Origin of the sequence: Enterobacter cloacae complex sp. FDA-CDC-AR_0132, from assembly GCF_003010695.1 — a bacterium.
Classification (GTDB): domain Bacteria; phylum Pseudomonadota; class Gammaproteobacteria; order Enterobacterales; family Enterobacteriaceae; genus Enterobacter; species Enterobacter ludwigii.
Genome location: NZ_CP027618.1, coordinates 3,616,432 through 3,841,423, shown reverse-complemented (window position 1 = coordinate 3,841,423; position 224,992 = coordinate 3,616,432). Strand labels below are relative to the sequence as shown.

The window sequence follows — 224,992 nt, the reverse complement described above, 5'->3', positions numbered from 1 at the left end:
CCCTTCGAGGTAGTCCATTGCTTTAATCAGCAGAGGTATCAGACTGTCAGGCAGTTCTATGCCGCGTAGCGCGCCGAAAGCGATCAAATCTTCTTCAGTGGCGTAGCTGTTGGCATCCGGGGAAGTGATATCGGTATTGATCATCGGGTCATCCAGTTTATGGGGCTTTCGCCCCATCAGTTATTCACCGGAAGGCGCAGTGAAGGTGATCTCTTCTGTGGTTTTCGCCACGCCTTCAACCGTGCCGGTTACCGTGAAGGCTCCAGCCGCGTCTGACGTGAGTTTCACCGTTGCACCACCAGCAGAGCCGGTTTGAGAACTGGCCGTGCTGAGCGTGCCCCCAGTGGACGTCCACGCGACGGTTTTACCGGATACACCGGAGCCGTTCAGCGTGTACTTCAGGGACACAGTTACCGCGTCGGTGCTGTCAGCAGTAGCGGAGGTTTTATCCGCTGACAGCGTTACTCCCCCACCGCGGATCCCAGTTTGATCAGCACGCCAGCAGTAGATTTGTTGCTGGTAAAGTGTTTCTTCCAGTTACCTTCCGTACCGATGGCCGTCAGGTCTGGGTTTTCACCTTTAGAGGTGTCCCAGCTATAACCCAGCAACTCGACGTTTACCGTACCTTCAGCACGATAGCCGATGGCAAGGTTTTCCTGGTTGTTGATGTCATAGGAGCGGAAGCCTGGAGCCTGTGACTCAATAACTGACACAGCGCCAGATACCAGACCAAGAATGGCATCAACAGGCATGGTATCGGTGACAAGCACTGGCTTGCCCAGTGTGCCCGGCTGACCGCCATACACAACCACACCAGCTTCTTCATAGATTTTGTTGTCGATGGCCTGATCAACGATATCGAAGTACGTGGTGGAGTGCATAACGAACAGAGATACACGGTTGAACTTATCACCATAGGTGCGAAGTCCACGCGTCAGCGTTTTCTTGCCGTCGGTGGCAATGTCTGCTGTCACAACCATGTCGGCGTTAGCACCGATTGCAGCGATCAGCCCCTGAAGAGCGTATTTGATATAGCCTTCAAGCGTAGCGTCGGCCACATCAACACCGATCACCTCAGAGAATTCGCTGACATCACGTCCGCGACGCTTGAACGCCTCTTCGGTTGTTTCGTATGGACCGTACTTCCATGGTGCTTTTACGGACACGGACTCGCCCGCGCCGATTTTTTTACCCGTGACCGGGTCAGTAGAGTTGACATTACGCGCTTCGATAGAGCCGCCGACTTTATAGAAGGCGCGTTTACGGAAGTCACCTTCGATCAGTTCGTTATCGAGGATGATTGCACCGTTAGATGCCTGATTAAAAATTTCCAGGTTATCCTGGCGACGCTCAAGAAACGCAGTCTGCGCCAGGTCGTCATAGATAATCAGGTCTGTGTTAACAGTGGTTGGCATGGGTTAATCCCTTATTTCGGAAGTTTCAGGTAGGCCTGCTGGCCATGCTTGCGGATGTAGTCCGCTTTATCGCTGGCGCTCATTTCGGAACGTTTCAGGCTGCCACCGCCGTTTGGCTTGTGTCCGCCCGCGCCCGTGCCTTCTGCGCGCGGGAACAGGTGCGGAGCCGTCTCCTTGAGTGACTCCGCCCACTCAAGCGGGCTAAGTGGTGTTTTGCCGTCTTTACCGAACAGAACATCGCCATTTGCATCAACTGCTACGGCCTCGCCTTCGTCGTTGAGCTGGAATGTGCCTTTGGCACGTAGGATCAGATCGTCGGATGCTTCCGGCAGCGCGCCAGTTTTCGCGGCTGCAGCTCGGATTGCATCACCCAGGACGCGGTCCCGGAATTTGTTAGAGAACGCTTCAGCTTTGTCCGCACGTTCATTTGCAGCTTTAATCTGCTTATCCACATCAGCACGCATGCGCTCGGTGCGCTTATCGAGCACCTCATCAATTTTTCCAGCGGCGATAAGCTTTGCCTCTTCATCGTCAGAAAAACGCTGGAGAATGCCGCGTACAGCGTCTGGATCGATACCTTCAAAGCGGGACAGGTTTTCTTTCTGCTGTTTAATGGTGCCCAGCAGTTCGCTATTTTTCGTTTTAAGGCCAGTGACTTCGCTGGTCACGCGCTCATCAATCAGCTTCTGGATTTCAGGAGTGATTTCGATACCACCGCCACCGCCGCCCTCACCGCCGCTTTCAGGTGCGTAATATTTCAGAAGCATGTTTCGAATTAACATAATTTCCCCTCGGGATTTGTCGGGCCTCGCCCATAAAAAAGCCCCGGCGGATGCCAGGGCGTGTAGAAAAGATTGGTTGTCAGGTTTCGGTGCCAGAAAGCTGTTTGAGACGCTCCAGGCTGATCCACTCGCCTTTGTCAGTGAACATATCAGCCAGGTCGATTTCTCCGGCACGGAACAGACGACCTCGCTCGGCACCCAGGACCTGATCCTGTCGTTGCGCCGATTGACGCCTCAGCCATTCCATATACGTGGTTTTCGCCGGGACCTGCCCGTCCATACTGGCGCGGGTACCCTCGTCCATGTCATCGATATCGATGCCGAGTTCACGCCAGGACTTGAGTATCAGGGTTTCAGTAGAACGGCAGCAGAAATGAATCTTCCCGGGTCCCTGCAGGTAAGGCACCTTGTGCCCAATTGGTTTGTTATCCAGCGTGTAGCGCAACTGGTCACGAATAATGCAGTCGTGGCTGGTTTTATTGTCCAGAGTCGAAAGCCATTGCTTGCCCTTCACAATGTCGCTGTTAGCGCTGGTGAAGCTGTTGCGCGCGGTCGCGGCAAGATGATTTACGGCTGTTTTGGCGATACTGGCAGCGTTTGCCCTGCTCATCTGCAGCGCGCCGTCGCGGTAGTCTTTGTTTGCGTGGCCACGGACATTGCGCGCGATAGTTTCTACCGTGTCGCCGGCAACATACCCACGTCGAACGGCGTTCACTATCCGCCCCATCCTGTCCGATTCCAGATTCTCCGCCCACTCACTCAGCATTCGCCCCTGAAAAGGCTGCGCCATTGCTGCGGCATACACCATATCTGCAGTGATTCCCTGCAGCGGGTATCGTGACAGCACCTGTGACGGAAGAAGGGAATCGAACAGGCTCAGCTGATAACTGGCCTCGTTCTTTGCCAGCGCCACCAGCTCACTCTTGAGCCCTGCCTGCATGGTGGCTATCGCCTGATGGTTAAGATCACGCACGCCGCCCAGTAAACTCTGCAGACGATTAACGGTGAAACTCTCCTGAGGCAATCTGTCCAGTGCATCCAGCAGCCGCGCCGAAAGGTCCGCATCCGTCTCATTAAGCAGCTTCACCATCCGGTTTGCCACGCCAGTGGCGTAGCGGCTTAACCAGACCGAATGAGCTATCGATTCGTCACGCAGGCTTTCGTTAACGGTTGGCATCTCAGCCTCCCGTCATCGTTGGTGCCTGATTGCGAAGCGCATCAACAACCTCGTCCGGACTGTCGGCCGGGTCGATAAGGTCAAGCTTCTGCAGTGCACGAATCATATCGCTATCGCGCAGCGCACCGGACTGCCAGGCGTTGACGATTGCCGTCACCATGCCCGACTCGGCAACCTTCGCAATGAATTCCTGGTTAATCGTGTAGCTCGTCGATTCGCCCTTGATAGCCAGGTATTTCGCACACCATCCCAGCGCCAGCGTATAGGCCTCAGAAACGTTTGAGACGCAAATACCGAGCACTGATGTTGAGGATGCTTGCTCACCACTCGCCTGCGTCGCGGTCTTCGCCGTGGCGTTCTGCTCAATCAGTCGGGCGCCCAGCTGCACCATGTAATCGCGTTTACTGTCCATGGCCTCTTTAGCCAGCATGTTCGGTTGCGCCTGGGCATAGCCAAAAGAGCCTTCTTTGGGAAGCAAAAGCGGTGATCGGGAACCAATTTTCACGCCCTTTTTCTCGAGGTGATCGCGCCAGTTGGTATCAAGCCCGGTCATGTACGGCTGCACCTGGCCACAGAACCACACGCTGTCTTCATAGTCAGCACTGTTACGGTAATGACCGTGGTTTATTTCCACCAGCGCAGCCAGCGGAGAGTCATCAATAGTGGGATCGTTGTTCTGGGCGCCGACAAAGGTGAACGGGATTTCGTCCCAGTAGTCCTGCCCTTTGGGTTTAGGGTGGTACTCACTGTCAACTGTGTAGGTTCCGCTTGCGGTGCCACCAGCCCGGCGCCACACCCGGCAGATGAATCGCCCTTCTTCCAGCGCCAGTTCGCGGTACTGGATTTCATCCTTATAAGCGTAACCATCCGGCTCTTCTACGCATTCGCGCAGGACCACCAGCACCAGTTGATCGCGCCCGTTGATACGCTTTGTTCGCCAGTTGATGATGTTCTCTGCCGGGTAGCGGAGGATGATTGCTTCGTCGGATTCTTCAGCGTAATCGACGTAAATGCCCTCTCGCGCAACCTCAAGCACGTTCTCAGCTACCAGCTGCGACTGCTGATAGATGCTGGTACCGGCCCCGTCAGCATTGTCTAACAGGTATTTGAGCTTTTCAGGACCATTAAACGTGGGGTCCTTGCGATACGCCATCCCAAGCATGCCGATCTTCGTATTGCCCGCAATGGCATAGAACACAGCGCGGCTCAGATAGTCCTCATTGCGCTTGCGATTGCGTGTAGATTTATCGGTTGGGTCGAGATAAGGCAGATACTTATTACCCGCCGCTTTTACGGCCTCAGCTCCTTTGCAAAAGTCCCTGTATTTCCGCCAGGTAGCGGAAGCCGCCCGGTGTTCTGGTCGAACCCAGGTGATGTCGTCGTTTGCCATATCAGAAAGTGGTGTCCATGGTGATTGAGTATGCCGGTTTCACAATCGGGTAATCCTTCACGATGAAGTACCCACCAGCATCATTGGGGTGATCGTTATCTGCTGATTTATCTGGTTCGCCATTTGCCGCCCAGATTTGCTGTTCGAGGCTTTCGGTGTAAACCGGGCAGTTCTGAACGTTAACCAGATAGCGGCGTTCACCGTTGGCGTTGCAGAACATGGCGTTCATCGAGTTGATGCGGTCTTTAACCGGCGGGTTGGCATCATCTACGATGACGCTGAATCCGGCATCGTTTAGCTGAGCAATATCGGTCTTGCTGGCGTTCTGGGATTTGCGGGAGTCACCAGAGGCATCCGGATAGATGTAAATCTCCCGGCTCTTCACGTAGCGTCCATCCTCGTAGCGCCAGAACTCTTCCTGAATGCGCTTAATCATCGCCGGCGTGTCGTAGACCTTCACCAGCTCACGAACCGCACGCGGCAGGCCATTACGCTTAACGTGAACAATCGCGGCCATTTTTCCCACGTTGAAGTCCATACCGATGAACAGCGGATCCCCATCCTGAATCTCGTCAGAACAGTTATTCAGCTTGCGGTTAAAGGTGTGGTAAATGGTCCCGCTGTTGAGGTTGGTGAATTTCCCGCGCAGGTATGCCTGAATCAGTTCATTAGGGTAAGAACTCAGCAGCGACGGGATGTAGTCAGGCGGCAGGTTCTTCGCGTTGTCGAACGTGCTGGCCTGAATCAGTCCATACAGGGCCGCAAGCTCAGGCTTTTCACGTACCGCCTTCACGAACTGCTGGTAGACAAACTTGAAGCCTTCCGGCGTTGTCGTGACGTCAATTCCATTTCTCAGACCGGGAATGTTGTAACGCATACGTGCGATGATTTTTCGCCAGGCCTGCTGTGCTTTGGCAGCCGCCATGACGTCCAGCTCATCCACCATCGCGTTACCGATTTTGAAACCAACTATCGAGCCGGGCTTCTCCATCGAGCGGCAGATAGTCGTCCCGCGGTACCGTCGCCCCTCGTAGAAGTGAACCTCTTTGTTCCCCTCGTTGATTTTGACGTTCAAGCCCCAGTCAAAGGCCACCTCTTCAATCGTCGGGTAGAAGATGTCACGGATCTGCGGGTACGTCGGCGCGAAATAACCCTGGTTAATCTTCGGGTGTTCCCACATCCCTTTGCAGATGCCGCCACAACCCACCCATGTCTTACCGGAACCGAACCCGGCAACGTAGGCTTTAAACTTGTGCTGCATTGCAAGGAAGCGCGCCTGAGGAATGTTAAGTGTCGGGCTGATCCCCATCGTCTGCCCTCGCATCCACTACGTTGATATTGATCTGCACTGGGGTTGGTTCATCGTCCTCACCCTCACCGGCCAGCTCTTTACGGAGTTTCTCGACCTCCAGCTGCCGGCGTTCGATTTCAATCTGCTGCAGGCGCTGCGCGAACTCGCTATCGGCCAGTCCGAGGCGTTTCATCACCGCTTCGAACATGCGCTCACGGCTGATAGCAGTGATTTCAACGCCATTTTTGCCGACCTTCACACCTGAATAAGCGAGCCGGGAAACCGAGGGGAGTTTGCGTGTATCTGGGAAGTAAGGCTGTCCTATGCCGTCACCGTTGCAGCGTGGGCATTGTGGGTTTGGCTCTTTGTTGTGGTCGTAGCCGTAACCGCCAGAATCTTCGGGTTCACGTCTGTCACGTTCAACAGCCTCGAGCCTCTTCTCTTCGAACTCAACTGCATCGCGCCACTGATACTGGTGACCGAAGCCCCAGCAGTAACGACACGCTCCGCGGCGATACTGCGAAAGCTGATTGGCATCGAAGGTAGCAAGCTGCCACATTTGCGCGAGCACTTCATCGGCACTACCAAGCGTGCGCGCAATAGACGCTTTTTGCTGCTGCGCAATGGCCTGAGAAACGTTAGGATTCGCTATTAGCTGACGCCCGTAGTTTGGGTCACTATAACCAGCACGAGCAGCGGCTGCCGTGGCGTTATTGTCCTTCAGATATTCAGCAATAAAGCGCTTTACCTTCGCGCTAAGCATTATCTCCACCAGCTCTTCTGCGCTTTGTTCTTTCTGCGCAGTGCTCAATATCTTCTGCGCAGTTTGCGCTGAAGGCTTTTTGATGTATCGGCGCGCAGTCGCGTAGTTCAGTCCCTGCGCTTCACACCATTCTCTTGGTGATACGCCGGTTGCGGCATGTTCGGACAGGAACCGTTGCTGAAGCACGCCCCAGTCCGGTTTTGCCATAATGTTTAACCTTTATTAATGTTTCCAAAAAATGAGACGATAAATATTGAACCAATTGAAAGGAAAAAATATGAATCATCAACCTACTTCACACCGAACAGTAGTAGAGCACTTGCTAGGTAAGTACCTTGTATGCGCTGGAGAGATCGACATGTTTATCACTATGTCCCAATCTTTCTTCACTGGTAAAAAAGTTAGTAACACTTGGTTAGATAAATCGCTAGCAGAAAAGCTGAAATGGTACAATGTGAATCTTGACCCAAATATTGGTGAACATGCCACCCTTTTGAGTCTTCTTAACATATTCGACACAACTCACCGCCTATTCAGAAACACTTTGGCGCATTCAGCTTTATCCTTAGATGAAACCGGTTCATTTAATGTTTTAGCAGCGAATGGATCTACAAACCCTATTCCCATTCAGGAATTACAAACAAGGGTAAATGATTTGATAAAACTTAAAGATGACATCAATGAAGCGTTACCATTAGCGTATTCGGCATCCAACAAACCGACCAACTAATTTTTTTAGACCTTCAAGTAATCTCAATGCCATCATCAACGACAACTTTATGATGATGGCAATAAATAACCGCCCTGAGGCGGTTAGAAATAATCGTTTAACTCAGGTGGGAAAACATACAACTCCTGAACTTTCATTAGAATTTGATCTCTTGTTGATTTCCCTTCTTCATAATTATCGAACATTTCTATGAATTCCAAGTAGGCCTTAGCGTATTTTTCTAACAAATTTCGCCTTAGTCGAGGATTCTGCTCCAAAGTCACTAGAAGTGACGACCAGCAAGCAACCGACGCATCAATGAGAGCGCGGAGGTCTTCTTTATGATATTCATCATAAGCCTTTGACCTCTGATGGGTTACAGTTCCGAAAGCTGAACTCAATCTCATAGTAAGATTAATTATCGATTTTTTCCATTCTCGTTTTGCTGTTTCAATAGCCTCATCCCTCCATGTTCGCAAAGCAAAGAATGCTACTATAGCGGTTATTAAACTGATGAATGCAGCGCCAGCTGAAACCACAACAGACCAAAACGCCCATCTTGCAGATTCGAACGCAGCGACCATTGAACCTACTGAAACTGGGTCTATCTCCATGTTTTCACTATACCAATCAAAAAAGTAAGGGGAGAACATTATCACCAAACAAAATGATTTGTTTACAGCGTTTTTCCCTTTTTATTTGAATCCCTTCAGTCCTAGCTTATCTGAGGCACTGCCCTTTGATATAATCCTGCAAATAGCCAACCTGCTTCGTCACTGTGATTATTCGCTCTCTGAGGGTGAAATAATCCTGTTCAGCGGAGTCAGTAAGTCGGGGGCTGGTAGCATCGCCCAGGCCGCCGGTGTCGGCAGTTCCGTTCGCGGGACATCTGGCGTTGACGTGCAGCCCACACTTGCCATTGCTAACGCAACGCTGCAGATCTTCAAGCTGAGATTTCGCATCGGCTAATTCCTTTGTGTATTTAGCATCCAGTGCCGCTGCGTCACGCTGGCGGGTCTGCATGTCTTTGATGGTGGCGTTCGCCAGGATGAGCTTCTCCGTGGCTTTATCGCGCTGGTCTTTGTAGATGATGGCGTTACCACGGTAGTGGTTAACCGCCCAGGCCATAGAACCCAGCAGGCAGATAACGACAGCGCAAATGATGGCTGTTAATCGGTTCATTTCTGGCCCCACTCGCAAACTTCACGCTCAATCTCGCGCCGAGTGATAAGCCCCTTCCACTGTTTGCCACCGGCATACGTCCAGCGCTGCAGTTCTTTGCATGCACCCAGAACGTCGCCGGAATTTAATTTTTTCAGCAGCATCGATCTGCTAAACGCCCCAGCTCCTATGTTGTAGGTGAAAGAGTAAAGTGCGGCACGAGTGGTTTCGGGAATATGGACTTTAATCAGCGGGTCGATAGCTGCAGCTACCTTGAGCAGGTCGGATTGAAGCAAAGCGTCACATTCTTTATCGGTGTATCTGTGACCGCGGCGAATGTCATCGCCGGTATGCCCATCGCAAACAGTCCAGACACCAACGACGTCTTGATAAGCGTAATAGCGCCTTCCTTCAAGTCCATCCGCATTGCCCAGCATCACAGCTGCAATAGTGATTGCGCTGGCTCCGCCAACAACGGCGCCCACCAGCTTATTTCGGAGTCTCGGGTTCATCTCGGCTCCTGCTGCGGCGGTTGTCTTCGCGGATTTTGAAATAGAGATTTGTCAGGTACGTCATCACTGCAATGATGATGCCCACCAGCACGCCGATAGCGTTCCACTGCTCGGGACTGTAGGCATTCAGCATGCCGTTTAGGATGCTACCGGCTGAAGCGCCGTAAGCAGCACCGGTGGTTAGTTTGTCCATGCGATACATACTCTCACCTCGCTTTGTGCGGGTGCTGTTTCAAAGGAATTTGAATGGCCATCAGACAAAATATCTAATGTGGTGTATGAGAGTGATTATCTGCGGCCTGAATTAAATACCCGAGAGAGTCCGGGGATACTGGGGGGTGACGATCAAGAAGACCAAACAGAACAACTCAAGCCATAAGCTAGCTAAACAGGTGGTTCTTGTGTAAAAAGATGACATCAATCAGCAGGTGATCATTGTGAAATTCATTCGGCTAATTTTAAAGCTCTTAACAGCATCACTTTATGTGTTCCTGGTTGTTTTTGGCTCCGGATTTGTAGGTTCAAGTACAGCCAATGCAATTAATCTTGGAACACTAAACCTAAATTATTCATTAATCGCAAAGGACTCGGCGGTATACGCAGGCTGCGCAACTGGTGCGACATTGGTTGTTCCACCTGTCCTATATTTAATCCAACATTATGTCTGGCCTGTGGTGAAGTGTATCGGCCTGAAGATTCGCTACTTCTTCCATGGATACTAAATGTGGCGAGGCTTCAGTTACAGCGTTAACTCTCCAATAATTCATACACCGCCAAAAAGTAAAAGCCCCACGGGGTTACCGCAGGGCTTTAAACGAAGGCAATAACCCATCGTTAGAACAAAATTATCACAGATTCGGGAAAAGTAAATAGCTCGCGATAGAATAACGCCCTATTTTGTTATTTGCTTCAACTGCGCATCAGCCCAAGCCTCTTCGATGTCAAACTTGGTGATGAGCTGATCGTAGAAGAGTTTTACAGATTTCTTCCAGGTATCGAGGCTGATTGCATCCGTTATCTGACATACCGCGGCGTATGCCTCTGTCGATGGGATTCGTTCATATCCACGACCACTGCAGCGTTTGCAATCCGCCATGATCGGAACGCCCTGCTGTTCTGTAAGAGCTTGATTAACGGCTTTCCCGCGTCCATGGCAATCTCTACAGGCGCAACTAACAACCTTCTTGCCCTTACACTGTGGGCAGAGAATGCGCGCTAATTCCCTGACCTGCCTGCGCACCTCATACTCAGAATGACGAATATTCTCGACACACATGTGCAAAGACATCTTCACGTACTTCTTCTCTTTTGCCGGAGTGTGAGACTTCATACTGAATACCTCAGCGTCAATAAATCCTTCCCCATTGCAGCCATCGCACTGCTTCACGCTGGCGGCGCTGCGGGAATAGTCTTCGAACGCGAAGGCGGCCAGCCGGTGCATCACCAGTGGTTTAATCTCTGCATCAAGCTTCCGTAATGCCGCAACCCGGTCGCACTTAGTCAGCGCGTAATGGGCCAGCAGTTCGATCGCCCTCTCCCGGTCATTGTTGCTAATGCCCATCTTCCCAAGAAAAGCACTGTAGCCCATGGCGGCCCGTTCCTGCGTCATGCCCATCGCAGCCATAATATCCGAACCGGTTAATGCATCTGATGCCGTAGCACGAGGAGAGTCGCTAATCATCGTCGATTTGGCGAAGTGATATTTGAGGGTATTTTCAAGATTCATGCGGTCTCCAGCTCGGTAATAGTGAGTTCTAATTTTCCGCCCTTAACGACAGGCATTTTCACAACGCGATAGTCGACAACCTGGCAGTCATCCAGCCAGAACCCCGCCTTGGTTAAAGCGTCAAAAGATGCCTTCTGCAGGTTATCCAGATCACGGCGCCGACGGTCAGGCATGTGACATTCAATTCGAATTTTGAGTGGTGCGGCCGTTCGGATATTTAGCCGGGCGCTTCGAATGACGCTGGCGACTGTATAGCGGTACGCGACACCATCAGCGCTAATGTGTGTACGCCCGCGGTTGTGCCGGTAATACCGGTTGTTGCTCGGCGGCCAGGGCAAAGTGATTTGATATGTTTTCACGCTCACCCCCACATCCGGTTTAGCCAGCGGCTGTCCGGGCGCGCTGGTGTATTTGAGGTTGGAAGGAATGCACTGACAGTCCAGGTCACGTAATCCGGGTTAAGGCTACGCTCAACTCGTACCCCGCGCGCTTTGTAACGCTTAACCAGTTCGTCGGCCTGTTCAGTGCTGCAGTCGGTATGATGAAACCAGGTATATTTCATGGCCATCACCCCGCAAAGCCAAGCAGCTGTGCGGCGACATTCTCGGCCTCATTGCGATTGCGGAATGAACGTGACAGGACCCAGCGCCAGAGGACATCGAGCGCCGCTTTATAGAGCTGCTTGAACTCGAGCTCATCCATGTTGGCGAATGAGATGCTACGAGGATGCTTTTTGAGTGTTCCGTCGGGTAGCTGAATGGCATCAAAGTGCCCTGCTTCGACGATCACCCATGAGCGGTAAGCATCGAAGGATTTGCACAGGCTTATGCCATTCGTGACGCGCCGGTATGCGACTTGTTCAAGATACTGCTCAGCAGCATCGATCAGAGCCCCCTCGTTACCGCCATAAGAAGCCAGGAACTTGGCGTAGCCAGTAATCAGCTTCCGCTCGTTGCTAGAGATAGCCCCGCCGGTTGGTTCCCAGTATTCAAAACCGAGATTGAGAAGCGCGAAAAAGCGCCGATGGAATGCCGGGTTACGCACCCGCCTGAACTCGGCTACAAGAACATCGCCGAGCCGGGTTTTGGATTGCAGAATATCGCTGGTCTCGGGCGTAGCCGGGATCAGTATTCCTGAGTGGTGTTTGATAAGTTGTAATTCTAGCGCCATGGTTCTCTCCGTGGCGCATCAGGTATAGGGTGTTCAGGCCTATGAAAGAATAATATCAGACGGTGGTGTAATTCGGTACCCAAGCCGTTTTGCAAATTGCATGAACCCGTTGAGAGTGAAGATTTCTTCATCTTCGAGTAACGGTCGTAATGAAACTATTCCATTTACTCGATAAACCAGATATCTCCCTTCCCCCGGGAAGCTGTAGATAACTGCTTTATCGGCCCTTCTGACCACGTCGTACCATTGATCATCTGCATTAAAGGCATTTGCACTACACACTATTTCCCCCAGAGCGACTTATTGACGCGGTAAACAGTAATCGGGAACAGCCAGGGGAACGCAAAAAGCGATACTCTTCAAAACTGCTCCAGTGAAATTCACGCGATTAATAAAGCCACTCGTCCACACTTTCCCAAGTCTCCTGCACGATATGTTCGACCTCTTTCTTGTCGCCCCCGAAAACAGTCAAACCGTCATTACAGGCACGCTTAATCGTAAGCTGGCATTCATCGAACTGTTTGCTGAGTCTTTTGAGCAGTTCTGACTCGAGCGCAGGTATAGCTCCATCAGGAAGTTTCTTCATGCGATCAATGGCTAACTCGATTTTCATTTTTCCCTCCGCAATGAATCACTGTACATATATACAGCACATTTATAAACGTATCTCACAGATTTTGCAACGTTTAAAGAGCACCAAATGCCCATCGCTGTGATTAAGTAAGCCCCGAAACAGTCAATATACATATCCTAAATACGAATATGATGAAATTTAATAGACATGAAGGCATATGTTTGGTGCTAGGAAAATTTAATTTCCCTTAAGATTTTTGAATGTGAATTTCTCCAAAAAAATTGACAGATTGAAATAAATTTCGCAAAATGCACACAAGAGAGTTAATATATTCAGCCAAAATTTCACTATATGATCACATAGTCTCATAATATGAGGGTTCACTATTTGCTTCAGATATATAATCTCTACAATTTTGAACAAGAACATTTAATTGGCGAGACAATGAATTTAAAGTTATTTTTCACATCATAAATTTACGACACTGATATTGATGACTTTCTTTTTAAATAATTAAATGCTAAAATATTATAACGATAAATCATCAAAACAAATGATGACATTTCACTAAAAATAAATTAAATAACTGACAATGATACTTGAGCGTAAATAATCACTGAGTTTTGGTCATTCCTATTTTTCATATTATATAGACTGGCTTGATAATACACCTTAAACAACCTATTAACAAAGTGTATTTTTTATTGTATAATCAAGATTTTATCACTCAAAGAGGTTTTATCATGTCGAAAGTAAATGTACACAAAGGCCCTGAAGTATTGAAATCCAGACAAGTTATCGAATTACCCATTGAATATCTTAAACTCGATGAAAGAAACCCGCGATTTGGGGAGGATTATTCCGGAAAGGCCACACAAACCGATATCCTTAACAATATTGTTAAAAACTATGGCGTTACCGATGTTTTAAGTTCAATAGCAATCAATGGTTATTTCTCAGCAGAACCTATGGTGGTTAAAAAAATAAATGATAAAGAATATACGGTTATGGAGGGTAATAGAAGATTATCAGCTTGCCTAATACTAATAGAAGATGACAGAGCTAGAGATCAAATTGATATTTTCAAGTCATATATTAAGAACTACCATGAACATGGTTCACATCGCCTCCAAAAAATTCCTGCAATTGTTTTCGAGGGTGCTCAGGATAATAAACCATTAGTTTCTTATTTAGGTGTTCGTCACATCGTCTCGACAAAAGATTGGGATTCATATGCAAAAGCTGCATGGATTTCACGTACGGTAAATGATGGTGAAATGAGTATTAGTGACATATCATCCATGATCGGAGATAAGCATAATACCATTAAACGGCTTTTACAGGGATTCAACTTTGTCAAACAGCTTGAAAAATCGGGTAAATACACCAAAGAAGACAGTGTAAAAAAAGGAAGAGGAAGTAATTCTGCCTACCCATTTTCATGGGTATATACATTACTTGGATACAAATCAGTTCAAGATTTCGTGCAACTCTCCTCAGAAGAAAAAGAAATAGAACCAATCAACTCTGAGAAACTTGATAACGCAAAATTATTAATGACAGCTATGTTCGGGGATAAACGAACAGGTAAAAATTCTCAAGTTAATGACTCTCGAAAATTAGGTCTACTGGCAGAAATAGTTTCTTCCGAAGAAAAAGTTCGCTACCTTAAATCTGGGAAAAATGTTGATGAAATTCAAGCTCTTTCCAAACCCACGGAAGAGAGAATTATTGAACTGATGTTTCAAATCAGTGATCATTTAGAAGAGTGTCATTCAAGAGTAATTAAAGATAAAATAAGCAAGGAAACGGCCGTTAGTCTATCTGAACGTTTAGATCAACTTTCCCGACAATTTAGTAAATTCCGTGGTTCAATAAATGATGTGATTATTGGTAAGGAGCTTGATGGTGAATTCTAATTATTTACTTTTGGGCGATAAAAATAGATATCAAAAGATTTGTACTGATGCAGATGAAGTGGAATTTTCGGCTCTTTTAGAGAAATTTTCTACTATTGATAATGCTATAGCTGATGAACAAATCGCTGGAACCTTAGAAGATGAAATTCTAGATGATGAAAATCAAGACGATGAATTAAAAAATTCCGAAGAAGAATGGATGATTGAAGATCGTGGCAAAGATAATATTATTAGCGACGTAGCAGAAGAATTACAACGTAGAGCCAGAATTCTTAAGGGAAATTATCCTTTCATATACGAGGATAATCACTTAAGGCTAAAAAAATCTTATCCGTTATCATATATTCTATGCTTATGTATATCGATGGCAGAAAATATTACCGAAGGAAAAAATACTAGACTACCACGTTTTTTTGAAATTTTTGCGGGTGCAATCTTTACTAGATTCTTCGGTGAGGAAGCAAAGCATATGCATACAGGTTGGCCAAGATCTGACAGAAACCCTAAAGAGTTTCAGAAGTTATTTAAGAAATTAAAAAGACTTATCAACTTCCGAACGCTTGAGTGGCATTGGATGCCTCAGGCTGGACTTACTAACGGTGATGCTGGTCCAATAAAAGATGGAGGAGTAGATTTTGTTTCTTGGAAGCACTTTTTTGATGGAAGAGATGGATTATTATTCGCGCTTGGTCAATGTGCCTGTGGGAATAATTGGAACACTAAATTTTCAGATATTAATATAAAAAGGCTCCAGAATTTCTTCCATCCTCTTAGCTATGTTTCTTGCGTAAAAGTTTTTACTACTCCTTTTGTTCTATGTGATGGAATGCTGAAAACTGCTAGTGAAGATGCAGGTATTGTCCTCGATAGGATACGTCTAACTATAATACACGAGAAGTACCTTGATGAATTTGTAAAAATGGATGAAGAAATAAAAGAAATAATTGAATACTGTATTGAAAAAGTCTGAGCCCGAGGGCTCAGATTACCATACTTCTTTGGGAATGTTTGCTATAATAGCATCAAATAAAGGAGGCGGCACAGCATTTCCAACCACTTTATAACGCTCTTTTAATAAACTTATTCGTGATAATTTATCATTATCCGGGAACAATAAGTCTCGACCATGCTGTGTATAATCTTTAGTGAATCCCTGTAACCGAGCAGCTTCCCTAAATGAAAAACGTCTGGCTGGTTGCTCGGTTTCAAATCGCCACTGATCAGGACCAATTTTAATAAGTTTTGGACTTACCGGATGCAATGGTATGTGCCTCATATTACTTACTATAGTTTTACTAACATCATTCCAATCACAACGTCTATTCCTTGAAAGATAATACCAGTGGAAAATATCCTCACAATATTCTCCTTCAGGCCAATCCGGCAAACCTTGCAAAGCAGAACGGATTGTTAGATACTCATTTTCAGTTGTTGGGCCATGAGTTGGATCAGGAAAAGAATATTTCATATTCAAATCATTTCTAAAACCAACAATTATCAATCTCTTTCGCTCTTGAGGAACACCAAACTCATTGGCCTTAACTTCTTTCCATACTACGTTATACCCAGTTTCCGTCGCCTTAGAAAAAATATCTAATTGATCATTTAATAAATGTTTAAAAGTACTTGTTCGCATCCCTGACACGTTTTCGACAACGAAGACTTTTGGTTTGATCAAAGAAAGGGCTCTTGCAAACTCTTTGTACAAATAATTAATTGATCTATCGACTTTTCTTGCGCCGCCCTGACTAAAGCCTTGACATGGATAGCATCCCACCAGCAAATCTGCCATTGGAAAAGACTTGACGTCTCTTATATCTGTTAGAAGGTAATCCGTCTCAGGAAGATTGGCTAAATAAACATCACGAGCGTACGGCAGTATGTCGTTTGCCATAACAACATCAATTCCATTTTTAACCAAACCGGCATCAGAACCACCACAACCGGAAAAAAGTGATACAGCTTTTAACATTTTACCCCCTAAGCAGATTGGGTATTATAACGATTATATTTCATTTTGGCAGATGTTTTGGTGTCTAAGCACGCTCATAGTTGATAAGCGCAAATATCGCTCGAAGCTGTAAATTCACTACCTTTAGCGCAACAAAACCAACAACTCACAGCATACGCATCTAGCATACTCATACCCTTCCACAATTTTTCAAGCGCTCATATTTTGCTTTCAGGAGCTCAGCTGGCGTCGGCCCCTTCGGTGCTACTGCTGCTGCCAACGCACGACGAACAGGTGGAATCGGCTTCCCGACCAGCACCCGCTTTTCCCACATATCCAGAATATCACCAGCCTCACGCTCAAGCTCTTTGTGACTGAGCTGACCATCGGTTCCGCGGCGACGCAGCTCGAGGCAGATGTGGTAATAAACCGGCTTCGGCCAGGGATACTGCTCACTGCTCGGGTACCGGAACACCAGCTTACGCCACTTCCAGTACTCAGCCATTACGTCAGCGGTGGTGATCCCCAGCACGCTGCGCCCTTCCCTGCACCACTTGATGAACTGGCCTGGCGAAGGCAGAAATGGACGCTCCTGTCGGCGTACCATGCGCATGCCGGCTTCGACCTGCTCCAGAGTGGTGATCCCGTTTTCTTTAAAGGCCAGCACCCACTGCCGGCGGATCTCGTTCACATCCTCCTGGCTGCGATTAACCAGACTTGCCGGGAACGCGGCGGACAGTTGTACGAATAGCCCGTTGATAATCTGCGCCACCTGCTGCGTTTGTTCGCGCTCGGTGTACTGCTCAGGCAAGTTGTGCGCCACGCGGCGAGCCTGTTCTTGATCAAAATTGCGAATGTTCTCTGCGAGGTTTTTCATTTCAGCACCCCGTCAATCCAGTCGGTGTTATTCAGGTCAATGCCGCCCCGGGAAGGTTTTGCCGTTCCGGTTGCACGCAGCCGTTTGGTTGTGAGTTGATCCCACTGCTTTCGCAGACTCGAGGGGCTCAGGATGTTGTCTTTCCAGAACTCATCCCGGTTGGCCCACTGGAACAGGTCACAGATTTCGTAGTGAGTACGCTTGTCCTGGACACGCATCAGCCTGATGGTATTTGCCCATTCAGCCCAGTTGGGTTCGGATAGCGATGCGTTGACGGTGAGAAGCCTGTCGTAAATCCAGCGTGCGGCCTTGAGGTCGTCAGCGGATCCCCATGATTTACCTGCCGGGGTGTATATCCCGGCGGCAGCTTCTGGATGGCGTAAGAGAAACTTTTGAGTTTTCTGGTTTCGGGATTCGTCAGAATTCCGAGACGAGGATATTTTAATATTGTTCTTGTTATAGTCTTGGGTGTCTACCGTTTCCGGGAAGGTTTTTCCCGTTTTCGGTAACACTTTTCCCGATCTCGGGAAGACTTTTCCCGATTTCGGTTTGTCAAAAATCCAGGCAGAAAGGTCAGTATTTATACCGACCGTTTTCATCACGCCCTGCTTCTGACTGAAGATAATTTTGCGATCTGCGAGCGATTTGAGCGCATCCGAAACGTGGGAATCACTCAGCCCTGTAAGCTCGGCAATCACCGTGTTCGTAACGCGGTCCTGTTTCTTGTTCCAGCCGTAGGTAAGCCAGATCACCGCTTCAAAACACTGCCACTCCCGGCCTGACATTCTCAGACGAGGCTTAAGCTGTTGGATCTCGTTAGCGACCTTGGTATACCCGTTCGACAGGTCGGCCATACGACCTCCCGGTTGTTCAGTTCTGTGGGGGAAATTGATAATTTCAGCTGTGTTTGACATACTTAGCTCCGCAATTACACTCCGTTTTTGCACCTGAAAGCCGTTGGTGTTCGAGCACCGCGGCTTTCGCCTTTTCTGCAGTCTTCACATTGCCCCCAGCATGGTGGTGACCATCGCCAGCAGCGGTGCCGTAAGGTCAGGATCGACTCTGAACATTTCGAAAATCCCCTCGCCTAATTCCTTCAGCTTTTCCTTCTTCGGTGCATCGAGCATCAGAGCTTGCTTCGCCTCACTCACCTCTTTTTCCAACCTGGCCATGCGGTAGGCAAACGAGTCGTTTTTAACGACACGGTCGCGGTATCGAAGTGGTAAGACAGACATGATCGCGGGCACGAGTTGCTCGACGTTCTTTCGGTACGATGCAGAGTCTTCTTTGTTGTCCAACCAACGGAACAGCTTCACGTTCCAGACATCGGCCTGGCCTGAGAAATCCACGCCATCAAGTTGAAGTTCTTCAGCTGCTTCTTGGATTTGAAGCGCTACAGCTACGCGCCCTTCTGCCGCAGCCCACGCCCGGACCGCAGAGCAGAGATCACGATGACCAATATCCTGCGCTGTAGATTCGCTTTGATGACACTGGAATATCAGAGAATTAGAGGAAGCTCTGCTACTCTGTTGAAATGAAACAGTTTGCATGGTTAAGGCTCCTGTTTAGGTAAACCATCAGTCTGGTTTGGGTAAAGATCGGGGCGCAGCTCATGGGGCGTTACACCTGTTGCAGCGTAAATTGGCAGAACCCGATCTGCTGGTACCACGCCTTGATAGCGATTTCTCCAATGACTGACTGTCATAGGGCTTACGGTTAGCAATTCAGCTAAGCGAGAGGCAGTTCCTGCTTTGTTAATTGCCTTATCAATTGCTTTCATGATCATCTCCATTTTACACGCATGCATTAAACATTCTGTTTATCATAATGTCAACATTATGAAAATTGAGCTTATAAACTTTTGGTTTAGAATCCAGTCATGAAAGAAAAAACACATCAGATTAACCACCCACAAGTTCAGAGGCTCAATGAGATCCTTGAACTTAAGAAGTTGACCAAATCAGACATGGCCCGCATATGCGGCGTAAGCGCTCAATCGGTCAACAACTGGTTTGTACGTGGGACAATTGGTAAGAGTTCAGCTATCAAACTGGCGGATGCGCTTGGAGTGAGCCTTGAGTGGCTTCTTGGTCAGGACGTAGGAGAAAAAAACGGACTAAAGCCGGATGAACAACGCCTGCTCGAACTTTACCGTCAGCTTCCAGATGAAGAGCAGCAGAATATGCTTCGTATCTTCGCGTTGCGCCTGAAAGAACTGGACGAACTATACGAAAAGTACATGAAAGGCAGAATTCGATCACAAGATGATTAAAGTAATGCAGTCACATGATACGAGGGTGTATCTAGGTGTTTGTGTTATATAAAGTTTTATCTAAAATATAAAATCGTATGATGCAGGTACTCACTGGATATAAAAATGCAATAAATTATATAATGCTTCGTTCTAAAGGATAATTTATGAGAATTTTAGGCGTACGCGCAGCTCCGAAAGAGACCTCTTTTGTGGTTTTTTGTACAGAAGAGAGAACTTTTAAGTGTGTAGATGTTGTTAACATACCTCAGACATTAAATATACCTGAAAAGCTAAAGTACATTCGAAATAGCATACTAGATATTTTACGTGAATATAGTGTTGATACAGCTGCAATCCGAGTTGCAGAAAGCAATACCCAAAATTTAAACATTGAAAGATTATATATTGAAGGCGTTATTCAAGAGACCTTTGCTAGTAGCAATGTGGCCCAATATTATACCTTAAGAAAAAATGGAATCTGCTCTCGACTTGGTATAACAATTGCTCAATTCAATGATGATGAAATCAGAGGAATTCAGCTATCAGATTATGACGCCAACACAAAAGAAGCCATCCTATCAGCCTTAGCAGTGGAAAATTAACATGCTTACACCATACCAAAAAGCTGATGTGTCTTTCAAATACTTAAAGGAAATTGGTCAAGAAGGCCAAAACTCAAAGGTATTTTTGGCGCATGACGAGCACCTTGATAACGAGATTGTAATTAAACAAGTAGATCAAGGAACAATAGCACCAGAAGAATTTTTCCAAGAAGCAAGGTTGCTTTATGCTAGTGCACATTCTAACATTGTGCAAATTTGCTATGCTGCAAGAGATGATAAGAATATTTATATTGCCATGCCATTTTATTCAAATGGATCACTAAGTTCATTAATGGCACAAAAGAATCTAACAAGTCGCGAAATAATTAGGTACGGAATTCAGTTTTTAAGTGGACTGAATCACATTCACTCTAAGGGATTGATGCATTTTGACATCAAACCAAATAATATAATGTTATCTGACAGAGATGAAGCCCTTCTAACTGACTTTGGACTTTCAGCCAAGATAGATGACGATGGCCTTTCTAGTATTAGTCTTTTCTATACGACACACGTACCACCTGAAATACTTTCTCAAAACCGCTTCAATTTTACTTATGATATATATCAAGCTGGCATGACTCTTTATAGAATGGCCGTAGGCGAGGCAGAATTCCAGAATGCTGTGCAAGAATTTTTCTCAGAAAAAGATCAAGAACGTTTACAATCTCGCTTCGCACAGGGAGAGTTTCCTCCGAGGAACTATCCAGTCCATGTACACCCAGCTCTTGTTAAGATAATCAATAAGTGTCTTCACCACAATCCAAATGAAAGATACCAGTCCGTTCTCAGCGTTATTAATGACTTAGCAAAAATTTCTGATGGATGCTTGGATTGGCGTTATTTAGGTCCAGATGAAGATGGCAAAATACTGTGGATAAAACCAGTAGATGATGCTAACCTTCATTTAAAACTTGATCCTGAAAAAAATACTACAGATTGCAGAAAGGTCTATAGTAACGGTAGAACCAGAAAAGTATCTTCACACTGTGTAGACGTAACTTCCAGTAGGGTTTTGTATCGTTTAATGAAGAGTTAACCTCATGAAAAAAAACGTGATTCCTTCCAGCTCACCTAAAAGAGAGAAGCTGACAACAGCTACTCCTTATGGTCAAAGCAATGCTATCTCTAAAGAGGAGGGATCCGTCAGAAAAGAAATGATTAACAAAGCCTTTTCAAGCTCTGTTGGTTGTCATTTCGATATGAGAAACTTCAAAAAGTAGCTTTTATGAACATTAAAAAAACCGGCCTGCGAGCCGGTTTTTTTTCGCCTATCCCCCATCACATTCGTTCTTACCCTTCCTCTTAGGCATTGTACTACCAACAACCAGTTTCATTTTTTGCGAATGCATCTCACAGAATCCGCATGTCAAAGAAGGACTAAACAATAAACTTAATTTCAAATACTCATTATGTTGACATATGATTAAACATTGTGTTTAATCACCACACGCACTACGAACCACCAAGGCAGGACGCCCTCGAAGTAGCCGCCGACGGCATACGAAGAGTCGGATGAGGTGGAGAGATTAACGCGCATCAGGTGTAAACGTTCCGCTGGCCGGCGATAAGGCAACCAATAGGAGAGGTTAAGATGAGCGATAAAGAGTCAAACGCGATTAAGGTCAAACCGATTCTGACAAGTAACAACCTGGTATTGAAGGCTGCTGATGCTGCACTGAACGCAGTGCAAGACACTATGGGTAGTCTTCGCGAAGACGATCATTACCTCTATATGAAAATGGCCAGAGCCGCCCTCGATTCTGCACGGGCAGCTCTTGGTAATGATTAATACGTAGTGCCGATATCAATCCCGTATGCGTATTTAGGTTTTCTGAGACTCACTATAGCCACGCATTCTGGCAAGAGAGATTCGACTTTTTCCAGTAAAGCATCCGGTGTGTTTATTGACGGGTCCTTTGAGGCGAGAGCTAGCGCGAGATCGTATGCGACGGAATCAACCGTTCGCCCTGAATTGAAGAGGTTGTCTGACATAATTTTTACCCTTACTGGTTGTGTGAGAACTCCAGTATACCACCGAGCCTGAAGTGGTAAAAAGACAGGCATAACAAGGAGATCAATATGATTGATTACGCACGCAAACCAGGACGGCAGCAGGCCGTAAAACTGAATTTCTTCGAAGTGATTCTTCGTCGGCTCTGTTACCTGCTGGCGCAAAAGGGGAATCCAGATGTGTAACTCAACGAAATGCGGTTACTGCGACAAGCCGGTTAAACCGGAGGAAGTAGTCAAAAGTACCCTTCTCTATCGCAACGGCGCACAGCTTGCGCGCAAAGAAAAAGAATACTGCTCTGAACGTTGTGCTTCCTACGACCAGATGGCCCACGAAAGCTAACGTAAAAGCCGCGCAAGGCGGCCCGTACGTCCGGTGCTCCCGACCAAAGTTACACCGGAAAACTACTTAAAAAACCAAAGTTCACCCAATGGGCGCTATCTCTGGCCCGGGGATCTTACATCCAAAAAAGAGGATCTCACATGGAATTTTTCTATGTAGTTAAGGCTACGCAGAAATCTGGTAAAGAAGACGCAGTGATTTGGTTCACTGCGAAATCAGAAGCCCGTGCCAACCTGCAGTTAGATGTTGAGCTGGAAGATGCTGGTATTGAAACCGGGCGTGGTAAGGATTACACCAAACCTGTTCGCACTGATTTTCCGGTATATAACGACCTGCCGAAAGAAAGTTCGGTGGATTACACCTGGTGCAAACGCTATGCACTCCAGGACGATGGACGCACCTGGCTGCCAAAGGCTAGCGCTGAGTCTACTGGAGACTTTGACAACAGTGCCGCACCGGAAGCGACCGTTAATGTCGAAACTACCATCGAGAGTGTCCCGCTTGAAAACCGCACTCCAGCGGTTCGTTATGCCGTCCACCTGACCAGCGACAAATACCAGTCACACATCACTAAAGAGCAGCAGTTGGCTGCCAGCGAAATGTCACTGGATGAAGGCAACACTTATCTCCAGAACCTGCTGCTGGCGAAGAACGACATCCCTGAAGTTGCCGAACTCAGCCTGAACGCTGAGTGGAAACTCGTTCAGTCGATAAAGCAGGTCTTCGCGCAAGATGAAACGCACGAAGCTGAAGTTATCGCTGCATTCATGGCTGACTGGGCGAGAGCAGATGTCAGCGATCGCAATCAGTTAGTTGAAGAGTGGAGAAGCGGAAAGCTTACTCTTCTCAAATCAGAAAGCACCAGCAACACCGGCGTTACAACCGGTCAGGATGTAGAACCTGAAAACGGTATTCAGATTGACGAGAATGATGACGAAACCACACGTTATCCAGTCGTTCGTATGCCGTTCCGCAAGCAGCTACTCGCCCAGTTCACCGCCGACGAACTGCGTCACCACTTAACCCGAGAAGAATACGAAACTATCAGCGCGCTGGAGATGGACACTGACAACAGCTACGTTCAGAACCTGCTGCTGGCGGCAGAAAACTGCGAAGAGATTAAGGGTTACGATACCAAAGACCTGTGGCGTTACACCGACGCCATTCGCAAAGTTTTCAGCCAGGATAAGCGTCACGAACTCGCATTGGTTCTCCAATTCACCAGAGTCTGGGCGGCGACTGATTACATTAACCGTGGCATCTTGGCGCGCGAATGGGCTGCCGGAAACCGCATCAGCAGCGTGCAGCGTACTGATTCCGGCACTAACGCTGATGGCGGCTATGTTACCGACCGCGGCGAAGGCGCACACCATACGCTGGACACTCTCGATCTTGAGATCGCATGCACCCTGCTGCCTATGGATTTCAACCCACACGAAATACCAGGCAGCGTACTGCGTCGCGCGAAGGAAATTGTCGCTAAAAAAGAGGAACCATGGAAATCATGGAGCGCCATCCTGCGTAATCAGCCCGGCATACTGGCGGTGAACCGTGCGGCAATCTTCAATCTGATCCGCATCGCACCAGAGAACATCCACCACACGCCAGCGGCTCATCTTGAGTTTGTGAATAAAACCATGACGGCTGAATTTAACTCTGCTGTGGCGTTGCTGCCGCTGTCTACTCCGGCTGTTGAGACCGAAGCTCCAGTTGCACAACCGCATGTTGAAAATCTCGGCAGCGGTGTGTTCTCCATCGATGGTCTGGTGGATGGAATTAACGATCCGGCCATCAATACCACCTCAAATGAAGTCGAAAAAACGGAAAACGCAGCGGAGACCACCAGCGATGTGCAGATGGAAACGACTCAGTCAGAGAAAGTCGAAAATACTGATCCGGTACAACCAGGCGAAGGCGCTGATGCGGCTAATACGCAAGCAGTTACCATAGCGCCAGAAGAGCAGCAATCAGAGCCAGTATTCGAATACCCGGCCTACTTCGAGCCTGGCCGCTACGAAGGTCTGCCGAATGATGTTTATCACGCAGCAAACGGTATTAGCTCAACCCAGGTGAAAGATGCCAGGGTCAGTCTGATGTATTTCAATGCGCGCCATGTGGCTAAAACTATCCCGCGCACATCATCCAAAGTGCTGGACATGGGAAACCTGGTGCACGCCCTTGCATTGCAGCCGGAAAACCTTGAAGCAGAGTTCAGCGTAGAACCAGAGATCCCTGAAGATGCGTTTACGACCACCGCTACTCTGCGTGAGTTCATCGACGGGTACAACGCCAGCCTGCCGGCACTGCTGAGCGCTGACGAGATTAAAGCGTTGCTTGAAGAACATAACGCAGCCCTTCCCGCTCCAGTGTCACTTGGCGCGAGCCTGGAAGAAACGGCTCAAAGCTATATGGCTCTCCCTGCTGAGTACCAGCGTATTGAAGAAGGCCAGAAGCAAACGGCAACGGCAATGAAAGCGTGCATCAAAGAGTACAACGCCACTCTGCAGACGCCGGTTAAAACCAGTGGCAGCCGTGATGCGCTACTCGAGCAATTAGCGATCATCAATCCTGATCTGGTCGCACAGGAAGCGCAGAAACCGACGCCGCTGAAAGTCTCCGGCAGCAAAGCAGACATGATCCAGGCAGTTAAGTCGGTTAAGCCCGATGCCATATTTGCCGACGAACTGCTGGATGCTTGGCGCGACAACCCTGGCGAAAAGATTCTGGTTACCCGCCAGCAGCTGGCCACAGCGCGTGCAATTCAGTCTGCACTCCTGGCGCACCCGACCGCCGGTATGCTGCTTACACATCCAAGCCGCGCCGTTGAAGTGAGCTATTTCGGTTTCGACGACGAAACCGGATTAGAAGTGCGTGTACGCCCTGACCTCGAGATTGAACTGGACGGCGTGCGCATCGGTGCTGACCTGAAAACCATCAGCATGTGGAATGTGAAGCAGGAAAGCCTGCGCGCCAGGCTGCACCGGGAAATCATTGACCGGGACTACCACCTCAGCGCGGCTATGTATTGCGAGACTGCAGCGCTGGACCAGTTCTTCTGGATTTTCGTCAACAAAGACGAGAACTACCACTGGATCGCCATCATTGAAGCATCCACCGAACTGCTGGAATTGGGCATGCTCGAGTACCGCAAAACGATGCGCGCCATCGCAACCGGTTTCGATACGGGCGAATGGCCAGCGCCGATCACTACCGATTACACCGATGAACTGAACGACTTCGACCTGCGCCGCCTCGAAGCGCTGCGCGCTCAGGCTTAAGGGGGATTTATGCATAACACAACCGTTACCGTTGCTGACCAGAACACCGTTATTAACTCCAACGTGGCTTTGTTCGATTCCCAGTATCTGAACGCCATCAGCACGTTCGCGCAGATTATGGCGCAGGGCATTGCCACTGTTCCTAAACACCTGCAGGGCAACCAGGCCGACTGCATGGCTGTAGCGATGCAAGCGGCACAGTGGCAAATGAATCCCTTTGCCGTGGCCCAAAAGACGCACCTGATTAACGGTGTACTCGGGTATGAAGCGCAACTGGTTAATGCTGTGATTTCGCGCAGTGGCGTACTGGCCAGCCGCTTTGAATATGAATGGTACGGGCCATGGGAAAAGGTCGTTGGAAAATTCCATATCCGTAAAGGCGACAAAGGCGAGTACCGCGTCCCTGGCTGGACCCTGGCTGACGAAGCCGGGATCGGCATCATTATCAGCGCAACGCTGAAAGGCGAGGATAAACCGAGAGAACTCGATTTACTGCTGGCTCAGGCCCGTACCCGAAACTCTACCCTTTGGGCTGACGACCCTCGCCAGCAGCTGGCGTACCTGGCTGTCAAACGTTGGGCGAGACTGTTCTGCCCGGATGTAATTCTGGGCGTTTATACCCCGGATGAACTGGATGATCGCCTTGAAGAACGAGAGGTAAACCCGGCACCGGCGCAGCACGTTAGCCTCGCTGATATTTCAGGTGACAACGTCACTACGACTCAAACGGCTCAGGAATCAGCTCAAAACATCGATACGCTTGCTGATGATTTCCGTGACCGCATCGAGGCGGCTCAGGACGTGGATAGCGCTAAAGCTCTGCGCGCAGATATTGAAACCGTGAAAGCAACGCTGGGTTCTGCCCTGTTCACGGAGCTGAAAAACAAGGCCGTGAAGCGTTATTACCTGGTTGATGCTCGTAACAAAGTCGAAGCAGCCATCAATTCCTTGCCACCTTCAGATGATCCAGATGCAGCTGCTCGGTTCGCAGAGGTTGAGCGCGTTCTTGCATCGTCGAAACGCCATCTGGGCGACGAACTGCATGGTCAGTTCAGCATCACCCTGGCGGATATGAAACCGGAATACGTGGACTAACGAGATCGGGAGGGGAAACCCTCCTTCAAGGAGAAAAAATGCGACTGATTAATCGAGGCAGTAAGCAATCCCCTTTGGCTCGCCAGGCATGTGAAATCGCACTCGCAGCCCACCAGCAAAGATATGGTGACTATGGGCGCAGCAAGATGAAAGAGACCTATACGGTGAGAGTGGAAGGCGTGAAGGTCTGGGTGGAGGTGGTGAACCGCAAGGCGAGCTATGTGGCCACGGCAATGACAGGCATGCGACGACTGCGATCCTTGCCTGGGCAGGTGGCCTGATATTGAAATATCACACTACATAACTTTGAGAGCTCATATTTATCAAACTGGAGGTTTTCATGGGACAGCTCGTTAGCCTGGAGGATTGGGCTTCCGGTCCAAACGGCTTCAAGCAACCACCATCCAGAGCGGCGCTGCACAAGATTGCTAAAACAGGACAAACGATCCCAAGGGCGCTGAAACAAGGTCGTCGGTGGGTTATCGATGAAGAGGCCAAATTCATTGGTATGCTCGCATCGCCGGCTCTACCACCACGCATGCCCAAAGCGGTTAAGACGCTTATGGAGAGAGTAATTAATGGCAGCCAGACCACGTAATCACAGGGTTGATATCCCAAATCTCTACTGCAAGCTTGATAAGCGTAACAGCAAAACCTACTGGCAATATCGGCACCCTTTAACCGGTCAGTTTATCGGTTTTGGTACCGATCAAGAGGCGGCCAGTCTGGCCGCCTCTGAATTGAATCGTCTGCTTGCGCAGCAGGAAGTTGCCCAGTCGTTTGCCCTGATAGATATGGTCAGCCATAAGAAAGTTAATTCCAAGAAATCGATGCGGATGCGCCTATGGATTGAACGGTATCTGAAAATTCAGGAGGAGCGACTCAGCAATAAAGAGATAAAAATTAATACGCTTAAATCAAGAAGGACATGCACAAACGTACTGGTTGAAAGGATGCCTGACATTGGCATTCAGGAAGTCACCACCAAAATGCTGGCAGCCATTACAGACGAATATAAAGCCAGAGGCAAAGCACGAATGGCGCAAACGCTCCGCAGCGTCTGGATTGACCTGTTCAAAGAGGCGCAGCACGCAGGCGAAGTTGAGCCGGGTTATAACCCGGCGCTAGCCACAAGAAAAGTCGTTGTCCGAGTAAGTCGTTCGCGACTGAACCTTGAGATGTGGAAGGCGATATTTGAAGCTGCCTCCAATATGGCGCCCTACGTCCAAAACTCCATGCTTCTGGCAGTTGTCACCGGGCAACGGCGCGGCGATATCGCCAAAATGAAGTTCTCTGATGTCTGGGACGGTCATCTCCACGTTGAGCAGCAAAAGACCGGGGCGAAACTGGCTATACCGCTCTCGCTACGCTGCGAGATGTTGGATATTACACTGGCGCAGGTGATCAAGCGATGCAGGGATCGGGTCGTAAGCCCCTGGCTTCTCCATCACGTGACCTCAAGCGGTAATGTGAAAGCAGGCGATCAGGTTGGCGAGAACAGCCTTAGTGTCTCCTTCAAACTCGCGATCGATAGTACTGGCATTTCCGTAGAGGATGGGAAAACAATGCCGACTTTTCACGAGCTGCGTTCTCTATCGGAGCGTCTGTATGAGGGGCAAGGCATCAATACCCAGCAGCTACTAGGTCACTCATCAGACAGGATGACAGCGCAGTATCATAACGATCGCGGTCTCGACTGGGTGAAAGTGAAGGTGTAGCTACGTGAATAATTGGACCGTATCCCCCTGCAAATTTCGCAGCATTCAAGAATTCATTTTGGGGAGGAATTTTGGAGGAGTTTTGGGGAAGAAAAAATCGGGCAAAAACCGGGCACTGCGCCCGGTTCTGCTACCAGCCTGAAAAAGCCCTTACGAGCTCAACCCGCGGTTATCCAGCATCGGTTCAATCCTCGGATCGTGCCCGCGCCAGTTCCGGTAAAGTTCAGCTAAATCAGTACTATTCCCGCGCGACAAAATGGCATCGCGGAATTTCTGTCCATTTTCGCGAGTCAAACCACCCTGCTCGACAAACCACTGATAGCCATCGTCTGCCAGCATCTGGGTCCACAGGTAGGCGTAATACCCCGCCGCATAGCCGCCGCCGAAGATATGGGCGAAGTAGCTGCTGCGATAGCGCGGTGGAACGGCGGGCAGATCCAGCCCCTCTTTGTGCAGTGCTGCCGCTTCAAAGGTGTCAACATCGTCCACGGGTTCGCTGATGCCGTGCCAGTTCATATCCAGCAGCGCAGCGCTAAGCAGCTCGGTCATGTCATAACCTTTATTAAACTGCGTCGCGTTAAGCATTTTATCGCGCAGCGCCTCCGGCATCGGCTCTCCGGTCTGATAGTGGCGGGCATAGTGGGCAAACACCTGCGGATGGCTCGCCCAGTGCTCGTTGATTTGCGATGGGAACTCGACAAAATCACGCGGCGTATTGGTGCCGGAGAGGGAGGCGTAGCGCTGGCTGGCAAACAGACCGTGCAGCGTATGACCAAACTCGTGGAACAGGGTAACCACATCGTCCCAGGAGATCAGCGCCGTCTGACCGTTAGCCGGTTTTTGATAGTTGCAGACATTGTAGATAACCGGGCGCGAGGCAAACTCATACGATTGCTCGACGAAATTCCCCATCCACGCCCCACCGGCTTTCGATTCGCGGGCAAAGAAATCACCGTAGAACAGCGCCATCCCTTCACCGGTGTGGTCGAAAATTTCCCACACGCGGACATCAGGATGGTAAACCGGAATATCGAAACGCTCGACAAAGCGGAGGCCAAACAGCTGGCTTGCAGCCCAGAATACGCCATCCTGCAACACGGTGTTGAGCGCAAAGTACGGCTTGATTTGCGACTCGTCGAGAGCATATTTCGCCTGGCGCACACGCTCAGCATAAAAGGCCCAGTCCCACGCCTGCACGGTGAACCCGCCCTGCTCGTCATCAATCACTTTTTGGATATCGGCTTGCTCAAGCGTCGCTCGGGTACGTGCAGCGGGCACAATCCCGCGCATAAAAGCCAACGCGGCGGCAGGTGTTTTCGCCATTTGATCGGCGATACTCCAGCTTGCGTAGTCCTCAAACCCCAACAATTTTGCCTGACGCGCGCGCAACGCGGTGAGACGCAGGATCAGTGCCCGGGTATCGTTTTCATCCCCTTTCTGGGTACGCGTCCAGCCCGCGTTAAACAAATTTTCCCGCGTCTGACGGTCACGCAGCGCGGAAAGTGCGGGTTGTTGAGTGGTATTCAGCAGCGGAATCAACCAGCGATCGTTCAGCCCTTTCTCCGCGGCGGCATGGGCAGCCGTCGCAATCTCGTCAGGACTGAGTCCATCAAGCTGATGAGCATAATCCACGACCAGCCCACCGGCTTTGGTGGCGGCCAGCAGACGCTGATTAAACTGGCTGGTGAGGGTCGCCGCCTCGGTATTCAGCGCTTTCAGCTCCGCTTTTTCTGCATCATTCAGCCGCGCACCGGCCAGCACAAAGTGCTGGTACGTCTTTTCTGCCAGCCGACGGGATTCGGCGTCCAGCGCAGCACAATCCTGCCAGACGCTCTCCACGCGAGAGAACAGCGTGTCGTTAAGCCAGATATCGTTCGCCAGGGCAGCAAGCTCGGTAGAGATCTGCTCCTCAAGCTCCTGTAAGTCATCATTGGTGTGCGCAGAGGTCATGGCGAAGAAAACGCTGCTGACACGCGAGAGCATGGCACCGCTTTTTTCGAGCGCCAGCACGGTATTGTTGAAATCCGGGGCGGCCGTTTGCGCGACAATCGCGTCAATTTCGGCTCGCTTCTGGCGTATCGCTTCATCGAATGCCGGGCGGTAGTGGCCGTCGTTGATTTCGTCGAATCGGGGTGCCTGATAAGGCAACAGGCTGCTTTCAAAAAAGGGATTAGTGGCCGACATCTTTCACTCCTGAGTACGGTTATCTTCCCAGAGTAGGCCAGGCCGCCACTGCCTGCAATGCCGTCATACAAATGTTGCCTTAACGCATCCTTCTCGGCCGTGCTATGTTAGTACAACACAAAAAGCGTTGAGGAACAGTGAGATGATTATTTTAGTTACCGGGGCAACGGCAGGTTTTGGTGAAAGCATCACGCGTCGCTTCGTCGCCAACGGGCATAAGGTGATTGCGACGGGTCGTCGTCAGGAGCGTCTGCAGGAGCTGAAAGATGAACTGGGTGACAGCATCCTGACCGCGCAGCTTGATGTCCGTAACCGTGCCGCCATCGAAGAGATGATTGCTAACCTGCCGGCCGAATGGCGTGCCATTGACCTGCTGGTCAACAATGCCGGTCTGGCGCTCGGTATGGAGCCTGCCCACAAAGCCAGCGTCGAAGACTGGGAAAACATGATCGACACAAATAACAAGGGGCTGGTGTACATGACCCGCGCCGTGCTGCCAGGCATGGTTGAGCGCAATCGCGGCCACATTATTAACATCGGTTCGACCGCCGGAAGCTGGCCTTATGCGGGCGGTAATGTTTATGGCGCGACCAAAGCCTTCGTGCGTCAGTTCAGCCTTAACCTGCGTACCGATCTGCACGGCACCGCCATTCGCGTGACCGATATTGAGCCGGGCCTGGTAGGCGGAACCGAATTTTCCAACGTTCGGTTTAAAGGTGATGACGCGAAAGCAGACAAAACCTACGAGAATGCGAACGCCCTGACGCCGGAAGATGTCACCGAAGCGGTCTGGTGGGTGGCAACACTGCCAAAACACGTCAACATTAACACCGTAGAAATGATGCCAGTCAGCCAGAGTTTTGGCGGACTTAGCGTCCATCGTGGCTAACATTGCCCTTCCCGGCCTGCGGGCCGGGTCTGTTTCAGGCCATAAAAGAATGGTAGTATGTTCAGGCTAACTCTCTGAGAAATGACAACTCATGGCCGCTGAATCGCAACTCAATCCTACCCAGCCCGTAAACCAGCAAATCTATCGCATTTTGCGACGTGATATTGTCCATTGCCTGATCCCACCCGGAACGCCGCTCTCTGAAAAAGAGGTGTCCGTGCGGTTTGACGTGTCCCGCCAGCCCGTGCGTGAGGCGTTTATCAAGCTTGCAGAAAACGGTCTGATTCAGATCCGCCCGCAGCGCGGCAGCTATGTGAACAAAATCTCGCTCTCCCAGGTGCGTAACGGGTGTTTTGTCCGTCAGGCCATTGAGTGCGCGGTGGCGCGCCGTGCCGCATCCTTGATTGATGACAACCAGTGCTACCTGCTGGAGCAAAACCTGCATCAGCAGCGTATTGCGATTGACCGCAAACAGCTCAACGACTTCTTCCAGCTTGATGACGAGTTTCACCAGAAGCTGGCGCAAATTGCGGACTGTCAACTGGCCTGGGACACGATTGAAAACATCAAAGCCACCATCGACCGCGTGCGCTATATGAGCCTCGACCACGTCTCACCACCGGAAATGTTGCTACGACAGCATCATGATATTTTCAGTGCGCTGGAAAAACGCGATCAGGACGGTGTAGAAAAAGCGATGACGCTGCACCTGCAGGAAATCAGCGAATCCGTACAGTTAATTCGTCAGGAAAACAGCGACTGGTTTAGCGAAGAGTAAAATACGCCGCCCCCGTTTCGGTTGCGGCGAAGAGATTAGCGAACCACCAGCACCGGAATACTCGCATAGCGCAGGATAGATTCCGCATTTGAACCGAGCAGATGGGTGCTGATGCTCGGGTTTTTCGACCCGATGACGATCACGTCATATTCCCCTTCTTTGCTCAGTTTGATAATTTCGTCACGCACGTTGCCAAAGCAGACCAGGCTGTGGATATTTTCCCCGGGGAGATCAAACAGCCTTTTTAGCTCGTTCATTTTCTTCCCGGATTCCGCGGTCATAAACGCTTCAAACTTTTTGATATCGGCGTTGAATCCGCGCAGCAACGAGCGGCTGCTGTTGGGGAGAATGTTCACCAGCGTAATCGACGCACCTTCCGCCTTTGCAAGGTTGGCCGCGTGGCGAACCGCTTTGTCGCTCAATTCCATTTCAAATACATCAACAGGCATTAAAATCTTCTTATACATAAGCCTGACTCCTTATTCCTGTGAAAGGGGTATTCCCTGCTTCAAGAATGACAGCCGGAATATAAACAAACCCTAAACGCTTGCCAGCAGAAACTATCAATAAAGGAAAATAAATGTGGGCTTTGTAAATTGCTGTCGTGAACCGTCAGCACCCAACAATATTGAGAAAAAAGTGTGAATTTGATCAAAAACAAAAAAATGAGATGCAGACAGGCGTATTTATAGTGCCCCGTGAACGGTGAAACCTGAAATAGCGCCGTAACGGATAAGTGAGAGAGGAGAAAATACCATGATAACATACGACCGTAACCGTAACGCAATTACCACCGGCAGCCGTGTAATGATCAATGCCACAGGACACACCGGCGTGATTAAAGCGATCCACAGCGAAGGGCTGGATGCCGCGCAGGTGCGTCGCAGCAAAACGGTAGAAGTGGAAGGTTGTGAAGGTAAGTTCGAACCGATTGAACTGATTCGCCTGGGTATGCACTGATTCATGCGACATCATGCCGCCGCACGCGGCGGCATGTGATGACTTAGCCGTTCGCCGCGTACTCTGCGACCGTGGCTTTTGCACCTTTTTGCACTAACGTCTGGTAAGCACGCAGTACCGCATCCACAAAGACGGTTTCATGCGGGAGTTCTTTGCCAAAAATGGCCTCAATGCCCAGCAGCGCCTTCACCCGGTCTTCGCCCTCAGCACTTCCCTTCACCGCCGCCTGAATGACCGCCAGCTGCGGGTCGCTCACGTCGATAGCGTTGCCCTGCTCATCGACACCACCGACATACCGCATCCAGCCTGCAATGCCTAATGCCAGCAGCGGGAAGCTTTTTTGATGCACCAGATGCCAGCGCACGGAATCGAGCATACGCTGCGGGAGCTTCTGGCTGCCGTCCATTGCGATTTGCCAGGTACGGTGACGTAACGCCGGGTTGCTGTAGCGGGCAATCAACAGGTCTGCATAGTGGCCTAAATCAACGCCTTTCACTTTTAAGGTCGGCGCCTGCTCGTTCAGCATCAGCGCATGGGCGGCAGTACGGTAGTGTTCGTCTTCCATGCAGTCGTTGATGTGCGGGTACCCCGCCAGATAGCCAAGATACGCGAGGAAAGAGTGACTGCCGTTAAGCATGCGCAGCTTCATCTCTTCAAACGGAATGACGTCTGAAACCAGCTCCGCCCCGGCCTTTTCCCACTGCGGACGGCCTGCAACAAAGTTGTCCTCAATCACCCACTGACGGAACGGTTCGCACGCCACGCCTGCCGGGTCACGAACGCCGGTCAGCTGTTCAATTTTATCCAGCGTCTCCGGTGTAACCGCGGGAACAATGCGATCCACCATGGTGGACGGGAAAGTGACGCTGGATTCAATCCAGTCTGCCAGCTCGCCGTCAACCGCACGGGCATAAGCGCAGGTCACATTACGCATGACGTGACCGTTCTCCGGCATATTGTCACAGGACATGACGCTAAACGCGGGCAGCCCGGCAGCTTTGCGTCGCGCGAGTGCTTCCACCACCACACCCGGCGCAGATTTCGGCTGATGCGGGTTTTTCAGGTCGGCGGCGATTAACGGGTGATCGAGCATCAGTTTCCCGGTCGCCGGCGAGTGGCAATATCCCTTTTCAGTAATGGTGAGCGAGACAATCGCCACCTGCGGCTCACACAGTGCGGCCAGCACGCGTTCCAGCCCGTCAACCTGTGCATGCAGTGCGTTCCTGACCACGCCCACCACCCGCGATGTCCACGCATCGGCAGACATTTCCGCCACGGTGTAGAGATGATCCTGTGCGTTCAGATCGGCAATCTGCTGTTCACCGCCAATCAGGTTTACCTCACAGTAACCCCAGTCGCTGTTGTGTTCCGCGGCGAGAATGTCGGCGTACACCGCCTGGTGCGCACGGTGAAATGCGCCAAACCCTAAATGAACAATGCGTGCCTTGAGGCGATCGCGATCGTACTGAGGAAGCGTCGCTTTCGCCTGTAATAACCGGTTTTCCATGATTAAGACTCGTTAAGTTATGTACGCTGGGATTCGCTGCCGCTCTAAACGAGCAGCAGCGCCTGCTGACTACACCAACTAGAATGGCAGTCGGGGTAAAAAAGAACTGCCATTAACCATACTGATCCTGCAGTTTGAGATTTTGATTTATATTAACTTTTACGCATGTGGTGTGACATGAACATAAAGTTGTGTGACAGGTCACTAAAGATATAAACCATTACCACCGCGATGAAACCGCCCCATAGCCAACGGAATCACGTGCCGGCCCCTCCGCCGCATCTTCCGCCACGCTCAAATCACGATCGCAGACCTCTGGCATGCAGATGGCGGCGATGAGCCCAATCACGGAGTAGGCGATCATCATGGCGACAATTGGCCACCAGGAACCGGTCATATTGCAGAAGATCCCGGCGAGCACTGGCCCGAAGCCTACCGCCACCAGCCCGCCCGCCTCTTTTGAGATAGCCATCCGGGTAAAGCGGTTACGCGAGCCAAACATCTCCGCCATCGTGATGTTTTCCAGGGCGAACAGTCCCAGTACGGCGAAATTATGGATAACGATGATGGAAAGCATGATCACACCCGGCGCATAGCTCTTATCAACGATAATCGACAGCATCGGGTACGCCAGAATAATGGCGGAGATATTGAGCAGAATGTACGGCAGACGACGCCCCACTTTATCGGAGAGCCAGCCCAACAGCGGGATAGAGATAAACCCGAGAATTGAGCTTATCATCAGTGCATCGGTGGGGATCGCTTTATCGAACAGCAGCGTCTGAACCAGATACCCGGCAAGAAACGTCTGGATCAGTCCCGAATTCCCCGCCTGACCAAAACGCAGCCCGGTTGCCAGCCAGAAGGACTTACTCTTCACCATCGCTGCAAATGATAAATCGTGTTTTGTCACCGGTGCGGTTGTCCCAGCCTCGTTCACTTTTTCAAATACCGGGCTCTCCTTGAGGTTCATTCGCAGCCAGATGGCGAAGATCATTACCACCACGCTTGCAAGAAACGGTACACGCCAGCCCCAGGCAACCAACTGTTCGCGGTCGAGGGCAAAGAACATAACTGCCCAGATAGCCGTTGCACTTAGCGTCCCGCAGTTGGTGCCCATCGCCACCAGCGAGGAGATAATGCCGCGTTTCCCTTTAGGGGCGTACTCCGCCAGCATGGTCCCGGCGCCGGAGATTTCAGCCCCTGCCCCCAGCCCCTGGATAATACGCAGCGTCACTAACAGGACGGGCGCGAAAATCCCAATCTGCGCGTAGGTCGGCAAGACCCCGATCAGGGTCGTGCAGATCCCCATCATAGTAATGGTGATAAACAGCACCTTTTTACGGCCAATACTGTCGCCCATTCGCCCGAAGATAAAGGCGCCGACAATGCGCGCGATATAGCCTGCGCCGTACGTCCCCATCGCCAGAATCAGCGCCATTGCGGCCGATTGTTCCGGGAAGAAGATCTCATGGAATACCAGTGCGGCCCCCAGCGAATAGAGCTGGAAATCCATAAACTCCAGTGCGGTACCCAGCCAGCCGGAAACGGCGGCTTTCACCAGATCTGAAGTCGTTCTTTGTGGTTGTGTTTGCGTCATAATGGCTATCTCTGCAAGGTAAGATGCGTACCACTCAGAGCCTGTCTGCGCAGGCTCTTAACCGCGTGAATTATTATTGCCCGAACGTGAGTAAGACTTTGCAGCACTGCCGCTGATCTTTTTCAAACCGTTCGATGGCGTCTGTTACGTGGTGATAGTCAAAGGTGTGGGTGATCAGTTTGTCCGGGTCGATCAGCCCCTTTTCCAGCCAGTCGATGACGACGGGGAATTTGTTGGCATTCAGCCGTGATGAGAATATCGCCAGCTCTTTTCCGGTGATCCCCTGCTGAACAATCTGGCTTGGGTCGCTGGAAAACCCCATCAGCACGATGCGTGCCGCCGGAGAGGCAATGGTGATGGCTTCCTGTAAAATTGTCGGATGACAGGCTGCGTCAATAATAAGCGTCGGTTTGATCCCTTTTTCTTCCAGCGCCGCCTGTAACGACAGCTCTGCGTTGTTGAACACCCAGTCCGCGCCGCTGCGTTGCGCCATCGCCAGCCGTTCATTGATCCGATCGACTACGATAACCTGCTTCACCTTATAGACACCTTTCAGCGCCTGGACGGTGACAAGCCCCATGGGACCTGCGCCGTAGATCAGGGCGATATCCTGCCCGGTGGGTTGTGCGTGGCCCGTCACGTTAGCGGCAATCGTGAACGGCTCGATCATTACCGCGTGTTTATCAGGAATAGCGTCCGGAACAACCCAGGCATTTTTTGCCGGTACGACGGCATACTCACTAAAGCCTCCGTCGCGATGAACGCCCAGCACCACCAGAGAGGTACAGACATTGGGTTTGCCCACGGAGCACGGATAGCAGTGTCCGCAGCTGATCACCGGGTCAACCGATACGCGTTCGCCCACGCGGGCCGGGTCAACTCCCTCACCAACGGCATCAATCTCACCAAAAAATTCATGGCCAATCACGCGCGGGTATCGCGCAAACGGATTATGCCCGCGGTAAATATGGCTGTCTGAACCGCAAATACCGGCCAGTTTGACGTTGACGCGCACTTCACCTGCCGCGGGTTCCGGGAGTGGACGATCTTCAATCACCAGTGCATTGGGTTGTTGAATCACTACGCTTTTCATCGTTCGCTCCTCGTTTACCAGTTCCACAACGTGCCATCTTCGAGACGGGCAACCGGAAGATAGGCAGGATCGTACGGGTATTTCGCCGCCAGTTTTTCGTCAAATTCAATACCCAGCCCGGGTTTGTCGCCCGGATGCATATAGCCATTATCAAAGCGCCAGCTGTGCGGGAAGACCTCCAGCATTTGTTCGGAGTAACCCATATATTCCTGTACACCAAAGTTTGGCACCCACAGGTCAAAATGCAGCGCGGCGGCGTGGCAAACAGGCGACAGATCCGACGGTCCATGTGAGCCGGTACGCACCTGATAAAGCGAGGCGAAGTCCGCGATGCGCCGCATGCCGGTGATGCCGCCCGCGTGGGTAATGGTGGTGCGGATATAGTCGATAAGCTGCTCTTCAATAAGCAGTTTGCAGTCCCAGATGCTGTTAAACACTTCTCCAACCGCAATCGGCGTGACCGTGTGCTGACGGATCAGACGGAAGCAGGCCTGGTTTTCCGCTGGCGTAGGATCTTCCATCCAGAACATACGGAATGCTTCAATGCTCTTACCGAATCGCGCTGCCTCAATCGGGGTCAAACGGTGGTGCATGTCGTGCAAAAGATGCTCATTAAAGCCAAACTTACTGCGCACCGCATCGAACAGCTTCGGTGTGAAATCGAGGTATTTTTCAGTGGACCAGAGCTGCTCTTCCGGCCAGTCACCTTTAGTGGCGGGCTCGTAGGCCAGCCCTTTTCCTTTCGACATGCCATAGGTGGTTTTCATACCCGGCACGCCGCACTGGACGCGGATTGCCTTAAAGCCCATCTCTTTATGCCGGGCGTAATCTTCCAGCACGTCATCAATGGAGTGTCCGGTGGTATGACAATAGACCATCACCCCTTCCCGGGATGCGCCGCCCAGCAGCTGGTAGAGCGGCATATTGGCCGCTTTGGCTTTGATATCCCACAGTGCCATATCCACGGCGGAAATGGCCGACATGGTGACCGGACCACGACGCCAGTAGGCGCCTTTATAGAAGAACTGCCAGATATCCTCAATGCGGTGCGCATCACGGCCGATCAACTGCGGGCAGAGGTGATCTTTCAGATAAGAGGCCACCGAAAGTTCACGTCCGTTGAGGGTGGCATCACCCAGGCCGACGATGCCCTCGTCGGTGGTAATTTTAAGGGTGACAAAGTTACGCCCCGGGCAGGTAACAAAGACTTCAGCCCCGACAATCTTCATAATCCATTTCCTTACATCGCTCATTGTGATGCTGGAAACTTACTCTTCTGCACTACTACCATACAAGTATAATGATCATAAAATCAGCGAACGGTCACAAAAAAATCGGGCGCTCAGGCGCGCCCCCATCCGGCAACAATAATCAACATGCCGCACAGCGCAACCAGCGCCCCGGCCCAGTCATAGGCGCTGAGCTTCACACCATCCACCACGCGTAACCACAGCAGCGCGGTACAGACATAAACCCCGCCATAAGCGGCGTAGACGCGCCCGCTGGCCGCCGGGTGCAGCGTCAACAGCCAGACAAACAGGGCCAGCGCAATGCCCGCCGGGATCAGCAGGAAGACGGTTGCCCCCTTCTTCAGCCAGAGCCACGGAAGGAAGCAGCCGATGATTTCACACAGCGCAGTGGCAAAAAAAAGCAGAGTGGTTTTGAGCATATTTACGGTCATGTGATGATTTATTTAGACATCATACCTGATGATATCGTTTACTTTTCCATACCCGTGCCGCGGGTATGCCGTTATTTCTCTTTGGTGTAGAATCTGAACGGGATAACTTAATTATCTGCGCCCATTTAAAAGGAAACGCTATGACTACATTAAGCAAACGCCTTTGTCTGACAGCCCTGCTGGCGCTGTCATCGTTCGCCTTTGCCGCCTCTGCCACCGCTGAAACCAGCAAACTCATTATTGAGTCTGGCGACAGCGCGCAAAGCCGTCAGAACGCCGCCATGGACAAAGAACAATGGAATGACACCCGTAGCCTTCGCCAGAAGGTGAACAAACGTGTTGAAAAAGAGTGGGACAAAGAAGATGTCGCTTTCGACGCGCGCGATAAGTGTCAGCAAAGTGCCAACGTTAACGCCTACTGGGAGCCAAATACCCTGCGCTGCCTGGATCGTCGTACTGGCCGCACGGTCGCGCCATAATGTCAGTGCAGTGTGACGTTAAGCTCCGCCCGCTGGAGCGTGAAGACCTGCGCTTCGTCCACCAGCTCGACAATAACGCCAGCGTGATGCGCTACTGGTTCGAAGAGCCTTACGAGGCGTTTGTTGAGCTGTCGGATCTCTACGACAAGCACATTCACGATCAAAGCGAACGCCGTTTTGTCGTGGAGTGTGAAGGTGAAAAAGCCGGTCTGGTGGAACTGGTTGAGATCAACCACGTTCATCGTCGGGCAGAATTCCAGATTATCATTTCACCTGAGCATCAGGGGAAAGGTCTTGCCACGCGGGCGGCGAAGCTGGCGATGGATTACGGATTCAACGTCCTCAATCTCTACAAGCTTTATCTCATCGTGGATAAAGAGAACGAGAAAGCGATCCATATCTACCGCAAGCTGGGCTTTATGGTGGAAGGCGAACTGGTTCACGAGTTCTTTATCAACGGTGAATACCGCAACACCATTCGCATGTGCATCTTCCAGCATCAGCACCTGGCCGGACACAAACCGTCAGGCGCCAGCCTGCTGAAACCCACCGCGCAGTAACCTGCGCGGCTTTTTCTCAGTAGTATTCAATACTGTTCTTAATGGTGTACTTGCGCTCAACGGCGGGCTTCACGCTGTTGTCGGTGATCGTCAGATCGCAACTCACCGGATTATTGTGTCGATCGTAATCGCAGCTCTGATTGACGTTGCCCAGCGGTTTGTCATTCAGCATGCTCACGGCGGAGTAATCCATTCTTTTGCGAAGGTCTTTAGACGGCGTCGACTGGACGGATAAATGCTGGTCCCCGGAGACGGTGGTTTTCCCCAGCGGATAGCCATCCGCATCATAGCGGTACTTCACTTCCATCTCTTTGCCGTGCGCCGCCACCACAAACCCGTTATCGTCGGTATCCCACGTTACGCCCGCCGACGGCAATTCGGCCAGCTGGCATTTCCCCTGCAGTTTCACTTTTCGCTGCTGGGTTTCCGCATCAAGGTAGTAATTAGCATCCAGTACCAGCGCCACGCCGGTATTGGCCTCGAGGTCGTGCAGTTCGAGGGTATCGAAACACCCTTCCGTCGACATCGTACCGGTTACCCGTTTGGAGACTTCACCTTTGTCATTGAACAGTGTCTGGGTGAAGTCTTTTACCGGGCCGCGCAGAGGGTCAAAATCAAATTCATTGGAGAAGCTCGCCATCTCGGGCGTAAACGACAGCGGCGCGGAAGGGTTGTCGCACCCCACCAGTGTTGCTGCCAGTAGCGTTATCGCTGCGTAGTTCTTCACATCATTTACCGAATCAGGGAGAGTATTCCCGATCATATTAGCAAATACCGTTGTTCACACGATAGCAAAATGTCAGGCGAAAAGAGACGTACAATCAATGCATTAATCTCTCTTGCCCTCTGCAAAACCTCGCCAGAACGAGAAGGCGCTGTGCCCTCTGTTGAACAGGAAACACACCTGCTTTGAGCGCATGACGGATATTCTGTGACATATTAACAACATGAAAACGCCGGCAGATTGCGCCATCTAACTTTTTTCTTTGATATATTAAATGTTTAACATCCCCTTTCTTCCTCTATAAGGATGCGCTACCCTCACAAATGCGTTCGCGTCCAAAACCGCCTGGAATCTCTATGCTTTCTTTATTCATGAAAAAACGTAGGCAAAACGCTGATTTTTGATTGCTCATCAAAGGTTAAAAAATGAAAAAAACAATCCCTGAATATACGCCTGTTGACTTATCACGTTGGGCCAGAAAAGAACATTTCGAGGTATTTCAGTCCTTTGCTCAATCTACATTTAATCAAACTGTTCAAATAGACATCACCGCATTGCTCAAGGATATAAAAGAACTGGGCTGGAAATTTTATCCGACGATGATTTCCCTCCTTTCTAAAATCGTCAACAACCATTCGGAATTCCGTATGGCCATGAAGAACAATGAACTTGTCATATGGAATGAAATTCATCCAAGCTATACCATTTTCCATAATGAAACGGAGACCTTTTCTTCTTTATGGAGTCACTTCGATGGCAATATTGACCATTTCCAGAACGTTTATTCGGAAGATGTTGCTCGCTATGGTAATACCCTTTCTTATTGGCCGAAGGAAGAGTCGCGGGAAAATGTATTTTTCGTGTCGGCGATCCCCTGGTCAAGTTTTACCAGTTTTAATATCAACGTAGCCAATATGCAGAACTTTTTTGCCCCCATGTTCACTATGGGGAAATACGTCAACCAGGGTGGAAAAGTATTGTTGCCCCTCGCCGTGCAGGTCCATCATTCCGTGTGCGATGGTTTCCATGTGGCAAGATTGTTCAATGAGTTACAGGCGATGTGTGATGACTTACGGCATCACTCCGGCGAACGACAGGTGCAGAGCAAAACGCACCGCGCTTAGCGTCGCGATGCCGGGCGGGTATAACCGCCCGCAGGACGTGTTGATGGAAATTGGGGAAAATGAGCGCAGGAAGCCTGTATAAGATTGTTCAGAAAGTTATCCCCAATAACAAAAGCTTACACGAACCCTGCTAAGCTTAACCGACACACAGAGAAAAGGAGCTACAGATGAAACGGTTACCCTGGATTACCGCCCTGCTGTTAATGAGCGCTTCTACAGCGGCTCTGGCTGCCCCGGATTCCTGCGAGCGCGTAAAAAGCGACATTCAACAGAAAATCATCAATAACGGCGTGCCCGAGTCCGGCTTTACGTTGAATATTGTGCCAAACGATCAGGCTGACCAGCCGGATGCACAGGTTGTCGGTCATTGTGCGAACGATACCTTTAAAATTCTCTATACCCGCACCGGTAGCGGTGCCGCATCAGGGATGCAGGATAATGGTCAGGGCGAACCTCAGTGATTTTAATCACTTTCTCGCGGCCAATTCCCTTTGACTTGATGAGGATTAATATTTAATACCTCCAAATAAGTAACATTCACCCCATCATTAGCCCGGTTGTAATCACGGGCGAAAATAATACGCAATTAAAATGATGGGGTGAGTTATGTCCGATGTCGAAAATCACGGCGGGATCAGCCGTCGAACGTTGGTTAAATCCACTGCAATAGGCTCTCTGGCACTTGCCGCCGGGGGGATTTCACTGCCTTTTGGCCTCAAAAGCGCCGCTGCCGCGGTACAAAACGCCGTAAAGCCCGCTGAAGACAAAGTGGTCTGGGGTGCCTGCTCGGTCAACTGCGGGAGCCGTTGTGCGCTGCGCCTTCACGTCCGTGATGAAGAAGTTTACTGGGTCGAAACGGATAACACCGGTGAGGATATTTATGGCAATCATCAGGTTCGCGCCTGCCTGCGCGGGCGTTCTATTCGCCGTCGGATCAATCACCCCGATCGTCTGAACTACCCCATGAAGCGCGTAGGGAAACGCGGTGAAGGAAAATTTGAGCGTATCTCATGGGATGAAGCCCTGGACACCCTTACCCGCAGCCTGAAAGATGTCGTCGAAAAATACGGCAACGAAGCGGTCTACATTAACTACTCCTCCGGCATTGTGGGCGGCAATATCACCCGCTCCTCCCCTTATGCTTCGCTGGTCGCGCGTCTGATGAACTGCTACGGCGGCTTTTTAAGCCACTATGGCACATACAGCACCGCGCAAATAGCCTGTGCAATGCCCTACACCTACGGCAGCAACGATGGCAACAGCACCTCAGATATTGAAAACACGAAGCTGGTGGTGATGTTCGGTAATAACCCGGCAGAGACGCGCATGAGTGGCGGCGGGATAACCTATTATCTCGAGCAGGCCCGCGAGCGCTCTCACGCGCGCATGATCGTCATCGATCCGCGGTATACCGACACCGCCGCCGGGCGCGAAGACGAGTGGATCCCGATTCGTCCGGGGACGGACGCCGCGCTGGTCGCGGGTATCGCCTGGGTACTGATCGACGAAAACCTTGTCGATCAGCCGTTCCTCGACACGTACTGCGTCGGCTATGACGAAAAAACGCTGCCGGAAGGTGCGCCTGCTAACGGGCATTACAAAGCGTATATTCTCGGTCAGGGTGATGATGGCATCGCCAAAACGCCGGAATGGGCCTCGCGCATCACAGGCATACCGGCCGATCGCATCATCAAGCTTGCACGGGAAATTGGCAGTACCAAACCGGCCTACATCTGTCAGGGCTGGGGCCCACAGCGCCAGGCCAACGGCGAGCTGACCTCCCGCGCCATTGCCATGTTGCCGATTTTGACCGGAAACGTCGGTATCAACGGCGGTAACAGCGGCGCGCGTGAATCGACCTACACGATCACCATTGAGCGTATGCCACTGCCGGATAACCCGGTGAAAACGCAAATCTCATGCTTTAGCTGGACCGACGCCATCGCGCGCGGACCCGAAATGACCGCCCTGCGCGACGGCGTGCGGGGAAAAGAGAAGCTGGATGTGCCGATCAAATTCATCTGGAACTACGCTGGCAACACCATCATCAACCAGCATTCCGACATCAACAAAACCCACGATATTCTGCAGGACGAGAGTAAATGCGAAACCATCGTGGTGATCGACAACTTTATGACCTCGTCGGCGAAATATGCTGACATCCTGCTGCCCGATTTAATGACCGTTGAGCAGGAAGACATTATTCCTAACGATTATGCAGGCAACATGGGCTACCTGATTTTCCTTCAGCCCGTGACCGCGCCGAAATTTGAGCGCAAACCGATCTACTGGATCATGAGTGAAGTGGCGAAACGCCTCGGCCCGGATATTCATCAGCGATTTACCGAAGGACGTACCCAGGCGCAGTGGCTGCAGTATCTGTATGCCAAAATGCTCGAAAAAGATCCGCAGTTGCCGTCCTATGACGAACTGAAAGAGAGGGGTATTTATAAGCGTAAAGATCCGGCCGGGCACTTCGTGGCCTATAAAAAATTCCGCGATGATCCGCAGGCTTATCCGCTCAACACCCCCTCGGGCAAGATTGAAATTTACTCCAGCAAGCTGGCAGAGATTGCGGCTACCTGGGAGCTCGCCGACGACGAAACCATCAGCCCGCTGCCGGTCTACGCCTCGACCTTCGACGGCTGGGACGCCCCGGAACGTCATAAATTCCCGCTGCAGCTCTTCGGCTTCCACTTCAAAGCCCGCACCCACTCCAGCTACGGCAATGTCGACGTGCTGAAAGCCGCCTGCCGTCAGGAGGTCTGGCTTAACCCCGTGGACGCGGCGCAACGCGGCATCAAAAATGGCGATACGGTGCGCGTGTTTAACGATCGCGGCGAGGTGCGCATCGAAGCGAAAGTCACACCACGCATCATGCCCGGCGTAAGCGCGATGGGCCAGGGAGCCTGGCATGACGCCAATATGAACGGCGATCGTGTCGACCACGGTTCATGCATCAACACCCTGACCACGCACCGCCCGTCACCGCTGGCCAAAGGTAACCCGCAGCACACCAATCTGGTGCAGATCGAGAAGGCGTAAGGAGTAAGTGATGACCACTCAGTATGGATTTTTTATTGATTCCAGCCGCTGCACCGGGTGCAAAACCTGCGAGCTCGCCTGCAAGGATTACAAAGATTTAACCCCGGACGTCAGCTTCCGCCGTATTTACGAATACGCGGGCGGTGACTGGCAGGAAGACAACGGTGTCTGGCACCAGAACGTGTTTGCCTACTACCTGTCGATTGCCTGCAACCACTGCGAAGACCCGGCCTGCACCAAGGTCTGCCCGAGCGGGGCGATGCACAAGCGTGACGACGGGTTCGTGGTGGTGGATGAAGATGTCTGCATCGGCTGTCGCTACTGCCACATGGCCTGTCCGTACGGTGCCCCGCAATACAATGCCGCCAAAGGCCATATGACCAAGTGTGACGGCTGCCACACCCGCGTGGCAGACGGCAAAAAGCCGATCTGCGTGGAGTCCTGCCCGCTGCGCGCGCTGGATTTCGGTCCTATCGACGAGTTGCGTAAAAAACATGGTCAGCTGGCGGCCGTCGCGCCGCTGCCGTCCGCGCACTTCACGAAGCCAAGCATCGTGATTAAACCTAACGCCAACAGTCGCCCGACAGGGGATACCACCGGCTACCTGGCAAACCCGAAAGAGGTGTGAGATGGGAAGTGGATGGCATGAATGGCCGCTGATGATCTTCACGGTCTTCGGACAGTGCGTCGCCGGGGCATTGATCGTTATGGGGCTCGTCTGGCTTACTGAAAAAGACGACGCGGTGAAAACACGCCTTGTCCGCAGTATGTTCTTTCTGTGGCTGGTGATGGGCATCGGATTTTTGGCGTCCGTGCTGCACCTTGGCTCCCCGCTCCGGGCCTTTAACTCACTCAACCGCGTGGGTGCTTCGGCGCTCAGTAACGAAATTGCCGCGGGATCCGTTTTCTTTGCCGTGGGCGGTTTCTGGTGGCTGGTATCCGTTATCGGTAAAATGCCCCCGGCACTGGGTAAAATCTGGCTGGTCGTTAGCCAGATCCTGGGCGTTGTCTTTGTCTGGGCGATGACCCGGGTTTATCAAATTGATACCGTACCGACCTGGTACACGGGCTACACCACGCTGGCCTTTTTCCTGACGCTGGTATTGGGAGGGCCGCTGCTTGCAGCCCTGTTGCTGCGCGTGGCAAACACGACATATAAAAGCACATTCGCGGCCTCTGTCAGCGTGCTGGCACTCCTGGCCTGCGTGGCGGTCATCGTGCTGCAGAGCAATGACCTGGCGACAATCCACAGTTCCGTTCAACAGGCGAGTGCCCTGCTGCCTGACTATGGCGCACTGCAAATCTGGCGTATCGTACTGCTTGCCGCCGGACTCGGCTGCTGGTTGTGCCCGCTGATGCGTCGGCAGGAGCCTAAAACCCTCGCTCTTTTTGCAGGCGTGATACTGGTCGTCGTGGGTGAACTGATTGGCCGTGGTCTTTTCTATGGTCTGCACATGACCGCAGGTATGGCGATTGCGGGTTAACACAGTCGCGCGGGCTACTCCGCGCGAGCAAGGAAGGTAGTCATGAAAGAAGTCTCACAGCGTGATTCGTTCGCGTTCAGCGCCCGGGTACTGGGCGCGCTGTTTTATTTTGCTCCGGATAGCGAGCAGACTGCGCCGCTGGTGCAGGCGCTCACCGCAGGCGACTGGATTCAGGACTGGCCGCTGGCGCCGGAAACGCTGCAACCCGTTGCAGATGCGTTCAAAACGCCATCAGATGAAGCGTTGAAAGATGCCTGGCAACGTCTGTTTATTGGCCCTTACGCCCTGCCGTCACCGCCATGGGGTTCCGTCTGGCTGGATCGGGAATCCGTGCTCTTCGGCGACTCCACCCTCGCGCTGCGCCAGTGGATGCGTGAAAACAACATTGCTTTCGAGATGAAGCAGAACGAACCGGAAGATCACATCGGTACCCTGCTGTTACTGGCCGCGTGGCTGGCCGAAAATGGCCGCGACGCTGAACGCGACCAACTTCTGGCGTGGCACCTGCTGCCGTGGAGTACCCACTTCCTGTCCGTGTTTGTTGAAAACGCCGGGCACCCGTTCTACACCGCACTGGGCAAACTCGCACAGCTGACGCTCGCGGACTGGCAGGACACGTTAATTATTCCGGTCGCGGAAAAAACGCTCTACCGCTAATGCCAGCACCTGGCTTGCTCACTGTTTCCGGGCAAGCCAGGCTCTCCAGCCACCAAATTCCGTGATATCCCGTGCCCCCTCCAGGCCATACGCCTCGCAGATAAACCCGGTCAACCACCGTCCGTCCTGCAGCTCGATTTTTCCCAGCCCCAGAGGTGCGGGGATCCCGGCGAGAAACGACCCCACTTCGCTGTGCGGTAGCTCCCAGACTTCGACCGCAATCCCGGCCCCCTGGTCTGCCACCCGAACCATTCCGGGACGTTTACCGTCCGCCAGCGCATACAGACGGTAATAAGGTGCGCTGGTGGTCGCGTCTACAAGGCGTGCTCCGCGCTCACGTAACTGAACATTGAGCGCCAGACCGTCCATATGCGCACCGCAGACCACTATCCGCAGGCGGTCATGGGTTGCGGTGCAGGTCGGCGCGTCGTCCAGCATGGCACGATTGCCCGGTAACGTTAATTTTGTGTGACGTTGTAACGCATCGGCCAGACTGAGCAGATACTGATCGGTAAACGCGCGGCCAAACAGCGTGACGCCGGATGGCAGCCCATTGTTCATTTCACCGACCGGAACCGCTACGGCGGCATAGTCGAGCAGGTTCATAAAGTTGGTATAGATGCCCAGCGCCGAGTTGCTTTTAACCGGTTCATCGGCCAGCTCAGCCAGACTCACCGGGCGGGGATACGTCGGGATTAATACGCAATCCAGGTCGGCCATCATGGCATCGCACTCGGCTTTATACCGCTGGAGTTTGTACTGCGCGTCAAACGCCGCCACCGCAGTGGCTGCAGGCGCGTTTTGCAGGACATCACGGATAACCGGCAGCACCGCGTCGGGCTGGCGTTCAATCAGCGCACCCGCGAGGTGATAACGCTCGGCGACCCACGGGCCGTCATAGAGCAGTTTCGCGGCCGCCAGAAACGGTGCAAAGTCGAGAGTCACGGGCACGCCACCCAGCGCGATAAGCCCCGTCTTTGCGCGGTGATACAGCGCCTCGCTTTCTGCACAGCCGAGAAACTCGAGCGTCTCCGGCACGCCAAAGCGAAAGCCCGCGGCAGGGACACCAAAAGCCTGCGGGCCGTTCCACGCCGGGTTGGACCGGCTGTATTCGTCACGCGGATCCTGTCGCGCCGTGAGTGCCAGCAGCTGGCTGGCCTCTGCTGCCGTCGCGGTGAAAAACGTGACGCAGTCCAGCGTGCGGCAGGCAGGCACAACCCCTGCCGTGGAGATGAGTCCTTTGGTTGCCTTGAGGCCGACCAGATTATTCAGCGAGGCCGGTACGCGCCCGCTGCCGGCCGTGTCCGTTCCCAGCGCGAAGCTCGCCAGACCCAGGGCGACCGCCAGCGACGACCCCGCGCTGGAGCCACCGGACGGGTAATCCGGATGAACGCTGTTACGACATGGGCCATACGGCGAACGCGTACCGTTTAAGCCGGTAGCGAACTGATCGAGGTTAGTTTTCCCCAGAGGAATCGCCCCCAGCGCAATCAGCTGCGAAACTATCGTTGCATCCTGCTCTGCCCGATACGCAAATGCCGGACAGGCGGCGGTGGTGTCGATACCTGCCAGATCGATATTGTCTTTGATGGCAAAGGGCACGCCGAACAGCGGCAGCGTGTCCGGCGCTACGCCCTCCAGCGCGGCAAGGTACGGCTCCAGCTCTTCAGGGGTGAGCAGATAAATAAAAGCGTTAAATGACGGGTTCAGCGCCAGCGCGCGCTCGCGTAATGCCGTTATCACCTCACGCGGGGCGATCTGGCCTTCACGGTAGGCCTCTGCCAGCACAGAGAGACGTAAATCATAAAGAGGCTTCATGCTGTTTTCTCCAGAACGACCACGCACTGGCCCGCCCGCACCGACGACCCCGGCTGGACACGGACCTGACTGACCACGCCGTCCTGAGTGGCAACTAACGGGATTTCCATTTTCATCGACTCCAGCACCACCAGCACATCGCCTTCGCGCACGATGTTGCCGACCTCAACGTTCACCTGCCACAGGTTGCCGGCAACCGGGCTTTCAACACCGGATTCTCCCGACCGTAACGGCACGTCGTCACCGTCATCCGTCGTTTCGTCGCTGCTGTCAAAATGCGCCTGCCCGCCCGCTATCCAGCGCTCACGCTCGGCGTTAAACGCCGCCTGCTGATGCGCACGGAATGCCTCAATCTCAGGTGCTTCGTCAGCCAGAAACTGCTGATACTCCGCCAGTTTCAGCGTGGTGTGTTCAATACGCAGCGGATAACGCCCCAGTGGGAAATCCCGGCGGATGGTTTGCAACTCCCCGGCTGAGACCGGATAAAAGCGAATTTGATCGAAGAAACGCAGCAGCCAGGGCTTGCCGCCGAAATCCTCTATCGTGCGATAGCGATTCCACATCTGCAGGGTTCGCCCCACAAACTGATACCCGCCCGGCCCTTCCATACCGTAGATGCAGAGGTATGCCCCGCCAATGCCCACCGAGTTCTCCGCCGTCCAGGTGCGCGCCGGGTTGTATTTGGTGGTCACCAGACGGTGTCGCGGGTCGAGCGGCGTGGCCACCGGCGCGCCGAGGTAGACATCCCCCAGCCCCATCACCAGATAACGGGCGTCGAACACCGTTTTATACACTTCATCAATGTTAGCCAGATCGTTTATGCGACGGATAAACTCCAGGTTACTCGGGCACCACGGCGCATCGCGGCGCACGGTGGTCATGTATTTGTCGATGGCTTTCTGACACGCCGGATCGTCCCAGGAGAGCGGCAGCCAGACGATGCGCGATGGCACGTCCAGCGAGTCCTGGTCACAAACGCCCTGCCACAGCCCGGCGATCACCTCCAGCAGGCTATCCAGGCGCAGCGTTTCCGGCTGATAATGAATTTGCAGGGAGCGGATCCCCGGCGTGAGATCGATAACGCCTTTCAGCGCCCGGTCCTCCAGCGCCTGCATCAGCGCGTGGCCGCGAAAACGCAGCACCAGATCCAGCTCTGGCTCGCCAATCTCCAGCAGCAGATGGGTATCACCCGACACTCTCGCCACCAGACGTTTATCGTCAGTCCCCTGCGTCAGCACAATCGGTGAGTCCAGACCGGCAGGTTGCCACATGACAGGTTGCGGGGTCAGGCTGGCGATTTGGCGCTCCTGCGCCTGCGCCAGCCGTCGCGCGGTGGCAATATCCACCGGCACAAAGCGAACGTAATCTCCCGCCTTCAGTTGCCCTACCGCGTGCAGATCGGCCTCGATGATGGTAACCGGACAGACAAATCCGCCCAGGCTTGGGCCATCCGGGCCGAGGATCACCGGCATATCGCCGGTAAAATCCACCGCGCCGATGGCATACGGATTGTCATGAATGTTCGACGGATGCAGGCCCGCCTCGCCGCCGCTGTCGCGAACCCATTCCGGTTTCGGGCCAATCAGGCGTACCCCCGTCCGGCTGGAGTTGAAATGCACCTCCCATTCGGTGGCGAAAAACGTCGCGATGTAATCCGGCGTGAAATACTCCGGCGCACCGTGCGGGCCGTAAATCACCCGCAGTTCGCGCACCGCGTCCAGCCTCGTGTGCAGCGCCTGCGGCAGCGGCGCGTCCGCAACCGGCTCGATTAACGGCGCCAGGTGCAAAATGTCACCGGTACGGAGCGCCCGTCCGGCGTGCCCCCCGAACTGCCCCAGCGTGAAGGTGCTTTTACTGCCCAGATATTCCGGCACGTTAAACCCGCCGCGCAGGCAAAGATAGCTGCGCACGCCCGCACCGCGGATCTCTCCCATACGCAGCGTCATGCCCGCACGGACGCGAAAAACGTGATTATTGGCCAGCGGTTCACCGTCCAGCGTGAGCGCAATTTCAGCGCCCGTCACCACCAGCTGCGCATCGCAGTTGAATTTCAGCGTCGGGCCGCTGAGGGTGATCTCAAGCGCGGCGGCATCGTCTTTATTGCCCAGCAGACGGTTACCCAGACGCAGCGCCAGGCTGTCCATTGGCCCGGATGGCGGAACGCCAACCGCCCAGTAGCCTGTGCGTCCCGGGTAATCCTGCACCGTGGTCTGCGTACCGGCGCTGAGCACCTCCAGCGTGGACGCCTGGTACATCAGGTGCTCAAGACAGCGGGTCCAGGGCTCACCTGCGGCAAACGGCGCGAAGGTCAGGATCTGCTGCAGATAATTGCGGTTGGTTTCAACGCCATAAATACGGGTCTCCCCCAGCGCGGTATGCAGCACGCGGATGGCGGCTTCGCGTGTCGGCTGCCAGGCGATCATTTTGGCTAACATGGGGTCAAAAAACGGCGGGACTTCGCATCCGGCCTCAACCCAGCTGTCGATGCGCAGCGTAACGCGGTCATCGGGCGGGAAAGCCACGTCGGTGAGCAGTCCCGGTGAAGGCTGGAACTGGCGGCCCGGGTTCTCGGCATAGATCCTGGCCTGAATGGCATGCCCCTTCGGTTTCAGGGTGTCACGCAGTGTCGCCAGTGGCGGCAACGTTCCGGCGGCAAGTTCGATCATCCAGCGCACCAGATCCACGCCCCACACCTGTTCGGTCACGCCGTGCTCCACCTGCAAACGGGTATTCACCTCAAGGAAGTAAAAGCGGGCGGCGTCGCTGTCATAAACGAATTCAACGGTGCCCGCGCTGCGGTAGTTGACCGCTTTACCCAGCGTTATCGCCGCCTCGCACACTGCCTGCACCATGCCCGCCGGCAGGTTTGGCGCAGGCGTCTCCTCCAGCACTTTCTGGTTACGCCGCTGCACAGAGCAGTCGCGCACGCCGAGGGCAATCACCTCGCCCTTGCCGTCGCCAAACAGCTGTACTTCCAGATGACGCGCCCGCTCGATGTACTTTTCGATAAATACACCCGCGTCGCTGAAGTTATTTTTCCCCAGACGCACTACCGCATCGAACGCGTCACGCAGCGCTTCTGCGTCATAGCAGACGCGCATACCGATACCGCCGCCTCCCGCCGTGCTTTTCAGCATCACCGGATATCCCACCCCGGCGGCAGCGTTGACGGCCTGGTTAACATCGGCCAGCAGGTCGGTGCCCTCCAGCATCGGAACACCGTGCGTTTTCGCCAGCGCGCGAGCGGTATGTTTTAGCCCAAACAGACGCAGCTGTTCCGGCGTGGGGCCCACAAAGGCAATCCCCGCGGCGTCACACGCTTCGGCGAACGCGGCGTTTTCCGAGAGAAAGCCGTACCCCGGATGAATGGCCTGTGCCCCGCTGGCTTTCGCGGCGGCGATGATCTTCGTGCTATCCAGATAGGTATTCGCCGCCGGGCCATCGCCCAGACTCAGCGCTTCATCGGCCTCGCGAATATGCAGGCTGCTGATATCCGCCTCGGAATAGACTGCCACACCACGGATTTTCATGGTGCGCAGGGTGCGTAAAATGCGGCAGGCTATCGCCCCGCGGTTCGCAATCAGGAGTGTCGTCAACATAGGTCAGACTCAATCGTGGCGGGTCGTCCCGCCGAAAATCGGCTCACCCATGGTCGTCCATGGGGGAAAAAGCGGTTACGGCAGAATGCGTCCGGCACGGACTTCAAACAGGCGGTACAGCGCCTGGCGCAGTCGCTGCCAGCGGGTGGGCGTCAGTTCCATACCAGCACCTCAGCAGGCGTTGGGTTCCAGCCGTTGCAGGGGTTATTCAGCTGTGGACAGTTGGAGATCAAGACAATGACGTTACACTCGGCGCGCAGGTCGACGTATTTCCCCGGCGCGGAGATACCATCTTCAAACGTCAGCCCGCCCTCTGGCGTCACCGGCACGTTCATAAAGAAATTGATGTTGGCCGTGATGTCGCGTTTTTGCATACGGCCATCGTGCAGACAGGCGCAGAGGAAGTTATCGCGACAGCTGTGCATATGGCGTTTATCGAGGGCGTATCGCACGGTGTTGCTCTCCTGGGCGCAGGCCCCGCCGAGGGTATCGTGACGCCCGCAGGTATCGTCGATAATGGTCAGCAGGGGGTTACCGAGGCTGGAGTACAGGACGCTGCCACGCGTGAGATAGGCGTTGTTCTGACGGCGCAATGTGCGCTGCGCATCGTAACGTTCACGCGGGTTATCGGCATTGTAGAACAGCGTGTCGACCGCCTGGTTACCTTCCAGGTCGAGCAGGCGCAACGTCTGCCCTTGTTTCACCTCGAACAGGTACGGTTCACCTGCCGGGATCACGTGGCGAAATACCGCGTCTTGCACATGCTTTTCAGAGATCATGGTCATTTTACTGCTCCTTACAGGGCGAAAAGCCGGGTATTGGTCATGGCGCGTTCGTTTTCCGGGCGCGTCAGAAGCGCGTTAACGGCCCCCTCTTCATCCTCAGCCTGTCGCCAGCTCAGCGCGACCGGTCGTGGGGCATATTCCCGGGACGGATCCATCGGATGCTGCAGCGCGGTCATCACCACAAGCGTGTCCATGGGCGCGTACAGCTCCACGTAACTGCCCGACTGCGAATAGCCGCCGTGGAAGGTGAACTGACCGCGGTCATCGACGGTGACTTTGCTGAAGAAGTTGACCACCATCAGCAGATCTTCGAGATTGAGATCCCACTTCCCCATCTCCACCAGCAGGTTGTCCGTTCCGTTTCGGTAAAACCCGTTGCGCAGTTCCTGATAGCGTCCCTGGCCATACTTTTCAGTCACCTCGGCGGCGTTCAGTACGCCGCCAAACGGGTCATGCCAGCCGCAGGTATCTGCGGTGATGCCTGCCAGCACGCGTCCCATGTCGGAGTAAAAGCAGTGTCCGGCGGTAAGACGCGCGGTGTGCTGGCCTTTCAGGGTGTCGGGCAGGTTCAGACGTTCACTTTTCTCGTGCGGATTCAGCATCAGCAGGCTGACGTTTGCTCCACCTTCAATGTCGGTCATACGCAGGATCTGCCCGCGCTTAAGCACAAACGAGAGGTGACCGCCGCCGGGCAGGATCTCTTCGCGTAACATGGTCATGGTATTCACGGTGTTAACCCCTTAATGCATAAACGTTATCGGGAGCCGTTCCACTCAGCGCGGAGAGCCGCGTCTCGTTAAGCGGAATGTCGTAGGTAATACGGGCGCCAAAGGCGTTGGGCGCCTGCGGGTCGAGGCGCACTTTGTCGAACACCAGTAAGCGGGTGCCGAGGTTAAAGCCTTCCGAAAGATCGTGGGTGACCATAAAGACAGTCATGCGGGTCTCCCCCCACAGCTGAAGCAACAAGGCGTGCATATCTTTACGGATACCCGGATCCAGGGCGCCAAACGGCTCATCCAGCAGCAACACGCGCGGCTGCATGATGAAGGCCTGCGCAATGGCTAAACGTTGCTGCATACCGCCGGAAAGCTGGGCCGGGTATTTGTGCATCGCATGCCCGAGACCAACTTTTTCCAGCATCCCGGTAGCCCGCTCACGCGCCGCCCGTTTCTTTGCGCCAAACAGGCGCCCGAACAGCGGCGCTTGCGGCAGTTCGAGCCCTATGGTGACGTTATCCAGCACGCTGAGATGCGGGAAAACGGAGTAGCGCTGAAACACCACGCCTCGGCTGCTGTCCGGCTCGGCGCGCAGCGGTTTACCGTCGAGCGTAATGGACCCTCGGCTTGGCGCTTCCTGACCGAGCAGCAGGCGCAAAAACGTGGATTTTCCGCAGCCAGAGGCCCCCACCATTGAGCAGAACTCGCCCTCTTTCACCAGCAGATTGAGGCGCTCCAGCACCACGTGGTCGCCGTACTCCTGCCAGATATTGTTGATGGTGATAAAGCTCATGCCTTCCCTCCTTCCGCCCAGGGAAACCAAGTTTTATGTAACTGGCGCAGGGCCAGATCCATCAGCCAGGCCAGCAGCGTGATCCACAGGACGTACGGAATGATCACATCCATCGCCATATAGCGGCGCACGAGGAAAATGCGATAGCCCAGCCCGGCGGTTGAGGAGATGGCCTCTGCCGAAATGAGAAACAACCATGCCGACCCCAGCAGCAGACGCAGCGAGGTCAGCAGCCGCGATAACAGCTGCGGAAGTACCACGCGCAACACCAGCGTCCAGCTGTTGGCACCCAGCGTCTGGGCTTTGATCAGAATCTCCGGTGGGATTTCGCACGCGCGATGCTCCAGATCGCGCGCCAGCATCGGCGTGATGCCGATGACAATCAGCATCACTTTCGACAATTCATCCAGCCCGAAAACGATAAATAGCACCGGCAGGATCGCCAGCGGCGGGATCATCGACAGCACCGTCATCAGCGGCGAGAGCGACGCGCGCCACAGCGGGAAAACACCGGCGGTGACGCCAACACAGAGGCCGATGATCGAGGCGATGACCAGCCCCGTCAGAAGACGGGCAAGGCTCACCAGCGTATCCACCCAGAACAGATAGTCACCGCTGCGTTTATCCGGGGTAAACGCCATGCGTGATAGCGCGTCCAGCATCTGCTGCAGGCCAGGCAGCAGCTTGTCCTGCGGGTTAGCCTCCAGCCTGACCGCGGAACCGAAAAAGTATGCGGCCAGCAGCAGGACGAAAGGCAGCATCACGAGCATCAGCCGCATGCCGGGCGTGGGATGGCGATTAATTTGTCGCATGGATGTTCCGTCCGTTATCACAGCGTGCCGGCAGCGGCCATTTTCACGAAGCTGTCGTCAAAGCGCAGCTTCACGTTGCTGGCATCGCCCTGGGTGACATTGCCCGGGAAGCGCATGCCGATGAAATCCGCGCTTTGCGCCCCATCGCCCAGCAGCCCTTTATCGAACGAAAACGTGGCTACGCGCTGCATGGTTTTCGCCAGCTCCGGCGACGTTAAAAAGGCAATATTGTCCTGCGGGGTATAGAACAGGTGGGTTGTTTTCAGCTGCGCCTGATAACCGGCCAGATCGGTACCGGAGGCGGCGGCCATTGCGTTGAGCACGGTGGCATCCTGCGCTTTCATCAGCCCCATCATCTCGTACCATGCGCCGGTTAATGCTTTGCCAAGCGCCGGGTTGTCTTTCAGGGTTTCGCTGTTGACCACCATCATGTCGATAAGCTCACCCGGTACCTGAGAGGAGCTGAACACTTCTGTTGTTTTTGGCGTGCCTTTGATGACCGACAGCTGCGGGTTCCAGGCTACCGCCGCCTGCACATTTGCCGTGCCAAAGGCGGAGACGATATCCGCGTCAGACGTGTTTACCACGGTGACGTCTTTTTCGGCCAGGCCGGCTTTTTCCAGGCCGCGCACCAGCAGATAGTGGGAAACAGAGAGCTCAGGCAGGTAGACTTTCATCCCTTTCAGGTCGTTGAGCGTTTTGCCCTCGCCCTTCATCACCACGCCGTCGTTGCCTTCTGAATAGCTGCCAAGGATCAGCGCCGTGGTATCAACGCCGCCCGCGGCCGGTATGGTCAGCGCATCCATATTGGTCATGGTGCAGCCGTCAAACTGGCCCGCAGTGTACTGGTTGATGGATTCGATATAGTCGTTGAGCTGAACAACGTTGATTTTGATGCCGTATTTATCGGCCCATTTATCGATGATTTTGCTAGTGCTGAGGGTGCCCCAGGGCATCCAGCCGGCGTAGATGGTCCAGCAGACGTTGAACTCTTTCTTCACCGCAGCAAAGGTGGGGAGACTGACCAGCATCGCCAGGGAGAGTACCAGGGTGCGGAATAATGGCGTTTTCTTCATGCTTGACCTCTGAGTGGCACAAAATTAGGGGGCAGCGCGACACCTTCAGGTGCTGCTGTCTCCCGGGCTTTTGTCCCGCCGTGTAACCTCTCAGAGGTCGCCAGCTCTTGGACCAGTCATTCACCGCAGTGAACCGGAACCCTAGCCAGCTATTTTTCAAATTGTGGTGTGCTGCCCTTCAGTGTTAAGCGTTGCAAGGGATATGCCAGAATTTTTTATGTTAATTATTAAACTGTTAAGTCTGCCTGTGCAGGCTGTTTCACCGTTTTGGTGAGACACTGCGAGTTGAGTGCACCGTGCTGGTGCTCTTTGGGATGACGCGTGGTGCTGACTGCGTTGCCCACAGAACGTGTCTGCGACAGCAGGAAAGGCTCAACATGATGTGCTGGTTTTTGCCAGGTCTTTCATCATCGTCGTCGTCAGGCTGAGCTGCTCGCTTCCCATTTTACGTGACAATTCCTCTCTTGCGGACTGCCATACGGGGATCACGGATGTCAGAAGCGCCCACCCCTGCGCGGTCAGGCTAAGTTGTTTTCCACGGCGTCCGCGCCCCCCCGTTGATTCAATAACCCCACGGGACTCCATAATCCGTATGTTTCGGCTCAGTGTGGTTGCATCCACCCCGGCCTTTGATGCAAGCCCTGCCACCGTTTCATTTACGCCACCGCCGATCCCCACCAGCAGGCTGAACTGTTCTGCCGTCAATTCATAAGGTCTGAAGCAGGCGTTGTAATAACGCGTAATAGCCCGTGCTGTTGCACGTGCCTGATACGCCGGACAGGTCTCGGGGATGGTTTTTAGTAACGCCAGATCAACAGTGTTCATACTTTACGCTCGACAGATACGGTGAGATAAAATAGTGTATATACACTATTAACGCTATTCAAGGTATCATGATGCCCGCATTTATCCATATCAATTTACGTGTTATCGACCCTGCACGGCAGGCCAATCTTGCCCCTCGCTTCAGACTGGCACTTGAAGAGGCCGGCGGCAAAATTCTGCATTTTGGTCCTGTTGTCGAACTCCTTGAAGGCGATGAAGAACCGCTACCCTTTGCTGGCATTTTTGAGTTCCCTTCACTGCAGCAGGCGCTGGCGTTTTACCATTCGGAAAAATATGCCCCGATCAAAGCTGAACGCCAGCTGGCACAGCAGGCAAAAATGTTCGTTGTCACCACTGACTAAGCGTTTCGTTTCCTTGCCTGCGGTATCGTTTCCAGATTTCTCCACCCGTTCGCCAGAACCGGTGTAGAGTTTTTAAACACTGCATCTCTAAAAGGACACCGGCATCATGTTAAGCATCCTGGGCAAGACAACCTCGATCAACGTACGTAAAGTGCTCTGGACCTGCGAAGAAGCGGGTATCGAGTATCACCAGGAAGACTACGGCAGCGGTTTTGCCTCCACGCAAACCGCTGCCTTCCGCGCCCTGAATCCCAACGCCATGGTTCCCGTGCTGCTCGATGACGAGTTCGTCCTCTGGGAATCTAACGCAATCTGCCGTTATATGGCCCGTAAAGCCGGCCGTGAGGATCTCCTGCCAACGGAACCGCAGGCCTGCGCCAACGTCGAACGCTGGATGGACTGGCAGGCAAGCGAATTCAACAATGCCTGGCGGTATGTCTTTCCGGCACTGGGACGCAATAACCCGGACTATAACGACCCGGAGCGTATTGCCGCCGGAATTAAAGCGTGGAACCACTGCATCGCTATTCTGGAGGAGCAGTTGCAACGCACTGCAGCCTATACGGCGGGCGAGGTGTTTACCCTTGCAGACGTGGTACTTGGTCTTTCGGTGAACCGCTGGAAAATGACGCCATTTGATAAGCCTGATGTGCCGGCAATTAACGCCTGGTTCGAACGGCTTAATCTGCGACCGGCATTTTTACGTCACGGGAATAACGGTATGGTGTAAGTTTTTCAGCCCACACACATTCAGCAAGGATATTTTATTTAATTACAAAACCCTGAATGCGGTTATCAGGAATAATAATTAAGCAATATCCTGGACAGCCCCTTGCACCGCTTTGCTAGCCTGAATAGTCAGGCAAAGCTCAACCCGGAGGTATTCTTGCTGATTAAACTCAAAAAAGAACGAACGCATCAGGAGGATCGCCTGCTCGCACTCTGGCTGGCGACCTCAGCAGGCTTGCTCAACGCCATCGCCCTCGGGGCATTTGGCTTTTTTCCCTCCCATATGACCGGCAATACCTCCCAATTATCCAGCGAAGTTTCCTCTACCGATCTGAATGATATTTTGTTCTTTGGCGCCATTATTCTGTCTTTTGTTGCCGGCGCAATCATGGCCCGTATCATCGTGTTATGGGGGGTTATCCATAATATCAGGCTGGTTTTTTGCCAGATACTGTTGGTCGAGGGATTATTACTGACCGGCGTTTCCTGTTACGAGATGTATTTCCATGCCCTCACGACTAACCGTGAAATTATTATCTTTCTTTGTGGTCTGATGGGGATTCATAATTCAACGTCGACCCAGCTTTCCGGCGGCCGGGTAAGATCAACCCATATTACCGGCACGCTGACGGACGCGGGAATATCCCTGGCCTCGGTCCTGGTGGCGATGCTCCGCCGGGATTATTCCAAAGATACGGCAGCGCAAAAAAGTCAGCTCAAAACCCACTTAACCACCATTTTCTCGTTTATTACCGGCGGTATCGCCGGGCTGATCCTGTTCAGGTGGATTGGGTTTAACGCCATGCTGGCGCTTGGGGTGATGCTCGTCGTTGTCGCCGCCTTTTCCATCATCAGCACCTCAGTGCGCGTTCGCCGGGTGCGCGCCGCCTTCAGCCGATAATGAGGGTCGCAGGCGTGAGGAGACGCTCACGCCATGTGACACTGTCACATTTTAAATTACGCTTTAGGACAATTCTGTCTGCCCCACAGCCAGCCCTTGCTCCATAAGGCTTAACCTAAGGTTGTCACTAATTTCATAGGGTTACTGATTTTCCCCCTTCGCTGGAACCCATCCCAAACGCTTGCTATAGGTCATCTACCCCTGCCGAAACATGGCATAACAACAGGCAACCCGTGGTTGCTATAACGCATGCGCACAGGGAGACACATCGCAATGCACCCATTACTCACACGTTCGCTGCTTTTTGTCGGCGCCATTATTGTGGTCGTTGCCCTCCTCACCTGGGGAATTGGGCTGGATACAATTAAGGCGCGTCAGGTTGACCTGATTTACCTCGGGCAACAGCATTTAATCCTGGTATTCTCCTCCATGTTCTTTGCCCTGCTGATGGGCATTCCCAGCGGCATTTTGTTGAGCCGCCCGTCAGCACGCGGTATCGCTGAATACGTGATGCAGATCTTTAACGTTGGTAATACCCTGCCGCCGCTGGCCGTTCTGGCGCTGGCAATGGTGGTGATTGGTATCGGTGATACGCCTGCGATTATCGCCCTGTTCCTCGCCTCGCTGCTGCCGATAGTGCGAAACACCTATGCCGGACTGTGCTCGGTTCCGGCGTCGTTACTGGAAGCGGCTAATGGCATTGGGATGACGAAATGGCAGCGTCTGCGCCAGGTCGAACTTCCCAACGCCTGGCCGGTAATGCTCTCCGGGATCCGCATTGCCACCGCCATCAACGTGGGTACCGCCCCGCTGGCCTTCCTGATTGGTGCCAGCAGCTACGGCGAACTGATTTTTCCCGGTATCTACCTCAACGACTTCCCGACGCTGATCCTCGGCGCGGCGGCCACCGCCCTGTTTGCTCTGATCCTCGACACCCTGCTGGCTGCGCTGGGTCGCGTGATGAGTCCACATCTCGCTCGATAACAATAACAAGGAGCTTTTATGAGACTGATATCCAGCCTGACGGCGCTGTGTGCCGCGGCACTGTTCACCAGCCAGGCGATAGCGGCCCCGCTGATCCTGGCGACCAAGAGCTTTACCGAGCAGCACATTCTCTCGGCCATGACCGTCCAGTATCTGCAAAAAAAGGGGTTTCAGGTCCAGCCACAGACCAATATTGCCACGGTCATTTCCCGCAACGCGATGATCAACAAACAAATTGATATGACCTGGGAGTACACCGGCACGTCGTTAATCATTTTTAACCACATCAACAAGCGCATGTCACCACAGGAGTCTTACGAGACGGTGAAACGCCTGGACGCGAAGCACGGTCTGGTATGGCTCAACCCCGCCGATATGAACAATACCTACGCCTTCGCCATGCAGCGTAAACGCGCCGAAGCGGAACACATCAATACCATGTCTGAAATGGTCGCAAAGATTGAGCAGATCCGTAAAACCGATCCGGATAAAAACTGGCTGCTCGGTCTGGACCTCGAATTTGCCGGACGCAGCGACGGGATGAAACCGCTGCAGGCGGCATACAACATGGAACTGGATCGCCCGCAGATCCGCCAGATGGACCCCGGCCTGGTCTATAACGCAGTGCGGGACGGTTTCGTCGATGCCGGGCTTATCTATACCACCGACGGGCGGGTAAAAGGCTTCGACCTGAAGGTGCTGGAAGATGATAAAGGCTTCTTCCCGAGCTATGCGGTCACTCCCGTGGTGCGTAAAGACACCCTTGACGCCAATCCGGGTCTGAAAGAGGCGCTGAATACTCTCTCCGCCCAGCTCAATAACGACGTTATCACCGAACTGAATAAGAAGGTGGATATCGACCATCAGTCACCGCAGCAGGTCGCCCGTGATTTCCTGCGTAGCAAACAGTTGCTGTAGGAGGCGCTATGGAGACGATTCACTACATTCTGGATAACTGGGACTATCTGTTAACCCTGACGCTGCAACACCTGTGGCTGGTGGCGCTGGCGGTTGGGCTAGCCATACTCATCGGCGTCCCTCTGGGGATTTTGATTGTCCGCCACAAATGGCTGGCGACGCCGGTGCTGGGGATTGCCACCATCGTGCTGACGATACCGTCCATTGCGCTGTTTGGCCTGATGATCCCGCTCTTTTCGCTGATCGGTCAGGGTATTGGTGCCCTGCCCGCTATCACGGCGGTGTTTCTCTACTCGTTGCTACCAATTGTGCGTAACACCCATACCGCGCTGGACAGCCTGCCGCCGGGCCTGCGTGAAGCCGGACGTGGTATCGGGATGACCTTCTGGCAGCGTTTGCGCTGGGTTGAAATCCCGATGGCACTGCCGGTGATTTTTGGCGGTATCCGCACCGCCGTCGTGATGAACATCGGCGTGATGGCCATTGCCGCAGTGATTGGCGCTGGCGGCCTTGGCCTGCTGCTGCTTAACGGCATCGGCGGTAGCGATATTCGAATGTTAATTGCGGGTGCGCTGATGATCTGTCTTTTAGCGATTGTGCTCGACTGGCTGCTGCATCGTCTGCAGGTCGTCCTGACTCCAAAGGGGATACGATAATGATAAAACTGGAAAACCTCACCAAACAATTTTCACAGAAACACGGCCAGAGCGTTAAGGCCGTCGACAACGTCAACCTCAACGTGCCTGAAGGGGAAATGTGCGTCCTCCTCGGCCCGTCAGGCTGTGGGAAAACCACCACCCTGAAGATGATTAACCGTCTGATCGCGCCAAGCAGCGGCACGATCCTGATTAACGGTGAAGACACCAGCGGGATGGATACCGTGACCCTGCGCCGCAATATTGGCTACGTTATTCAGCAGATTGGTCTGTTCCCGAACATGACCATTGAGGAGAACATCACCGTGGTGCCGCGCATGCTGGGCTGGGATAAAGCCCGATGTAAAACCCGCGCTGAAGAGCTGATGGATATGGTGGCCATGGACCCGCATAAATTTCTCAACCGCTATCCGCGTGAAATGTCCGGCGGTCAGCAGCAGCGTATCGGCGTGATCCGCGCCCTGGCGGCGGATCCTCCGGTACTGCTGATGGATGAACCGTTCGGTGCGGTGGACCCGATAAACCGCGAGGTGATCCAGAACCAGTTCCTGGAGATGCAGCGCAAACTGAAAAAGACCGTGATGCTGGTCAGCCATGACATCGACGAGGCCCTGAAGCTTGGGGATCGTATCGCCGTCTTCCGCCAGGGGCGTATTGTCCAGTGCGCCAGCCCGGACGAACTGCTGGCAAAACCGGCGAATGAGTTCGTCGGCTCGTTTGTTGGCCAGGATCGTACGCTCAAGCGTTTGCTGCTGGTATCGGCAGGCGATGTCACCGACCAGCAACCGACCCTCACCGTGCGGGGCTCTACCCTGCTTTCTGACGCCTTTGCGATCATGGATGACAACGATATTCGCGCCATTACCGTCGTGGACGATCGGGGTAAACCGCTGGGCTTTGTGAAGCGTCGGGAAGCGCGTAATGCCAGCGGCACCTGTGCCGATATCCTGCATCCGTTCCGTATGACCGGCAAAGCGGAGGATAACCTGCGCGTGGTGCTTTCACGGTTGTATGAGAGCAACACCAGCTGGATGCCGATTGTCGACGAAGAGGGCCGCTATAACGGTGAGATCTCGCAGGATTATATTGCCGAGTATCTCAGCTCCGGCCGTACGCGCCGGGCGCTGAATATTCACAGCGAGAGTTAAGCGAAAACACTCCGCCGGGCGGGCCAGACGTATGGCGCTGACCTGCCCGGCGACACGCTCCCCCACAGCGCATTTGCTCAGGCCGACACGGTTCATCGCACGCATACCTTTTGCTAACCCCGCGATTTCCCCTCACAATATTGTATCTCCCACGTTTAATTGCGGCCCATGCAACGTCTTCACGCTTATCCCGACATCCGCGCGATGTTTCGCAGACTTCTGATTGCCACCCTTACCGGCATACTGGCCGCTCTGGCCGTCGCGGTGTTCCGCCACAGCATGTATCTGCTGGAGTGGCTGTTTCTCAGTAACAACAGCGGCAGTCTGGTGAATGCCGCGGCGGCGTTATCTCCGTGGCGTCGCGCGTTGACGCCCGCGCTGGGAGGGCTGGCGGCGGGGTTACTGTTGTGGGGATGGCAGCGGCTTACGGCGCAACGTCCTCATGCGCCGACAGATTATATGGAAGCACTGGAGACGGGCGACGGCCAGTTTGATTATGGCTCGAGCCTCGTAAAATCCCTTGCGTCACTGCTGGTTGTCTCCAGCGGGAGCGCCATCGGCCGCGAAGGTGCCATGATCCTGCTTGCGGCGCTGGCCGCCTCCTTTTTCGCCCAACGCTTTACGCCGAAATCCGAATGGAAATTATGGATTGCCTGCGGAGCCGCGGCCGGGATGGCCAGCGCCTATCACGCGCCCCTGGCCGGCAGCCTGTTTATTGCCGAAATTCTGTTTGGCACGCTGATGCTGGCCTCGCTCGGGCCGGTGGTGATTGCGGCGGTGGTAGCCCTGCTTACCACGCGACTCTTAGCGCCCGGTGCCGGTACGCTCTATGACGTCCATCTGAGTGGCCTACTCAGTGCGACAGATTATGGCCTGCTTGTCGTGACAGGCCTGCTGGCGGGACTGTGCGGACCGCTGCTGATGTGGCTTATGGCGTTCAGCCATTCGTTATTTCTGCGTCTCAGGCTCTCGCCGCCCTGGCAACTGGCGCTCGGCGGAGCGATCGTCGGGCTGCTGTCGCTCCTGACGCCTGACGTATGGGGGAATGGCTACAGCGTGGTTCAGGCTTTTCTGCTCGCCCCACCGCTGCTGTCCGTGATAGCAGGTGTATTTATCTGTAAATTGCTGGCGGTACTGGCAAGCAGTGGTTCTGGCGCGCCGGGCGGGGTTTTCACACCGACGTTGTTTGTCGGCATGGCCACAGGAATGCTGTTTGCACAACTCTTCGGGCTGTGGTTTCCGGGATCTGAAACGGTGATTTTGCTGGGGCTGGCAGGCATGGCGACGTTACTCGCCGCGACGACCCATGCGCCCATTATGTCTGCGTTGATGGTCTGTGAAATGACCGGGCAGTTTTTTTTGCTGCCCGGTTTGCTGATTGCCTGCGTGATCGCGTCCGTCTTGTCGCGGACGTTACGCCACGACTCGATCTACGGACAACATGCGACCGAGGGAAGAGAGATCGATGTACTGCGCTAATTCACGCTGTTCGGCACGCGGCAAATAAGGCAGCTCGCCCACCAACGGTCCCGGCAGTTTTTTGCTCAGCACGTCGATGATTTCCGCGTAGTGCGCCAGGCCCGGGTTGATACGGTTTGCGACCCAGCCAATCAACGGCAATCCGTCATTGGCAATCGCCTGCGCCGTCAGAAGCGCATGGTTGATGCACCCTTCCTGAATACCGACCACCATGATCACCGGCAGTTGCTCCTGCACCACCCACTCAGAAAGCGGGCGCAGATCGTTCATCAGGCTGCGCCATCCGCCGGTACCTTCCACCACGACATGGTCGGCCATCTCGCTCAGGTTCGCCAGACCGTCGGACAACAGGGTGTAATTAATCAGACCGCTGTGCGCCACGCTGCTTTCATCTTCGCTTAAGGCAATGGGATTGATCGCGTGATATGGCAGTTCCAGTGACGAGACGCTTTGTAACACCAGGGCGTCTTTATTCCGCAATCCTTCGGGCGTCTCTTTACTGCCTTTTGCGACCGGTTTGTACCCTGCAACGCGTTTACCGCTTGCTGCCAGAGCCTGTAGCAACGCGCGGGATACAACGGTCTTGCCGACAGAGGTATCTGTACCCGTAACAAAGAAACGCTTAAGCATGACTCATTCCACCTCTTGGGTATGCTTCGAAAATATAAACCAGAGAAATAATTCAGTGGGGGAAGTCTACGGGATGCGTGCGCTACCCAGCTTGAGATAGCGCAATTTTTCGTACATCTGCGGAAAAGAGTTAACCCTGTAACAGGCGGATCAGCAGCGAGCCGTTATACATGGCGTCCTTGACCAGGGCTGCACCAGCCATGGTGCCCTGATTGGAAAACTGGGTGCTTTCCACGGCAATATTTTTGCTGTAGGCCGGGAGCGCCTGTTGATGAATACAGGCCGAGATAGCCGGGAAGAGGATTTCCGCCGCCTGACTCAGCGGTGAGCCAATCAGGATTTTTTGCGGGTTGAAGAGATTCACCATAATGGCCAGAATGCGGCCAACGTTATTCCCCACTCCGGTAATAATATCCTTTGCCAGCAGATCCCCCTGACGCGCTGCGGCGCAGAGTGAATCGACGGTCAAAGGTTGTCCGTGCAGCGAAGAGCTCATGGACTGGCTGAGCCTGACCTGCGCCAGCTCCAGCACGCTTTCCACGCTGGCGATGGTTTCCAGACAGCCATGGTTGCCGCAGTAACAGCGCTTGCCGTAGGGATCGACCTGCGTGTGACCGATTTCGACCAGGCTACTGCTTCCGGCATGCAGAAGGCGTCCGTCGGTGATGACGCCCGCCCCGACGTTATGGTCAATCACCACCTGAATCACGTCCCTTGCGCCGCGGGATGCGCCAAACAGCGCCTCCGCCATCGTCCAGGCGCTGATGTCATGCTGAATATAGACCGGCACGCCGGTGTGATTTTTCAGCACCTCGCCCAGCGGCATCTCTTTAACATCGTCGTAGAACGGCATGCGGTGCACGATTCCATTTTCGGTATCAATAATACCCGGCATGGTGATCGCAATGGCCGTTAAGCGTTCAAGGCGTTGCTGATGGCGAATAAAGAAGTGATCGATATGGGTGACAATGGCATCGAGGAGCGATTGTTCAGCCTTGAGCGGCAGCTCCAGCCGGTCTTCTACCACCAGCTTGCTGCTTAGATCGCGCAGGGCAAGGAAGATCTCTCCCCGGCTAATGCGCAGTGACAGGTAGTGCCACGCCTCAGTCTCCACCACCAGGCCGACCGCCGGACGGCCGCGGCTGCCCGGCTCCTGAATTTCCGTCTCCTGGACCAGGTGGGCTTCCAGCATTTCACGAACAATCTTGGTAATACTGGCAGGTGCCAGTTGTGCCAGGCGCGAAAGATCGATACGCGAAACCGGGCCAAGCTGATCAATCAGGCGATAAACCGCGCCAGCGTTGGTCTGCTTAATCTGATCAATGTGCCCTGGCTGACTATCAGCAACCACCTCGTACTCCCTTATTTTCGAGCATCGAAATAAACTGTGGGCTATGGTGAAGCACTTCAATGGCCGTCGTCAAATATTTACTTAGCCATGTGATTTACTGCACATTTTTACCCACTTTTCCCTCTAAATATCGTCCTGCAGAGGCGCTTAACAGCTGTGCTTTAAACCGCTGCGCTGCGTGGCTCTGCTCATGATGTTTCGACCATACCAGCCACATTTCCGAAACAGCATCGTCTTCGGCGATAGCAACCCAGCGCATTTCACGCAATTGTACCCGTTTAAACGAGGCCGGAAGAATAGAGACGCCCAGCCCCGCCGCGACCAGCCCAATAATGGTCATCGCTTCCCCGACTTCCTGCGTAATGATCGGGGCAAGATCGTAGCGTCGTAACAGGCCCAGAATATCGTCGTACAGACCGGTACCTACCTGCGGGTCGAAAAAAACAAACGGCTCTTTTGCCAGCTCTGCCAGCGTGACCGCCGAACGCGAGGCGAGCGGATGATCGTGCGGGATCATTGCCATCAACGGTTCGCGCAGAATAACCTGCCACGCCAGCGTATCCGGGAGATGGGTGTTACGCATCAGACCTAAATCAAGAGAACCTTCATTCAGCGGAGCGATTTGCTCGCGGGTATTAATTTCGCGCGTCTGAATATGCACATCCGGAAAATGCCGGCGAAACGACGACAGGGTCTGCGAAACAGCGCTGATAAACGGTGCAGACGAGGTAAACCCAATACGCAACTCTCCGGTTTCCCCGAGATAAAGCCGCTCTGCCCGGGCTGCCGCCTCATCCACCATACTGAGAATTTGTCGGCTGTCGGCCAGAAATTGCTTCCCGGCCGCCGTCAGGCTCACGCTGCGGTTGGTCCGTGCCAGAAGGCGCGCCCCGACCTGTTGCTCAAGGATCTGGATCTGCTGGCTTAGCGGGGGTTGTGAGATATTCAGTCTTGCCGCCGCGCGGCCAAAATGAAGCTCTTCAGCGACGGCGACAAAGTAGCGCAGATGACGCAGTTCGATATTCATATTTTTAAAGTATCATTTGAGATTATTAATATATTAGACAGAATATTTACATTTTCCTACTCTGATCGTGTGGTCATACCCGTCACCCGAAACCACGGGGATGTTTAAGCAAGGACATTGTGTGAGTCGTACATCTACCATTGATATCGATCCGGCCAGAGATATTGATGATTTACCCGCAGCATCGCAGCCGGTTCAGTTCATTAAACGTGGTACCCCCCAGTTCATGCGCGTCACGCTGGCGCTTTTCTCAGCGGGTCTGGCAACCTTCGCCCTGCTCTATTGCGTTCAGCCGATCCTGCCCGTTCTTTCCCATGAATTTGGCGTATCGCCTGCCAGCAGCAGTATTTCGCTCTCCATCTCTACCGGCATGCTGGCGATTGGTCTGCTTTTCACCGGGCCACTATCCGACGCCATTGGCCGTAAACAGGTGATGGTTACCGCCCTGATGCTGGCTTCGATTTGTACGTTACTCTCCACGATGATGACCAGCTGGCACGGTATCCTGGTCATGCGCGCGTTAATTGGGTTATCCCTGAGTGGCGTGGCGGCGGTCGGGATGACCTATCTCAGCGAAGAGATCCACCCGAGCTTTGTCGCCTTCTCTATGGGGCTGTACATCAGCGGGAACTCGATTGGCGGAATGAGTGGACGTCTGCTGAGCGGGGTGTTTACGGACTTCTTTAACTGGCGTATTGCGCTGGCGGTGATCGGCTGCTTTGCCCTTGCGTCTGCGCTGATGTTCTGGAGAATCCTTCCGGAATCACGTCATTTTCGTTCCACCTCCCTGCGCCCGAAAACGCTGTTCATCAACTTCCGTCTGCACTGGCGTGACAAAGGGTTGCCGCTGCTGTTCCTGACCGGCTTTCTGCTGATGGGCTCATTCGTTACGTTGTTTAACTATATCGGCTATCGCCTGATGCTCTCTCCGTGGCACCTGAGCCAGGCGGTGGTGGGTCTGCTCTCTGTAGCGTATCTCACCGGTACGTGGAGTTCACCTAAAGCCGGAGCGATGACGGCCCGCTTTGGACGCGGTCCGGTTATGCTGGTCTCTACGGCCGTCATGCTGCTCGGCCTGTTGATGACCCTTTTCGCCTCCCTGTGGCTTATCTTCGCCGGGATGCTGCTTTTCTCTGCCGGTTTCTTCGCCGCTCACTCGGTGGCCAGCAGCTGGATTGGGCCACGCGCTCGCCGGGCCAAAGGCCAGGCGTCGTCTTTGTATCTGTTCAGCTATTACCTCGGTTCCAGCTTTGCGGGGACGCTGGGTGGGGTGTTCTGGCATAACTATGGCTGGAACGGCGTGGGCGGTTTTATTGCGCTGATGCTCTGCGGGGCGCTGTTGGTAGGGACCCGTTTACACCAGCGGCTACACTGATTCAGGGTTTGAAATCGAGCGTGTAGTTTTCCCCGATACGCTCATCAGGTACCACTGGGAGCACATGATCGTCACTGGCAGACTGTAAGGCCGCAATGGCGGCCTTACACAGTTCCGGATCGCTGCCTTTTACCACCTGAATGTGGGTCACATAGGCCGCGCCTTTGGGCTGGTGAATCTTTAACGAGCAGAGCTTCCCTTCATACTGCTCTGTGGTCGTCATCCTTTGTTTCACTGTTTCCACATACGCAAACGCCCATGCGTGCGCAGAGTCTTCTTCGGTGTTGAACGGGATCACGTCATGATGATGTGTCTGGCACCCCGTCAGCAACACTGCAATCCCTACACTCACAACCTTGTTCATTTTCCATCCGGCAGTCGTTTTTTTTTAGGGTTATAACACAGCGTTACTGAACGAAATAGCACCAAACTCTAAGGGGTAATGGCTTGGATTCAGGCGGGAATTTTGATACTACTCACTCTTCATGCCTGAAACATCGCCTTGCAAAGAGAAAACGAAATGAGCGAAAACAGCCACTACCAACAACTCACCCGCACCTTCCAGCGCCTCTCCCGTTTCTCCCACCTCTCCGCCATCGCCAGCTGGGATATGTTTACCATGATGCCGCCGGGCGGCAGTGCCGCGCGCGGTGAAGCGCTGGCCGAAATGAGCGTTCTGCAACACCAGATCCTGACCGATAAAAAGGTGGGTGAATGGCTGTCCGCCGCGGCCGGTGAGGACCTGAATGATATTGAACAAGCCAACCTGCGTGAAATGACGCGTCATTACCAGCAGGCGTCGCTGTTGCCGGAAGCGCTGGTGGAAGCCAAATCGCTGGCAGGCAGCAAATGTGAGCACGCCTGGCGTACCCAGCGCCCGGCCAATGACTGGCAGGGGTTTGCCGCCAACCTGAAAGAGGTCGTCAAACTGAGCCGCGAGGAGGCTCGCCTGCGTGCTGAAGCCAAAGGCTGCAGCCCTTACGACGCGCTGCTGGATATTTTCGAGCCGGACATGACCAGTGCGCGTCTGGACGTACTGTTCGCGGATATGAAATCCTGGCTGCCGGACCTGCTGGCAAACGTTGTGGAAAAACAGGCTCAGCAGTCGTTCGTTCCGCCGCAGGGCCCCTTCCCGACGGCAACGCAGCGTGAACTTGGGCTTGAAGCCATGAAGATGCTCGGCTTTGATTTTAACGGTGGTCGCCTGGACGTCAGTGCACACCCGTTCTGCGGTGGCGTGCCGGAAGATGTGCGCATCACCACGCGTTATGATGAGGACGAACTGCTCAGCGCGCTGTTTGGCGTGATCCACGAAACCGGACACGCGCGCTACGAGCAAAACCTGCCGCGAACGTGGGCCGGTCAACCTGTCTCTCTCGCCCGTTCAACGGCGATCCACGAATCCCAGAGCCTGTTCTTTGAGATGCAGCTGGGGCGCAGCGACGCTTTTCTTAAACATCTCCTCCCTGCGGTTCACGCCCGTTTTGGCAGTCAGGCGGCGTTCAGTGAAGAGAACTTTATTGCCTGGAACCAGCGCGTGAAACCAGGCTATATCCGCGTCGATGCCGACGAAGTCAGCTACCCGGCACATGTGGTGCTGCGCTATGAAATTGAACGTGCGCTGATCAATGGCGATATCGAGGTGGATGACATTCCGGCACTGTGGGATGAGAAAATGCAGGCCTGGCTCGGGTTATCAACCAAAGATAACTACCGCAACGGCTGTATGCAGGACATTCACTGGACCGACGGCGGTTTTGGCTACTTCCCGTCCTACACGCTCGGCGCGATGTACGCCGCGCAATTGTTCCATGCGGCCAAAACGGCGCTGCCGGGTCTGCAGTCCTCCATCGCTGAGGGCGATTTCTCCGCCCTGTTTGACTGGCTGCGTCAGAACATCTGGCAGCACGGTAGCCGCTTCACCACTTCGCAACTGATTACCCAGGCGACGGGTGAAGACCTGAATATCCGTTACTTCCGCGAGCATTTGACGTCCCGTTATCTGTAATCCAGCGGCCGGAGTACACTCCGGCCGTTTTCCTTTTGCGCACCCTTTACCGCCCTTTGTACATTCCGTTACACGCCGATACCAATCACTCACGGAAACCCCGAATTTACAGGGATATAGTTCTTTCAACGGCCCCGCAGTGGGGTTAAATGAAAAACCAAATTCGAGGGTATGAACATGAAAAAAGTATTAGCTCTGGTTGTTGCCGCTGCTATGGGTCTGTCTTCTGCTGCGTTTGCTGCTGAAACCACTGCTGCACCGGCTGCTGCTCCAGCTGCAACAACGACTGCTGCTCCAGCAAAAACCGTACACCACAAGAAACACCATAAAGCCGCTAAACCTGCTGCAGAGCAAAAAGCCCAGGCTGCTAAAAAACACCACAAAAAAGCCGTTAAACAAGATGCCGCTAAACCGGCTGTAGAGCAGAAAGCGCAGGCCGCTAAAAAGCACCACAAAAAAGCGACCAAACCTGCTGTAGAACAGAAAGCCCAGGCGGCTAAAAAGCATCACAAAAAAGCAGTAAAACACGAAGCTGCTAAACCAGCTGCACAGCCAGCTGCGTAAGAGTACAAGCTTAACCGTGCCTTTCGGGGCACGTTGGTAAACCGGCGCTGAACCGGAAAGGTCCAGCGCCGTTTTTTTTATCCGGAGGGCGTATGCTGCGGCGCTATCGGTTTGAGCTGATTCTTATCCTGCTTATTTTATGCGCGCTCATCGCAAGCCATTTTTATCTTTCCTGATCGTAGCACGCTGATTTTACTCCCACTTTAGCGCTGTCCCGTCTATAGTATTTTCATAGGGTTCACTTTTAATAATCATAATTGCCCCCACCAGAGTGTGATATGCGTAAATCTGTTGTGTTGTTACTGGGAACGTTTGGTCTTTTTTCTGGATTCTCACATGCGGATGATGGCGGTGATGAAACCATTAGCGCGAAAGAGCTTAAAACGCTGTTTTTCGGTCATGACGATCGTACGCGCGTCGCCGATCCTACCCAGGCACCCTGGGACGCTATCGGGCAACTGGAAACCGCCAGCGGTAATTTATGTACCGCTACGCTGATTACGCCGCAACTTGCCCTGACGGCAGGCCACTGCCTGCTGACACCGCCAGACGGCAAGCCAGACAAAGCCGTTGCCCTGCGATTTGTGTCGCAAAAAGGGATGTGGCGTTATGAAATTCACGGTATTGAGGGACGCGTTGATGCTTCTCTCGGCAAACGTCTGAAGCCTGACGGTGACGGCTGGATAGTGCCTCCGTCAGCGGCATCCTGGGATTTTGGCCTGATCATTTTGCGCTACCCGCCTTCTGGCATTACCCCGCTTCCGTTATTTGACGGAGACAAAGCCGCGCTCACTGCCGCACTGAAAGCCGCCGACCGTAAGGTGACGCAATCAGGCTACCCTGTCGATCATCTGGACGCGCTTTACACCCACACGGACTGTATTGTCACAGGATGGGCGCAAAACAGCGTGCTCTCGCATCAGTGCGATACGTTACCCGGTGACAGCGGCTCGCCGCTGATGTTAAAAACGGATAACGGCTGGCAGCTGATTGGTGTTCAAAGCTCTGCGCCAGCGGCAAAAGACAGATGGCGTGCAGATAACCGGGCCTTAGCCGTGACCGGTTTTCGTGACAAGCTGGAAGCACTGGCGCAGCAGTAATTCAGCACTGTCTGACCTGACGTAACGCCCTGATTGATTCAATCGGCATCGGCTGGCTGAACCAGAATCCCTGCAGCTGATCGCAACCAGCCAGCCGTAACAATTTCATCTGCTTTTCGTTTTCCACCCCTTCAGCGACCACCGCCATGCCCAGGGCATTGGCGATCCTCACCGTGCCGCTCACCAGCGCCGCCGCCTGCTCATCGTTGTCCACCAGCCCGGCCAGTGATTTATCGATCTTAATGGTGTCGAAATTAAAACGCCGCAAATAGCCAATACTCGAATAGCCCGTGCCAAAATCATCCAGCGCCACCGCGGTACCCAGTGCTTTAAGGTTGGCAATCGCCGTGCGGGCACGCTCGGGGTTTTCCAGCACATAGGTCTCCGTGACTTCGAGCTGGAGTCGCCTGGCCGGGAAACGGGTGCTTTCCAGAACCCAGGCCACTTTTTCTTCGAATTCAGGGTCGCGAAACTGCGCCGGGGAGATATTAACGGAGAGCTTCAATTCGCTGTACGGCTCCAGATCCTGGCAGGCACGCTGCAAAACAAACTGGCCCAGTTTGTAAATCAGCCCGCTCGTTTCCGCAATGGAAATGAAGGTATCCGGACCGAGTTCACCTTCCGGACGACGCGGCCAGCGAACCAGCGCTTCCACGCTGCTCATTTTCTGACTGCGGGCGTCAATAATCGGCTGGTACCAGACCTCAAACTCGTCTCGCTCCAGTCCGTTACGGATCTGGTTTTCAATCGCAAGCTTGCGTTCCCGGGCGTTATTCAGCGCCGCGTCATAGTGGGTGACACGCCCTTTCCCGCTAATTTTGGAATGGTACATGGCGATATCGGCGCGGCGAAACAGCTCGGAACTGGTGCATTCAATCAGGGTTCCGCTGGCAATCCCGATGCTGGCACCGATATGAATGGTGCGCTCCCCCAGACGAATGGGGGTATTGAGAAAATCCAGTACCGATTCGGCAAAGGTGGTCGCCAGCGCTTCTGCCCCTTCACCGCCGATGGTCATGGCAAACTCATCGCCTCCCATGCGCGCCAGCATCCCGCCCGGTGGAACGCATTCATTCAGCGTTTTGGCGATGGTCACAATGAGATCGTCACCGACGCTGTGGCCGTAGATATCGTTGACGTCCTTGAAGCCATCCAGATCGATAAACACCACGCTTTTGACGTCAATATCGCCACGCAAACTCACGCGGTCCAGCGCTTCAATGAGTGCGCGGCGGTTCGGCAGATGGCTTAGCCAGTCCGTTCTGGCGACCAGACGCGCCTGGCTTTCTCCGCGGGCCAGTTTGTACAGGCCCACACAGCTCACCATAATAAACAGCAGAATCAGCACCGATGCCAGCACCACTATCTGCGTGATATCAGATGATGCGGCCCGGGCCGCCTGCGCGCCAGGAAGGCGTGCCTGCCAGTTGAGGTACCCCAGTAACTCCCCTGCAGAACTGCGCAGCGGCATACTCAGACTGTTGATTTTATCCGGGGTAAAGTTGAGGTTATCAATCTGAAAGGTCTGCCCCAGATCGGATAATATGCCGCCATTCAAATGGCGGGTAATCACCAGATAGCGGCGTGTACCGTCGTTAACCTGCAATCGCCCGATCATCGGTCGGATCAGCCCTATTCCGACAAACGCGACACCGTGACGCGTTCGGGTGATCCCGGCATAAATATTCTTCTGGCTGGGTAATTCACGTCCGTGCTGCTGAATAAGCGCTTGCAGGCCTTTGCCAAAAAAGTCGAGATTCGTCTCCGCAAAAGGCTGGCTTTGAAACGATCCCCAGATAACGTTGAAATGCTCATCCAGCACGAAAGTGCCGTCATAGAGGTTATTGACTTTAAAGCCCGCTCCCCAAGTGTTGTATAACCATTCGGTATCGAGCTTTGGGCGGTAGACCTCGCGTACCGCATCGTCCCAGACGGCATTATCAATCACCAGGGTCGAGACACGGTTAACCGACGTTTGTATCGCACCCTGCACGGAAAGCGTGGTGCGGTGCTCGTCAATTTCATTGGTTTTGGTGCTGATCAGGTGCAGAGATAAATAGAGCAGCGCGACAATGGAGATGATTAAGCCGATCCCCGCCATGAAGATCATGGCGAACAATGTTCTCGCGGTGGGAATATTGCACCAGCTTAATGTGCGATACATTAGCCATCCTCTTCAATGTTTTGCTTTTTTTAAGAGTAATACAGGCAGCGAATTTCGCTGCCTGTAAATAATGGCTTAACGTGTATCAGGCGAGTTTTATCATGATCATGCCGGCAAGCAGCAATATCAGTCCAATCCAACCTTTGTTATTTAAACGCTGACCGAACAGCACCCAGCCGGCTGCCAGGGTGGCGGCAATACCAAACCCGCCCCACAGCGCATAGGCCACGGACAGATCGATACCCTTCACTGCCTGTGACAGGGCGCTGAACGCCCCCAGTACGGCGGCAATCGACAACAGTCCGTAAATTTTACGACGAAAACCGTCAGAGAATTTTAGCAGGACGTTCGCTAAAATCTCCAGCACGATGGCAAACCCCAACCAGGCCGCGTGGATCCATTCAAACTGCTGCATGGGTCTGCTCCTTCGGCTGCTTAGTCGGTTTGCGTGTACCCGATTTAATCAGCACGATACCTGCTACCAGCGTCGTTAACCCGGCAATCTTCATTGTTGATAATGTTTCGTCAAATAATAAGACGCTGAACAGGGTGATCAACAAAATACCGATCCCTTCCCACAGCGCATAGGCCACACCCAGCGCAATTTTCTTCACTGCAAACGACAGGAAAATATAGGAAAGTGAAATCATCACCAGCATTAAAATAAAGCCGGTATTGCCATCGCTGACGCTTGCCCATTTCATAGACAGCGTGCCGGTAATTTCAGCGACAATAGCAAGGGCTAATAAAATCCAGTAAAACATGTTTTTCTCCTGCTTGAGAATATAATCCATCGTGGCCTGCTGCGTGCAGCAAACCAAAAAATATGAAATTAAATCAGACAGCTAAGCGCGTAGCACCAGCTCAGGCAGAAGATGTGACTATAGCGCGTTGCGCCAGTGTTGCTCACCAGAAAGAAGGCAGAAGGAAGTGAAAAATACAGCGGTGTTGTTTGAAGAATACGTCCTGAACAAATTGTCCATAAAATTACAATTATCCGCGTTGTTGCTTCTCGTCTTTGCGGATGAAAATTGTCCTCGGTAGTTGAACACGCCAAATTTGTACCATAAGTAAGGCTTTTACTCAAAGTCTTTTCAATTCTTTACCCATCCCGTTTGATTTTGGTTAGTTTATTGACACGGCTTTCGCCTTTATTATAAATAAAAATATTATTCAGGAACCCCCATGGCTAAACCCATCATTACCCTGAACGGGCTAAAAATTGTCATCATGCTGGGCATGCTGGTGATCATATTGACGGGCGTCCGTTTTGCCGCCGACATCATCGTGCCGTTTATTCTGGCCCTGTTTATTGCGGTGATCCTTAACCCGCTCATACAGCGCATGACGCGGTTCCGCATCCCGCGCGTGCTGGCAATCACGATGCTTATCAGCATCATTATTATTGCCATGGTGCTGCTGGTCGCTTATCTCGGCACCTCCCTCAATGAACTGACGCGAACGTTACCGAAATACCGCTCGTCGCTGGCGATACCGCTGTTGCAGCTTGAACCCTGGCTGCAGCGTGCGGGAATCGAAGTGTCCGTTGAGGAGTTGCTGAAGTACATTGATCCGAATGCCGCCATGACCCTCGTCACCGGCCTGCTGGCGCAGCTCTCTAACGCCATGACCTCGATTTTCCTGCTCTTTTTAACGGTGGTGTTCATGCTGCTGGAAGTGCCGCAACTGCCCGCAAAACTGCAGCAAATAATGGTCCGTCCGGTTGAAGGCATGGGGGCGATTCAACGCGCGCTGGATAGCGTCTCCCGCTATCTGGTCCTGAAAACCGCCATTAGCCTGGTCACCGGGGCCGTGGTCTGGGGAATGCTGATGGCGCTGGATGTCCGGTTTGCGTTCGTCTGGGGATTACTGGCCTTTGCGCTCAACTATATCCCCAACATCGGTTCGGTACTGGCCGCTATTCCCCCTATTCTGCAGGTGCTGGTGTTCAGTGGGTTCTATGATGCGCTGATTCTGCTGGCCGGGTATCTGGTGATTAACCTGGTGTTCGGGAATATTCTTGAGCCACGCATGATGGGGCGCGGTCTGGGATTGTCCACGCTGGTGGTATTTCTGTCTCTTATATTTTGGGGATGGCTGCTCGGCCCGGTCGGCATGTTGCTCTCCGTTCCGCTGACCATCATTGTGAAGATTGGCCTCGAACAGACGGCGGGCGGGCAAAGTATCGCCGTGCTGCTGAGCGATATGAGCCATAAGCCAGTCGAATAACCTCCGCAGATGCCTGCCTCGTCTCCCTTACCGGGGGTGACGAGACAGGCAGGCGTTACGGCCTTCGCGCTCGGCGCACAACAAAATGGCTACTCGCGCCATCCCATTGCCGGTGCAACATGCTTCAGAATGGATTCGATAACATGCGCGTTGTAATCCACTCCGAGCTGGTTCGGCACGGTGAGCAATAAGGTGTCCGCTTCGGCAATCGCTTCGTCCTGTTTCAACTGCTCAATCAGCTTTTCAGGCTCAGCGGCATAGCTGCGTCCGAAAATTGCGCGCGTTTTCTCATCAAGGTAACCCACGCTATCGCTGTCGTTCCGGCTTGCGCCGAAGTACATGCGGTCACGATCGTCCATCAGCGCAAAAATACTGCGGCTGACCGAGACGCGCGGCTGACGAGTATGCCCGGCTTCCGCCCAGGCCTGTCGGTAGGCGCGGATCTGTTTTGCCTGCTGAATATGGAATGGCTCACCGGTTTCATCATCTTTCAGGGTTGAGCTTTGCAGGTTCATCCCCAGTTTTGCAGCCCATACCGCTGTCGCGTTCGACCCTGCGCCCCACCAGATGCGCTCACGTAAACCTTCGGAATGTGGCTCCAGGCGCAGCAGTCCCGGTGGATTTGGGAACATGGGTTGTGGGTTCGGTTTTGCAAACCCTTCTCCGCGCTGCACCTCAAGCAGTACCTCGGTGTGTCGGCGCGCCATATCTGATTCATTTTCCCCTTCCTGCGGGACATAACCAAAATGACGCCAGCCATCAATGACCTGCTCCGGAGAGCCCCGGCTGATCCCCAGCTGCAAACGTCCGCCGGAGATTAAATCCGCCGCGCCCGCATCTTCCGCCATGTACATCGGATTTTCATAGCGCATATCGATCACGCCAGTACCGATTTCGATGCTTTTCGTTTTGGCACCGATCGCCGCCAGTAAGGGGAACGGAGAGCTGAGTTGACGGGCAAAATGATGCACACGGAAATAGGCACCATCTGCGCCCAGCTCTTCAGCGGCGACGGCCAGGTCGATGGATTGCAACAGGGTGTCCGCCGCGGAACGCGTGCCGGACTGAGGTGACGGTGTCCAGTGACCAAATGACAAAAAGCCGATCTTTTTCATAACGAGATATCCTGATGATGCTTTGCGTTATCTCTACTTTACGCATTACCCGGGGAGAATAAATGCCCTTTATTTAACGGAATAATTCAAATAAATTGACTGAATTGAGCAGATCGCAATGACGCCCCATAATGAGATATAGTGCGTCTTTCTTTTTCCCTGGCAGGTAAAACCGGCAATGGCTCTGATCCCTAAAAACTACGCGCGACTGGAAAGTGGCTACCGTGAAAAGGCATTAAAAATCTATCCCTGGGTCTGTGGACGCTGCTCACGCGAGTTCGTCTATTCAAACCTGCGCGAGCTCACGGTTCACCATATCGATCACGATCATACTAATAACCCGGAAGATGGCAGCAACTGGGAGCTGTTGTGCCTGTTTTGCCACGACCATGAACACTCGAAATACACCGAAGCAGATCAGTACGGTACTACCGTTGTGGCGGGTGAAGACGCGCAAAAAGACATGGACGTGGCCACTTTCAACCCGTTTGCCGATCTAAAAGCGATGATGAATAAGAAAAAATAATTCCCTAATATTGCCCCTCTTCGTCATATGGGCCTCACAGTTACAGGTAAAAGGATATGGATACACTCCGTTGCTACTGGGACGTTTTTTTCAATGCTTATGGCTCACTGCTCACGAAAACCGTGCTGGTATTACTGCTGGTGTGGTGGTGTCATCAAACCCTGCAGCGCTTCAGAAAAGAAGCCCCTGACGCTACCGGCCCCATTGCCGAGGCCAATGCCAGAGAACGCTACCAGTGGCGCTACTTGCGGTGGGCTTTAAGTAGCATCCAGGGCATCCTTTCCCTGTATATTATAGGGTTGATTATTACGACGCTTTTTACGTAGCGGATACGGTTTCTGCCCTGAAGACGTCTCAGGTAGCCTCTGTATTTAACAGTCCGCATTGTCGATGATAAGCCGGGGACGCATGCGCAGACTCGATACAGTCCAGCGTCCCCCTGCGGATCACTCAACCGTCAGCGCAAAACAATTTTTCAGTACAGAGGCAATATCATCTTCTGCCAGCTGTTGCGTTTCCACGCCCTGCGCGGTGATCGTTTTCAGCACGTTACCCAGCAAAATCTGGCGTCCTTCAGGGCGATGCTGTACGACGAGCAGCTTCTGCACAAAAATGGCGTCCGGGTGCGTGGAGTTAAGGTAGTTGGCAGGCACGAAATCAATCCACTCCTGAGGAGAGAGGTCAAAGCCGTACTGACTGGCCCATTTACCCTCCACCCATGCCTGAAGCAGATACTCACCCTCAGCGTTACGGGTCAGCCGGAACGTGTCGAAATCCTGCCGGATATCCGTATCAAGCATGTCTAACGCCATCGGCGCACGGATGCCGTAGCTACCGAACCCGAGGTCACAAAGCCACTGACGACCGTCAATCTCAGCAATGAGTGCCATATGGGTTTTAGGCCGACGCACCGGGTAGAACATCGGGCGCGCCGCGACAAAACGCCAGCGAATGCCCAATGCCTCCAGCGCCATCGCAAATAGCCCATTCACCTCATAGCAATAGCCGCCGCGCTTCTGCCTCAACAGCTTATCGGCAATGTCTTCGGGTACCAGCGAAACGACTTTACCCGCCTGTACATCCCCATTTTCAAAGGGTATCGAAAAGAGCTGATGGCGCATAAGCGCATGCAGGGTTGCAGTATCGGCAGCCGCCGGACCGGTATAGTTTATGCGCCTGAAATAGGCAGAAATATCGAAATTGTCGCTGTGCATAGTGCCTCCTTGTCTGGAACATGCCGGACACTATAGATGGGGCACTTCATTGGCTGTATAGTCAGTTTTATCGAAAATTTGACTGCACAGATCCCCATGGCCGCCCCGTCCCCCCATTACCGTCGGATTGCTGAGATGCTGCGTCTTACGCTGGCTTCAGGCGCGTTGCAAATCGGCGACCGGATGATCTCTGCACGTAAACTGGCCGAGCGCGAACAGGTCAGTCTCCCGACGGCACTGGAAGCACTACGCTGCCTTGAGGCCGAAGGCCTGATCGTTGCACGTCCGCGTTCGGGCTACTACGTCCGTCAGACCCGCCAGTCCCGATGCGTGCAGCCCACGCGTTCCCTGCCCGGCCCCGTGCCTGTGACAATGTCAGCCGTCGCGCGATCGTTATTCAGTAGTGCAGAAGCCCGGCTGGTACCGCTGGGGGCTGCCTTGCCCGACCCCGCGTGGCTACCAGGCGATACCCTGCAACGTGCGCTGCAGTCTGCAGGTCGACGTCTGGAAGCACGTGGGCAAAGCTATAGTCTGCCTCCGGGACGGGTTGATTTGCGCAGTAAGATTGCCGCCCGGGCAGCGCAATGGGGCGGCCGTTTTGGTGCAGAGGATCTCATCATTACCGCTGGCGCGACACAGGCGCTGCGTCTGGCGTTGCGGGCTGTGTGCCAGCCTGGCGACGTGGTAGCGATAGAACAACCCGCCTATTTCGGTACGCTGTTGCTGCTGGAAGATTTGGGCCTGAAGGCGCTGGAGATCCCAACCGATCCTCAAGAAGGGTTGTTGCTGGCGCCGCTCGCCGATGCTATTCGGTGCCATCATCCAGCGGCCGTTCTGGCCTCGCCCACCGTGCAAAATCCGCTGGGCGCCAGTATGTCCGTCCCCCGCAAGCAGGAACTTGTTGCCCTGCTGGAAGATGCAGGTATCCCGTTAATTGAGGACGATGTTTATGGCGATCTGGTCGGCGAAGGGCAACGTCCTCCGGCCTGTAAAGCGTTCGACCAGAGCGGGAATGTCATTTACTGCAGTTCATTGTCTAAAACGCTTGCGCCCGGATGGCGCATCGGCTGGATTGCGCCCGGACGTTACCACGCCCAGGTCCTGCAGGCGCGTATGGCCGGAGACTGGGCAGGCGCGCCGCTGTTTGAGGCCGCAACGAGCGAAATCCTGGCCAGTGGCGACTACGATCGTCATCTGCGGCGGCTAAAGCGGCGCATCGCGGAGGGGATTGGTGCCGTCATTGCGCGCGTCAAGGCAAGCTTCCCTCCCGGCACGCGCGTTAACGTGCCGGCTGCCGGTTTCCTGTTGTGGGTTGAACTTCCACACCAGGTGAATGCACTGGAGGTGCACCGCCGCGCGCTGACACTGAACATCGGCGTTAGCCCCGGGCCGCTGTTTTCCCCCCGCGCACACTTAACGAATTTCCTGCGATTAAATTGTGCCAACGAACCCACGCCCCTCCTGTTGAATGCGGTGGATCGGATTGGCGCGCTTTGTCATGAACTGGCCAGCTCCTCTGGCCTTATTCCAGAAAGTGAACATTGAGCGCTCTTTACTCCCTGCTTCCGGGTTCGCGTTTTTTACTGCCGTCAGAAACGCACTCCCTTTTTTCACGGAATAATACGTGCCGCTCTTAGCTGCGAGAACAGGCTGAAAAACATTTCATCGGTTGCCTGCATTCGCGTGAACCCTGACCGGCGGAGCTTACTGCCGTCGCCAAACATGTCGTAATTCCAGCTAAAGACAAAATCGGCAAAATGCCCGTCGTTTAGCTGCAAAATATCCGCCTCCACCAAGCGATCCCCGGCAATGTCGCGCCATAACGCACGATAGTCCTTAAACAGCTGATGGAATGACAATCTGACCGACGGCGCAGAGTCCAGTTCAAACCAGCGTGCGATGCGCGGCCACAGCTCGCTCCAGCGCCAGATGTCCCCATTATTCACGTTGAAAGCCTGGTTGTTAGCCCTACGTGATGTGGCTGCCCACAGCGTTGCATCCGCCAGCAATCCGGCGTCAGTATGATCAACAATGCTGTGCCAGGTCTGTTCCGAACCGGGAAAACGCAGAGGTAAACCCAGAGCCTTACACAGGGACGCATACAGTGCGATGCTCAGCGCAAGGTTCATGGTATTGCCTGGCACCGAACTGCCCACCACGCCTGGCCTGATGGCATTCCAGTGCCAGCGTTTTTCCCGCTGAAAATCACGGAGCCACGCGAGCTGAGCGGCGTTAAATTCTGCCCCGGGTACGCCCGGATCGCTTTCGCGTGCCGGGGTTTTGAACGGTCCCAGGTGCGCGCCATACACTTTGTATCCCTGCATCAGGCTTACCGTCTGCAAAAGCGCCGTTTTTTCAATATTGCTGACCAGGTTGCGCAACATCGTGACGTTCGGTTCAACCATTTCCGTCCAGCTCCCGGCATTCATCCAGGCGCTGTAAAAAATATGGGTGATCTCGCCAGCGGCTTGCAAAGCCCTGGCGCTATCCTCCGCATCCAGTAAATCAACGTTGATCAGCGAAATAGCATCAGGATGGGATAAGGCATGGCGGCTCAGGCCAATCACCTGCCATTTATTGTCCAGGAGCGTTTTGACGAGCTGTCTGCCTACGATCCCGCTGGCGCCAGCGACCAGCGCGACGTTTTGTGGCTGCATCTTATTCACGGTGTTTCTCCAGTTAGGGTGACAGACACAGTGTGATATATTATTTTTTCCCTACATATCCCCTGAATTCGATGGCACTTATAAGAAAAAACATTAAATGAACAATAAGCTCAACGCCATTTCCACCTTTCTGCGCGTCGCAGAAGCGGGTTCCTTTTCGGCAGCCGCTCGTCAGAGCGGAATGAAGCAGTCTGCCGTCAGCCAGCAGATTGCCGCCCTGGAACAGGAGCTCGGGGTGGTATTACTGCATCGGACAACGCGAATGATGAAGCTCACCGAGCAGGGTGAACGTTATCGCCGTGATATGCAGCTTTTGCTGGATGCCATGCAGGAAGCGGAGAGACGGTTGAACCCTGCCGATCATCAGTTTCAGGGCAGCGTCCATGTTCAGTTACCAAGCGGTCTGGGGCAGATCGTTTTGCCCCCTCTGCTGGCGCTTCAGCGCCTGCATCCGGCATTGCACCTGACGTTGTCCCTGGATGACCGCATCGCCGACCTGGTGAGCGAAGGGGTGGATGTCGCGCTACGCCTTAGCGCTGAGCCTCCGCAATCGCATGCGGCACGTCTGCTGATGCGGATTGAAACCGCGCTGTTCGCTGCTCCCGGCTTTCAGGCGGTACACTCCGTCAGCGAACTGGCGGCACATCCCCATGTGCGATTTAGCGGCATTCCGCGGGATGCGCCTCTACGGTTGATCGCCGGTGAGGAAGCAATTGACGTGAAAGTGCATACCGTTTTTCGTGCCAACACCAGTGACGCCCTGTTACAGGCGCTGGAGTCAGGCCTCGGGATTGGCGGCATGCAGCTGCCGCTTGCGGCAAAGGCGTTGCAAGCCGGCACGCTGGTGCCGGTATTACCGGCCTGGCGGTTACCTGACCGGTATCTCTATGCCGTCTACCCCGACGCCCGCTTTATCCCACAACGCGTCAGAAGCGTGATACAGGTGATCGAACAAATCCTGCCGACGCTTGCCAAATAACCGGCGTCTACTTCGCTACCGGCAAATCCGCGTACCGCGTCGTATAAGCCGGTGACAACATCTCGCGCTTCATCGCCCAGGATTTCTCAATCCCCTGCCCGGCAAACCATATCTTCCCTTTCCCGGAATGATTCACGCTGTCGATCAACTCCATCAGCGCCGCGCTGTTGGCGCGCAAACGGTTATCGTCAAATAAATTCAGCTGAGCGACGCCGCTACTGAAAAAGTCCGCCAGCATCACCCCCGCTTTCATGTAGCGATAGCCGTCAAGCCATATGCGCCCCAGCGCATCGGTGGCGGCACGGATGATATCGCGCGAGTCATTGGTGGGCGTCATCAGGGTGACAGACGCCTGATTGCCGTAATAAACCTCGTTGTCCGCATGCGGGCTGGTACGTAAAAACACGCTGATAAAGCGACAATATTGATGCTCGCTGCGCAGCTTTTCCGCAGCCCGTTCAGCGTAGGCGCAAATGGCCTGGTGCATCTCCTCGTATTGCGTAATACGGTGTCCAAACGAGCGGCTACAGATAATCTGCTGCTTCGTGGGCGTGAACTCTTCCAGATCAAGACAGGGCTCGCCGCGCAGCTCGCGTGCCGTGCGCTCCAGGACAACGTTAAAATGTTTGCGGATGACCCACGAGGAAGCTTGTGCCAGATCCAGCGCCGTGGTGACGCCCATCGCATTAAGTTTTTTGGTAATGCGGCGCCCGACGCCCCACACCTCCTCTACCGGTACGCGCGCCAGCAGTTTACGCTGCCGCTCGCGATCCGATAAATCCACTACGCCTCCCGTGCTGTTCCACCGCTTTGCCGCATAGTTGGCCAGCTTCGCCAGCGTTTTCGTGGGGGCAATGCCTACGCCAACGGTTAATCCCGTATTTTTAAACACCTGCGTGCGCATATGATGACCAAACGCCTCCAGCGCCATGCAGTTGCTGACGCCAGCAACGTTCACAAACGCCTCATCAATGGAGTAAATCTCTATGGCCGGGGCGAAGTCGGTCAGCGTCTGCATCACCCGGCTGCTGAGATCGGCGTAAAGCGCATAGTTCGAGCTAAAGACGTAAACCCGCGCGGGAAAGCGCTTCTCTTTGAATTTGAAATACGGCTCGCCCATTTTTATATCGAACTGCTTTGCCTCCCGCGACAGCGAAATAATGCAGCCGTCGTTATTGGAGACCACCACCACGGGTTTGCCCCGCAGATCGGGCCGAAACACCGTCTCGCAGGAGGCATAAAAGCTGTTCACATCAACCAGCGCGAACATGTTTATGCGTTTTGAGTGTGTGGGTGACAACACCGAAGATCTGCAGTTCCTCTTCGGACTGAAACGTGATCGGCTGATAGCGAACGTTATGCGGCACTAACCTCAGGATCGGGCGGGTCTGCAGCTCTTTGACCGTAAACTCACCCGCGACGGATGCCACCACAATATCCCCGTGCACGGCGTTTAACGAACGATCGACGACCAGCAGATCGCCATCGCCGATCCCAACGCCGATCATCGAGTCTCCGCTCACCTTCACAAAGTAGGTCGCGCTGGGATGCCTGACGGCCAGGCGGTTAAGATCGAGACGATCTTCCACATAATCCTGCGCCGGGCTTGGAAAACCACACGCTACGCGTTCTACAAATAACGGTAATTCAAGAGGTTGCTTTGGATAATAAGAAAAGAGAGTGTCCATAAATGCCTTTCTCGCCAGATACTGTGTATAAATACAGTATTACGGATTATGGACAAGGATCAAGGTCCTTTACGGAGGTCACCCCAAACGCATTGAAGTGTGAGCGGATTTAATTCAGCCGTATCCTGCGCATCGGCGAAAGAATAGCCAGATAACGCCTGCGGCAGCGACATTCAGGTTTCAAGAGGGACAAAAAAGCCCAAAGCACTGCTTTGGGCTTATGCCTGTCTGGCTTAATCCGCCAGCGAATTGAGCGTTTCCAGCGCGTCAGCCGGGAGCACCAGCTCCGCCGCCGCAAGATTTTGTCGCAGATGCGCCACGGAGGAGGTGCCGGGGATCAGCAGGATGTTCGGCGAACGTTGCAGCAACCACGCCAGCGCGACCTGCATTGCCGTTACGCCCAGCGAATCAGCGACCGCCTGCAGCCCGGATGATTGCAGGGGTGTAAAACCGCCCAGCGGGAAGAACGGCACATACGCAATCCCCTGCTGCGCCAGCGAATCCACCAGCGCATCATCGCCACGGTTCACGATGTTGTACATGTTCTGCACACACACCACCTGCACCATCTTCTGCGCTTCCGCAACCTGGGTGGCCGTGACGTTGCTCAGGCCAATATGGCGCACCAAACCTTGCTGTTGTAACTCGGCCAGCGTGGCGAGAGGTTCAGCAATTGAGCCTTCTGCTGGCCCGTGTGCGCTGAACATGATGCGCAGATTAACCACGTCCAGCACATCCAGCTGCAGATTACGCAGGTTGTCATGTACCGCCTGCGTCAGTTCCTGCGCGGAGAAGGCCGGCAGCCAGGAGGCATCACTGCCGCGACGGGCACCGATCTTGGTGACGAGCGTCAGATCGTCGCGGTACGGATGAAGCGCCTCGCGGATCAGTTGGTTGGTGATATGCGGCCCGTAAAAATCGCTGGTATCAATGTGATTCACCCCAGCAGCCACCGCTTCGCGGAGCACATTCAGCGCAGCATTTTTGTCCTTTGGAGGACCAAACACGCCCGGCCCGGCAAGCTGCATCGCGCCATAGCCAAGCCGTTTAACCGTCCGCGACCCAAGTGCGTACGTCCCGCTTTTATCAATGCTGCTCATGTCGACCTTCCTCATAAAAATGATCCGGATTTACAACGAGTTCCTTAACAGACCCCGTAGTTAAGCGCGAGTTAAATTAAAGTTTAATTTCTCTACGACGATAGTATTTGTGTAACCCTGCATCTTCTCTAACGGACGACCGCTATGCTGAAAAATCTGCACGTGATTACCGGTATTATCTTTGCTCTCACCATATTCTGTCTGTTGCAAGTTGTCACGGGAGGGTTGTTCTACTCTGCCGTCAGCAACGACCGCCATAACTTCCAGAACTCCGGGGTGCTCAATGCCCAGCAGGAGAGCCTGAGCGACAGCGTGAACACGCTGATCAAAACGCGCGTCACCGTCACCCGCGTGGCGATCCGCTACCTGAAAAACCAGCGCGACCCGGCGTCCCTTGCGGCGATCAACAAACTGCTTGGCACCGCGGCTGATTCTCTGGCTAAAGCTGAAGCCTATAACAAAGAGTGGCAGAAAATGCCGCAGGTTAACGGCCAGAACGCGGCATTAACCGACGAAATGCAGAAATCATGGAGCCAGATGCATGAAGTGATGCGTCTCTCCATTGCGTATCTGCGTGCCGACAACTACCAGGCCTATGGCGATCTGGATGCCCAACAGGCCCAGGACGATATGGAAGGGGTTTATAACCGCTGGCGCGCCGAAAACAACACCCTGCTGAAAGCCGCAACCGAAGAGAACCAGAGCAGCTTTACCCAGATGCAATGGACGCTGGCAGCGATCTTCCTGGCCGTTATCGCGGTACTGGTGGTGATCTGGCAGGGTTTACAACACCTGCTGTTAAAACCGCTCCACATGATTATGAACCATATTCGCGCCATTGCGGGCGGCGATCTGACGCAGGATATCGCCCTGTCTGGCCGCAATGAGATGGGCCAGCTGGCGGCGGGTCTGCATGAGATGCAGCAGTCGCTGGTGACCACCGTCAGCGCCGTGCGTGGTAGCACCGACTCCATTTACACAGGCGCAGGTGAAATTGCCGCCGGAAGCAACGATCTGTCTGCCCGCACCGAGCAACAGGCGGCTTCGCTGGAGGAGACGGCTGCCAGCATGGAAGAGCTTACCGCAACGGTTAAACAGAACTCCGACAACGCCCGTCAGGCTACGCTACTGGCGAAGAACGCTTCAGAAACGGCGGCCCGTGGCGGTCACGTGGTGGATAACGTTGTCCGTACCATGACCGAAATCGCCGACAGCTCGCAGCAAATTGCGCACATTACCGGCGTGATTGACAGCATTGCCTTCCAGACAAACATTCTGGCGCTTAACGCGGCGGTGGAAGCTGCGCGTGCCGGGGAGCAAGGTCGTGGCTTTGCGGTCGTCGCAGGTGAAGTCCGCACGCTGGCCAGCCGCAGTGCGCAGGCGGCGAAAGAGATCAAAGGGCTGATTGAGAACTCCGTCAGCCGGGTGAATACCGGTTCAGAGCAGGTCAGCGAAGCGGGCGCAACCATGAAGGAGATTGTCGCTGCCGTGACCCGCGTGACCGATATCATGGGCGAGATTTCGTCGGCGTCCGATGAACAGAGCCGCGGCATTGAACAGGTGAGCCTGGCGGTTTCGCAGATGGACAGCGTCACACAGCAAAACGCCGCGCTGGTACAGCAATCCGCCACGGCGGCGGCGGCCCTGGAAGATCAGTCGGAACAACTGCGCCAGGCTGTGGCAGCGTTTCGCCTGAACGGAAAGGAAAAAGCCACCGCGCCCCGCCCAGCCACGGTGAAAACCCCACAGCTGTTACGCCCGGCAACGGCCAACACCGCCACCGACAGCAACTGGGAAACCTTCTGAGTGACAGGCGGGCGAACGTCTCGCCCGCCAGAAGCGCTTAACGGCTGCGCTTAGCGTGCCGTTCCCAGTTCTCCTGTTTCGCTTCGTCAGACTTTCGTAGCGAAACATAGCATGCTCCGCTGCCGCCGTGATGCGGCAGCGCCACGCAAAAGGCCTGCACTTCCTCGAACTCGGTTAACCAGCGCGCCAGATAGCTGCGTACCACGTTGGGGTGGGCGTTCTGCTCCCGCCCTTTTCCATGAATGATCACCAGGTTACGTAATCCATCGCGCCCAGCCTGGCGGATAAAGGAAAACAGCATCTGCCGGCAACGCTCGGCGGGCTGGCGTAACAGATTTAAGCTGGCCTGGCGGGAATATTTACCCGAGCGGAGCTTATCAATAACGCCCTGTTGCACCCCTTCCCGTCTGAACGCCAGCGGCTCCTCCAGGGGCAGAAGTTCCAGGAAGCCCAGGGTCAGGAAGTTATCCAGTTGCTCGGTATCAATCTCCTGACGCGTTCGCGTGTTGCGGCTCGGCTGCCAGTGAATATCCGTGCAGCGCTTCAGGGGCTGGATACCCTCCATGGCGTCAAGAAAAAGTGATTTGTCGTCAGGGTTCATGGACATCCTCCCGCTACATCTGAGCCTGTACTATACCTGCGCCAGGCATGGGCCTCAATAACCGCTACCCCAGGATGAGGGCATAAATATTAACCTGATGAATATAAAAATTATTTCTTCGCAAAAGTTAAACGCGACTTAACTTAAATTTCAGCACACATAAAACAGAAAGTTTAGGTTAAAAAAATGTGGAATCAATGATGCTAAAACATATCTTTTTGAGGGTGGGCTGTTATAATTAAATAAACCTGCTTCACGGATATAACATTCAGGATCTGCGAAGGGAAGCACTGCTGTGTGTTGTAGGGTCTGTCTGATGTCGGACAGGCTCTGTTTTTTTATTTTACTCCCCACTTCACTCCGATACTATTTTCCGCGCCTCTCTTCTGAATTGCGTAATTAACGATTCGGTCAGGGGTGTCTGACGAGAATCACGACGCTGAATTAAATAATAGGCCGCTTTAGGTAGCGATTCGACAACGGGCAGCATAACCAGACGGTGCGCCAGCAGCGGGTCACAGCCCAGTTCCTTTGGCAGGATACTTAAAAAATCACTTTGTGCAACAAGACTAATGCAGGAAGAAAACGTTTCGCAAACAACGTCAATGCGCGGTATTTGCGAGCGATGAGTAAACACATCTTCTAATTGCTTATAATAACTCCCGCGTGGCGTCGGCATTGTCCAGTTATAATTCAGCAATTCGGTAATGGATGTCGCGCCCGTCGCCGGATGCCCTTCCCGACAAAATACGGCGAAAGGCTTTTCAAACAATTTTTCAAACGTAAACTCATGATCGTACGGCCCCTGATAATAGGTGTTGATGGTGAAATCCAGCTCGCCCTGGCGTAATTCATTGATCATCGACACCAGTTGCCCTTCCATAATCCGGACTTTTACCTGCGGATGTTGTGCATGAAAGCGGGTGATCACCGCGGGCATAAGGCTTCGCGAAATACTGGCTCCCATTCCAATGTTAATCTGCCCGGCCAGTTCCCCCTGGCGCTGGCGGATATCATCCTGCGCCGCGCGTAACTCTTCCAGAATCAGCCTGGCGCGCGAGTAAAACCCTTCCCCACATTCGGTCAATGCGACGCCTTTACTCCTGCGCACAAACAGCTGCGCCGCCATCCCCTCTTCCAGCTCTTTGATCGATTTGGTCAGCGCCGGTTGCGAAAGATTAAGCGTCCTGCTGGCACCGCGGATACTGCCCTGACGCGCGACTTCAACAAACGCCCGGATTTGATGAAATTTAATCTGAAATGACATAGCCCGACCGATAACCGTTGTTTATCAGAGTAAAGAAACTGTCATCTACTTTAATGGAAATGGATGTGCGAGGGTAATTCCTGAACGGTTAAAACTGTGAAAAAACGGTTAGTGATAAGTAAAAACTATCACAGCGTGAAGCAGTTCACATATTTTAATGATGACAGGAAGAGATATGGAATCACTGGCGCAGTACATCCAGACATTAGCCCCACAACTGAGCGCATGGCGTCGCGATTTTCACCATTTCGCGGAGTCCGGATGGCTCGAATTTCGCACGGCGGCGAAAGTCGCGGAAATCTTAGACCAGCTGGGTTATTCGCTGGCGATGGGCCGCGACGTGGTGGACGCCGAAAGCCGTATGGGATTACCCGATGACGCCACGCTGGCGCGAGAGTTTGCCCGCGCCCGGGCGCAAGGCGCACCAGAGAAATGGCTGGCCCCGTTTGAAGGGGGATTTACCGGCATTGTGGCGACCCTGAATACCGGCCGGCCAGGCCCGACGCTGGCGTTTCGCGTGGATATGGACGCGCTGGATTTAAGCGAAGCACTCGATGACAGCCATCGCCCGTTCCGCGACGGGTTTGCCTCCTGCAACCCGGGGATGATGCACGCCTGCGGCCACGATGGCCACACCACCATTGGTCTGGGGCTGGCGCACATGCTTAAGCAGAATGAATCGCAACTCAATGGCACCATCAAACTGATCTTCCAGCCTGCCGAGGAAGGCACCCGAGGCGCTCGCGCCATGGTGGCCGCCGGGGCGCTCGACGACGTGGACTACTTCACCGCGATTCACATTGGCACCGGTGTGCCCGCCGGTGTGGTGATTTGCGGCAGCGATAACTTTATGGCCACCACCAAGTTCGATGCGCATTTTACCGGGGTTGCCGCACACGCCGGCGGTAAACCGGAGGACGGCCGTAATGCCCTGCTCGCCGCAGCTCAGGCCGCTATCGCGCTTCACAGCATTGCCCCACACAGCGAAGGTGCATCGCGGGTGAATGTCGGCGTGATGCAGGCCGGCAGCGGACGCAACGTCGTGCCAGCTAACGCCCTGCTCAGGGTTGAAACCCGCGGCGTAAGCGAATCCATTAACCAGTACGTCTTTGAACGCGCGCAGGCCGTGATTACCGGTGCGGCGGCACTCTACGGCGTGAGCGTCGAGATGCGTCTGATGGGCGCCGCCACCGCCAGTGCCCCTACACCGGCCTGGGTAGATTATCTGCGCCAGCAGGCAAGTCAGGTTACCGGTGTGGTGCAGGCCATTGACAGAGTCAACGCCCCCGCAGGTTCCGAAGACGCGACGCTGATGATGGCCCGCGTGCAGCAGAACGGCGGAATGGCGTCGTATATGGTGTTCGGTACCGAGTTAAGCGCAGGTCATCACAATGAAAAATTTGATTTCGATGAGCAGGTCATGAACCTCGCTATCGAAACGCTGGCGCGCACTGCGCTTAATTTCCCGTGGACGCGAGGTGTGTAATGCAGGAGAACTACGCTTTTATTGCCGATGCCATCGACACGCGATGTCAGCTGTTAACCGGCATTGCCGACGACATCTGGGATCACCCTGAAACGCGTTTTGAAGAGTTCTGGTCCGCGGAACGGATTGCCGGCGCGCTGGAAGCGGAAGGTTTCACCCTGACCCGTGAAGCCGGCGGGATTCCGAATGCCTTTATCGCCAGCTTCGGCAGCGGTAAACCCGTTATCGCCCTGCTGGGGGAATATGATGCTCTGGCCGGATTGAGCCAGCAGGCACATTGCGCGACGGCACAGTCCGCCACGCCGGGTGCCAACGGCCACGGCTGTGGCCACAATTTGCTGGGAACGGCAGCGCTGGCGGGTGCCATTGCGGTGAAAAGCTGGCTGGAGCAGCACGGGGGGAGCGGCACCGTGCGTTTCTACGGCTGTCCTGGTGAAGAAGGTGGTTCAGGGAAAACCTTTATGGTGCGCGAAGGTTTGTTTGATGACGTTGATGCCGCCGTCACCTGGCACCCTGAAGCATTTGCCGGCATGTTTAACGTCAGCACGCTGGCCAATATTCAGGCCGCCTGGCGGTTTCACGGCGTGGCGGCACATGCTGCTAACTCGCCACATCTGGGGCGTAGCGCGCTGGATGCCGTAACGCTGATGACCACCGGCACCAATTTTCTCAACGAACACATCATTGAGAAAGCGCGCGTTCATTACGCTATCACCGATACCGGTGGAATCTCACCCAACGTGGTGCAGGCGCAGGCTGAAGTGCTGTATCTGATCCGCGCGCCGGAAATGGCCGATGCGCAGCAGATCTACGAACGTATCGAGAAAATCGCTCAGGGCGCGGCAATGATGACCGAAACCACCGTTGCGTGTCGCTTTGATAAAGCCTGCTCCAGCTACCTGCCCAATCGCACGCTCGAAGCGGCGATGTATCGCGCCCTGCAGCATTACGGCACGCCAGAGTGGACGGAAGAGGAGCGCCAGTTTGCGCAGGATATTCGTGCCACGCTAACGCCAAATGACCTGCAAAACAGCCTGAAGAACATTGCCGCGACGGGGGGAGAAGCCGGTAACGCTTTTGCGCGCCGTCAGCAGGAGATGTTACTGACAGATGAGGTCGCACCTTACGCCATTACCGATAACGTACTGGCCGGGTCAACCGATGTGGGCGATGTCAGCTGGAAAATGCCGGTGGCACAGTGTTTCAGCCCCTGCTTTACCATCGGAACGCCTTTGCATACCTGGCAACTCGTGGCTCAGGGGCGAACCTCGATTGCTCATAAGGGCATGCTGCTGGCCGGAAAAGTGGTGGGCGCAACCGCGCTAAATCTGCTCCAGGATGCAACGCTGCTGCAACAATGCCGGGAAGAGTTCGAACAACAAATCACCGAAAAACCGTACGTGTGTCCGATTCCGTCAGGCGTGACACCGTCACCTTTAAAATAATAAAACACAACACAACAACACAACAACAGTCCCGAGGAACGCCCATGAGTATGTCTTCCATACCTTCGCATTCCCCATCCGGTAAGCTCTATGGCTGGGTTGAAAGGATCGGCAATAAAGTGCCGCACCCTTTCCTGCTTTTTATCTGGTTGATCGTGGTTTTGATGGTGGCGACAGCGGTGCTGTCCGCCTTTGATGTCAGCGTGCGCAGTCCGGCCGATGGCAGTATGGTGGCGGTCAAGAACCTGTTAAGTGTCGAAGGGTTGCACTGGTTCTTACCGAATGTGGTTAAAAACTTCAGCGGCTTCGCCCCGCTGGGGGCCATTCTGGCGCTGGTACTGGGCGCCGGGCTTGCCGAGCGTGTCGGTCTGTTACCGGCGCTGATGGTGAAAATGGCCTCCCACGTCAGCGCACGTTACGCCAGCTACATGGTGCTGTTTATCGCCTTCTTTAGCCACATCTCCTCTGATGCCGCGCTGGTGATCATGCCGCCCATGGGCGCTCTGATTTTCCTCGCCGTCGGACGCCATCCCGTGGCGGGTCTGCTGTCGGCGATTGCGGGCGTAGGCTGCGGCTTTACCGCCAACCTGCTGATCGTGACCACCGATGTCCTGCTCTCAGGCATCAGCACGGAGGCGGCCAAAACCATCGACACCGCGATGCACGTCAGCGTCATCGACAACTGGTACTTTATGGCCAGCTCGGTGGTCCTGCTGACCCTGGTGGGCGGACTGATTACCGATAAGCTCATTGAGCCGCGTTTAGGGAAATGGGAAGGCCGAAGTGATGAGAAGCTGGAGACGCTGAGTAAAGAGCAACGCGTTGGCCTGCGCGTGGCAGGCGTGGTCTCGCTGGCGTTTATTGCCGCGGTCGCGCTGATGGTGGTACCGGAAAACGGCATCCTGCGCGATCCGGTTAAACATACCGTTCTCCCCTCGCCGTTTATTCAGGGCATTGTGCCGCTGATTATTCTGTTTTTCTTTGTCGTTTCGCTCGCCTATGGGATCGCCACCGGCAAAATTCGCCGTCAGGGCGATCTGCCGCAGCTGATGATCGAACCCATGAAAGAGATGGCGGGCTTTATTGTGATGGTGTTCCCGCTGGCGCAGTTCGTGGCGATGTTTAACTGGAGCAACATGGGCAAATTTATGGCCGTGGGGCTGACCGATGCGCTGGAAGCGGCGGGGTTAAGCGGCGTCCCGGCATTTGTCGGCCTTGCGCTGCTGTCGTCACTGCTGTGCATGTTTATCGCCAGCGGCTCGGCAATCTGGTCGATTCTGGCCCCCATCTTTGTGCCGATGTTTATGATGCTGGGGTTCCACCCGGCGTTTGCCCAGATCCTGTTCCGTATCGCAGACTCCTCCGTCATCCCGCTGGCACCGGTCTCACCGTTTGTTCCGCTGTTTTTAGGCTTCCTGCAGCGCTATAAACCAGAGGCAAAACTGGGTACCTACTATTCGCTGGTTTTACCCTATCCGCTTATCTTTTTAGGGGTATGGCTGGTGATGCTGGTGGCATGGTATCTTGTCGGTCTGCCGATTGGGCCGGGGATTTACCCAAGGCTGCACTAAAGGATTAACGATGCTGAGATTACTCGAAGATAAAATTGCCACGCCGCTTGGTCCACTGTGGGTGATTGCAGACGAGCAGTTCTGTCTGCGCGCCGTTGAGTGGGAAGAACACAGCGACAGGATGGACACGTTGCTCAACGTGCACTATCGCGCGCAGGGTTATGAACGTATCAGCGCCACCAACCCCGGCGGCCTGAGCGACAAACTGACGGCGTACTTCGAGGGCGATCTCAGCATCATTGACACCCTGCCGACCGCCACGGCAGGCACACCTTTCCAGCGCGAAGTGTGGCAGGCGCTGCGCAGTATTCCGTGCGGACAGGTCATGCATTACGGCCAGCTCGCCGGGCAGCTCGGCCGTGCCGGCGCGGCCCGCGCGGTCGGCGCGGCAAATGGCGCTAACCCCGTCAGTATTGTGGTCCCCTGCCACCGCGTGATTGGCCGCAACGGCACCCTGACCGGCTATGCCGGTGGCGTGCAGCGCAAGGAGTGGTTACTGCGTCACGAGGGGTATCTCCTGCTCTAGTTTCCAGGCTTTTAGTGCTTAATTTTCTTCCGGTTAGGCTAAAAATCCATAATCAAGCTGTGGAATTTCAAGAAGATGGCAACAGGTTGCCGTCTCTTGTCCTTATTGATGGTTTGGCAGGCTTACGTACTTACCAAAAAGATGTTAAAATTGACCAATATCAATTAAGGCTTGAGCAAACCTATGATCCCGGAAAAGCGAATTATACGACGCATTCAGTCTGGCGGTTGTGCTATCCATTGCCAGGATTGCAGCATCAGCCAGCTCTGTATCCCGTTTACCCTGAATGAGCATGAACTCGATCAGCTTGATAATATCATCGAGCGCAAAAAGCCTATTCAGAAAGGGCAGACGCTGTTTAAAGCGGGAGACGAACTGAAATCGCTCTATGCTATCCGTTCTGGCACCATCAAAAGCTACACCATCACTGAACAGGGTGATGAGCAGATCACCGGCTTCCATCTGGCGGGTGACCTGGTTGGCTTTGATGCCATCGGTACTGGCCATCACCCGAGCTTTGCTCAGGCGCTGGAAACCTCAATGGTTTGCGAAATCCCGTTTGAAACGCTGGACGATCTCTCAGGCAAAATGCCCAATCTGCGTCAGCAGATGATGCGTCTGATGAGCGGTGAGATCAAAGGCGATCAGGACATGATTCTGCTGCTTTCCAAAAAGAATGCAGAAGAACGCCTGGCCGCGTTTATCTATAACCTCTCACGCCGCTTCGCGGAGCGCGGTTTCTCCCCCCGTGAATTCCGTCTGACCATGACACGTGGCGATATCGGTAACTACCTGGGCCTGACCGTGGAAACCATCAGCCGCCTGCTGGGTCGTTTCCAGAAAAGCGGAATGCTGGCCGTTAAGGGTAAATACATTACCATCGAAAACGGTGAAGCTCTGGCCGTTCTTGCCGGTCACTCCCGCAACGTGGCATAACGCCCCCGCATGATTGATGCCAGACCGATAAATTTTTATGATTTATTGGTCTGGTACGTCACCACTTCCGTTTCACCACGTTTCCCTGGCACCGCCCCACTCAGTCCCTGAAAGGTTCTTGTTGAGGTTATGAATTGAGAGAAAGTTTATTTTTCGTTTCAGTCGTTATCGCCTCAGTGACCTTCATATTCATCTGGATCATGCTTGTCGGGCCAATGAAGGGTGAAGAAAAAACCTACGTACAGGATTCAACGACGTTTGCGATTGCGGTGATGGTACTGCTGCTGATTGCCTTTATCGCGGTAACGACAACGGTTCTGTTTCTGTGACAGATTTTCATGATTTATTGATCTGACAAAAACTTCCCCCCTGTTTCATTCAAGATATATAGGTTACTCTTTTAATTACAGACTGTGGTGACAGTAGTAAGGAGACCTGTATGGCAAAGTATCAAAACATGCTGGTGGCTATCGATCCTAACCAGGACGATCAGCCGGCATTACGACGTGCTGTGTATCTACATCAACGGATTGGTGGCAAAATCAAAGCGTTTTTGCCGATCTATGACTTCTCATATGAGATGACCACCCTTCTGTCGCCTGACGAACGCACCGCAATGCGTCAGGGAGTGATCAGCCAGCGTACCGCGTGGATCCGTGAACAGGCCAAATATTACCTGGAAGCGGGTGTTCCTATCGATATTAAAGTGGTCTGGCATAACCGACCTTTCGAAGCCATTATCCAGGAAGTGGTCGCCGGTGGGCACGACCTGTTGCTGAAAATGGCGCACCAGCACGACAAGCTGGAATCCGTGATCTTTACCCCTACCGACTGGCACCTGCTGCGTAAATGCCCTTGCCCGGTGTGGATGGTAAAAGACCAGCCGTGGCCAGAAGGCGGCAAGGCCGTCGTGGCGGTCAACCTGGCGAGCGAGGAGGATTACCACAATTCGCTCAATGAAAAGCTGGTCAAGGAGACGATCCAGCTTGCCGAACAGGTTAACCACACTGAAGTCCATCTGGTGGGCGCTTACCCGGTAACACCGATTAATATTGCTATCGAGCTGCCTGAATTTGACCCGAGCGTGTATAACGATGCGATCCGGGGGCAGCACCTGCTGGCCATGAAGGCGTTACGCCAGAAATTCAGCATTGATGAGAAAATGACACATGTGGAAAAAGGGTTACCTGAAGAGGTGATCCCGGATTTAGCAGAACATCTGCAGGCGGGGATTGTGGTACTGGGTACCATTGGCCGGACCGGTATTTCTGCCGCGTTCCTGGGCAATACCGCCGAACAGGTGATCGACCATCTGCGCTGTGACCTGCTGGTCATCAAGCCGGATGAGTATCAGACACCGGTTGAACTGGACGACCCGGAAGACGACTAAGTTCAGACATAAAAAAACCGCCGGAAACGGCGGTTTTTTTGTCGCTGATTTACAGCGATTTCAGAATAGCATCGACACTGGCTTTTGCATCGCCAAACAGCATGTGCGTGTTCTCTTTAAAGAACAGCGGGTTCTGAACCCCTGCATAACCGGTGTTCATGGAACGTTTGAAGACAATCACGTTCTGCGCCTTCCACACTTCCAGAACCGGCATACCGGCGATTGGGCTACGCGGATCGTCCTGCGCCGCCGGGTTAACGGTGTCGTTGGCACCAATAACCAGGACGGTGTCGGTATCGGTGAAATCATCGTTGATCTCATCCATCTCCAGCACGATGTCGTAAGGCACTTTCGCTTCCGCCAGCAGCACGTTCATGTGGCCTGGCAGACGCCCCGCTACCGGGTGAATGCCAAAGCGAACCTTGATACCACGCGCACGCAGCTTCTCGGTGATCTCCGCAACCGGATACTGAGCCTGCGCCACCGCCATGCCGTAGCCTGGGGTAATGATGACCGAGTGTGAGTTTTTCAGCATCTCTGCAGTATCTTCCGCGGTGATCTCACGGTGCTCACCCACTTCTTCATCAGAACCGGTTGAGGAGCCGTCAGAACCAAAGCCACCCGCGATAACGCTGATAAACGAACGGTTCATCGCCTTACACATGATGTAAGACAGGATCGCACCAGAAGAACCGACCAGCGCACCGGTGACGATCAACAGATCGTTGCTCAGCATGAAGCCTGCCGCCGCCGCGGCCCAACCGGAGTAGGAGTTCAGCATGGAGACAACCACTGGCATATCGGCACCACCAATAGAGGCCACCAGGTGCCAGCCAAAGGCCAGAGCAATCAGGGTCATCACCAGTAACGCCAGCACCTGCAGGCCCACGCTTTCAGTGCGCACGAAGACCACCAGCAGCACAAAGGACACGACCAGCGCCGCCAGGTTCAGCTTGTGACGGTTTGGCAGCATCAGCGGTTTAGAAGAGATCTTACCGCGCAGTTTGCCGAACGCGACAATTGAGCCGGTGAAGGTCACCGCACCAATGAAGATGCCGAGGAACACTTCCGTCAGATGGATGTTGACCAGAATCGGTTCCAGACCGGGTGTGTGGTACAGATAGCTGTTGAAGCCCACCAGCACCGCCGCCAGCCCCACGAAGCTGTGCAGAATGGCCACCAGCTCCGGCATCTCGGTCATTTCAACGCGTTTCGCCAGGCGAATACCAATCGCGCCACCGATGATCATCGCCACCAGGATCCATGCAACGTTGCCGGTGTCCGGCCCGAAGATGGTGGCAATCAGCGCAATCGCCATCCCGGCGATACCAAAGTTATTTCCCTGCTGAGACGTTTCGTGTTTGGAAAGCCCCGCCAGACTGAAAATAAACAGGATTGCAGCAACAATGTATGCGGCTGTGACTAATCCTCCAGACATATGCTACCCCTTAGCCTTTACGAAACATTTTCAGCATGCGCTGAGTCACGGTGAACCCACCGAAAATATTGATACTGGCGATCAGCACCGCGATAAAGCTCAGGAAGCTTACCCAGCCGCCGTGGCCAATCTGCAGCAGCGCCCCGACCACGATAATCCCGGAGATGGCGTTAGTGACCGACATCAGTGGCGTATGCAGCGCATGAGAGACATTCCACACGACGTAGTACCCCACCACACACGAGAGCGCGAAGACGGTAAAGTGGCCGAGGAATTCTTTCGGCGCGACGTCTGCCAGCCAGCCAAACAGAATAATGACCAGCGCCATGATCGCGTACTTGCGCCACGGAGAAGCCGGTTTAGCTGGCTCTTTAGACTCAGGCGCCGCTTTCGGTGCCGCCTGAGGCTGCGCGGACACCTGAATCGGTGGCGCAGGCCAGGTGATTTCGCCTTCACGCACCACCGTTACGCCACGCACAACAACATCGTCAAAATCAACGGTGATGTTGCCGTCTTTCTCTTTGCAGAGCAGTTTCAGCAGGTTAACAAGGTTGGTACCGTACAGCTGAGAAGACTGCGTTGGCAGACGGCCCGGCAAATCGGTATACCCGATCACCTTCACGCCGTTAGCAGTTGTGGTCACCTGATTTGGCACGGTGTATTCACAGTTGCCACCATTCTGCGACGCCAGGTCCACAATCACGCTGCCCGACTTCATTGAGTCAACCATCTCACGGGTAATCAGCTTCGGCGCGGGTTTACCGGGGATAAGCGCGGTAGTGACAATGATGTCGACATCTTTGGCCTGCGCGGCGAAGAGTTCCATTTCCGCTTTGATAAAGGCTTCGGACATGACCTTCGCGTAACCGTCACCGTTGCCCGCTTCTTCCTTGAAGTCCAGCTCAAGGAATTCGGCACCCATACTTTGGACTTGTTCTTTTACTTCAGGACGGGTGTCAAAAGCGCGTACGATAGCGCCCAGGCTGTTTGCCGCGCCGATAGCCGCAAGACCCGCCACGCCCGCGCCAATCACCATCACTTTCGCCGGAGGCACTTTCCCTGCCGCGGTGATCTGACCGGTAAAGAAGCGACCAAACTCATGCGCCGCCTCAACAATCGCGCGGTAACCGGCGATATTCGCCATGGAACTTAAGGCATCCAGCGACTGCGCGCGCGAAATACGCGGCACGGAGTCCATGGCCATCACGGTCACGCCACGTGCTGCCAGCTTCTCCATCAACTCAGGATTCTGTGCAGGCCAGATGAAGCTCACCAGCGTCGTGCCAGGATTCAGCAGTTCAATCTCGCTCTCTTCCGGCGCATTAACCTTGAGAATAACGGGCGACTGCCAGACTTCAGCACCGTCCACCACTTCCGCGCCAGCCTGAATAAAGGCCTCGTCATCGAAACTCGCCAGTTTGCCCGCGCCGCGTTCAACTGCGACGGTAAAACCCAGTTTAAGCAGTTGCTCCACCGTTTTCGGTGTTGCCGCTACGCGGGTTTCATTGGCTAACCGTTCTTTTGGTACCCCAATACGCATAGTTTTCCCTTCCATCGGTTTTTGATGATGGTTTGTCGATAAATGCCCGCGGTTTGTATCAACTTTCGCCAGCAGGACAGCGACGACATATGATTAACCCCAGAAAATAAAACAGTAACAAACTTTCTATAACCTACTGAAAATAACGCCCGTGATCTACCGCCAGAAAACACTATTTCTTACTTTATCTGTGAAAAATAAGTGATCTGCGTCGCTGACAGTGATATTTACCTTAAATTCATCGCTGAGACCGATAAATAGCGCAAGCGAAGCGGTAAAAACATGATATAGCGCCATTAGAGAACAACTTATTAACATTAAATTAACTTGTAAAAGTCATAAGCTTTATCAGTTTTGCTTGTCAGACGCCTGTTTTTTCAACATATCACTAAATGTTATCAAATCAGATGATTCAGTGAGCACAGGCTGTGAAAAATGGCGCAGACAGCGACGGGTTTTAAATGCCATAATCGGGACCGTCTCAAATTAACAACAATACCAGTACATGGTTTGCGCAAGGCGAAGGATTATTTTTATGAAGCTTAAGAACACACTCCTGGCGTCCGCACTTCTCTCCGCGACCGCCCTGTCTGCGAATGCCGCGACAGAGTTAACGCCGGAGCAAGCGGCAGCGTTAAAACCTTTTGACCATACGGTCATTGTGGGTCGTTATAATTCTATTGGCGATGCCGTCGCCGCCGCATCAAAAGCCGCCGATAAAAACGGTGCGGCCTCGTTTTACGTTGTTGATCAGTCTGACTCCGGCAACAGCGGTAACCAGCGCGTGACGATTGCGCTGTATAAAGACAATGCGCCGAAAGCTGACGCACCGAAAAACCGCGTGATTAACGGCGTCGTTGAATTACCGAAAGATCAGGCGATTGAGCTGGAACCTTATGACACCGTCACCGTGCAGGGCTTCTATCGCAGCCAGCCTGAAGTGAACGATGCCATCACCAAAGCCGCAAAAGAAAAAGGCGCGTACTCTTTCTTTATCGTGCGTCAGGTCGATGCTAACCAGGGTGGCAACCAGCGCATTACCGCGTTCATCTATAAAGAAGATGCGAAGAAACGCGTTCTGCAAAGCCCGGACGCTATTCCTGCTGATTCCGAAGCGGGTCGTGCGGCGATAGCGAAAGGCGGTGAAGAAGCGAAGAAAGTGGAAATTCCAGGCGTAGCCACCTCTGCCGCACCAAGCGCTGAAGTGGGCCGTTTCTTCGAAACACAATCCACCAAAGGTGGCCGTTACTCCGTTACCCTGCCAGACGGAACCAAAATTGAAGAGCTGAACAAAGCCACTGCAGCGCAGATGGTGCCGTTCGACAGCATTAAATTTACCGGCAACTACGGCAACATGACGGAAGTCTCTTATCAGGTCGCGAAACGTGCGGCGAAGAAAGGGGCGAAGTATTACCACATCACCCGCCAGTGGCAGGAACGTGGTAACAACGTGACCATCAGCGCCGACCTGTACAAGTAACAGAACGGTTGACCCGAGGCGGCGCAATGCCGCCTTTTTTGTTACTTTTTTTTGAAATTCGGCCCCACGTCATTGCATGCTTTCGTGACACTCCGTAAAATCCCGCGCCTTAGTGTGATCCACCATTTTTATGCGCCTGTGCGAAATAATTATTCTGGATTTGGACCTTTCATAACAGGAAGCCAATGGAAAAGAAACTAGGCCTGAGTGCTTTGACTGCACTCGTTTTGAGCTCAATGCTGGGTGCGGGCGTGTTCAGCTTACCGCAGAATATGGCGGCGGTCGCCAGCCCTGCCGCACTGCTTATAGGGTGGGGCATCACGGGGGCCGGGATTTTGCTGCTGGCGTTCGCAATGCTGCTGCTGACCCGCATCCGCCCGGATCTGGATGGGGGGATTTTCACTTACGCCCGTGAAGGTTTCGGCGAACTGATTGGCTTCTGTTCCGCATGGGGCTACTGGCTGTGTGCGGTCATCGCAAACGTCTCCTACCTGGTGATCGTCTTTTCGGCGCTCAGTTTCTTTACCGATACTCCTGAACTGCGGTTCTTTGGCGACGGCAATACCTGGCAGTCCATTGTGGGCGCTTCGGTACTGCTGTGGGTTGTTCACTGGCTGATTCTACGTGGCGTACAGACGGCGGCCAGCATTAACCTGGTGGCAACCCTGGCCAAACTGGTTCCGCTCGGCCTGTTTATCGTGCTGGCCTTTATGGCGTTCCGTCTCGATGTGTTCAGTCTCGATTTCAGCGGTGTCGCGCTGGGCGTACCGGTCTGGGAGCAGGTCAAGAACACCATGCTGATCACCCTGTGGGTCTTCATCGGTGTTGAAGGGGCCGTCGTGGTCTCTGCCCGGGCGCGGAATAAGCGCGATGTGGGTCGCGCCACGCTGCTGGCGGTACTGGCGGCGCTGGGCGTGTATCTGATGGTGACGCTGCTGTCGCTGGGGGTGGTCGCGCGTCCTGAACTGGCCGAAATGCGTAACCCGTCGATGGCGGGCCTGATGGTGAAAATGTTCGGACCGTGGGGTGACGTGGTAATTGCCGCGGGGCTGATTATCTCCGTGTGCGGCGCGTACCTGAGCTGGACCATTATGGCGGCAGAAGTGCCGTTCCTGGCCGCAACGCACAAAGCATTTCCACGCCTGTTTGCTCGTCAAAACAAAAACAGCGCGCCGTCGGCCTCACTCTGGCTGACCAACATCAGCGTTCAGGTCTGTCTGGTGCTGATCTGGCTCACAGGTTCAGACTATAACACTCTGCTGACCATCGCCTCGGAGATGATTCTGGTACCCTATTTCTTAGTGGGTGCATATCTGTTAAAAATCGCCACACGTCCGGCGCACTATGTGGTGGGTGTCGGAGCCTGTATTTACGGCCTGTGGTTGTTGTATGCTTCCGGGCCTATGCATCTGCTGCTGTCGGTGGTGTTGTATGCACCGGGCCTGCTGGTGTTTATCTACGCCCGCCGCACGCATCAGTTAGAGAACGCGCTTAGACGCCGTGAGATGGCCTTAATCGGGCTGTTACTGGTTGCTGCCGTACCGGCAACCTGGATGTTAATGGGATAGAATCGCCTTTCCCATTGTTGAACTGAAAAGGAGAACACGATGGGAAACGCGCAGCAACGCCCAATACTGATTACTGGTGGAGGCCGTCGTATCGGCCTCGCCCTTGCCCATCACTTTCTCAATCTTCGCCATCCGGTCATCATCAGTTACCGCAGCGAATATCCCTCGATTGAGGGGCTACGCAAAGCCGGTGCGATCTGCATTCAGGCCGATTTCTCAACCGATGACGGTATTCTGGCCTTCGCTGAAAAAGTAAAATCTACCACCCCCGGGCTGCGCGCCATTATCCATAATGCCAGCGCCTGGCTTCCCGAAAAATCCGGTACGCCACTCAGCGAAACGCTCTCCTGCATGCTGCAGATCCACGTCAATGCGCCCTATCTGCTGAACCATGCCCTGCTCGACCTGCTGCGTGGTCACGGACATGCGGCGGGTGATATTATTCATTTCACCGATTACGTCGTGGAGCGCGGCAGCGACAAGCACATCGCCTATGCGGCCAGTAAAGCCGCACTCGATAACATGACGCGCTCGTTCGCCCGTAAACTTGCCCCTGAAGTTAAGGTGAACGCCATCGCCCCGGCGATGATTTTATTCAACGAAGACGATGATGCGGAGTATCGCCAGCAGGCGCTGAATAAATCGCTGATGAAAATTGCGCCAGGTGAAAAAGAGGTTATCGATCTTATTGATTATCTGCTCACCAGTTGCTACGTCACTGGCAGAACCTTTGCCGTGGACGGCGGACGACCGCTGCGCTAGTGAAAGCGGCTCCAGAAGAAGATAAGCACCCAGGCGCTGAGTCCCCAGCAGACAACGGCCCCGCTCAGCGCCAGGGGAAGTCGCATAAAACCGGTGAAGTACCACAGCGAAAGCAGATAAAGAAAATAAGGGATGATCGACCACATCCCGAACACGATAGTCGTACGTAATGCTTCCGTGCCTCGTTCTGAGGCGACAATATAGTGCGCTATTAACGCAAAGGTCGGGAAGAGTGGGATCAGCCCGGCAATATAATAATTCCTGGTTTTAGCCAGAACACCAATCAGTAACACCACCAGCGCACCCAACGCGGCTTTTATCACCAGCCCCATGTTTTTCCCTATAACAATCAAATAACACTATGAGCCAGAATAACGGAACTGGCGTTAATTATGAAAGATTAATGGAACGTTAAGGTTGTGCGGTGTATGTTGGCTTTTTTCACGATAACAGACGTTGTATGAATAAGATTGTTTATGTTGAAGACGAGCCCGAAGTGGGACAATTGATCGCCGCCTATCTGGGTAAACATGATATGGACGTCATTGTTGAGCCTCGTGGCGATCGTGCCGAAGAGGTGGTCTTACGTGAAAACCCGGACCTGGTGCTGCTGGACATTATGCTGCCCGGCAAAGATGGCATGACGGTCTGCCGCGATCTGCGCGCCCGGTGGGAGGGCCCTATCGTGCTGCTGACCTCGCTGGACAGCGACATGAACCATATTTTGTCACTCGAAATGGGTGCCAATGACTACATTCTGAAAACCACGCCCCCTGCCGTCCTCCTTGCTCGTCTGCGCCTCCATTTACGCCAACGTGCCAGCGTTGAACGAGAAGCGCCTGCTCAGTCGCTGACCCCGCACAAAGCGATGCGTTTTGGTACCTTGTCTATTGATCCGATTAACCGTCAGGTTCTGCTTTCTGGCGAGCTTATCGCCCTTTCCACCGCAGATTTTGACCTGCTCTGGGAACTGGCAACCCACGCCGGGCAGATCATGGATCGCGATGCATTACTGAAAAACCTGCGCGGCGTCAGCTACGACGGAATGGATCGCAGCGTTGACGTGGCTATTTCGCGCCTGCGTAAAAAACTGCAGGATAATGCCACTGAGCCGTACCGCATTAAAACCGTGCGTAACAAGGGCTATCTGTTCGCGCCTCACGCCTGGGAAACCTGATGCCGGTTCCCCGAACGACACTGTTTAAAACATTACGCAGACGAGGTCTGACAGTTGCATAAAATAAGAACACTCAGCCTGATCTGCTGTTTTGGGTTAACCGGATGCGTTGTCGCAGATATGGATTCAAGTAATTATGACTATGTTCCGTATATTCAGACTATCCAGAATCCCTGGACCCCGGGCCATACCAATGTGCAACAACGCCGTGAGGATTTGTACGCCTGCGGCGTTGATCGAAAGTATTCGCTCAATTCATGGGATGAAAGCTTCAGTCGTAACCGCCTGCTGCCGGGCGAAACGATAGAACAGCAAGATTCCAGGATCCAGAAAATAGAAGACTGTATGAAATCAAAAGGGTACGTTCTGTGGGATTACTCACAATGCGGGCCCCGTAAAAAACCGAGCGGTATGTGTAACTAGTTTGGGTTTGCGTGTTTGTCTTCGACGCAGGTTGTTAACGTATTGATTTTCGGTGAGATTGAATGAAAAAGCTGTTCGTACAGTTTTATCTCCTGCTGTTTGTCTGCTTCCTTGTGATGACCATGCTGGTTGGGCTGGTCTATAAATTCACCGCCGAACGTGCGGGCAGGCAGTCACTGGATGATTTAATGAAAAGCTCGCTCTACCTGATGCGCAGCGAGCTGCGAGAGATCCCGCCACACGACTGGGCCAAGACCTTAAAAGAGCTGGATCTGAACCTGTCGTTTGATCTGCGCATCGAGCCGATGAAGGATTTCGATTTAGAGCCACCCGCCATGCAGCGACTGCGTGACGGGGACATTGTGGCGCTGGATGAGAAATATACCTTTATCCAGCGCATTCCACGGAGCCATTACGTTCTGGCCGTGGGGCCGGTACCTTATCTCTATTATCTGCACCAGATGCGCCTGCTGGACCTTGCCCTGCTGGCTTTCATTGCCATTTCGCTCGCGTTCCCGGTCTTTATCTGGATGAGGCCACACTGGCAGGACATGCTGAAACTGGAATCAGCTGCGCAACGTTTTGGTGACGGGCATTTTAGCGAGCGCATTCACTTCGACAGCGGTTCCAGCTTCGAACGTCTTGGCGTGGCGTTTAACCAGATGGCCGATAACATCAATGCGCTGATTATCAGTAAAAAACAGCTCATTGACGGAATTGCTCACGAGCTGCGTACGCCGCTGGTACGCCTGCGCTATCGGCTGGAGATGAGCGAAAACCTGACGGAGGCCGAGTCTCAGGCGCTGAACCGCGACATTGGTCAGCTTGAGGGTCTCATTGAGGAGCTCCTGACCTATGCGCGCCTCGATCGCCCGCAAAACGAACTGAACCTCAGTACGCCGGACCTGCCCGGCTGGTTACAAACCCATATCGATGATGTCCAGAGCGTAAACCCGCAACGCACGCTACTGACACGCGTCACGCCCGGCGATTATGGCGCACTGGATATGCGTCTGATGGAACGCGTGCTGGATAATCTGATGAACAACGCCATGCGTTATAGCGAGAGCACGCTGCAGATTGGCTTAGATTTACAGGGTAGTCAGGCCTGTCTGACGGTTGAGGACGACGGACCGGGCATCGCCCCGGAAGCGCGTGAAACGGTGTTTGAGCCGTTTGTACGCCTCGACCCTAGCCGCGATCGTGCCACGGGGGGGTGTGGGCTCGGGCTGGCAATTGTCTACTCCATCGCGCAGGCGATGGGCGGCACGGTGCATTGTGAAGAGAGCGCACTCGGCGGCGCGCGCTTCTGCTTTAGCTGGCCGGTATATCACAACATCACCCTTCCCGTCCCTGCCTGACCTTTATCGCACGCTGGCCTGACCCGGCGTGCTGTGCTATATGATAAGTATGTTGTAACTAATGAAGAGTTATCATGGCGACGTACGATCTCATCGAAAGGCTGAACAGCACGTTCCGCGACATTGAACACGAGTTACTGACCCTGACCGAACGTTTGCAGACCTGCCGTCTGTTAGCCGCGCGCATCTTTACCCTGCCGGATGTGGTGAAAGGCGCTGAACACGACCCGCTGGAAACCATAGAGGTACAGCAGCATATCGGCAAAGCGGCGCTGGAACTGACGCTACGGCACTACCGTCGCCTGTTTATCCAGCAGCAGTCAGAAAACCGCAGCAGTAAGGCGGCCGTTCGTCTGCCAGGCGTAATCTGCCTGCAAACCGATGCAACAACGCGAGAAGCGCTGGAAAACCAGATTGCGCATATCAACACGCTTAAGGCGACGTTTGAAAAGATCATTACTGAAGAGTCAGGTCTGGCTCCTGCCGCCCGTTTTGAATGGGTACACCGACAGCTACCGGGATTAATCACCCTGAATGCCTACCGTACGCTGACGGTACTGCGTCATCCCGCCACGCTTCGCTTCGGCTGGGCCAACAAGCACATCATTAAAAACTTCACCCGGGATGACATTCTGGCACAGCTGGAAAAGAGTCTTAAGGCACCGCGGACTGTCGCACCGTGGTCACGCGAGCAGTGGATTGAACGGCTTGAGCAGGAGTACCACAGCATCGCCTCACTGCCGGCGGATACCCGGCTTAAGATTAAGCGTCCGGTGAAGGTGCAGCCTATCGCGCGCGTCTGGTATTCCGGCCAGCAAAAGCAGGTACAGTATGCCTGCCCAACGCCGCTGATCGCACTTTATGATGCCGATCAGGGGGCCATTGTGCCGGATATTGGCGAACTGCTGAATTACGATGCTGAAAATGTCCAGCATCGTTACAGACCTCAGGCGCAACCGCTGCAGCTGATTATTCCGCGGCTGCACCTGTATGTGGCGCAGTGATTATTTCAGGCTGCCGACCATCGATTCCGGGCGTACCCATGCATCAAACTCAGCCTCCGTCAGGTAACCCAATGCCAGAGCGGAGGCTTTCAGCGTCAGCCCCTCTTTATGCGCTTTTTTCGCAATCTCAGCGGCTTTGTCGTAGCCGATATGGGTATTCAGCGCGGTCACCAGCATCAACGACTCATTGAGCAACTGGCTGATGCGCTCGCGGTTTGGCTCAATGCCTGACGCACAGTGCTCGTTGAAACTCTCCATACCGTCCGCCAGCAGGCGTATGGACTGAAGCACGTTGTGAATCACCATCGGGCGATAGACGTTCAGCTCAAAGTTACCGGACGCGCCGCCCATGTTAACGGCAACGTCGTTACCCATTACCTGACAGCAGAGCATGGTCATGGCTTCACACTGGGTCGGGTTTACTTTGCCCGGCATGATTGAGCTACCCGGCTCGTTCTCCGGAATGCTAATTTCACCGATACCGCAACGGGGACCCGAGGCCAGCCAGCGCACATCATTGGCGATTTTCATCAACGACGCTGCCAGCCCCTTGAGGGCGCCGTGGGTATGAACCAGCGCATCACAGGTGGCCAGCGCTTCAAACTTATTCGGCGCCGTGATAAACGGCTGCCCGGTGATGGCCGCCAGCTCGTCGGCAACGCGCACCGCATATTCCGGATGGGTATTTAACCCCGTACCGACCGCCGTTCCGCCCAGCGCCAGCTCTGCAAGATGCGGCAGGCTGTACTCGATGTGCTTGAGGTTATGTTCTAACATTGCCACCCAGCCGGAAATCTCCTGGCCGAGCGTCAGCGGCGTGGCATCCTGCAGGTGAGTGCGTCCTATTTTGACGATATCGCTGAAAGCCTGCGCTTTCTCACCAAGGGTGGTTTTAAGCACGTTGAGCTGCGGGATCAGCTGTTCACGAAGCGCAATCACCGCCGCCACGTGCATCGCCGTCGGGAAGACGTCGTTCGAACTTTGGCTTTTGTTTACGTCATCGTTCGGGTGAACCTTACGCTCCATACCGCGCACGCCGCCCAGCAGTTCGCTTGCCCGGTTCGCCAGCACTTCGTTCATATTCATGTTGCTCTGGGTGCCAGAACCGGTCTGCCAGATGGCGAGGGGGAATTCATCGGGATGCTTGCCGGCCAGCACTTCATCGGCAGCAGTGATAATCGCGGTGGCCTTATCTGCCGCCAGCAGGCCTAAATCCTGATTCACTTTAGCGGCCGCACGTTTAGTGAGCGCCAGCGCCTGAATCAGCGAGACGGGCATTTTCTCGGTCGAAATACGGAAATGTTCCAGCGAACGCTGGGTTTGCGCGCCCCATAGCTTGTCAGCCGGGACATCGATCGCACCCATAGAGTCTTTCTCACGGCGTACCGTAGTCATTACTTTCTCCTTGATAACACTGTCGGGATTGCTCACATGCTTCAGAGATAAGTATTGATTGCTTTACAGAAAAGATATGGCGCTTTGTGCGCTCTTTGATGTGCCGGGTGACGTGAACGCCACCCGGCTATAGTAGATTACTTCACACACGCCGAACATTGTGAGGACTGGATCTGCCTGAAGAAGTCGTTACCTTTGTCATCCACAAGGATAAATGCCGGGAAATCTTCCACTTCAATTTTCCAGATAGCTTCCATACCCAGTTCCGGGTATTCAATGCACTCCAGGCTCTTGATGCTGCCCTGCGCGAGTACGGCAGCCGGACCGCCGATGCTGCCCAGGTAGAAGCCACCGTGTTTATGGCAGGCATCCGTCACCTGCTGGCTACGGTTTCCTTTTGCCAGCATGATCATGCTGCCGCCGTTGGCCTGCAACTGGTCAACATACGAGTCCATACGGCCTGCAGTGGTCGGGCCTAACGAGCCAGAGGCGTAGCCTTCTGGCGTTTTGGCCGGGCCTGCATAGTAAATCGGGTGATCTTTGATGTACTGCGGCAGCCCTTCACCATTGTCCAGACGCTCTTTCAGTTTCGCGTGAGCGATGTCACGACCAACGATGATGGTTCCGTTAAGAGAGAGACGGGTCGACACCGGATACTGAGACAGCTGCGCCAGAATCTCTTTCATCGGACGGTTCAGGTCAACGTGAACGGCTTCACCCTCGCCCGCTTTGCGCAACGCTTCAGGAATGTACTTCCCTGGGTTGTTCTCCAGTTTTTCGATCCAGACACCTTCGCGGTTGATCTTCGCCTTGATGTTACGATCCGCAGAACAGGAGACCCCCATCCCGACCGGACAGGAGGCGCCGTGGCGCGGCAGACGGATCACACGCACGTCATGGGCAAAATATTTGCCGCCGAACTGCGCGCCCAGGCCGAGGTTACGCGCTTCTTCCAGCAGTTCCTGTTCAAGCTGAACATCGCGGAACGCCTGGCCGTGCTCGTTCCCTTCGGTAGGCAGGCCGTCGTAGTATTTGGTCGACGCCAGCTTCACCGTTTTCAGGGTGCTCTCTGCTGACGTACCGCCAATCACAAAGGCAATATGGTACGGCGGGCAGGCAGCGGTGCCGAGCGTGCGCATTTTCTCAACCAGGTAATTCTTCAGCTTGCCCGGTGTGAGCAGCGCTTTGGTTTCCTGGTAGAGATAGGTTTTGTTCGCTGAACCGCCACCTTTGGCGATGCAGAGGAATTTGTATTCATCACCGTCCACGCTATACAGGTCAATCTGCGCAGGCAGGTTTGTGCCCGTGTTGACCTCTTTGTACATATCCAGCGCCGCGTTTTGCGAGTAGCGCAGGTTGTCTTCGGTGTAGGTGTTGTACACGCCGTGCGCCAGCGCCGCTTCGTCGCCGCCGCCGGTCCAGACGCGCTGGCCTTTTTTACCCACAATGATGGCCGTGCCGGTGTCCTGGCAGGTAGGTAAAATACCCTTCGCCGCGATATCCGAGTTACGCAGGAACTGCAGGGCGACGTATTTGTCGTTTTCGCTGGCCTGCGGGTCGCTCAGGATATCGGCAACCTGCTGCTGGTGCGCAGGGCGGAGCATAAACGAGGCGTCGTGGAAAGCCTGCTGCGCCAGTAACGTCAGCGCCTGCGGATCGACCTTGAGGATCTCCTGCCCTTCGAATTCAGAGACGGAGACGTGATCGCGGGTTAACAGGTAATATTCGGTTTGATCCTTACTGAGGGGAAAAGGATCCTGATAATGAAAGGGTTTGTTCGACATTGTTCTCTCACTTACTGCTTCAGTCTGATTATTTGGGCAGATGTTCCGCTGCCCGCTTAAAAGCGAGTCAGCTTATCCTACACAATTTTTTAACAAAAACTGAGACTAGTACGACTTTTTACATCCACAGGTTACTTCCATGTGGTTTATTGCTTTAATACCCAGAGTTAATTCCACCATTGAATCAGGGCTTGATAATGCAAAAACTCATTAACTCAGTGCAAAACTACGCCTGGGGAAGTAAAACTGCGTTAACGGATCTCTACGGTATCGCGAACCCAAACAACCTGCCAATGGCAGAACTGTGGATGGGTGCGCACCCGAAGAGCAGCTCAAAAATTGAAGACGCAAGCGGCCAGGTTCGCTCTCTGCGCGACGTGATTGATGCCGACAAAGCCACCCTGCTGGGTGACAAGGTTGCCAGCCGTTTTGGTGAGCTGCCGTTCCTGTTTAAAGTGCTGTGCGCCGACCAGCCGCTCTCCATCCAGGTTCACCCGAATAAAAAAGCCTCTGAGATGGGCTTTGCGAAAGAGAACGCGGCCGGTATTCCGTTAGATGCCGCCGAGCGTAACTACAAAGATCCTAACCACAAGCCGGAGCTGGTCTTTGCGCTGACCCCCTTCCTGGCGATGAACGCGTTTCGCGAGTTCTCAGAAATTATCTCCCTGCTGCAGCCGGTGGCGGGTGCTAACAACGCTATTGCCCACTTCCTGGAAAACCCGAATGCAGCAGGCCTGAGCCAGCTTTTCGCCAGCCTGCTGAACATGCAGGGAGAAGAGAAATCTCACGCCCTGGCGGTGCTGAAAGCAGCACTGGACAGCCAGCACGGTGAGCCGTGGGATACCATCCGCCTGATTTCTGAATTCTACCCGGACGACAGCGGCCTGTTCTCCCCTCTGCTGCTGAACGTGGTGAAGCTGAACCCGGGCGAGGCGATGTTCCTGTTTGCTGAAACCCCGCACGCCTACCTGCAGGGCGTGGCGCTGGAGGTGATGGCCAACTCAGACAACGTACTGCGTGCAGGCCTGACACCGAAATACATTGATATCCCTGAGCTGGTTGCCAACGTGAAGTTTGAGGCGAAGCCTGCGGATCACCTGCTGACTCAGCCTGTTAAACAGGGTGCGGAGCTGGACTTCCCCATCCCGGTGGATGATTTTGCCTTCTCACTGCATGACCTGAGCCCGGCAGAAACCGCCATCGCGCAGGAGAGCGCGGCAATCCTGTTCTGCGTTGAGGGTGAAGCAACGCTGCATAAAGGTAGCGAGCGTCTGGTGCTCAAGCCAGGCGAATCGGCATTTGTAGCGGCAAACGAGTCGCCGGTGAGCGTGAGCGGTACCGGTCGTCTGGCGCGTGTTTTTAATAAGCTTTAAGCACTTACTGAATTTTTTAACAACTCTTGCTAAGCTAGTTGAAGACTTTACATCACCGGGCGGTTTCTACCGCCTGGTTTCATTTTAGGGATAGTCGCAATGAAAAAATCGGTCGTAGCGGTAGGAGTGATTGTAGCGTTAGGCGTGGTCTGGACAGGTGCCTCCTGGTTTACCGGGAAACAGCTGGAAAGCCGTCTGGCTGAGATGGTGGCACAGGCTAACGGAGAGCTTAAGCGTGGTGCGCCGGAAGCAGGCGTGGAGCTTGCCTACCAGAATTATCAGCGTGGTATCTTTACCAGCCATATGCAGGTGGTTGTCAAGCCTGTTGCCGGTAATGAAAATGGCTGGCTGAAACCGGGCCAAAGCGTGGTGCTGGATGAAGTGGTCAGCCACGGTCCGTTCCCGCTGGCACAGTTAACGTCTTTTAACCTGATCCCGTCGATGGCGTCCGTTCATACTGTACTGGTGAATAACGACTTAACCAAACCTCTGTTTGATCTGGCAAAGAATGAGTCACCTTTCGAGGTTAACACCCGCATCAGCTACGCCGGTGACACACGTTCCAGTATCGATCTGAAAGCACTGAACTACGAGAAAGATAACGAGAAAGTGACCTTTAGCGGGGGGAATTTCAAGGTTGATGCTGACCGCGATGGAAATGTCTTCTCCCTGACCGGTGAAGCAGAGAGCGGCCTGATCAATGCCGTCAATGAATACGGTCAAAAGGTTCAGCTGACGTTCAATAACCTGAAAGCCGACGGCGACAGCAAGATGACCGATTTTAAAGAGCGTATCGGTAATCAGAAACTCTCTTTCGACAAGATTGCTATCGCGGTTGAAGGTAAAGAGATGGCCGTGCTGGAAGGCATGGAGGTGGACGGCAAATCCGACGTGTCTAAAGACGGTAAGAGCATCAATACCCAACTGGATTACGCCCTGAAGAGCCTGAAAGTGCAGAACCAGGATCTCGGGACCGGCAAACTGTCGCTGAAGATTGGCAATATCGACGGTCAGGCGTGGCATGAATTTAGCCAGAAATACAGCAAAGAGAGCCAGGCACTGCTGAGCAATGCCGCGCTGCAGCAGAATCCGGAAGTTTACCAGCAGCAGGCCATGGCGGTGCTGATGAACAACCTGCCAATCCTGCTGAAAGGCGAGCCAGTTATCACCGTGGCCCCGCTGAGCTGGAAAAACAGCAAAGGCGAAACCAACTTTAATCTGTCCCTGTTCCTGAAAGACCCGGCAACCGCAACGGGTGAACCTCAGACCCTGGCGCAGGAAGTGGATCGCAGCGTGAAGTCACTCGACAGCAAGCTGACCATCCCTGTGGATATGGCGACCGAGTTTATGACCCAGATTGCGAAGCTTGAAGGGTATGGTGATGAAGATGCCGGCAAGCTGGCGAGCCAGCAGGTGAAAGGCCTGGCGGCAATGGGCCAGATGTTCCGCATCACGAAGATGGAAGACAACACCATTTCCACCAGCCTGCAGTATGCCAACGGTCAGGTCACGCTAAACGGCGATAAAATGCCGCTGGAAGATTTTGTCGGGATGTTTGGTATGCCTGCTCTGGGGATGCCGGAACCGGCTGAACCTGCAGCGCCGGCCGTGCCTGAAGCACCTGCTGCACCCGCTGCACCCGCTGCACCACAGCAGTAATCATCAAAACCCCTCTCTGAGGGGTTTTTTATTACCGGTTGCAGGTACTCAGACTGGTGCCACGAAATACTATTTCACCGTCACTAACCGTGCCGACACAATCTGGTGCCCGGCCTGCACGTCTGCTTTTTCGATGCGCTGCATAATCCTGTCCGCCAGCGTGTAACCCATCTCCCGGGCAGGTGTGGTGGCCCAGACAATGGGCAGATCGTCCAGCGCGTTTTCACCAACGTCGGCAAATGCCCCTAACGCCACCTGGTGGCCGAAGAAGGTTTCAACCCCACCCTCGCCGCTCTGACGCCCGGCGCGGATCAGGCCAAACCAGGCCCCCATCGCAATCACCTCGTTATAGCAAATCACGGCGCTTATCGTCGGGCTACTCCGTAATAACGCGTTTATCGCTTCCGCGGCTTTCTTCTGGCTGGATTCGCATTCCACCACCCATTCGCTGTGGAACGGGAGGCCGTATTTAATCAGCGTCGCGCAGTAACCGCCTACCCGCTCGGCTCGCGTCAGGGACGAGCTTTTTCCGCCAAGCCAGGCAATGCGCTGATGCCCCCGATGAATAAGATGCTCCGTCAACATTTGTGCGGCCTGCATGTTGTCCGGTCGCAGGGTATCGGCTTCGTCCAGATAACTGGCGCGCGAGGCAAACACCAGCGGCACGCCTTTTTCGGCGGCGCGCTCGCACAAGTCATTACTCACACCCGATGCGCCGGCGACGATCACCCCGTCGACGCCCTGCGTAAGCAGCATATCCAGACGGGAAAGGAGCTGATCGGCCTCGCGACCGCCGTGAAGCAAAAAGACCATCCGTCCCTGCGCTTCAAGCGCTTCGGTCAGGCCAGCGGTCAGTTCGGCATAAAAGGGAGAGGTCAGGTCACGCACAATCAAACCGATCACACCGCTTTGGCCGCCGCGCAGCGCTGATGCCTGGCGGTTACGTACAAAGCCCAGTTGCTCAACCGCCTCGTTAACCCGTTGCCCGGTCGCGGGAGAAATGCGTCCTTTCCCGCTGAGCACCAGTGAAACGGTGCTGACGGAAACCCCCGCCGCCAGCGCGACATCGTTGATGGTGATTTTTTTCGCTACAGCCATGTGTCGGCGTGACTCCCTGAAATGAGATCGGTAAAACGTTTTATCAATATGTAATCTTTATACTACCAGTCAAAGCCTGAGAATGTGATTCAGAGCGCACTAAACTTTGATAAAACGTTTTATCTTCTCGCAGCATTGAAGCAGATAAACTGATTTTAACAATAAAGGAGTCGTTTTATGACGGCGAAAGCAGCACAAAAAATATCGCTGTGGGAATTTTTCCAGCAACTGGGTAAAACCTTTATGCTGCCCGTGGCACTCCTCTCGTTCTGCGGGATCATGCTCGGGATCGGCAGTTCATTGAGCAGTAAGGACGTCATCACGCTGATCCCGTTCCTCGGGACACCTGTGCTGCAGGCGATCTTTATCTGGATGAGTAAAGTCGGCTCCTTCGCCTTCAGCTTCCTGCCGGTGATGTTCTGTATTGCTATCCCGCTGGGTCTGGCACGCGAGAACAAAGGCGTGGCCGCCTTTGCCGGGTTTGTCGGTTATGCGGTAATGAACCTTGCGGTGAACTTCTGGCTGACGGCTAAAGGCATTCTGCCCACCACCGATGCCGCCGTGCTTAAAGCGAACAACATTCAGAGCGTTATCGGGATTCAGTCCATTGATACCGGGATCCTCGGCGCGGTGATCGCCGGGGTGATTATCTGGATGCTGCATGAGCGCTTCCACAATATCCGCCTGCCTGATGCGCTGGCGTTCTTCGGGGGCACCCGCTTTGTACCCATTGTAACCCTTGTGGTCATGGGTCTGTTTGGCCTTATTATTCCACTGATCTGGCCAGTCTTTGCGCTGGGGATTAACGGGATTGGCCGCATCATCAACGGTGCGGGCGATTTTGGTCCGATGATCTTCGGAACCGGCGAACGTCTGCTGCTGCCGTTTGGTTTGCAACATATTCTGGTGGCGCTGATCCGCTTTACCGAAGCGGGCGGCACAATGGAGGTGTGCGGACACGATGTGAGCGGTGCGCTGACCATCTTCCAGGCACAGCTGAGCTGCCCGACCACGCACGGCTTCTCTGAAAGTGCAACCCGCTTCCTGTCACAGGGTAAAATGCCGGCCTTCCTCGGCGGCTTGCCGGGTGCGGCGCTGGCCATGTATCACTGTGCTCGTCCGGAAAACCGCCATAAAATTAAAGGGCTGCTGATTTCCGGGGTCATCGCCTGTGTCGTGGGCGGTACAACGGAGCCAATCGAATTCCTGTTCCTGTTTGTCGCGCCAGTGCTGTATCTCATCCACGCGGTACTGACCGGTCTGGGCTTCACCGTGATGGCGGTGCTGGGCGTCACCATCGGGAATACCGACGGCAACGTCATCGACTTTGTGGTGTTCGGGATCCTGCACGGGTTGTCAACTAAGTGGTACCTGGTACCGGTGGTCGCCGCTATCTGGTTCGCGGTGTACTACGGAATTTTCCGCTTCGCCATCACCCGCTTTAACCTCAAAACGCCTGGGCGGGATACCGATACCGCCAGCAGCGTTGAGCAGGCTGTTGCAGGTACCGTGGGTAAGTCCGGCTATAACACCCCTGCTATTCTGGCGGCGCTGGGTGGTGCGGATAACATTACCTCTCTGGATAACTGCATCACCCGACTGCGCCTGTCGGTGGCGGACATGTCGAAAGTGGACACCAACGCCCTGAAAGCCAACCGGGCCATCGGCGTGGTACAGTTAAATCAACATAATTTGCAGGTGGTTATCGGCCCGCAGGTCCAGTCAGTGAAAGATGAGCTGGCAACCCTGATGCGTACAGTGGAAGCCTGATGCCTCACCCCCTCGCGCTGAGGGGGTTTTTCTTTAAGGACTTGAGTCATGTTCGATTTTTCAACCGTCGTGGATCGACACGGCACCTGGTGCACGCAGTGGGACTATGTCGCCGACCGCTTTGGCGCGGCCGATCTGCTGCCCTTCACCATCTCCGATATGGATTTCGCGACCGCGCCCTGCATCACCGAAGCGCTGCACCAGCGTATTCATCACGGGGTGTTTGGCTACAGCCGCTGGAAAAATGAAGAGTTTCTCGCCGCTGTGGCGTACTGGTTCCGGCAGCGCTTTAACAGCCACATTGATACCGAATCGCTCGTGTACGGGCCTTCCGTTATTTATATGGTATCCGAACTGATTCGCCTCTGGTCAACTCCCGGCGACGGCGTGGTGGTCCATACCCCCGCTTACGATGCGTTCTATAAGGCCATCGAGGGGAATGCCCGCCAGGTGGTCGGCGTGGCGATGGAAAAACATGCCACGGGCTGGCAGGGAAATAGGGCCGCACTTGAGGCGGCGCTGGCAAAACCGGAAAACAAAATTTTGCTGCTGTGCAGCCCGCAAAATCCCACGGGTAAAGTCTGGACGCGTGAAGAGCTGAGTCACATGGCAGAACTGTGCGCCCGTTATGACGTGGCGGTGATCAGCGATGAAATTCATATGGACATGGTGTGGGGAGGCCGTCGCCATACGCCGTGGAATGAAGTGGCACGCGGCAAATGGGCACTTCTGAGCTCTGGTTCAAAAAGTTTTAACATACCGGCGCTCACCGGTGCCTGGGGGCTGATTGGCGATGAACAGAGCCGTAACGGTTACCTCAGCGCATTAAAAGGTCGTGACGGGCTCTCTTCCCCTTCCGTACTGGCGCTGACGGCCCACATTGCTGCCTATCAGCAGGGAGAGCCATGGCTGGATGCGTTGCGGGCGTATCTGGAGGAAAATCTGGCGTACATTGCACGCGAATTACACCGCGCGTTTCCGACGCTCAACTGGCAGCCACCGGAAGCCACGTATCTGGCCTGGATCGATTTACGCCCACTCAACCTTGACGATAAAATGCTACAAAATGTCCTGATTGAGCAGCAAAAGGTCGCCATCATGCCGGGATACACCTATGGCGAAGAGGGTAGCGGTTTTGTCCGTCTGAACGCGGGATGCCCGCGTAGCAAGCTTGAGCAAGGGGTTCAGCGGCTGATCGCCGGCATAACGACGCTCCTGTAATCAGATTGCGCAACGGAATATTCCCTTGCGCAAATAGCTTTTTACCTCGTTTTGTTTTTATAATATGACGCACTTTAACCAGAAAAGAGTGCGACCATGATTGATACACGCCTGCCACTAACTGATATTCACCGCCATCTTGACGGTAACATTCGTGCCCAAACCATCCTCGATCTTGGCCGCCAGTACAATCTCACGCTCCCTGCTCAAACGATTGAGACCCTAATCCCCCACGTTCAGGTCACCTCAAATGAACCGGATCTGGTCAGTTTCCTGAGCAAACTCGACTGGGGCGTGAAGATGCTGGCCTCGCTGGATGCCTGCCGCCGTGTTGCTTTCGAAAATATTGAAGATGCCGCCCGTAATGGCCTGCACTACGTTGAACTGCGCTTTTCGCCAGGCTATATGGCGATGACCCACAACCTGCCCGTTGCAGGCGTGGTTGAAGCGGTAATTGACGGCGTGCGCGAAGGGTGTAAAACCTTCGACGTTCAGGCTCGCCTGATTGGCATTATGAGCCGTACCTTCGGTGAAGCGGCCTGCCTGCAGGAGCTGGAAGGGTTACTGGCACATCGTGATGCGATCGCTGCCGTTGACCTGGCGGGTGATGAACTCGGCTTCCCGGGCAGTTTGTTCCTTTCTCATTTCAGCCGCGCGCGTGACGCCGGCTGGCACATTACCGTGCATGCCGGTGAAGCGGCAGGCCCTGAAAGCATCTGGCAGGCCATCCGAGAGCTGGGTGCAGAGCGTATCGGTCATGGTGTCAAAGCCGTTGAAGATCGCGCCCTGATGGATTTCCTTGCCGAGCAGCGTATTGGTATTGAATCGTGTCTGACGTCCAATATTCAGACCAGCACAGTGGCATCACTGGCGCATCACCCGCTGAAAACCTTCCTGGAGCACGGTGTTCTGGCCTCACTGAACACGGACGATCCGGCGGTACAGGGCGTGGATATTATTCATGAGTACACCATCGCCGCACCGCAGGCTGGCCTGAGTCAGGATCAGATCCGCCAGGCGCAGATTAACGGCCTGGACATCGCCTTCCTGACGCCAGCAGAGAAACAGGCGCTGCGGGATAAGGTCGCCCGCGGCTAAGCCCGTTGCCGGGTGGGCGCTTCGCCTTACCCGGCTTTGCCAGAATCACGCCAGACAGAGCGTTGCGCGGTGTTTGGCTGATTCAATCCCCAGTTCAATCAATTCCATAATCTGAATCGCCTGGCTGGCCGGAACCGGGTTATCCCCCGTCCCGTTTAGCGCATCACGGATAGCGGCATAATATGCCGGATAGTTACCCGGGATCGTCAGTAACGTTTCTTCAACCCTCTCCTCGCCTTCCACCCGCGTCACAACCCCGTCCCGCATGTCATAGCCCCAGTCTTCCTGCGGCAAACGCTCGCCGTTTTTCAGGCGTTCTTCCTGAGGATCGAGACCAAACTTCACATAGCTCCCGCGGGTACCGTGAAGGATATAACGCGCTGATTCGGCGGCTGCCACCATTGTCCCGTGCAGTACAATACGCCGCTGCGGGTAACTCAAGACGGCATGAAAGTAGTCAGTGGTTTGCGCTCCGGGTCTGAGCTGGGCCAGATCAACCGTCATGCTGACCGGCAGGCCAAACAAATTTACGGCCTGATCGAGAAGATGCGGCGCTAAATCGTACCAGATGCCGCTGCCCGGCCTGGCTTGCTCACGCCAGCGGTTTCGGACCTGAGGGCGGAAGCGGTCAAAGTGCGATTCAAAAAAGAGGATTTCGCCCAGCGTACCTTCATTAAGGAGCGCTTTTACCGTCAGGAAATCACTGTCCCAGCGGCGGTTATGAAATACCGAAAGCACTCTGCCAAAACTTTTTGCCTGCGCATCCAGTTCGCGTGCCTGTGACAACGTCACCGTGAAGGGTTTATCGACAATAACGTGCTTACCGGCTTCCAGTGCGGCCTTTGCCAGCGGAAAATGCGTGTCATTGGGGGTGGGAATGACGATCAGATCAATATTAGGGTCGTTAAAAAGATGCTTAGATTCAGAAACAACCGGCACGGAGGGCCAGTCGGCATGCACTTTCGTGGCATCGCTACTGGAAACTGCCGCCAGCGCCATGCCCGGCGTCCCGGCAATCAGAGGCGCATGAAAAGTCTTGCTCGCGTAACCGTAACCAATAAGCCCGACGCGGATGCTATCACTCATAATGTTGCCCTCTTTTATGACTATCTTATTTCACACTGGCTACTCTGACGTTCTTACAGATTAATCATGTGCCATATGACGTAAAATAGCAGGCTATGCCGGTTGTTTTTGTTACATAGATTTAACGTTCTGATTTTGTTTAGGGGAACCGTTCCCAAAGCACTTGCCGCGGGGGAAACGGCGCTGTAACATTTGCAACCTGTATTTATGGATAAATTACACGTACCAGTCATGACGTCAATTATTAATCGAATCATTGAATTAGCGGGATGGATTGTCCTTGGGGTATCGGTCATTTTGCTTGGCGTTGCCAGCCATATCGATAACTACCAGCCGCCGGAGCCTGCCACCGTCGCCCAACCTAAGTAACCGGTTACCGCAATAAAGAGTGACATAATATGTCAGTTACTTATTGCCAGCCCTGGTGAACACGGTTAACCTTCTCTTACAGGCATCGTCTGATGCCTGTACTTTCAGCAAAGAAAACTCCTAATTTAGTCGCGTTATCTGAGTGGGCTGTTTACGTCTTTATTAATCCGTTTATTATTCGGACGAATTACCTTAACTGGTATTACTCACTTTTATATGGAAACTTATTAATATGACAGTTCAGGACTATTTATTAAAATTTCGCAAGATCAATTCGCTTGAGAGCCTGGAAAAACTGTTTGACCATCTGAACTACACGCTGTCGGATAATCAGGAAATCATCAATATGTATCGCGCCGCTGACCACCGCCGTGCGGAACTGGTCTCCGGTGGCCGTTTGTTCAACGTCGGTGAAGTGCCTAAGTCTGTATGGCGCTACGTTTTATAAGAAAGTAGCCATCCGCGCGAAATGTTATATACTCTCCGCCCTGCAAACTGGCTGTACAACATTTCGCGCAGATTATGGGAGAGTTCATGACCGCAACGCCTGGAGAACGAATTGGAGGCTGGTTAATCGCCCCACTGGCATGGCTGCTGGTTGCCTTATTAAGCGCATCACTTGCGCTGCTGCTTTATACCACCGCTCTGATTACACCTCATGCAATCCAGACCCTGATGTCGCAAAGTGTGCTTAATATTACGATGTGGTTTGTGTCGTTCGTTTTTGCAATCGGGATGTGGTACTACACGCTATGGCTGACCATTGCCTTCTTTAAGCGCCGTAAGGGTGTCCCTAAACACTACATTATCTGGCTGCTGATTTCGGTCCTGCTGGCGGTGAAAGCCTTTGCTTTTTCGCCAGTTTCTGATGCCCTGGCCGTTCGCCAGCTGCTTTTCCCGTTACTGGCGGCGGCGCTGCTGGTGCCCTATTTCAAGCGTTCGACGCGGGTGAAGAACACCTTTGTGAACCCGTAATAACCTTACAGATAACCTGTTGTCGCCTGCGGTGGTTTGTCCGATAATAGGCGGCTTTTTTATTTCAGGCTAAATAATGACCGATTACTTACTGCTCTTTGTCGGCACTGTGCTGGTTAACAACTTCGTCCTGGTGAAGTTCCTTGGCCTGTGTCCATTTATGGGGGTTTCCAAAAAGCTGGAAACTGCGATGGGCATGGGGCTGGCCACCACCTTCGTGATGACGATGGCGTCTATCTGCGCGTGGTTGATTGATAACTGGATCCTCATCCCGCTGGATTTAATCTATCTGCGTACGCTGTCCTTTATTCTGGTCATCGCGGTGGTAGTGCAATTCACAGAAATGGTGGTGCGTAAAACCAGCCCGGCTCTCTATCGCCTGCTGGGTATCTTCCTGCCGCTGATTACCACCAACTGTGCAGTACTTGGCGTGGCGCTGCTGAACATCAACCTTGGGCATAATTTCATGCAATCGGCGCTGTACGGTTTTTCTGCCGCCGTCGGTTTCTCTCTGGTGATGGTGCTGTTCGCCTCGATTCGCGAGCGTCTGGCAGCAGCGGATATCCCTGCGCCATTCCGCGGTAACGCGATCGCCCTGGTGACAGCAGGTTTAATGTCTCTGGCCTTTATGGGCTTTAGTGGTCTGGTGAAGTTGTAATGAGTACTGTCTGGATAGCCATCGCCTCTATCAGCGTGCTGGGGTTGGTGTTTGGCCTTATTCTGGGTTACGCCTCCCGCCGTTTCGCGGTAGAGGACGATCCTGTTGTAGAAAAAATCGATGAGCTTCTGCCGCAAAGCCAGTGCGGGCAGTGTGGCTATCCTGGCTGCCGCCCCTATGCCGAAGCGGTAGGCGTGCAGGGTGAAAAAATTAACCGCTGCGCACCCGGCGGTGAAGCGGTAATGCTGAAAATAGCCGCCCTGCTTAACGTTGACCCGCAACCTGTTGACGGCGATGAAGATGTGCAGGAGCCGGTTCGCGCCCTCGCCGTGATTGACGAAGCGAACTGCATCGGCTGCACAAAATGCATTCAGGCATGCCCTGTCGACGCCATCGTTGGCGCAACGCGCGCCATGCACACCGTCGTGGCGGATCTGTGCACCGGCTGTAACCTCTGCGTGGCGCCCTGCCCGACGCAATGTATCGCGTTGCGCCCGGTTGAACCGACTACCGAAAGCTGGAAGTGGGATCTTCAAACCATTCCGGTTCGCATCATTCCTGTGGAACAACATGCTTAAGTTATTTTCTGCTTTCAGAAAAGAGAAGATTTGGGACTTTGACGGTGGTATCCATCCACCTGAAATGAAAACCCAGTCCAACGGCACGCCGCTGCGCCAAATTCCGCTGGCGTCCCGTTACGTCATGCCGCTGAAACAGCATATCGGTGCTGAGGGTGAACTGTGCGTGAAAGAAGGCGATACCGTCCTTCGCGGCCAGCCGTTAACGTTCGGTCGCGGACGTATGCTGCCGGTCCACGCTCCGACCTCCGGTACAGTGATGGCGATCGCCCCCCATACCGTTGCACACCCCTCTGCGCTCTCCGAGCTGAGCGTCATTATTGAAGCCGACGGAGAAGACCGCTGGATAGAACGTGACGGCTGGAGCGACTACCGCAACCGGAGCCGCGAAGCGCTTATCGAGCGTATTCATCAATTCGGCGTTGCCGGCCTGGGCGGCGCAGGGTTCCCTACCGGCGTCAAACTGCACGGCGGCGGCGATAAAATTCAGACCCTGATCATCAATGCAGCGGAATGTGAACCCTACATCACCGCCGACGATCGTCTGATGCAGGACTGCGCCGCGCAGGTCGTGGAAGGGGTCCGCATTCTTGCCCATATTCTGCAGCCGCGCGAAGTGCTGATTGGCATTGAAGATAACAAGCCACAGGCTATTTCGATGCTGCGCGCCGTCCTCAACGGCAGCCACGATATCGGCCTGCGCGTTATCCCAACCAAGTACCCCTCTGGCGGCGCCAAACAGCTGACGCAAATTCTGACCGGCAAGCAGGTTCCGCATGGCGGACGCTCTTCGGACATCGGGGTGCTGATGCAAAACGTCGGGACAGCCTACGCCGTGAAACGTGCGGTGGTGGACGGTGAACCGCTGACCGAGCGCGTGGTTACGCTGACCGGTGAATCTGTAGCACGTCCGGGCAACGTCTGGGCGCGTCTGGGTACGCCGGTTCGTCATCTGCTGGAACAGGCTGATTTTTGCCCGGGCAGCGACCAGATGGTGATCATGGGTGGCCCGCTGATGGGCTTTACCCTGCCGTGGCTCGATGTCCCGGTAGTAAAAATCACAAACTGCCTGCTTGCCCCCTCCCCGACTGAAATGGGTGAAGAGCAGGAGGAGAAAGGCTGTATCCGCTGCAGCGCCTGTGCCGATGCCTGTCCGGCGGATTTACTTCCGCAACAGTTGTACTGGTACAGCAAAGGTCAGCTGCACGATAAAGCGCAGGCCCATAACCTGGCCGACTGCATCGAATGCGGCGCCTGCGCCTGGGTCTGCCCAAGTAACATTCCTCTGGTGCAGTACTTCCGCCAGGAGAAGGCCGAGATTTATGCCATCTCCATGGAAGAGAAACGCGCAGCCGAAGCGAAAGCACGTTTTGAAGCGCGTCAGGCGCGTCTGGAGCGTGAAAAACTGGCCCGTCAGGCGCGTCACAAACAGGCAGCAGTTCAGCCCGGCGAAAGAGACCAGGATGCGATTAATGCCGCACTGGCACGCGTGCGGGAGAAAAAAGCGACGGCAGCCCAGACCGTGGTGATCCCGGCCGGTGAAAAACCGGATAACAGCGAAGCGATTGCCGCCCGCGAAGCGCGTAAAGCGGCTGCGCGCGCCCGTCAGGCAGAAAAAGCACAGACCGCCTCCTCTGACGCTGAGATCGATCCGCGTAAAGCCGCCGTTGAAGCTGCCATTGCTCGCGCCAAAGCCCGTAAGGCCGGCGAGCAAAACGTGGTAGTTGAACAAGACGCGGAGGCCGTAGATCCCCGTAAAGCGGCAGTTGAAGCGGCGATCGCTCGCGCCAAAGCGCGCAAAGTCGGCGAGCAAAACGTGGTGGTTGAGCAAGAAGTGGAGGCTGTAGATCCCCGTAAAGCGGCTGTTGAAGCGGCGATCGCGCGCGCTAAAGCGCGCAAAGCAGCGGCGCAGACTGAAACCGCTACGCCTGAAGCCCCCGTCGACCCGCGTAAAGCGGCTGTCGAAGCCGCCATTGCCCGTGCCAAAGCGCGTAAAGCGGCGGCGCAGCCTGAAGTCGCTGCGCCTGAAGTACCTGTCGACCCGCGTAAGGCGGCTGTCGAAGCCGCCATTGCCCGCGCCAAGGCCCGCAAAGCAGCACAGCAGGAAGAACAGCAACCGGCCGCAAACGACGACCCACGTAAAGCCGCAGTCGCCGCCGCCATAGCGCGCGTTCAGGCGAAGAAAGCCGCACAGCAAGCAGTTAACGAGGATTAAATGGTTTTCAGAATCGCAAGTTCCCCTTACACCCATAATCAGCGCCAGACATCACGCATCATGATGCTGGTGTGCCTGGCGGCGCTGCCGGGCATTGCCGTACAGTGCTGGTTTTTCGGCTGGGGAACGCTGTTCCAGATAGTGCTGGGCTGTGCCAGCGCCTTAGGGGCAGAAGCCCTGGTGCTTAAACTGCGTAAGCTGGCGGTTTCCCGCATCCTTGCCGATAACTCAGCACTGCTGACTGGCCTGTTGCTGGCAATCAGTATTCCACCGTTTGCCCCGTGGTGGATGGTGGTGCTCGGTACGGTGTTTGCAGTCATTATTGCCAAACAGCTTTATGGTGGGCTGGGCCATAACCCGTTCAACCCGGCGATGATTGGCTACGTCGTACTGCTGATCTCCTTCCCGGTTCAGATGACCAGCTGGTTGCCGCCGCATGACATTGCCGCGACGGTACCCGGCTTTATGGATGCCCTGCACGTTATCTTTACCGGCCATACCGCGCTCGGTGCGGATATGAACGCGCTGCGTATGGGCGTGGATGGCATCAGCCAGGCCACACCACTCGATACGTTTAAAACCTCCCTGCATGCCGGGCACTCCGTCGATCAGATTATGAAATCTGCCATCTTCAGCGGCATGCTGGCGGGCGCGGGCTGGCAGTGGGTGAACCTTGCTTATTTGCTGGGCGGGCTGTTCCTGCTGCAGCAGAAAGCGATCCGCTGGCATATTCCGGTCAGCTTCCTCGTGACGCTGGCAGTCTGCGCCACACTGGGATGGGTGTTCTCGCCAGAATCGCTCGCCAGCCCACAGATGCATCTGCTCTCGGGGGCAACCATGCTGGGTGCGTTCTTTATCCTGACCGATCCGGTAACGGCATCTACCACGAACCGTGGCCGCCTGATCTTCGGTGCATTGGCCGGCTTGCTGGTGTGGCTCATCCGCAGCTTTGGCGGTTACCCGGACGGTGTGGCATTCGCGGTTCTGCTTGCAAACATCACCGTTCCGCTCATCGACTACTACACGCGTCCGCGCGTGTACGGCCACCGTTAAGGGGTTCGCGATGCTGAAAACAATGCAAAAACACGGCGTCACGCTGGCCATTTTCGCCGCGGTCCTCACCGGACTGACGGCCCTGGTGAACAACCTGACCAAATCGACCATCGACGAACAGGCGGTGAAGCAGCAAAAAGCCCTGTTCGATCAGGTGATCCCCCCTGATTTCTACGATAATGACCTGCAGAAAAGTTGCTTCGTGGTCCAGGCACCTCAGTTAGGCAAAGGCCCGCACCGCGTCTTTATTGCCCGTAAGGGAGATAACGCGGTAGGCGCGGTGATGGAAGCGACGGCGCCCGATGGCTACTCCGGGGCGATTCAACTGCTGGTCGGCAGCGATTTCTCCGGTACCGTGTTGGGTACGCGCGTGACGGAACATCATGAGACGCCAGGCCTGGGGGATAAAATTGAAACCCGTCTGAGCGACTGGATTTTGCATTTTGCCGGAAAAGTGATCCACGGCGAAGCGGATCCTGCGTTTGCTGTGAAAAAGGATGGCGGCGAGTTTGACCAGTTCACGGGGGCAACCATTACCCCACGGGCCGTGGTCAATGCCGTAAAACGAGCCGGGCTGTATGCGGAAACGCTGCCCGCGCAGATGAACAATCTTCCGGCCTGTGAGGAGTAATCATGAGCCAGGTTAAAGAGGTTATCGTCCAGGGATTTTGGAAGAACAACTCCGCGCTGGTACAGCTGTTGGGGATGTGTCCGCTGCTGGCAGTGACATCCACCGCCACCAACGCGCTGGGTCTGGGGCTGGCAACCACGCTGGTTCTCACCCTGACCAACCTGTCCATTTCTGCCCTGCGCCGCTGGACGCCATCGGAAATCCGTATTCCGATTTACGTCATGATCATCGCGTCGGTGGTGAGTATCGTCCAGATGCTGATTAACGCTTATGCGTTCGGTCTGTATCAGTCGCTCGGGATCTTTATTCCCCTCATCGTAACCAACTGTATTGTGGTCGGGCGCGCGGAAGCTTTTGCCGTGAAAAACAGCCCGGCGATGTCGGCTCTGGATGGCTTCTCTATTGGTATGGGGGCAACCGGTGCCATGTTCGTGCTCGGCTCAATGCGTGAGATCCTGGGTAACGGAACGCTGTTTGATGGCGCAGATGCGCTGCTCGGCGGCTGGGCTAAAGCGCTGCGCATCGAAGTCTTCCACACCGATACGCCGTTCCTGCTGGCCATGCTGCCGCCAGGCGCGTTTATTGGCCTCGGCATGATGCTGGCGATAAAATACCTGATTGATGAAAAACGTAAGCGCCGCGCGGCTGAGCGCAGCGTACAGGAAGGGATACCCGAGAAGGCCTCATGAATAAAGAAAAGCGCATTGCGATCCTGACCCGTCTGCGGGATGAGAACCCACACCCGACGACGGAGCTGAATTTTAACTCCCCGTTCGAGCTGTTGATCGCCGTGCTGCTCTCTGCGCAGGCTACCGACGTGAGCGTTAATAAGGCGACCGCCCTGCTTTATCCGGTCGCCAACACGCCAAAGGCGATGCTGGAGCTGGGCGTGGACGGGGTGAAGTCCTATATCAAAACCATCGGTCTGTTTAACAGCAAGGCTGAGAACGTGATCAAAACCTGCCGGATCCTGCTGGAGCAGCACGGGGGTGAAGTGCCGGAAGATCGCGCCGCGCTGGAAGCATTACCCGGCGTGGGACGTAAGACTGCGAATGTGGTACTTAACACCGCGTTTGGCTGGCCGACTATCGCCGTTGATACCCATATTTTCCGCGTCTCTAACCGCACGAACTTCGCACCGGGTAAGAATGTCGAGCAGGTTGAAGAGAAACTGCTAAAAGTGGTTCCCGCCGAATTTAAGGTGGATTGCCATCACTGGCTCATTCTCCATGGCCGTTATACCTGTATTGCCCGTAAGCCTCGCTGTGGCTCCTGTATTATCGAAGATCTCTGCGAGTACAAAGAGAAAGTGTATCCCTGATATCTTCCGCTTTTCGTTTTCTGACGCAACGCCAATTCCTTACCAAGAGAGGGTCTACCAGAAGACCTTCTTTTGACCATAATTTATCCGCCTTCCTTACCGCTTCCCTTATCACTTGTTCGAGCCTTTAACGCTCAAACAGGTTAATACTTTTTTCATGGCCGAAAATTTCTATACATATGTGATCAAGATCACCCTGATAACTTCGTGTTGAATTTTTGTTGTTAAAAGCGGCGTAAACCCTTTGTCAGACAAGATCAAACTCATCAAGAGCAACACATAAGACCAGCTATTTTTCAGAATATGGGCTATATCACTGCAATAAACCTCAAATAGCAGAACATATCGCCATTGAGGGCAAAATACGGGTGAATGCCAGTCAAAAAAAACTCCCTTTACAGATCGTATGAAATTTAACGCTGAATAACATTTGTATGAACCGCCGATTATAGCGGCCCAGTTATATGTAACAGATTATTACAAACGTATTGCCAGACGGTGCAGGATAGTGAACATTACCCGCCGTTTCTCCTCCCAATATAACTATAAGGCGGATGGACTACGGCCATCACGCGATGAACACCCTCGTTAATATGGGATGTAAAAAAAGAGGTATATGTGTCGACTGCAAACAATAAACCAACAGATGAAAGCGTAAGTCTTAACGCTTTTAAACAACCTAAAGCGTTCTATCTCATCTTCTCTATCGAGTTATGGGAGCGTTTTGGTTATTACGGCCTGCAAGGGATCATGGCGGTTTACCTGGTAAAACAGCTGGGTATGTCCGAAGCAGATTCCATTACGCTGTTCTCCTCTTTCAGTGCCCTGGTGTACGGTCTGGTCGCTATCGGCGGCTGGCTGGGTGATAAAGTCCTCGGGACTAAACGTGTCATTATGCTGGGTGCGATTGTCCTGGCCGTTGGCTATGCGCTGGTTGCATGGTCTGGTCACGATGCCGCTGTGGTGTATATGGGTATGGCGACTATCGCCGTCGGTAACGGTCTGTTCAAAGCGAACCCGTCTTCCCTGCTCTCTACCTGTTACAACAAAGATGACCCGCGTCTGGACGGTGCATTCACCATGTACTACATGTCCGTGAACATCGGTTCCTTCTTCTCCATGCTGGCAACCCCGTGGCTGGCCGCTAAATTCGGCTGGAGCGTTGCGTTCTCCCTGTCCGTTGTCGGTATGCTGATCACCGTGGTTAACTTTGCCTTCTGCAAACGCTGGGTAAAAGACTACGGCTCCAAACCAGACTTCGAACCGGTTCACATTGGCAAACTGCTGGCGACCATTGTCGGCGTGGTGATCCTCGCGGCAATCGCAACCTGGCTGCTGCATAACCAGGGCATCGCGCGTGCGGTTCTGGGTGTGGTTGCGCTGGGTATCGTGATCATCTTCGCGAAAGAAGCCTTCGCCATGCAGGGTGCCGCTCGTCGTAAGATGATTGTGGCCTTCATCCTGATGCTGGAAGCGATTATCTTCTTCGTTCTGTACAGCCAGATGCCAACGTCTCTGAACTTCTTCGCTATCCGTAACGTTGAACACTCAATCCTGGGTATCGCGTTCGAGCCGGAGCAGTATCAGGCCCTGAACCCGTTCTGGATCATGATTGGTAGCCCGATTCTGGCTGCTATCTATAACAAAATGGGCGACCGTCTGCCGATGCCGCACAAATTTGCTATCGGTATGCTGCTGTGTTCTGGCGCATTCCTGGTACTGCCGCTGGGTACGAAATTTGCGACTGACGCCGGTATCGTCTCCGTTAACTGGCTGATCCTGAGCTACGCGCTGCAGTCTATCGGTGAATTGATGATCTCCGGTCTGGGCCTGGCGATGGTTGCACAACTGGTTCCTCAGCGTCTGATGGGCTTCATCATGGGTAGCTGGTTCCTGACCACTGCGGGTGCCGCCATCATCGCAGGTAAAATTGCAAACCTGATGGCCGTGCCGGATAACGTGACTGACCCACTGGTCTCTCTGAACGTCTACGGTACCGTGTTCATGCAGATTGGTATTGCTACTGCGGTTATCGCGGTTCTGATGATGCTGACTGCGCCGAAGCTGAATCGCATGACTCAGGACGACGACAAGACGGCGAAAGCGACCGAAACCGCTACCGCATAATGTCACTGAGAAACGACTGAACAGAAGCCGCTAATGTATTAGCGGCTTTTTTTTTACCCGTTCGCGCACTAACATAGCTGAAACCTCAGCAAAAAGGAGTTACCGATGAAACTGTTCTACAAACCGGGCGCGTGCTCTCTTGCTTCCCACATTACCCTGCGCGAGAGCGGCAAAGATTTCACGCTGGATGGCGTTGACCTGATGAAAAAACGCCTGGAAAACGGCGATGATTTTTTTGCTATTAACCCGAAGGGACAAGTTCCGGCTCTGCTGCTGGATGACGGTACCCTGCTGACCGAAGGCGTGGCGATTATGCAGTTCCTCGCCGATAGTGTGCCCGACAGGCAATTGCTGGCACCGGTAAGCACGGTTTCTCGCTACAAAACGCTGGAGTGGATGAACTACATTGCGACCGAGCTGCACAAAGGCTTTACGCCGCTGTTCCGTCCGGAGACGCCGGAAGAGTACAAACCGACCGTACGTGCTCAACTGGAGAAAAAACTGCAGTACGTTAACGCATCGCTGAAAGACGATCAGTGGATTGGGGGCGCGCGTTTTACGATTGCCGATGCCTATCTGTTCACCGTGCTGCGCTGGGCGCGGGCCATTAAGCTCAACATGGACGGGCTGGACCACATTGCATCGTACATGGATCGCGTAGCCGCGCGTCCTGCGGTGGCTGCAGCGCTTAAAGCAGAAGGGTTGAACTGACCGGCGCACTGTATTGCCGGGTGGCGCTGTCGCTACCCGGCCGACAGGAACGTGAACCGTTATAACCGGGTCGCGCTGAAGTAATGCTCCGGTTTCGCGATACGATCCTGTGCCGCGACCACCTGCAGTTCATACTCCTGCATCTCTTTCGTCGCCTTCATGATTTCGTACACTGCTGCAGTCACATGCTCAAGCGCATCCCGCAGCGTGGCCCCCTGAAGTAATTTCACCAGCAGCAAACCGCTTGTCACATCACCGACACCCACCGGCTGACGCATGCCGAAGTCCACCAGCGGACGGCTGATATGCCAGGCTTCGTCTTTCGTCACCAGCAGCATCTCAAAACGGTCCCTGCTCAGCCCTGCGCGCGCGAGATGTTTCACCAGGACAATCTCCGGCCCCTGGGCTATTAGCTCGCGAGAGGCGCTTACCGCCTCTTCTACGCTATTCACCGGATGCTCGCAGAGAATTTCCAGCTCAATGAGGTTCGGCGCAATAATATCGCTGGCCGGCAGCGCATGACGCACATGGAATTCAGCCACGCCGGGGGCCACGATACAGCCTTTCTCCGGATGCCCCATAACAGGATCACAAAAGTATTTCGCCGCCGGGTTTGCCGCTTTCACCTGGCGGACAATGCCCAGGATATGCTCTCCCTGCTCTGCCGAACCGAGATATCCGCTCAGTATCGCATCACAGCGTTTTAGCTGATCGATATTGGCAATGCCCTGCACAATGTCGGTGAGGTGCGAAGGCGGCATCACGCAGCCGGTCCATTGACCGTATTGTGTATGGTTTGAGAACTGCACGGTATTGAGGGGCCAGACGTTGGCACCGAGGCGGCGCATCGGAAATTCCGCGGCGCTGTTACCAGCATGCCCAAAGACCACGTGGGACTGAATGGCGAGGATGTTCTTCATTTTTACTTACCAAACCCTGAAAAAACAAAAGGGGCGTGGTTTCCCACGCCCCTGGATACTTTTAATTATTTCCAGCAGACCAGACAGTAGTTTTTCTTACCGCGACGCAGAAGCGTGTAGCGGCCATACAGACGATCGCTGTCAGCGAAGGTGTATTCCGGGTCGGCCTGTTTTTCACCGTTAATGGTGATAGCGTTCGAGGCGATGGTTTTACGCGCCTGACCGCGGGATGGCTGCAGCTCGGAGTCCACCAGCGCCTGCATCAGGTCGGCACCTTTTTCCATCTCAACCATCGGCACGCCATCCTGCGCCAACTGTTCGAAGTCCGCTTCGCTCAGATCGCTCAGCGTCCCGTTGAACAGGCTTGCAGTAATACGTTTTGCCGCGGCCAGACCTTCTTCACCGTGAACCAGTTTGGTCACTTCATCAGCCAGTACGTACTGAGCACGTGGCGCTTTACCGCTGTTTTTGTCTTCTTCTTCCAGAGCATTGATCGCCTCAATGTCCATAAAGGTGAAGAACTTCAGGAAGCGATAAACATCGGCATCCGCCGTGTTAATCCAGAACTGGTAGAATTTGTACGGGCTGGTTTTCTTCGGATCAAGCCATACCGCGCCGCCTTCGGTTTTACCAAATTTGGTGCCGTCGGCTTTGGTGATCAGTGGAACGGTCAGACCGAAGACCTGGTTCTGGTGCAGACGACGCGTCAGATCGATACCCGACGTGATGTTGCCCCACTGATCAGAGCCGCCAATCTGCAGGCAGACGCCGTGCAGTTTATTCAGGCAGGCAAAGTCATAACCCTGCAGCAGGTTGTAGGAGAACTCGGTAAAGGAGATGCCCTGGTCGTCACGGTTCAGACGCTGCTTCACCGCTTCTTTGTTAATCATCTGGTTAACAGAGAAGTGTTTGCCAATGTCGCGCAGGAAGGTCAGCACGTTCATGCCGCCAAACCAGTCATAGTTGTTGGCCGCAATCGCAGAGTTGTCACCGCAGTTAAAGTCGAGGAAAGGCGCAACCTGTTTGCGGATCTTATCCACCCACTCCTGCACGGTGTCTTCGGTGTTCAGTTTACGCTCGGCAGCTTTAAAGCTTGGGTCGCCAATCAGACCGGTCGCGCCGCCAACCAGTGCGACAGGCTTGTGGCCCGCCATCTGAAAGCGTTTCAGGCATAACAATGGAACAAGATGCCCCAAATGCAAGCTGTCAGCGGTAGGATCGAAGCCGCAATAGAGCGCGATCGGGCCTTGCGCCAGTCGCTCTGCTAACGCTTCCTCGTCCGTCACCTGAGCCACAAGGCCCCGCTCTTGCAATTGTTTAATCAAGTTACTGCTTGCCATCAAATTCTCCATGTATAAACGACTGCACCTTTGCCGGTACACGACTTTTCGCCTGATGCGAAAGGTACATAGAATAAAGCGCAAGCGCGGCCTGCGCTAGCGCTTAAATCAACAAATTTCGGCGATTACGGTGCCAGCCTGTCGATTTTCCAGCCGCCATTTTCACGCTGGTATAAAAAGCGGTCATGCAGACGGTGTTCGCCGCCCTGCCAGAATTCCATCTGCTCGATCGGAATGCGGAAGCCCCCCCAGAAACTGGGCAACGGAACTTCGCCCTGCTGGAATTTCTGCTTCAGTTCGAGGAATTTGCTTTCAAGCACCCCACGCGCCGAAATACGGCTGGACTGTTTTGAGACCCAGGCGCCAATCTGGCTGTCACGCGGACGGCTGTGGAAATACTTCACCACTTCCAGCGTGGAGAGACGCTCTGCTTTGCCGGTGACCATCACCTGACGCTCCAGCATATGCCACGGGAACAGCAGGCTGATACGAGGATTGTTTTCTAAATGGTGTGCCTTACGACTGCCCAGGTTGGTGTAAAACACCAGGCCTTTCTCGTCATAATGTTTGAGCAGGACGATACGCTGATACGGTTGACCGTTTTCATCTACCGTTGCGACAACCATTGCCGTTGGGTCGGCGAGTTTCGCTTCGCAGGCCTGTTTCAGCCAGCGTTCAAAAAGCACGAGGGGTTCGGCGGGAAGATCCTGGCGACGCAGGCCGCCTTTGGTGTATTCACGGCGCAGATGCGCAATTTGCTGCAATTCGTCGTTATCTGACATGGCGTTAGCTGACATTGACATTGGGTGGCGCTATTGTGCGCCGCCCCTGTAAAAATCTCAACGCTTCGGATTTTCGAGCTGGCAATTGTTCAGCACAATACGGTCGCGTTTGTAGACGGTGGCGCTGTCGCCTTTCGACCAGAAGACATAAATTCCGTCCGTGTAGCGTGCGCCGGAGGCAGAAATGCCCTGCTTGAGGGTGAGCAATTTGTTGTCGTAGACAAAACTGGCTTCCTGACGCGGATTGTTCAGCTTAACGGTCAGCGGTTTTTCATCACAGCGATACTCCAGGGTATCGGTCTGCATGCGATCAAGGAACTGGTTGTAGACGCTGCATCCTGACAGCAATAAAGGCGCGGCAATAAGAAGAAGTTTTTTCATGGGCGTATTCCGAAGACTTTCCTGGTCCTGGAGGGCATGGCTGCCCTCCTGTTTCATTCCATTCTAACGACCACACGCCGCGCTGAATTTCAGTTAACTCTGATTATGACGCGGATTCGCCGGGAAAATGGCCCCGAGGACGCTGGCCTCACGTGCGCCAGTCACCGACGGCAAATTGCCCGGAAGCCCGGCAATGGTGCGCCAGGCAAGCCAGGCAAAGGCCAGCGCTTCCATATCATCGCCGCTGATGCCGGCTTCATCGGTGGTCGTCACCTCGGTACCCGGCAATAACCCGGCAAGACGTGCCATCACCAACGGGTTACGGCTGCCACCGCCGCACACCAGCAGGCGTTCGCATCCACCGCTGAGAAGAACCTGTTCCGATATCGAAACCGCCGTTAACTCGGCGAGCGTCGCCTGGACATCCTGCGGTGCAAGCGCCGGGAACTGCGCCAGCTGACGTTCGAGCCAGCCATAGTTGAAATATTCGCGCCCCGTGCTTTTGGGCGCCGGTAAAGCGAAGTACGGATCGCTTAGCATGGACTGCAACAGCGGGATGATCACTTTGCCTTCGCTGGCCCACTGCGCGTCTTTATCATACGCCTGACCACGCTGACGCCAGATCCAGGCATCCATCAGCATGTTACCCGGGCCGGTGTCATAGCCGCGTACGGGTTGATCCGGGATAAGCAGAGACAGGTTGGCAATACCGCCAATGTTCAGCACCATTCGGCGCTCTGTCGGATGGGTCAACAATGCCTGATGAAAAGCGGGCACCAGCGGCGCGCCCTGCCCGCCAAGCGCAATATCGCGACGCCGAAAATCACCGACTACGGTTACGCCCGTCTTCGCCACAATCTGGTTATTGTCGCCGATTTGCAGGGTATGCGGTGCGTCGCCGACCGGCTCATGCCAGACCGTTTGTCCGTGACAGCCGATGGCGACGACATCCTGCGGGCGAAGCTTTTCTTTATGCATCAGGGCCAGTACCGCATCGGCAAACAGCGCCCCCAGCCGCACATCAAGCTGACCAAGCTGAGAAAGCGTCAGTTGTTGCCCCTGACAGACACTGAGAATGTCCTCTTTCAGCGCCAGGGGGATAGGCCAGGTCAGGCTCGCCTGCTGTGCCACCATGTTTTCATCAATAGCGGCCAGAACGACGTCTACGCCATCCAGACTGGTACCCGACATCACACCAATGTAGCGACCCGATTTCATGCGCTTTCCTTACGTTGCGTGGGCTAATGCTCTCCACTCAACCATAAACAGCGCCGCTTTGCTATCCGGCGATAATATTTTTTAACAATCTCAGACAGGTAACCTGCCGGGTGCCCGTTTATGTCTCGTTAAGTTAAATTCAAGTACAATTTTCTTATTGTTAGTGCAAAGATATGAACTATGGCCCCTTATGCCATATAATTTAGCCATAACGGATGCCCGCCATCGGGCGTTTTTGGTGAACAGGAGATTCAAATGATTTTACGTGTACTGGGCGTTTCGCTGATCGGTTTAACCCTTGCAGGCTGTGTGAATGACAGTTCACTTTCTGGCGACGTGTACAGCGCTTCTGAAGCCAAACAGGTTCAGAGCGTCACTTACGGTACCGTTGTTAACGCACGCCCTGTACAAATTCAGGGTGGCGATGACAGCAACGTGATGGGTGCCATCGGCGGTGCTGTGCTGGGTGGCTTCCTCGGTAATACCGTAGGCGGTGGCACAGGTCGTTCGCTGGCCACAGCAGCAGGTGCCGTTGCGGGTGGTGTTGCAGGCCAGGGCGTTCAGGGTGCAATGAACAAAAGCCAGGGCGTAGAACTGGAAATCCGTAAAGATGACGGCAGCACCATCATGGTAGTACAGAAACAAGGTAATACCCGTTTCTCTGCCGGCCAGCGCGTTGTTCTGGCGAGCAACGGAAGCCAGGTCACCGTTTCTCCACGCTAATTCAAACTGGATGTGGTCATCAGACCACATCCATTTAACAAATCCGTTTAGCGAAGCCCGTAAACAAATCTATTTACATATAATATATATTATCAGCAATATATTTACAAAAAACATTCCCGCCATGAATCATTAAGCGCGGTATATCTTGTTCCTGCGCAAAGTATTTACTCTCCACGCCTGTTACTCTCTTTCTTACTTTACAATTTTTAATTTTATTATTCCGTCAAATCCCTATGCTTGCACTACAACGATATTTTAAGAACCCTTATATTACATTCTGTTTTGGATGCATCGTCGTCGTTGGAATATTACAAGGTCTCTTTGTAAAACTGGTTGAATTAGTCCCTTCATTCTCACCGCTGCTATTCCCGACACTTACCATATTTTTGCTGGTATTCCACCTGTTTATTGCCTGCTTCATGGTCATGAAATACTGGTGCGACAGACGGCGGTTGTACCTTATCGCCCTCGCCTCGGCCTTCGCCGGGTCGACGATGCTGATGGCCGGTACCCTGTCCAGCTTCCCGTCATGGCTGGCTCTCTATCAGTTCAATGTGGTCGACTATAACGACGCCATGATCTTCTTTATGTTCCGTCATATTCTTATGGCGGTGCTGATAATAGTCTCAGCCTTGCTCTATTCTATTCGGGATTATCCCCTTTCACGCCCCGCGCATATTGCCGTGGTTATCGGTACACTGCTGTTTACGGTTTCTATGGTCGCCCTGGCCTGGTTCTGCTCCAGCCACTCGGCACTGATAACGCTGGATCTGGTGGATAATGAAACCCGGCAATTTATGGTTCTCTGGAGCCAGGTCATAAATATCTTTTTGATTCTTCTCTGGGTTGTGGCGTTAGCAACGTTAATGACGATTACCCGGGTGCGGAATCTTTTTTGGGTTGGCGGTAATTTCTTATGTGTCTGTTATGTCCTGACGCTCTCATTACTGCTAGCCGGCGGACATGCCGAGGACACGTCCTGGTATCACGCTCGCTTATTCGAAACCGTGGCGACGCTGATGATTATTTTTGTCCTGCTGTACGACGTCTTTAACCTGTATCGCGACTCGCACATAAAGTATCAGCAGTCTTATCAGAACTCGATCCGCGACCCGCTGACGCGCCTCTACAACCGCAGTTATTTTTACGACGCCTTAAATCAGGCACTCAGCATCAGCAAAGCCAACCACCCTGTGTCGGTTATCGTCAGCGATCTCGACCGTTTTAAGCGCATCAATGACTGCTACGGCCATCTGCAGGGAGACAAAGTATTGCAGTTTGTCGCCAACCTGCTGATGGATTCCGTCCGCCCGCAGGACATCGCGGCACGTATTGGTGGGGAAGAATTTGTCCTGATGCTGACCAATACTTCGTCGGAAGCAGCGTACCAGGTGGCTGAACGCATACGGCTAAAGCTGAGCAGTTTTGATAAGGTCAGCAGCGGGGGTCAGTTACCTGAATCCATCACGATTAGCATGGGGGTATTTACCGCCACCTCTCCGACGACGACCGCTGAAGCGTGCGTGGAGAATGCTGACAAGGCGATGTATGAAGCGAAAGAGACCGGGCGTAACCGTGTCGTTGTATCGAGGTAAAAAAGGCCTTGCTGCTGCAAGGCCTTGTGATGGTGTCAGTCGCGTGACTGCAGCTCATGGATGTTCTGCTCAAGGCGCCCGATGAGGCTGATGAGCAGTTCAAGCTCTGCGGGTGAAACCCCGGAAAGGATTTCGCCGCGCGTTTTGGTGATAACGGCTTCCATTTCAGTAATGATAGGTGCCGCTTTCTCAGTGAGCTTAATCCGCTTAGCGCGACGATCGCTGGCGCAGGTTTGCCGGGAGATGAGTCCTTTCTCTTCCAGTTGGTCAAGCGTACGTACCAGTGACGGTTGCTCAATGCCGATCGCTTTTGCCAGTTGAATTTGTGACTGGTCGGGTGGCAGCTGATGAATGTTATGCAGCGTGACCCAGTGCGTCTGTGTCAATTCCAGAGGTTTCAGGCGATGGTCAATCAGAGCACGCCAGACGCGTACCAACCTTGCCAGATCAGAACCTAATGGCGATTCCAATTTCATCTCCTTATAATTAGCTTGCTAAGTTATTATACTGATTTTAGAATAGTGTGCAGCATTTGTATTGGCAAAACAAATGCAATACTGCATTCATCGAACTTAAAAGGATGACTTACACTGAATTGTGATGTTCCATCAGATTAAGACTCGCCCTCGCGGCATTTTGTTCACTGCAAAGGATCTCTGCCCGTGACGTTTTTTCAAAGCTCCGTGGGACTCCCCCTTCAGGACCTGATTTTCGGTGCGTCAGTCTACTTTCCGCCCTTGTTTAAGGCCGTCATGGTCGGCTTTATGATTTGGCTCATAGCCCATCGCCTGCTTCGCGACTGGATGTACTCCGGCGAGATTTGGCACCCCATGTTAATGGATCTCTCCCTGTTTGCCCTTTCCGTATGCCTGGGCCTAGCTGTCTTGATTGTGTGGTGAATATGCCCCTGAAAACGCTGAAGTACTTTTCCACGCTGATTGTTCTTGCTCTGGCCCTGGTTGCCGGGTGGTGGCTCTGGAATTTTTATATGCAGTCACCCTGGACACGTGACGGCAAAGTGCGGGCTGAGCAGGTCAGCATTACCCCTCAGGTATCGGGCAGCATCACGACGCTTGTTGTGAGAGATAACCAGTACGTTAAAAAGGGTGACGTGTTATTCCGTATCGACGACACCCCCTATCATATTGCGATCCTTAACGCCCAGGCACAGCTGGCGAAGGCCCAGTCTGATTTAGCAAAAGCCAATAACGAAGCCAATCGCCGCCGGCACTTGTCGCGCAACTACATTTCCGCAGAAGATTTAGATACTGCCAATATCAACGTTAAGGCCATGCAGGCGAGCGTGAACGTCGCGGAGGCTACGCTCAAACAGGCGCAGTGGGAGCTGACACAAACCGTTATTACCGCGCCAGTCGATGGATGGATCACCAACCTGTCAGCCCGCGTGGGGAATTATGCCACCGCCGGGCAACCCGTTTTCGCCCTTGTCGACAGCCACTCGTTCTATGTGGTGGGTTATTTTGAAGAGACCAAGCTTCGCCATATTCGCGAAGGGTCTCCCGCTACCCTTACGCTTTACAGCGGCTCGCAGAGGTTACAGGGTCACGTCTCCAGCATTGGCCGCGCCATTTACGATCAGAGTGTTGAAATGGATTCAGGCCTGGTACCGGACATTAAACCGAACGTGCCGTGGGTGCGTCTGGCCCAGCGCGTACCGGTTCGTGTGGAGTTTGACCGTTTACCGCAGGGCATAACGCTGGTCTCCGGCACAACCTGCACCGTCGCCATCGGGACCCGTTGATGAACCTGCAGGCCCTCTCCTGGCGAAATACGCCGTGGATGAAAGCGACACGTCCGCAGTGGCGCTATGCGCTGCGTAATGGCATTGCGATGTGTCTGGCGCTGACTGTTGCCTATTACCTCAACCTTGATCAGCCCTACTGGGCAATGACCTCTGCCGCGGTGGTGAGTTTCCCCACCGTCGGCGGGGTGATCAGCAAAAGTCTTGGACGTATTGCCGGCAGCCTGTTGGGTGCCACCGCAGCGTTAATCATTGCAGGTCATACGCTGAACGATCCGTGGCTTTTTTTGTTGAGCATGGCGATATGGCTGGGCTTTTGTACCTGGGCCTGCGCGCATTTTACGAATAACGTTGCCTATGCCTTCCAGCTGGCCGGCTATACCGCCGCCATTATCGCCTTTCCGGTGGTGAATGTGCTCAATACCACCGAGCTGTGGGACATCGCACAGGCGCGTGTCTGCGAAGTGATTGTCGGTATTCTGAGCGGCGGTTTCATGATGATGATACTGCCGAGCACTTCCGATGGCACCGCGCTTATTACCGCCCTGAAGACCATGCATACCCGTTTACTGGAGCACGCAAGCCTGCTCTGGCAACCGGATACCAACGACGACATCCGTCTTGCGCACGAAAAGGTGATCGGCCAGATCCTGACCATGAATCTGTTACGCATTCAGGCCTTCTGGAGCCACTATCGCTTTCGTCGTCAGAACACCCTGCTGAACTATCTGTTGCATCAGCAGCTGCGTATGACCAGCTCAATCTCCAGCCTGCGCCGGATGCTGCTCAACTGGCCCACGCCCCCTGCACATACGCGCGCCGTGATTGAAACGCTGCTTGCGGCGCTTGCACGCCCGGATGCCGACATCTACACCGTCGCGAAGATTATCGCCCCGCTCGCGCCAGTAGATGAGTACGATTACCGTCACCGCGCCTTCTGGCAGCGTCTCAACTATTTTTGCCGGTTGTATCTGCGCAGCAGCCGCTGGATTAACGCCGTGGAAAATGCCACCCCGGTCACCGAGTTCGCTGTCCCCGGTAGCCCGGCGCTGGCACGACACACAGACTCGATGGAGGCACTGTGGAGTGGTTTTCGTACCTTTTGCGCGCTCACGCTGGTTGGCGCGTGGAGTATCACCACCCAGTGGGAGTCAGGCCCTGCGGCCCTGACGCTTGCTGCTATCAGCTGCGTGCTGTACTCCGTCGCCGCGTCACCGTTCAACTCCCTCACGCTGCTACTGCGCACCCTGGTGCTGCTCTCGCTGTTTAGTTTTGCCGTGAAGTTTGGGTTGATGGTGCAGATAAGCGACCTGTGGCAGTTCCTTCTGTTCCTGTTCCCGCTGTTAACCACCATGCAGCTGCTAAAGCTGCAAATGCCCAAACTCGCGGGGCTGTGGGGACAGCTGATTGTATTTATGGGCTCGTTTATCTCCGTCACTAACCCGCCGGTTTATGACTACGCCGATTTTCTCAATGATAATCTGGCGAAGATCCTTGGCGTTGGGCTGGCGTGGCTGGCATTTGCGGTGTTACGTCCGGGTTCAGATGCGCGCAAGAGTCGCCGGCATATCCGCGAGTTACGCAGAGGTTTTGTCGATCAGTTGAGTCGAAAACCGCATTTACGTGAAAGTGAGTATGAATCGCTGGTCTATCACTATGTCAGCCAGCTCAATAACAGCCAGGACTCCCTTTCGCGCCGCTGGCTGTTGCGCTGGGGTGTGGTCCTGTTGAACTGCTCTCACGTGGTCTGGCAACTTAGGGCATGGGAAACACGGTCCGACCCGCTGTCGCAGGTTCGTGATGTCTGCATCACCCTGCTACGCGATGTCATGAGCGAACGCGGTGTCCAGCAGCGTCCACTGGAAACCACGCTTGCTGAACTTCAGCGAATTTGCGATACCCTTGCGCACCACCACTCGCCTGCAGCACGAGATTTAGCCTCGATAATCTGGCGCCTGCACTGCTCACTGTCGCAGCTGGAACAGGCACCGGCTCCGGGTACAATTGGGGATCACATCACCCCGCAGGCATAGCGAGCCCCGCCACCGCCAAGCGGTTTTGGCTGATCGGACATATTGTCGCCGCCGACATGGATCATCAGCGCCTTGCCTTTCACTTCATCCAGTTTTTTCAGCCGCGGCGCGACGACGGGATCCGTGGCTTTGCCGTCGTTATTCACCACCAGCACCGGCAAATCGCCCAGATGTCCCATACCGTCAGGACCTTCATGCTTACCGGTATGTTGTGGGTCGAGGTGGCCGCCTGCCGCCTCCGCAGCCGAGGCTTTACCCTCTTTTAATGCGGGCTGACAGCTACCGTGAGCATGGACATGGAAACCATGTTCGCCAGGAGGAAGGGCTTTGAGATTGGGCGCGAATTCCAGTCCCTTGTCGGTTTCAGTGATTTTCACCGTGCCGATGGACTGACCTACACCCTGAGAGGTGACGAGATTCATTTCCACTTCATCACTGGCCGCCTGCGCACCTGCACAGACCACCAGCGTGACGAGAGCCAGAGTAAAACGCTTCATATGACCTCCACGGGTTGTTTTTTGCCCCTTAAGTTTATACCAGGGGCAAAGATTTCACCGGAAAGTCACGTTTTACCGGTTACGGGACGTCGTAACCCAGCGCCGCTTTGCGGATGCGGAACCACTGCTGACGGGTCATCTGCAACTCTTCCGCGGCAATGGCGGCGCGTACGCGTTCAATTTTGCCCGAGCCAATGATTGGCAGTGGTTTTGACGGCAAACGCAGGATCCACGCGTACACCACCTGTTCGATGCTCCCGGCATTCAGTTCGCGGGCAATGGTCTCAAGCTCAGTGCGCAGCGGCTGGAATTCATCATCATTAAACAGGCGTCCGCCGCCCAGACACGACCACGCCATCGGACGGATACGCAACTGCTGGAGCTGATCGAGCGTGCCATCCAGCAGCAGCGGCTGATGAACCGGAGAAATTTCAACCTGGTTGGTGGCCAGGGTAAACGGCAGACGAGACTGCAGCAGCGCAAACTGTGCAGGGGTAAAGTTTGATACGCCGAAATGACGCACTTTGCCGCTTTGATGCAGATTCAGAAACGCTTCGGCCACCTCATCGGCATCCATCAACGGATCGGGGCGGTGGATCAGTAGCAGATCGATATGATCGGTCGCCAGGTTAACCAGCGACTGTTCGGCGCTCTTAATGATGTGCGCGCTGTCGGTAATGTAATGGCCGAGGGCATGCTCCGGTTTTGCCGTCGTGGCAATCCCGCATTTGGTGACGATCTCCATGCGTTCGCGTAACGCAGGAACCAGTTTGAGTGCCTCGCCGAACGCGGCTTCACACTGATAGCCACCGTAAATATCAGCGTGATCGACCGTGGTGATCCCTAAGTCGAGATGCTCTTCAATAAAGCTTGCCAGCTGGAGGGGGGACATATTCCAGTCCATCAGGCGCCAGTAGCCCATCACAAAGCGGGAGAATTCTGGCCCCTGGGGGGCAAGGGTAATTCGCTGAACCATAACATTTTCCTCAAGGACGTGATGTCATGAGTATACGCAATTACCGTGTTAAAACAGTGAAGGTTGCTGGGGTTCTTCGGTGTCACCGGCTTTGTTTGCGCGTATTTTGCGCAGAAGTCGCTGTCGACAGAGACGGAGCACCTCCTGTTTCTGCGTGTCGCTGAAGTGTTGCCAGTTAAAACGCTCATCGCGCGTGCGCATGCAGCCACGGCAATATCCGCGTTCATCCACCTGACAAATACCCCGGCACGGGCTCTGGATGGGGAAAAACTCCAGTTGCTCTGCCACACTCACCTCCCGATAACGACTATCACCTACAGTGAAGACGCTAAACGTCCCGCGTGCAAGGGCTTTACCACAGTTTTGTGGCATTAAGGTTTCACTAATCTTCGTTCTCTATACTCGCCCCATCATTAAAATTGCAGGTTTTCTGATCGATGTGGCTAATCAAAAAGTTACAATGTAACGATATAAAATTTACTCTGGGCTGTGCACTTTTCTTTACCGTATTAAACGCGCTGTTTATTCAGCGTAGCTGGGCAATTATCGCGCCCGCGCATATCCATGACGTCCTCTTTGCCGCGTCCGTTCCACTGGTGCTGTTTTGCGGCTGGGTCATTGTTTTTAGTCTGCTTAATATCCCGTTTATCCGTAAGCCGCTGCTGATTGTCTTGACCGTCGGATGCGCCGCCGCGACTTACTTTATGTATACCTACGGCGCGGTTATCGATCAGAACATGATTGTTAACGTGTTCGAAACCAACTCTCAGGAAGCCACTGCCCTGGTGACGCCGCAGATGATCCTGTGGATTGTCGTTGCCGGTCTTGTTCCGTCCGTGGTGCTGGCCATGATCCGCATTCGCACCGGGAAATGGTGGTACGCCCTGCTGACCCGTTTTGCCGCAATGCTCGGCGCCCTGCTGGTTATCATCCTCATCGCCGCCCTGTTTTATAAAGACTACGCGTCGCTGTTTCGCAATAACAAAAGCATCGTCAAAATGGTGACCCCCGCTAACTATGTCAGCGCGATGGTCAAATACAGCAAAATGCGCTGGTTTGCAGGCGATCAAACGCTGGTCCGAATCGGTGAAGATGCCCATAAAGGGCCGCTGATTGCAGGCCAACAAAAGAAAACCGTTCTGGTGCTGGTCATCGGCGAAGCGTCACGCGCCGCGAACTACTCCTTGAATGGCTACGGGCGTGAAACAAACCCCGAGCTGAAAAAGCAGGATGTGATTAACTTCCCGCAGGCCTCCTCCTGCGGCACCGAAACAGCCGTTTCCGTGCCCTGCATGTTCTCCGGTATGACGCGCAGTAAATACGATGCCGACCTGGCCCATCACCAGGAAGGGTTGCTGGACGTGCTCGCCCATGCGGGGATCAATATGCTGTGGCGTGACAATGATGGCGGTTGTAAAGGCGCCTGCGATCGCGTTCCCCATACCGACATGACCCAGTGGAAACTCGATCAGTTCTGCAAAGACAACTCCTGCATTGACGATGTGAACTTCACCCGTCTGGACAATGTCCTGGATGGCCTGAAGCAGGACTCCGTACTGGTCATCCACCTGATGGGCAGCCACGGCCCGGCATACTATCGCCGTTATCCGGATAATTTCCGCAAATTTACGCCAACCTGCGATACCAATGAAATTCAGGATTGCGATCACCAGGCGCTAATGAATACCTATGACAACACCATCCTGTATACCGACAGCATGGTCAGTAAAACCATCGATGCCCTGAAAGCGCGTCAGGCGAGCTTGAATACCGCCCTGATTTACCTTTCGGATCACGGGGAGTCGCTGGGCGAAAGCGGGATTTATCTGCACGGCACGCCGTATCTGCTGGCACCAGAGCAACAAACGCACATTCCGTTTATGTTCTGGTTATCACCAGACTATGCGAAAAATTTCGGCGTCAACGCGCAGTGTTTACGTGACCATGCAGCAAAAAATGCGGTTTCGCAGGACAATTTGTTCTCTACCGTATTGGGTATGATGGACATTAAATCAAAGGTTTATCAACAACAGCTGGATATTCTGAACGCATGTCGCCACTGAACACGCTTGCAATAGACCGAACGGTCTATTAGAGTGCGGCCATGAGCAGAAATACAGAACACGATACCCGAGAACATTTACTGGCGACCGGCGAGCGACTTTGCATGCATCGCGGGTTCACCGGTATGGGGTTGAGCGAGTTATTAAAAACCGCTGAGGTACCGAAGGGGTCGTTTTATCACTACTTCCGGTCCAAAGAGGCGTTTGGCGTGGCAATGCTGGAGCGGCACTATGCCAGCTACCATCAGCGCCTGGCAGCGCACTTTGCCACGGGCGAAGGTAATTATCGCGATCGTGTTCTGCACTTCTATCAGGAAACGCTGAACCAGTTCTGTCAGCAGGGCATCATCAGCGGTTGCCTGACGGTAAAACTTTCTGCCGAAGTGTGCGATCTTTCAGAAGATATGCGCACAGCAATGGATAAAGGGGCACGCGGGGTTATCGCCCTCATGGCACAGGCGCTGGAGAAAGGCCGCGATGAAAAAACGCTGACTTTTCCCGGCGAACCTTTAACCCAGGCGCAGGTTTTATACGCCCTCTGGTTAGGCGCGAACCTGCAGGCCAAGATTTCTCGCAGTGCGGTGCCGCTTGAAAGCGCACTGGCACATGTAAAAAGCAGCATTACTACGCCTCGCGTATAGCAGGCGTTTTTATTTACGCAATTACTAGACGACTGGTCTACTCAGGAGCCTTTATGTCCGCTGAAAAATTATTTACCCCCTTGAAAGTGGGTGCCGTTACCGCGCCAAACCGTGTGTTCATGGCCCCGCTTACCCGTCTGCGCAGCATTGAGCCGGGTGATATCCCTACCCCGTTGATGGGTGAATATTACCGTCAGCGCGCAAGCTCTGGCCTGATCATCACCGAGGCCACTCAGATTTCTGCTCAGGCTAAGGGTTACGCTGGCGCACCAGGTCTGCACAGCCCGGAACAGATTGCCGCGTGGAAAAAAATCACGGCTGGCGTTCACGCTGAAGAGGGTCGTATTGCCGTCCAGCTGTGGCATACCGGTCGTATCTCTCACAGCAGCATCCAGCCTGGCGGTCAGGCACCGGTTTCCGCCTCTGCCCTGAGCGCGAACACCCGCACCTCGCTGCGTGATGAAAACGGCAATGCGATCCGCGTTGATACGTCTATGCCGCGCGCTCTTGAACTGGACGAGATCCCGGGAATTGTTAACGATTTCCGCCAGGCCGTGGCGAATGCGCGTGAAGCCGGGTTCGACCTGGTTGAACTGCACTCCGCGCATGGCTATCTGCTGCACCAGTTCCTGTCACCGTCCTCTAACCATCGTACCGACCAGTACGGCGGCAGCGTCGAAAACCGTGCGCGCCTGGTGCTGGAAGTGGTGGATGCCGTATGTCAGGAGTGGAGCCCGGACCGCATTGGTATCCGCGTTTCCCCGATTGGTTCTTTCCAGAACGTTGATAACGGCCCGGACGAAGAAGCGGATGCCCTTTATCTGATTGAAGAGCTGGCAAAACGGGGTATCGCGTATCTGCATATGTCCGAGCCAGACTGGGCCGGTGGTCAGCCTTACACTGAAGCCTTCCGTCAGAAAGTACGCGAACGCTTCCACGGTGTGATCATCGGTGCAGGTGCATATACCCCTGAGAAAGCTGAAGATCTGATTAGCAAAGGTTTGATCGACGCCGTTGCATTTGGTCGCGATTTTATCGCTAACCCTGATCTGGTCGCCCGTCTGCAGCAGAAAGCCGCGCTGAACCCTCAGCGTCCGGAAAGCTTCTACGGCGGCGGCGCTGAAGGTTATACCGACTACCCTACCCTGTAATCTCTTCATTGCTCATTGATAGCGGCGACCTTTCGCCGCTATACTAAAACATCGTTTCTGTTCAAATAGATATTCTATTCCATTGGTTAATGAGGAAATTATGCGCCTACTTCACACCATGCTGCGCGTTGGCGATCTGCAACGTTCTGTCGATTTCTACACTAACGTACTGGGTATGAAACTGCTGCGCACCAGCGAAAACCCGGAATATAAATACTCGCTGGCGTTTGTGGGTTACGGCCCGGAAACGGACGAAGCGGTCATCGAACTGACCTACAACTGGGGCGTGGACAGCTATGAGCTGGGCACCGCTTATGGTCATATCGCGCTGGAAGTGGACAACGCAGCCGAAGCCTGTGAACGTATTCGCAGCAACGGCGGTAACGTGACGCGTGAAGCTGGCCCGGTCAAAGGCGGCACCACGGTGATCGCGTTTGTTGAAGATCCGGACGGCTACAAAATCGAGCTGATTGAAGCCAAAGACGCTGGTCGCGGTCTGGGCAACTGATCCCGCAGGGCGCAACATGCGCCCGTACTTTTACTGCATCCCCATCCAAAATTTGCCATAATGCGCACTGCTTTTTTCCCCATGTAAGAGACCCTGATGTCCGATAACGCTCAATTTAGCGGTCTGTGCGACCGTTTTCGTGGTTTTTATCCTGTTGTGATCGATGTTGAAACAGCCGGATTTAACGCTAAAACCGATGCGCTGCTTGAAATTGCCGCCATCACGCTGAAGATGGATGAACAGGGATGGCTTACACCGGACACCACGCTGCATTTCCACGTTGAACCCTTTGAAGGGGCCAACTTACAGCCCGAGGCGCTGGCCTTTAACGGCATCGATCCGCATAACCCGCTGCGTGGTGCGGTAAGTGAATATGACGCGCTGCACGCCATTTTTAAAATGGTGCGTAAAGGTATGAAAGAGAGCAACTGCAGCCGCGCCATTATGGTGGCGCATAACGCCACGTTCGATCACACCTTTACCATGGCCGCCGCTGAGCGCGCGTCGCTCAAGCGTAACCCTTTCCACCCGTTTGTGACCTTCGATACCGCGGCACTGAGCGGTCTGGCGTTGGGACAAACGGTATTATCAAAGGCATGTATTACGGCAGGCATTGAGTTTGACGGTACGCAGGCGCATTCCGCGCTTTATGACACCGAGCGGACGGCGGAACTGTTTTGCGAAATTGTAAACCGCTGGAAGCGTCTGGGCGGCTGGCCGCTGCCTATGGGTGACAGTGAAGAATAAAAAAAAGCGACCTCATGAGGTCGCTTTTTTGTCTTCGCAGATAACTTACTCCGCGTCTGGCTCTTCCGTTTTGTACTTCGCAGCCGTTTCTTTGATCAGCTGCTGCAGTTCACCGCGCTGATACATTTCGATCAGGATATCGCAACCGCCGACCAGCTCACCGTCTACCCACAGCTGTGGGAACGTCGGCCAGTTAGCGTATTTAGGCAGCTCAGCGCGGATGTCCGGGTTCTGCAGGATATCAACGTAAGCAAAACGCTCACCACAGGCAGACAGCGCCTGAACCGCTTGCGCGGAGAAGCCACAGCTTGGCAGCTTCGGAGAACCTTTCATATACAGCAGAATCGGGTTTTCAGCGATCTGGCGCTGGATTTTTTCAATAGTGGTGCTCATGTCTTGCTTCCTTTAACTTCTGTTACGGCATTCGTCTGTCATTGTAGCGGTTCAGACTGCCATCGGAAAATAACATTTTTGTCACGTCTTTCTTATTCTACCGCGAGTGATGAAAAGTTGCATTGCAAATGGTGTTTAACCCTGCGGCACTCAGGGTTTTGTTTAGGGAGTGAACAATAGTGCGACAGATTGATGAATTTTTTTGCACTTGCTAACGAAACAGGATTGTAGATTGAAAAATGCTATTAACTTATCGGGTTTTTATAGATTAGAATCGACGGGCTTTGTAAATCATTCGCGGGTATTATTGATGACCTGCATTTATCAGGGGACTGCCCAGTGGCGCGGATAAATAAAATCTCGATCACGCTCTGTGCTTTACTGTTTACAACACTCACTTTCACGCCAGTGGCGAACGCCTCTCAACAGGCGCGGCACTCTGCTGTACAAAAAACGCATCTGGCCAAAACCACAGACCGTAAGAAAAAAACCACCAGCAAGAACGACAAGAAAAAGACCACCACCCAGACTAAAAAAACCGCCTCCAGCAAGACGAAAACAAAACCTTCCCGCAATGCCCACGCAACCAAAAGCAAAGCCTCGCAAACTGCAGCTAATCTCGTGACGGAAAAATGCATCCCCCGCAAAGGTCATAAAGCGAAATGCACGAAGGTCACGAAAATAGCGGAAGTGCATAAGGTTCGCGTGCAGAAAGCGCAAAAAACGGCGTTGAATAAACTGATGGGGCAGATCGGCAAACCCTATCGCTGGGGCGGCAGCTCACCGCGTACCGGTTTCGACTGCAGCGGCCTCGTCTATTACGCCTACAAAGATCTGGTGAAGTTCCGAATTCCACGTACCGCCAATGAGATGTATCACCTGCGCGACGCGTCACCGGTCAACCGCGGTGAACTGGAGAATGGCGATCTCGTCTTCTTCCGCACTCAGGGGCGCGGCACGGCTGACCACGTTGGCGTATATGTAGGCAACGGGAAATTTATCCAGTCCCCACGTAGCGGCCAGGACATCCAGATAACCTCTCTCAGTGAAGACTACTGGGTACGTCACTATGTCGGCGCACGCCGCGTGATGACGCCAAAAACCATTCGCTAACCCCTGCCCTGCCACAGCCGTGGTAGGGTAAGTTCCTCTTTTGCATACCCTTTCAATTTGCTATTCTGTCCCTGTTGTCTGTATGGTTATTGGCAACATAAAAAACAATAAGGAGAGAAGCAATGTCGTTCGAATTACCTGCACTACCATATGCAAAAGACGCCCTGGCCCCGCACATTTCTGCGGAAACCCTGGAGTATCACTACGGCAAACATCACCAGACGTACGTCACCAATCTGAACAACCTGATCAAGGGCACCGATTTTGAAGGCAAAACGCTGGAAGAGATCGTCCGCAGTTCAGAGGGCGGTGTCTTTAACAATGCCGCTCAGGTGTGGAACCACACCTTCTATTGGCACTGCCTGGCACCGAATGCAGGCGGCGAACCTACGGGTGAACTGGCTGGCGCGATTAACGCGGCATTTGGCAGCTTTGCTGATTTTAAAGCGAAGTTTACGGATGCTGCAGTCAAGAACTTCGGTTCTGGCTGGACGTGGCTGGTGAAAGACGCGGATGGCAAACTGGCTATCGTTTCCACCTCGAACGCGGGTACGCCACTGACCACCAGCGCAACGCCGCTGATGACCGTGGACGTCTGGGAACACGCTTACTACATTGATTACCGTAACGCGCGTCCGAACTACCTGGAGCACTTCTGGGCACTGGTTAACTGGGCGTTTGTGGCGAAGAACTTCGCCGCGTAAGAGACACGCAGAAGGGATTGCCCTTCTGCGTTTTTTCATTATTCAGCAGCGCACGCTGCGTCCGGCTGTTTACGGCCAGACATCATCACTAACAGCAGGCCGAGCGCGGCAATTATCGCCCCCATCACCGGCACAAAGCTGTATCCCAGGCCACCAGAAATGACGGCTCCACCGGCAGCGGCTCCAAGCGCATTGCCAAGGTTAAACGCGCCAATATTGACCGACGACGAGAGACCCGGCGCCTCATGAGCAACGCGCATCACGCGCATCTGCAGCGGCGGAACCACGGCAAAGGTCGCAGCCCCCCAGACAACCATCGCCATCGCCGCCCCGACTTCATTACGCGCCAGCCACGGAATGGCGATCATGATGACAATCAGCAGCGTTAAAAAGCCTTTCAGCGTCCCGCTCACGGAACGATCGGCGAATTTCCCGCCGAGATAGTTGCCTATAGAGAACCCGACACCAATCAGCACCAGCATCGCGGTCACAAAGAGAGGCGTCGCGTGGGTGATATCGTGCAACACCGGTGAAATATAGGTGTACAGAGTAAACATGGCGCCCGCCCCCAGTACGGTGGTCAACAGCGCGGAGAGCACCTGCGGGCGCATCAGTACCGACAGCTCTTTGCGGACGTCAGGACGTTCACCAGCGCTGCCTTTCGGCAAGGAGAAGTACAACGCCACCATGGCGATAACACCCAGCACGGCCGTCGCCAGGAACGACATGCGCCAGCCTATCGCCTCACCCAGCCAGGTTGCGGCAGGTACACCGCCAATGTTGGCAATCGTCAGACCCATAAACATGGTTGCCACGGCACTCGCCTGCTTGTGTTTTGGCACCACGCTTGCGGCCACAACCGATCCCAGCCCAAAGAACGCGCCGTGGTTAAGGCTGGTCAGAATGCGGGACAACATCAGGGTGGTGTAATCCGGCGCAATCGCGGAGAGCACGTTGCCCAGCGTAAATATCGCCATCAGGAAAATCAGCGCATTGCGGCGCGCGCGGTGTGAAAGCAGAAGCGTCATGAGCGGTGCCCCCACCATCACGCCAATGGCGTAGGCGCTGATGAGCATCCCGGCCGCCGGGATAGAAACATCCACGCCCCGGGCGATAACAGGCAGTAACCCCATCGGGGAGAATTCAGTGGTGCCAATCCCAAAAGCGCCAATCGCCAGGGCAAGCAGGGGAAAATTGATTTTCATGCGTCAACTCCGGATGCCGTGTCATGTCGTGACACAGAACAAAGAAGCCGAAAGCATGACATCAATCACAAAAAATGAGAAGTTAACAAATTGGCAAAGGATTTTTGCCGCAGGCGTAACAATCAGGAAAACTGAGAGGGAGAGAGCTCTCCCTCCGTGTAAATCAGTGCAATGCAGCCGTCAGACCCGCCGCAACAATCAGAGCCAGTACAATAACGGTGGTCACCAGCGAAAACTTCAGATCGTAGCTCATCAATTTTTCTCCTTTTAATCTCCCCACGAAAAGTGAGCCTGCTCATTTTTACACAGTTTAGTTCAAAAATCTTCCTGGATTTAAACTGATAACCACTTTAGCTCTTCCCCTTTTCATCAAGATAGGACAAAATTCCACGCTAAATTTATTAGCGTACCGGCCATTGACCCCCTCCTGACGTCCTGTGTCGTTTTCCCGGCGTGCCGCAATTCAAGATTGCGTGATAAGGGTGAGAGAAGGCAAACGTTTACCTTCAAGTTTTTCAGGAGTTTAGGATATGGTCTGGAGTGACATTTAATGGCAACAATTAAAGACGTAGCAAAACGCGCAAACGTTTCCACTACAACCGTATCACATGTAATTAACAAAACCCGCTTTGTGGCGGAAGAGACGCGCAACGCCGTCTGGGCGGCAATCAAAGAATTACACTATTCACCGAGTGCGGTGGCGCGCAGCCTCAAAGTTAATCACACCAAATCCATTGGTTTGCTGGCAACCAGCAGTGAAGCGGCCTATTTTGCCGAGATCATTGAAGCGGTCGAGAAAAACTGCTTCCAGAAAGGCTATACCCTGATTCTGGGCAACGCGTGGAACAGCATTGAAAAACAGCGCGCTTATCTCTCCATGATGGCGCAAAAGCGTGTGGATGGCCTGCTGGTGATGTGTTCAGAGTATCCGGAGTCCGTGCTTTCCATGCTGGAAGAGTACCGCCATATTCCTATGGTAGTCATGGACTGGGGCGAAGCACGTGCAGACTTCACCGACTCCGTCATCGATAACGCGTTTGAAGGCGGCTATATGGCAGGCCGTTATCTGATTGAACGCGGTCACCGCGAGATTGGTGTGATCCCGGGTCCACTGGAGCGCAACACCGGAGCCGGGCGTCTGGCCGGGTTTATGAAAGCCATGGAAGAGGCGCTGATTACCGTGCCGGAAAACTGGATCGTGCAGGGTGACTTTGAACCGGAATCCGGTTACCGCGCAATGCAGCAGATTGTCTCCCAGTCGCATCGCCCGACAGCCGTTTTCTGTGGCGGTGACATTATGGCGATGGGTGCTCTCTGTGCCGCCGATGAACTGGGTCTGCGCGTGCCGCAGGACATTTCCGTGATCGGGTATGACAACGTGCGCAACGCGCGCTTCTTTACCCCGGCGCTGACCACCATCCACCAGCCAAAAGACTCGCTGGGTGAAACGGCCTTCAATATGCTGATGGACAGGATCGTCAACAAGCGTGAAGAGTCTCAGTCCATTGAAGTTCACCCGCGTCTTATCGAACGCCGTTCCGTTGCGGATGGTCCGTTCCGCGACTATCGTCGTTAATCTTTTACGGGGCCAGTTATACTGGCTCCCGTAGCCATTCCCGGTTAAGCGTCTCACTGTCTCCCAGGTAATCCAGAAGCCAGGCCATTGCGGGCGACACATCATTTTGTTGCCAGGTGAGGCAACAGGCCGCATCCGGAAAAGGATTTTCCAGCGTCAGTTCAACCCATTCACCGGTGTCGATTCGGGGCCGCGCAAAATGGCCAGGGACCATGGCAACGCACAGCCCTGCGCTGAGGCATGTTGCTGAGGATTCCCAGTCCGGCGCAACCACCCGTCGCTGGTTATCCAGCAGCCAGGTAATGCGTTTGGGCAACGAACGCGAGGTATCTTCCAGCACCAGCGATGGCCAGTTACGCAGCGTTTCGTCGCTGAGCGGCCCGTCCAGGTCAGCCAGCGGATGATCGCTTGCCACCACACATTTCCAGCTGAGCATGCCCATGTCGCGAAAGGCAAAGCGTCCCCCAACCGGAATCGCCTGCGTGGCACCGATCGCCATCTCTGCCCTGCCATCCGCCAGCGCATCCCAGACGCCGTTAAACACTTCCTGGGATACCCGCAATTCGACATCCGAGAAATGGCGATAGAAATCGACAATCATCTGCCGGGTACGTTCCGGTTTTACGATGTTATCCACGGCAATGGAAAGATGTCCTCGCCAGCCGTTAGCGATCTGCTGACACTGTTCGCGGGTGATCTGCATTTTTTTGATAACAGAACGCCCTTCTTTCAAAAACCATGCCCCGGCGGGCGTTAATTCCACATCACGGTGACGCCGTTCAAACAGCGGAACGGCCAGCCATTCCTCAAGCTGACGCACCGTATAGCTGATTGCCGAGGGGACGCGGTGCAACTCCTGCGCTGCACCGCTAAAGCTGCCGTTGCGTGCAACAGCATCGACCACTTCAAGAGAATAATCTGACCACATTTTCTGCCTGCAAAAATTTTGAATGCACTCGCCAAATATTAGCGTTTCACAAGCTGCTTTGCACTCCCTACACTCTGCGCAAACATAGACCTGCCTCCCTCAGGAGAAAAAAACAATGCAACCCAGGAAAGGATTTTTAGTCTGGCTCGGTGGTTTAAGCGTGCTGGGCTTTTTAGCCACTGATATGTACCTGCCCGCCTTCGCCGCAATGCAGGAAGATTTACAGACCCCGGCGGCAGCCATCAGCGCCAGCCTGAGCGTATTCCTCGCGGGCTTTGCCTTCGCGCAGCTGCTCTGGGGGCCTCTCTCTGACCGCTTTGGCCGTAAACCGGTGCTGTTGCTGGGGCTGGCTATCTTTGCCGTCGGCTGTCTGGGAATGTTATGGGTACGCGATGCAACCTGGCTGCTGGTACTGCGCTTCGTGCAGGCCGTTGGCGTCTGTGCTGCTGCGGTGACCTGGCAGGCGCTGGTCACCGACTACTATCCGGCCAACCGTACAAACCGCATTTTCGCCACCATTATGCCGCTGGTAGGGCTTTCGCCTGCCCTCGCCCCGCTGCTCGGGAGCTGGATCCTGGCGCATTTCGACTGGCAGGCCATTTTCGCTACGCTGTTTGCCATCACGCTGGTCCTGATGATCCCGGCATTCACACTCAAGGCGGCACATAAGAAAGAGACGCCTGCTGACACGACACCGGTGACCTTCACCTCTCTGCTGAGCACCAAAGCGTACCGCGGTAATGTCCTGATTTATGCCGCCTGCTCGGCGAGTTTCTTCGCGTGGCTGACCGGTTCGCCGTTCATTCTTCACGATATGGGTTACAGCCCGGCCGCCATTGGTCTGAGCTATGTCCCGCAGACCATCGCGTTTCTGGTCGGGGGCTATGGCTGTCGCGCGGCGCTGCAAAAATGGGAAGGCCAGCAGATGCTGCCCTGGCTGCTGGTACTCTACGCGCTGAGTGTGATCGCCACCTGGGCTGTGGGCTTTATCCCGGGCGCAGGTCTGGCAGAAATTCTGATTCCCTTCTGCGTGATGGCCGTGGCGAACGGTGCGATTTACCCTATCGTCGTGGCCCAGGCGTTACGTCCGTTCCCACAGGCAACAGGTCGTGCGGCCGCGCTTCAGAATACCCTGCAGCTGGGTCTGTGCTTCCTGGCAAGCCTGGTGGTCTCTGCGCTGATTGCCACGCCGCTCCTGACCACCACCAGCGTCATGCTGGTTACGGTTGCGCTGGCCCTTCTGGGATACCGTATGCAGTCAGCGGCACAACGTGAGCTGGATGACCGCGCAGAGGTGAAAACCTCGCATGCATAATCGCGCCAGAAATTATGTTAAATATCAGTGATTAGGTTGCTAAGAATTTTCTATTGAATCACCAAATTTTGAGGCCTATACTAAATTTGGTTCGATTAAATACGATAAATATTAAGTGTTAACGGGAGCCGGAGCGCTCCCGTTTTACCATGGAAGGCATTTCGGCAAGGGTTATCTCCCTTCCTCTGTTCTACGTCGGATACTAGCCTCACGGGGAAATACCGTGAGATTTCTCACAAACCATAAAAAGCGTCTACGCTGTTTGAAGGTTCTGATCACAGTAAGGTGATGGAGAAGCTATGAGTTCATCGTGTATAGAAGAAGTCAGCGTTCCGGACGATAACTGGTCCCGGATCGTCAGTGAACTGTTAGGTCGTGCAGGCATCACTATTAATGGATCTTCACCATCCGATCCACAGGTTAAGCATCCCGACTTTTTTAAACGCGTATTGCGAGAGGGATCGTTAGGCCTGGGGGAAAGTTATATGGACGGCTGGTGGGAGTGTGAACGGTTGGATATGTTTTTCTCCAGCGTTTTACGCGCCGGTCTGGAAAACCAGCTCCCCCGCAATCTGAAAGATACATTACGTGTCGCCTCCGCCCGGCTGTTTAATCTGCAAAGCAAAAAACGGGCGTGGATCGTCGGCAAGGAGCATTACGACCTCGGTAATGACCTGTTCAGCCGCATGCTCGATCCTTTCATGCAATATTCCTGCGCCTACTGGAAAGAGGCCTCAACCCTTGAAGAAGCCCAGCAGGCTAAGCTGCGTCTGATTTGTGAAAAACTGCAGCTACAGCCGGGCATGCGTGTGCTGGATATCGGCTGTGGATGGGGTGGTCTGGCCTATTTTATGGCGAAGCATTATGGTGCCAGCGTGGTCGGTGTGACCATTTCAGCTGAACAGCAAAAAATGGCACGGGAGCGCTGCCAGGGCCTTGATGTGGATATTCGCCTTCAGGATTATCGCGACCTGAACGAGCAGTTTGATCGCATAGTCTCCGTCGGCATGTTCGAACACGTGGGGCCGAAAAACTATGACACCTACTTCAGCGTGGTGGACCGTAACTTGAAACCTGACGGCATCTTCCTGCTGCACACCATTGGTTCTAAGCGCACCGACAATAACGTCGATCCGTGGATCAACAAATACATCTTTCCGAATGGCTGTTTGCCGTCCGTTCGCCAGATTGCTAACGCCAGTGAACCTCATTTCATTATGGAAGACTGGCATAACTTTGGCGCGGATTATGACACCACGTTGATGGCATGGCATTCACGTTTCCAGGAAGCCTGGCCAGAAATTGCGGACAACTATTCTGAACGGTTTAAACGGATGTTCAGCTATTATCTCAATGCCTGCGCAGGCGCCTTTCGCGCGCGTGATATTCAACTTTGGCAGGTTGTTTTCAGCCGAGGGATAGAACACGGTTTGCGGGTCGCACGCTAAAAAAAACCCCGGATTTCCGGGGTTCATTTTATTCTTCTTCTGCGGTCTTTATTATTGCGGCTTCTTTTGCCGCCAACAGCCGCTCAACGGTATCCACAACCGCCTGAGTCTGCGGATCGATTTCGATATTAACCCGATGCCCCAGTTTTTTCGCCCCCAGGGTTGTACGCTGGAGAGTTTCAGGAATTAAATGCACGCAGAAACGGGTCGGCGTCACTTCCCCAACCGTCAGGCTAATCCCATCAATACCAATAAATCCTTTATACAGGATGTATTTCATTAATGAAGGATCCTGCACTTTAAACCAGATTTGACGGTTATTTTCCGAGGTGACAATCTTCGCCACTTCCGCGGTGGTCATAATATGGCCTGACATCAGATGGCCGCCAATCTCATCGCTGAACCTGGCCGCACGCTCTACGTTTACGGTATCCCCTACCACCAGCTCGCCCAGGTTGGTGATGCGCAGCGTCTCTTTCATTAAATCAAAGCTAATCTGGTTCCCGTTAATTTCGGTTACCGTCAGGCAACAGCCGTTATGTGCAATCGAGGCGCCAGTTTCAATGCCATCAAGCATATATTCCGGAAGCTCAACCACATGAGTTCGGAAATTAGGTTTTTCATCAATGGACACCACTTTGGCGGTGCCCTGCACAATACCAGTAAACATGCTTACAACTCCTGTTTTTTCCGGACGGTGGTGACACCGTTTAATCCCACCACAATAACAGTTGGAAAAACAGGTTGCCAGCGGAGCGCATTTTGTGGCGATTTTTTCACTAGATAAATAGCTAAACCCCGCTACAATAGCTGGCACCCCCCTGCATTTTCTTCTTGCTGCCAGTTACGGCGGCCTTTTTAGTCTCTCAAATAACTAGAATATAAAGGTGTTCACGTGCAGAAGTACATGAATGAAGCGCGCCAGTTATTGGCACTGGCTATACCAGTGATCATCGCGCAAGTAGCCCAGACCGCAATGGGATTTGTGGATACGGTAATGGCGGGTGGCTACAGCGCCACCGATATGGCCGCCGTGGCAATAGGCACCTCGATCTGGCTTCCGGCCATCCTGTTTGGCCACGGCCTGCTGCTCGCCCTCACCCCGGTTATCGCTCAGCTAAATGGCTCAGGGCGACGTGAACGTATTGCCCATCAGGTTCGACAGGGGTTCTGGCTGGCAGGGTTTGTCTCCGTGCTGATAATGGTTGTGCTGTGGAATGCCGGTCATATCATCCGCGCCATGCATAATATTGACCCGGCACTGGCTGACAAAGCCGTCGGCTATCTGCGGGCCCTGCTGTGGGGTGCGCCTGGCTATCTGTTCTTCCAGGTCGCGCGTAACCAGTGTGAAGGTCTGGCGAAAACCAAGCCCGGAATGGTAATGGGCTTTATCGGCTTGCTGGTGAATATTCCGGTGAACTACATCTTCATCTATGGTCACTTCGGTATGCCGGAGCTCGGCGGCGTCGGCTGCGGCGTGGCGACGGCTGCCGTCTATTGGGTGATGTTCTTCAGTATGATCTCCTATGTGAAACGTGCCCGTTCAATGCGCGATATCCGCAATGAACGTTCGTTCAGCACGCCGGACTGGAACATCATGACGCGTCTGGTGCAGTTAGGCCTGCCGATTGCGCTGGCGCTGTTCTTTGAAGTGACGCTGTTTGCCGTGGTCGCCCTGCTGGTTTCTCCGCTCGGCATTGTGAATGTAGCCGGTCACCAGATTGCGCTGAACTTCAGTTCCCTGATGTTCGTATTGCCGATGTCGCTGGCCGCAGCGGTGACCATTCGCGTGGGCTTTCGTCTGGGGCAAGGTTCGACACTGGATGCGCAAACGGCGGCCCGCACGGGGCTTGGCGTCGGTGTCTGTATGGCCATCTGTACGGCACTGTTTACCATCACGCTGCGTGAGCAAATTGCCCTGCTTTACAACGACAACCCGGAAGTGGTGGCCCTGGCCTCCCATCTGATGCTGCTTGCCGCGGTGTACCAGATCTCCGACTCCATACAGGTGATTGGCAGCGGCGTACTGCGTGGGTATAAAGATACGCGTTCGATCTTCTTTATCACCTTCATCGCTTACTGGGTGCTGGGTCTGCCGTGTGGTTATATCCTGGCGCTTACCGACCTGGTGGTTGACCGCATGGGGCCGGCAGGATTCTGGATGGGCTTTATCATCGGCTTAACCTCTGCGGCAATTATGATGATGCTGCGCATGCGCTTCCTGCAACGCCAGTCATCCGCGGTAATATTGCAACGCGCTGCACGTTAAATACACAGTAGCCGCCAGCTGGCGGCTACTTTCTCTTCACTTTGCGCGGTAATAAAGCAATCGCGTGAAATCAGAGAGAAAAATGCATTTTCCCTCTTGCCTCAACGATGCTGTGCCGCTAATATTCGTCCCCGTTGTCACCGACAACACGTTGCGTTCATAGCTCAGTTGGTTAGAGCACCACCTTGACATGGTGGGGGTCGTTGGTTCGAGTCCAATTGAACGCACCATTCTGCGTCCGTAGCTCAGTTGGTTAGAGCACCACCTTGACATGGTGGGGGTCGGTGGTTCGAGTCCACTCGGACGCACCATTTCAGTCCTGAAATGGTGCAAATCCTCTTCTTAAGCCCTGATTTTTCTTAATACCCCAATTTCATCATTATTCTCCTGCTACGCTTTTCTTATGGAAAAAAAACAGGAAGACTGTCGATGAAGAAAATCGCCATTATCGGCTCCGGCCCTACAGGGATTTACACCTTTTATTCTCTTCTTAAGAACGCGTCGCCGCTCTCTGTCTCCGTTTTTGAAGAGGCAGACGAAGCTGGCGTGGGAATGCCCTACAACGACGACGATAACTCTCGCCTGATGCTGGCCAACATTGCCAGCATTGAAATCCCGCCCCTTTTTATGACCTACCTCGACTGGCTTAAGCGCCAGAGTGAAGCCCATCTGGCGCGCTTTAAGGTTGATAAAGCCACCTTGCATGACAGACAGTTTTTGCCCCGTATTCTGCTGGGCGAGTATTTTCGCGACAGTTTCCAGACGATAGTCCAGGAAGCTAAGAGGCGGGGATTTCAGGTTGAGATCCACACGTCTGCCACCGTCACCGATGTTGCCCCGTCCTCCTCCGGCGTGACGCTTTCGGTCAATGAGACGCCGTTTCCGGAACGATTCGATCTCGCCGTGATCGCCACCGGGCATGTCTGGCCAGAAGAAGAGGAAGCCACGCGCGCGTATTTCCCAAGCCCGTGGTCAGGGTTGATGGATGCCCGCATCCGCCCCTGCCGCGTCGGTATTATGGGAACATCCTTAAGCGGGCTGGACGCGGCGATGGCCGTGGTCATGCAGCACGGTGAGTTTCGCAACGACACATTCCTCCTCGATAAAGGAAGTGAAGCGTTAAAAATTGTACTCATGTCCAGGACCGGGATTCTGCCAGAGGCCGATTTTTACTGCCCTATTCCGTACGAACCGCTGTCGGTATTAACCGAATCGGTACTCGAAGCCGAAATCGCCAAAGGATCAGACGGTCTGCTTGACCGCATTTTCGCCCTGATGGTGAAAGAGCTTGAACTCGCCGACCCGGCCTGGTGTGAGAAAATATCGCTGCGCATTCAGACGGCGGACAGCCTTCGCGAAGCGTGGTTTGAGGATCGAAAACAGCACGGTCCGTTTACCTGGGCTGAAGAGAACCTGAATGAGGTCGAGCGGAACAAACGTGACCGGCGCACGGTGGCCTGGCGCTACACCGTGCTTCGGCTGCATGAAGTGGTCCAGGAGATGGTTCCTCATCTTACCGAAAAGGACGCTGAACGCTTTAAAAATGGGCTGGCACGCGTCTTTATCGACAACTATGCCGCCATTCCCCCGCAGTCGATTCGCAGGCTTCTCGCGCTTCGTGAGGCCGGCATCATTAGTGTTGTGGCGCTGGGTGATGATTACACGCTGGATATTGGCAGCGCGCAGACGGTCATCGCCACACAAGAGACGACCTACCGTTTCGACGTTTTTATTGATGCCCGCGGGCAAAAGCCGCTTAAAACAAAAGATCTGCCCTTCCCTACGCTGCGCAAGCAGCTACAGGCGACGGGCGATGAGATCCCGGATATTGGCGAGGATTACACGTTAAAAGCGCCGGAAACGCTTCGCGGACGCATTGCATTTGGCGCAATCCCGTGGCTGATGCACGATCGCCCTTTTGTTCAGGGACTGGCGGAATGTGCAGAGATAGCAGAGGCGATGGCAAAAGCCGCAGAGAAAACCGCATCGGGTTCAAGAAGGAAATTACCGTACAGTGATGACTGACAGGGCATCCGTGCCCTGCAACGCGGGATTACTCGAAGTAAACCTGCGGGTTATCGGATAAAGAGACGAAGGTTTTCGTCTCTTTATCCAGTGCAAGAATTTTGCCGCTTTCAATGTCATACACCCAGCCGTGAAGACGGATGGCGTTGTTGCGCAGGCCCACCGCCACTGACGGGTGAGTCTTAATGTTGCTCAGCTGCGCAAACACGTTTTCCTGCACCATCGCATTCACTTTATCGATTGGCTTATCCCAGGTTTTCTTCTCAACCACCGCTTTTGCCGCATCGGAATAGCGTAACCAGTGAGAAACCGCCGGCATAGGTTCGAGGTCCGCATTGTCGGCAATGGCTTTCATCGCCCCACAGTTGGAGTGGCCGCAGATAACAATATCGGTCACGCCCAGCGCAACAACCGCGTATTCAATCGTTGCGGAGACACCGCCTGGCTCAGGGCCGAACGGTGGCACGATGTTGCCAGCATTACGAATGACAAAGAGTTGTCCTGGCTCTTGCTGAGTGACCAGTTCTGGGACCAGACGGCTGTCAGAGCATGAGATGAACAGCGCTTTGGGATTCTGGCTGGACGCTAAACTGCGGAAGAGCTCTTTACGTTGCGGGAAAATCTCTTTTTGAAAGCTGAGAAAACCTTCAATGATATGTTGCATAGCAATTTCTCTTTTATCTGTTTTAGTTTAGGTATGATCGGGATCACACAAGTAAAGTTTACCCACCGGACTTTACTTCAGACAAGCAATATATTTCTGGCCCGACCGCTGCACAATCTCATCCGCATTCGCCAGGATATTTTGCCCTTCAAAAGCGCCGTACAGGCGAGCGAATTTTTTCCCCACCAGCCGCCCGGTCACGTCTTCGACGCTGCGGGCGGGCAACGGCAGCATATTCGGATAGCTCCACATAAACGAGACGGCATCTTTGCCCGGCGTGACCTGCAGAATATCGCCTGCCAGCAAGAGACCACCACCCTCCTGCCAGTGCAGCACCGTTCCGCCAGCGAAATGTCCTCCGAGACGTAATAACGTTACCGCGGGGAAAATGTCCAGCGTATCGCCCTGCCAGAAGTGGAGCATCGGGCTGTCGCGCATAACCCACTCGCGATCGTTCGCGTGCAGGTAAACCGGCGCATCGAAAGCCCCGGCCCACTCCTGCATCGTGGTGTAGTAGTGAGGATGTGAAATCGCGATCGCGCTGATGCCGCCGAGCGCCGTGATGATGGTTCTGGTTGCCGGGTCGAGATTCGCAATGCAATCCCAAAGGATATTGCCGTGGGGGGTACGCAGAAGCAGCGCGCGCTGGTTGATGGCAAAAGCGGGCACCGTTTTGATACTGAGCAGCTGCGGCTCAAGCTGCTGCCATTTATTGCTGTGTGTGGCCGTCACCGTCGCAAAATCACTCCACGCCTGGCCGCTGGCCGGAACATACTGGCGTTCATCCTCGCACACAGGGCATCGCGCCGGCGTTGCGTCATAAGAGGTACCGCAGGTTTTACACAGTGTAATCATGAGATCTCCTCAGCGATAAAGCACTGAGTATGGCAGGGATTATCGTTATGTGCTGCGCGGTACATTGCCGGCTCTTTTTGCCCTATACTGTGCCAGTATCAAAAACCGAACAAAGCAGGTGCCATATGGAAATTGATCTCGAAAACTTGGTCTTTAACGGGCTGGATGAAGCTGAAGAGCGTAACGCGGAACGTCTCGACGACGCTGATAAAAAAGCGCAGTCGATTATCGCCGATGACGACTGCGGTGATGCCTGCAAGATCTGATGATAAAGCACCGGAAAACCCGGTGCTTTTTTTATATTATTTCTTCAGCCCGTCAATCGCCGCCTGCGCGCACGCTTCATCCAGATGACCACCCGGCGCACCGCCGATCCCTATTGCGCCGATCACCTCATCCCCCTCTTTCACCGGCAGACCACCGGCCAGCAGCAGGAAGCCCGGAATATCACGCATGTTTTGTGCGCCGGCATTGCTCTGCGCGGCTTCCATAACCTTGCCTGACGCATTTTTTGCACTCAGCGCGGTATAGGCTTTCATTTCGCTGGCTTTTACCGTGTGTGGCCCGGCATTGTCGGTACGCTGCACCGCTTTGACCACACCGGCGCGGTCCACCACGGTGACCGTCACCTGGTAGTTTTTCGCTACGCAGGCCTGAATGGCGGAGGTCGCCAGCGCGTTGGCCTGCGCCAGGGAGAGATTTTTCTGGTTCAATGCGTCGGCCTGTGCCGTCAGGCTTACGCTACCGGCGACAAGCGCGGCTGCCATCATTACTTTTTTCATCGCACGTCCTCGAATGATTGAATACCGTTCGATCGTACTCAGACGCGCGATGAAGCGTAATTCGGTTGATTACGCAATTATCCTGGTAGTTATACGGATTGTAATTTGTCGTAATCGCGGATTGCCTGCACCAGGCTGGTCACGCCAAGCTTGGCGAACGCCGCGGCCCGGTGCGCTTCAACCGTTCTGGGCGAGAGGTTCAGCTGCAGGGCCACCTCTTTATTGCTGCATCCTTCCATCAGCACCGCCAGCACCTCGTGCTCACGCGCCGTCAGTTGTTCGAAACGCGCTTTAATCCGCGACGTTTCCTGCCAGCGGGTCAGTCGTCTCTGGCTCTCTTCGAAGGCGAGCCCTACCGTTTCAATGAGCTTATCGGCATCCAGCGGCTTGGTGAAAAATTCAAAGACGCCATTGCGAAAGGCGCGGCGGCAGGCATCAACGGTGCCGTGTCCGGTCATGACGATAACCGGCAACAGCGGCCAGGGCCATTTGCCCTCCTCCAGCCAGGTCAGCCCGCCTTTTCCCGGCATGCGCATATCCAGCAGCAAACAGCCGACGAGCGCCGCGCGCCCACCGTGCGCTGACGTAAACGCGTCAACGCTTTCAAACCCATTGACCTGCCAGCCCATTCCCGAGAGTAAGAAGGCCAGCGACTCACGGATGGATTCATCGTCATCAATCAGCCAGACTGTGTTATCCACGCGTATTTACCTCTCCACTCGCCAGTTTTAACCGGACCTGCGCCCCGCCCTGGGGCGCATTGCCCAGCGTAATTGATCCGTTCATGCGCGTCATCAATGACTCCGTTAACGTCATTCCCAGCCCTATTCCCTCCCTCCGCCCGCTGTAAAACGGCATAAAGGCGTTCTGCAAGGCCTCCGGGCTAAAGCCAGGTCCTCCATCGGTGAGGGTGATATAAATCCAGTTTTCCCGTTTCTCGCTGGTTATTTTCACCCACCCTTGCGCGCACTCTTGCTGGGCCTGAATGGCATTACTGAGCAGATTATGCAGCACCTGTTCAAGCCAGAGTCGGTCTGCCAGAACCCGCGTGGCACCTGCCGCGAACGCATGGCTCACCGCGATATGCTCAGAGCGGCGTTCATGTTCCAGGAGATCGACCACCTGCTGCCAGCACGGTTTCAGGTCGATATCGCGCAAGGTGACTTTTTCCTGAACCACATGTTCGCGAAAGCGGGTTAAGAGCGCGCTGATACGCTGGGTTTGTACCAGCGCGGCAGCCAGCGCCTGCGATACGGCCTGCGGATTCGCCTGCTGTTGCTGGCGCTGAGCACCCTGAATCCAGGTCTGAACGGCAGTCAGCGGCTGGTTAATCTCATGCACGATCCCAGCGGTGATCTCTCCCAGGGTGTTGAGCCTTGCATGCTGGTAATAGTGTGCGCGCTGTTCGGCGTGCTGGCGCTGCCGCCGTTGCCAGAGCAGCAGGCTGGCCGCGGCGATAAGCACCGCCCAGCCGAAGAACAGGAACGGATATACCCACCAGGAGACGGCCAGCCAGTGCGGCTTTGCCGTGGCCATAAGGGTAAAAGGTTGTGTGGGTTGCGTGAAGGTCCGCTGCCAGTGCCAGAAAGCCCCGGCAGGGGGCGCGTTATCTGCGTCATTGAAGCGAATGGCAAGTGCATCAAAGGTATGTTGGGTGCTGAGCAGCGGCGCAAGATCGATAAGTACGCGGATCTGACGCCAGGGGTTATACAGCCAGTACTGATAATCGCGGGTCGATTCCACACGGGCAGCGTTCAGCGCACGGCCTGAGGTTTTCTCAAGGGCGAGGATGTGCGGGAATTTTTTGCGCAGAGCCGCGAGGTCTTCCTCACCGTTGAGTAACGGCAAAACAGATTCATTTTGCGTCAGCACGGCGCTAAGGGTGGAATAGCGTGTCGAAAACTCACGATCGCGTTCCCAGAACTGGCGGCGGATCTGTTCGGCATAAAGCAAAACGCCGCTGATGAGGCACGCCAGCAGCCAGACAATAACCGTGCGCCTGAAAAGAGTGTTATTCATTCCATTAACGGGTCAGGAGATTCATCCTGCCGACATTAGCAGTTAACCGTTGTCAGAACAAAATTTCGCACAGCTCATTCCAGTACATTTCGCGCGTGCGGCGCAGTTCAGCGTGACGTCTTATCATGGAACCACTCCGGATCAATGTTGGCAACGTCTACGCCATACAGGCTGGCGACAGGCAGTACGGACTCAAGAACACGTTGCGCGCTGTTCTCCGCATTCGCTGGTCGGGTCGCAAAAAACCGCCGTAACGTGTTTATCCACTTTTTCATCGTCTTTCCCCCTTTCGCTTCACTTGCCCTAAGTTAAACACCCAACACCCGCACAGGGGAAATACCAAAATCCACTGTCGATGTGCAGGATTTGCAAATAGCCCTCCATTCTTTTACTCGCCATTAACACCTTCTTCACTAATGCTTTTTTGCTTATTGCAAAGAACGATTTCTTATTTGGCGAGAGCTTTCGCTTATGGGAGCGTAACGGGGTAAAACAAAAACAACGGGATGAACAATCACTATGGCAACAAACACGAAAGGGTTTAAAAAAAGGACACTGGTGCTGGGCTTACTGGCGGCAGGCGGTCTGTTCTCGATGCAGGTGCAGGCCGATCAACTGGCGGATATTAAAGCCGCAGGCGTGGTCAAAGTTGCCACCTTTGATGCCAATCCGCCGTTTGGCTCCATCGATGCAAAGACCCATGAGATTGTCGGCTACGACGTCGATTTCGCCAGAGCGCTTGCCAGTGCACTTGGCGTGAAGCTTGAACTGGTCGCCACCAACCCGGCTAACCGCATTCCCCTCCTGCAGTCCGGTAAGGCAGATTTGATTGTGGCAGATATCACCATTACCCCGGAACGGGCGCAGGTGGTTGATTTCTCCCTTCCCTATTTCGTGACCGGCCAGCAGTTCCTGGTACCGGTAAAAGCTGCCGATACGCTTGATGCCTATAGCCGGGCGCGCATTGGCGCGGTAAAAGGCACAACGGGTGAACAGGCGCTGCACCAGCGTTTCCCGCACGCCCGCGTGCTCTCTTATGACGATATTCCGCTGGCGCTGACGGCCCTGCGCAACGGTAACGTGCAGGCTATCACTCAGGACAGTACGATTCTGGCCGGTCTGCTGGCGCAGGCGCCGGACAAGGCGAACTTCAAAATCCTGCCCGATCTGCTCAGCAAAGAAGAGATTGGCGTGGGGGTAAAAAAAGGCGAAACCGCACTGCTGAAAGCCGTCAACGACGAGCTTGTTAACCTTGAGAAGAACGGTCAGGCGGCAAAAATCTATGACGTCTGGTTCGGTCCGGATACCCCCTCCCCACAGCCTCGTGCCTTTAAAATAGAAGCTCAGTAATATGCTCTCAGCGCTTTTTTCACACTCCGCGGCCGGTGCCGCGGATTTTTCACATCTGGAACACGCCAGCGTCGAGTTTCGCGATGTGCAGAAACATTACGGTAACCATCAGGTCTTAAAGGGCATTAACCTCACCATCACGCCAGGTGAAGTGGTGGCCATTCTCGGGCCTTCGGGTTCCGGAAAATCCACCCTGATCCGGCTTATCAATCAGCTTGAAACCCTGAGCGGTGGCGAGATCCTGATCGATAACAAGCCCACCGGACGGCTCTCCGGTACCGCGCTGCGTCAGTTGCGCAGCCGCGTCGGGTTTGTGTTTCAGCAGTTCAATCTTTACGCCCACCTCACCGCCAGTCAAAACATCACTCTGGCGCTGGAGCATGTTCACGGCTGGAAGGCCCAGCCAGCTCAGGCGCGGGCGCTGGCACTGCTGGAAAAGGTGGGGATGCTGGAAAAAGCACACCATTTCCCTGCCGAACTTTCCGGCGGTCAGCAACAGCGCGTGGCGATTGCCCGCGCGCTGGCCTCTTCACCGCAAATCATTCTGTTCGATGAGCCAACCTCCGCGCTTGACCCGGAGATGATTGGCGAAGTGCTGTTCGTGATGAAGGCGCTTGCGCACAGCGGGATTACCATGATTGTGGTGACGCATGAGATGCAATTTGCCCGGGAAATTGCCGACCGGATTGTGTTTATCGACGCCGGGCACGTTCTTGAAACCGCGCCACCGGAGCAATTTTTCAGGCAACCGTCGCACCCACGCGCTCAGCGATTCCTGCAAAAAGTCCTGAACCCGCTGCATCAGGAGCATCTCTAATGCCCGCACTTGACTGGCAGGGCGTGCTGACCGGACAGCCCCTGCAGTGGATCGTATCCGGATTTCTCACCACCCTGTGGGTGACGCTCGCGGGGATGCTGCTGGCAACCCTGCTCGCGCTGCTTTTTCTGCTTCTGCGCCTGACGGGTGGACGTGTCGGGAACGCGGTCGTCAGTAGCTGGGTGTCGCTGTTTCGCAATACACCGCTGCTGGTGCAACTGCTGTTCTGGTATTTCGCCGCCTGGAACGGGTTACCGCATGCGTTCCGGGATGCCGTGAATGCGGATCACCGCTGGTCCGTTTTGCCCGGTGACGTCTGGTGGTTTACCCCCGAGTTTTTATGCTCTGCATGGGGGTTAGGCGTATTCACCTCGGCTTTCTTGATTGAGGAAGTGGCATCGGGACTACGTTCAGTCCCTGCCGGGCAACGGGAAGCGGCGCTCGCACAAGGATTTTCCGCGTGGCGCTTGTTTCGTTACATCCTTCTGCCGCAGGGGCTGGCCAACGCCTGGCAACCCGTTGTCGGGCAGTATCTCAATCTGATGAAACTCTCATCGCTCGCCAGCGGCATTGGCTTTGCCGAATTGACCTATCAGGTGAGACAGATTGAAAGCTACAACGCCCATGCGCTGGAGGCGTTTACCGTCGGCACCGTCCTGTACCTGCTTACCGGTATGCTGATGGGGGCGGTACTGGTGCGCCTCGGCCCAATCTCAGGGAGGAGAAACCATGCTTGCCGGACTTAATGTCATTACCGATAACCTGGATTACCTGCTCTGGGGACGTGCGGCAGTTGGTGAGCCTGGCGGGGTCTTGCTCTCGTTGCTGATGGCGCTGGGCGCGGCGTCTCTCGCCCTGCCCGGTGGAATTGCTCTCGCGTGCCTGGCCTGGCGTTTTACGGGGCTTGTGCGCAAGGCGCTCTTTGTATGGGCGGAGTTCATTCGCGGGATCCCGCTAATCTTTGTGATTTTCTGGATGTGGTATCTGCTGCCGCTCATCACCGGCGGCGATCTCCCGGGGGCGCTCACCGTCACGCTGGCCCTGGCCTGGTTTACCGCGGCCTCGGTTATGCATTCAGTGCTGGCCGGACTCAGCGCCTTACCCTCAGGGCAGTACGAGGCCGCCCTGTCTCAGGGTTTCAGTACCCGGCAAACGCTGTCGCGCGTGCTGCTGCCGCAGGCGCTGCGCAATATTCTGCCGTCACTGGTGGGGATTTTTATCAGCCTGCTGAAGGATACGTCGCTGGCGTTTATTGTGAATGTCCCTGAGCTCACCACGGTGGCCGGCCAGGTGAACAACCGGGTGCAAATTTACCCGGCAGCCATTTTTATCTTTACGGGTGTGGTCTATTACCTGCTCTGCTGCTCCCTTGAGCAGCTTGCGAAACGCTGGCGCTTCAACCGGCCAGCGCTTTGACCACGGTTTCCATCGCCTGGGTGGTTAACTCGCTACGTTTTACGCGCTGGTTCGCCAGCGCCGTACGCAGCACCCCCGCAATGACAATATGCTTCGGCTCCTGCCCCAAATCACGCATCTCCAGAACGACCTTCCCGACCACCCGACACATCTCCTGATACAGCGCTTCGTCTTTGGTCACATTACCCATCGTCATCACTCCATTGCCCTAAACTCTCAGCTTAAATGATTCATCGCCCGGATACAAAAAAGAAGCCCGGCGAGAGTCCCGCCGGGCTTCATTCGTAAAATCAATAAATTAGTTGTTTACCGGGATCACTGCGCCTTTGTATTTGGTGCGGATCCAGTCCTGAATCGCTTTGGAGTGCAGAACGTTCACCAGCGCGACGATATCTTTCTTCTTCTCGTCACCACGATGCACGGTAATGATGTTGGCATACGGGTTATTTTCACCACTCTCTACCGCAATCGGGTCATGTACAGGATCAAGGCCCGCATCAATCGCGTAGTTGGCGTTAATCACGACCGCGTCACCTTCGTCGTTGTTGTACATCTGTGGCAGCAGAGAGGCTTCCACGTTAGGTGTAAACTGCAGTTTTTTTGGGTTTTCCACGATATCGCTGATACGCGCGGTCACTTTGTCGATGCCCGGTTTCAGTTTGATCACACCCTCTTTTTCGAAGATAGAGAGAATGCGGCCCTCTTCAGATACAGCATCACGCATGATGATTTTGCCGCCCTGCGGCAGATCTTTCAGGGATTTGTATTTTTTGGAGTAGATCCCGATAGGCTCGATGTGGATCGCGCCCGCGCTGACAAAATCATAATCCTTATCACCGGCGTGATCTTTCAGCACGCTGTTCAGGTAAGGAATATGCTGGAAATAGTTAGCGTCAATATCATGACCCGCCAGCGCGGTGTTGGGCAGAATGTAGTCCTGGAAAGGTTTGATCTCCAGATCGATACCCTGCTTCGCCAGGATAGGCTTCGCCTGCTCCAGAATTTCGGCGTGCGGCGTGTTGGATGCCCCCACGGTCAGGGTATCAGCCCAGGTGGCAAAGCTCAGGGCGCTCAGGGTTGCTGCGGCGATCAGTGTCAGTGTTTTTTTCATGATGATGGTTCCTGTGTGTTATTAGAGATTATCGTTTATCTAACAGTGAGGTCAGGACGTCGCCGCAGAACTGGATAATGAAAACGATGATCAGAATGGTCACCGTCGCCACCAGCGTGACGTCGCCATGGTTGCGCTGGAATCCTTCCAGATATGCCAGATTTCCCAAACCGCCTGCGCCAATCACCCCCGCCATGGCGCTGTAACTCACCAGCGCAATCAGCGTTACCGTAATACCTGATACCAGTGCAGGTGATGACTCCGGCAGTAAAACCCGAAACACCAGGGTGCTCAGCCGTGCGCCCATTGAGCGCGTGGCTTCAATAACCCCCTTGTCCACTTCACGCAGGGCAATTTCGACCAGGCGAGCGTAGAACGGTGCCGCACCGACAATCAGAGCCGGCAGCGCCGCGTTGGCGCCAAGAATGGTGCCGACAAGGGTTTTCGTGAACGGGATCAACAGCACAATCAGAATGATGAACGGGATAGAACGAAACACGTTCACCACAATTGAAATCACGCTGTAGACCGTGCGGTTGTGGAACAACCCGCCGCGCGCGGTTAAAAACAGCGCCAGGCCAAGGACAATTCCAAGAACAAAGGTTGCCACGCCGGAAAGGGCAGTCATGTACAGCGTTTCCAGCGTCGCCGCCCAGAGTTGCTCCCACTTCAGATGAGGAAAAAGCGTCTCAGCCATGTTTAATTACCTCGCCTTCAATATCGCTGTGCTTCAGGTCGGCGAGGATATTGCTCAGTTGTTCATCCGATGCCACGACGTGTACCCAGAGTTGCCCAAATACGCCGTGGGCCGTTTGGGTCATTTTTCCGTGCAGAATGTTAAACGGCAGGCCGTAGCGCAGAGTCAGCTCGCCCACGATCGGCTTATGGGTGCTGTGGCCCGTAAAGGTCAACCTGATGACGCTACCTTCAAGGTCAGCTGCCAGCTCCGTATTAAACGTCTCTTCCTCGGCATACTGGCTCACCTGGCGGACGAACTGCTGAGTGATAGGCTGCTGCGGACGGGTAAAGACGCTCAGCACCTCCCCCTCTTCCACCACTTTGCCGTTCTCCATCACCGCCACGCGGTCGCAAATTTTGCGCACCACGTGCATCTCGTGCGTGATCAGCACGATGGTCAGCCTGAAGCGGCGGTTAATGTCCAGCAGCAGATCGAGGATTTGATCGGTGGTCTGCGGGTCGAGGGCTGACGTGGCTTCATCGCACAGCAATACGTCGGGGTTATTGGCCAATGCACGCGCAATCCCCACACGCTGTTTTTGCCCGCCACTCAGCTGCGAGGGATAGGCGTTCTCGCGTCCCTTCAGCCCAACGAGATCGACCAGTTCGGCCACGCGGGCCTTAATGTTGGCTTTTGACACACCGGCGATTTGCATTGAGAACGCGATATTCTCACTCACCGTGCGCGACCAAAGCAGATTGAAGTGCTGGAAGACCATGCTGATTTTCAGACGCGCCTGGCGCAGTGCTTCGCCCTTTGCGGCAGAAATGTCCTGTCCGTTGATGGTCACACTGCCGCGAGTGGGTTTTTCCAGTCCATTCAGCAAACGAATAAGAGTACTTTTACCCGCGCCGCTGTAACCGATAATGCCGTATATCTGCCCCTGCTCTATCGTCAAATTGACGTTATCAACGGCAGTGAGTGCAACCTTCCCGTTGTCAAAAACCTTCGAAATATTGCTGAGTACAATCATTCTTATGTGTAATCCGTCCCGCGCATGGCGGTTTAGCAGTATGGATGTCCAAATGATAGTAAACAGGCGTTATCACCTTTTAAATGAACAAAAAGGAATTTGTTATAACTTGCAGGAATAAATAGCGATTTTCGTACCGGCAGGCATTTAGACCAATTTCAGAAATGATTATCTGGCATGTGCATATCAGTGGTTCATCACCTGATGAAAACGGTTAATTTTGCAGCATTTTTGACTGATATAGACATCCTCACATCCAGAGCACTTTACGTCTTGCTATCCCTCCATCCAAAAACGGCATTTATATTCTTTTCTGTTCTAAAACGGAGTGAAGGATTCTTTAAGGGGTTAATTTCCCCGCCCTATCATCCTGTCATGACCTCCTGAAAGGAAAACACCATGACGATTTACCACTCCGTCACCGAACTGATTGGCCACACCCCGCTTATCCAGCTGCATAAGCTTGATACCGGTCTGTGCTCGTTGTTTCTGAAGCTGGAAAACCAGAACCCGGGCGGTTCGATTAAAGACCGCGTTGCACTGTCGATGATTAACGAAGCGGAGCGCAACGGTCAGCTGCAGCCAGGCGGTACCATCATTGAGGCGACGGCGGGAAATACCGGTCTTGGCCTGGCCTTGATCGCCGCGCAGAAAGGCTATTCACTGATCCTGGTGGTGCCAGACAAAATGAGCCGCGAGAAGATTTTCCACCTGCGGGCACTGGGGGCTCAGGTGGTACTGACCCGCTCCGATGTCAATAAGGGCCACCCTGCCTACTATCAGGATTACGCGCAACGTCTGGCGAATGAACTGCCGGGGGCGTATTACATCGATCAGTTTAATAACGAAGCCAACCCGCTGGCGCACCGCACTACCACCGCGCCTGAACTGTATGAACAGCTTGACGGTAAGATTGACGCCATCGTCGTCGGCGTGGGGTCTGGCGGGACGCTGGGTGGGCTACAGGCGTGGTTCGCTGAGCACTCACCGCAGACTGAATTTGTGCTGGCCGACCCGGCCGGTTCGGTCCTGGCCGATCAGGTAGAAACGGGATGCTATCAGGATGCGGGCTCGTGGCTGGTTGAGGGGATTGGTGAAGACTTTATTCCTCCGCTGGCACACATCGAAGGGGTGAATCGTGCCTGGCGCATCACCGATCGCGAGGCTTTCACCACCGCCCGCGAGCTGCTGAAAACGGAAGGTATCCTGGCAGGCTCCTCCAGCGGCACCCTGCTGGCGGCTGCGCTGAAATATTGCCAGGCACAGACCACCCCGAAACGGGTTGTGACCTTCGCCTGCGACAGTGGCAACAAATATCTCTCAAAGATGTTCAACGATGACTGGATGCGCCAGCAGGGTTTGATCTCCCGGCCGCAGGCTGGCGATCTCTCCGACTACATTGCCCTGCGCCACGATGAAGGCGCAACCGTCACCGCCGCGCCAAATGACACCCTCTCCACCGTACTGGCGCGGATGCGTTTGTATGATATCTCCCAGCTGCCGGTCCTGGAGAACGGTCAGGTCGTGGGCATCATCGACGAGTGGGATCTTCTGCGCCATATCGGTGGCGATGGCGACCGCTTCTCGCTTCCCGTGACCGCGGCAATGACCCGTCAGGTGGAGTTCCTCGATAAAAATGCCCCGGAAAGCGCCCTGAACACCATTTTCGATCGCGGTCTGGTGGCGGTCATTAATGACAATGACCGCTTCCTGGGCCTGATTACGCGCAGCGATGTTCTTACCGCCTGGCGCAACCGTCTTCAGCAATAAAGGAATACATGATGAAAAATCTGGCAACCCTGAGCGTACACAGCGGTGAGTTTAACGATCGGCATGGCGCGGTCATGCCCCCGATTTACGCCACCTCCACGTTTGCGCAACCGTCACCCGGCGAGCACACCGGCTATGAATATTCGCGCAGCGGCAACCCGACCCGCCATGCGCTGGAAACCGCCATCGCCGAACTGGAAGGCGGGACCCGCGGCTATGCCTTCGCTTCCGGCCTCGCCGCCATCTCTACCGTGCTTGAACTGCTGGATAAAGACAGCCATATCGTCGCCATTGACGATGTCTACGGCGGGACCTGGCGCCTGATTGAAAACGTGCGCAAACGTAGCACCGGCCTGCAGGTGAGCTGGGTCAAACCGGACGATTTGGCCGGTCTTGAAGCCGCCATCCGGCCGGATACGCGAATGGTATGGGTTGAAACGCCAACCAATCCGTTGCTTAAACTGGCGGATCTGGCGGCTATCGCCGACATCGCCCGTCGTCATCACGTCATCAGCGTGGCCGATAATACCTTCGCGTCGCCCGTCATCCATCGTCCGCTGGAAACGGGGTTCGACATCGTCGTGCACTCTGCCACCAAATACCTGAATGGTCACTCGGACGTGGTCGCCGGACTGGCGGTTGTGGGGGATAACGCCGCGCTGGCGGACAAGCTTGCCTACCTGCAGAACGCGGTCGGCGGTGTACTGGATCCGTTTAGCAGCTTCCTGACGCTGCGCGGTATTCGTACGCTGTCGCTGCGGGTAGAAAAACACAGCACCAACGCGCTGGCCATTGCGCAATGGCTGGAGCAACAGCCGCAGGTCGAAAAGGTATTTTATCCGGGGCTGGAATCACACCCGCAATATTCGCTTGCCCGCACGCAGATGGCGCTGCCGGGCGGCATGATTTCTCTGGTGGTGAAAGGCGATGCGCAACGGGCCACAGAGGTGATCCGCACACTGAAATTATTCACCCTCGCCGAAAGCCTGGGTGGCGTGGAAAGTCTGGTCAGCCAGCCTTACAGCATGACTCACGCTTCGATTCCGCTTGAGCAGCGGCTGGCCAACGGCATCGTACCGCAGCTGATTCGCCTGTCCGTGGGCATTGAAGATGCCAAAGACCTGATTGCCGACCTCAGCCAGGCGCTGAAAAACTAAGCAAAATGCGGCAGGTCACGCACCTGCCGCGATAAGATGTCATCTAACCTTAACGCCTTGATAACAATCTCATGTGGATCTGCACAGATTATTTTTGAAACGCTGTTTTCATTTTCCTTTTATCTTAAAATCAGCGTATAATGCGCGCCTAATCCCTGGTGAATGGTTTCAGCGCTTGGAATACAAAAAACAACGTACAACTACTCCTCTCCTTCGTTGGGCTGTCACTCAGGCACACTTTCTTCTGCACGCTCATTTGATGTCTCCTATCCTTAGTGCGTGTCATATACTCTTTTGCAACACAGGTTTGACTCCGCGGCGGTGCGCCCCCGGAGCGAGATTTCCATATCCTTCCCAACTTAAAGACTAAGACTGTCATGAAAAAGACGAAAATTGTTTGTACTATCGGCCCGAAAACCGAATCTGAAGAGATGCTGAGCAAAATGCTGGACGCCGGCATGAACGTTATGCGTCTGAACTTCTCCCACGGTGACTATGCTGAACACGGTCAGCGTATTCAGAACTTGCGCAACGTGATGAGCAAGACCGGTAAAAAAGCAGCCATCCTGCTGGATACCAAAGGTCCAGAAATCCGCACCATCAAACTGGAAGGCGGTAACGACGTCTCTCTGAAAGCCGGCCAGACCTTCACCTTCACCACTGACAAGACTGTTGTCGGTAACAACGAAATCGTTGCGGTCACCTATGAAGGTTTCACCAGCGACCTGTCCGTTGGCAACACCGTGCTGGTAGACGATGGTCTGATCGGCATGGAAGTGACCGCCATCGAAGGTAACAAGGTTATCTGTAAAGTGCTGAACAACGGCGACCTGGGTGAAAACAAAGGCGTTAACCTGCCAGGCGTTTCCATCGCGCTGCCAGCCCTGGCTGAAAAAGACAAACAAGACCTGATCTTCGGTTGCGAGCAAGGCGTCGACTTCGTTGCGGCATCCTTCATCCGTAAACGTTCCGACGTGGTTGAAATCCGTGAGCACCTGAAAGCGCACGGTGGCGAGAAGATCCAGATCATCTCCAAAATCGAAAACCAGGAAGGCCTGAACAACTTCGACGAAATCCTCGAAGCGTCAGACGGCATCATGGTTGCACGTGGTGACCTGGGTGTTGAAATCCCGGTTGAAGAAGTTATCTTCGCGCAGAAGATGATGATCGAGAAGTGTGTTCGCGCGCGTAAAGTGGTTATCACCGCAACGCAGATGCTGGACTCCATGATCAAAAACCCACGCCCAACCCGCGCAGAAGCTGGCGACGTGGCGAACGCCATCCTCGACGGTACCGATGCAGTCATGCTGTCCGGCGAATCCGCGAAAGGTAAATACCCGCTGGAAGCCGTTGGCATCATGGCGACCATTTGCGAACGTACTGACCGCGTGATGACCAGCCGTCTGGACTTCAACAACGACAGCCGCAAACTGCGTATTACCGAAGCAGTCTGCCGCGGTGCGGTAGAAACCGCTGAGAAACTGGAAGCGCCTCTGATTGTGGTTGCCACCCAGGGCGGTAAATCTGCTCGCGCAGTCCGTAAATACTTCCCGGACGCGACGATCCTGGCGCTGACCACCAACGAAACCACTGCCCGTCAGTTGGTGCTGAGCAAAGGCGTGGTTGCGCATCTGGTGAAAGAAATCGCGTCTACCGACGATTTCTACATTCAGGGTAAAGCGCTGGCGCTGGAAAGCGGCCTGGCACAGAAAGGCGACGTTGTGGTCATGGTTTCTGGTGCGCTGGTACCAAGCGGAACCACCAACACAGCATCTGTTCACGTGCTGTAATAATTCCCGAACGAATTAATTTTCATAAAAAGCGTCCTCCGGGACGCTTTTTTTATTTCATGCATTAGCCAAAGTCATTCAAAAAGCAAATCGGGTTTCTCTATTTAATTGCGAATTATCTAAGATGAATCCGATGAAAAATGCCTTTTTTTACAGAGCTTTTTGCCAAAAAAGGGCCGATTCGATGCTTCTTTGAGCGAACGATCAAAAATAGGCGTATTCCCATCAAAAAAATATTCTCAACCTAAAAAACTTTGTGTAATACTTGTAACGCTACATGGAGATTAACTCAATCTAGAGGGTATTAATAATGAATCGTACTAAACTGGTACTGGGCGCGGTAATCCTGGGTTCTACTCTGCTGGCTGGTTGCTCCAGCAACGCTAAAATCGATCAGCTGTCTTCTGACGTTCAGACTCTGAACGCTAAAGTTGACCAGCTGAGCAACGACGTGAACGCAATGCGTTCCGACGTTCAGGCTGCTAAAGACGACGCAGCTCGCGCTAACCAGCGTCTGGACAACCAGGCTACTAAATACCGTAAGTAATAGTACCTGTTAATAAAATGGCGCACATTGTGCGCCATTTTTTTTGTCTTCGTCAAACCCCTACTGCGTCACCTTCTCACCGTCATCTTCCGCGACCGCAGCGGATGTCCGACTGTTTTGTACTGACAATACGTTCTGACGCGCTGACGCGCCGTTATCGGCCGACACGGCTACCGGGATCCCCGCGCGGCGTGACAAGGCTTTATCGATAAGCGCTTTATCACTTCCTGACTGCGAGACAAACGTCGCAAAGTCTGCGGAATGCGAAATGGGTGTCATCTGGGGGTTTTCACCCTCAACCTGCGCCAGCGGACGATGCACTTCAATATAGCGTTTACCGTCAGGCTCAACGGAGAACTTCACCGGCTCATTAATGATTTGCACCCGCGTGCCGACCCGCACCTGCTCAAACAGCGCTTTGATATCCGGCGCGTTCATGCGCATACAGCCAGAGCTGACCCGCAGGCCGACGCTGTCCGGCGCACTGGTGCCGTGGATCAGGTATTCCCCGTGACCCACGCCTAAACGCAATGCAAAGCGTCCTAGCGGGTTATTTGGCCCGGCCGGGACCACGGGCGGCAATTTAATGCCCTGCTCCAGAGAGCGCGCTCTGATGCCCGGTGTTGGGGTCCAGGTAGGATTAGGGATCTTCTGGCTGACCCGGGTGGTGGTGACCGGCGTTTCCAGCCCCAGTTGCCCAATGCCGAGCGGGAAAACCTGAACAATGTTTTCGCCCGGCGGGAAGTAGTAAAGCCGCAGCTCCGCCAGGTTCACGACAATCCCCTCACGGGGCGTGTCGGGCAACAGCATCTGCGAAGGGATCGTGATCACTGTCCCCGGCGCAGGGTTTACCGGCGCAATAGTATTATTGGCTTCAAGGATAAGCTGTGCGGCAGTATTAAACCGGCGAGCGATGGTCTGAAGTTTATTATCCCCTTCCTGTATCGTGTAGGTTTGATTTTGCCCAATCAGACGGCTGCCTGCGGGCGGCAACGGGTAATCCATCGCGCGGGCCGAATTAAGAGCACCGAGCGAACCCAGGAGTAATAGAGTTATTAGAGACGCGCGCTTCATGCTGAGATTCCTTATTCACTGGCCGGATGCCAGAAAGCTGAAAAACCAGCGAGGCGGGAACCACCTCGCGAAACAGAATGAATGCTGTTCTGTAAGTCTAGCTAAGGATTGCAGCTTTGGCGCGGATGGCGCGAATCATCGCTTCCAGCCCCTGGGAACGGGACGGGGTGAGGTGTTGGGTCAGGGCCATTTTTTCAAACCACGGGCGGACATCAAAAGCGACAATATCCTGCGCTGACATCTGGTGATAGAGAATAAATACCACCGCAATAAGCCCTTTCACAATAGCGGCATCGCTGTCGCCCTGTAATTCGATCACGCCGTCGCGCGTCTGCTCCATCACAATCCAGACCTGGCTCTGACAGCCCTGAATAATATTTTCCGGGTTGTGTGCCTCTTCGCTGAGCGGTGGTAAACGCTGGCCCAGTTCAATGATATAGAGGTACTTCTCTTCCCAGTTTGCGCAACGCCCGAAGTTACGCAGTAATTTTTCTTTATCCGGCAAATCTGCCATCTTTCGCCTCTCCGTTAGCCCAGCAACTGGTGAATGCGTTTAAGCCCCGCCACCAGTCTGTCGACCTCTTCCGTTGTGTTGTACATCACCAGCGATGCGCGGCACATCGCCGGCACCTGGTAAAACGCCATCAACGGCATAGCACAGTGGTGTCCGGTGCGAACGGCCACGCCGTAATTATCGAGGAAACTGCCCACATCGTATGCATGGTGTTTACCCAGATTGAACGCAATCACCCCCTGGCGGTCCGCCGGGCCATACAGGGTCAGCGCCGGTACGCTGGCAAGCTCCTGCAGCGCGTAGTGCATCAGCAGGTGTTCGTACTCCTGAATCGCGTCAAGGCCAACAGACGTGACATAGGCGATGGCCGCCCCCAGCCCGATAATCCCTCCGGTATTCGGCGTGCCAGCTTCAAAGCGCCACGGCGCGCGTGCATAGGTGGTCCCTTTCGAGAGACTGACGGTCGCGATCATCGAGCCGCCCCCTTCCCACGGTGGCATCGCCTGCAGAATATCTTCTTTCACGTACAGCACGCCAATCCCGGTCGGCCCATAGAGCTTGTGTCCGGAGAAGACGTAGAAATCGCAGTCCAGCGCCTGGACGTCGACCGCGTGGTGCATGACCGCCTGCGCACCATCAATCAGCACCTTCGCGCCAGCCTGGTGGGCTTTCTCAATAATCGCTGCCACCGGGTTCTCGGTTCCCAGCACGTTAGAAACCTGGGTCACGGCCACCAGCCGCGTACGCGCATCCAGCAACGCGTCAAGTTGCTCAAGCTGCAGGGTGCCATCAACGTTCAATGGGATCACCCTCAGTTGCGCACCGACACGCTCACAGAGCATCTGCCACGGCACGATATTGGCATGGTGCTCCATCTGGGTGATGATGATGTTATCCCCCGCGTGGACCTGCGCGTTGCCCCAGCTGTTTGCAACAAGGTTGATCCCCTCGGTGGTACCGCGCACAAACACCAGTTCCTCTGGCGAGCGTGCATTGAGGAAAGCGGCGATTTGGGTACGCACATTTTCCATACGCTGGGTCGCCTCCGCACTCAGGGTGTGGATCCCCCGGTGCACGGCAGCATAACCGTGGCGGTAGAATTCCGCTTCCGCTTCGATCACCTGATTCGGTTTCTGCGCGCTGGCCGCACTGTCCAGATACGCCAGGGGCAGACCGTTCACTTCACGGGTCAGAACCGGAAAATCTGCCCGTACTTTCTCTACGGGAAAACTCATGCTTCGCCTCCAGGCAGACGCTGCCCGATACGGGTCAGCACCTGCTGTTTTAACAGGCCATCGTGCAGCGCTTCCGTCAGTTCAGCGGCAAACGCATAGATAATCATTTGCTGCGCCGCCTGCTGGTCGATACCGCGGGAGCGTAGATAAAACATCTGTTCGTCATCAATTCGCCCGACCGTCGCACCATGGCTGCACTTCACGTCATCAGCATAGATTTCAAGCTGTGGTTTGGTGTCCACTTCCGCCAGGCGTCCCAACAGCAGGTTGTTGTTGGTCATCTGCCCGTCGGTTTTAATCGCGTGCTGCGCCACGTTAATCAGGCCGTTAAACACCGCCCGCCCTTTGTCGCTGACAATGGTTTTGTGCAGTTGGCGACTGTTACAGTAGCCTTTATTGTGCTCAAGCCAGGTGCGTGTATCGCACACTTGCGTTTTAACCGGCATCGCCAGGCTGTTGATGCGAAGCGTTGTATTCTCGCCGTTAAGCTGCGTGCTGGTGTTGTGGCGCAGTACTGCGCCGCCCAGCAAAAAACTGTGGCTGTATGCCGCGGCATCTTGTCCAAGCAGCATGTCGTTATGCGCAAAGTGGTGGCTCTGCGGGTTTTCAAACGCCAGTTTGATATGGTGAAGTTGGGCATTGGCGGCAACATGCATTGTCAAACGCGCACCGGTAAAGTGCCGGGCCTTGTTGAGGCTGACGTAATGCTCAATCACCGTGGCCTCCGCCCCTTCCGCCAGCTCAAGGTGGTGGCGATAGTGAGCAGTGTTGATCTCGTCGCCGTCTGCTCCCTGAGTGATGTGCATCAGCAGCAGCGGTTTTACCGGACGCTGGTTACGCTTAACGCGAATATGCGTCACGCTCCGCGCCAGGCTCTCGGTGAGATGCAGGAAGACCTCGGGCTGTACCGGGGTGCTCAGGCTCTGACGGTCATCGTTAATGGCAATCTCAAACCCGCTGTCCTGGGTGCTGTCACTCAGCTCAGGGCGGAACTGACCATCGACGAAGACCAGACGCACGGCATCCACGGTCAATGCCAGGGCATCGCGCTGCGCCGGGCTGATGTCTGCCAGGCGGGTGACAAACTCCCCGTTCAGCAGGCCATCAAGCGGCGTGTATTTCCAGTTCTCCTGCTTGCGTGACGGCAAACCGAGACGCAGCATCTGCTGCAGGTGCTGTTGCGCCTGTTCCGAGCGCGTATTGCCCTGCGCTTCAAACAGACGGTGCCACTGCTGGAGCGCATTACTGCTGTTCGGTAAGCCAGCCATAACCCTGCTCCTCCAGTTGTTTAACCAGCGTGAAATCACCGGATTTCACAATACGCCCCTGGTAAAGCACATGGACGTAATCCGGCTTGATGTAATCCAGAATACGCTGGTAGTGAGTGACGATGATGAACGCGCGTTTGCCGTCGCGCAGGGAGTTCACCCCGTCGGCGACAATCTTCAGGGCATCAATATCCAGACCGGAGTCGGTCTCATCCAGAATACACAGTTCAGGCTCAAGGACCGCCATCTGCAGAATGTCGTTACGCTTTTTCTCACCGCCTGAAAAACCGACGTTGACCGAGCGGGTCAGCAGGTCTTCCGGCATTTTCAGCAACTTAATCTTCTCTTCCATCAGGTCCTGGAAATCAAAGCGGTCCAGCGCCTCCAGTCCGCGATATTTACGTACCGCGTTCAGCGCCGTTTGTAGAAAGAACTGGTTACTCACCCCCGGGATCTCCACCGGATACTGGAAGGCCATAAAGATACCTTCACCGGCCCGCTCTTCCACCGACATCTCCAGCAAATCTTTGCCGTTAAACTCGACCGACCCGTGGGTCACTTCGTAATCTTCACGTCCTGCCAGCGTCGCGGAGAGCGTACTTTTCCCGGAGCCATTGGGCCCCATAATGGCGTGGACTTCACCCGGTTTGACGTCAAAATTGAGACCACGCAGGATCTCTTTGTCTTCCACGCTAACCTGTAAATCTTTAATACTTAACATGTGCTTTCCTTAACCGACGCTGTGTTCAAGACTAATGGCGAGGAGTTTCTGGGCTTCAACGGCAAATTCCAGCGGCAGTTCAGAGAACACATCCTTACAGAAGCCGTTCACAATCATTGAGATGGCATCTTCCTCACTGATCCCGCGCTGCAGGCAGTAGAAGAGCTGATCTTCCCCAATACGTGACGTCGTCGCCTCGTGCTCAAGCTGGGCGGTATTGTTACGGCACTCAACGTACGGGAAGGTGTGTGCCCCGCAGTCTGCGCCTATTAACATCGAGTCACACTGGGTAAAGTTTCGGGCATTGGTGGCCGTCGGCATGATTTTGACCAGCCCACGATAGCTGTTCTGACTGTGCCCGGCGGAGATGCCTTTGGAAATAATGGTCGATCGGGTGTTTTTACCGATGTGGATCATCTTGGTACCCGTATCTGCCTGCTGATGGCCGCTGGTCAGGGCCACGGAGTAGAACTCACCGATCGAGTTATCCCCACGCAGAATACAGCTCGGGTATTTCCAGGTGATCGCAGAGCCGGTTTCCGACTGGGTCCAGGACATTTTGCTGTTTTCGCCTTCGCACAGCGCACGCTTGGTCACGAAGTTCAGAATACCGCCGGTGTTGCCATCGCCCGGGAACCAGTTCTGCACCGTGGAGTATTTCACCTCGGCATCTTTATGAATGATGACTTCAACCACCGCGGCGTGAAGCTGGTAGCTGTCACGGACCGGTGCGGAGCACCCTTCAATGTAACTGACGTAGCTGCCTTCATCGGCCACCAAAATGGTGCGTTCGAACTGACCGGTTTTTTCCGCGTTGATGCGGAAATAGGTCGACAACTCCATCGGGCAGCGAACGCCTTTTGGCACGTAGATAAAGGTGCCATCAGACGCTACCGCCGCATTAAGCGCGGCAAAAAAGTTATCGTTACTTGGCACCACGGTGCCGATGTACTTTTTCACCAGCTCAGGGTGCTCGTGAATCGCTTCGCCGAAGGAGCAGAAAATAATCCCCTGCTCTGCCAGTTTTTCACGGTAGGTTGTCGCCACTGAGACGGAGTCAAAAATGGCGTCCACCGCCACCTCTTTCCCTTCGCGAACGGGCACACCCAGCTGGTTAAACGCCTCTTCCACTTCTTTGCTCAGGAAGCTGTTGTCCGCACCGGTTTGCTGCACAGCGCCAGGCTGTGAGGCGCAGGTGTCGTCGCAACTCCCGCAGGATGGCGCAGAGTAGTAGCTGTAATCCTGATAGTTCAGCTTGTCATAATGCGCTTTCAGCCAGTGAGGTTCTTCCATTTCCAGCCAGGCCCGGAAGGCGCTCAGACGAAACTCCAGCATCCATTCAGGTTCATTACGTTTGGCCGAGATCGCCCGGACGACATCTTCATTGATGCCTTTCGCCAGTTCATCGGTCTGCAGCTGGGTAAAGAACCCCTCTTTATAATTGAGGTGGCCGCCACTCCAGGTGTTAACATCACTCGTTGCTTCAGTATTACGAGACATAGTACCGCCTATACCCCAAAGCTTTCGCCGCACCCACATTCGTTCTGGGCTTTCGGGTTATGAAATTTGAATAACTGGTTTAAACCTTCACGTACGTAGTCCACTTCCGTGCCGTCAATAAACGGCATGGCCTGCAGGGCGACATACAATTTTGCGCCGTCAGTTTCGAATACCAGATCATCCTTCTCGGGTTCTGTGACGGTATCGAGCACGTAACCGAATCCTGCGCAGCCGGTCTGTTTCACCCCCAGGCGCACGCCGAGGATCTCTGGCTTTTTCGCCACCAGTTCGTGAATATGTGCCGCCGCCGCTGGCGTGAGCGTTAAGCCACGCCAGGCAAAGTCGGCAGGATTGAAGGTTTCTGAATGCAGTTCCATAGGTCCACCTCATCTAATAAGCCCCAGGGCATAACACCATGTTAGTGATAACGATTATCACTTCAACCCTCTGTCAGCAGGGGCATTGGGCTAAATCGCCCTTTTTGCATACTTTTATTAAGCATAGACCCTGTCAGCGGATGCGGGCGGGATGGATTTAATTGTTCAATACTTTGAAAAATAATGGGTTATCGAATCAGAAAAGCGGAGTAAAGGGGAAAAGTAAAATATGCATCGGAAATGCCTATTTTTAAGATAGATTTTATCCAGAGAAACGACGGGCAAAAAAAAAAGGCCTTCAAGGCCTCCGGAAATTAATGATGAAAGGAGACAACAAAACCCTGTTCACGCCAGTGGTCAAGCAGTTCCTGCTGACGCGGCGTCGGCGCTTTACCGGTCCAGACGAAAATTCTTTGCCCAGGAAAAAGCTCCGGACGAGGGGAATCAATCGGGTCGGCCAGCACGTCAATATGCCATCCCTTCTGTGCCAGACGCGCAGCCTCAAGCCACAGGTGTGTCCGGTCATCGCACTCCCAGCCAATAAGCAGAGCATCTTTACCGGCTTTCTTACGTGACTCCGCCAGGCTTGCGACAGCAAACTCTATCAGCACACCGTCAAGCAGGCTCGCCATATGACGCACCGTATTTTGATCCTGATTCATTCGCTGACGAACGGGAGAAATAATATTATCGATAAGCGCATCCATCGCGTGATCGCGGCGGAACTCGCCTATTTTGGCGCGCAGCTTTGCCGGGCTGGCATAACGCAAAACCGTCATCATCTCTTCCTGGATTGATGCCCAGTTACCCTGAGTCATCACTTCTTTGTTTTCCAGCAAGCCTTTGACTTTGCCGACCGAAACGCCGCTTTTCATCAGGCGTTTGATCTCTTCAATACGCAGGATATCTTCATCGTCAAACTGACGATGGCCCCCTTCGCTTCGCTGCGGCTTCAACAATCCATAACGGCGCTGCCAGGCACGCAGCGTAACGGGGTTGATACCGCATCGTTCGGCCACTTCGCCGATACTGTAATAGGCCATTAACTCCCTCACGCTTAGAACTTCCATACCCAACCAGACCAACCTTATCAGATTGTACAAACCATTTGTATAACTAAGGCCTCTTTTTGAGCGGGTGAAGGATATACAAGTTCCTTCACCCGTTAATGTATTGTTGTACAAATTTTGCCGCGCGTACAGTCAAGCTTGCAGGTTTATGTACAGCTTTCTCAAAATTCAAACTTCTTCTCTGGCCACGCGATCGCCGGAATTCCCCCGTGACGCGGGCTGGCAAACAGGTGCCCCTGGAACTGGGAAATGCCTGCAGACTCCAGCCACATCCACTCTTCAGGCTTCTCAACGCCGACGGCACAGAACTGGATCTCCAGCGAGGAACAGCAGGTGATAATCGCCTGAATGATGGCCTGCCGCGGGCCGCTTTTGTGCACATTCGCGACCAGATCGCGGTTAATCTTAATTCTGTCAGGCTGGAATTGCGCCAGTAACTGCAGACCGGCAAAACCGGCACCAAAGTGATCGATGGTTACGCTGATACCGGCACTTTTTAGCTGCCTGACCGAATGGGTAAACTCTTCAAAACGGGAAATCGCTTCGCTCTCGGTGAATTCCACCACAATCTGCTCCGGCACAAAGCCATTCGCGTCAATGGCCGTCAGCAGGAAATCCACGGCGCCAGGCACGTTGACCAGCGTCATGGGCAGCAGGTTAATGGATAATGTCTGATCCTGTAATCCCAGAGCGCTCGCCATGGAGAGCGCAACCTGCTTGCTTTTCAAATCAGAGGCGTACACCTCTTCACGAGGAATTTGGGCAAAATAGGTTCCGGGGGATTCACCGGTGGGCGTGCGGATCAAGGCCTCCCAGGAGACGACCTGCTGCATAAACGGATCCACGATAGGCTGGAACGCAAAGCTGCAATCCGCACCTTTAGCCACCACCTCCGGTTGCGCCGATAAAGGCGTCTCTTCCGGGATAAAATCCCAGGTATCTGCAGGGGGCAGTTCAAAGTAGTTGGCTTTCTCCGTGGCCTCCACGAAAGTGCGGAAAAACTGCAGGGCGCGATCGCTATATGTTAGCTGATACCTGCTGGTGCCTTTGTCGAGAACCTGCTGAAGCACCTCTTCCCTGTCGAACTGACGCAAGTCAAAAAGCTCCATGCCAACCTTGCCGAAGCGTCGGGAGGGGCCGTGATCGCGCATCAGCTCCACCACGTTATGGTGGCGCGTGTCCTGGCAAATCTGCTCGTAAATGGATGAAACGTTTTCCGCTGGGCCTTCGAGCAACTGAAAAAAATGCGTGCCGTTAAACAGCAAGATCCCCGTGACATTGGATTGCCGGTTTTTACTATTTGCAGCAGCTACCATGTTTTCCAGCGCTTTCACTGGAACGTCCTCGCAGATATGACTGCGGTATATGATGGTTGTAAGCATGCTTATCCTGAAGGGGGTTAGGGGTTGGCCACAAAAACACGTCGGTAAACATCTGTTATAGCATATTAATTACGTGACAAATAATTTACATCTCAACCATTTACGGCACCTAACGCATCCGTTTCCTGCGTTGTACAACTTATCCATCACCGTGCGTATTGTACAATATATTCTGTAACGAAAATGCTTCATTCTCATGACCCAACCACCTGATAAACATAGAATTTATAAAATATATCACAATTATTTTAAAAAATTGTACATTTTCTATGTACAGATTTGGAAATTGTGTATACCTTAAATGTAACGTTAGTGATTACATTTTTTTACAGGAGCGAAACATGCAGCAGAAGGATTATGTCGCAGATTCAGCAGCAGCGATCGCGCACTACTTCGAGAAGGCCGCGCTTCCTACCCAACAGGAGACGCTCGGTCAGGTCGTGGTTGAGATTCTTAGCGACGGGCGAAATCTGAATCGCAAATCGCTCTGTACCAAACTCTTAAGCCGCCTCGAAAAGGCCGATGGGCCTGAAGAGGAACAGCATTACCACATGCTGCTTGGTCTGCTTTTCGAACGGTAATGTTATGAACAGCAGTGATGCAGACCGACTGATTGACCAGCTTATCGGTGAAGCCGTTCTTTCTCTTTTGAAAGAGCGAGGCCCCGTCACAACCGAAGCTCTGGTTCAGCGTCTGCGGGATATGAAAGCGCATGAAAAGGATCCCCAGCGGCGGGAGACACTTGCGATGGTGATTGCCGATATCGGTTCAAACAACATCGCCCTGAAACGTCGCAGAACCGCGCAAGGACGAACGGATAGAGAGGGATCTCTCAACGTTAAAAGAGACAATGTAGTGCCGTTATTTGGAAATGGAAAACCGTCCGATCCCAGGAAAATACATTGACTGCAATTTTACAGCTACGGTGAGAACAAATGAGACAAAATATTCAGCTTCAACCCGAATACCATTCCGCTTTTTTAGAAAGCGCGCTGTCGGAATATTTCCGTCACGCAGGCGATCGTTTTGCTGAAGAGTCCGCTGTTTTTTCTACTGCAGTACGCTGTGTTCTGGCTTCTGAAGGACACCTGTCCAACAAAGCGATCATTTTGTGGCTGATCCAGACGCTGGAATCCACAAACGACGTTGTGCAGGCAGATGTCATTCGTAAGACCCTGGAAATCGTTGTGGGTCACACCATGGACGATCTCTAAAAACCCTCCCCTCTGTGAATACTAACGTGTCATCGTCAAAACTGACGATCAGGCTGACGATGACACGTTCCCTCCTCGTATAACACCCTGTAAAACCTACAAAGTAAATGTGGCATGGTTCCTGCTTACTCCCGTTTACGGGACTGGGCTACCCAGTCAACTTTGCTTCATTTCTTAACAGGTCTGTTATTGATGAAAAAAATCGCCAGCGTCTGCCCCTACTGTGGTGCAGGCTGCAAATTAAACCTTGTCGTCGAAAATAACCGTATCCTCCGTGCCGAAGCGGCCGAAGGCGTAACAAACCAGGGCACCCTGTGCCTGAAAGGTTTTTATGGCTGGGACTTCCTGAACGATACGCGTCTGCTTACCCCCCGTCTGACTCAGCCCATGATCCGCTACCACAAGGGAGAGGCTTTTACCCCCGTCACCTGGGAAGAGGCGATCCGCTATACCGCCCATAAACTCAGGAGCATAAAAGAGCAGTATGGCCCGCGGTCCATCATGACCACCGGTTCCTCCCGGGGAACAGGGAATGAAACGAACTATGTGATGCAAAAATTTGCCCGTGCGGTACTGAATACCAACAACGTGGACTGCTGCGCGCGCGTCTGTCACGGCCCTTCTGTTGCCGGGTTACAGGAAACCCTCGGCAACGGTGCAATGAGCAATTCCATTAACGATATTGAAAACTCAAAATGTCTGCTGGTGTTTGGCTATAACTGCGCCGATTCGCACCCCATCGTCGCCCGTCGGGTCTTAAAAGCGCGCGAAAATGGCGCGAAAATCATCGTCTGCGATCCCCGTCGCATTGAAACCGCACGCATTGCCGACCAGCACCTGCAGCTGAAAAACGGCAGCAACATGGCGCTGGTCAATGCGTTTGGCTATGTCCTTCTGGAAGAGGAGCTGTACGACAAAAACTACGTCGCGCGCTTTACCGAAGGGCTTGACGCTTATCGGGAAACGGTCAAAGACTACGCGCCCGAAAACGTCGAACATCTCACCGGCATTCCAGCCCGGGATGTGCGTCAGGCGATGCGGACGTTCGCGGCTGCGCCTTCCGCCACCGTCATGTGGGGCATGGGCGTAACGCAGTTTGGTCAGGCTGTAGACGTGGTCAAAGGTCTCTCCAGCCTGGCGCTGCTGACCGGAAATCTTGGTCGACCTGCTGTCGGCGTTGGGCCAGTACGTGGTCAAAACAACGTTCAGGGCGCGTGTGATATGGGCGTTCTGCCCAATATGTTCCCGGGGTATCAGGACGTTACGGACCCGGCTGTCCGGCAGAAATTCGCCACTGCCTGGGGAATCGATGTCGGGATTATGGACAAAGAGGTTGGAACGCGTATCACCGAAGTCCCTCACCTTGCGCTGGAAGGCAAGGTAAAAGCCTATTACATCATGGGCGAGGATCCGCTTCAGACTGAAGCCGATCTGGGGCTGGTGCGCCGCGGTTTTGAAGCACTCGATTTTGTGGTGGTTCAGGACATCTTTATGACGAAAACGGCGGAAGTGGCGGATGTTCTGTTACCTGCCACATCGTGGGGAGAACACGGGGGCGTCTTTACCTGTGCCGACCGCGGTTTCCAGCGTTTCGGTAAAGCCATTGAGGCCAGCGGCAACGTGAAACGGGACTGGGAGATCATCAGCCTGCTTGCTACCGAAATGGGCTATCCGATGCATTACACATCCAACCAGCAGATCTGGGACGAGATGCGCGAGCTCTGTCCGCTATTCTATGGCGTGACATACGAAAAAATGGGTGAAATGGGCCATGTGCAATGGCCGTGTCCAACGCTCGATCACCCGGGGACGCCGTATCTCTATAAAGATAACCAGTTCGATACGCCGAGCGGCAAAGGCCAGCTTTTTGCGGCAGCCTGGCGCGCGCCAGCCGAGATCCCGGACGAAACGTATCCGCTGGTGCTCTGCACCGTGCGTGAGGTCGGCCACTACTCCTGCCGTTCAATGACCGGCAATTGCGCCGCGCTGCAAAGCCTTGCCGACGAACCAGGCCGTGTACAAATGAACCCCCTTGATGCGGACAACCTGGGCATTAAAGACGGACAGCTGGTGTGGGTGCATTCCCGTCGGGGCAAAGTCATTACCCGTGCCAGCATCAGCGAGCGCATCAACGCCGGTGCGGTTTATATGACCTACCAGTGGTGGATTGGCGCCTGTAACGAACTGACGCAGGATAACCTTGACCCGGTCTCCAAAACCCCAGAAACCAAGTATTGTGCGGTTAAGCTTGAGGCGATTGAAGACCAACGCTGGGCGGAAGACTTTGCGGCGTCGTCTTATCAGACCATGAAGACGCGGTTAATCACGGCGGTGAACGTCTGAGGAAAAAGAGGCTCGCCACGGCGAGCCTCGTTATACGTTTGCTTATAATCATATGTAACATCGCTAAATATCAGTAGTCATAGATTTTTTGTTCTTTATATAAACGCCTCAAAACAAGGGCGGTCCTGGAAACCCTGTCTCACAGAATCACGAAAAATATTGGGGGTGCCGTTTTTCTTCACCATCCTGTTGAGCAGCGCGATAAGCTCATAATCACTTCGCAGGTTAAATTTTTGCATGATCATGTACTTGTGCGCAAAAACGGTCTTATAGCTGATCTGTAACGCGTCTGCCGTCTGCATAACGGATAAGCCTTTATACAGGTTCATGACGATGCGTATTTGCTGCGGTGATAATATTTTATGCTCGCAATCGAAACAGGACGTTTTCTGCAGCACATGCCCCTTCAACTGCGTTTTACGCCACGCGCACCATACCGTCTCGCCAATCATGTCAAGAGAGGCCCTGCGGGAGATGAAAATAATATCCTGATAACAGGATTGCGACGCCGTAGAGCGTTGCTCATCGTCAACCCAGCCGATCACAATGCCTTTTTGCCGTGACTGTAATTCCGGAAAACAGGTCAGGGTTTCTCCCTGGCATAAAGAGAGGACAATAATATCCGCCGTGCTGACGTTATGCGGCGTCATTTCATAATCAAAGTGAATACAGTCATTAAAATTACGCCAAAAGAAATCCATAAAAAAATACTGCAGACCAGACTGAAATAACGAATCCGTCTCGCTAATTAAAATATTCAACATAGACCACACCGACGGGAAGCAAAAATGCGCGTGAAATCCCGCGCGACTTAATTGTATTGCAGCGTAATGACCACCACTGCGCTGAGGGTGCCGGGCGTCGCCCTGCCTCCGGTGGATATAACCGCAGCCTGCATGGCCATCTTCGCCGTCCGGTCTGAGGCGACATATTCCGTCATGCTGGAGCCGTTCCCTTTCAGTATGCCACTTCCGGCCTCGCGCATTGCTATCGCCACGTGGGTGGCCGTACCGCGATTAATGTAATAGTCGGCGCCGGCAACAGGGTCGGGTGTGCCCGTAAAGGTAGCGGTGACGCTACGCGTCCCCACCGGACATTGGGTAAATAACAGATCAAACGTAACCGGGTCTGAGGATGATCCTGGCGTCACCATATTACTTGCCTGGATATTGCCCAGATTAATATCGAGATTCGTATTGCCGTTATTAAACAGGCAGGGTGAGGCCACGATATTTCCGGAGACCCCGATATTTACGCTGTCTGCATATAGCGCTTTGCCGCACAGTAAACCCGACACAAGCAACGCCGCGGGAATTATTTTCATCATCTCACCGGTTATTGATAGGTTATCGTGAGCGTGGCTGACGCATTTGCCGAGCCTGATTCCACGGTGGTTAACGTCTGGTAATAGCGCGCGGTTAACGGGAGCGTCTCCTGTCCTCCCGCAGACTGTTTTAATAACAGGCGACCGTTCATTACCAAAGGAGAACCGTTATAAAGTAGCTGAACCCCTACCCCTTTTGCCGTACCGGCATTCCCCTGACCGGTTAATGCCATGACGCTGGTATTGGCGCTGTCCGGATTTTGCATACCGCTGAGTGACACACTGATATTGGTGCCGGCACTGCAGGTTAACCCCAGATTTTGCGTATTTTGGGCGCCGGATGGCGTGGTTCCAATAACGGAGCCAAACGATGAGGCCGGAATATCGCCTATCGGGAACGTCAACTGCGCCGTCGTTATCGTGCATGCCAGCGCATTAATTGTGCCGTCAGTTAACTGGACCGTCAGACCGTCACGATAAACACCGTCACTTCCCTGAAGCGCCACGGTTCCGATAACGCCCGGCGTTAAAGCGCCCGACGTTACCGGGCCGGTCACCACCAGCTCAACTTTTCCACCAAACCAATCTACATACGACGTCACCGCGTTATACGAAAACGTGTAAACCGGGTTTTCGAAATAATTCCCCGAGGAAAAGCGAATACCAATACCGCTGACATTGGTGGCATAAACATGGTTACCGTAGCTGCTCAGGTTCCCATTGTTATATCGCATACTGAATCCCAGCATCAGCGGGTTAGAGCATCCCGTTAAATAGGTTCCCGTTGATGAGGCGGCGCGAGAAAAAATAATGGTGCCCACGGGGGCATCACGCTGCACGTTAATCGTGCCCACAGATATCGTCGATATTTGCGGCGTGATGGTTGTACAGGTGCCGGCACGGGCGCTATTCCACCCGCTCAGTAAACAGAGCAGGATCAGAGATAAAGCAAATTTCATTTTTAACCTTCCTGGCGGCAAAGCGCGTTAACGTCGGTTATTCCGCCGTAGGTGGGTTGTGCAGGCAGGCTAAACTGCGCGCGGCACTGCTGACCGGGTTGATTTCCCCAGGTTGCCACGATTTCTCCCTGCCCGGGCAGTCCCGTTAAATAGACCTGACCACGGTCGCCCACAATAAAGCTGCTGTTGCTGTCGCCTTTGAGCGTGACGACCGCACCAAACGGAACGGCATACTGCCCGTCGGACAGGGTCATTAACACCCGGCGCCCGATTTTAGACACATAATCGGCTTCCACTATCGCCCCGCGGGTCGGTGTTACGGTGCGCGTATTAATCTCAAGCTCCACGTCATCCGGCATAGTTTCCGGCTCAAGAGTGATGTCGTTTTTTCGGTATACCGACAGATTGTTAACCACCGTATACCCGCGGTAATCCGTACGAACCCCGGGTTGATTGCGAATATCGACACCGTGTGCACCCGGCGCTTTCACCAGGATATTGGTTTCACCGAGCGGCTGCGAAAGCGTGATGCCGTCACGGTGAGCAATGACGCCCCCCTGCAACCCGTAATTCAGGCGCTCGCTGTGTTTGTCGTAGCTGTAGCCCGCGACAATTTCGCCATAGGTGCCTTTATAGTCGCCGTTCAGGTTGCCGGTATTTCCCGTGCCCTGTGTGCCATAACCTTGCTGCACGTTCCAGTTCAGGGCACTGTTTTCCAGAGACACGCCGTTCAGCCCGACCACGTGCGTCGTGCCGTTGTGCTTACTGGCGTTCATGCCATAGTTAGCCCAGGTACGCGGCAAGAATTTGTCCAACGGTACGCTGACGTTAAAGGCCAGCAACCGATCGTGGTCCGCGTTTTGTGCGCTCCCGCGTCCATTCTTGCTGTAGGTCCAGGTCAAACCGTAACTGACGTTGTTCCAGTCATTGTTATAGCCCACGCTCCAGGAGGCCATCGCCTGACCAGAATTCCAGTAATCTTCGCGTGCGGCGCTGAGCGTCAGTGAACCCAGCGCGCCGCCCAGCGTCTGGCTCATGGTCAGTTCAGCACGGTTACGCCGCCGGTCCTGCAGGGCGCTGCTGTCGCCGTAGGAATCCAGCACGTCCTGCATCCCGTAATAGCCACGGGTTGAATATCGGTATCCCGCAATTGAAAAGTTTGTCCCGGTCTTCGCCATATTTTTGCTGTAACGCGCGCGCAAGGACTGACCGGATGTTTTGTCGGTGTTATTCGGCGTTGACCAGGCCTGGGTCACGTCGGCAGAGATCGCGCCGATATCCCCCATGTTTTTACCGATGCCAAACGCCACTGAACGGTATTTATCAGCCCCCTGCATCCCACCGTAAAGGGTGATGCCGTGCTGAATCCCATAAATACCGGTGATTTGACCAAAAGACGTTTTCTCCACGCGGCTGTTGTAGGCGCGATACTGCCCGGCCGTCACCGCATACTTCAGTCGTCCTTCCCGCTGCAGGACCGGCAGCGAGGCATAAGGCAGCGTGAAATGCTGCTCACTCCCGTCAGCCTCTTTGATGGTCACATCCAGATCGCCTGCGCCGCCGGTGGGATACATGTCCGAGATTTCAAACGCGCCTGGCGCCACGTAGCTCTGATAAATTTGATAACCATTCTGGCGGACCACCACCTGCGCATTGGTTCGCGCGATGCCGCGGACCACGGGCGCATAACCTTTAAGAGAGTCCGGCAGCATGTCATCATCCGAGGCCAGTTGACCGCCGCGAAATGGCATACTGTCGAAAACATCCGCCGGTGCGGTACTGTCCCCGATAATCAGCTGTGCTTTCAGCGGAATAACGGCGCGCTGCGCATAGGTATACACGTTGTCCCACCGATCCTCACCGGTGGAATCCCGTGACCAGGTGGTGTAATTACGTAAGCGCCACGGCCCGATATTGACCCCGGGGCGCAGGTTGGCGTACTGGCTATCATTCTGGCTGCCACGAGTGTTCTTCGCCCACGCGTTTGCGCCGCTCAGACTGTAATTAAGCATGGCGGCATTAATCCCCTCATCCCACATTTCTGGCGGAACCGCGTCCCTGGCTGGCAGGTCGATGGCGGCCTGAGGAATGCTGATCACCAGCCGCTGTGCGCCAAACTGAAAATCGCTACTGGCCTGCGGGATCGCCTGAAGGTTTGCGCATTCACCGTTGTTCGCCGCCAGCTGCGGGAAAAGCGTGGTTCTTACGCCCCACTGTTTTAACTGGTCAAGACTCAGGCACGGTCGGAGGACGTCATTGCCCTTTTCGTCTTTTACTGCAGTAAAGGTGATATCGCGGGTCGCCATTAGCTGGTCATCAAGAACAATATCGACGTGATAGGTGCCGGGTGCCTGCGATCCGGATTCAAATGCCGATAAATCCGTTCTCCCTCTTCCTGGATTATCAAGTTCAACCAGTTCGGCATTAAATGTCTCACCGGCAAAAAGCGCCTGCGATGAACCTGCAAGTATTAATCCGATCACTGTCGCCAGGGGTGCAGGTCGAGCCCGAAAATAGTGTATTGCCATCGCTTTTAACTCATTTATGACAGGCAATGCCCGCGTTTCACCGGTTATAAGGTTGCCTGATGCGCGCCCCCAGGGCTGCCGAAGTCATTAATCACTTTAAACGTCAGTACACTGCCGCTGGCCCCCTGCGGTAACGTGAAACGGACTGAGCCACCGGGTAAGACATACGACACGTCATCGATTTTTTTACCCCCAAGGGTGATTTCATTAAAATTGATGACATACGCGGTCGGGTTATTAACCTGAAGTTCATTCCCGGTTCTGCGCCAGCGTAATTGACTGGCCTGTTCGTCAGGCGTGGACGCGTGCAGCTCAGCGGGCCGATAAATCAGTTTGATACGCGTTTTAACCGCAATTTGTAATGCGTTCATCTGCGTTGAGGCAGACGGAATCGCTTTAATATTCAGCCAAAATAAACTTTCCCGATCCTGAGGCAGTGCTCCCGTCATCACGATGCGCTCAACGTTTTTTTGCCCGCCATCCAGACGATACAAAGGCGGCGTAATAATAAAAGGCACCTTGCCTGACGCCCCTTCCTGCGCGTCGATCCATGACTGAATTAAATACGGCGTACCATCAGGGTTATTCACACTGAGTGACGTTTCCTTTTTAGCGCCATCAAAAATAATGCGCGTACCACCAATAATGACGCCGGCATGAGCCGTTGACAGCATCAGAGATAACAACGCTGTTGCCAGTAAAGGGGTTCTGAAAAAATACATTCTGTTCCTCATCAAATTGGGGGCCGGGGCGGCCCCGACGTTCAGGCAAAAGAGCTAGTTATAAACCACCGAGAAGTTGGCGACAGAATTCGCCGGGCCCGCCGTGACGCTGGCCGTGGTCGAAATATACTGGGCATAGAAATTGAGCGTATTGTCTGCGGAGCTGCTGAGCATGTAGGTGTAACCATTGCTGCCATGCAGAGGCAGGTCGGCTTTATCCGCGGTCATCAGGTTGATCGCCACGCCCGTTGCAGCACCCGCCACGGAGGTGTCAATTGCCAGAAGATTGCTATTAGACGCATCCGGAGTACCGTCAAAGCGCACTTTGGCATTCGTGACCGAGACCGGACAGTTTTTCAAAATAATATCGAATTTCGTTGCCGCGGTTCTCGCCCCCGTCGCGGTAAACTCTGTTTTATAATAATCCCCAAGTACAACCACCTGGTTCTGCGATGCCACATCAACATCACAGGCAGAATCCAGAATATTTCCGTTAAAATTAACGGTACCTGCAGCGGCAAACGCATTGGCCATTGTCAGTACGGAACCTGCTGCGATCGTTGCCAGAAGAAGTGTTTTTTTCATCATGCTATATCCTGTATCACTTTATTTATTATTAACATTCAGACAAAAAGACGCGTCGGTTTTTTCACCCGCTTAATGTTTTGTCTTTTACAGACAGCAGCAAAAAAATGAAATAACTTTATTTCATTAAACGTCTGAAGACGCATATGACTTGCTGTCGATGAAATAAAATTTATACAACTCCGTTGACGTCGACAATCATTTTCGGAGTCTTTCCGTAGACCCGTAATTAACAAAAATAAAACATTGTAAATAAGGAATGCCTTATGCATATAACAGGCAGTCTATTAATAGACCGGGGTGTTAAGATCATTAAATTCAAAATGTTAGTCAGGATAATATTGAAAGTCTACTTTTAGACCTGTGCTGCATATTCCCGTAGTCGCTGTTTTTTAAGATAATTCTCTACGCCGGTCACCCATGATCGCAATGAAAGCAGTGGAGCACCTTATGAACACGCGAATGACAGCGGTCCTCACCGATGTAAAATCTACCGTACTGGATTTAAAGCCGTATGCCCATATTGATAAGTTAATCAGTACTGTGCTGCCTTTTACGGAAAGGCATATTCTCGCGAAAGGCGAAATTATTCAGTATCACAATAATGATGTTCGCCTCTGTTTTTTGCTGTTACACGGCAGCGTTGCGCTGCATCGTCGTGGCGATGGTATTGTTTTAAACTCAGAATCCTCACCTTTTATTCTGGGTGTCAGCAGCCAGTTCTCCTCTGAACATCTGTACGTCAGAGCGCTTGAAACCTCAGAAATAGCGCATGTCTCTCTGGATAATTTTAATAAGATCGTGGCGGAAAAAAACTTATGGGAACACTTTTCAAAACTACTCATCTATACCGCCTCCCGGGTATACGAGCACTGCGCGCAAATATCGCAGATGTCAGCCTATGACATTATCCGGTTTCAGCTGGTCGAACTGATGCAGGAGCCAGAAGCCGTACGGAAAAACATCACGGCGGCAGCGTATATCAAGAGTCGAACCTACCTTTCACGCAGTGGGATTATGCGTATTCTCGCGGAACTGCGTACCGGAAAGTACATCACGATGGAGCGTGGCGTGCTGCTGGAAATCCGTCATTTACCACGTAAATACTGATTGGCCTCGTGTTTACGATAAGGAGTAACGCTATAATCAGGGGGGTTATCGCTACGGGTTATAGGTTATGTCCTCTACTGAAAAAACGCATCGTGGTTCTCCTCACGCGCGAGAACTGATTTCATTCCTGCAACCCTACTGTACCACGCGCAATGTTGCTCCCGGCGAACAGCTGGATCTCCAGGTGAATGGCCAGAGCGTGTGCTATTTGATCCTCGAAGGCACCGTTGCTATCTACCGCAGAAGCGACAACATGATGCTCACCACCGCACGTAGCCCGGCGCTTTTTGGCCTCGCCAATCTGACAGACATCTACTTCAATGATTATCTTAAAACCGTGACTCCCTGCCTGACGGGTATGCTTACCACCGCTCAGGTAGAAGCCGTTATCAAAGAGAATGGGTTATGGGGGTTGTTGTCTAAGCACCTGATGTTTGTTTATAACCGGCTATACAATAATGTGATGCCTCAGGGCGCGCCCACGGCCTATGAGATGATTCGCCAGCAATTGATAAAGCTGATGGATGAAGATGAGAGTTATCGCAACGCCATCACCGCAGAGCGGTATATTCGCGAAAAAACCCAGCTGTCGCGCAGCGGGGTGATGCGTATTCTGGCGGATTTGAAAACAGGCGGGTTCATTGAGATAGAAGATGGCAGGCTCGTTAAAATCAATAAACTGCCTGCCCGGTACTGAATGTCAGATACAAAAAAGACCGCTGACGCGGCCTTTTTTTTACTGTCACGATCAATGGACGTGAACGCCCAACCGCCAGGCAAAGTAGATCTCTTCTTTAAGCTCATTTGAAGAGAGAGCCAGCAAATCTGTGAACTCCAGTTCAAGCTGTTTCAGCTTTTTCAGGTACTGCGCCGGAGACAGGTTGCTTTTATCACGACGTAAATATTCAATTGCCAGCTGTGTTGGGGTTATTTCAGTATCCATGATGTCCTCGCTTATGTACAAAACCTGACCAGTATATCACAAGAGGCTGGCTAGTTTTTGACCAAAGGCAAAACATCTGAAAACTTTACACGACCGCCGTCGTCAGTCGCGACGAGCAGCAGAGCCGATCCTGCTCGTCAAGAATGTCAATCTGCCACACCTGATGGCGGCTACCGGCGTGTAGCGTGCGACAAACGCCGCGCACCCGTCCACTTCTCACCGAGCGAATATGGTTCGCATTCACCTCCAGCCCGACGACTTTTTGCTCCCCTTCGGTGCAAAGATAGCCCGCCACGGACCCCAGGGTTTCGGCCAGCACGACGGATGCGCCGCCGTGCAATAAACCAAACGGCTGATGCGTGCGATGATCGACAGGCATCGTGGCCTCCAGTTCATCCTCGCCAATACGCGTGAACTGAATGTCCAGCAGCCCTACCATATTCCCCTCGCCCATGGCATTCAGCGCCTGCAGCGTCACGGCTCGTTTCCAGATCATCCAATTATCTCCAGTAAGGCCTGTAATGGGTGACGCACCCCGTTCCCTTCAACCCGTTTCACCTGGCTTCGGCAGGAGTAGCCCGTAGCCAGACAGCGGTTCCTCGGCAAACGCTGCATCGCCTGATGCCACGACAACTCATAGATACCGAGCGAGTTCGCGTGGTTTTTCACTTCGTGCCCGTAGGTACCTGCCATGCCACAGCAGCCCACGTTGACGCTCTCAAGCTTCGCCCCGAAGCGGGCAAAGATAGACGCCCACTGCGCCGGGGCGCCCGGCAGTGCCGTCACTTCCGTGCAGTGACCGAACAGATACCACGATTCACCGCTCACATCCTTCACGGTCGCCTGTTGCAGCGCCGCCGGCAGCCACTCGTGCACCAGCATGACGTGGAAATCACCGCGTTGCTCCCCCAGCGTCTGCTTATACTCATCGCGGTAGCAGAGCACCAGCGCCGGATCGACACCGACCATCGGCATCCCTAGCTGCGCCACCCGGTTGAGGAAGTCAGCGGTTTTCCGCGCCGTTTTCGCAAAACGGGTAAGGAAACCTTTAATGTGCTGCGCTTTGCCGTTTGGTGAGAACGGCAGTACCACCGGCTGATAGCCTAGTTTTTCTACCAGACGGATAAAATCGGCTACCACCTGGGCATCGTAGTAGCTGGTAAACGGATCCTGCACCACCAGCACCACATTGGCTTTCTGCTCAGGGGTCAGCGCCTCAAGCTGCTCCAGCGTCATGTTCGCCGAGCGGTGCCCCACGAGCTGACGCTGTAGCGAAGGGACTGACAGCAGCGGCAGGTCCACCATCCCGATATGTTTTTCGGAAAGCTTTCGCACCAGCGGCTGATTGATGAAGAAGTTAAAGGTCTTCGGCGCACGCGCCATCAGCGGGGCATAGCTCTCCACCGTCGCCACCAGATGGTCACGCATTGGACGCAGATAGCGGGTATGGTAAAGCTGCAGGAAGCGTGAGCGAAACTCCGGCACATCAATCTTGATCGGACACTGGGTTGAGCAGGCTTTACAGGCCAGGCAGCCGGACATGGCCTCCTTCACCTCGTGGGAGAAATCATACTCGCCTTTGTTCGCATGCCAGCTGTTGCGGGTACGTTCAATCAGCGAGCGCAGACTGGCGCGTTTTTCCGGTAATTCCTGTTCCAGCTTCAGCGGATCAACCCCGCGGTCGGCCAGCAGACGCAGCCATTCGCGGACCAGCGTTGCCCGGCCTTTGGGCGAGTGAATGCGGTTACTGGTAATTTTCATCGACGGGCACATAGGGCTTTTCACGTCGAAGTTGAAACACAGACCGTTACCGTTACACTCCATTGCACCACGCCAGGAGGCGCGCACCGCAATCGGGATTTGTCTGTCATAGGTGCCGCGCTTGACGGCATCCACCTGCAGCATTGGGGCATCGACGCCCTCTGGCGGGCAAATTTTACCCGGGTTGAGACGGTTATCCGGATCGAATGCCGCTTTGACCTTACGCAGTTCAGCGTAGAGCGCTTCACCGAAGAACGCCGGGCTGTACTCCGCGCGGAACCCTTTCCCGTGTTCTCCCCAGAGCAGACCGCCATATTTCGCGGTCAACGCCACCACATCGTCGGAGATCTGCTTCATCAGGATCTCCTGCTGCGGATCGCACATGTCCAGCGCAGGACGCACGTGCAGCACCCCGGCATCCACGTGGCCGAACATGCCGTAGCTCAGACCGTGGCTGTCCAGCAGGGCGCGGAACTCAACGATGTAATCCGCCAGATGCTCAGGCGGGACGCAGGTGTCTTCAGCAAAGGGAATCGGTTTTGCAGCCCCCTTCGCGTTGCCCAGCAGCCCCACCGCTTTTTTACGCATCGCGTAAATACGCTCAATGCCGGAGAGTTCGCTGCAAAGCTGCCAGCCAATCACCCCACCTTCGCCTGCTGCAATCAGTTCGTCCAGCCGCTGACAGAGCGTGGTGACCTGGCTTTCAATCAGCGCTTCGTCATCGCCGGCAAATTCAACGATGTTGAGACCCAACATCTCTTTATCAGGTACATCGGTGATAAGCTCACTCACCGAGTGCCAGACGATGTCTTCCCGAGCCAGATTAAGCACTTTAGAGTCGACGGTTTCCACCGACAGCGCCCGCGCGTCAACCATAAAGGGCGCATTTCGCAGGGCAGAATCGAAGGAGTTGTATTTGACGTTCACCAGCCGACGCACTTTCGGCAGCGGCGTAATGTCCAGCCGCGCCTCGGTAATAAATGCCAGCGTCCCTTCGGAGCCGGTCAGCACGCGGGTTAAATCAAACTGCGTCAGGTCATCGTTAAAGACATGACGCAGATCGTAGCCGGTTAAGAAGCGGTTCAGTTTAGGGAATTTGTCGAGGATCAGCTGGCGGTTATCGCGACAGCGCTCAAGCACGGTGCGGTAAATCCGCCCGTTGGCCGTGTTGTCTTTACCCAGCCTTTCCGCCAGTTCGACCGGCATCGGCTGGGTATCCAGGATATCGCCGCCCAGCAGCACCGCGCGCACGCCAAGAACGTGATCGGAGGTTTTACCGTAGACCAGCGACCCCTGCCCGGAGGCATCGGTGTTAATCATCCCACCGATTGTCGCACGGTTGCTGGTAGAGAGCTCGGGGGCAAAGAAGTAACCATAAGGCTTGAGGTACTGGTTAAGCTGATCTTTGATGACGCCCGCTTCGACACGCACCCATCCTTCTTCGGGATTGATCTCAATGATGCGGTTCATATAGCGCGACATATCAATGATGATGCCCTGGTTCAGCGCCTGACCATTGGTGCCGGTGCCGCCGCCGCGTGGCGTGAACACCAGCGAGGTAAATCGCTCCTGCGTTGCCAGTCGCGCAATAAGCGCCACATCGGCCGTTGAACGGGGAAACACGACTGCATCGGGAAGAAGCTGGTAGATACTGTTGTCGGTCGCCATTGTCAGCCTGTCGGCATAATGTGTGGCGGTATCCCCTGTAAAACCCTGTTGCTCCAGTGCCTGCAAAAAATTAAGCACCAGCTGAACGACGCCAGGTGCCTGAGAAATCTGTGGGATCATTACTGTCGACCCTAATTAGAGGTGTGAAATCGTTTGCGTGTATCGTAAAAGTTTTATCACATTTTTTTCTTATACGCTCTGCAGAATTACAGGCAGAATTCGCCTGTCAAAAATCGCTGAAATCATTAATGATTAGAGAATCGCGGTTTTCCGTTCCCGCCAGCCACGCTGGTGTTCAATTAAGGAAAGTTTCATTTATGGTCAATCTTCGCCAGCCCAGGGATGTTGCGCAAATTTTGCTGTCGGTGCTGTTCCTGGCCCTCATGATTATTGCGTGTTTGTGGATCGTTCAACCCTTCATTCTCGGCTTCGCCTGGGCTGCAACCGTTGTGGTTGCCACCTGGCCTTTACTGTTACGGTTGCAGAAACTGCTCTTCGGACGTCGTGGGCTGGCGGTCCTGGTGATGACGTTGCTGTTGTTCCTGCTGTTCATTATTCCCGTTGCGCTACTGGTGAACAGCCTTGTCGACTCCAGCGGCCCGGTGATTCGCGCCGTGACCAGTGGCGATCTGACGCCGCCGGATCTCGCCTGGCTTAACAGTATTCCGGTTGTTGGCGCAAAACTTTACAGCGGCTGGCATGGCCTGCTGGAGATGGGTGGCAGCGCCCTGATGGCGAAAGTGCGCCCGTATATTGGCACCACTACCACCTGGTTTGTGGGTCAGGCGGCGCACATTGGCCGCTTTATGATGCACTGTACGCTGATGCTGGTCTTTAGTGCCCTGCTGTACTGGCGCGGTGAGCAGGTGGCTTTGGGCGTTCGTCATTTTGCCACTCGCCTGGCGGGCAAACGGGGTGATGCCGCGGTTCTGCTGGCGGCGCAGGCCGTGCGCGCGGTTGCGCTTGGCGTCGTGGTAACGGCGCTGGTTCAGGCGGTGCTGGGCGGTATTGGTCTTGCGATTTCTGGCGTGCCGTACGCCACCGTCTTCACCGTGGTCATGCTGATGACCTGCCTTGCGCAACTGGGTCCGTTGCTGGTGCTGGTACCCAGCATTATCTGGCTGTACTGGACCGGCGATACCACGTGGGGCACCGTTCTGCTGGTCTGGAGCTGCGTGGTTGGCACCATGGATAACGTTATTCGTCCCATCCTTATTCGCATGGGCGCAGACCTGCCGCTGATCCTTATTCTCTCAGGCGTAATTGGTGGATTGATTGCCTTTGGGATGATTGGTCTGTTTATTGGTCCGGTGCTTCTGGCCGTGACCTGGCGTCTGTTCTCCGCCTGGGTGCACGAAATCCCGCCTCCGGGAACGGACCCGGACGTGATTTTGAGCGAACTGGAAGAGCTGGAAGATAAGAACAAGCAGTAATGGACAGGCCGGGTAACGCAGTCGCGTACCCGGCCTACATATTCCCCTTCAATACTTAAACGTTGCTTAAGTATTTATTCGTTGCGCACTGGTCAGACCCGCTATAACGGCTCTAAGTCCCCTATTAACCTCAAGAAATCTTTACGTCTCTTTAACTATTGAGACGAATCTGATCGACGCTAAAAGCTGACATGCCTACTATTAGGACACGGTTATAAATCAACACCTTGATTTATAAGCATGGAAATCCCCTGAGTGAAACAACGAATTGCTGTGTGTAGTCTTTGCCCATCTCCCACGATGGGCTTTTTTTTATCCTGATTACGCGCGGCTGACGTCACAGGTGCTGAGCATCCGCCATTCCGTTGACAATACACGGGTTTCCCCGGTCACATTGACCGTCACCACCTCGCGAATATCCGCCGACGATGCACCAATCTGCAGCTCAAATTCACCCGGCTCGACGATCCGTTTTCCGTCACGACGGGTAAAGTTGAACATCTCAACGGGCAACGTAAAGGTGAGCGTGGCGGTTTCACCCGGTGAGAGCGTGACGCGCTGGAACGCCTTCAACTCCTGCAGTGGCCGCACCTGCGTGGCGACGTTATCCCGAACATAGACCTGTACCACCTCGCTGCCGCTGCGCTCACCGGTATTGGTGATATCCAGGCTTACGACCACCTCGCCGTCGATCGGAACGCGGGGTTCAGCCACGCGCGCCGTTCCCCAGCTAAACTGCGTCCAGCCGAGACCGAAGCCAAAGGGATAGCGGGAGCCAAAATGGAAAGCGAACGGTGTGCCGCCACTTTTGAGCTTGTGGTTATAGTAATAGGGCATTGCTCCCGCGCTTTTCGGCACGCTGACCACCAGACGTCCCTGCGGTTCAGCGCGGCCCGTTAATACATCCGCAATCGCCCAGCCACCCTCCTGCCCTGGCGCCCAGGCCATCATCAGCGCGGCGACGTTATCTTCCAGCCCCTGAAGGTTGTAAGGCCTCCCGCCGGTCATGACCACGATAACCGGCTTGCCGGTGGCCACCAGCGCAGCCAGCAATTGTTGCTGTACGCCCGGCAGATTCAGAGAGTCGGTATCAGAGCCCTCCCCGACGGTTCCGCTCTGGAATAGCCCGGCGAGATCGCCAACGCAGGCCACCACCACGTCACTCTCCTGTGCGGCTTTCACGGCTTCAGGGATCAGGTCGGTACGCTGCGAAACCGGAGATTGCTGCATGGGTTTACCGCCGCTGTCACCCGGAAACACCGGCGCACCCGCCATCCGTTTTTCGATAATGTGACAGCCTTTGGCATAACGTACCCGCGAGGCCCCCAGATACTGCTCAAGCGCCGCGCGCGGTGTCGTGACCTGCGAGGTCTCTTCCACCATGTCGCTAATAATTAAGTGCACCGGAAAGCTGTAACCGCTGAGGAGCGCCAGCGGATCGTCTGCCGTTGGCCCGACGACCGCCACGCGAGGGTTGCCGCCGAGGGGCAAAATGCCGTTATTCTCAAGCAGCGTCAGCGAACGGGTCGCCACTTCCCTTGCAACCTGACGCGTTGCCTCATTTTGCAAATCGATGCCCTGTTCATCGGCATACGGTTTTTCAAACAAGCCAAGACGGAATTTTTCGGTCAGGACGCGTGCCACTATTTCATCGACTTTCGCCATGGAAATCAGTCCGCGCTCAACGGCTTGTGCCAGATGACGCGCGCAGTCATCTTTTGGTAGTTCGACATCCAGCCCGGCATTGAAGGCCAGCGCTGCAGATTCGGCGGCATCGTGCGAGATGCCATGATGCTGGTGCAGCAGGCTCACGCCGCCGTAGTCCGCAACGATGATCCCATCGAACCCCCACTGTTCACGCAGCACGGTTGTCATCAGGAAGTGGTCGCTGTGTCCGGGCTGGTTATCGATATCGTGATAGGCAGGCATCACCGAACCGGCATTGGCCAGCTTCACCGCCATCTCAAACGGCAGCAGGAAGGTGTCGTTCAGTTCGCTAAAGCCCAGATGCACCGGCGCGTGGTTGCGTGCCCCTTCGCTGAAGGAGTGGCCCACATAATGTTTGAGCGTAGCCAGAAGATCGCGCTTATCGCCCTGCAAGCCCTTCACGTATGCCGTGGCCATTACCCCCACCAGCCACGGGTCTTCTCCGAAGGTCTCTTCGGTGCGTCCCCAGCGAACGTCGCGAGAGACATCCAGCACCGGGGCCAGCCCCTGCTGGCAGCCAACAGAGCGTGCTTCTTTGCCAATCTGTTCTGCCGCACGCTGCACCAGCTGCGGTTCCCAGGTCGAACCGTAGTTCAGCGACGACGGGAACAGCGTGGCATCTTTGCACAACAGCCCCACCAGGCACTCTTCATGGAACAGCGCCGGAATACCGAGGCGCGTCTCTTCCATCATCATGCGCTGCAGGCGGTTAGCGGCACGCACGCCTGTTTTCGCATCAACAATATGGGTGCCCAGTGGACGCGTAATTTGTCCCACCCCCAGTTTCAGCCGTTCGCTAAGCGCAGCCTGTTCGCTCACGCCCGCGAATTCATCGCTCAGATCGCTGCGTTCGCGGTGGTTACCGTTTTCATCGAGGATCAACCAGTAGGCATGCATCTGGGCGAACTTCTCTTCCGGGGTCATGCGGGCCAGTAGGTCGGCGACGCGTTCATGCACGGGACGTCCCGCGTCCTTATAAATCGCAGTCATGTGTTACTCCTGTATTGCGGAATGGGTGGCCGGGGTGAGTTGTCCTGTCTCGTCTCGCACCTCGCGTTTGCTGGCCAGCTCGCGGGCGATGGAATTGACGAGCTTGCTGTTGAGTTTGTAAATGGTCAGCAGCGCGACCATACAGAGGAACAGCACGCAGGGGATGAGGGTGAAGAGCGCATTAATGGTAGAGAGCACGTGCGGTGCCTGGGTTGCCTGACCGGGCGCATAATCCACCATCCCGAGAACCCAACCGACCACCGCCCCGCCCAGCGCCAGACCAAATTTGATGGCAAACAGCGCGGTAGAAAAGACCAGACCATCCAGACGACGGCCGCTGCGATGCTCCTCATAATCGACCACATCAGAGAACATGGTCCACTGCAGCGGCGTGGTCAGGTTCTGAATAAAGCTAAAGATAATGTTGAGGCCAAAAATCAGCCAGATCTGCGAAGGCGGCAGGAAGAAAATCAGCGCGCCGAAAATCACGAAGGAAATAATGGTCCACTGATAGGCACGGACGCGGTCAAATTTCCCCAACAGACGTTCAGATAATAATGCCCCCGTTAAGGACGCCACCATCCCGGAAACAATAAAGGCAAATACCAGCTCCGGGCGCAGAAGCACATATTTCACGTAATACATGGTGGCAGAACCACGCGTCACCACTGCGGTTAATAGCAAAATATTAAACAGGAAAACAATTCGCCACTGGCTATTTCCGGCCAGCAGTTTTAAATCGCCGATCATCGAACCCGAGGTGTCATTGCGCGGGGAATAACGCTCGCGGGTCATCAGAAAACAGCAGAAGAAGAGAATAATACCCAGCAGGCCCATCATGCTCATGGCATAGAAATAGCCTTTCTGAACGTTGCCCTGGCCTAACAGCGAGACCAGCGGTAAGGCGATCACTGTCACAATCAACCCGCCGATGAACGACAGGCCGAAGCGCCAGGACTGCAGCGAGTGACGCTCACGCGGATCCAGCGTCAGCGCCCCGGGCATGGCGCAATACGGGACGTTAATCGCGGAATAAATAAGGCTTAAGATGGCGTAAGTGACGCAGGCATACACGATTTTCGCCGTCGGCCCGACGTCCGGTACATAGAAGGTGATAAGGCAGCTTACGCCAAATGGGATGGCAAACCACAATAGCCAGGGACGAAAGCGACCGTGCCGCGTCTGGGTGCGGTCGACCAGCGCGCCGATGCAAGGGTCGACAAAAGCATCCACCACGCGCACCACTAAAAACATGGTGCCCATGATGGCCGCCGGCAAACCGAAAACATCCGTATAGAAATAGGCGAGAAATAAGGTTGCCGTTTGCCAGACCAGCGCACTGGCCATATCACCTAAGCCATAACCTATTTTATCTTTGGTACGCAATACAGAGGAGATTGTCATTGTTATTTGCCTTTTTATCAGGTTAAAACGTATTTCAACCAGTTGCGCATCAGCGAGGGAAATGCGCGGTAAGGCTCAAGTATTAGCAACGCTTTGCGCGCTAACAATTGTCTAAATTAACAGACAAATTATGATATTTGGTTTTTTACTTTATTTGTGATGGGGAGCAAATAAGGCATGAAATAAAAAAGGCGAGGAATATATCCTCGCCTTTTTCTGATGCTGATGGCGTTACTTGTTGAGTTCGGCCAGGCTCAGCCAGGTTTGCACCACGGTGTCCGGGTTCAGGGACAGGCTGTCAATCCCCTCTTCCATCAGCCATGCGGCAAAGTCTTCATGGTCAGACGGACCCTGACCGCAAATCCCGACATATTTACCCTGTTTCTTCGCCGCGCGGATGGACATCGACAGCAGCGCTTTCACCGCCTCGTTACGCTCATCAAACAGTTCAGAGACCACGCCGGAGTCACGGTCAAGACCGAGCGTCAGCTGCGTCATGTCGTTCGAGCCGATAGAGAAGCCGTCGAAGTGCTCCAGGAACTGCTCAGCCAGCAGGGCGTTAGACGGAATTTCACACATCATGATAATCTTCAGCCCGTTTTCGCCGCGCTTCAGACCCTGACGTGCCAGCTCCTCCACCACCGCTTTCGCCTGATCCACGGTACGCACGAACGGGATCATGATCTCAACGTTGGTCAGTCCCATGTCGTTGCGCACGCGCTTCACGGCATCACATTCCAGCGCGAAGCAGGCACGGAAGCTGTCGGAAACATAACGTCCGGCGCCACGGAAGCCGAGCATTGGGTTCTCTTCTTCTGGCTCGTAACGCTCACCCCCCACCAGATTCGCGTATTCGTTTGACTTAAAGTCGGACAGACGCACGATCACGCGCTTCGGATAAAACGCCGCGCCCAGCGTGGCGATCCCCTCGGTCAGACGACCGACGTAGAACTCTTTTGGCGAGTCGTAACCTTTCATCATCTCGCGGATTTCGTTCTGCAGCTTCGCGTCCTGGTCGTCAAACTCCAGCAGCGCGCGCGGGTGAACGCCAATCATACGGTTGATGATAAATTCCAGACGCGCCAAGCCAACGCCTTCGTTCGGCAGGCAGGCAAAGTCAAACGCACGATCCGGGTTACCAACGTTCATCATGATCTTCAGCGGCAGATCCGGCATGGTATCGACGCTTGAACTCTTCACGCTGAAGTCGAGAATATCGGCATACACGTAACCGGTATCGCCTTCCGCACAGGAGACGGTCACTTTCTGATCGTCCTTCATGCGTTCGGTCGCGTCACCGCAACCGACAACGGCAGGGATCCCCAGCTCACGGGCGATGATTGCCGCGTGGCAGGTACGGCCACCGCGATTGGTGACGATGGCCGCCGCTTTCTTCATGATCGGTTCCCAGTCCGGGTCGGTCATGTCGGTCACCAGCACATCGCCTGGCTGAATGCGGTTCATCTCGCTGATGTCATGGATCACTTTGACAGGACCGGCACCGATGCGATGACCAATCGCGCGGCCTTCCGCCACGATTTTGCCCTGTGCGTGCAGGGTATAACGCTCCATCACCTGACCGCGGGAGCGGACAGTTTCCGGACGCGCCTGCACGATAAACAGCTTGCCGGTGTTGCCATCTTTGGCCCATTCGATATCCATCGGACGGCCGTAGTGTTTTTCGATCTGTACCGCCTGTTTCGCCAGCTCCTGCACTTCTGCATCGGTCAGGGAGAAACGGTCACGCATTTCCTGCGGTACGTCTTCAATCTTAACCTGCTTGCCATGCTCCTGCGTCGGGGCATAGATCATGCGGATTTTTTTCGAGCCCATCGTGCGGCGAACGACCGCCGGACGGTTTGCGGCCAGCGTCGGCTTATGAACGTAGAATTCGTCAGGGTTCACCGCGCCCTGTACTACCATCTCACCCAGACCCCACGCCGAGGTGATGAACACCACCTGGTCGAAGCCGGATTCGGTGTCGATGGAGAACATCACGCCGGAAGAGCCCACGTCGGAGCGCACCATGCGCTGTACGCCAGCAGAAAGCGCCACGCCGCGATGGTCATAGCCCTGGTGCACGCGGTAAGAGATGGCGCGGTCATTGAACAGGGACGCGAAGACGTGCTTCACCGCCACCAGCACGGCGTCATAACCCTGGACGTTAAGGAAGGTTTCCTGCTGTCCGGCGAATGACGCATCGGGCATATCTTCCGCGGTGGCAGAAGAACGCACGGCAAACGACGCCTGGGCATCATCCGCTGATAGCTGGTTGTAGGCTTCGTGAATGGCTTTTTCCAGTTCCGGCTGGAAAGGTGTGTCGATAATCCACTGGCGGATTTGGGCACCGGCTTTCGCAAGCTCGGTCACATCATCAATATCCGTTTTATCCAGCAGGTCATAAATGCGCTGGTTTACACCGCTCTGGTCTAAAAACAGGTTAAAGGCATCGGCGGTTGTGGCAAACCCGTTCGGTACGGAGACACCCATACCCGACAGATTTGTAATCATTTCACCCAGGGAGGCATTTTTGCCCCCAACTCTGTCTACATCATTCATGCCGAGTTGGTTATACCAAAGCACCAGCGGTGACGAGCCATTGTTGGACATCGAAACAATCCTTTTGTGATATTTGATCGGAGTAAGAAACACCTGACTACGTATTTATACTGGCATAATTATTTCCGCTAAAAAAACGGTGAATCGTGTAAGCAATTTAAATTTTCAACTTTTCGGATACTTTCCCACCATCCGCTAACCCGATGATTCCTATATATTCAGCCAAAAACCCTAAAAATAAAGTCGCTAATTGGAAAATGAAATCCACTTTTCAGGAAAATCAAAAACACCGTTTCATTTATAATTAGGATAAGTTCTTTGCTGTGTAATTTACTTTTTTAATTTATGCTTTCAGACAATTACGTACGATATTCAGGGTGGGTAAAATGGATAATGCTGTCGATCGCCACGTTTTTTATATTTCTGATGGTACGGCGATTACCGCCGAAGTGCTGGGACATGCGGTGATGTCGCAGTTCCCCGTTTCGATTAACAGCATCACGCTGCCGTTTGTGGAAAATGAGAGCCGTGCAAAGGCGGTGAAGGACCAGATTGACGCCATCTTCCAGCAGACCGGGGTCCGCCCGCTGGTCTTCTACTCCATCGTGATCCCTGAAATTCGCACAATTATTTTGCAAAGTGAAGGGTTTTGTCAGGATATCGTCCAGGCGCTGGTGGCCCCGCTGCAGAGCGAACTGAAACTCGATCCGACGCCTATCGCTCACCGAACGCACGGGCTGAACCCCGGCAACCTGACCAAATACGATGCGCGTATCGCCGCCATTGATTACACCCTGGCGCACGACGACGGTATTTCGCTGCGTAACCTCGACCAGGCGCAGGTGATACTGCTTGGCGTCTCACGTTGCGGGAAAACCCCGACCAGCCTTTACCTGGCGATGCAGTTCGGTATCCGTGCCGCCAACTACCCCTTTATTGCTGACGACATGGACAATCTGGTGCTGCCGGCCGCCCTTAAGCCGCTCCAGCACAAGCTGTTTGGCCTGACCATCAACCCGGAACGGCTGGCGGCAATACGTGAAGAACGGCGTGAGAACAGCCGCTACGCCTCAATGCGCCAGTGTCGAATGGAGGTTTCCGAGGTGGAAGCGCTGTACCGTAAAAACCAGATCCCGTGGCTAAACAGCACTAACTATTCGGTAGAAGAGATCGCCACCAAAATCCTCGATATCATGGGGCTCAACCGTCGCATGTACTAACATGCTAGTACAATAACTCAGAATCGGGTATCATCACCACATCCTCGGCGCGCAGACGCGCCGAACTTGAATTCAGCAGGGATTGGTTTAAGGTGATGCCCATCACTTCCCGGTAGTCTGCCGATGAAGCAAAAATTTTTCTGAGACATTTCATGAATAAAACCGATGAACTCCGCACTGCGCGCATTGACAGCCTGGTCACACCGGCTGAACTGGCACAGCGGCATCCTGTTTCCGCGGGTGTAGCGGAACATGTCACGGCATCCCGCCGTCGCATTGAAAAAATCCTTAATGGCGAAGACAAACGTCTTCTGGTGGTGATTGGCCCTTGCTCCATCCACGATCTGGATGCCGCAATGGATTACGCAAAACGGCTTCAGGGACTGCGGGACAAGTACCAGCATCGCCTTGAAATTGTCATGCGCACCTACTTTGAAAAACCGCGCACCGTCGTGGGCTGGAAAGGGCTGATTTCCGACCCGGACCTGAACGGCAGCTACCGTGTTAATTATGGCATTGAGCTGGCGCGTAAACTGCTTTTGCAGGTCAATGAGCTGGGCGTACCGACGGCCACCGAGTTTCTCGATATGGTGACCGGACAGTTTATCGCCGATCTCATCAGCTGGGGCGCTATCGGCGCGCGCACCACGGAAAGCCAGATCCACCGTGAGATGGCCTCTGCCCTCTCCTGCCCGGTTGGTTTTAAAAACGGTACCGATGGCAACACGCGAATTGCCGTTGACGCGATCCGTGCATCGCGTGCCAGCCATATGTTCCTGTCGCCGGATAAGCGCGGTCAGATGACCATTTATCAGACTAGCGGCAACCCATACGGGCATATCATCATGCGTGGCGGGAAAAAGCCTAATTACCACGCGCAAGATATTGCTGCGGCGTGTGAAACGCTGGCCGAGTTCGACCTGCCGGAACACCTGGTGGTGGATTTCAGCCACGGCAATTGCCAGAAACAGCATCGCCGCCAGCTGGATGTGTGTGATGAGATCTGCCAGCAGATCGTCAGCGGTTCAACCGCCATCGCGGGCATTATGGCCGAAAGTTTTATCCGGGAAGGCACGCAAAAAATCGTAGCCGGACAGCCAATGGTTTACGGCCAGTCGATCACCGACCCGTGCCTGAGCTGGGAAGACAGCGAACTGCTGCTGGAGAAACTGGCGGCAGCGGTCGATTCACGTTTTTAGTCCTTGCCTTTTACCCTCTCCTGCGGGAGAGGGTCTACGTTCGCGCACGGCCACATACGCTTCTGTTTTGATCCCATCACAGTTTTTTTACAAAAACGCTTGCCGTGAATTTTCACTTTGTTGATAATGATTATCATTGTTACATTGATTGTTATTTATAAACATTATGTCACGTACGGATAACAACGCGGCAACGCCCGAAAACACACACACAGCACCTGCCCCAGCGCGCACCGATCGTCGGATCGACAGTAAAAGCCTGCTGGGGGACGAGGGACGCGTGATCATCGAGCATGCCGGCCAGCTTTATCTGTTGCGCCAGACCCATGCCGGGAAGCTGATCCTCACCAAATAAATACCACAATACCTTCGCCAGCCACCCAGGTGATCCCCAGGCAGCCAGCGCTTTCGATTCTTTATGGAGAGTTGCTATGCCACACCTGCATTCCGCATTTTTGCGCCCGTCCTGCCTTGCGCTATCCGTTGTCAGCGCCCTGCCGGGCGTCGCGTTTGCGGCCACAGATGATATGACCGTTATCGCCACCGGCAACGCCCGCAGCGCCTTCGAAGCCCCGATGATGGTCAGCGTGATTGACACCGCGGCCCCGGAAAATCAGACCGCCAGCTCGGCCGCCGACCTGCTGCGCTACGTCCCAGGCCTGATGCTTGACGGCACCGGGCGCACCAACGGTCAGGACGTCAACCTGCGCGGTTACGACCGCCGCGGCGTGCTGGTGCTGGTGGATGGCGTGCGCCAGGGGACCGACACTGGCCACCTGAACAGCACGTTCCTCGACCCGGCTCTGATTAAACGTATCGAAGTGGTTCGCGGCCCGTCAGCCTTACTGTACGGCAGCGGCGCGCTGGGGGGCGTGATCGCGTATGACACCGCCGATGCAAATGACCTGCTGGAACCGGGCAAAAACAGCGGCTACCGCGTGTTTGGTACGGGCGCGACGGGCGATCACAGTCTGGGCATGGGGGCCAGCGCTTACGGGCGTACCGAAACCCTGGACGGACTGGTTGCCTGGTCGAGCCGCGATCGCGGCGATCTGCGCCAGAGCGACGGTGGAACAGCACCGAATGACGAATCCATCAACAACATGCTGGCAAAAGGCCGCTGGGCCATCGACCCGGCCCAGACGTTGAGCGGATCCCTGCGCTATTACAATAACGCGGCGCAGGAGCCAAAAAACCCGCAAACCCCCGCCGCGGACGCCAGCAGCAATCCCATGACCGATCGCTCCACCATTCAGCGAGACGCTCAGCTGGGCTATCACCTGGCTCCCCAGGGCAACAACTGGCTGAATGCCGATGCGAAACTCTACTGGTCTGAAGCGCGCATTAACGCCCAGAACATTGACGGCACCGGCGAGTTTCGCAAGCAGACCACCCAAGGTGGCAAAGTGGAAAACCGCACCCGTCTGTTCAGCGACACGTTTGCCTCACATCTTCTGACCTATGGCGGCGAATACTACCGTCAGGAGCAACATCCGGGGGGCACCACCACCGGCTTCCCGGAGGCTAAAATCGATTTCAGCTCCGGCTGGCTGCAGGACGAGATCACCCTGCGCGACCTGCCGGTCACGCTTCTCGGCGGTACCCGTTACGATAATTACCGCGGGAGCAGCGAAGGATACGACGATGTGAACGCGGACAGATGGTCCTCCCGTGCCGGACTGACCGTCAGCCCGACCGACTGGCTGATGCTGTTCGGCTCTTACGCACAGGCCTTCCGTGCGCCGACCATGGGTGAAATGTATAACGACGCCAAACACTTCTCCATCGGCCGCTTTTACACTAACTACTGGGTACCGAACCCGAACCTGCGTCCGGAAACCAATGAAACGCAGGAGTTTGGCTTCGGACTGCGCTTTGACGACGTCATGCTTGCTAACGATGCGCTGGAGTTCAAGGCCAGCTACTTCGACACCAAAGCCAAAGACTACATCTCCACCAGCGTCGATTTTGCGGCTGCGACCACCATGTCCATGAACGTTCCCCACGCCAAAATCTGGGGCTGGGACGTGATGGCGAAATACACGGCCGACCTGTTCAACCTCGACGTCGCCTATAACCGCACCCGGGGAAAAGATACCGATACGGGCGAGTATATCTCCAGCATCAACCCGGATACCGTCACCAGCAAGCTGGATATCCCGGTGGCGCAAAGCGGTTTCTCCGTCGGCTGGATCGGCACCTTCGTCGATCGCTCAACCCATATCAGCAGTAGCTACAGCGAACAGCCGGGCTATGCGGTTAACGATTTCTACGTAAGTTATAAAGGCCAGGAGCAGCTCAAAGGGGTAACTACGACGCTGGTGCTGGGTAACGCGTTCGACAAGGCGTACTGGTCTCCTCAGGGCATTCCTCAGGACGGACGCAACGGTAAGATTTTTGTGAGTTACCAGTGGTAATCCCCATGCCCCGGCCTGCCGGGGCCCTTATTCGAAAGGAAGAGACAATGAATCACTACACACGCTGGCTTGCGCTGAAAGAAGAAAATCCGGGTCAATACGCACGTGACATCGCAGGCTTAATGAGCATCAGCGAAGCAGAGCTGACCTTCGCCCGCGTGGGCCACGACGCCTGGCGCCTGCACGGCGACATCCGCGAAATCATCGGCGCGCTGGAAGCCGTGGGCGAGACCAAATGCATCTGTCGTAACGACTATGCAGTTCACGAGCAGGTGGGCGCGTTTACGCATCAACACCTTGGCGGCCACGCCGGGCTGGTACTGAATCCGCGGGCGCTGGATCTGCGCCTGTTTCTCAACCAGTGGGCGAGCGCGTTCCACATCAGTGAAACCACCGCCCGCGGTGAGCGTCAGAGCATTCAGTTCTTCGACCTTCAGGGCGATGCCCTGCTGAAAGTTTACACGACCGATAACACCGATATTTCTGCCTGGGGCGACCTGCTTACGCGCTTTATCTTTGCCGATAATCCGCCACTGGCGCTGAAGCATGCCGATGTCCCTGCCCACAACGAAAAGGCTGATGCCGCCCTCGTTGATCAGGAGTGGCGCGCCATGACCGACGTGCATCAGTTCTTCGGCCTGCTGAAGCGCCACAATCTGAGCCGTCAGCAGGCGTTTCGTCTGGTGGGTGACGATCTGGCCTGCAGGGTAGACAACACCGCTCTGGCACAGCTGCTGGAAACGGTCCGCCTGGAGGGGAATGAAATGATGATCTTCGTCGGCAACCGCGGCTGCGTGCAGATCTTTACCGGCGTGGTGGAAAACGTCGTCTCGATGAAAGGCTGGCTCAACATCTTCAACCCAACCTTTACCCTGCATCTGCGGGATACGTCCATCGCCGAAACATGGGTGACGCGTAAACCCACCGCTGACGGGCACGTCACCAGCCTGGAGCTCTTCGCCGCCGACGGGACGCAAATCGCTCAACTGTACGGTCAACGCAGCGAAGGTGAACCAGAGCAGCGTCAGTGGCGCAGCCAGGTCGACGCCCTGACCCGAAAAGGGCTGGCCGCATGAAAAAATGGCTCGCCCTGCTCTGCGCCCTGCCGCTGGTGACGTTCGCGGCCACACCGCAGAAAATTGTCGCCCTGGGGGGTGACGTGACTGAGATTGTTTATGCCCTTGGCGCGGGATCGTCACTGGTTGCCCGCGACAGCACCAGCCAGTGGCCGCAGGCGGCGAACGCCCTGCCCGACGTCGGCTATTTGCGCCAGCTTAACGCGGAGGGGATCTTATCCATGCGCCCGACGCTGGTGCTGGCCAGTGCTCAGGCGCAGCCCTCGCTGGCGTTAAAACAGGTCGAGGAAAGTCACGTCAGTGTCGTCACCGTTCCCGGCAGTCATGACCTGAGCGTGATTGACGACAAGGTGCGAGTCATTGCCGAAGCGACGCATCGCGAAGCACAGGGTGACGCATTGCGCGCCAGGCTGCGCCAGGCGCTGGCAGCCCTGCCCACCTCGCCACTCGACAAACGGGTACTGTTTATCCTCAACCACGGCGGGATGACCGCGATGGCTGCCGGACAACAGACCGCCGCGGATGCAGCCATTCGCGCAGCGGGTTTGCAAAACGCGATGCAGGGCTTTACCCGTTATCAGCCGCTGTCCCAGGAAGGGGTGATTGCCAGCCAGCCTGACCTTGTGGTGATTTCGCAGGATGGCGTCAAGGCATTGGGCGGCGAAGCGAATGTGTGGACACTTCCCGGCCTGGCGCAAACGCCGGCGGGACGGAACAGGCAGGTGCTGGCTATCGACGATATGGCACTGCTGGGCTTTAGCGTGCGCACGCCGCAGGCCATACAGCAATTGCGCACCCGGGCGGAGCAACTGCCCTGATGTCCCGACGGATCGCGTTGTCGCTGTGGATGCTGGCCGCCATCCTGACGATCATGACGCTGGCGGCCTCCGGGGCTGGCGCACTGCATCTGCCGGTCAGTCTGCTGTGGCGCGGCAGTGATGAAACCCTGCGTCAGATCTGGCTGACCATTCGTCTCCCCCGGGTCCTGCTGGCGCTGGTCACCGGCGGCTCGCTGGCGCTGGCAGGCTGCGTAATGCAGGGGCTTTTTCGTAATCCGCTGGCGGATCCGGGGCTGCTTGGGATCAGCAGCGGCGCGGCGCTGGCCGTGGCGCTGTGGGTGGTTATTCCCCTCTCGCTCCCCGCGCTGATGATGCTTTACGCTCCCATGATCGCGGCATTTGGGGGTGCGCTGGCGGCCACTTTCGTCATTTTTGTCCTAAGCCAGCAGCGTAACAGCACACTTTCACGGCTGTTACTGGTAGGCATTGCCCTCAATGCCCTGTGCGGTGCGGCAGTCGGCGTGCTGTCATGGCTCAGCAATGATACCCAGCTTCGCCAGCTCTCCCTCTGGGGCATGGGCAGCCTGGGTCAGGCGCAGTGGTCTACGCTGCTGGCCGTCACCTCGCTGATGGTGCCAGGCGTTCTGATTATCTGGCGTCTTGCCTGCGCGCTCAATTTACTGCAGCTGGGTGAAGAAGAAGCGCACTACCTTGGCGTGGCGGTAGCAAAGGTACAGCGGATCCTGTTGCTGTGCAGCGCCTTACTGGTTGCCGCCGCGGTTGCCGTCAGCGGAGTGATTGGTTTTGTCGGTCTGGTGGTGCCGCACCTGATACGGATGTGGCTGGGCGCCGATCACCGGGCCGTGATCCCCGGCTCCGTACTGGCCGGGGCGTCGCTGCTGCTGGTTGCCGATACGGTGGCGCGCACGCTGGCCGCGCCGGCAGAAATGCCGGTCGGTTTACTGACCAGTCTCTTCGGCGCACCGTGGTTCCTGTGGCTCATTTTTCGTCGTGGAGGCGCACATGGCTGAACGCTACCGCGCGGAACGCCTTGTTTATCAGGTCGGGCAACGGACGCTTATCAACGACGTGTCGCTGGCGTTATCTCCGGGGGAAATGGTGGCGTTGATTGGGCCTAACGGTGCCGGAAAATCGACGTTACTGCGCCTGCTCACAGGCTATCTCACGCCTTCAGGTGGGCAATGCAGCCTGGCGGGTACGCCGCTTGAGGCGTGGCACCCGCAAAAGCTCTCACGCCGCCGGGCAGTGATGCGCCAGAATACGCATCTCGGTTTCGACTGGCCGGTCGACGCGGTGGTGGGTATGGGCCGCGCGCCCTGGACGCGCTACCCGGAAGCCCCGGTTGTCGAAGCCGTAATGGCGATAACGGGCTGCCTGCCCCTCGCAGACCGACGCTTTTCGGCCCTCTCCGGTGGCGAGCAACAACGGATCCAGCTCGCCCGCGCCCTGGCGCAGCTCTGGCATGACGGCGGGCCGCGCGGCTGGCTGTTTCTCGATGAACCCACTTCCGCGCTGGATCTTTACCACCAGCAGCATCTGCTGCGGCTGTTGAAATCCCTGACCCGTCAGGGCGATTTTCACGTGTGCGTGGTGCTGCACGACCTCAATCTGGCAGCGCTGTGGGCGGACCGGATCCTGCTGCTGCATAACGGCACGCTGGTTTCTCAGGGCACGCCGGAAACGGTTTTACAGGCCGACGCGCTGGCCCGGTGGTATGGCGCGCAGGTATACGTTGGCCCACATCCGGTTCACGCCTCACCGCAGGTGTTTCTCGCGCCCTGACCGGGCTGATAAAAATCTTTCAGCGTCTCAAGCAGGGCATGCGCCGCTTTTGAAAGCTGCGTGTGCCCGGGGTGGATCACGCCGATGCATTTTTCAATCGGCGGGTTATCGAGTGGAATACAGACCGCGCCTAACGAGGTCATCTGCGCCTCGCACAGTGCCGGGACCGCACTGCCGCCCAGGCCGCTGGCGACCATTCTGCCCACCGTCACCAGCTGATGGCTCTCCAGCGCCACATCCAGTTTACGACCGCTGCGGGCCAGCTCCTCTTCCATCATCAGACGAACGGCCGAAGGGCGCTGCAGGGTAATGAAATCCAGCGTCAGTAGCGCCTCCCATGACAGGCGTTTTTTGGCTGCCAGAGCGGATGATTTCGGCACAATGGCGACAAATCGATCGAGACCCAACGGCGTAAAAAGCAGGTTATGGGTCGGCGCCGGTTCAAACGCGATCCCCATCTCGACCCGCCCTTCCCGCACCATTTCAATTACCTGCTCGTTGATAACATCGTGCACGGTGACGTTGATCCCGGCGTGGCGATCGCGAAATGCCTTGAGCACCTCCGGCAGGACATTCGCCGCAAATGACGGCATCGCCGCGACTGAGATTTTGCCGCGCTGCAGCGTAAAGCACTGATGCATGGCCTCTTCGGCGTTATCCCAGTCCGCCAGCAGCTGCCGCGCCATCGGTAAAAAGGTCTCCCCCTCCTGCGTCAGCGCCACCTTGCGGGTGCTGCGCTGCAACAGCGGTCCCCCCAGCGCCTCCTCCAGACCCTTGATCGTCAGGCTAAGCGCCGGCTGGGAAAGATTCAGCCGTTCACTGGCATGCGCGAAATTCAGAGTGTGAGCTACCGCTAAAAACGCGCGTAACTGTTTGACACTCATTCTCATTTTTCACCTTGTTAACTAATTGAAAAAATTTAGTTAACAGGAAATTAATAAAAAAACCAAATGAGTGGGTCACAAATTCAAAATTAACAAATGAGTCGCCGCCCCTAATGATACCGGCACGGATAACGGGAGGGATGATTATGGCGGGACTGGATAAGCGCGTCGGCAGCTATGCGCAGGCGCTGGACGGGCTGACGGACGGAATGACATTGCTGGCAGGCGGCTTCGGCCTGTGCGGCATTCCTGAGAACCTGATTGCCGAAGTCAGACGCCGTCAGGTGCAGGGGCTGACGGTGGTTTCAAACAACTGCGGCGTCGATGGTTTTGGTCTCGGGATACTCCTTGAGACGCGCCAGGTACGAAAAGTGGTGGCGTCGTACGTGGGCGAAAACGCGCTGTTCGAGCAACAGGTGTTGAGCGGCGAGCTTGAAGTGGAACTCACCCCACAGGGAACCCTGGCAGAAAAGGTTCGCGCTGGCGGAGCGGGTATTCCGGCGTTTTACACGGCCACCGGCTATGGCACACCCGTGGCTGCTGGCAAGGAAGTTCGCCAGTTTGCCGGCAAGCATTATGTCCTCGAAGAGGCCATCACCGGCGATTTTGCGCTGATCAAGGGCTGGAAAGCGGACTGGTATGGCAACGTTATCTATCGCCATACCGCGCAAAACTTTAACCCGCTGATGGCCACCGCGGGCCGGATAACGGTGGTGGAAGTGGAAGAGATCGTCGCCCCGGGCGAACTGCCCCCGTCGGCCATTCATACCCCGGGGATCTACGTCGACAGGCTGATTGTCGGCCAGTTCGAGAAACGCATTGAACAGCGCACGCTGCGCGCAGAGGGAGTCTGAAGATGTTAACCCGTGAACAGATGGCCATGCGCGTTGCCCGAGAACTGCGCGACGGTTACTACGTCAACCTGGGGATAGGGATCCCGACCCTTGTGGCGAACTATATTCCGGCGGGAATGGACGTGATGCTCCAGTCTGAAAACGGCCTGCTGGGGATGGGAGCCTTTCCGGATGAGCAAAGCCTTGACGCCGACATGATTAACGCCGGTAAGCAGACCGTCACCGCGAGGGTCGGTGCCGCCATTTTCGACTCGGCCCAGTCGTTCGCCATGATCCGGGGCGGTCATGTTGACCTGACCGTACTCGGGGCGTTCGAAGTGGATGTCGAAGGCAACATCGCCTCGTGGATGATCCCGGGCAAGATGGTGAAAGGGATGGGAGGCGCGATGGATCTGGTCGCCGGGGCGCAGAACATCATTGTGGTGATGACCCATGCCGCAAAAAACGGCGAGTCAAAACTGCTGCCGCGCTGCACGCTGCCGTTGACCGGCGCTGGCTGCATCCGTCGGGTGTTAACCGACCTTGCGTTGCTGGAGATTGAAGACGGCGCGTTCATTCTGCGGGAATACGCCCCCGGCGTCAGTATTGACGACATCGTCAGTAAAACAGCCGGGAAAATCATCGTGGCGGACGACGTGCGCGAGATGCGCTTCAACTGAGGAGTGAACATGAATGAGGTCATGATTGTCGGGGCCACGCGAACCCCTGTAGGCAGTTTTCGCGGATCGCTCTCCTCCCTTTCCGCGGTTGAACTGGGTGCCGTAGCGGTTCGTCGCCTGCTTGAGAACAGCCAGCTGTGCGCAGATCAGGTAGACGAACTGATTTTCGGTCAGGTGCTGACGGCAGGGTGTGGACAAAACCCCGCCCGTCAGACCGCTCTCATGGCCGGATTGCCCGTCAGTACCCCCGCGACAACCGTCAATCTGGTGTGCGGTGCTGGTTTAAAAGCGGTGCAGCTCGCCGCGCAGGCTATCCGCTGCGGCGATGCCGACGTGGTTATCGCTGGCGGCCAGGAGAGCATGAGCAATGCCCCTTACCTGCTGGACGGTGCGCGGTCAGGGTTGCGTTTTGGTCATACAGGGTTGCAGGACAGCATGATAACGGACGGCCTGTGGGACGCATTTAACGATTATCACATGGGCATCACCGCGGAAAACGTTGCCCGCCAGTATGGCATCTCCCGCGAGCAGCAGGACGCTTTTGCCGCCCGGTCGCAGCAAAAAGCGGCGTCGGCCATTGCGCGCGGTCTGTTTGACGCGGAGATGGCTCCGGTCACGGTGAGCGAGGGTAAAAAGCCGCCGCGCCTGATCAACAGTGATGAACAACCCCGGCCGGGAACCACCGCTGAGCAACTCGCTCAGTTGCGCCCTGCCTTTCGTCGTGAAGATGGAACGGTGACGGCGGGTAATGCCTCAACCCTGAACGATGGTGCCGCTGCGGTGCTGTTAATGAGCGGTGAAAAAGCGCGGGAGAGCGGATTACCGATCCTGGGACGGGTCGTGAGTTATGCCGTGACCGGCGTTGATCCATCGGTGATGGGCATCGGGCCGGTCAGCGCCTGCCAGACGGCTCTGGCCCGGGCAGGCTGGGCGCTGGATGAGGTGGACGTCATTGAAGCGAATGAAGCCTTTGCCGCACAGGCGCTGGCCGTTGGCAAACTGCTCGGCTGGGATGAACGTAAGGTGAACGTTAACGGTGGTGCGATTGCGCTTGGCCACCCCATCGGCGCCTCTGGCTGTCGGATCCTCGTCACGCTGCTGCATGAGATGCAACGCCGCGACGCGAAAAAAGGGCTCGTCACCCTGTGTGTGGGAGGTGGGCAAGGCATTGCATTAACCCTTGCGCGCTAACCGCGCCCGGACATCTCGTTGGTACCCGAATATAACAATGATAGTGAGGAGTCATAATGAGTGTGTTGATTGCCCTGGCGGCGCTGGCATTGCTGATGCTCGCGGCTTATCGCGGATACAGCGTTATTCTGTTTGCCCCCATCGCGGCGCTGGGTGCCGTGCTGCTGACCGACCCGGGTGCCGTCGGCCCGACGTTTACCGGTCTGTTTATGGAAAAGATGGTCGGCTTCGTCAAGCTCTACTTCCCGGTGTTCCTGCTGGGTGCCGTGTTTGGCAAGCTGATTGAGCTTTCCGGTTTCTCACGCGCTATCGTCGCTGCAGCGATCCAGATCCTCGGGCGCCGCCATGCGATTCCGGTCATTGTGCTGGTGTGTGCATTGTTAACGTACGGCGGCGTTTCGCTCTTCGTGGTGGCCTTTGCCGTCTATCCTTTTGCGGCCGAACTGTTCCGCCAGAGCGGCATCCCCAAACGTCTTATCCCGGCGACCGTGGCTCTGGGTGCGTTCTCGTTTACCATGGACGCCCTGCCCGGCACGCCGCAGATCCAGAACATTATCCCCACCAGCTTCTTTGGCACTAACGCCTGGGCTGCCCCGTGGCTTGGTCTGATTGGCTCGCTGTTTATCCTCTGTTTTGGCCTGCTCTGGCTGGAGCGTCAGCGGCGAAAAGCGCTCAACAACAATGAGGGCTACGGTTCCGATCTGAAAAATGAACCTGAAACGCCGGACAACATTAATCTGCCCCATCCGCTAATCGCCATTTCCCCTCTGCTGCTGGTCGGGATCCTCAACCTGCTGTTTACCCGCTGGATCCCCGGCTGGTACGGGACGCAACATGAGCTTATCCTGCCCGGACTGGCGAAGCCGATTGTCACCGAGGTCAGCAAAATCACCGCCATCTGGGCCGTGGAAGCGGCGCTGATCGCGGGTATTGTCATGGTACTGCTTTTTGGATTTCGCAATATCCGGGGACGGCTGGCAGAAGGCAGCCGGACGGCGGTCAGCGGCGCCATTCTGGCGGCAATGAATACCGCGTCTGAATACGGTTTCGGGGCGGTGATCGCTGCGCTGCCCGGTTTTCTGGTCTTATCCAAAGCGCTCGCCGCTATCCCGAACCCGTTGCTCAACGAAGCCATCAGCGTGACCGTGCTTGCCGGGATCACCGGTTCGGCGTCGGGCGGGATGAGCATCGCCCTTGCGGCCATGGCCGATACGTTTGTCGCGGCCGCCCACGCAGCCAATATCCCTCTGGAGGTTCTCCACCGCGTGGCCTCGATGGCCAGCGGCGGCATGGATACGCTTCCCCATAACGGGGCCGTGATAACGTTGCTTGCCATTACGGGTCTGAGCCATCGTCAGGCGTATGGCGGCATTTTCGCTATCACCCTCATCAAAAGTCTGGCGGTGCTTTTTGTCATTGCCGTGTTCTATCTCACCGGCATTGTGTAAGGAGAATAAAATGAATCTGAACGGTAAAACCGCACTGGTGACCGGCTCGACCAGCGGTATTGGACTTGGGATCGCTGGCGTGCTGGCGAAGGCCGGCGCACAGTTGATTCTTAACGGTTTCGGCGACAGTGAATCGGCAAGAGACGAAATCGCGAAACGGGGTAAAACGCCGGGCTATCACGATGCGGACCTGCGTGATGTCCAGCAGATTGAAGCCATGATGCACTACGCCGAAACCCGGTATGGCGGAGTCGATATTCTGATCAACAACGCCGGTATACAGCACGTCGCACCTGTTAATGCGTTCCCGGTGGAAAAATGGAACGACATTATCGCCATCAACCTCTCTTCCGTCTTTCACACCAGCCGGCTGGCGCTGCCTGCGATGCAGGCGAAAAACTGGGGGCGCATCATTAATATCGCCTCCGTGCATGGGTTGGTCGCGTCGAAAGAGAAATCCGCCTATGTTGCCGCCAAGCATGGCGTGGTGGGCTTTACCAAATCCCTGGCGCTGGAGACCGCCCGCACCGGTATTACCGCCAATGCCATCTGCCCGGGCTGGGTGCTGACCCCGCTGGTGCAGCAGCAAATCGACAGACGTATTGCCGATGGCGTCGCACCGGATGTCGCTCGTGAGCAACTGCTGGCAGAGAAACAGCCCGCCGGTGAGTTTGTTACGCCGGAACAGCTAGGCGAGCTGGCGTTGTTTTTGTGCAGTGACAGCGCCGTACAGGTCCGCGGCGCCGCCTGGAATATGGATGGCGGATGGGTCGCACAGTGACCGCGGTATCGGCATAAAAAAACCTGGCACCGCAAGGTGTCAGGTTTTGTCCGCCCGGGCTAGCTCGAACAGCTCACTTCCAGGCGTTTTCCCCAGTCCGGCGGACGGCTGACATAGTCGTCATCACGGTCAGCAAACGGCGTACGCAGAGCCACATGCAGGCGATGTAGTTCGTCATACTCCCCCTGCTCTGCCTGTTCAATAGCCCGCTGCGCCAGCCAGTTGCGCAAAACCATCGCCGGGTTCGCCGCGTTCATTT

228 protein-coding genes, 2 tRNA genes, 1 other RNA gene and 1 riboswitch (2 of these 232 running past the window's edge) are annotated in these 224,992 nt (G+C 54.4%); of the genes, 123 read left to right on the top strand and 108 right to left on the bottom strand.

All coding sequences use genetic code 11. From position 1 onward, the window contains the following. The 8 genes from AM379_RS18660 to AM379_RS18625 all read right to left on the bottom strand — a co-directional run. A protein-coding gene (locus tag AM379_RS18660; protein ID WP_106504047.1) for a DnaT-like ssDNA-binding protein crosses the window boundary here: on the bottom strand, nucleotides 1-144 show its beginning. The gene continues 339 nt to the left of window position 1, outside the view; the window shows 144 of its 483 coding nt (coding positions 1-144); the start codon lies at nucleotides 142-144; its stop codon lies off the left edge, out of view. A gap of 36 nt (nucleotides 145-180) precedes the next feature. Next, on the bottom strand, nucleotides 181-408 hold the full coding sequence (locus tag AM379_RS24395; RefSeq protein WP_106504046.1) for an Ig-like domain-containing protein: 228 nt from the start codon (nucleotides 406-408) through the stop codon (nucleotides 181-183). 53 nt (nucleotides 409-461) lie between these two features. Next, nucleotides 462-1,415, bottom strand: a complete 954-nt coding sequence (locus AM379_RS18650; RefSeq protein WP_106504045.1) for a major capsid protein — start codon at nucleotides 1,413-1,415, stop codon at nucleotides 462-464. Nucleotides 1,416-1,426: 11 nt separating this feature from the next. Next, entirely contained in the window at nucleotides 1,427-2,197 is a 771-nt protein-coding gene (locus AM379_RS18645) for a hypothetical protein (RefSeq protein ID WP_106504044.1), read from the bottom strand. 79 nt (nucleotides 2,198-2,276) lie between these two features. Next, nucleotides 2,277-3,374, bottom strand: coding sequence for a phage minor head protein (locus AM379_RS18640; RefSeq protein ID WP_106504043.1), 1,098 nt, complete (start codon nucleotides 3,372-3,374; stop codon nucleotides 2,277-2,279). 1 nt (nucleotide 3,375) lies between these two features. After that, nucleotides 3,376-4,764, bottom strand: coding sequence for a DUF4055 domain-containing protein (locus tag AM379_RS18635; protein ID WP_106504042.1), 1,389 nt, complete (start codon nucleotides 4,762-4,764; stop codon nucleotides 3,376-3,378). A 1-nt stretch (nucleotide 4,765) separates the two neighbouring features. After that, a complete protein-coding gene (locus tag AM379_RS18630; protein ID WP_106504041.1) occupies nucleotides 4,766-6,073 on the bottom strand; it encodes a terminase large subunit domain-containing protein in 1,308 nt (435 codons plus the stop codon). Then, nucleotides 6,051-7,025, bottom strand: coding sequence for a terminase small subunit (locus AM379_RS18625; protein ID WP_106504040.1), 975 nt, complete (start codon nucleotides 7,023-7,025; stop codon nucleotides 6,051-6,053). Before AM379_RS18625 ends, AM379_RS18630 begins: the two co-directional genes overlap by 23 nt. Before the next feature lie 70 nt (nucleotides 7,026-7,095). Here AM379_RS18625 and AM379_RS18620 point away from each other — a divergent pair, with 70 nt between their 5' ends. Then, on the top strand, nucleotides 7,096-7,548 hold the full coding sequence (locus tag AM379_RS18620; protein ID WP_106504039.1) for a hypothetical protein: 453 nt from the start codon (nucleotides 7,096-7,098) through the stop codon (nucleotides 7,546-7,548). An 83-nt stretch (nucleotides 7,549-7,631) separates the two neighbouring features. Here AM379_RS18620 and AM379_RS18615 read toward each other — a convergent pair whose 3' ends face one another. The 9 genes from AM379_RS18615 to AM379_RS18570 all read right to left on the bottom strand — a co-directional run bounded on the left by AM379_RS18615 (nucleotide 7,632) and on the right by AM379_RS18570 (nucleotide 12,709). Then, complete coding sequence (locus tag AM379_RS18615; RefSeq protein WP_106504038.1) at nucleotides 7,632-8,111, bottom strand: hypothetical protein; 480 nt, start codon at nucleotides 8,109-8,111, stop codon at nucleotides 7,632-7,634. 136 nt (nucleotides 8,112-8,247) lie between these two features. Continuing rightward, on the bottom strand, nucleotides 8,248-8,709 hold the full coding sequence (locus AM379_RS18610) for a lysis protein (protein ID WP_106504037.1): 462 nt from the start codon (nucleotides 8,707-8,709) through the stop codon (nucleotides 8,248-8,250). Beyond that, nucleotides 8,706-9,200: a lysozyme gene (locus tag AM379_RS18605; protein WP_106504036.1), complete on the bottom strand. Its 495-nt coding sequence runs from the start codon at nucleotides 9,198-9,200 to the stop codon at nucleotides 8,706-8,708. The genes AM379_RS18610 and AM379_RS18605 overlap by 4 nt, the downstream gene beginning before the upstream one ends. Continuing rightward, complete coding sequence (locus AM379_RS18600; RefSeq protein WP_106504035.1) at nucleotides 9,178-9,402, bottom strand: class II holin family protein; 225 nt, start codon at nucleotides 9,400-9,402, stop codon at nucleotides 9,178-9,180. The genes AM379_RS18605 and AM379_RS18600 overlap by 23 nt, the downstream gene beginning before the upstream one ends. Nucleotides 9,403-10,092: 690 nt before the next feature. Next, nucleotides 10,093-10,926, bottom strand: coding sequence for an antitermination protein (locus AM379_RS18595; protein WP_106504034.1), 834 nt, complete (start codon nucleotides 10,924-10,926; stop codon nucleotides 10,093-10,095). Then, nucleotides 10,923-11,285, bottom strand: a complete 363-nt coding sequence (rusA, locus tag AM379_RS18590; RefSeq protein ID WP_106504367.1) for a crossover junction endodeoxyribonuclease RusA — start codon at nucleotides 11,283-11,285, stop codon at nucleotides 10,923-10,925. Before rusA ends, AM379_RS18595 begins: the two co-directional genes overlap by 4 nt. A 2-nt stretch (nucleotides 11,286-11,287) precedes the next feature. Further along, the gene (locus AM379_RS18585; RefSeq protein WP_106504033.1) at nucleotides 11,288-11,494 is read right to left on the bottom strand and encodes a hypothetical protein; all 207 of its coding nucleotides are present in this window, start codon (nucleotides 11,492-11,494) and stop codon (nucleotides 11,288-11,290) included. Continuing rightward, nucleotides 11,494-12,096 (bottom strand): DUF1367 family protein, encoded by a 603-nt coding sequence (locus tag AM379_RS18580; protein ID WP_106504032.1) that lies wholly within the window; start codon nucleotides 12,094-12,096, stop codon nucleotides 11,494-11,496. The genes AM379_RS18585 and AM379_RS18580 overlap by 1 nt, the downstream gene beginning before the upstream one ends. 388 nt (nucleotides 12,097-12,484) lie before the next feature. Then, complete coding sequence (locus AM379_RS18570) at nucleotides 12,485-12,709, bottom strand: DinI-like family protein (RefSeq protein WP_106504031.1); 225 nt, start codon at nucleotides 12,707-12,709, stop codon at nucleotides 12,485-12,487. Between the two features lie 704 nt (nucleotides 12,710-13,413). On the opposite strand from AM379_RS18570, the gene AM379_RS18565 reads away from it, so the two are divergent. Further along, a complete protein-coding gene (locus AM379_RS18565; RefSeq protein WP_106504030.1) occupies nucleotides 13,414-14,589 on the top strand; it encodes a hypothetical protein in 1,176 nt (391 codons plus the stop codon). Further along, the gene (locus AM379_RS18560) at nucleotides 14,576-15,559 is read left to right on the top strand and encodes a hypothetical protein (RefSeq protein ID WP_106504029.1); all 984 of its coding nucleotides are present in this window, start codon (nucleotides 14,576-14,578) and stop codon (nucleotides 15,557-15,559) included. The genes AM379_RS18565 and AM379_RS18560 overlap by 14 nt, the downstream gene beginning before the upstream one ends. Nucleotides 15,560-15,574: 15 nt before the next feature. Here AM379_RS18560 and AM379_RS18555 read toward each other — a convergent pair whose 3' ends face one another. From AM379_RS18555 to AM379_RS18535, 5 genes are all read right to left on the bottom strand, one after another. Then, complete coding sequence (locus tag AM379_RS18555) at nucleotides 15,575-16,561, bottom strand: DNA cytosine methyltransferase (protein ID WP_106504028.1); 987 nt, start codon at nucleotides 16,559-16,561, stop codon at nucleotides 15,575-15,577. Nucleotides 16,562-16,730: 169 nt separating this feature from the next. Then, nucleotides 16,731-17,417, bottom strand: coding sequence for a replication protein P (locus AM379_RS18550; protein WP_106504027.1), 687 nt, complete (start codon nucleotides 17,415-17,417; stop codon nucleotides 16,731-16,733). After that, complete coding sequence (locus tag AM379_RS18545) at nucleotides 17,414-18,331, bottom strand: replication protein (protein ID WP_181010268.1); 918 nt, start codon at nucleotides 18,329-18,331, stop codon at nucleotides 17,414-17,416. Before AM379_RS18545 ends, AM379_RS18550 begins: the two co-directional genes overlap by 4 nt. 84 nt (nucleotides 18,332-18,415) lie before the next feature. Next, nucleotides 18,416-18,967: a toxin YdaT family protein gene (locus tag AM379_RS18540; RefSeq protein WP_106504025.1), complete on the bottom strand. Its 552-nt coding sequence runs from the start codon at nucleotides 18,965-18,967 to the stop codon at nucleotides 18,416-18,418. Between the two features lie 2 nt (nucleotides 18,968-18,969). Then, on the bottom strand, nucleotides 18,970-19,197 hold the full coding sequence (locus AM379_RS18535; protein WP_106504365.1) for a transcriptional regulator: 228 nt from the start codon (nucleotides 19,195-19,197) through the stop codon (nucleotides 18,970-18,972). Between the two features lie 99 nt (nucleotides 19,198-19,296). On the opposite strand from AM379_RS18535, the gene AM379_RS18530 reads away from it, so the two are divergent. The 11 genes from AM379_RS18530 to AM379_RS18485 all read left to right on the top strand — a co-directional run bounded on the left by AM379_RS18530 (nucleotide 19,297) and on the right by AM379_RS18485 (nucleotide 28,720). Beyond that, on the top strand, nucleotides 19,297-19,689 hold the full coding sequence (locus AM379_RS18530) for a helix-turn-helix domain-containing protein (RefSeq protein WP_045337422.1): 393 nt from the start codon (nucleotides 19,297-19,299) through the stop codon (nucleotides 19,687-19,689). Nucleotides 19,690-19,835: 146 nt separating this feature from the next. After that, a complete protein-coding gene (locus tag AM379_RS18525) occupies nucleotides 19,836-20,273 on the top strand; it encodes a hypothetical protein (protein WP_106504024.1) in 438 nt (145 codons plus the stop codon). Nucleotide 20,274: 1 nt separating this feature from the next. Further along, the gene (locus AM379_RS18520) at nucleotides 20,275-21,312 is read left to right on the top strand and encodes a serine/threonine-protein kinase (RefSeq protein WP_106504023.1); all 1,038 of its coding nucleotides are present in this window, start codon (nucleotides 20,275-20,277) and stop codon (nucleotides 21,310-21,312) included. A 4-nt stretch (nucleotides 21,313-21,316) separates the two neighbouring features. Beyond that, nucleotides 21,317-21,496, top strand: coding sequence for a hypothetical protein (locus AM379_RS24105; RefSeq protein WP_158701858.1), 180 nt, complete (start codon nucleotides 21,317-21,319; stop codon nucleotides 21,494-21,496). A 371-nt stretch (nucleotides 21,497-21,867) separates the two neighbouring features. After that, the gene (locus AM379_RS18515; protein WP_106504022.1) at nucleotides 21,868-22,065 is read left to right on the top strand and encodes a hypothetical protein; all 198 of its coding nucleotides are present in this window, start codon (nucleotides 21,868-21,870) and stop codon (nucleotides 22,063-22,065) included. 399 nt (nucleotides 22,066-22,464) lie between these two features. Next, on the top strand, nucleotides 22,465-22,629 hold the full coding sequence (locus AM379_RS24215) for a YdaE family protein (RefSeq protein ID WP_181010267.1): 165 nt from the start codon (nucleotides 22,465-22,467) through the stop codon (nucleotides 22,627-22,629). Between the two features lie 140 nt (nucleotides 22,630-22,769). Further along, nucleotides 22,770-25,907 carry a RecE family exodeoxyribonuclease gene (locus AM379_RS18505; RefSeq protein WP_106504020.1) on the top strand — a complete coding sequence of 1,046 codons (3,138 nt, stop codon included), beginning with the start codon at nucleotides 22,770-22,772 and terminating at the stop codon, nucleotides 25,905-25,907. A 9-nt stretch (nucleotides 25,908-25,916) separates the two neighbouring features. Then, complete coding sequence (locus AM379_RS18500; RefSeq protein ID WP_106504019.1) at nucleotides 25,917-27,002, top strand: RecT family recombinase; 1,086 nt, start codon at nucleotides 25,917-25,919, stop codon at nucleotides 27,000-27,002. Between the two features lie 38 nt (nucleotides 27,003-27,040). Beyond that, nucleotides 27,041-27,283, top strand: coding sequence for a DUF4060 family protein (locus tag AM379_RS18495; RefSeq protein ID WP_106504018.1), 243 nt, complete (start codon nucleotides 27,041-27,043; stop codon nucleotides 27,281-27,283). 59 nt (nucleotides 27,284-27,342) lie between these two features. Further along, a complete protein-coding gene (locus AM379_RS18490; protein WP_050736722.1) occupies nucleotides 27,343-27,600 on the top strand; it encodes an excisionase in 258 nt (85 codons plus the stop codon). Beyond that, a complete protein-coding gene (locus AM379_RS18485; protein ID WP_106504017.1) occupies nucleotides 27,581-28,720 on the top strand; it encodes a phage integrase Arm DNA-binding domain-containing protein in 1,140 nt (379 codons plus the stop codon). The genes AM379_RS18490 and AM379_RS18485 overlap by 20 nt, the downstream gene beginning before the upstream one ends. A gap of 150 nt (nucleotides 28,721-28,870) precedes the next feature. On the opposite strand, the gene dcp is transcribed toward AM379_RS18485, so the two are convergent. Then, entirely contained in the window at nucleotides 28,871-30,904 is a 2,034-nt protein-coding gene (gene dcp, locus AM379_RS18480) for a peptidyl-dipeptidase Dcp (protein WP_106504016.1), read from the bottom strand. Nucleotides 30,905-31,046: 142 nt separating this feature from the next. Here dcp and ydfG point away from each other — a divergent pair, with 142 nt between their 5' ends. Together ydfG and AM379_RS18470 are read left to right on the top strand one after the other, a co-directional pair. Continuing rightward, nucleotides 31,047-31,793 carry a bifunctional NADP-dependent 3-hydroxy acid dehydrogenase/3-hydroxypropionate dehydrogenase YdfG gene (gene ydfG, locus AM379_RS18475; RefSeq protein WP_020884259.1) on the top strand — a complete coding sequence of 249 codons (747 nt, stop codon included), beginning with the start codon at nucleotides 31,047-31,049 and terminating at the stop codon, nucleotides 31,791-31,793. A 91-nt stretch (nucleotides 31,794-31,884) separates the two neighbouring features. Further along, nucleotides 31,885-32,571, top strand: a complete 687-nt coding sequence (locus AM379_RS18470) for a GntR family transcriptional regulator (RefSeq protein ID WP_014169893.1) — start codon at nucleotides 31,885-31,887, stop codon at nucleotides 32,569-32,571. 35 nt (nucleotides 32,572-32,606) lie between these two features. Here AM379_RS18470 and AM379_RS18465 read toward each other — a convergent pair whose 3' ends face one another. Beyond that, complete coding sequence (locus AM379_RS18465) at nucleotides 32,607-33,038, bottom strand: universal stress protein (protein ID WP_014169892.1); 432 nt, start codon at nucleotides 33,036-33,038, stop codon at nucleotides 32,607-32,609. Nucleotides 33,039-33,327: 289 nt separating this feature from the next. Here AM379_RS18465 and ydfZ point away from each other — a divergent pair, with 289 nt between their 5' ends. Beyond that, nucleotides 33,328-33,531 carry a putative selenium delivery protein YdfZ gene (gene ydfZ / locus AM379_RS18460; protein ID WP_032678064.1) on the top strand — a complete coding sequence of 68 codons (204 nt, stop codon included), beginning with the start codon at nucleotides 33,328-33,330 and terminating at the stop codon, nucleotides 33,529-33,531. A gap of 43 nt (nucleotides 33,532-33,574) precedes the next feature. On the opposite strand, the gene AM379_RS18455 is transcribed toward ydfZ, so the two are convergent. The 5 genes from AM379_RS18455 to AM379_RS18435 all read right to left on the bottom strand — a co-directional run bounded on the left by AM379_RS18455 (nucleotide 33,575) and on the right by AM379_RS18435 (nucleotide 39,400). Beyond that, a complete protein-coding gene (locus tag AM379_RS18455) occupies nucleotides 33,575-35,038 on the bottom strand; it encodes a mannitol dehydrogenase family protein (protein WP_032678063.1) in 1,464 nt (487 codons plus the stop codon). 220 nt (nucleotides 35,039-35,258) lie between these two features. Continuing rightward, a complete protein-coding gene (locus tag AM379_RS18450; protein ID WP_106504015.1) occupies nucleotides 35,259-36,638 on the bottom strand; it encodes an MFS transporter in 1,380 nt (459 codons plus the stop codon). Nucleotides 36,639-36,711: 73 nt separating this feature from the next. Next, nucleotides 36,712-37,731 carry a Zn-dependent oxidoreductase gene (locus AM379_RS18445; protein ID WP_025204304.1) on the bottom strand — a complete coding sequence of 340 codons (1,020 nt, stop codon included), beginning with the start codon at nucleotides 37,729-37,731 and terminating at the stop codon, nucleotides 36,712-36,714. A 14-nt stretch (nucleotides 37,732-37,745) separates the two neighbouring features. Continuing rightward, nucleotides 37,746-38,960, bottom strand: a complete 1,215-nt coding sequence (rspA, locus tag AM379_RS18440) for a starvation-sensing protein RspA (RefSeq protein ID WP_032678062.1) — start codon at nucleotides 38,958-38,960, stop codon at nucleotides 37,746-37,748. 113 nt (nucleotides 38,961-39,073) lie between these two features. Beyond that, on the bottom strand, nucleotides 39,074-39,400 hold the full coding sequence (locus AM379_RS18435) for a YnfA family protein (protein ID WP_025204305.1): 327 nt from the start codon (nucleotides 39,398-39,400) through the stop codon (nucleotides 39,074-39,076). A 152-nt stretch (nucleotides 39,401-39,552) separates the two neighbouring features. Here AM379_RS18435 and AM379_RS18430 point away from each other — a divergent pair, with 152 nt between their 5' ends. Continuing rightward, a complete protein-coding gene (locus AM379_RS18430; RefSeq protein ID WP_020884264.1) occupies nucleotides 39,553-39,891 on the top strand; it encodes a DUF1283 family protein in 339 nt (112 codons plus the stop codon). Continuing rightward, nucleotides 39,891-40,451, top strand: a complete 561-nt coding sequence (gene speG / locus AM379_RS18425) for a spermidine N1-acetyltransferase (RefSeq protein ID WP_020884265.1) — start codon at nucleotides 39,891-39,893, stop codon at nucleotides 40,449-40,451. The genes AM379_RS18430 and speG overlap by 1 nt, the downstream gene beginning before the upstream one ends. A gap of 16 nt (nucleotides 40,452-40,467) precedes the next feature. Here speG and AM379_RS18420 read toward each other — a convergent pair whose 3' ends face one another. Next, nucleotides 40,468-41,214 (bottom strand): YnfC family lipoprotein, encoded by a 747-nt coding sequence (locus AM379_RS18420; protein WP_032670404.1) that lies wholly within the window; start codon nucleotides 41,212-41,214, stop codon nucleotides 40,468-40,470. A gap of 386 nt (nucleotides 41,215-41,600) precedes the next feature. On the opposite strand from AM379_RS18420, the gene catA reads away from it, so the two are divergent. The 6 genes from catA (at nucleotide 41,601) to dmsD (ending at nucleotide 47,485) form a co-directional block, all read left to right on the top strand. After that, the gene (gene catA / locus AM379_RS18415) at nucleotides 41,601-42,299 is read left to right on the top strand and encodes a type A chloramphenicol O-acetyltransferase (RefSeq protein ID WP_014169882.1); all 699 of its coding nucleotides are present in this window, start codon (nucleotides 41,601-41,603) and stop codon (nucleotides 42,297-42,299) included. Nucleotides 42,300-42,466: 167 nt separating this feature from the next. Next, on the top strand, nucleotides 42,467-42,760 hold the full coding sequence (locus tag AM379_RS18410; protein ID WP_014169881.1) for a DUF1161 domain-containing protein: 294 nt from the start codon (nucleotides 42,467-42,469) through the stop codon (nucleotides 42,758-42,760). 145 nt (nucleotides 42,761-42,905) lie between these two features. Beyond that, entirely contained in the window at nucleotides 42,906-45,344 is a 2,439-nt protein-coding gene (gene ynfE / locus AM379_RS18405) for a selenate/tellurate reductase subunit YnfE (protein WP_063925017.1), read from the top strand. Nucleotides 45,345-45,354: 10 nt separating this feature from the next. Beyond that, nucleotides 45,355-45,972, top strand: a complete 618-nt coding sequence (locus tag AM379_RS18400) for a DMSO/selenate family reductase complex B subunit (RefSeq protein ID WP_014169373.1) — start codon at nucleotides 45,355-45,357, stop codon at nucleotides 45,970-45,972. Nucleotide 45,973: 1 nt separating this feature from the next. Next, nucleotides 45,974-46,828: a dimethyl sulfoxide reductase anchor subunit family protein gene (locus AM379_RS18395; protein ID WP_106504014.1), complete on the top strand. Its 855-nt coding sequence runs from the start codon at nucleotides 45,974-45,976 to the stop codon at nucleotides 46,826-46,828. 42 nt (nucleotides 46,829-46,870) lie between these two features. Next, nucleotides 46,871-47,485, top strand: a complete 615-nt coding sequence (gene dmsD / locus AM379_RS18390) for a Tat proofreading chaperone DmsD (protein WP_106504013.1) — start codon at nucleotides 46,871-46,873, stop codon at nucleotides 47,483-47,485. A gap of 18 nt (nucleotides 47,486-47,503) precedes the next feature. On the opposite strand, the gene atzF is transcribed toward dmsD, so the two are convergent. The 8 genes from atzF to AM379_RS18350 all read right to left on the bottom strand — a co-directional run bounded on the left by atzF (nucleotide 47,504) and on the right by AM379_RS18350 (nucleotide 57,909). Continuing rightward, entirely contained in the window at nucleotides 47,504-49,303 is a 1,800-nt protein-coding gene (atzF, locus tag AM379_RS18385) for an allophanate hydrolase (protein WP_106504012.1), read from the bottom strand. Then, nucleotides 49,300-52,902 carry an urea carboxylase gene (uca, locus tag AM379_RS18380; RefSeq protein WP_106504011.1) on the bottom strand — a complete coding sequence of 1,201 codons (3,603 nt, stop codon included), beginning with the start codon at nucleotides 52,900-52,902 and terminating at the stop codon, nucleotides 49,300-49,302. Before uca ends, atzF begins: the two co-directional genes overlap by 4 nt. 152 nt (nucleotides 52,903-53,054) lie before the next feature. Next, nucleotides 53,055-53,687 (bottom strand): urea amidolyase associated protein UAAP2, encoded by a 633-nt coding sequence (locus AM379_RS18375; protein WP_032678057.1) that lies wholly within the window; start codon nucleotides 53,685-53,687, stop codon nucleotides 53,055-53,057. Nucleotides 53,688-53,698: 11 nt separating this feature from the next. After that, complete coding sequence (locus AM379_RS18370) at nucleotides 53,699-54,406, bottom strand: urea amidolyase associated protein UAAP1 (RefSeq protein WP_032679675.1); 708 nt, start codon at nucleotides 54,404-54,406, stop codon at nucleotides 53,699-53,701. 13 nt (nucleotides 54,407-54,419) lie between these two features. Next, the gene (locus AM379_RS18365; RefSeq protein WP_032678056.1) at nucleotides 54,420-55,196 is read right to left on the bottom strand and encodes an ABC transporter ATP-binding protein; all 777 of its coding nucleotides are present in this window, start codon (nucleotides 55,194-55,196) and stop codon (nucleotides 54,420-54,422) included. After that, nucleotides 55,193-56,008 (bottom strand): ABC transporter permease, encoded by an 816-nt coding sequence (locus AM379_RS18360; protein WP_014169869.1) that lies wholly within the window; start codon nucleotides 56,006-56,008, stop codon nucleotides 55,193-55,195. The genes AM379_RS18365 and AM379_RS18360 overlap by 4 nt, the downstream gene beginning before the upstream one ends. Before the next feature lie 17 nt (nucleotides 56,009-56,025). Continuing rightward, nucleotides 56,026-57,084 (bottom strand): putative urea ABC transporter substrate-binding protein, encoded by a 1,059-nt coding sequence (locus tag AM379_RS18355; RefSeq protein ID WP_014169868.1) that lies wholly within the window; start codon nucleotides 57,082-57,084, stop codon nucleotides 56,026-56,028. A gap of 57 nt (nucleotides 57,085-57,141) precedes the next feature. Beyond that, a riboswitch (guanidine-I (ykkC/yxkD leader) is annotated at nucleotides 57,142-57,240 on the bottom strand. 216 nt (nucleotides 57,241-57,456) lie between these two features. Beyond that, nucleotides 57,457-57,909: a MarR family winged helix-turn-helix transcriptional regulator gene (locus AM379_RS18350; protein WP_106504010.1), complete on the bottom strand. Its 453-nt coding sequence runs from the start codon at nucleotides 57,907-57,909 to the stop codon at nucleotides 57,457-57,459. A gap of 68 nt (nucleotides 57,910-57,977) precedes the next feature. Between AM379_RS18350 and AM379_RS18345 the strand changes: the two genes are divergently transcribed. From AM379_RS18345 to clcB, 8 genes are all read left to right on the top strand, one after another. Continuing rightward, nucleotides 57,978-58,271, top strand: a complete 294-nt coding sequence (locus AM379_RS18345) for a DUF1330 domain-containing protein (protein ID WP_014169865.1) — start codon at nucleotides 57,978-57,980, stop codon at nucleotides 58,269-58,271. Nucleotides 58,272-58,377: 106 nt separating this feature from the next. Then, a complete protein-coding gene (locus AM379_RS18340) occupies nucleotides 58,378-59,001 on the top strand; it encodes a glutathione S-transferase family protein (protein WP_106504009.1) in 624 nt (207 codons plus the stop codon). 156 nt (nucleotides 59,002-59,157) lie between these two features. Next, on the top strand, nucleotides 59,158-59,901 hold the full coding sequence (locus tag AM379_RS18335; RefSeq protein WP_032678052.1) for a YoaK family protein: 744 nt from the start codon (nucleotides 59,158-59,160) through the stop codon (nucleotides 59,899-59,901). A gap of 273 nt (nucleotides 59,902-60,174) precedes the next feature. Next, complete coding sequence (gene osmY, locus AM379_RS18330) at nucleotides 60,175-60,885, top strand: osmoprotectant ABC transporter permease OsmY (protein WP_032678051.1); 711 nt, start codon at nucleotides 60,175-60,177, stop codon at nucleotides 60,883-60,885. A gap of 18 nt (nucleotides 60,886-60,903) precedes the next feature. Beyond that, nucleotides 60,904-61,803, top strand: a complete 900-nt coding sequence (osmX, locus tag AM379_RS18325) for an osmoprotectant ABC transporter substrate-binding protein OsmX (RefSeq protein WP_014169861.1) — start codon at nucleotides 60,904-60,906, stop codon at nucleotides 61,801-61,803. A gap of 8 nt (nucleotides 61,804-61,811) precedes the next feature. Continuing rightward, nucleotides 61,812-62,459, top strand: a complete 648-nt coding sequence (gene osmW, locus AM379_RS18320) for an osmoprotectant ABC transporter permease OsmW (RefSeq protein ID WP_014169860.1) — start codon at nucleotides 61,812-61,814, stop codon at nucleotides 62,457-62,459. After that, entirely contained in the window at nucleotides 62,459-63,607 is a 1,149-nt protein-coding gene (gene osmV, locus AM379_RS18315) for an osmoprotectant ABC transporter ATP-binding protein OsmV (RefSeq protein ID WP_014169859.1), read from the top strand. The genes osmW and osmV overlap by 1 nt, the downstream gene beginning before the upstream one ends. 168 nt (nucleotides 63,608-63,775) lie before the next feature. Beyond that, nucleotides 63,776-65,086, top strand: coding sequence for a voltage-gated ClC-type chloride channel ClcB (gene clcB / locus AM379_RS18310; RefSeq protein WP_032678050.1), 1,311 nt, complete (start codon nucleotides 63,776-63,778; stop codon nucleotides 65,084-65,086). Here clcB and bioD read toward each other — a convergent pair. From bioD to AM379_RS18295, 3 genes are all read right to left on the bottom strand, one after another. Continuing rightward, complete coding sequence (gene bioD, locus AM379_RS18305) at nucleotides 65,021-65,716, bottom strand: dethiobiotin synthase (RefSeq protein WP_014169857.1); 696 nt, start codon at nucleotides 65,714-65,716, stop codon at nucleotides 65,021-65,023. The two genes, clcB and bioD, sit on opposite strands and share 66 nt — an antisense overlap. A 130-nt stretch (nucleotides 65,717-65,846) precedes the next feature. Then, the gene (gene mlc, locus AM379_RS18300) at nucleotides 65,847-67,067 is read right to left on the bottom strand and encodes a sugar metabolism global transcriptional regulator Mlc (protein WP_020884286.1); all 1,221 of its coding nucleotides are present in this window, start codon (nucleotides 67,065-67,067) and stop codon (nucleotides 65,847-65,849) included. Between the two features lie 94 nt (nucleotides 67,068-67,161). Next, the gene (locus AM379_RS18295; protein WP_106504008.1) at nucleotides 67,162-68,094 is read right to left on the bottom strand and encodes a LysR family transcriptional regulator; all 933 of its coding nucleotides are present in this window, start codon (nucleotides 68,092-68,094) and stop codon (nucleotides 67,162-67,164) included. Between the two features lie 121 nt (nucleotides 68,095-68,215). Here AM379_RS18295 and AM379_RS18290 point away from each other — a divergent pair, with 121 nt between their 5' ends. Further along, complete coding sequence (locus tag AM379_RS18290; RefSeq protein ID WP_020884288.1) at nucleotides 68,216-69,469, top strand: MFS transporter; 1,254 nt, start codon at nucleotides 68,216-68,218, stop codon at nucleotides 69,467-69,469. 1 nt (nucleotide 69,470) lies between these two features. On the opposite strand, the gene AM379_RS18285 is transcribed toward AM379_RS18290, so the two are convergent. Further along, entirely contained in the window at nucleotides 69,471-69,833 is a 363-nt protein-coding gene (locus AM379_RS18285) for a cell envelope integrity protein TolA (protein ID WP_025204320.1), read from the bottom strand. 156 nt (nucleotides 69,834-69,989) lie between these two features. Between AM379_RS18285 and AM379_RS18280 the strand changes: the two genes are divergently transcribed. From AM379_RS18280 to AM379_RS18270, 3 genes are all read left to right on the top strand, one after another. Then, nucleotides 69,990-71,477: a carboxypeptidase M32 gene (locus AM379_RS18280; RefSeq protein WP_106504007.1), complete on the top strand. Its 1,488-nt coding sequence runs from the start codon at nucleotides 69,990-69,992 to the stop codon at nucleotides 71,475-71,477. 177 nt (nucleotides 71,478-71,654) lie between these two features. Then, on the top strand, nucleotides 71,655-72,041 hold the full coding sequence (gene asr, locus AM379_RS18275; protein ID WP_025204322.1) for an acid resistance repetitive basic protein Asr: 387 nt from the start codon (nucleotides 71,655-71,657) through the stop codon (nucleotides 72,039-72,041). Nucleotides 72,042-72,319: 278 nt separating this feature from the next. Beyond that, complete coding sequence (locus AM379_RS18270) at nucleotides 72,320-73,141, top strand: trypsin-like serine peptidase (protein WP_020884292.1); 822 nt, start codon at nucleotides 72,320-72,322, stop codon at nucleotides 73,139-73,141. Nucleotide 73,142: 1 nt separating this feature from the next. Here AM379_RS18270 and AM379_RS18265 read toward each other — a convergent pair whose 3' ends face one another. From AM379_RS18265 to AM379_RS24650, 4 genes are all read right to left on the bottom strand, one after another. Then, the gene (locus AM379_RS18265) at nucleotides 73,143-75,305 is read right to left on the bottom strand and encodes a bifunctional diguanylate cyclase/phosphodiesterase (protein ID WP_106504006.1); all 2,163 of its coding nucleotides are present in this window, start codon (nucleotides 75,303-75,305) and stop codon (nucleotides 73,143-73,145) included. Between the two features lie 85 nt (nucleotides 75,306-75,390). Continuing rightward, a complete protein-coding gene (mdtI, locus tag AM379_RS18260) occupies nucleotides 75,391-75,720 on the bottom strand; it encodes a multidrug/spermidine efflux SMR transporter subunit MdtI (protein ID WP_014169849.1) in 330 nt (109 codons plus the stop codon). After that, entirely contained in the window at nucleotides 75,707-76,069 is a 363-nt protein-coding gene (gene mdtJ, locus AM379_RS18255; protein WP_032670478.1) for a multidrug/spermidine efflux SMR transporter subunit MdtJ, read from the bottom strand. Before mdtJ ends, mdtI begins: the two co-directional genes overlap by 14 nt. Before the next feature lie 117 nt (nucleotides 76,070-76,186). Beyond that, nucleotides 76,187-76,357 (bottom strand): protein YdgV, encoded by a 171-nt coding sequence (locus tag AM379_RS24650; RefSeq protein WP_086463355.1) that lies wholly within the window; start codon nucleotides 76,355-76,357, stop codon nucleotides 76,187-76,189. 133 nt (nucleotides 76,358-76,490) lie between these two features. Between AM379_RS24650 and AM379_RS18250 the strand changes: the two genes are divergently transcribed. After that, nucleotides 76,491-77,534 carry an AI-2E family transporter gene (locus tag AM379_RS18250; RefSeq protein WP_014169847.1) on the top strand — a complete coding sequence of 348 codons (1,044 nt, stop codon included), beginning with the start codon at nucleotides 76,491-76,493 and terminating at the stop codon, nucleotides 77,532-77,534. Nucleotides 77,535-77,623: 89 nt separating this feature from the next. Here the strand turns inward: AM379_RS18250 and AM379_RS18245 are convergent, their stop codons facing one another. Next, nucleotides 77,624-78,649: an LLM class flavin-dependent oxidoreductase gene (locus AM379_RS18245; RefSeq protein WP_106504005.1), complete on the bottom strand. Its 1,026-nt coding sequence runs from the start codon at nucleotides 78,647-78,649 to the stop codon at nucleotides 77,624-77,626. 178 nt (nucleotides 78,650-78,827) lie between these two features. Here AM379_RS18245 and yajD point away from each other — a divergent pair, with 178 nt between their 5' ends. Both yajD and AM379_RS18235 read left to right on the top strand, forming a co-directional pair. Further along, nucleotides 78,828-79,175, top strand: coding sequence for an HNH nuclease YajD (gene yajD / locus AM379_RS18240; RefSeq protein ID WP_020884296.1), 348 nt, complete (start codon nucleotides 78,828-78,830; stop codon nucleotides 79,173-79,175). Between the two features lie 56 nt (nucleotides 79,176-79,231). Continuing rightward, the gene (locus AM379_RS18235) at nucleotides 79,232-79,501 is read left to right on the top strand and encodes a hypothetical protein (protein WP_014169844.1); all 270 of its coding nucleotides are present in this window, start codon (nucleotides 79,232-79,234) and stop codon (nucleotides 79,499-79,501) included. A gap of 120 nt (nucleotides 79,502-79,621) precedes the next feature. Here the strand turns inward: AM379_RS18235 and AM379_RS18230 are convergent, their stop codons facing one another. Beyond that, a complete protein-coding gene (locus AM379_RS18230; RefSeq protein ID WP_020884297.1) occupies nucleotides 79,622-80,389 on the bottom strand; it encodes an arylamine N-acetyltransferase family protein in 768 nt (255 codons plus the stop codon). A gap of 36 nt (nucleotides 80,390-80,425) precedes the next feature. Here AM379_RS18230 and AM379_RS18225 point away from each other — a divergent pair, with 36 nt between their 5' ends. After that, complete coding sequence (locus AM379_RS18225) at nucleotides 80,426-81,934, top strand: aminotransferase-like domain-containing protein (protein WP_032678044.1); 1,509 nt, start codon at nucleotides 80,426-80,428, stop codon at nucleotides 81,932-81,934. A 65-nt stretch (nucleotides 81,935-81,999) separates the two neighbouring features. Here the strand turns inward: AM379_RS18225 and AM379_RS18220 are convergent, their stop codons facing one another. Continuing rightward, entirely contained in the window at nucleotides 82,000-83,055 is a 1,056-nt protein-coding gene (locus AM379_RS18220) for an SDR family oxidoreductase (protein ID WP_106504004.1), read from the bottom strand. Nucleotides 83,056-83,152: 97 nt separating this feature from the next. Between AM379_RS18220 and AM379_RS18215 the strand changes: the two genes are divergently transcribed. Then, nucleotides 83,153-84,034 carry a LysR family transcriptional regulator gene (locus AM379_RS18215; protein ID WP_059306017.1) on the top strand — a complete coding sequence of 294 codons (882 nt, stop codon included), beginning with the start codon at nucleotides 83,153-83,155 and terminating at the stop codon, nucleotides 84,032-84,034. A gap of 7 nt (nucleotides 84,035-84,041) precedes the next feature. On the opposite strand, the gene umuC is transcribed toward AM379_RS18215, so the two are convergent. The 3 genes from umuC to AM379_RS18200 all read right to left on the bottom strand — a co-directional run bounded on the left by umuC (nucleotide 84,042) and on the right by AM379_RS18200 (nucleotide 86,822). After that, nucleotides 84,042-85,304: a translesion error-prone DNA polymerase V subunit UmuC gene (gene umuC, locus AM379_RS18210; protein ID WP_106504003.1), complete on the bottom strand. Its 1,263-nt coding sequence runs from the start codon at nucleotides 85,302-85,304 to the stop codon at nucleotides 84,042-84,044. Further along, complete coding sequence (gene umuD / locus AM379_RS18205; RefSeq protein ID WP_014169838.1) at nucleotides 85,288-85,722, bottom strand: translesion error-prone DNA polymerase V autoproteolytic subunit; 435 nt, start codon at nucleotides 85,720-85,722, stop codon at nucleotides 85,288-85,290. The genes umuC and umuD overlap by 17 nt, the downstream gene beginning before the upstream one ends. Nucleotides 85,723-85,955: 233 nt before the next feature. Continuing rightward, the gene (locus AM379_RS18200) at nucleotides 85,956-86,822 is read right to left on the bottom strand and encodes an aldo/keto reductase family oxidoreductase (protein ID WP_032678040.1); all 867 of its coding nucleotides are present in this window, start codon (nucleotides 86,820-86,822) and stop codon (nucleotides 85,956-85,958) included. 144 nt (nucleotides 86,823-86,966) lie between these two features. Here AM379_RS18200 and tcp point away from each other — a divergent pair, with 144 nt between their 5' ends. Then, a complete protein-coding gene (gene tcp / locus AM379_RS18195) occupies nucleotides 86,967-88,628 on the top strand; it encodes a methyl-accepting chemotaxis citrate transducer (protein WP_014169836.1) in 1,662 nt (553 codons plus the stop codon). Nucleotides 88,629-88,665: 37 nt separating this feature from the next. Here tcp and smrA read toward each other — a convergent pair whose 3' ends face one another. Both smrA and AM379_RS18185 read right to left on the bottom strand, forming a co-directional pair. Beyond that, nucleotides 88,666-89,229, bottom strand: a complete 564-nt coding sequence (gene smrA, locus AM379_RS18190) for a DNA endonuclease SmrA (RefSeq protein ID WP_020884302.1) — start codon at nucleotides 89,227-89,229, stop codon at nucleotides 88,666-88,668. Nucleotides 89,230-89,584: 355 nt separating this feature from the next. Beyond that, a complete protein-coding gene (locus AM379_RS18185; RefSeq protein WP_014169834.1) occupies nucleotides 89,585-90,496 on the bottom strand; it encodes a LysR family transcriptional regulator in 912 nt (303 codons plus the stop codon). Nucleotides 90,497-90,671: 175 nt separating this feature from the next. On the opposite strand from AM379_RS18185, the gene AM379_RS18180 reads away from it, so the two are divergent. The 7 genes from AM379_RS18180 to uspE all read left to right on the top strand — a co-directional run bounded on the left by AM379_RS18180 (nucleotide 90,672) and on the right by uspE (nucleotide 97,850). Beyond that, nucleotides 90,672-91,982 carry a M20 family metallo-hydrolase gene (locus AM379_RS18180; RefSeq protein ID WP_032678038.1) on the top strand — a complete coding sequence of 437 codons (1,311 nt, stop codon included), beginning with the start codon at nucleotides 90,672-90,674 and terminating at the stop codon, nucleotides 91,980-91,982. Beyond that, on the top strand, nucleotides 91,982-93,427 hold the full coding sequence (locus AM379_RS18175) for a M20 family metallopeptidase (protein ID WP_032678036.1): 1,446 nt from the start codon (nucleotides 91,982-91,984) through the stop codon (nucleotides 93,425-93,427). Before AM379_RS18180 ends, AM379_RS18175 begins: the two co-directional genes overlap by 1 nt. Before the next feature lie 44 nt (nucleotides 93,428-93,471). Then, nucleotides 93,472-94,998 carry a p-aminobenzoyl-glutamate transporter gene (gene abgT / locus AM379_RS18170; RefSeq protein ID WP_020884305.1) on the top strand — a complete coding sequence of 509 codons (1,527 nt, stop codon included), beginning with the start codon at nucleotides 93,472-93,474 and terminating at the stop codon, nucleotides 94,996-94,998. A 10-nt stretch (nucleotides 94,999-95,008) separates the two neighbouring features. Then, nucleotides 95,009-95,524, top strand: coding sequence for a methylated-DNA--[protein]-cysteine S-methyltransferase (gene ogt, locus AM379_RS18165; RefSeq protein WP_020884306.1), 516 nt, complete (start codon nucleotides 95,009-95,011; stop codon nucleotides 95,522-95,524). Between the two features lie 183 nt (nucleotides 95,525-95,707). Then, nucleotides 95,708-96,460 (top strand): fumarate/nitrate reduction transcriptional regulator Fnr, encoded by a 753-nt coding sequence (gene fnr, locus AM379_RS18160; protein WP_014070017.1) that lies wholly within the window; start codon nucleotides 95,708-95,710, stop codon nucleotides 96,458-96,460. Nucleotides 96,461-96,636: 176 nt separating this feature from the next. Continuing rightward, a complete protein-coding gene (locus AM379_RS18155; RefSeq protein ID WP_223398027.1) occupies nucleotides 96,637-96,789 on the top strand; it encodes a hypothetical protein in 153 nt (50 codons plus the stop codon). Nucleotides 96,790-96,899: 110 nt separating this feature from the next. Continuing rightward, entirely contained in the window at nucleotides 96,900-97,850 is a 951-nt protein-coding gene (uspE, locus tag AM379_RS18150; protein WP_014169827.1) for a universal stress protein UspE, read from the top strand. Nucleotides 97,851-97,899: 49 nt separating this feature from the next. On the opposite strand, the gene pntB is transcribed toward uspE, so the two are convergent. Both pntB and pntA read right to left on the bottom strand, forming a co-directional pair. Next, nucleotides 97,900-99,288 (bottom strand): Re/Si-specific NAD(P)(+) transhydrogenase subunit beta, encoded by a 1,389-nt coding sequence (pntB, locus tag AM379_RS18145; RefSeq protein ID WP_025204333.1) that lies wholly within the window; start codon nucleotides 99,286-99,288, stop codon nucleotides 97,900-97,902. 10 nt (nucleotides 99,289-99,298) lie between these two features. Beyond that, nucleotides 99,299-100,828, bottom strand: a complete 1,530-nt coding sequence (gene pntA / locus AM379_RS18140; protein WP_106504002.1) for a Re/Si-specific NAD(P)(+) transhydrogenase subunit alpha — start codon at nucleotides 100,826-100,828, stop codon at nucleotides 99,299-99,301. A 535-nt stretch (nucleotides 100,829-101,363) separates the two neighbouring features. Here pntA and ydgH point away from each other — a divergent pair. From ydgH to folM, 3 genes are all read left to right on the top strand, one after another. Continuing rightward, entirely contained in the window at nucleotides 101,364-102,308 is a 945-nt protein-coding gene (ydgH, locus tag AM379_RS18130) for a DUF1471 family protein YdgH (RefSeq protein ID WP_020884309.1), read from the top strand. 185 nt (nucleotides 102,309-102,493) lie between these two features. Beyond that, the gene (locus AM379_RS18120; protein ID WP_020884310.1) at nucleotides 102,494-103,876 is read left to right on the top strand and encodes an amino acid permease; all 1,383 of its coding nucleotides are present in this window, start codon (nucleotides 102,494-102,496) and stop codon (nucleotides 103,874-103,876) included. Between the two features lie 39 nt (nucleotides 103,877-103,915). Next, nucleotides 103,916-104,638: a dihydromonapterin reductase gene (gene folM / locus AM379_RS18115; protein WP_025204335.1), complete on the top strand. Its 723-nt coding sequence runs from the start codon at nucleotides 103,916-103,918 to the stop codon at nucleotides 104,636-104,638. On the opposite strand, the gene AM379_RS18110 is transcribed toward folM, so the two are convergent. Further along, entirely contained in the window at nucleotides 104,635-104,970 is a 336-nt protein-coding gene (locus AM379_RS18110) for a GlpM family protein (RefSeq protein WP_025204336.1), read from the bottom strand. The genes folM and AM379_RS18110 overlap by 4 nt on opposite strands. Nucleotides 104,971-105,098: 128 nt before the next feature. Here AM379_RS18110 and rstA point away from each other — a divergent pair, with 128 nt between their 5' ends. The 3 genes from rstA (at nucleotide 105,099) to tus (ending at nucleotide 108,603) form a co-directional block, all read left to right on the top strand. Then, nucleotides 105,099-105,815 carry a two-component system response regulator RstA gene (gene rstA / locus AM379_RS18105; protein WP_025204337.1) on the top strand — a complete coding sequence of 239 codons (717 nt, stop codon included), beginning with the start codon at nucleotides 105,099-105,101 and terminating at the stop codon, nucleotides 105,813-105,815. Nucleotides 105,816-106,300: 485 nt separating this feature from the next. Continuing rightward, nucleotides 106,301-107,599, top strand: a complete 1,299-nt coding sequence (gene rstB / locus AM379_RS18095; protein WP_106504000.1) for a two-component system sensor histidine kinase RstB — start codon at nucleotides 106,301-106,303, stop codon at nucleotides 107,597-107,599. A gap of 74 nt (nucleotides 107,600-107,673) precedes the next feature. Next, a complete protein-coding gene (gene tus / locus AM379_RS18090) occupies nucleotides 107,674-108,603 on the top strand; it encodes a DNA replication terminus site-binding protein (protein WP_106503999.1) in 930 nt (309 codons plus the stop codon). Here the strand turns inward: tus and fumC are convergent, their stop codons facing one another. Continuing rightward, nucleotides 108,604-109,998: a class II fumarate hydratase gene (fumC, locus tag AM379_RS18085; RefSeq protein WP_020884315.1), complete on the bottom strand. Its 1,395-nt coding sequence runs from the start codon at nucleotides 109,996-109,998 to the stop codon at nucleotides 108,604-108,606. A gap of 137 nt (nucleotides 109,999-110,135) precedes the next feature. Next, the gene (gene fumA, locus AM379_RS18080; protein WP_025204339.1) at nucleotides 110,136-111,782 is read right to left on the bottom strand and encodes a class I fumarate hydratase FumA; all 1,647 of its coding nucleotides are present in this window, start codon (nucleotides 111,780-111,782) and stop codon (nucleotides 110,136-110,138) included. A gap of 197 nt (nucleotides 111,783-111,979) precedes the next feature. On the opposite strand from fumA, the gene manA reads away from it, so the two are divergent. Both manA and AM379_RS18070 read left to right on the top strand, forming a co-directional pair. Beyond that, nucleotides 111,980-113,155, top strand: coding sequence for a mannose-6-phosphate isomerase (manA, locus tag AM379_RS18075; protein WP_068794553.1), 1,176 nt, complete (start codon nucleotides 111,980-111,982; stop codon nucleotides 113,153-113,155). Nucleotides 113,156-113,254: 99 nt separating this feature from the next. Next, nucleotides 113,255-114,814, top strand: a complete 1,560-nt coding sequence (locus AM379_RS18070; protein ID WP_106503998.1) for a YdgA family protein — start codon at nucleotides 113,255-113,257, stop codon at nucleotides 114,812-114,814. A gap of 69 nt (nucleotides 114,815-114,883) precedes the next feature. Here AM379_RS18070 and AM379_RS18065 read toward each other — a convergent pair whose 3' ends face one another. After that, on the bottom strand, nucleotides 114,884-115,912 hold the full coding sequence (locus AM379_RS18065; RefSeq protein WP_014169810.1) for a Mal regulon transcriptional regulator MalI: 1,029 nt from the start codon (nucleotides 115,910-115,912) through the stop codon (nucleotides 114,884-114,886). A 177-nt stretch (nucleotides 115,913-116,089) separates the two neighbouring features. On the opposite strand from AM379_RS18065, the gene malX reads away from it, so the two are divergent. The 3 genes from malX (at nucleotide 116,090) to add (ending at nucleotide 120,001) form a co-directional block, all read left to right on the top strand. After that, a complete protein-coding gene (malX, locus tag AM379_RS18060; RefSeq protein ID WP_014169809.1) occupies nucleotides 116,090-117,682 on the top strand; it encodes a maltose/glucose-specific PTS transporter subunit IIBC in 1,593 nt (530 codons plus the stop codon). A gap of 48 nt (nucleotides 117,683-117,730) precedes the next feature. After that, complete coding sequence (locus tag AM379_RS18055) at nucleotides 117,731-118,903, top strand: MalY/PatB family protein (RefSeq protein ID WP_106503997.1); 1,173 nt, start codon at nucleotides 117,731-117,733, stop codon at nucleotides 118,901-118,903. A gap of 96 nt (nucleotides 118,904-118,999) precedes the next feature. Beyond that, the gene (gene add, locus AM379_RS18050; RefSeq protein ID WP_106503996.1) at nucleotides 119,000-120,001 is read left to right on the top strand and encodes an adenosine deaminase; all 1,002 of its coding nucleotides are present in this window, start codon (nucleotides 119,000-119,002) and stop codon (nucleotides 119,999-120,001) included. Nucleotides 120,002-120,046: 45 nt separating this feature from the next. On the opposite strand, the gene AM379_RS18045 is transcribed toward add, so the two are convergent. After that, nucleotides 120,047-121,087: an oxidoreductase gene (locus AM379_RS18045; RefSeq protein WP_106503995.1), complete on the bottom strand. Its 1,041-nt coding sequence runs from the start codon at nucleotides 121,085-121,087 to the stop codon at nucleotides 120,047-120,049. Between the two features lie 243 nt (nucleotides 121,088-121,330). Between AM379_RS18045 and blr the strand changes: the two genes are divergently transcribed. The 12 genes from blr to gstA all read left to right on the top strand — a co-directional run bounded on the left by blr (nucleotide 121,331) and on the right by gstA (nucleotide 131,725). Beyond that, on the top strand, nucleotides 121,331-121,456 hold the full coding sequence (blr, locus tag AM379_RS18040) for a division septum protein Blr (RefSeq protein ID WP_170289847.1): 126 nt from the start codon (nucleotides 121,331-121,333) through the stop codon (nucleotides 121,454-121,456). Between the two features lie 232 nt (nucleotides 121,457-121,688). After that, a complete protein-coding gene (gene ydgT / locus AM379_RS18035) occupies nucleotides 121,689-121,904 on the top strand; it encodes a transcription modulator YdgT (protein WP_006174966.1) in 216 nt (71 codons plus the stop codon). Between the two features lie 86 nt (nucleotides 121,905-121,990). Continuing rightward, complete coding sequence (locus tag AM379_RS18030; RefSeq protein WP_025204344.1) at nucleotides 121,991-122,431, top strand: DUF2569 domain-containing protein; 441 nt, start codon at nucleotides 121,991-121,993, stop codon at nucleotides 122,429-122,431. Between the two features lie 76 nt (nucleotides 122,432-122,507). Next, the gene (gene rsxA, locus AM379_RS18025) at nucleotides 122,508-123,089 is read left to right on the top strand and encodes an electron transport complex subunit RsxA (RefSeq protein ID WP_014169803.1); all 582 of its coding nucleotides are present in this window, start codon (nucleotides 122,508-122,510) and stop codon (nucleotides 123,087-123,089) included. Continuing rightward, on the top strand, nucleotides 123,089-123,667 hold the full coding sequence (rsxB, locus tag AM379_RS18020) for an electron transport complex subunit RsxB (protein ID WP_032678028.1): 579 nt from the start codon (nucleotides 123,089-123,091) through the stop codon (nucleotides 123,665-123,667). Before rsxA ends, rsxB begins: the two co-directional genes overlap by 1 nt. Beyond that, nucleotides 123,660-125,882, top strand: coding sequence for an electron transport complex subunit RsxC (gene rsxC, locus AM379_RS18015; protein WP_106503993.1), 2,223 nt, complete (start codon nucleotides 123,660-123,662; stop codon nucleotides 125,880-125,882). The genes rsxB and rsxC overlap by 8 nt, the downstream gene beginning before the upstream one ends. Beyond that, nucleotides 125,883-126,935: an electron transport complex subunit RsxD gene (gene rsxD / locus AM379_RS18010; RefSeq protein ID WP_014169800.1), complete on the top strand. Its 1,053-nt coding sequence runs from the start codon at nucleotides 125,883-125,885 to the stop codon at nucleotides 126,933-126,935. A gap of 10 nt (nucleotides 126,936-126,945) precedes the next feature. Then, nucleotides 126,946-127,566: an electron transport complex subunit RsxG gene (gene rsxG / locus AM379_RS18005; RefSeq protein ID WP_020884325.1), complete on the top strand. Its 621-nt coding sequence runs from the start codon at nucleotides 126,946-126,948 to the stop codon at nucleotides 127,564-127,566. A gap of 2 nt (nucleotides 127,567-127,568) precedes the next feature. Continuing rightward, nucleotides 127,569-128,255, top strand: coding sequence for an electron transport complex subunit E (locus AM379_RS18000; protein ID WP_106503992.1), 687 nt, complete (start codon nucleotides 127,569-127,571; stop codon nucleotides 128,253-128,255). Further along, a complete protein-coding gene (nth, locus tag AM379_RS17995; protein ID WP_014169797.1) occupies nucleotides 128,252-128,887 on the top strand; it encodes an endonuclease III in 636 nt (211 codons plus the stop codon). The genes AM379_RS18000 and nth overlap by 4 nt, the downstream gene beginning before the upstream one ends. Nucleotides 128,888-129,505: 618 nt before the next feature. After that, entirely contained in the window at nucleotides 129,506-131,014 is a 1,509-nt protein-coding gene (dtpA, locus tag AM379_RS17990) for a dipeptide/tripeptide permease DtpA (RefSeq protein ID WP_014169796.1), read from the top strand. Between the two features lie 105 nt (nucleotides 131,015-131,119). Beyond that, nucleotides 131,120-131,725 (top strand): glutathione transferase GstA, encoded by a 606-nt coding sequence (gene gstA, locus AM379_RS17985; RefSeq protein ID WP_014169795.1) that lies wholly within the window; start codon nucleotides 131,120-131,122, stop codon nucleotides 131,723-131,725. A gap of 59 nt (nucleotides 131,726-131,784) precedes the next feature. Here gstA and pdxY read toward each other — a convergent pair whose 3' ends face one another. The 5 genes from pdxY to anmK all read right to left on the bottom strand — a co-directional run bounded on the left by pdxY (nucleotide 131,785) and on the right by anmK (nucleotide 136,366). Beyond that, nucleotides 131,785-132,645, bottom strand: a complete 861-nt coding sequence (pdxY, locus tag AM379_RS17980) for a pyridoxal kinase PdxY (protein WP_014169794.1) — start codon at nucleotides 132,643-132,645, stop codon at nucleotides 131,785-131,787. Between the two features lie 65 nt (nucleotides 132,646-132,710). Continuing rightward, a complete protein-coding gene (tyrS, locus tag AM379_RS17975) occupies nucleotides 132,711-133,985 on the bottom strand; it encodes a tyrosine--tRNA ligase (RefSeq protein ID WP_047744554.1) in 1,275 nt (424 codons plus the stop codon). A 125-nt stretch (nucleotides 133,986-134,110) separates the two neighbouring features. Beyond that, a complete protein-coding gene (gene pdxH, locus AM379_RS17970; RefSeq protein ID WP_025204349.1) occupies nucleotides 134,111-134,767 on the bottom strand; it encodes a pyridoxamine 5'-phosphate oxidase in 657 nt (218 codons plus the stop codon). A gap of 57 nt (nucleotides 134,768-134,824) precedes the next feature. Then, nucleotides 134,825-135,148 (bottom strand): C-type lysozyme inhibitor, encoded by a 324-nt coding sequence (gene mliC, locus AM379_RS17965; RefSeq protein ID WP_020884329.1) that lies wholly within the window; start codon nucleotides 135,146-135,148, stop codon nucleotides 134,825-134,827. A 93-nt stretch (nucleotides 135,149-135,241) separates the two neighbouring features. Then, nucleotides 135,242-136,366 (bottom strand): anhydro-N-acetylmuramic acid kinase, encoded by a 1,125-nt coding sequence (gene anmK, locus AM379_RS17960; RefSeq protein WP_020884330.1) that lies wholly within the window; start codon nucleotides 136,364-136,366, stop codon nucleotides 135,242-135,244. 255 nt (nucleotides 136,367-136,621) lie between these two features. Here anmK and slyB point away from each other — a divergent pair, with 255 nt between their 5' ends. Beyond that, a complete protein-coding gene (gene slyB, locus AM379_RS17955; RefSeq protein ID WP_014169789.1) occupies nucleotides 136,622-137,089 on the top strand; it encodes an outer membrane lipoprotein SlyB in 468 nt (155 codons plus the stop codon). A 236-nt stretch (nucleotides 137,090-137,325) separates the two neighbouring features. Beyond that, nucleotides 137,326-138,687 (top strand): sensor domain-containing diguanylate cyclase, encoded by a 1,362-nt coding sequence (locus AM379_RS17950; protein ID WP_106503991.1) that lies wholly within the window; start codon nucleotides 137,326-137,328, stop codon nucleotides 138,685-138,687. A gap of 35 nt (nucleotides 138,688-138,722) precedes the next feature. Here AM379_RS17950 and slyA read toward each other — a convergent pair whose 3' ends face one another. After that, complete coding sequence (slyA, locus tag AM379_RS17945; RefSeq protein WP_014169785.1) at nucleotides 138,723-139,163, bottom strand: transcriptional regulator SlyA; 441 nt, start codon at nucleotides 139,161-139,163, stop codon at nucleotides 138,723-138,725. A 186-nt stretch (nucleotides 139,164-139,349) separates the two neighbouring features. Between slyA and AM379_RS17940 the strand changes: the two genes are divergently transcribed. Genes AM379_RS17940 through AM379_RS17930 form a run of 3 tightly spaced genes read left to right on the top strand, consistent with a single transcriptional unit; the run spans nucleotide 139,350 to nucleotide 142,482 of the window. After that, nucleotides 139,350-139,586, top strand: coding sequence for a DUF1656 domain-containing protein (locus AM379_RS17940; protein WP_106503990.1), 237 nt, complete (start codon nucleotides 139,350-139,352; stop codon nucleotides 139,584-139,586). A 2-nt stretch (nucleotides 139,587-139,588) separates the two neighbouring features. Next, on the top strand, nucleotides 139,589-140,449 hold the full coding sequence (locus tag AM379_RS17935) for an efflux RND transporter periplasmic adaptor subunit (RefSeq protein WP_106503989.1): 861 nt from the start codon (nucleotides 139,589-139,591) through the stop codon (nucleotides 140,447-140,449). After that, nucleotides 140,449-142,482, top strand: coding sequence for an FUSC family protein (locus tag AM379_RS17930; RefSeq protein WP_106503988.1), 2,034 nt, complete (start codon nucleotides 140,449-140,451; stop codon nucleotides 142,480-142,482). Before AM379_RS17935 ends, AM379_RS17930 begins: the two co-directional genes overlap by 1 nt. Here AM379_RS17930 and sodC read toward each other — a convergent pair. From sodC to AM379_RS17915, 3 genes are all read right to left on the bottom strand, one after another. Further along, nucleotides 142,461-142,979: a superoxide dismutase [Cu-Zn] SodC gene (sodC, locus tag AM379_RS17925; protein WP_044866241.1), complete on the bottom strand. Its 519-nt coding sequence runs from the start codon at nucleotides 142,977-142,979 to the stop codon at nucleotides 142,461-142,463. The two genes, AM379_RS17930 and sodC, sit on opposite strands and share 22 nt — an antisense overlap. A gap of 79 nt (nucleotides 142,980-143,058) precedes the next feature. Further along, nucleotides 143,059-143,955, bottom strand: a complete 897-nt coding sequence (locus AM379_RS17920; RefSeq protein WP_014169781.1) for an aldo/keto reductase — start codon at nucleotides 143,953-143,955, stop codon at nucleotides 143,059-143,061. Between the two features lie 48 nt (nucleotides 143,956-144,003). Beyond that, a complete protein-coding gene (locus AM379_RS17915) occupies nucleotides 144,004-144,243 on the bottom strand; it encodes a DUF1289 domain-containing protein (protein WP_020884337.1) in 240 nt (79 codons plus the stop codon). Between the two features lie 149 nt (nucleotides 144,244-144,392). On the opposite strand from AM379_RS17915, the gene eptA reads away from it, so the two are divergent. The 5 genes from eptA to rnt all read left to right on the top strand — a co-directional run bounded on the left by eptA (nucleotide 144,393) and on the right by rnt (nucleotide 149,065). Further along, a complete protein-coding gene (gene eptA, locus AM379_RS17910) occupies nucleotides 144,393-146,018 on the top strand; it encodes a phosphoethanolamine transferase EptA (protein WP_106503987.1) in 1,626 nt (541 codons plus the stop codon). A 41-nt stretch (nucleotides 146,019-146,059) separates the two neighbouring features. Then, complete coding sequence (locus AM379_RS17905) at nucleotides 146,060-146,659, top strand: TetR/AcrR family transcriptional regulator (protein ID WP_014169778.1); 600 nt, start codon at nucleotides 146,060-146,062, stop codon at nucleotides 146,657-146,659. 53 nt (nucleotides 146,660-146,712) lie between these two features. After that, nucleotides 146,713-147,810, top strand: coding sequence for an alkene reductase (locus tag AM379_RS17900; protein WP_020884339.1), 1,098 nt, complete (start codon nucleotides 146,713-146,715; stop codon nucleotides 147,808-147,810). Between the two features lie 100 nt (nucleotides 147,811-147,910). Then, nucleotides 147,911-148,318: a lactoylglutathione lyase gene (gene gloA / locus AM379_RS17895; protein ID WP_020884340.1), complete on the top strand. Its 408-nt coding sequence runs from the start codon at nucleotides 147,911-147,913 to the stop codon at nucleotides 148,316-148,318. 96 nt (nucleotides 148,319-148,414) lie between these two features. Then, nucleotides 148,415-149,065, top strand: a complete 651-nt coding sequence (rnt, locus tag AM379_RS17890; protein WP_014169774.1) for a ribonuclease T — start codon at nucleotides 148,415-148,417, stop codon at nucleotides 149,063-149,065. 45 nt (nucleotides 149,066-149,110) lie between these two features. Here rnt and grxD read toward each other — a convergent pair whose 3' ends face one another. Beyond that, the gene (gene grxD, locus AM379_RS17885) at nucleotides 149,111-149,458 is read right to left on the bottom strand and encodes a monothiol glutaredoxin 4 (protein WP_003832760.1); all 348 of its coding nucleotides are present in this window, start codon (nucleotides 149,456-149,458) and stop codon (nucleotides 149,111-149,113) included. A gap of 339 nt (nucleotides 149,459-149,797) precedes the next feature. On the opposite strand from grxD, the gene AM379_RS17880 reads away from it, so the two are divergent. After that, on the top strand, nucleotides 149,798-150,571 hold the full coding sequence (locus AM379_RS17880; RefSeq protein WP_068794547.1) for a C40 family peptidase: 774 nt from the start codon (nucleotides 149,798-149,800) through the stop codon (nucleotides 150,569-150,571). 122 nt (nucleotides 150,572-150,693) lie between these two features. Continuing rightward, nucleotides 150,694-151,275: a superoxide dismutase [Fe] gene (sodB, locus tag AM379_RS17875; RefSeq protein WP_020884341.1), complete on the top strand. Its 582-nt coding sequence runs from the start codon at nucleotides 150,694-150,696 to the stop codon at nucleotides 151,273-151,275. 38 nt (nucleotides 151,276-151,313) lie between these two features. On the opposite strand, the gene AM379_RS17870 is transcribed toward sodB, so the two are convergent. Next, the gene (locus tag AM379_RS17870) at nucleotides 151,314-152,480 is read right to left on the bottom strand and encodes an MFS transporter (protein ID WP_047955502.1); all 1,167 of its coding nucleotides are present in this window, start codon (nucleotides 152,478-152,480) and stop codon (nucleotides 151,314-151,316) included. 163 nt (nucleotides 152,481-152,643) lie between these two features. Further along, a complete protein-coding gene (gene cydH, locus AM379_RS17865) occupies nucleotides 152,644-152,733 on the bottom strand; it encodes a cytochrome bd-I oxidase subunit CydH (RefSeq protein ID WP_032670423.1) in 90 nt (29 codons plus the stop codon). A gap of 297 nt (nucleotides 152,734-153,030) precedes the next feature. Between cydH and purR the strand changes: the two genes are divergently transcribed. Continuing rightward, nucleotides 153,031-154,056, top strand: a complete 1,026-nt coding sequence (purR, locus tag AM379_RS17855; RefSeq protein ID WP_014169769.1) for an HTH-type transcriptional repressor PurR — start codon at nucleotides 153,031-153,033, stop codon at nucleotides 154,054-154,056. 16 nt (nucleotides 154,057-154,072) lie between these two features. On the opposite strand, the gene punR is transcribed toward purR, so the two are convergent. Next, nucleotides 154,073-154,984: a DNA-binding transcriptional activator PunR gene (gene punR / locus AM379_RS17850; protein ID WP_025204357.1), complete on the bottom strand. Its 912-nt coding sequence runs from the start codon at nucleotides 154,982-154,984 to the stop codon at nucleotides 154,073-154,075. A gap of 115 nt (nucleotides 154,985-155,099) precedes the next feature. On the opposite strand from punR, the gene punC reads away from it, so the two are divergent. Next, nucleotides 155,100-156,299, top strand: coding sequence for a purine nucleoside transporter PunC (gene punC / locus AM379_RS17845; protein ID WP_106503986.1), 1,200 nt, complete (start codon nucleotides 155,100-155,102; stop codon nucleotides 156,297-156,299). 299 nt (nucleotides 156,300-156,598) lie between these two features. Beyond that, the gene (cfa, locus tag AM379_RS17840; RefSeq protein WP_014169766.1) at nucleotides 156,599-157,747 is read left to right on the top strand and encodes a cyclopropane fatty acyl phospholipid synthase; all 1,149 of its coding nucleotides are present in this window, start codon (nucleotides 156,599-156,601) and stop codon (nucleotides 157,745-157,747) included. A 28-nt stretch (nucleotides 157,748-157,775) separates the two neighbouring features. On the opposite strand, the gene AM379_RS17835 is transcribed toward cfa, so the two are convergent. Then, nucleotides 157,776-158,417, bottom strand: coding sequence for a riboflavin synthase (locus AM379_RS17835; RefSeq protein WP_020884345.1), 642 nt, complete (start codon nucleotides 158,415-158,417; stop codon nucleotides 157,776-157,778). A gap of 225 nt (nucleotides 158,418-158,642) precedes the next feature. Between AM379_RS17835 and mdtK the strand changes: the two genes are divergently transcribed. From mdtK to AM379_RS17815, 4 genes are all read left to right on the top strand, one after another. Beyond that, complete coding sequence (gene mdtK / locus AM379_RS17830; RefSeq protein WP_106503985.1) at nucleotides 158,643-160,016, top strand: MdtK family multidrug efflux MATE transporter; 1,374 nt, start codon at nucleotides 158,643-158,645, stop codon at nucleotides 160,014-160,016. A 153-nt stretch (nucleotides 160,017-160,169) separates the two neighbouring features. Further along, nucleotides 160,170-160,246 (top strand) — tRNA-Val (locus AM379_RS17825). A 4-nt stretch (nucleotides 160,247-160,250) separates the two neighbouring features. Next, nucleotides 160,251-160,327 (top strand) — tRNA-Val (locus AM379_RS17820). 118 nt (nucleotides 160,328-160,445) lie between these two features. Further along, the gene (locus AM379_RS17815; RefSeq protein ID WP_106503984.1) at nucleotides 160,446-162,041 is read left to right on the top strand and encodes an FAD-NAD(P)-binding protein; all 1,596 of its coding nucleotides are present in this window, start codon (nucleotides 160,446-160,448) and stop codon (nucleotides 162,039-162,041) included. A gap of 28 nt (nucleotides 162,042-162,069) precedes the next feature. Here AM379_RS17815 and AM379_RS17810 read toward each other — a convergent pair whose 3' ends face one another. Next, nucleotides 162,070-162,705, bottom strand: coding sequence for a carbonic anhydrase (locus tag AM379_RS17810; RefSeq protein WP_014169762.1), 636 nt, complete (start codon nucleotides 162,703-162,705; stop codon nucleotides 162,070-162,072). 72 nt (nucleotides 162,706-162,777) lie between these two features. Continuing rightward, the gene (locus AM379_RS17805; protein WP_106503983.1) at nucleotides 162,778-163,560 is read right to left on the bottom strand and encodes an MBL fold metallo-hydrolase; all 783 of its coding nucleotides are present in this window, start codon (nucleotides 163,558-163,560) and stop codon (nucleotides 162,778-162,780) included. 125 nt (nucleotides 163,561-163,685) lie between these two features. Between AM379_RS17805 and AM379_RS17800 the strand changes: the two genes are divergently transcribed. Further along, complete coding sequence (locus AM379_RS17800) at nucleotides 163,686-163,826, top strand: hypothetical protein (protein ID WP_020884349.1); 141 nt, start codon at nucleotides 163,686-163,688, stop codon at nucleotides 163,824-163,826. 36 nt (nucleotides 163,827-163,862) lie between these two features. Here the strand turns inward: AM379_RS17800 and AM379_RS17795 are convergent, their stop codons facing one another. The 4 genes from AM379_RS17795 to AM379_RS24210 form a co-directional block, all read right to left on the bottom strand. Further along, nucleotides 163,863-164,342, bottom strand: a complete 480-nt coding sequence (locus AM379_RS17795; RefSeq protein WP_020884350.1) for a GlcG/HbpS family heme-binding protein — start codon at nucleotides 164,340-164,342, stop codon at nucleotides 163,863-163,865. Between the two features lie 89 nt (nucleotides 164,343-164,431). Next, nucleotides 164,432-165,043 carry a response regulator transcription factor gene (locus AM379_RS17790; protein WP_044867548.1) on the bottom strand — a complete coding sequence of 204 codons (612 nt, stop codon included), beginning with the start codon at nucleotides 165,041-165,043 and terminating at the stop codon, nucleotides 164,432-164,434. Beyond that, nucleotides 165,036-166,361 carry a sensor histidine kinase gene (locus tag AM379_RS17785; protein WP_106503982.1) on the bottom strand — a complete coding sequence of 442 codons (1,326 nt, stop codon included), beginning with the start codon at nucleotides 166,359-166,361 and terminating at the stop codon, nucleotides 165,036-165,038. The genes AM379_RS17790 and AM379_RS17785 overlap by 8 nt, the downstream gene beginning before the upstream one ends. A 107-nt stretch (nucleotides 166,362-166,468) precedes the next feature. Further along, complete coding sequence (locus AM379_RS24210; RefSeq protein ID WP_014169756.1) at nucleotides 166,469-166,636, bottom strand: hypothetical protein; 168 nt, start codon at nucleotides 166,634-166,636, stop codon at nucleotides 166,469-166,471. A gap of 244 nt (nucleotides 166,637-166,880) precedes the next feature. On the opposite strand from AM379_RS24210, the gene AM379_RS17780 reads away from it, so the two are divergent. From AM379_RS17780 to AM379_RS17765, 4 genes are read left to right on the top strand one after another with little or no spacing between them, the layout of a single operon-like run. Beyond that, the gene (locus AM379_RS17780) at nucleotides 166,881-167,711 is read left to right on the top strand and encodes an ABC transporter substrate-binding protein (RefSeq protein ID WP_106503981.1); all 831 of its coding nucleotides are present in this window, start codon (nucleotides 166,881-166,883) and stop codon (nucleotides 167,709-167,711) included. A 1-nt stretch (nucleotide 167,712) separates the two neighbouring features. Beyond that, nucleotides 167,713-168,528, top strand: a complete 816-nt coding sequence (locus tag AM379_RS17775) for an amino acid ABC transporter ATP-binding protein (protein ID WP_014169754.1) — start codon at nucleotides 167,713-167,715, stop codon at nucleotides 168,526-168,528. Continuing rightward, nucleotides 168,528-169,274, top strand: coding sequence for an amino acid ABC transporter permease (locus tag AM379_RS17770; protein WP_106503980.1), 747 nt, complete (start codon nucleotides 168,528-168,530; stop codon nucleotides 169,272-169,274). The genes AM379_RS17775 and AM379_RS17770 overlap by 1 nt, the downstream gene beginning before the upstream one ends. Further along, nucleotides 169,258-169,944, top strand: coding sequence for an amino acid ABC transporter permease (locus tag AM379_RS17765; protein ID WP_106503979.1), 687 nt, complete (start codon nucleotides 169,258-169,260; stop codon nucleotides 169,942-169,944). Before AM379_RS17770 ends, AM379_RS17765 begins: the two co-directional genes overlap by 17 nt. Here AM379_RS17765 and fumD read toward each other — a convergent pair. The 4 genes from fumD to AM379_RS17745 all read right to left on the bottom strand — a co-directional run bounded on the left by fumD (nucleotide 169,925) and on the right by AM379_RS17745 (nucleotide 172,767). After that, the gene (gene fumD / locus AM379_RS17760; RefSeq protein WP_014831602.1) at nucleotides 169,925-170,134 is read right to left on the bottom strand and encodes a fumarate hydratase FumD; all 210 of its coding nucleotides are present in this window, start codon (nucleotides 170,132-170,134) and stop codon (nucleotides 169,925-169,927) included. The two genes, AM379_RS17765 and fumD, sit on opposite strands and share 20 nt — an antisense overlap. Before the next feature lie 108 nt (nucleotides 170,135-170,242). Continuing rightward, nucleotides 170,243-171,055, bottom strand: a complete 813-nt coding sequence (locus AM379_RS17755; RefSeq protein WP_014169750.1) for a MetQ/NlpA family ABC transporter substrate-binding protein — start codon at nucleotides 171,053-171,055, stop codon at nucleotides 170,243-170,245. Between the two features lie 28 nt (nucleotides 171,056-171,083). After that, nucleotides 171,084-171,752 carry a methionine ABC transporter permease gene (locus AM379_RS17750; RefSeq protein WP_020884356.1) on the bottom strand — a complete coding sequence of 223 codons (669 nt, stop codon included), beginning with the start codon at nucleotides 171,750-171,752 and terminating at the stop codon, nucleotides 171,084-171,086. Continuing rightward, a complete protein-coding gene (locus AM379_RS17745; protein WP_106503978.1) occupies nucleotides 171,745-172,767 on the bottom strand; it encodes a methionine ABC transporter ATP-binding protein in 1,023 nt (340 codons plus the stop codon). Before AM379_RS17745 ends, AM379_RS17750 begins: the two co-directional genes overlap by 8 nt. Nucleotides 172,768-173,166: 399 nt before the next feature. Here AM379_RS17745 and AM379_RS17740 point away from each other — a divergent pair, with 399 nt between their 5' ends. The 5 genes from AM379_RS17740 (at nucleotide 173,167) to lpp (ending at nucleotide 178,031) form a co-directional block, all read left to right on the top strand. Continuing rightward, complete coding sequence (locus AM379_RS17740) at nucleotides 173,167-174,537, top strand: pyridoxal-phosphate dependent enzyme (protein WP_106503977.1); 1,371 nt, start codon at nucleotides 173,167-173,169, stop codon at nucleotides 174,535-174,537. Nucleotides 174,538-174,548: 11 nt separating this feature from the next. Continuing rightward, a complete protein-coding gene (locus AM379_RS17735; protein ID WP_032678003.1) occupies nucleotides 174,549-175,694 on the top strand; it encodes a trans-sulfuration enzyme family protein in 1,146 nt (381 codons plus the stop codon). A gap of 73 nt (nucleotides 175,695-175,767) precedes the next feature. Beyond that, nucleotides 175,768-176,064, top strand: a complete 297-nt coding sequence (gene ynhH / locus AM379_RS24645) for a protein YnhH (protein ID WP_419145756.1) — start codon at nucleotides 175,768-175,770, stop codon at nucleotides 176,062-176,064. A gap of 7 nt (nucleotides 176,065-176,071) precedes the next feature. After that, on the top strand, nucleotides 176,072-177,484 hold the full coding sequence (gene pykF, locus AM379_RS17725) for a pyruvate kinase PykF (RefSeq protein ID WP_014169744.1): 1,413 nt from the start codon (nucleotides 176,072-176,074) through the stop codon (nucleotides 177,482-177,484). A gap of 310 nt (nucleotides 177,485-177,794) precedes the next feature. Next, nucleotides 177,795-178,031 carry a murein lipoprotein Lpp gene (lpp, locus tag AM379_RS17720; RefSeq protein WP_001082307.1) on the top strand — a complete coding sequence of 79 codons (237 nt, stop codon included), beginning with the start codon at nucleotides 177,795-177,797 and terminating at the stop codon, nucleotides 178,029-178,031. A gap of 60 nt (nucleotides 178,032-178,091) precedes the next feature. Here lpp and ldtE read toward each other — a convergent pair whose 3' ends face one another. The 9 genes from ldtE to AM379_RS17675 all read right to left on the bottom strand — a co-directional run bounded on the left by ldtE (nucleotide 178,092) and on the right by AM379_RS17675 (nucleotide 187,172). Beyond that, nucleotides 178,092-179,105, bottom strand: a complete 1,014-nt coding sequence (ldtE, locus tag AM379_RS17715) for a L,D-transpeptidase LdtE (RefSeq protein ID WP_020884361.1) — start codon at nucleotides 179,103-179,105, stop codon at nucleotides 178,092-178,094. Nucleotides 179,106-179,202: 97 nt separating this feature from the next. Then, a complete protein-coding gene (gene sufE / locus AM379_RS17710) occupies nucleotides 179,203-179,619 on the bottom strand; it encodes a cysteine desulfuration protein SufE (protein WP_025204370.1) in 417 nt (138 codons plus the stop codon). Nucleotides 179,620-179,633: 14 nt separating this feature from the next. Beyond that, on the bottom strand, nucleotides 179,634-180,854 hold the full coding sequence (gene sufS, locus AM379_RS17705) for a cysteine desulfurase SufS (RefSeq protein WP_106503976.1): 1,221 nt from the start codon (nucleotides 180,852-180,854) through the stop codon (nucleotides 179,634-179,636). After that, nucleotides 180,851-182,122 (bottom strand): Fe-S cluster assembly protein SufD, encoded by a 1,272-nt coding sequence (sufD, locus tag AM379_RS17700; protein ID WP_106503975.1) that lies wholly within the window; start codon nucleotides 182,120-182,122, stop codon nucleotides 180,851-180,853. Before sufD ends, sufS begins: the two co-directional genes overlap by 4 nt. Next, complete coding sequence (sufC, locus tag AM379_RS17695; protein ID WP_020884365.1) at nucleotides 182,097-182,843, bottom strand: Fe-S cluster assembly ATPase SufC; 747 nt, start codon at nucleotides 182,841-182,843, stop codon at nucleotides 182,097-182,099. Before sufC ends, sufD begins: the two co-directional genes overlap by 26 nt. A 9-nt stretch (nucleotides 182,844-182,852) precedes the next feature. Further along, the gene (gene sufB / locus AM379_RS17690; RefSeq protein ID WP_020884366.1) at nucleotides 182,853-184,343 is read right to left on the bottom strand and encodes a Fe-S cluster assembly protein SufB; all 1,491 of its coding nucleotides are present in this window, start codon (nucleotides 184,341-184,343) and stop codon (nucleotides 182,853-182,855) included. Between the two features lie 8 nt (nucleotides 184,344-184,351). Continuing rightward, the gene (gene sufA / locus AM379_RS17685; protein ID WP_008500631.1) at nucleotides 184,352-184,720 is read right to left on the bottom strand and encodes a Fe-S cluster assembly scaffold SufA; all 369 of its coding nucleotides are present in this window, start codon (nucleotides 184,718-184,720) and stop codon (nucleotides 184,352-184,354) included. A 314-nt stretch (nucleotides 184,721-185,034) separates the two neighbouring features. Further along, nucleotides 185,035-185,763 (bottom strand): MerR family transcriptional regulator, encoded by a 729-nt coding sequence (locus tag AM379_RS17680; RefSeq protein ID WP_020884367.1) that lies wholly within the window; start codon nucleotides 185,761-185,763, stop codon nucleotides 185,035-185,037. Nucleotides 185,764-185,951: 188 nt separating this feature from the next. Further along, complete coding sequence (locus AM379_RS17675; protein WP_106503974.1) at nucleotides 185,952-187,172, bottom strand: diguanylate phosphodiesterase; 1,221 nt, start codon at nucleotides 187,170-187,172, stop codon at nucleotides 185,952-185,954. 341 nt (nucleotides 187,173-187,513) lie between these two features. Here AM379_RS17675 and ycgZ point away from each other — a divergent pair, with 341 nt between their 5' ends. From ycgZ to fdhF, 4 genes are all read left to right on the top strand, one after another. After that, complete coding sequence (gene ycgZ, locus AM379_RS17670) at nucleotides 187,514-187,753, top strand: regulatory protein YcgZ (RefSeq protein ID WP_020884368.1); 240 nt, start codon at nucleotides 187,514-187,516, stop codon at nucleotides 187,751-187,753. A 4-nt stretch (nucleotides 187,754-187,757) separates the two neighbouring features. After that, on the top strand, nucleotides 187,758-188,078 hold the full coding sequence (locus AM379_RS17665; protein WP_020884369.1) for a hypothetical protein: 321 nt from the start codon (nucleotides 187,758-187,760) through the stop codon (nucleotides 188,076-188,078). 29 nt (nucleotides 188,079-188,107) lie between these two features. Continuing rightward, a complete protein-coding gene (locus AM379_RS17660) occupies nucleotides 188,108-188,386 on the top strand; it encodes a biofilm development regulator YmgB/AriR family protein (protein ID WP_014169732.1) in 279 nt (92 codons plus the stop codon). A 192-nt stretch (nucleotides 188,387-188,578) separates the two neighbouring features. Continuing rightward, nucleotides 188,579-190,729, top strand: coding sequence for a formate dehydrogenase subunit alpha (fdhF, locus tag AM379_RS17655; protein WP_041162557.1), 2,151 nt, complete (start codon nucleotides 188,579-188,581; stop codon nucleotides 190,727-190,729). A 95-nt stretch (nucleotides 190,730-190,824) separates the two neighbouring features. Here the strand turns inward: fdhF and AM379_RS17650 are convergent, their stop codons facing one another. From AM379_RS17650 to AM379_RS17625, 6 genes are read right to left on the bottom strand one after another with little or no spacing between them, the layout of a single operon-like run. Beyond that, entirely contained in the window at nucleotides 190,825-191,493 is a 669-nt protein-coding gene (locus AM379_RS17650; protein WP_106503973.1) for a helix-turn-helix transcriptional regulator, read from the bottom strand. Nucleotides 191,494-191,540: 47 nt separating this feature from the next. Further along, entirely contained in the window at nucleotides 191,541-192,056 is a 516-nt protein-coding gene (locus tag AM379_RS17645; RefSeq protein ID WP_106503972.1) for a fimbrial protein, read from the bottom strand. An 8-nt stretch (nucleotides 192,057-192,064) separates the two neighbouring features. Further along, nucleotides 192,065-193,012 (bottom strand): fimbrial protein, encoded by a 948-nt coding sequence (locus AM379_RS17640; protein ID WP_106503971.1) that lies wholly within the window; start codon nucleotides 193,010-193,012, stop codon nucleotides 192,065-192,067. Nucleotides 193,013-193,014: 2 nt separating this feature from the next. After that, complete coding sequence (locus AM379_RS17635; RefSeq protein WP_106503970.1) at nucleotides 193,015-195,540, bottom strand: fimbria/pilus outer membrane usher protein; 2,526 nt, start codon at nucleotides 195,538-195,540, stop codon at nucleotides 193,015-193,017. 44 nt (nucleotides 195,541-195,584) lie between these two features. Continuing rightward, nucleotides 195,585-196,262 carry a fimbrial biogenesis chaperone gene (locus tag AM379_RS17630; RefSeq protein ID WP_032677993.1) on the bottom strand — a complete coding sequence of 226 codons (678 nt, stop codon included), beginning with the start codon at nucleotides 196,260-196,262 and terminating at the stop codon, nucleotides 195,585-195,587. 54 nt (nucleotides 196,263-196,316) lie between these two features. Beyond that, nucleotides 196,317-196,847: a fimbrial protein gene (locus AM379_RS17625; RefSeq protein ID WP_020884377.1), complete on the bottom strand. Its 531-nt coding sequence runs from the start codon at nucleotides 196,845-196,847 to the stop codon at nucleotides 196,317-196,319. A 450-nt stretch (nucleotides 196,848-197,297) separates the two neighbouring features. On the opposite strand from AM379_RS17625, the gene AM379_RS17620 reads away from it, so the two are divergent. Beyond that, on the top strand, nucleotides 197,298-197,957 hold the full coding sequence (locus tag AM379_RS17620) for a winged helix-turn-helix transcriptional regulator (protein WP_020884379.1): 660 nt from the start codon (nucleotides 197,298-197,300) through the stop codon (nucleotides 197,955-197,957). Between the two features lie 67 nt (nucleotides 197,958-198,024). Beyond that, a complete protein-coding gene (locus AM379_RS17615) occupies nucleotides 198,025-198,654 on the top strand; it encodes a winged helix-turn-helix transcriptional regulator (protein ID WP_032677992.1) in 630 nt (209 codons plus the stop codon). A gap of 51 nt (nucleotides 198,655-198,705) precedes the next feature. On the opposite strand, the gene AM379_RS17610 is transcribed toward AM379_RS17615, so the two are convergent. From AM379_RS17610 to ydiJ, 3 genes are all read right to left on the bottom strand, one after another. Next, on the bottom strand, nucleotides 198,706-198,900 hold the full coding sequence (locus tag AM379_RS17610) for a YdiH family protein (protein WP_003857766.1): 195 nt from the start codon (nucleotides 198,898-198,900) through the stop codon (nucleotides 198,706-198,708). An 85-nt stretch (nucleotides 198,901-198,985) separates the two neighbouring features. Beyond that, nucleotides 198,986-199,396: a 1,4-dihydroxy-2-naphthoyl-CoA hydrolase gene (menI, locus tag AM379_RS17605; protein WP_014169720.1), complete on the bottom strand. Its 411-nt coding sequence runs from the start codon at nucleotides 199,394-199,396 to the stop codon at nucleotides 198,986-198,988. Further along, the gene (gene ydiJ, locus AM379_RS17600; RefSeq protein ID WP_106503969.1) at nucleotides 199,393-202,449 is read right to left on the bottom strand and encodes a D-2-hydroxyglutarate dehydrogenase YdiJ; all 3,057 of its coding nucleotides are present in this window, start codon (nucleotides 202,447-202,449) and stop codon (nucleotides 199,393-199,395) included. The genes menI and ydiJ overlap by 4 nt, the downstream gene beginning before the upstream one ends. A gap of 197 nt (nucleotides 202,450-202,646) precedes the next feature. Here ydiJ and ydiK point away from each other — a divergent pair, with 197 nt between their 5' ends. Further along, the gene (gene ydiK / locus AM379_RS17595) at nucleotides 202,647-203,762 is read left to right on the top strand and encodes an AI-2E family transporter YdiK (protein WP_020884383.1); all 1,116 of its coding nucleotides are present in this window, start codon (nucleotides 202,647-202,649) and stop codon (nucleotides 203,760-203,762) included. A 208-nt stretch (nucleotides 203,763-203,970) separates the two neighbouring features. Next, nucleotides 203,971-204,078, top strand: an RNA gene (gene rprA / locus AM379_RS17590) — antisense sRNA RprA. A gap of 5 nt (nucleotides 204,079-204,083) precedes the next feature. Here the strand turns inward: rprA and AM379_RS17585 are convergent. The 3 genes from AM379_RS17585 to ppsA form a co-directional block, all read right to left on the bottom strand. Further along, nucleotides 204,084-206,459 carry a glycoside hydrolase family 3 N-terminal domain-containing protein gene (locus AM379_RS17585; RefSeq protein WP_106503968.1) on the bottom strand — a complete coding sequence of 792 codons (2,376 nt, stop codon included), beginning with the start codon at nucleotides 206,457-206,459 and terminating at the stop codon, nucleotides 204,084-204,086. A gap of 3 nt (nucleotides 206,460-206,462) precedes the next feature. After that, entirely contained in the window at nucleotides 206,463-207,863 is a 1,401-nt protein-coding gene (locus AM379_RS17580) for an MFS transporter (RefSeq protein ID WP_020884385.1), read from the bottom strand. Nucleotides 207,864-208,094: 231 nt separating this feature from the next. Then, nucleotides 208,095-210,473 (bottom strand): phosphoenolpyruvate synthase, encoded by a 2,379-nt coding sequence (gene ppsA, locus AM379_RS17575; RefSeq protein ID WP_047357318.1) that lies wholly within the window; start codon nucleotides 210,471-210,473, stop codon nucleotides 208,095-208,097. Between the two features lie 335 nt (nucleotides 210,474-210,808). On the opposite strand from ppsA, the gene ppsR reads away from it, so the two are divergent. The 8 genes from ppsR to AM379_RS17535 all read left to right on the top strand — a co-directional run bounded on the left by ppsR (nucleotide 210,809) and on the right by AM379_RS17535 (nucleotide 218,916). Continuing rightward, a complete protein-coding gene (gene ppsR / locus AM379_RS17570) occupies nucleotides 210,809-211,642 on the top strand; it encodes a posphoenolpyruvate synthetase regulatory kinase/phosphorylase PpsR (RefSeq protein WP_106503967.1) in 834 nt (277 codons plus the stop codon). 152 nt (nucleotides 211,643-211,794) lie between these two features. Further along, on the top strand, nucleotides 211,795-212,841 hold the full coding sequence (aroH, locus tag AM379_RS17565) for a 3-deoxy-7-phosphoheptulonate synthase AroH (RefSeq protein ID WP_025204385.1): 1,047 nt from the start codon (nucleotides 211,795-211,797) through the stop codon (nucleotides 212,839-212,841). A gap of 166 nt (nucleotides 212,842-213,007) precedes the next feature. Continuing rightward, nucleotides 213,008-213,196, top strand: a complete 189-nt coding sequence (gene hemP / locus AM379_RS17560; RefSeq protein WP_106503966.1) for a hemin uptake protein HemP — start codon at nucleotides 213,008-213,010, stop codon at nucleotides 213,194-213,196. 76 nt (nucleotides 213,197-213,272) lie between these two features. After that, entirely contained in the window at nucleotides 213,273-215,258 is a 1,986-nt protein-coding gene (locus tag AM379_RS17555; RefSeq protein ID WP_106503965.1) for a TonB-dependent hemoglobin/transferrin/lactoferrin family receptor, read from the top strand. Between the two features lie 47 nt (nucleotides 215,259-215,305). Then, nucleotides 215,306-216,334, top strand: a complete 1,029-nt coding sequence (locus AM379_RS17550) for a hemin-degrading factor (RefSeq protein WP_106503964.1) — start codon at nucleotides 215,306-215,308, stop codon at nucleotides 216,332-216,334. Next, nucleotides 216,331-217,152 (top strand): heme/hemin ABC transporter substrate-binding protein, encoded by an 822-nt coding sequence (locus AM379_RS17545; protein WP_050736668.1) that lies wholly within the window; start codon nucleotides 216,331-216,333, stop codon nucleotides 217,150-217,152. The genes AM379_RS17550 and AM379_RS17545 overlap by 4 nt, the downstream gene beginning before the upstream one ends. After that, complete coding sequence (locus AM379_RS17540) at nucleotides 217,152-218,144, top strand: FecCD family ABC transporter permease (RefSeq protein WP_106503963.1); 993 nt, start codon at nucleotides 217,152-217,154, stop codon at nucleotides 218,142-218,144. The genes AM379_RS17545 and AM379_RS17540 overlap by 1 nt, the downstream gene beginning before the upstream one ends. Next, entirely contained in the window at nucleotides 218,137-218,916 is a 780-nt protein-coding gene (locus AM379_RS17535) for a heme ABC transporter ATP-binding protein (RefSeq protein ID WP_106503962.1), read from the top strand. Before AM379_RS17540 ends, AM379_RS17535 begins: the two co-directional genes overlap by 8 nt. Here AM379_RS17535 and AM379_RS17530 read toward each other — a convergent pair. Then, entirely contained in the window at nucleotides 218,883-219,806 is a 924-nt protein-coding gene (locus AM379_RS17530) for a LysR family transcriptional regulator (RefSeq protein WP_020884395.1), read from the bottom strand. The genes AM379_RS17535 and AM379_RS17530 overlap by 34 nt on opposite strands. A 140-nt stretch (nucleotides 219,807-219,946) precedes the next feature. Between AM379_RS17530 and AM379_RS17525 the strand changes: the two genes are divergently transcribed. The 5 genes from AM379_RS17525 to AM379_RS17505 are packed head-to-tail and all read left to right on the top strand — an operon-like array spanning nucleotide 219,947 to nucleotide 224,733. Then, the gene (locus AM379_RS17525) at nucleotides 219,947-220,654 is read left to right on the top strand and encodes a CoA transferase subunit A (protein WP_032677981.1); all 708 of its coding nucleotides are present in this window, start codon (nucleotides 219,947-219,949) and stop codon (nucleotides 220,652-220,654) included. Between the two features lie 2 nt (nucleotides 220,655-220,656). Next, nucleotides 220,657-221,313 (top strand): CoA transferase subunit B, encoded by a 657-nt coding sequence (locus tag AM379_RS17520; protein WP_106503961.1) that lies wholly within the window; start codon nucleotides 220,657-220,659, stop codon nucleotides 221,311-221,313. 9 nt (nucleotides 221,314-221,322) lie between these two features. Further along, the gene (locus AM379_RS17515; RefSeq protein WP_106503960.1) at nucleotides 221,323-222,504 is read left to right on the top strand and encodes an acetyl-CoA C-acetyltransferase; all 1,182 of its coding nucleotides are present in this window, start codon (nucleotides 221,323-221,325) and stop codon (nucleotides 222,502-222,504) included. A gap of 53 nt (nucleotides 222,505-222,557) precedes the next feature. Beyond that, nucleotides 222,558-223,952, top strand: coding sequence for a GntP family permease (locus AM379_RS17510; protein WP_196480799.1), 1,395 nt, complete (start codon nucleotides 222,558-222,560; stop codon nucleotides 223,950-223,952). Nucleotides 223,953-223,962: 10 nt separating this feature from the next. Further along, complete coding sequence (locus AM379_RS17505; RefSeq protein WP_025204395.1) at nucleotides 223,963-224,733, top strand: 3-hydroxybutyrate dehydrogenase; 771 nt, start codon at nucleotides 223,963-223,965, stop codon at nucleotides 224,731-224,733. A 59-nt stretch (nucleotides 224,734-224,792) separates the two neighbouring features. On the opposite strand, the gene selO is transcribed toward AM379_RS17505, so the two are convergent. Then, nucleotides 224,793-224,992, bottom strand: the 3' end of a protein-coding gene (selO, locus tag AM379_RS17500; RefSeq protein ID WP_106503959.1) for a protein adenylyltransferase SelO. It continues 1,243 nt past the right edge of the window; 200 of the gene's 1,443 nt are visible here — the last part of the coding sequence; its start codon lies beyond the right edge, outside the window; it ends in the stop codon at nucleotides 224,793-224,795.

What these genes read in the sequence shown, in the direction of transcription:
- cfa (WP_014169766.1), top strand. Translation starts at nt 156,599, where the DNA reads ATGAGTTCATCGTGTATAGAAGAAGTCAGCGTTCCGGACGATAACTGG.
- ogt (WP_020884306.1), top strand. Translation starts at nt 95,009, where the DNA reads ATGCTGAGATTACTCGAAGATAAAATTGCCACGCCGCTTGGTCCACTG.
- rsxD (WP_014169800.1), top strand. Translation starts at nt 125,883, where the DNA reads ATGGTTTTCAGAATCGCAAGTTCCCCTTACACCCATAATCAGCGCCAG.
- sufA (WP_008500631.1), bottom strand. Translation starts at nt 184,720, where the DNA reads ATGGAACTGCATTCAGAAACCTTCAATCCTGCCGACTTTGCCTGGCGT.
- nth (WP_014169797.1), top strand. Translation starts at nt 128,252, where the DNA reads ATGAATAAAGAAAAGCGCATTGCGATCCTGACCCGTCTGCGGGATGAG.
- AM379_RS18245 (WP_106504005.1), bottom strand. Translation starts at nt 78,649, where the DNA reads ATGAAAAAGATCGGCTTTTTGTCATTTGGTCACTGGACACCGTCACCT.
- AM379_RS18375 (WP_032678057.1), bottom strand. Translation starts at nt 53,687, where the DNA reads ATGACCATGATCTCTGAAAAGCATGTGCAAGACGCGGTATTTCGCCAC.
- eptA (WP_106503987.1), top strand. Translation starts at nt 144,393, where the DNA reads ATGTGGCTAATCAAAAAGTTACAATGTAACGATATAAAATTTACTCTG.
- asr (WP_025204322.1), top strand. Translation starts at nt 71,655, where the DNA reads ATGAAAAAAGTATTAGCTCTGGTTGTTGCCGCTGCTATGGGTCTGTCT.
- rnt (WP_014169774.1), top strand. Translation starts at nt 148,415, where the DNA reads ATGTCCGATAACGCTCAATTTAGCGGTCTGTGCGACCGTTTTCGTGGT.
- AM379_RS17585 (WP_106503968.1), bottom strand. Translation starts at nt 206,459, where the DNA reads ATGACTGCGATTTATAAGGACGCGGGACGTCCCGTGCATGAACGCGTC.
- AM379_RS17805 (WP_106503983.1), bottom strand. Translation starts at nt 163,560, where the DNA reads ATGATTACACTGTGTAAAACCTGCGGTACCTCTTATGACGCAACGCCG.
- ydfZ (WP_032678064.1), top strand. Translation starts at nt 33,328, where the DNA reads ATGATAACATACGACCGTAACCGTAACGCAATTACCACCGGCAGCCGT.
- AM379_RS18620 (WP_106504039.1), top strand. Translation starts at nt 7,096, where the DNA reads ATGAATCATCAACCTACTTCACACCGAACAGTAGTAGAGCACTTGCTA.
- tyrS (WP_047744554.1), bottom strand. Translation starts at nt 133,985, where the DNA reads ATGGCAAGCAGTAACTTGATTAAACAATTGCAAGAGCGGGGCCTTGTG.
- AM379_RS17935 (WP_106503989.1), top strand. Translation starts at nt 139,589, where the DNA reads ATGCCCCTGAAAACGCTGAAGTACTTTTCCACGCTGATTGTTCTTGCT.
- AM379_RS18555 (WP_106504028.1), bottom strand. Translation starts at nt 16,561, where the DNA reads ATGTTAAAAGCTGTATCACTTTTTTCCGGTTGTGGTGGTTCTGATGCC.
- atzF (WP_106504012.1), bottom strand. Translation starts at nt 49,303, where the DNA reads ATGAAGCCTCTTTATGATTTACGTCTCTCTGTGCTGGCAGAGGCCTAC.
- AM379_RS18180 (WP_032678038.1), top strand. Translation starts at nt 90,672, where the DNA reads ATGGAATCACTGGCGCAGTACATCCAGACATTAGCCCCACAACTGAGC.
- fumC (WP_020884315.1), bottom strand. Translation starts at nt 109,998, where the DNA reads ATGACTACGGTACGCCGTGAGAAAGACTCTATGGGTGCGATCGATGTC.
- AM379_RS17750 (WP_020884356.1), bottom strand. Translation starts at nt 171,752, where the DNA reads ATGGCTGAGACGCTTTTTCCTCATCTGAAGTGGGAGCAACTCTGGGCG.
- punR (WP_025204357.1), bottom strand. Translation starts at nt 154,984, where the DNA reads ATGTGGTCAGATTATTCTCTTGAAGTGGTCGATGCTGTTGCACGCAAC.
- AM379_RS17755 (WP_014169750.1), bottom strand. Translation starts at nt 171,055, where the DNA reads ATGAAAAAAACACTGACACTGATCGCCGCAGCAACCCTGAGCGCCCTG.
- AM379_RS18580 (WP_106504032.1), bottom strand. Translation starts at nt 12,096, where the DNA reads ATGGCGCTAGAATTACAACTTATCAAACACCACTCAGGAATACTGATC.
- AM379_RS24105 (WP_158701858.1), top strand. Translation starts at nt 21,317, where the DNA reads ATGAAAAAAAACGTGATTCCTTCCAGCTCACCTAAAAGAGAGAAGCTG.
- AM379_RS18065 (WP_014169810.1), bottom strand. Translation starts at nt 115,912, where the DNA reads ATGGCTGTAGCGAAAAAAATCACCATCAACGATGTCGCGCTGGCGGCG.
- AM379_RS18370 (WP_032679675.1), bottom strand. Translation starts at nt 54,406, where the DNA reads ATGACCATGTTACGCGAAGAGATCCTGCCCGGCGGCGGTCACCTCTCG.
- AM379_RS18000 (WP_106503992.1), top strand. Translation starts at nt 127,569, where the DNA reads ATGAGCCAGGTTAAAGAGGTTATCGTCCAGGGATTTTGGAAGAACAAC.
- mliC (WP_020884329.1), bottom strand. Translation starts at nt 135,148, where the DNA reads ATGAAAAAACTTCTTCTTATTGCCGCGCCTTTATTGCTGTCAGGATGC.
- AM379_RS17540 (WP_106503963.1), top strand. Translation starts at nt 217,152, where the DNA reads ATGTCCCGACGGATCGCGTTGTCGCTGTGGATGCTGGCCGCCATCCTG.
- grxD (WP_003832760.1), bottom strand. Translation starts at nt 149,458, where the DNA reads ATGAGCACCACTATTGAAAAAATCCAGCGCCAGATCGCTGAAAACCCG.
- AM379_RS18570 (WP_106504031.1), bottom strand. Translation starts at nt 12,709, where the DNA reads ATGAAAATCGAGTTAGCCATTGATCGCATGAAGAAACTTCCTGATGGA.
- AM379_RS17640 (WP_106503971.1), bottom strand. Translation starts at nt 193,012, where the DNA reads ATGAAATTTGCTTTATCTCTGATCCTGCTCTGTTTACTGAGCGGGTGG.
- AM379_RS18030 (WP_025204344.1), top strand. Translation starts at nt 121,991, where the DNA reads ATGACCGCAACGCCTGGAGAACGAATTGGAGGCTGGTTAATCGCCCCA.
- mdtI (WP_014169849.1), bottom strand. Translation starts at nt 75,720, where the DNA reads ATGCAGCAGTTTGAATGGATCCACGCGGCCTGGTTGGGGTTTGCCATC.
- AM379_RS18455 (WP_032678063.1), bottom strand. Translation starts at nt 35,038, where the DNA reads ATGGAAAACCGGTTATTACAGGCGAAAGCGACGCTTCCTCAGTACGAT.
- AM379_RS18185 (WP_014169834.1), bottom strand. Translation starts at nt 90,496, where the DNA reads ATGTCATTTCAGATTAAATTTCATCAAATCCGGGCGTTTGTTGAAGTC.
- AM379_RS18650 (WP_106504045.1), bottom strand. Translation starts at nt 1,415, where the DNA reads ATGCCAACCACTGTTAACACAGACCTGATTATCTATGACGACCTGGCG.
- AM379_RS18465 (WP_014169892.1), bottom strand. Translation starts at nt 33,038, where the DNA reads ATGTATAAGAAGATTTTAATGCCTGTTGATGTATTTGAAATGGAATTG.
- ydiK (WP_020884383.1), top strand. Translation starts at nt 202,647, where the DNA reads ATGGTCAATCTTCGCCAGCCCAGGGATGTTGCGCAAATTTTGCTGTCG.
- AM379_RS18605 (WP_106504036.1), bottom strand. Translation starts at nt 9,200, where the DNA reads ATGAACCCGAGACTCCGAAATAAGCTGGTGGGCGCCGTTGTTGGCGGA.
- AM379_RS17780 (WP_106503981.1), top strand. Translation starts at nt 166,881, where the DNA reads ATGGCAACAAACACGAAAGGGTTTAAAAAAAGGACACTGGTGCTGGGC.
- AM379_RS17680 (WP_020884367.1), bottom strand. Translation starts at nt 185,763, where the DNA reads ATGGCCTATTACAGTATCGGCGAAGTGGCCGAACGATGCGGTATCAAC.
- sufD (WP_106503975.1), bottom strand. Translation starts at nt 182,122, where the DNA reads ATGGCTGGCTTACCGAACAGCAGTAATGCGCTCCAGCAGTGGCACCGT.
- ydiJ (WP_106503969.1), bottom strand. Translation starts at nt 202,449, where the DNA reads ATGATCCCACAGATTTCTCAGGCACCTGGCGTCGTTCAGCTGGTGCTT.
- AM379_RS17815 (WP_106503984.1), top strand. Translation starts at nt 160,446, where the DNA reads ATGAAGAAAATCGCCATTATCGGCTCCGGCCCTACAGGGATTTACACC.
- AM379_RS18610 (WP_106504037.1), bottom strand. Translation starts at nt 8,709, where the DNA reads ATGAACCGATTAACAGCCATCATTTGCGCTGTCGTTATCTGCCTGCTG.
- gstA (WP_014169795.1), top strand. Translation starts at nt 131,120, where the DNA reads ATGAAACTGTTCTACAAACCGGGCGCGTGCTCTCTTGCTTCCCACATT.
- smrA (WP_020884302.1), bottom strand. Translation starts at nt 89,229, where the DNA reads ATGAACCCTGACGACAAATCACTTTTTCTTGACGCCATGGAGGGTATC.
- AM379_RS17625 (WP_020884377.1), bottom strand. Translation starts at nt 196,847, where the DNA reads ATGAAAAAAACACTTCTTCTGGCAACGATCGCAGCAGGTTCCGTACTG.
- ydgH (WP_020884309.1), top strand. Translation starts at nt 101,364, where the DNA reads ATGAAGCTTAAGAACACACTCCTGGCGTCCGCACTTCTCTCCGCGACC.
- abgT (WP_020884305.1), top strand. Translation starts at nt 93,472, where the DNA reads ATGAGTATGTCTTCCATACCTTCGCATTCCCCATCCGGTAAGCTCTAT.
- AM379_RS18595 (WP_106504034.1), bottom strand. Translation starts at nt 10,926, where the DNA reads ATGAATCTTGAAAATACCCTCAAATATCACTTCGCCAAATCGACGATG.
- AM379_RS17740 (WP_106503977.1), top strand. Translation starts at nt 173,167, where the DNA reads ATGACGATTTACCACTCCGTCACCGAACTGATTGGCCACACCCCGCTT.
- folM (WP_025204335.1), top strand. Translation starts at nt 103,916, where the DNA reads ATGGGAAACGCGCAGCAACGCCCAATACTGATTACTGGTGGAGGCCGT.
- AM379_RS17645 (WP_106503972.1), bottom strand. Translation starts at nt 192,056, where the DNA reads ATGATGAAAATAATTCCCGCGGCGTTGCTTGTGTCGGGTTTACTGTGC.
- AM379_RS18295 (WP_106504008.1), bottom strand. Translation starts at nt 68,094, where the DNA reads ATGAATATCGAACTGCGTCATCTGCGCTACTTTGTCGCCGTCGCTGAA.
- AM379_RS18360 (WP_014169869.1), bottom strand. Translation starts at nt 56,008, where the DNA reads ATGCGACAAATTAATCGCCATCCCACGCCCGGCATGCGGCTGATGCTC.
- umuD (WP_014169838.1), bottom strand. Translation starts at nt 85,722, where the DNA reads ATGGACACTCTCTTTTCTTATTATCCAAAGCAACCTCTTGAATTACCG.
- purR (WP_014169769.1), top strand. Translation starts at nt 153,031, where the DNA reads ATGGCAACAATTAAAGACGTAGCAAAACGCGCAAACGTTTCCACTACA.
- rstA (WP_025204337.1), top strand. Translation starts at nt 105,099, where the DNA reads ATGAATAAGATTGTTTATGTTGAAGACGAGCCCGAAGTGGGACAATTG.
- AM379_RS17905 (WP_014169778.1), top strand. Translation starts at nt 146,060, where the DNA reads ATGAGCAGAAATACAGAACACGATACCCGAGAACATTTACTGGCGACC.
- mdtJ (WP_032670478.1), bottom strand. Translation starts at nt 76,069, where the DNA reads ATGTTTTACTGGATTTTATTAGCCCTTGCTATTGTCGCTGAAATTACC.
- speG (WP_020884265.1), top strand. Translation starts at nt 39,891, where the DNA reads ATGTCAGTGCAGTGTGACGTTAAGCTCCGCCCGCTGGAGCGTGAAGAC.
- fumD (WP_014831602.1), bottom strand. Translation starts at nt 170,134, where the DNA reads ATGGGTAATGTGACCAAAGACGAAGCGCTGTATCAGGAGATGTGTCGG.
- AM379_RS18530 (WP_045337422.1), top strand. Translation starts at nt 19,297, where the DNA reads ATGAAAGAAAAAACACATCAGATTAACCACCCACAAGTTCAGAGGCTC.
- AM379_RS18485 (WP_106504017.1), top strand. Translation starts at nt 27,581, where the DNA reads ATGGCAGCCAGACCACGTAATCACAGGGTTGATATCCCAAATCTCTAC.
- rsxG (WP_020884325.1), top strand. Translation starts at nt 126,946, where the DNA reads ATGCTGAAAACAATGCAAAAACACGGCGTCACGCTGGCCATTTTCGCC.
- AM379_RS17810 (WP_014169762.1), bottom strand. Translation starts at nt 162,705, where the DNA reads ATGCAACATATCATTGAAGGTTTTCTCAGCTTTCAAAAAGAGATTTTC.
- AM379_RS17555 (WP_106503965.1), top strand. Translation starts at nt 213,273, where the DNA reads ATGCCACACCTGCATTCCGCATTTTTGCGCCCGTCCTGCCTTGCGCTA.
- uspE (WP_014169827.1), top strand. Translation starts at nt 96,900, where the DNA reads ATGGCAAAGTATCAAAACATGCTGGTGGCTATCGATCCTAACCAGGAC.
- ydgT (WP_006174966.1), top strand. Translation starts at nt 121,689, where the DNA reads ATGACAGTTCAGGACTATTTATTAAAATTTCGCAAGATCAATTCGCTT.
- AM379_RS18500 (WP_106504019.1), top strand. Translation starts at nt 25,917, where the DNA reads ATGCATAACACAACCGTTACCGTTGCTGACCAGAACACCGTTATTAAC.
- AM379_RS18565 (WP_106504030.1), top strand. Translation starts at nt 13,414, where the DNA reads ATGTCGAAAGTAAATGTACACAAAGGCCCTGAAGTATTGAAATCCAGA.
- AM379_RS18560 (WP_106504029.1), top strand. Translation starts at nt 14,576, where the DNA reads ATGGTGAATTCTAATTATTTACTTTTGGGCGATAAAAATAGATATCAA.
- AM379_RS17660 (WP_014169732.1), top strand. Translation starts at nt 188,108, where the DNA reads ATGAGACAAAATATTCAGCTTCAACCCGAATACCATTCCGCTTTTTTA.
- AM379_RS17550 (WP_106503964.1), top strand. Translation starts at nt 215,306, where the DNA reads ATGAATCACTACACACGCTGGCTTGCGCTGAAAGAAGAAAATCCGGGT.
- AM379_RS17520 (WP_106503961.1), top strand. Translation starts at nt 220,657, where the DNA reads ATGTTAACCCGTGAACAGATGGCCATGCGCGTTGCCCGAGAACTGCGC.
- AM379_RS18270 (WP_020884292.1), top strand. Translation starts at nt 72,320, where the DNA reads ATGCGTAAATCTGTTGTGTTGTTACTGGGAACGTTTGGTCTTTTTTCT.
- AM379_RS18215 (WP_059306017.1), top strand. Translation starts at nt 83,153, where the DNA reads ATGAACAATAAGCTCAACGCCATTTCCACCTTTCTGCGCGTCGCAGAA.
- slyA (WP_014169785.1), bottom strand. Translation starts at nt 139,163, where the DNA reads ATGAAATTGGAATCGCCATTAGGTTCTGATCTGGCAAGGTTGGTACGC.
- ldtE (WP_020884361.1), bottom strand. Translation starts at nt 179,105, where the DNA reads ATGAAGCGCGCGTCTCTAATAACTCTATTACTCCTGGGTTCGCTCGGT.
- AM379_RS18550 (WP_106504027.1), bottom strand. Translation starts at nt 17,417, where the DNA reads ATGAAAAACCTCGCAGAGAACATTCGCAATTTTGATCAAGAACAGGCT.
- osmV (WP_014169859.1), top strand. Translation starts at nt 62,459, where the DNA reads ATGATAAAACTGGAAAACCTCACCAAACAATTTTCACAGAAACACGGC.
- AM379_RS18265 (WP_106504006.1), bottom strand. Translation starts at nt 75,305, where the DNA reads ATGTATCGCACATTAAGCTGGTGCAATATTCCCACCGCGAGAACATTG.
- rsxC (WP_106503993.1), top strand. Translation starts at nt 123,660, where the DNA reads ATGCTTAAGTTATTTTCTGCTTTCAGAAAAGAGAAGATTTGGGACTTT.
- AM379_RS18120 (WP_020884310.1), top strand. Translation starts at nt 102,494, where the DNA reads ATGGAAAAGAAACTAGGCCTGAGTGCTTTGACTGCACTCGTTTTGAGC.
- AM379_RS17795 (WP_020884350.1), bottom strand. Translation starts at nt 164,342, where the DNA reads ATGAAAAAAGTAATGATGGCAGCCGCGCTTGTCGCCGGTAGCGTAAGC.
- sufE (WP_025204370.1), bottom strand. Translation starts at nt 179,619, where the DNA reads ATGGCAGATTTGCCGGATAAAGAAAAATTACTGCGTAACTTCGGGCGT.
- AM379_RS17775 (WP_014169754.1), top strand. Translation starts at nt 167,713, where the DNA reads ATGCTCTCAGCGCTTTTTTCACACTCCGCGGCCGGTGCCGCGGATTTT.
- AM379_RS17545 (WP_050736668.1), top strand. Translation starts at nt 216,331, where the DNA reads ATGAAAAAATGGCTCGCCCTGCTCTGCGCCCTGCCGCTGGTGACGTTC.
- AM379_RS18250 (WP_014169847.1), top strand. Translation starts at nt 76,491, where the DNA reads ATGGCTAAACCCATCATTACCCTGAACGGGCTAAAAATTGTCATCATG.
- AM379_RS17770 (WP_106503980.1), top strand. Translation starts at nt 168,528, where the DNA reads ATGCCCGCACTTGACTGGCAGGGCGTGCTGACCGGACAGCCCCTGCAG.
- umuC (WP_106504003.1), bottom strand. Translation starts at nt 85,304, where the DNA reads ATGTTCGCGCTGGTTGATGTGAACAGCTTTTATGCCTCCTGCGAGACG.
- AM379_RS18450 (WP_106504015.1), bottom strand. Translation starts at nt 36,638, where the DNA reads ATGACGCAAACACAACCACAAAGAACGACTTCAGATCTGGTGAAAGCC.
- AM379_RS18175 (WP_032678036.1), top strand. Translation starts at nt 91,982, where the DNA reads ATGCAGGAGAACTACGCTTTTATTGCCGATGCCATCGACACGCGATGT.
- sodB (WP_020884341.1), top strand. Translation starts at nt 150,694, where the DNA reads ATGTCGTTCGAATTACCTGCACTACCATATGCAAAAGACGCCCTGGCC.
- AM379_RS18430 (WP_020884264.1), top strand. Translation starts at nt 39,553, where the DNA reads ATGACTACATTAAGCAAACGCCTTTGTCTGACAGCCCTGCTGGCGCTG.
- AM379_RS18045 (WP_106503995.1), bottom strand. Translation starts at nt 121,087, where the DNA reads ATGAGTGATAGCATCCGCGTCGGGCTTATTGGTTACGGTTACGCGAGC.
- AM379_RS18495 (WP_106504018.1), top strand. Translation starts at nt 27,041, where the DNA reads ATGCGACTGATTAATCGAGGCAGTAAGCAATCCCCTTTGGCTCGCCAG.
- rsxA (WP_014169803.1), top strand. Translation starts at nt 122,508, where the DNA reads ATGACCGATTACTTACTGCTCTTTGTCGGCACTGTGCTGGTTAACAAC.
- AM379_RS17620 (WP_020884379.1), top strand. Translation starts at nt 197,298, where the DNA reads ATGAACACGCGAATGACAGCGGTCCTCACCGATGTAAAATCTACCGTA.
- AM379_RS17610 (WP_003857766.1), bottom strand. Translation starts at nt 198,900, where the DNA reads ATGGATACTGAAATAACCCCAACACAGCTGGCAATTGAATATTTACGT.
- AM379_RS17650 (WP_106503973.1), bottom strand. Translation starts at nt 191,493, where the DNA reads ATGTTGAATATTTTAATTAGCGAGACGGATTCGTTATTTCAGTCTGGT.
- pntA (WP_106504002.1), bottom strand. Translation starts at nt 100,828, where the DNA reads ATGCGTATTGGGGTACCAAAAGAACGGTTAGCCAATGAAACCCGCGTA.
- AM379_RS18525 (WP_106504024.1), top strand. Translation starts at nt 19,836, where the DNA reads ATGAGAATTTTAGGCGTACGCGCAGCTCCGAAAGAGACCTCTTTTGTG.
- sufS (WP_106503976.1), bottom strand. Translation starts at nt 180,854, where the DNA reads ATGAGTTTTCCCGTAGAGAAAGTACGGGCAGATTTTCCGGTTCTGACC.
- AM379_RS18110 (WP_025204336.1), bottom strand. Translation starts at nt 104,970, where the DNA reads ATGGGGCTGGTGATAAAAGCCGCGTTGGGTGCGCTGGTGGTGTTACTG.
- AM379_RS24215 (WP_181010267.1), top strand. Translation starts at nt 22,465, where the DNA reads ATGTGTAACTCAACGAAATGCGGTTACTGCGACAAGCCGGTTAAACCG.
- AM379_RS17530 (WP_020884395.1), bottom strand. Translation starts at nt 219,806, where the DNA reads ATGAGAATGAGTGTCAAACAGTTACGCGCGTTTTTAGCGGTAGCTCAC.
- AM379_RS18490 (WP_050736722.1), top strand. Translation starts at nt 27,343, where the DNA reads ATGGGACAGCTCGTTAGCCTGGAGGATTGGGCTTCCGGTCCAAACGGC.
- AM379_RS18280 (WP_106504007.1), top strand. Translation starts at nt 69,990, where the DNA reads ATGAGCGAAAACAGCCACTACCAACAACTCACCCGCACCTTCCAGCGC.
- AM379_RS18070 (WP_106503998.1), top strand. Translation starts at nt 113,255, where the DNA reads ATGAAAAAATCGGTCGTAGCGGTAGGAGTGATTGTAGCGTTAGGCGTG.
- ppsR (WP_106503967.1), top strand. Translation starts at nt 210,809, where the DNA reads ATGGATAATGCTGTCGATCGCCACGTTTTTTATATTTCTGATGGTACG.
- aroH (WP_025204385.1), top strand. Translation starts at nt 211,795, where the DNA reads ATGAATAAAACCGATGAACTCCGCACTGCGCGCATTGACAGCCTGGTC.
- AM379_RS18355 (WP_014169868.1), bottom strand. Translation starts at nt 57,084, where the DNA reads ATGAAGAAAACGCCATTATTCCGCACCCTGGTACTCTCCCTGGCGATG.
- uca (WP_106504011.1), bottom strand. Translation starts at nt 52,902, where the DNA reads ATGTTGACGACACTCCTGATTGCGAACCGCGGGGCGATAGCCTGCCGC.
- menI (WP_014169720.1), bottom strand. Translation starts at nt 199,396, where the DNA reads ATGATCTGGAAACGAGCCGTGACGCTGCAGGCGCTGAATGCCATGGGC.
- AM379_RS17900 (WP_020884339.1), top strand. Translation starts at nt 146,713, where the DNA reads ATGTCCGCTGAAAAATTATTTACCCCCTTGAAAGTGGGTGCCGTTACC.
- pykF (WP_014169744.1), top strand. Translation starts at nt 176,072, where the DNA reads ATGAAAAAGACGAAAATTGTTTGTACTATCGGCCCGAAAACCGAATCT.
- osmX (WP_014169861.1), top strand. Translation starts at nt 60,904, where the DNA reads ATGAGACTGATATCCAGCCTGACGGCGCTGTGTGCCGCGGCACTGTTC.
- AM379_RS17515 (WP_106503960.1), top strand. Translation starts at nt 221,323, where the DNA reads ATGAATGAGGTCATGATTGTCGGGGCCACGCGAACCCCTGTAGGCAGT.
- AM379_RS17835 (WP_020884345.1), bottom strand. Translation starts at nt 158,417, where the DNA reads ATGTTTACTGGTATTGTGCAGGGCACCGCCAAAGTGGTGTCCATTGAT.
- AM379_RS18400 (WP_014169373.1), top strand. Translation starts at nt 45,355, where the DNA reads ATGACCACTCAGTATGGATTTTTTATTGATTCCAGCCGCTGCACCGGG.
- AM379_RS17745 (WP_106503978.1), bottom strand. Translation starts at nt 172,767, where the DNA reads ATGATTGTACTCAGCAATATTTCGAAGGTTTTTGACAACGGGAAGGTT.
- AM379_RS18515 (WP_106504022.1), top strand. Translation starts at nt 21,868, where the DNA reads ATGAGCGATAAAGAGTCAAACGCGATTAAGGTCAAACCGATTCTGACA.
- rstB (WP_106504000.1), top strand. Translation starts at nt 106,301, where the DNA reads ATGAAAAAGCTGTTCGTACAGTTTTATCTCCTGCTGTTTGTCTGCTTC.
- fumA (WP_025204339.1), bottom strand. Translation starts at nt 111,782, where the DNA reads ATGTCGAACAAACCCTTTCATTATCAGGATCCTTTTCCCCTCAGTAAG.
- osmW (WP_014169860.1), top strand. Translation starts at nt 61,812, where the DNA reads ATGGAGACGATTCACTACATTCTGGATAACTGGGACTATCTGTTAACC.
- AM379_RS17950 (WP_106503991.1), top strand. Translation starts at nt 137,326, where the DNA reads ATGCTTGCACTACAACGATATTTTAAGAACCCTTATATTACATTCTGT.
- AM379_RS17765 (WP_106503979.1), top strand. Translation starts at nt 169,258, where the DNA reads ATGCTTGCCGGACTTAATGTCATTACCGATAACCTGGATTACCTGCTC.
- AM379_RS18395 (WP_106504014.1), top strand. Translation starts at nt 45,974, where the DNA reads ATGGGAAGTGGATGGCATGAATGGCCGCTGATGATCTTCACGGTCTTC.
- AM379_RS17930 (WP_106503988.1), top strand. Translation starts at nt 140,449, where the DNA reads ATGAACCTGCAGGCCCTCTCCTGGCGAAATACGCCGTGGATGAAAGCG.
- AM379_RS18445 (WP_025204304.1), bottom strand. Translation starts at nt 37,731, where the DNA reads ATGAAAAGCGTAGTGATTCAACAACCCAATGCACTGGTGATTGAAGAT.
- AM379_RS18410 (WP_014169881.1), top strand. Translation starts at nt 42,467, where the DNA reads ATGAAACGGTTACCCTGGATTACCGCCCTGCTGTTAATGAGCGCTTCT.
- yajD (WP_020884296.1), top strand. Translation starts at nt 78,828, where the DNA reads ATGGCTCTGATCCCTAAAAACTACGCGCGACTGGAAAGTGGCTACCGT.
- AM379_RS17665 (WP_020884369.1), top strand. Translation starts at nt 187,758, where the DNA reads ATGAACAGCAGTGATGCAGACCGACTGATTGACCAGCTTATCGGTGAA.
- AM379_RS18200 (WP_032678040.1), bottom strand. Translation starts at nt 86,822, where the DNA reads ATGAGCAGCATTGATAAAAGCGGGACGTACGCACTTGGGTCGCGGACG.
- anmK (WP_020884330.1), bottom strand. Translation starts at nt 136,366, where the DNA reads ATGAAATCGGGTCGCTACATTGGTGTGATGTCGGGTACCAGTCTGGAT.
- AM379_RS18630 (WP_106504041.1), bottom strand. Translation starts at nt 6,073, where the DNA reads ATGGGGATCAGCCCGACACTTAACATTCCTCAGGCGCGCTTCCTTGCA.
- tcp (WP_014169836.1), top strand. Translation starts at nt 86,967, where the DNA reads ATGCTGAAAAATCTGCACGTGATTACCGGTATTATCTTTGCTCTCACC.
- fdhF (WP_041162557.1), top strand. Translation starts at nt 188,579, where the DNA reads ATGAAAAAAATCGCCAGCGTCTGCCCCTACTGTGGTGCAGGCTGCAAA.
- AM379_RS18420 (WP_032670404.1), bottom strand. Translation starts at nt 41,214, where the DNA reads ATGATCGGGAATACTCTCCCTGATTCGGTAAATGATGTGAAGAACTAC.
- sufB (WP_020884366.1), bottom strand. Translation starts at nt 184,343, where the DNA reads ATGTCTCGTAATACTGAAGCAACGAGTGATGTTAACACCTGGAGTGGC.
- clcB (WP_032678050.1), top strand. Translation starts at nt 63,776, where the DNA reads ATGCAACGTCTTCACGCTTATCCCGACATCCGCGCGATGTTTCGCAGA.
- cydH (WP_032670423.1), bottom strand. Translation starts at nt 152,733, where the DNA reads ATGAGCTACGATCTGAAGTTTTCGCTGGTGACCACCGTTATTGTACTG.
- pntB (WP_025204333.1), bottom strand. Translation starts at nt 99,288, where the DNA reads ATGTCTGGAGGATTAGTCACAGCCGCATACATTGTTGCTGCAATCCTG.
- tus (WP_106503999.1), top strand. Translation starts at nt 107,674, where the DNA reads ATGGCGACGTACGATCTCATCGAAAGGCTGAACAGCACGTTCCGCGAC.
- AM379_RS18520 (WP_106504023.1), top strand. Translation starts at nt 20,275, where the DNA reads ATGCTTACACCATACCAAAAAGCTGATGTGTCTTTCAAATACTTAAAG.
- AM379_RS17800 (WP_020884349.1), top strand. Translation starts at nt 163,686, where the DNA reads ATGGAAATTGATCTCGAAAACTTGGTCTTTAACGGGCTGGATGAAGCT.
- AM379_RS17785 (WP_106503982.1), bottom strand. Translation starts at nt 166,361, where the DNA reads ATGAATAACACTCTTTTCAGGCGCACGGTTATTGTCTGGCTGCTGGCG.
- hemP (WP_106503966.1), top strand. Translation starts at nt 213,008, where the DNA reads ATGTCACGTACGGATAACAACGCGGCAACGCCCGAAAACACACACACA.
- catA (WP_014169882.1), top strand. Translation starts at nt 41,601, where the DNA reads ATGAAAAAAACAATCCCTGAATATACGCCTGTTGACTTATCACGTTGG.
- pdxH (WP_025204349.1), bottom strand. Translation starts at nt 134,767, where the DNA reads ATGTCAGATAACGACGAATTGCAGCAAATTGCGCATCTGCGCCGTGAA.
- ppsA (WP_047357318.1), bottom strand. Translation starts at nt 210,473, where the DNA reads ATGTCCAACAATGGCTCGTCACCGCTGGTGCTTTGGTATAACCAACTC.
- sodC (WP_044866241.1), bottom strand. Translation starts at nt 142,979, where the DNA reads ATGAAGCGTTTTACTCTGGCTCTCGTCACGCTGGTGGTCTGTGCAGGT.
- AM379_RS18625 (WP_106504040.1), bottom strand. Translation starts at nt 7,025, where the DNA reads ATGGCAAAACCGGACTGGGGCGTGCTTCAGCAACGGTTCCTGTCCGAA.
- add (WP_106503996.1), top strand. Translation starts at nt 119,000, where the DNA reads ATGATTGATACACGCCTGCCACTAACTGATATTCACCGCCATCTTGAC.
- AM379_RS18350 (WP_106504010.1), bottom strand. Translation starts at nt 57,909, where the DNA reads ATGAACACTGTTGATCTGGCGTTACTAAAAACCATCCCCGAGACCTGT.
- ycgZ (WP_020884368.1), top strand. Translation starts at nt 187,514, where the DNA reads ATGCAGCAGAAGGATTATGTCGCAGATTCAGCAGCAGCGATCGCGCAC.
- osmY (WP_032678051.1), top strand. Translation starts at nt 60,175, where the DNA reads ATGCACCCATTACTCACACGTTCGCTGCTTTTTGTCGGCGCCATTATT.
- AM379_RS18585 (WP_106504033.1), bottom strand. Translation starts at nt 11,494, where the DNA reads ATGGCCATGAAATATACCTGGTTTCATCATACCGACTGCAGCACTGAA.
- AM379_RS18345 (WP_014169865.1), top strand. Translation starts at nt 57,978, where the DNA reads ATGATGCCCGCATTTATCCATATCAATTTACGTGTTATCGACCCTGCA.
- AM379_RS18285 (WP_025204320.1), bottom strand. Translation starts at nt 69,833, where the DNA reads ATGAACAAGGTTGTGAGTGTAGGGATTGCAGTGTTGCTGACGGGGTGC.
- AM379_RS18600 (WP_106504035.1), bottom strand. Translation starts at nt 9,402, where the DNA reads ATGTATCGCATGGACAAACTAACCACCGGTGCTGCTTACGGCGCTTCA.
- sufC (WP_020884365.1), bottom strand. Translation starts at nt 182,843, where the DNA reads ATGTTAAGTATTAAAGATTTACAGGTTAGCGTGGAAGACAAAGAGATC.
- dmsD (WP_106504013.1), top strand. Translation starts at nt 46,871, where the DNA reads ATGAAAGAAGTCTCACAGCGTGATTCGTTCGCGTTCAGCGCCCGGGTA.
- AM379_RS18640 (WP_106504043.1), bottom strand. Translation starts at nt 3,374, where the DNA reads ATGCCAACCGTTAACGAAAGCCTGCGTGACGAATCGATAGCTCATTCG.
- pdxY (WP_014169794.1), bottom strand. Translation starts at nt 132,645, where the DNA reads ATGAAGAACATCCTCGCCATTCAGTCCCACGTGGTCTTTGGGCATGCT.
- AM379_RS17870 (WP_047955502.1), bottom strand. Translation starts at nt 152,480, where the DNA reads ATGAAAATCAATTTTCCCCTGCTTGCCCTGGCGATTGGCGCTTTTGGG.
- ynfE (WP_063925017.1), top strand. Translation starts at nt 42,906, where the DNA reads ATGTCCGATGTCGAAAATCACGGCGGGATCAGCCGTCGAACGTTGGTT.
- fnr (WP_014070017.1), top strand. Translation starts at nt 95,708, where the DNA reads ATGATCCCGGAAAAGCGAATTATACGACGCATTCAGTCTGGCGGTTGT.
- ydfG (WP_020884259.1), top strand. Translation starts at nt 31,047, where the DNA reads ATGATTATTTTAGTTACCGGGGCAACGGCAGGTTTTGGTGAAAGCATC.
- malX (WP_014169809.1), top strand. Translation starts at nt 116,090, where the DNA reads ATGACGGCGAAAGCAGCACAAAAAATATCGCTGTGGGAATTTTTCCAG.
- AM379_RS17920 (WP_014169781.1), bottom strand. Translation starts at nt 143,955, where the DNA reads ATGGTTCAGCGAATTACCCTTGCCCCCCAGGGGCCAGAATTCTCCCGC.
- AM379_RS18535 (WP_106504365.1), bottom strand. Translation starts at nt 19,197, where the DNA reads ATGAAAGCAATTGATAAGGCAATTAACAAAGCAGGAACTGCCTCTCGC.
- AM379_RS18545 (WP_181010268.1), bottom strand. Translation starts at nt 18,331, where the DNA reads ATGTCAAACACAGCTGAAATTATCAATTTCCCCCACAGAACTGAACAA.
- AM379_RS18470 (WP_014169893.1), top strand. Translation starts at nt 31,885, where the DNA reads ATGGCCGCTGAATCGCAACTCAATCCTACCCAGCCCGTAAACCAGCAA.
- rsxB (WP_032678028.1), top strand. Translation starts at nt 123,089, where the DNA reads ATGAGTACTGTCTGGATAGCCATCGCCTCTATCAGCGTGCTGGGGTTG.
- AM379_RS18505 (WP_106504020.1), top strand. Translation starts at nt 22,770, where the DNA reads ATGGAATTTTTCTATGTAGTTAAGGCTACGCAGAAATCTGGTAAAGAA.
- AM379_RS18230 (WP_020884297.1), bottom strand. Translation starts at nt 80,389, where the DNA reads ATGCACAGCGACAATTTCGATATTTCTGCCTATTTCAGGCGCATAAAC.
- AM379_RS18645 (WP_106504044.1), bottom strand. Translation starts at nt 2,197, where the DNA reads ATGTTAATTCGAAACATGCTTCTGAAATATTACGCACCTGAAAGCGGC.
- AM379_RS24210 (WP_014169756.1), bottom strand. Translation starts at nt 166,636, where the DNA reads ATGAAAAAGTGGATAAACACGTTACGGCGGTTTTTTGCGACCCGACCA.
- AM379_RS18340 (WP_106504009.1), top strand. Translation starts at nt 58,378, where the DNA reads ATGTTAAGCATCCTGGGCAAGACAACCTCGATCAACGTACGTAAAGTG.
- AM379_RS17505 (WP_025204395.1), top strand. Translation starts at nt 223,963, where the DNA reads ATGAATCTGAACGGTAAAACCGCACTGGTGACCGGCTCGACCAGCGGT.
- AM379_RS18435 (WP_025204305.1), bottom strand. Translation starts at nt 39,400, where the DNA reads ATGCTCAAAACCACTCTGCTTTTTTTTGCCACTGCGCTGTGTGAAATC.
- AM379_RS17580 (WP_020884385.1), bottom strand. Translation starts at nt 207,863, where the DNA reads ATGACAATCTCCTCTGTATTGCGTACCAAAGATAAAATAGGTTATGGC.
- slyB (WP_014169789.1), top strand. Translation starts at nt 136,622, where the DNA reads ATGATTTTACGTGTACTGGGCGTTTCGCTGATCGGTTTAACCCTTGCA.
- AM379_RS17635 (WP_106503970.1), bottom strand. Translation starts at nt 195,540, where the DNA reads ATGGCAATACACTATTTTCGGGCTCGACCTGCACCCCTGGCGACAGTG.
- AM379_RS18365 (WP_032678056.1), bottom strand. Translation starts at nt 55,196, where the DNA reads ATGAGCTTTATCACCATCAACAATATCTGGCAGGAGTACGGCGACCAC.
- AM379_RS17735 (WP_032678003.1), top strand. Translation starts at nt 174,549, where the DNA reads ATGAAAAATCTGGCAACCCTGAGCGTACACAGCGGTGAGTTTAACGAT.
- rspA (WP_032678062.1), bottom strand. Translation starts at nt 38,960, where the DNA reads ATGAAGATTGTCGGGGCTGAAGTCTTTGTTACCTGCCCGGGGCGTAAC.
- gloA (WP_020884340.1), top strand. Translation starts at nt 147,911, where the DNA reads ATGCGCCTACTTCACACCATGCTGCGCGTTGGCGATCTGCAACGTTCT.
- AM379_RS18615 (WP_106504038.1), bottom strand. Translation starts at nt 8,111, where the DNA reads ATGGTCGCTGCGTTCGAATCTGCAAGATGGGCGTTTTGGTCTGTTGTG.
- manA (WP_068794553.1), top strand. Translation starts at nt 111,980, where the DNA reads ATGCAAAAACTCATTAACTCAGTGCAAAACTACGCCTGGGGAAGTAAA.
- AM379_RS17675 (WP_106503974.1), bottom strand. Translation starts at nt 187,172, where the DNA reads ATGCTTACAACCATCATATACCGCAGTCATATCTGCGAGGACGTTCCA.
- bioD (WP_014169857.1), bottom strand. Translation starts at nt 65,716, where the DNA reads ATGCTTAAGCGTTTCTTTGTTACGGGTACAGATACCTCTGTCGGCAAG.
- AM379_RS17535 (WP_106503962.1), top strand. Translation starts at nt 218,137, where the DNA reads ATGGCTGAACGCTACCGCGCGGAACGCCTTGTTTATCAGGTCGGGCAA.
- dcp (WP_106504016.1), bottom strand. Translation starts at nt 30,904, where the DNA reads ATGTCGGCCACTAATCCCTTTTTTGAAAGCAGCCTGTTGCCTTATCAG.
- punC (WP_106503986.1), top strand. Translation starts at nt 155,100, where the DNA reads ATGCAACCCAGGAAAGGATTTTTAGTCTGGCTCGGTGGTTTAAGCGTG.
- AM379_RS18225 (WP_032678044.1), top strand. Translation starts at nt 80,426, where the DNA reads ATGGGGCACTTCATTGGCTGTATAGTCAGTTTTATCGAAAATTTGACT.
- AM379_RS18235 (WP_014169844.1), top strand. Translation starts at nt 79,232, where the DNA reads ATGGATACACTCCGTTGCTACTGGGACGTTTTTTTCAATGCTTATGGC.
- AM379_RS17525 (WP_032677981.1), top strand. Translation starts at nt 219,947, where the DNA reads ATGGCGGGACTGGATAAGCGCGTCGGCAGCTATGCGCAGGCGCTGGAC.
- AM379_RS18635 (WP_106504042.1), bottom strand. Translation starts at nt 4,764, where the DNA reads ATGGCAAACGACGACATCACCTGGGTTCGACCAGAACACCGGGCGGCT.
- AM379_RS18540 (WP_106504025.1), bottom strand. Translation starts at nt 18,967, where the DNA reads ATGCAAACTGTTTCATTTCAACAGAGTAGCAGAGCTTCCTCTAATTCT.
- lpp (WP_001082307.1), top strand. Translation starts at nt 177,795, where the DNA reads ATGAATCGTACTAAACTGGTACTGGGCGCGGTAATCCTGGGTTCTACT.
- AM379_RS17630 (WP_032677993.1), bottom strand. Translation starts at nt 196,262, where the DNA reads ATGTATTTTTTCAGAACCCCTTTACTGGCAACAGCGTTGTTATCTCTG.
- AM379_RS18055 (WP_106503997.1), top strand. Translation starts at nt 117,731, where the DNA reads ATGTTCGATTTTTCAACCGTCGTGGATCGACACGGCACCTGGTGCACG.
- AM379_RS17615 (WP_032677992.1), top strand. Translation starts at nt 198,025, where the DNA reads ATGTCCTCTACTGAAAAAACGCATCGTGGTTCTCCTCACGCGCGAGAA.